Origin of the sequence: Streptomyces sp. WY228, assembly GCF_019287315.1 — a bacterium.
Taxonomy (GTDB): domain Bacteria; phylum Actinomycetota; class Actinomycetes; order Streptomycetales; family Streptomycetaceae; genus Streptomyces; species Streptomyces caviscabies.
In genome coordinates this window covers 343463-572188 of the sequence record NZ_CP079114.1, presented here as the reverse complement: position 1 = coordinate 572188, position 228726 = coordinate 343463, and the positions used below count along the sequence as shown (strand labels likewise).

Here is a 228726-nt window from a genome sequence, read left to right as displayed (position 1 = left end):
GGCGGACCAGTCGACCGTCTCACCTTGCTGCACGTAGGTGTCGAAGGTGTTCGCGAGTGCGGAGGTGGAGGGGTCCACCGTGACCGGGTACTGCGTCGCCGGGTCGGTGAGGAAGCCCGGGTCGGGGGTGACGACAAGGTCAATGTGCCCCTCTCCCTTGTCCCGAACCTGCATGTCGACGCGGGCGCGGTTGGTGTGCTCTCCCGAGCGGGCGTCAGTGAGCGTTTTCAGCGTTGCCTCTCCAGGGTGAGGACGGCTTTGGTGATGACGGTCATGCGGTTGGGGCTGATGCGGGATCTGCGGAAGATCTGCCAGGACTTCAGCCGTGCCATGCCGCGTTCAACTGGTGCCCGGGCTGCGGCCAGAGCCCGGTTAACGGTGCGCTGGGTGAGGGTCAGTTCGCCGTGGGGTGGTCGTTTGAGTCCGGTGGTGACCCAGGGGCCGGCGCCCTGGTATGCGCGGTCGGCGAGGACCGGGACGCCCTGACGCTCGCAGGTCTGGATGATGCGATGGGTGCGGGCCGCGGTCAGATCGTGGGTGCGGCCGGGCAGCGCGGGCGAGATCCACAGGATCTCGCCGGCGGGGTCGGTGACGACCTGGACGTTCACGCCGTGCCGGCGGTGCTTGGCCGAGTAGTCGGCCCGGCTGTCGCCGACGCGGTCGCACTCGGCGAGGGTCCCGTCCAGGAGGACGAAGTCCGGGTCGTGCTCGCGCAGAGTCTTGAGCAGGCCCGGCGCCCGGTCGGCGAGCAGGCCGGTGACGGCGGTGACGTATGCGTGGGCGGTGCCGACGGATATCCCGAAGCCGGCCGCGATCCGGGTGAGTGTGTCGTGGCGGCGCAGGTACACCAGAGCGACGAGCGCACGCTGGTGGGGCGGGAGCTTGCACCTGCGGTCACCCTCGCGGGTGACGATGAGCATGGTGACCCACTCGACCAGGGTATGCGGGAGGTCGAGTGCGGCAGGATGGGGAACCAACGAGGCTCCTGTGCCGGTGGGTTGAGACTTCGAACACCTCCCCCAACGGCACGGGAGCCTTGTGCGTTGCGGCCCTCACCTCGGGCTCGCCGCCGTCACCCGATCGGTGGCCACGCTGAAAGAGCTCAGTGGCGGCATCCCACATCACCGGAGCGGGCATGGTGGCGCGGACGTCACCGGTCTCGGAGTCGGTGAAGGTGACTGAGCCGTCCTTGTTCGCCTTCGCCTTCATCCCTTCCGCGAGTAAGGGCAGGGTGTAGGTGAAGTCGGTGGCGGTGGGCTTTTCTGCCAGTTCTACGAATTGTTCGAAGCCCGTGCGGGTCGCTTCGACGATGACGTCGGCGCCGGGGATGGCGTCGTGGTAGCGGGCGCGTGTTCCGTTGAGTTCAGGCTCGGGCAGGGCGCCCTTCCATTGGAGGGTGACGCTGCTGTCACCGCTTCCCAGCGTGACGAGGTCCCGTGCCGGCGATTGCTGTGCTGCCTTGAGGGACTTTGCTTTGGTGCCGCCCTTGCCGGCCAGGTGCAGGCCGTGGGGGTGCTCCTTTGAGCGGACGGTGCCATCGGGATCTTTGGTGAGGGTGACGTCGACCTTCCGCCACTTGCCGTTTCGCCATACTCGTTCGGGGCCGGAGGTGAGCTCGGTGGTCAGTGTCCCGTTGGTGTTGGCGACGGTGTGGGACGTTGCGGTGGTCTCATCTGAGGCGACGACCTTCTTCCCGGTTCTCTTTGCCTGGGCAATGGCCCAGCCTTTGGAACCGGTGGGGTACTTCGCCGTCTGGGCGGCTGCGGAGGACTGGCCCTCGGTCCCCGCGGTGTCCTTCGCTGTCGTGGCTGTGGCGGTGCTTGCCGTCCCCGCTGCGAGCGCGACTTCGGCGATCAGCAGCAAGGCGGCCCCGGCAGCGAGGCGACCTCTCGTTCTCCCGCGTGAACGGCCTATTCGTGAATGCACGAACTACACACCCCTTCTTGATCGGCTAGGTGCACGGGCACTGTAGGCAAGGGGAACGCACGTTCGGCATCGAATGCTGGGGATGACCGAAAGCAGCTTCGGTCGAATGTCGAGTGAGGCGGTGTGGCACGGAGGGTCATCCGGAGTAAACGTTGCGTCAATCACGTTGCGCTCTGGCAACTTGGCTCGATGCTGACGTCGGACATAGATGCATTTCCTGACCGACTGCCACGTGACCCATGTCGTGAGTCGGCTTGGGAAGCGCGAACTGCTCGCACGGAACCGGGTCCCTGGTTCCGGAAGGCGCACCACTGCGACGCTGGCCGAGGCCGGTTACGAGGTAGTCGTGGCAGCGGCGCCGGGGCACGTCGCCGCAGTGGACGCGGCCATCAAGCGCGAGCAACCCGACACGGGCTCTGCGGCTTCCCCTTCGCCAGAAGCGCCGACGATCCACGGCGGACCGAGGCGTACCGCGGACTGATGGAGGAGCAGCGCAACGCGCTCCGCCAGCACGTCCGCGGCCCGGTCCTCGGCGTTCTATGGCCTGTGGGGGTCGTGATCATTCGGTTGGTAGGACACTCGTGTGGCGAGACGTGAACTGAGCTATGAAGAATGGGTGTTGGTGGGTCCACAGCTCCCGATAGCCGCCTACGGCCCGTATCCGCGCCGGCTGCGGGATGGCTTTCGAGGGCGTGATCTGGAGGTTTCGCTCCGGGGCCCAGTAGCGGGAGGTCTTGGAGGAGTTCGGGAACGGACCCACGGTCTACGACCGGTTCCGCCAGTGGCGCGACGCGGGCGCCTTCCAAGCTCTGATGGAGGCGGTGATCGCTGAGGCCGCACGGCGTGACCAGGTGAGGCTTTCCCCGGTTGGCGTCGACTCCACCACAGCGAGAGCGCATCACGACGCGGCAGGCATGAGGGTGGATGCCAGGACGCTGGCAGCGCTGGAGAAAGCACTGACGGAGGGAGGGGGGCCAGGCAACGAACAAAAGGATCAAGGTGCCGCAGAACCTGGCGATGTGGCCGAAGCCGCCCGCCGGGACGAGCGCCGACGCCTACATCACCGATTCCGGGCACGGCTGAAGGCAGCAAGCTCAGTCGAGATCTACCCGTGCTGGGTCCCGTCGATGCTGAGAGGCTCAGCATCGACGGGACTCGACGAGGATCAGGGGCGGCCCCTCTTTACGTGGACGGCACTTCCATAGGTGTGTGCGTCCGCCTTCTCCACATCGAACCCGGCTGACGCGAGGATCTGCAGGACTGCGTTCCGCATGCAATTCTGCACGGTTTCGTAGTGGCGAATCGCGTGGGGCAGATTCGTGGGATCAACCCCGTTTTCCAAAAGATTTGCTGCTGCGGTCGCGAGATCTTCCTGAGTTCTCCATTCTACGAGAACACCGCCGTCGGCGAGAGATTCCACCAGAACATTCGCACCGGGCGCATCTTGCGAGTTTCCCTGAAAGGCGGGAAGACCTGCCTGGATCAAGGCATCACAGGCTCTGTCGGCTAGTTCCTTACGCCGGTCCATGACATCACGCGTGGCTGTCGGCGGTAGATCGAATCCGTGCTGGCTCATGTGTCTCCATCTCATGCTGCTGCTCCTGCAAGTCTGCCGACGACCGCGTCACGCGACCACCGCCAGCCTGCATGACGTACTTCGCCAGAAGTTGCTTGGCCGCACTTTCGATGCCATCGAAATACGGAACCGACCATGTGATGGGAGTGCCTGCCTTAAGGGCCCCGGACAACTCAGAAGCACAGGACGCACACGGCTGCCGCTCTGTATACAAACTGGTGATCCTGCTGGGGTCGACCTTCTTAGCCTTTAGCATGTCCAGGATCGCCGTTTCCGAGTGCCCAGAGAAGCCGCTGCTCGCCACCACGAGGTCTCCGGTTTTCGGGTCATTCCAGCCCGGAACTCTGGCTACAGCAATATTATGCCTTGCTCCGTAGAATCCGGATTCGACCCTGAACTGGTAAGCCATTCGGCTGAGGTCATCGCTGTTGTAGCGGATCAGACCGCCACACTCACCGGCGGCGGTTACCGCCAAGGGAGCGACGCGCCTGCTTTTGCGTGTGCAGGCCTCGACGAACTCATCCATTACCCGGTATCCGAGGCGGGCGACGACATCATCAGCCAATGGCAGGGCTCGGAGCGCCTTGAGTGCGTCGACGAAGCCGATCCCGGTCCTGGCTGCGGCGTCCGCCGCTCTGAAAGCGTCCGCGATTGGACGGAGGAACTTACCGGCGAACATGGCTGCCACGTCGACGAAAGCCCAGGCGCATCCGCCCCAGCTTCCGTTCTCGCCGCCGGGGGTGAGTTTCTGTGCGCAGCGGATCCAGCTGCCGAAGAGGATGTCGATGGGGTCGACGCCCTGCTGGTACTCCGCGATCGTGATGGTGTGGGTGACCTCGGTTTTCAGGGTGTCGGTCTTGGTCTCGCCCAGGTACAGCGTGTCGTTCGAGAAGCACGTGTTGTCGAACACTTCGACGGCACACAGGTACAGGTCGAGTTCGGCTTTGAAGCTGATCTCCTGGGTCATCGTGCAGTCGCCCTTGTAGGCGATCTGGTCCCAGAAGCCGTCGCAGCCGTCGGTCTTTTTCAGGACCTTCGGTTTGCCGACCTGGTCGATCTTGTTGATGACGTAGAAGAGGCCGCCGATGGATGCGCCGGCTGTGTCCGGGACAGTGCCGGTCTCGATCTGGCTAGCGTTCCCCGCATTCTCGGTCTGCTTGGCCGCCTCTTGGGCGGACTCGGCGTGTTTCTGGGCGTCCTTGGCGGCTTCCTCTGCGGCTGTGGCGGCGGCGTCGGCCCGCTCGGCGGCTGTTCTTGCCTGGTCGGCTGACTCGTTTGCCCGGGTGGCGGCTGTGCGGGCGGCGTCGGCGTCCAGGGCGGCGGCGTCCGCGGAGGTGCGGGCTGATTCCGCGTGGCCCTCTGCGCGGCCGGCGGCCTTGTCTGCGGCTGCCGCGTCGGCGGTGGCCTGGGACTGGTATCCGATGGTGCGTGCCAGGGACTGCTGGGCTTTCGCCGCTGCCATGGCCGCGCCGGCCGCGTAGTCCAGTGCCTCCTTGGAGTAGCCGCGGGCGTCTGCGGAGTGCTTGGCGGCGTTCGCGGCGTGCTGGTAGGCGGCCTTGGCGTCCCCCTGTGCCTGATTGGCGATGCTCTGGGCGGCTGCGGCTTCCTGCGCCGCGTTGAGGGCGTGCGCGTTCGCGACGGCCTTCTGCTGCTCGGCAATGGTTTTCGCCGCCTGGCCGGACAGGACCACGAGGGACGCGGCGGAGTCCTTGGTGACGTAGGGCGAGCCGAGCTGAATGGCATCGTTGGCGGGAGCTGCTACCTGCGCCGCCGCCTTCCCGGCGTCCACCGCGGCCTGAGCGGTGACGTAGGCGAATCCGGCTGCCTTGGCCGCTGCGGCGGTGGCTTTGTTGGCCTCGGTCTTGGCCGCGTCGGCCTGAGTCTTGGCCGTCTTTGCCTTCGTCTCGGCCTCGTCGGCCATCTTCACTGACAGGGTGGCATCGGCTGAGGCTCGCTCGGAGGCGTCGATGGCGTCCGCGGCGGCGCTGGTCGCGGTACTGACCGCGGCGTCCGCCCGCAGCTTTGCCGCCTGCGCCCCGTCTGCGGCGGCCCGGGAGCTCTTCGCCGCCGCCTCCGAGCGGGTCGCCGCGGCGTCCGCGTCGGCCGCGGCCTTGGTGGCTGCGTCGGCGGCGGTTTCAGCCCGGCCTGCTGCTGCCTCGGCGTTGTCCGCGTGCCGGTCGGCCTCATTGGCCGCCGCCCGCGCGGCGTCCGCCGCATCGCCCGCGTCCAGGGATTCGGCGTAGGCGTCCTTGGCGGCCGCCTTGGCCCGGGCCGCTTGTGCCTTCTGCTGCGCGTCCCAGGCGTCGTCGCGCAGTTCCTTGGCCCGGTCGCGGGCGGTTTCGGCGTCCTTCTTCCTGGCCACGGCTGTGGCCTCCGCCGCCTCGGCCTTACCCTTGGCGGTCTCGGCTTTGGTCGCTTCGGCATCCGCCGTCTTGCGGTGCTGTGCTGCCTCCGCCTTCTTGAGGTCGGCGGCTTCCTTCTCCTTCTTCGCCGTGGCCTCGTCGGCCTCGGCTTTCAGCCGTTTGGCATGCGCATCGGCCGCCGCGGCCTTGGCGTCCGCCTCCGCCGCCAGGGAGGCGGTGAGCTTGGCCTCGGCCAGCTCCTTTTCCTTCTTGGCATTGTCACGGTGCGCCTTGGCCGCGTCCGCCGCCGCCTTGGCCTGCAGTTCGGCCCGGTAAGCCGCCTGCTTGCGGAACTCCGCCTTGGACTGCGCGGCCTGCGCCAGCGCCCGCTGAGCGATCGTCTCACTGTCCGCAGCAGCCGCACGGGTGGCCGCCTCAGCAGTCTCGCCCGCCTTCGACAGTGCTGTGACAGCCGCAGCCGCTCCCTGGGTGACCTGAGCCTTCTGCTGGCCCACCAGCAAACCACGGCCCCTCGGCGCCCCGTTGGCGTCCGCGATCGCATACGCCGCCTGCTCGGCGGTCACGCTCGCGGTCTGAGCGGCCGTCGCCGCCGTCACCTGACGCTTCAGCTCCGCCAGCTCAGCCTTCGCCCCCGCCCGCGCCGCACTCAACCGCTGCGACGCCTTCGTGAACTCCGCCGCCGGCGGAACACTGCCGTTATTCGCGGTGACCTGCAAGAAGACCTGCTGCTGGATACTCGTGTTGCAAGGGCCTGCGTTCACCAAGGTTTCACGATAAAGGTCCAGGCATTCCCCGGTTCCCAGGTTCTGCAGAGTGCCACTCGCTCGGACACTGAACTGCCATGTCTGCTTGGGCGTTCCGTTACAGGTCCAGATTTGCAGTCGGCGATCGTCGGGGGCGACTTCGAGGCACTTCTTCGACTTCACGTGGCGCAAGCTGTAGCCCTCGCCGTACTGCCCGTTGACACTCCACATCTGGCCCGTCGTCGACGGCCCACAGTTGACAGGCGTCAGATAGGCACCGTTCGCCGTGCTGTCAGCCAGTGTCCCCAGGCACTTACCTCTGATCTGCCGGTGCTGCACGTACATCGGGGAAGAGCCGACCCAGCCAATACCGCCAGAGGACCAGTAGTCCTGCCAACGGGTGATGTGGTCAGCGACCCACGCATGACCGAGCAACCTGCCCATCGAATCAGAAGCCTTGGTGAGTGCCTGGACGGCGTTCATATTCGCGCTCAGAATGTCGTTGCGCTTGACAGCCTGCGAACCGATCTCCTGCTGCCACTCCGCCGCGGCGGTCGCGGCAACTCCGCCCAGAACCTTCTGCGGATCCATCGGATCACGCCACGCACAGGCAGCGAAACGGGACTTGAGATCCTCGACCGCAACCCGGTGCTCTGCAGTACCCGGCACTGGCGCCTTGGTCGCGAAGCCACCAGAGCTCAGGAACTGGCGTGCGTTGTCCGCACCCATCGGCTCCCTTGAATCACCCAGGAGGTGCTCGTACGCTTCGTTCAGCGCGACTTGCTGGCCCCAGTCCGGCGAAGACGGGTCAGGCTCGCTGCCATAAAGCGGCTGCCCCAGAGCCTTGACCGCCGCTGCGGCCTTGGCGTCAGCCTGCGGGGTGCCGTCCTCGTAGAAGTCGCTCTCGCTCTTCCAAAACCGGTCGGCGATCCACCCCATGAGACCGGTCTGGGAGTGGAAGTCCTCACCATCGTTGCCGCTAGTCCCGGGCGGCGACTCGAAGTCGGCGACTGAACCGAATCCTCCCGGCGACTCCAGCCCAGTTATCTTCCAGCTGTCGTGGAGTGCGTTGAGCCGGTTCAGCTCAGCAATAGCGACGTCTTTGTCCGACTGGTACGCAGCGCCGAGCGGCGTGTCCTTCCAGTAGTTCCGGTCAGCCAGCTCGCGCAGCCGCTCGGGACTCTGATTGAGACCGTCCTTCGCCGTGGCAGCCATGGCCGTTCCGCCCAGCCGCAGCACGTCGCTCATCAGACACTGGTCCTGCCGCAACTGCTCGGCGGGGGTGTCCTCGTTCCAGTCATAGTCGGCGGCCAACTCGACAGGGGGCGACTTAGGGCTGCTGCCTATGCCCGCCCCAGCCAGCAAAGCCATGGCAAGCAGGGGCGGGAGCAAACGGCCGGTCAAACGTGAGACTCGAAGCAGGGGTCTGTACGACCCCGCAGGTCTGTAGCGCAAAGGAGAACCATCTCTGGTAAGGAGTCGACCGGCAGGATTCGAACGGCCGATCCGGCCACACGGCCTCGGTCCCCCGAACCCAACGGTCCCTCAAACTGCGAGCTAAATAGAACAAACACGCGATCTGGACTCCGACGTTACACAGGGAACCGGATCTTGGACAGAGGGTTATAAGACGAACGCGGAAGTCCGATAGGGCCCTACGAGCCCGTAACACGATCATGTGCGGGTCTTCTTAAGACGTCTCCAGCAGATCAGGCTGCAGGCCAGGGAGACGAAGGCGTCGAGGATTTCGGTGCGGCGTTCCCAGCGGACGGCGAGACGCTAGAAATGGTGGAGGAGCGCGAAGGTCTGCTCGACAACGTAGCGGAGCTTGCCCGTCCCTTTGATGTTCGGGCAGCCCTTGCGCGAGATGACAGGCAGGATCCGGCGCTTGCGTAGCGCGTTCCGATTCGGGTTGGAGTCGTAGCCCTTGTCGCCGAGCAGGGCGTCCGGTCGGCGGCGAGGCCAGCCGGGGCGGCCCGCGGCAGGCAGGATGCCGTCGACCAGGGCGAGGGTCTGGGTGACGTCGTTGACTTTCGCCGCGGTCGTGATGCCCTTGAGCGAGATGCAGGACACCTTCGGAGGCATCGCCGCGCCGCAGGAAGTCGTCGCCGCGTACGAGGGTGGGGACCAGGCCAAGCAGGACCTGGCCGAGTCCGTGATCCGGCAGATGTACGCGCCGGTCATCGACGTCACTGGGGCACCGTTGGAAGAAGGATTTCGACGACGAAGAGGTGGACCGGGTCATCGTGCGCATGCTGAAGATCGAGTAGATCCCTCGCTGAGCTGGGCGCCCGTCGCCTTCGCAGGTGCCCTCCCGATCCGTTTCGGCCAGGCTCCAGGCATCACGGATCGGTAGGGCACGAGCTCACGGTCCTCCTCTCCGCTGGGTCAGAGGTCGCAGATGAGTACGAGGCGAGCGCTAGGTGAGTGCTGCGTTGCCGTATCCATCACCCGGCTCGCCGGACGGGCGGACTCGCGGTCGAGATGGGGGCCAACGGAATGATCAGTGGGTAGCGGCGCGCGGGCGGGTTGCGGCGAGGTCGTTGAGGGCACCGTTCACTACGTGCCATGAGACGTTGAATGTGTCGCGGTCGGGCCTGTAGGACTCGCGGTACTCACGGTGGGGGTGGACGAAGTTGCGGTAGTCGCGCAGGGCATGGCTGAACGACGTGACGTCCGCGTCGATCCACGCTGCTTCGCGGCAGATGTTGATCAGGTCATGAAGCGTGATGTTCTGCGGGTTCTTCTTGCCCAGCAGTGTGGCGTCCCGCTCCTGCACCGCGGACAGCAGGACGCCTTCGAGGAGGCTGCCGAGCATGATGGTGGCTGCGACGTGGGCACCGTTGGCGAAGCAGGTGCGAGCCTCGTCCAGCCGGTGCTCTAGCAGGGCGGCCATGCGCTCGTCCCTGACGATGTCGGACATGGTGGCCTTGAGCTCGACGGGTGCGTGCTGGCCGGGGTGGCCGAGCGCGGGGTCACAGGCCACGAGCCGCGGGCGGCCTCCTGGGTTCTCCAAGCGCAGGCCCTCGTGGACGAGGAAGCCGTTGACAGCCGAGAGGACCTTGGGGAGTTGCTCGGGTTCTTCGTAGTACTCGCGGGCGTCAGCAAGCCGTAGCAGGACGGACTCCAGCGCGCTGGGGTCCGTACGGCGTTTCATGAGGCGGTCGAGGGCCCACTCGGCGCGGGACTCTCCGTCGATTTCGGGCAGGTTTCGCCACCCGGCGTTCTCCAAGAACTCGGCGATCTTGTAGGCCGGGCGGTAGAGAAGGTGGTCGTCGCCGCAGAGGATGCGGACCAGTTCCTTGAGGGTGTTGGTGTCGAGCGGAGCCGACACGGCTCCCTGCGTCGTCTGGGTCATGCGAGGACCTCCGTGTTGTCAACGGTGCTGAGGCCAGCGTCCGGGGTGTTGTGGTTTTCGGTCTCTTCGCTTTTGCCGTCTACGGTGTCCGGCCCGGGCGGTGCCGCAGACTCGGCTTCGCCATCGATGGTGTTTCCGTCGTCCGGTTCGTCCGGAAGGTCGAATGGGGTCCACAGCGCGGAGCCGGAGGGTGCGGTGGCGGGCCGGGAGTAGTCAGCCGGGCGGATGTCCAGGCGGTCGAGTTCGTCCCACAGTCCGCAGAGCGCCTCGTCCGGATCGAACCGGAACTCGCTCTCCCGTAGGCGCCAGAACCGCCAGCCGACCCGGCGCAGTTCGCGGTCGCGCCGGTGATCGCGGTCGATCTGGTCGCGTGTGGTGTGGTGGAAGTAGTCCCCGTCGCATTCCACCGCGAGTCGCCCGCGGGCGCCGACAACGACCAGGTCGATGCTCTTCGTGCCTGCGGGGTACTGGGGAAGCACGTGGTAGCCGCGGTCCTTGATCCTCAGATAGACCTGCTGCTCAAACAGGGATTGGAACGGCTGGGCGTGCACGTCGGGGCGGACCGGGCCGATGTCATGGTTGGCGGCAAGGATTGCGGGCGGGTTGTCCATGTAGGTGAGGAGATTGAGCCGCAGGTCATTCGACTTGAGGCGATCGGGCGGCACGGAGTGGAAGAGCCACATCTGGTCCTGGGCGCGGCTGGCGGCGACGTTGTACGCCTGCTGTTCGCTGCGGGCGCCGCCGATGGCGCGGGGCGGGTCGGTGACAACCATCGACAGGAGGAAATCCAGAAGGCGCTGCGCTGTGTGCACGCCTGCACGGCCGAGGCGGCCGACCGGCTCGCCGGCTCGACGCTCGCCGACCCCGGCCCCCGCGTCGCCGAACTGGAGGTGCTGCTCGGCCGGGTCCGGCTCTCCCTCGCCCCGCTGGTGCACCCGCTGAGCCCGCTGCCGGCCCGCAAGGCGCGCGCCCGGGAGGTGCTCGCGCTGCTGGACGACTGTGTACGCGAGGTGCGGGGGCTGGCCTCCATCGCCGCGGACCCGGACGCCTCGCACGACGCGCGGCTGTCGGCCGCGTGCTCCCGTGTCGAGGCGGCCGTCGAGGCGCTCACCGCACCCGACGGCTCCCGCGGCTTTCAGCTGCCCGAGCTGCCCGCGACCGCCGCCGACCCCGCCCTGGCCCATCTGCACGGCCTGGAGCGCGCCCTCGCCGCACTGGCGGCACCGCTCCAGGGCCGGGGCGGCCGGACAGCCGCGGTGGGCCCCGAACCGGCCTGACCTCGCCCCCCGGCCGTTACGTCGAGCACGGCCGGGGACGTTGATGCCCGCCCGACGTATCGGCACTTCCCACCCGCCGTATTGGTCTGGACCGCAGGGGGCTGCCTGCTACCGTCGGCCGTGAAGATCGCGGCGACGGCGGAAGAGGGGTAGCGCGATGATCGGCAACAGCGCCGGGCGGGCATTCATAGGGTCGTTCACCTCGGCGGGCGGGCACGGAATCACCGCCGCCGCCGTGGACCGGGACACCGGCGCGCTGACCGTGCTCGGATCCACCGACGCCGTGCCCGACCCCTCGTTCCTCGCGGTCGGCCCCCGAGTGGGCGGCGCGGCCCTGTACGCGGTCGGCGAGAGTGACCGGGGCGTCGCCGCCGCCTTCGCCCTCGACGGCGACGTACCGGCCCTCCTGGGCCCCGTACAGGCCGTCGACGGCGCGTCGCCAACCCACCTCGCGCTCGCCGCGAACCACCTGGTCACAGCCAACTACGGGTCCGGCAGCGTCACCGCCCTGCCGGTCCTCGCCGACGGATCGCTCGGGGCGGTGTCCTCGGTGCTCCGGCACGAGGGCAGCGGCCCGGACACCGGCCGCCAGGAGGCGCCGCACGCCCACCAGGTGCTCGCCGATCCCTCCGGGAACTGGGTGGTCAGCGTGGACCTGGGCACCGACTCCGTACGCGTCTGCGCCCTGGACCGTGATTCCGGCGCCCTGCGACCGCACGACGAGACCGCCCTGCGGCCGGGCACCGGCCCGCGCCATCTGGCCTTCCACCCCTCGGGCGCCCTCGCCTACGTCCTGGGCGAGCTGGAGCCGACCCTCACCGTGTGCCGCTGGGACGCGGCGACCGGCCGCTTCGACGTGCTCGGCGCTACGTCGGTGCTGCCCGAGCACGAGGCGGCCGAGGGTGCGCCGCGCACCTACCCGTCCGAAGTGGTCGTCGCGCACGACGGCCGTTTCCTGTGGACCGCCAACCGGGGCCACGACAGCATCTCCGTGCTCACCCTCGACGAGAGCGGCGAGAAGCCGGCCCTGGTGGCCACCGTCGGCTGCGGCGGCCGCTGGCCGCGCGATCTCGCCCTCGACCCGAGCGGGCAGTGGCTGTACGCGGCCAACGAGCACTCGGGGAACGTCAGCTGGTTCGCCGTGGACGCCGAGACGGGCGTCCCGCAGCACGCGGGCTCCATCGAGGTCCCCGCGGCCTCCTGCGTCGTCTTCGCCTGACAGCGGAGCGGGCCCGGACCGAGGATGTCCTCCGGTCCGGGCCCGCTGTGCTGTCCGGCTTCCCGAGCCGCCGCCCCGGGGCGGCGGCCTCCGGTCAGTGAGCCTGAGCGCCCTGGGCGCCTTGGGTGCCCTGCGGCGTCGCCGGCGTGATGCCCAGCGCCGTGGCGTACAGGGACAGCACGAGCTTGCCGATCGCCGGGTAGGCGCCCAGCGGCTCGGCCGTCGCGCAGCCCGCCTCCTTCGCGGCGGCGTCCAACAGGCCGGGGTCGACCTCCGGGCCCACCAGGTACGGCGCCAGCGCCAGCTGCGCGGAGCCGGAGCCCTGCAGCTGCTCGGCGATCGAGGCGACTGAGCCCTCCACGTCCAGCGCGGCGGCCATCACCGGCACGGCGAGGCGGGCGGCCAGCAGCATGCCGGTGATCCCGGCGGCCTGCACGGCCTCCTCGCCGCCCACGGTGGCCAGCACGATGCCGTCGGCGGCGGTGGCGACGGTGAACAGCCTGGCGCGGTCGGCGCGCGCGAGACCGGCCTCCGACAGCCGTACGTGCAGGGCCTCGGCGAGCAGCGGGTGCGGGCCGAGCACATCGGTCAGCTCGGCCTGCGTACCGCTGTCCATCACGGCCTGCCGTATCCGCCGGATCAGCGCGCTGTCGGGACCCGCGAGCAGCGGGACCACGACGGCGGGCGGACCCGAGGGCTCGGCGACCTCACGCCCGGCGGCGACGGCCTGCTCGAAGCGCGCGACGCGCTCGGCGGCGGTGTGGGCGAGAACGGTGGCGAGGGTCGGGTACTCGGCGTCGTCACCGTCCAGGTAGCCGATCCGGGCGTTGAGGCCGGGCAGCTCGGAACGGGCGATGCTGATCACCTCTTCGGCCAGGCTGCGCGTGGCCGAAGAGGGGGTACCGGGAACGACGAGAACGAGCGCGGCAGCGCCCTCGGGTGCGACCACGGGCTCCGGGCGGCGGTGCCGTCCGGACTGGCGAGGTCGCGGCATTCGTACAGGCAGGCCGGAAGCGGGCCCAGTGGGGGTGCTCATGGCGCCGCATGCTACTGGTTTTGCCTGCCCCTCTGTTCGGGGAGGGTCCGGTCGAGCGTTAACTATCCGCTTATGTCCGATGAGTGATGTACCACCGGAGTGCCCCCGTCTGTCGGCTCGCCGATCCTCTCCATCGGCCTTCCGCCCTCGCTCCGTGTCCCGGCCCGTCACCCCGACCGCGGCTCGTCGCGCGCGGCCGTTCCGACCCGCTGCCCGGTCGCGTGCTCCAGGGGCACGAACAGCATCGTCGGGTGGCGCGGCAGGCGCAGATCCCCGGCCGCCAGGGCCCGCGCGATCCGGAGTGCGCCGGTCAGCGGATCGCCCTCCGCCGAGGTCACCCGAGCCCCCGGCAGCAGGTGTGCCAGCTCCTCGCGCAACGGCGCCAGGAGAGGCTCGCCCATCCGGAACAGGCCGCCCGTCAGGGCCACTTCGCCACCCTCGCCGAGCTCGTCGCCGCCGTCGTCCGGCTCGGCGGCCGCTGGGCGCGCGGCCGTCGGGCAGACGGCCGCCGCCGCCTCGGCGATATGCCCCGCGGCCGCCCGCAGAATGCCGGCGGCAACCGGGTCCGCTCCGGCGCACGCCGCCACCTCCGGCGCGAACGAGGCCAGCACGGCCGGCCGGTCGGAGCGCGGGTAGAGCAACCCCGGCAGCTCATCGGCCGGTCCGAACACGGCCCGCAGTCGGTCCAGCAGCGCGGGCGAACCGCCCCGCCGCCCGTCATGGGCCCGCATCGCGGCATCCAGCCCGGCCCGGCCGATCCACGCACCGCCGCCACTGTCACCCAGAAGATGACCCCACCCGTCGGCCCGGTGCCACTCCATCAGGTCCGTACCGAGGGCGATCATGCCCGTACCGCCCGCCACGACCGCCCCGGGGCGCTGCCCCACCGCGCCCGCGTAGGCCGTCACCGCGTCGGCGGCCAGCGCCAGTCGGCGTACCCCCAGCGCGTCCGCGAGCGCACCGGGCAGCTCCGCCCGCAACCGCTCGCCCAGGGTGGCCATTCCGGCGGCCCCGATCGCCAGCGCCGCGACCTCACCCACCGGGGCGCCGTCGGCGGAGGACTCGGCCGCCCGCTCCAGCAACTCCCTGGCGGCGGGCAGCAGCTGGTCCAGCAGATGCCCGGCGTCGATGCCGCCGGGCCCCGTCCGTACCGGCTCGGCGCAGACCGTCGTCGCGAGCGGCCCGGGCAGCCCCACCCGGCCGAGCGCCACCCGCAGCCCGGAGCCCCCGGAGTCCACCCCGATGACGTACGCGCCGGGACCGGCGGCGGCGGGTCCGGCAGCGGTGGGCGACGCCGGGGGGTGCGTCACGGAAGCCGCCAGTCCACCGGCTCGGCCCCCTGGCGCGCCAGCAGTTCGTTGACCCGGCTGAACGGCCGCGAGCCGAAGAAGCCCCGGTCCGCGGACATGGGGGAGGGGTGCGAGGACTCGATCGCGGGGAAGTCGCCCAGCTGCGGGCGGAGATTGCGGGCGTCGCGCCCCCACAGGACCGACACCAGCGGAGTGCCCCGGGCCACCAGCGCCTTGATGGCCTGCTCGGTCACCTCTTCCCAGCCCTTGCCCCGGTGGGCGGCGGGCCGCCGGGGCGCGGTGGTCAGCGCCCTGTTGAGCAGCAGCACCCCCTGCCGCGTCCACGGGGTGAGATCGCCGTTGGACGGCCTGGGCAGCCCCAGATCCGCGTGCAGCTCCCGGAAGATGTTCTCCAGACTGCCCGGCAGCGGCCGGACGTCCGGGGCCACCGCGAAGCTCAGCCCGATCGCGTGTCCCGGGGTGGGATACGGATCCTGGCCGACGACGAGCACTCTCACCTCCTCGAACGGCTGCTGGAACGCCCGCAGTACATGAGCCCCGGAGGGCAGGTACGTGCGGCCCGCGGCGATCTCCGCGCGGAGGAAGTCGCCCATAGCGGCGATGCGTTCGGCGACGGGTTCGAGGGCGTCGGCCCACCCCGGCTCGATGATCTCTTTCAACGGTCGTGCTGCCACGGCCCGCACTCTACTGCTGATACGACCACTCCGATCAACTGCCGTCAGCCCTCCGGACCCTCGGCCGTCAGCCGAGCGCCACCGCCCGCACGCACAGGACGTCCGGCAGATGCGAGGCGAGCTGCTGCCAGCTGTCCCCGTCGTCCGCGCTGGCGTACAACTCGCCGTTGCGGTTGCCGAAGTAGACCCCGGCGGGATCCGCGTCGTCGGTGCACAGCGCGTCGCGCAGCACCGTCCCGTAGTGCGCCCCGTCCGGCAGGCCCTCCGAGAGCGGTTCCCAGGTGCGCCCCGCGTCGGTCGTACGGAACACCCGGCAGCGGTGCTCCGCCGGGACCCGGTCGGCGTCGGCGTTGATCGGGAAGACGTACGCCGTGCCGCCGCGGTGCGGGTGCGCGGCGGCGGCGAACCCGAAGTCGGAGGGCAGCCCCGCACCGATGTCGCTCCAGTGGTCGCCGGAGTCGTCGCTGCGGAACACGCCCCAGTGGTTCTGCAGATAGAGCCGGTCCGGGTCGGCCGCGTCCCGGGTGACCTTGTGGACGCACTGCCCGAACTCCGGGTCCGGATCGGGGAGGAAGACCGCGGAGACGCCCTTAGTTGGACGGGGCCCAGCTCGCACCGCCGTCCTTCGTCCGGAACACGCCCGCCGTCGACACGGCGACGGTCACGGCTCCGGCGTCCCGGGGGTCGGTCAGAACGGTGTGCAGACCCTCGCCACCGCCGCCCGGCTCCCACCGCGAGCGGGTCGGGTGCTCCCAGAGCGGCCGGACCAGCTCGAACGACTCGCCCCGGTCCTCGGAGCGGAACAGCGCGGCAGGCTCCGTGCCCGCGTAGACCACGTCCGGCGCCTCGGGGCCCGCCGGGTGCAGCTGCCAGACGCGCTCCAGGGAGGCTCCGGTGGACTTCGGGAACTTCACGGCGGGCTGTCGCGGCTCGACCCAGGTCTCGCCCAGATCGTCGGAGTGGAAGACGGACGGCCCCCAGTGGGCGCTGTCCCCGCCGACCAGGATTCTCGGGGTGTCCGTGCGGGTGTCCACGGCTACCGAGTAGATCGCCTGTGCGTTGAAGTGCGGGCCGGTGATCTCCCAGCTCCCGCCGCGTCTGCGGCCGATGAAGAGACCCTTGCGGGTGCCTGCTGTGAGCAGTACGTCGGTCATGGTTCTGGACCTCCCGATACGCCGTTGTGCCGGAACAGTGCCAGTCTGCACCCGGCCACTGACAGTGGCCCGCGCACACGCCCGCGGCACCGGCGACGCCGGCGCACGCAGCCCGGCGCACGCAGCCCGGCGCGTACGGCCCGGTGCGTGCGGCGCCCTTGACCGGCGTCCGGTGGCGGCCTAGCTTTCAGTGGCCGTAGAAAGCGCTTGCGGAGGGTCGCTGCGGGCCGTGCCGCCGAATCTCAGGAGCCCCCGTGGTGACCTTCGAAGGACTGCCCGGCGCCGTCGCCGTCTCGCACCTGAGCGTCTACGACTGGCCCTCCGCCGACGGGCTGCGCGGGGGCACCCCGCATCTGCATCTGACCTGCTCGGAGGGGTACGTCGTGGTCGCCGGCCGTGGTTCGGTGCAGACCCTCACGGCCGCCGGATTCCGGGAGACCCCGCTGACGCCCGGCGCGCTCGTATGGTTCACCCCGGGCGCCATCCACCGTCTGGTCAACGAGGACGGGCTGCGCGTCATCGTGCTCATGCAGAACAGCGGGCTGCCCGAGGCCGGTGACGCCGTGCTCACCCTGCCGCCGCGCTGCCTCGCGGACCCGGACGTCTACCGTGCGGCGGCGGCGCTGCCCGTGGACGCCGAGGAGGCCGTGCAGGAACGGGCGGCGCGGGCCCGGCGCGACCTCGCCGTGGAGGGGTTCCTCGCCCTGCGCGAGGCCGTGGAGGACGGTGATCCGGAGCCGCTGGCCGCGTTCCACCGCGCAGCCGCCGCGCTCGTCCGCCCCCGTACGCCCGAGTGGCGCACCCGCTGGGAGAAGGGGGCCGCCACGGCTGCCGCCGCCACCGCCGGCCAGCTCGACGCGCTGGACCGGGGCGAGGCCGGGCATCTCGCCGACGCCCGTGTCCACGCCGAACGGCCCGCGCACCACGGCAGATTCGGCATGTGCGGCCGCCTGGACGTCTACCGGACCTGAGACCGGACCCGACGACGGACCCGACGACGGACCTGCCGGACCTGTGGCCGCCCTGCCCGGTGGACCCGGCCGACGGCGTGGCCCGCGCCCGCGTGCGCACGGAGCCACGGAGCCACGGAGCCCGGGGCCGCCGCAGACGGCGACCGGCGTTCGTCCCGCCCCCGGGAGCTGACATGCTGGCCGAGGCCGGGCAGCGGCCGTACGGCACCCCGGGGACGGCCCCGGGCACGGCAGGACACCGAGGAGACGACGATGGGCAGCGGGATCACGGACGCCGACGGCCGCCCGGTGCCGGTCACGGTCACCGCGGGCGAGCCCGCGCCGTCCACGGTCGCCGAGGGGGCGGACGACCCGGCCACGGCCACCGCGAAGGACACCGGCCCGGCCCCCCGCGTCGGCATCCGGCTCTCGCCCCCGGCCGGCGAGCTCGTCTGGACCTGCACCCCGGAGTCGGCCCGCGAGCTGGCCGCCGTACTCCTCCGGGCGGCAGAGGAGACCGAGAACGCGCCGGGCGAGCGGCCCGTCACGGTCGAGGCGGCCGAACTGCGCCGCGGCGACGTACGCGACGGCGACCGGACCATGACCGTGGAGAGCACCCGCACCGACGGCTCCGCGGTCCACGTCACCTGGAAGTCCGGGGCCGGCCGCAGCTGGACCCAGGCGTACGCGGCCGACACCCCCATCACCCTCAAGCGGCGTCTTCCCGGCGGCCGTTGACGTACGGGTGCGGCGCTGCCGGGGACGGTGGCAGCGCGGCGGCACCGGGCCGGGTCACACGTCGGTAGGGTGGTCCGTGATGTTCACCGAACAGGGCCCCGAAGAGGGCCCCACCGTGCGCGAACTGGCCGTCCAGGCGCTCTCCTCGATCGAGCGCGGATACGACCTCCTCGCCCCGAAGTTCGACCTCACGCCCTACCGCACACCTGACCGCGTGCTCGACGCCGTCACCCGGGCCGTGCGCGAACTCGGCCCCTTCGACACCGGACTCGACGTCTGCTGCGGCACCGGGGCGGGAGTGGGCGTCCTCCGGCAGCTGTGCCGGGAACGTGTGGTCGGGGTCGACTTCAGCGCGGGCATGCTCGCCGAGGCCCGGGCCGCCTTCCCGCCCGGGAGCGGGACATCGCCGGCCGGCGAAGGACCGGTGATCGACTGGGTGCGGGCCGATGCCCGCTCCCTGCCCTTCGGGCCCGCCTTCGACCTCGCCCTCAGCTTCGGCGCGTTCGGCCACTTCCTGCCCGCCGAACGCTTCGGCCTCTTCGCCGAGGTGTACGGATCCCTCCGGCCCGGCGGGCAGTTCGTCTTCCCGATCGGCGCACCGCCCCCGGTGGGATCACGCGCCTACTGGTCGCTGCTGGGCTTCGACGCGGCGATGCGGGTGCGCAACGCCCTGTGGCGGCCGACGTTCGTCATGTACTACCGCACGTTCCGGCTCGGCGATGTGCTGGAGGACCTGACCCGGGCCGGATTCGGCGTACGGCTGCAGCCGCTGACCGAACTGGGCCCGCGCCCGGACGGCAGCCCCCGCGCCCGGCTGGTCGTGGCGACCCGGAAGTGATGGCGCCGGGCACTTCGCGGCGGGCGGACACGACCGTGCGGCGCGTCTCCCAGCGGTAGAGGCCGTCTCCCGGCGGTAGCGGGCGCCCCTCAGCGGTTCTCGTCCCGGGCCGCCGCCAGCAGCCCCGGCCAGTCGGGGATCTTCACCGGGCCACGCCCCAGCGAACGGCCCAGCTCCGCCTCCGCGCGCTCGATCGACAGCCAGCCGGCCCACTCCACCGGCCGCAGCCCCCACCCCCGCAGCGCGGCCAGCGGATCGGCCGGCACCGGGCGCAGGGTCAGTCCGGCCGCGTCCTCCAGGAGCGAGGCCACCGTCTCCTTGGCGCAGGAGCGGTTCGAGCCGATCACCCCGGTCGGGCCGCGCTTGATCCACCCCGCCACGTACTCACCCGGCGACGGCACCCCGTCCCGCAGCACCCGGCCCGCCGTGTGCGGCACCGTGCCGCGCACCGGATCGAAGGGCAGCCCCGGCAGCTCGACCCCGCGATAGCCGACGGCCCGCAGGACCAGCCCCGCCTCGATGTCCTCGTGACGGCCGGTGTCCCGGACCCCGCCCGCGCCGTCCGGAGCCGTCCGGGCGAACCGCACCCCGGCGACCCGCCCGCCCCGCTCCAGCACCTCCACCGGCCGCAGGAAGAACCGCAGCCGGATGCGGCGCGCGGCCCCCGCCGCATCCACGGCCCCGCCCGCCGACCAGCCGCGCAGGACCTCCAGGTTCCGCCGCACCACGGCGGGCAGGCCGTCCGGAGCGGCGTACGCCGGGTCCAGCGCCAGCTCCGCCGGGTCGACGACGACCCGGGCCCCGGGCAGCGCCCCCAGCTCCCGCAGTTCCTTGGTGGTGAACCGGGCCTGGGAGGGGCCGCGTCGGCCCACGATGTGCACCTCGCGCACCCGGCTGGCCGCCAGTGCGCTGAGCGCGGCGCGGGGTACGTCGGTGGTCCGCAGTTCGTCGGCGCCGCGGGCCAGGATCCGGGCCACGTCGACCGCCACGTTGCCCACGCCGATCACGACGGCCGAGCGGCCGCTCAGCGCGTCCCGGGCGAACGGGTCGGCGCCGATGTCCGGGTGGGCGCTGTACCAGGAGACGAAGCGGGTGGCGGAGTAGCTGCCCGGCAGACTCTCGCCCGGCACCGCCAGTGCCCGGTCCGCCGAGGCCCCGACGCAGTAGACGACCGCGTGGTACAGCTCCGCGAGCCGGGCGGGGGAGACGCCGTCCGGCCCGCCGACGCCGACGTTGCCGACGAAGGTGACCCGCTCGTCCTCCAGCACGGCCCGCAGGCTGTTCTGCAGCGACTTGATCTTCTCGTGGTCGGGGGCCACCCCGTACCGCACGAGTCCGTACGGAGTGGGCAGCCGGTCCAGGACGTGCACGCGCACATCGGGCACGAGCGACTGCCGGAGCAGGGCCTGGGCGGTGTAGACCCCGCTGGGACCGGAACCGACGACGGCGACTGAGAGCACGGCGCACCTCTTCCCGGAGGTTGCTTCCAGGATCGCACCGCCGGGCCGATCCGCACCGCCGGTGCATGGGATGGCGGCACGGGGGAAGTGGTACGGGGCAGTGGTACGGGCACGGCCCCGGGGCGGGTCTCAGTCCATCAGACCGCGCATCCGGTTGATCTCCACGGTCTGCTGGGCGACCACATCGCTGGCCATCTCCTCGACGATCACGTCGTTCCCCTCGGTGAGCGCCTCCGTGGCCATGGTGATCGCCCCCTGGTGGTGGGTGATCATCAGTTCCAGGAAGAGCTTGTCGAAGGCCTTGCCCTCGGCGGCGCGCAACTTCTTGAGCTGGGCGTCGGTCGCCATGCCGGGCATCCCCGCGTGGTCGTGGTGCTGCTTGCGCCGGTCGCCGCCGTTTCTTTTCAGCCATCCTTGCATCGCGCCGATCTCCGGCTTCTGGCCTGCCGATATGCGTTCGGCGAGCCGCTTGACGGCGGTGGCGGAGGCCCGTTCGGGGACGAGTTCGGTCATCACGAGCGCCTGCCCGTGGTGCTCGATCATCATCTCGGCATAGCGGAAGTCCGCGGAGTTGGCGGTGTCCTGCCCGGCCTCCTTGACGGCGTCCTCGGCGGAGAGCGTCCGCGCGGGTTCGCCCGGTCTGCCGGGCGCGACCACGCCCGGACCTGTGTCCTTGGCCTTGTCCGACGTTCCGTCACCGCTGTCCGCGTCACAGGCTCCGAGGACGAGCGCGGCGGCAACCGCCACCGCCGCGAGAGCGGTTGAGCGAAGAGTCGCGGACCGGCGATGGATCAACACGGTGACCTCCTGTGCCACATGGTTTGTTGCAGACCGTCCTAACACGCTTCCACCGGCCGAAGATCAAAAACTTTTATTACGTCTGTGTTGCCATCTGTTGATGTGTACATGGGAGGGACGATACTGCCGGGGGTTCATGAACCGTTCGACCCCGAACGGATACAAGGGAGGACGCAGTGACCTCGTTGCACACCACCCGCGTGCGGCGCAGACGTCTGGGCGCGGTGGCAGCCGCGGCCGGACTCCTCGCCACGCTGCTGACGGCCACCACAGCGGCCGCGACCCCCGACCCGGGTGACGCCCCGGTCGAGCGCGGGTCCGTCACCCAGAGCGAACAGGCCGAGGCCAGGGCCGCGATAGCCGGCGGCGACATACCCGGCGTGGACGAGATCGTCCACAGCTCCAACATCAAGCACCTGACGAACGTGCCGAAGGGCGCCCTCCAGGGCACCAACACGGACCTCGCGTTCCAGGGGAAGTACGCCTACGTCGGCAACTACGACGGCTTCGTCATCTACGACATCAGCAAGCCGAAGAAGCCCAGGACGGTCGCCCAGGTCCTCTGCCCCGGATCGCAGAACGACATCTCGGTCTCGGGGAACCTGCTGTTCCTCTCGACGGACTCCTCGCGCAGCGACGACTCCTGCTCCAGCACCTCCCAGCCCGCCACGGAGAAGTCGTCCTGGGAGGGCATGAAGATCTTTGACATCAGCAACAAGCGGGCGCCGAAGTACATCGCCGCCGTGGAGACCGCCTGCGGTTCCCACACGCACACGCTGGTGCCGGACGGCAAGAACGTCTACGTGTACGTCTCCTCGTACTCGCCCAACGCGACGTTCCCGGACTGCCAGCCGCCGCACGACGGGATCTCCATCATCAAGGTGCCGGTGAAGGCGCCTCAGAAGGCCCGGATCGTCAACTTCCCGGTGCTCTTCCCGGACGGCGGCAACCCGGGAGCGCCCACGAACCCGGGTGTCTCCCAGACGACCGGCTGCCACGACATCACGGTGCTGCCGTCCAAGGACCTGGCCGCCGGAGCCTGCATGGGTGACGGTCTGCTGTTCTCCATCAAGGACCCGGAGCGCCCGAAGATCATCGACAGGGTCCAGGACAACGTGAACTTCGCGTTCTGGCACTCGGCCACCTTCAACCAGGGTGCGGACAAGGTCGTCTTCACCGACGAGCTCGGCGGCGGCGGCGCGGCCACCTGCAACGAGGAGATCGGCCCCAAGCGCGGCGCCGACGGCATCTACGACATCGTCGGCAAGGGCGACAAGCGCAAGCTGGTCTTCCGCAGCTACTTCAAGATCGACCGTCACCAGGCCGACGTCGAGGTCTGCGTCGCCCACAACGGCTCGATCATCCCGGTGAAGGGCCGCGACCTGATGGTGCAGGCCTGGTACCAGGGCGGCATCTCCGTCTGGGACTTCACCAACTCGTCCAAGCCCAAGGAGATCGCCTTCTTCGAGCGCGGCCCGGTCACGCTCGACCAGGTGACCACGGCCGGCCCCTGGTCGGCGTACTACTACAACGGTCACATCTACTCCAGCGACATCGCCAAGGGCTTCGACGTGCTGAAGCTCGACGACAAGCGCACCGACCCGGCCGAGCGGGTCAAGCTGGACGAGCTCAACGTGCAGACGCAGCCGGACTACTTCGACCGCTGATCCGTCAGCGGTTCCGGCAGCCGACTCGACCCGCGGTCAGGGGCCGGTGTCGCCCGGGCGGACGACCGCCGGGCGACACCGGCCCCGTGCGTGCGGAGCCGGAAATTCATTGACCGATGAGCCGGGTGGGGACATGCTGGATCCCTGCGACGGCGGACTCCGCAACTCCGGTCCCCGGCGCGGTCCGCGGCCCTGTCCCACCGGACGGGCCGAGGGTGCGCCCGGATCCGGCGACGCGGGGGATCGCCGGATCGGGCGCGTTTGCCCACCCGCTCAGGACGCGGCGAACGGCGGCTCGGGCGATCAGGCGGCGGTGCGGACGCTCCCGCCGGTGGCGGCGGCCCACTCCACCAGCAGCCGCTGGTAGTCCGCCTCGTCCTGCGGCGTCAGGCAGCCGCCCGAGCGCTGCCACAGGTCGCGGATCTCCGCGTTGACCTCGGCTGCGGAACGGGTGGACATGGACGACGACATCGGGGACATGCCCTCCAGGCTACGTCCACGAACCCATCCCTTTACCCCTTCCGCGGCGGGATATGCCTCACACCGCGCTCCGATTTCCCCGGTTCACCGCGGGCCTCACCGCGGGACCAGCCCCAGCGAGCGCAGGCCGTCGGGCCGCTCCGACACCGGCAGATGGTCCACGAACCGGACCTCGCAGCCCAGGGCCGACGCGCCACCGTCCGCGGTCCGGTCGTCACCGACCATGACGACCTCTGCCGGATCGCGTCCGATCAGCGAGCAGGCGGTAGCGAACAGTCCCGCGGCGGGCTTCTGGAGCCCGTGCTCGAAGGACAGGGCATAGGCGTCGACCAGGGCGTCGAGCCCGTGCGCGCGGAAGACCGGCCGCAGGTCCCAGCCGATGTTGCTGACCACGCCGACCGCGATACCCGCCCTCCGCAGCCCCGCCAGCACCTCCGCGGCGTCCGGGTAGGGCTGCCAGGCCTCCGGCCGCAGATGGCGGTCGTACAGCGCGTCGTACAGCCCCGGATCGGGCAGGGCGACGGTCCGGGCCAGACCGGTGTACGCCGCACGGTGCAGGGCGGCGGTCAGATCCCGGCGCGCCATCGCGTCCGCCAGCTCCTCCGGCACCCGGACCGGAGGCGGACCGCCCGGGAGGGCGCCGGCGGCCGTGAGCCCGCTCACGTACCGCTCGAAATCCTCCGGGGCCACGTCGGCGCCCTCCTCGCGCAGCACGGCGGCGAGCCAGTCCCGCACCGGCTCCACACGGAAGAGGGTCCCGGAGAAGTCGAACAGCACACCTGTGATCGCCATGGGCGCGATCCTTCCCGGTCCGTCCCCGCGCCGACAAGGGCGCCCGGTTCAGGCCCGCAGCGGCCGGTCCTCCTCCGCCGGGGCGCGCGGCGCCGCGTACCGGGCGTACCCGGCCGTGCTCAACGCCACCACCGCCACCCCCAGCAGCACACCGCCCACGACATCGGTCAGCCAGTGCACCCCCAGGTACAGCCGGGTCGCCGCCACTCCGGCCGCCGAGACCACCGCGACCGCCAGCGCCGCACCCCGGGCGCCGGGGCCCGCGCCGTACAGCCGCAGCAGCCAGACGAGCAGCCCGCAGCTCACCACGGCCGACATGGCGTGCCCGGACGGGAAGGCCGCGTACTGGGCCGTGTCCACCGGATCGGGCCACTGCGGGCGCTCCCGGCCCACCACTGCCTTGAGCCCCTGCTGGAGGAGCGAGCCGAGCAGACTCGTCGCGGCCACCCAGAGCGCGAGCAGCCGCGCGCCCCGCCACCACAGGGCGACGACCGCCACCGCGATCAGGGCGCGCATGGTCCAGGGATCCCACACCCAGTCGGTCAATACCCGGTTGACCCGGACCAGACCGGGATCGGCTACCGCGTGCCGGTGCAGCGCGTCGGCGACCGCCCGGTCCAGGGACATCAGCGGCGGCCAGCGCACCGCCACCAGGACGAGCAGGACCACGGACGCCACCACGACGGCTCCGGTCCACAGGGCGGCCGCGGTGCGGGGGGAGCGGGCCGGTGAGCGGGGGAGGGGGGAAGACATGAGGGGATCCTCGCGGAGGACACCGCCCGATGGCCAACCCGCGGCACGGAGAACCGACTCCAGGAGGCGGAACGGATCCTGGGACCGGTCGTCGAACTGCCCGCGTGCCGGGCGACGACGGCAGTTCGGCGACGCCCCCTATCCCAGCGCGCGCAGCCCCGGTACGAAGGTCACGACCAGCGGGACGACCGGCACCAGCGCGGCGGCGGCCGTCAGCCGGAGCCTGCGGCCCGCCGTCAGCCGGTCGACCGGGGCCAGCAACCGGTTGACCCGGAGGGGCACTTGGGCGTCCGGGGTGGGGCAGGGGCCGAACACCCCGCGGTCCTCGTTGAGTCCGACCAGGGCGAGCGCGGTCGTCAGCCGGCCGAAGCGACGTGACGCCACGTCGTCGGCGGCCAGCTCGACCAGCCGGTGCATCTCGTCGCGGAACGCGGCGAACACCGGGATCTGCGGGAAACCGATCGCCAACGCCGACGAGCAGTGCAGCAACCAGTCGTGCCGGGCCTGGGCATGGCCCTGTTCATGGGCGAGCACGGCATCGAGCTGACGGCCCTTCAGCCGGCCCAGCGCGGCGGTGGTGATGACGAGTTGCGGAGCCGCGCCCGGCAGCCACCAGGCGTCGGGCCGCTCGCCCTCCAGCACCACGAGACGGTCGGCGCCCGGCTTCTCGCCGGGGAGCAGCGGGGAACGCACCAGCAGTTCCGCCCGGCGCCGCTTGCGGCGACGCCGCGCCCGCCGGATCTCCCGCAGCAGCATCGCTCCGGTCCACAGCCCGCCCAGCGCCAGCAGCACCGCGATGACCGCCGACCACGGCCCGTACGCCGCCAGGGCGTACGCCTCGACCACGGCGTGCGGGGCGGGTGCGAAGACATGGCCGCGGACCGCCTGCCAGGCGGCGGCCGCGCTCAGCGTCATGGACAGGGTGAACGACAGGAGCACCCCGGCCACCACGCACTGCCAGACCCACAGGGCCACGACCGGCTCGCGCTCCGGCCACCGGGCGCGCGCCATCAGGCGCGGAGCCACCAGGGCGGTCAGTGCACCGAGCAGCAGCAGCGCGAGGGAGACCAGCATGGCCTCAGCTTAGGAGGGGCGGGTCCGGCGGGGTACGGCCTCGACCGGCAAGTGACGTAGACCACCGTTTGCCGGGGGTTCTGTCCCACTTCCCGTCTCACAGAGTGAGCAGCATGGCGAACATGCCGATGCCCATCGTCAGTCGGCACGCCGTCGTGAGCTCGGGCCGGCCGTCCGACCCGCCCCCGAAGCCTCCCGCGCCACGCCCGTCGACGCCCGCACCACCGACCGGTATCGCGGCCGTCCCGGTCACGGGCAGCAGCCGGCCGGCCGAGCCCAGGACGTAGAACGCGTAGTAGACGAGCAGCGCCCCGGTCAGCAGGGGTATGCCACCGGCTCCGCCGCCCGCCCCGTGCCCGGCGTGCCCGCCCCCGCCGCTGCCCGTGACCGCCGGGGCCATCGCCACGGCCATGTAGACCATGGCCAGCGAGCCGACGAGATGATGCCGGTGGTGGCCGCCGCGCAGAGCGGGCCGCAGCGACCGCAGCGCCGCGACGCCGAACAGCACCGCGTAGACCGCCCACGCCCAGTCCGGGGGCGACAGCACCGCCGCCGGAACGGCCATCGCCGCCATGCCGAAGCCCATGAGCGCCTCCGAGCGCGCGGTGCGCCGCTCCTGCGGCGTCCCCGTGCGGGTGCGCAGCAGACAGGAGGCGCCGCTCACCGCGCACAACGCCATCAGCAGCCAGCCGGTCGGAGCCCCTCCGTGCACGGCACGCCTCCCCCCGGTCGGACGTACACCACTGTTACGGGTCGATCCATCGATGCCCGGGCGGCCGCGGCCGAACCCGGCGCACGGGGGTGTGAAGGGGGTACGCCGGGGCCCGCCGGGGGCGCTCCGGGTCGCGTTACGCTCGACCGGACGTACGGCGACAGAGAAACCACGTACGGCAGCAGAGAGACGGAGAGCCCCACCATGGACACCGCCACGCCCGACGCGGCCCGGCTGACCTTCCGCGACGCGACCGAGGACGACGTCCCGGCGCTGGTGGCCCTGATCGAGTCGGCCTACCGCGGTGACTCCAGCCGCGCCGGCTGGACCACGGAGGCCGACATCCTCCAGGGGCAGCGGACCGACGAACAGGGCGTGCGCGATGTCATCGCCGCCCCGGCGAGCCGACTGCTCGCGGTCGAGCGCGGCGGCGAACTCGTCGCCTGCTGCCAGCTCGAACACCGGGGCGACGCCGCCTACTTCGGCATGTTCGCGGTCCGGCCCGGACTCCAGGGCGGCGGCCTCGGCAAGCTGATCATCGCCGAGGCGGAGCGCACCGTCCGGGAGAGCTGGGGCGTCGGCGAGATGCACATGACGGTGATCTCGGTGCGCGAGGACCTGATCGCCTGGTACGAACGCCGCGGCTACCGCCGTACGGGACAGCTCACCCCGTTCCCGTACGGCGACGAGCGCTTCGGTGTCCCGCAACGCGACGACCTGGCCTTCGAACTGCTCGTCAAGAACCTCGGGGGCGGCGCCTGACGGCGCTCGCCCTCAGGCGGTGAAGCGCCCGGCGCGGCGGATCTCGGGAAAGTCGGTCGTCGCGCCGTCCAGGCCCAGTGCCCGGGCGAGGCGCAGATGGTCCTGGGTGTTCACCACCCAGCCGATCACCTTCACGCCCTCGCCGTGCGCCTGCTCCACCACCTCCAGGGTGAGGCGGCGGATGTTCAGCGCGAGTGTCGCCGCGCCCGCCGCCTTCGCCCGGTCCACCACGTCCGCACCCCAGCGGCTGGCGATCAGGGCCGTGCGGACGCCGGGCACCAGCCGGGCGATCTCGGTGACGGCCTCGTCGTGGAACGAGGACACCTCCACCCGGCCCACGAGCTCGCGCTCCAGGATCACGTCCGCCAGCGCGCGGGCCGCCGCCACATCCTTGATCTCCGCCTGGAGCGGGGAGGAGACGGCGTCGAGGACCTCCTCGAAGACCGGGATCCGCTCGCCCTGACCGGCGTCGAGCTCGCGCAGCTCCGCCAGGGTCTTGGCCGCGATCGGCCCGGTCCCGTCCGTGGTGCGGTCCACGTCCGTGTCGTGCATCACGGCGAGCGCGCCGTCCTTGCTGAGGTGCAGGTCCAGCTCGATGGCGTCCATCCCGGATGCCTCGGCGCGGACGAAGGAGCGCAGGGTGTTCTCGGGCTCGACGCCCATCACTCCGCGATGACCCAGGGTGAGAAAAGACAAGGCGACCTCGTTTCCGTCGGCGGGGATCCGTCGACTGCTCCTGCCCGTGCGGAGGTTGCGGCAATACGGCACTGGGGAGGGTAGCGGCCGCGGCCCGCGATGTCCCCAGCCGTGCGGGCCCGGTCGCCGGGATCCGAGCGGTGCTGTGGGAACTGCGCTCCTACCCGGTATCCCGCAGGAAAAACTGCGGTGACCATGGGGGGTACGCAGGATAATTTTCAGGTCTCCCCTTGTCGGGGTGAGCTCTGCCCGGCTACGGTGATGTCACGCGAGGTTCTCCCGTGGAGGAAGTGTCATGACGGAAATTCTTGTGCAGAGCGCCACCGATGGCGCGATAGCTACGGCCCAGCGGGTGGTCGAGCACCCGGCCTGGCCCGTGCTCAAGGATGCCGTCGAGGAGATCCGCCCCTGGCAGTCCAAGGACGGATCCATCGACTTCGAGGCCGAGGGCGCCCCGTCCCCGGCCACGGTCGAGCAGGTCCTCGACCGGGTGATCGGAGCGGTCGAGGAGCTCTCCCCGCTCCTCCCGCACGATGTCGCCTACCACCGCGCGCTCGTCACCGACCTGCGCCGCTGGGCCGCCGACGGCTTCCGCGTCCCCGACTTCCTGGACTCGCTGCTCGCCTTCCAGCCCGCGAAGGACCGGGCCGACGGCCTCCAGCACCTCGTCGTCTTCGCGATGTACACGCAGAACGGCAACCCCGACCGCAACCTCGAAGCGGTCGTGCTCAAGATGGTCTGGCCCGAGTGGCTCGCCGACTTGGAGGCGAACCGCTACGACAACCCGCTCTTCTGCGGCATCACCTTCGAGGACTTCACGTCCGGTTACGACACCAACTCCGCGGTGCTCTTCCCGGAGACCATCGCCGTGCGCGAGGCCCCCGAGCGCTTCAGCTGGGGCGGCATCTTCTGCGACCGCGAGGCCGCCCGCTTCCGCCGGGTCACCGAGGCCTCCGTCGACCTGCTCGGCCTGGAGCTGCCCGACGACATCCGCGAGATGATCGGCGACCAGCAGCGCTGCGAGCAGGCGTTCGTCCTGTGGGACATGGTCCACGACCGCACCCACAGCCACGGTGACCTGCCGTTCGACCCGTTCATGATCAAGCAGCGCCAGCCGTTCTGGATGTACGGCCTGGAGGAGCTGCGCTGCGACCTCACCGCCTTCAAGGAGGCCGTGAAGCTGGAGTCCGAGGGCAACGCCCACGGCCGTGACGTGCAGTACGCGGTGCTCTTCGACCGGATGTTCCGCTTCCCGGTCTCCGGCGAGCGCGTCCGCAACTACGACGGCCTCGGCGGCCAGCTGCTCTTCGCGTACCTCCACAAGCACGACGTCGTCCGCTGGACCGACAACACCCTGAAGATCGACTGGGACCGGGCCCCGCAGGTCACCAACCAGCTCTGCGCCGAGATCGAGAAGCTCTACCGCGACGGCATCGACCGCCCCAAGCTGGTCCACTGGTTCGCCGCGTACGACCTGGTCTCCACCTACCTCGCCCCGCACCCGGGATCCCGCTGGGCCAAGGGCCCCGACGCCCTGGACCTCACACTTCCTCCTCGCAAGCTCGTCGACGACGTGCTTCCGGACGAGTTTCCCCTGAGCATGTTCTATGAGGCGCTCGCCAAGAAGCTGAAGCACGTGATTGCCTCCACCAAGGGAATCACCGCGGCGAACGACGAGCGGGCAGCCGCGTGAACCATTCTCCCGAGGAGGCGGTGGCCATGAACGGAAACGGCACGGGCGAGGGGACCGGTGTGCTCGAAGGAGCCGTGGTCGCGGTCGCCGGAGCGGCCGGCCCCGCGGGCCGCGCGACGCTGCTGCGGCTCGCCGAGGCGGGCGCCACCGTCGTCGGATGCGACGCCAACCCCGAACGGCTCGCCGAGGCGGTGGACGCCGCCCGGTACGCCCACGGGGGCGCGACCGTCACCGGTGAGACCGTCGACCTGCTCGACCTCGACGCCACCCGGGACTGGGCCAAGCGCACCGAGGCGGAGTTCGGCCGCATCGACGGCCTGGTCCACCTCGTCGGCGGCTGGCGCGGCAGCAAGTTGTTCCAGGAGACCGTCCTGTCCGACTGGGACGCCCTGGAGAAGCTGCTCATCCGCACCGTCCAGTCGACCACGCTGGCCTTCCAGGAGGCCCTCCAGCGCAGCGACCGGGGCCGCTACCTCCTGATCAGCGCCGCCGGGGCCAGCAATCCCACCGCGGGCAACGCCGCCTACTCCTCCGCCAAGGCCGCCGCCGAGGCGTGGACGCTCGCGCTCGGCGACGCCTTCCGCAAGGCGGGGGGCGAGGACGGGCCCGCGGCGGCTGCTGCGATCCTGGTGGTCAAGGCACTGGTGAACGACGCCATGCGCGCCGAGCGCCCGAATGCGAAATTCGCGGGCTTCACCGACGTCACGGAGCTGGCCCGGGCCATCGCCGGCGTCTGGGACGAGCCCGCCACCGAAGTGAACGGAAAGCGCCTGTGGCTGACCCCGCAACCGTGAGGACCGACGCACGACGGCACCACGATCCGCAGGTACGCGGCTTCGCCAGTGACAACTACGCCGGGGCGCACCCGGAGGTCCTCGCCGCCCTCGCCCTCGCCAACGGCGGCCACCAGGTCGCCTACGGCGAGGACGACTACACCGGCCACCTCCAGCGGATCATGCACAGCCACTTCGGTTCCACCGCCGAGGCCTTCCCGGTCTTCAACGGCACCGGGGCCAACGTGGTCGCCCTCCAGGCGCTCACCGACCGCTGGGGCGCCGTCATCTGCGCCGAGTCCGCGCACATCAACGTGGACGAGGGAGGCGCGCCCGAGCGGATGGGCGGGCTGAAGCTCCTCACCGTGCCCACCCCGGACGGCAAGCTCACCCCCGAGCTCATCGACCGACAGGCGTACGGCTGGGACGACGAGCACCGGGCCATGCCGCAGGTCGTCTCGATCACCCAGAACACCGAGCTGGGCACCGTCTACACCCCCGACGAGATCCGCGCCATCTGCGACCACGCCCATGAGCGCGGCATGAAGGTGCACCTCGACGGGGCGCGGATAGCCAACGCCGCCGCCTCGCTGGACGTGCCGATGCGCACCTTCACCAACACGGTCGGCGTCGACGTGCTGTCCTTCGGCGGCACGAAGAACGGCGCGCTCTTCGGCGAGGCCGTCGTCGTGCTGAACCCGGACGCGGTCCGGGCGATGAAGCACCTGCGCAAGCTCTCCATGCAGCTCGCCTCCAAGATGCGCTTCGTCTCCGTCCAGCTGGAGGCGCTGCTCGCCAAGGACCTGTGGCTGCGCAACGCCCGCCACGCCAACGCCATGGCCCAGCGGCTCGCCGAGGGCGTCCGGGCGATCGACGGGGTGGAGATCCTCTACCCGGTCCAGGCCAACGCGGTGTTCGCCCGGCTGCCGCACGCGGTCAGCGAGCGGCTCCAGCAGCGTTTCCGCTTCTACTTCTGGGACGAGGCGGCCGGCGATGTCCGCTGGATGTGCGCGTTCGACACCGGCGAGGACGACGTCGACGCCTTCCTCCAGGCGCTGAAGGAAGAAATGGCGCGGTAACGCGATCGATGCATGAGTATGCGGCCGACCGGAAACCGATGGACTTCCGGTCGGTCGCTTCGTACGCTCTTCGATCATGGAGCTGACGCAGCACTCCCCGGACATCGACGCGTACCTCGCCGCCGACGAGTCCATCGACCATGGACACCCTCGGGTCAGGGAGGTGGCGACGCGCCTCGCACGCGACACCGACACCGCATACACATACGCGCGGGCCGCCTTCGAATTCGTCCGCGACACCGTTCCCCACTCCGCCGACTCGGGGAACCAGCACGTCACCTGGCGCGCCTCCGACGTGCTGACCACCCTCAACGGCATCTGCCACGCGAAGGCGATCGCACTGACGGCCCTGCTGCGGGCCCGCTCCGTCCCGGCCGGCCTCTGCTACCAGCGTCTCGCCGACGAGGACGGGACCGCCCCGATGCTCCACGGCCTGGTCGCGCTGCGGCTCCCCGGGGCGGACCGCTGGGCGCGGGTGGATCCCCGGGGCAACAGGCCGGGCGTCGACGCACAGTTCTCGACGGAGAAGGAGCAGCTCGCGTGGGTGGTACGCGAACAGTTCAATGAAATTGACTATCCGGTAGTCTATGCTGCACCACCCGAGGTGATTCTCCATGCGCTGAGGGGTGCTCGGGACCGCTCGGAGCTCTGGCGGACACTCCCCACGGACCTCTGAGTCCGCCCGGCGCCCGCACCACCGCACCGAGCCACCGCACCCAGCAAGGCAGTAAGGCAGACGATGACCCTCACTCTCACCGTGTCCGACGAGGTGCGCACGATCGCACCGGGCTTCACCCACCTCGCCGTCGAGGCGCACGGCCTGGTCAACGGCCCCAGCGACGCTCGCAGCGCCGCCCTGCTGGACGACGCCGCCCGCCGGCTCGCCGAGCGCCTGGACGGCCGCGCCCCGCACGAGGACCCGCGCATCGCGGCCTGGCGCGAGGTCTACACGGCGTTCGGGGCCAAGCCCTCCCGCACCCGTAACTCCGCCGAGGCGCTCGCCCGGCGCGCCCTCGCCGACGGCGGCCTGCCCCGCATCAACCTGCTGGTCGACGCCTACAACGCGATCAGCGTCGCCCACCTCGTCCCGGTCGGCGGCGAGGACACCGACCACATCAAGGGCGGCATGCGGCTGATCCGCGCGACGGGCGACGAACCGTTCCCCACCGTCGCCGGCGGCGAGGAGATCATCGAGCATCCCGAGCCCGGCGAGGTCGTCTGGTGCGACGACGAGGGCGTCACCTGCCGCCGCTGGAACTGGCGTCAGGGCGTACGCACCCGGCTCACCGAGGAGTCGGTCAGCGCCCTCTTCCTGCTGGAGGGCCTCGCGCCCATGACGAACGGCGAGCTCGACGCCGCGGGCGCCGAACTCGCCGCGTCGCTCGAGCAGCTGAGTCCCGGCGCGCGGATCACCGTCCACGCGCCGCGGTGAGGTGACGCCGCCCCGACGAGGGGCGGCCGTCAGCCGAGTTCGCGCACCTCGGCGGCGGTCGGGGCCGTACCGCCGAGATGGGCCGGCACCCACCAGGTGTCACTCGCGTCCTTCGGGCGCACCGGGTAGGCCCGCTGCGCCGCCTCCAGCAGCTCCTGCACCCGCTCCCGCAGCCGCCGGGTGATCGCACCGGCGTACTGGTCGGCGGGCGCTTCCAGGGGCTCGCCGACGCGGATGGTGATCGGGATGTGGCTGCGCTTGAAGTTGCGCGGCCGTCCCTTGGTCCAGATCCGCTGCGTGCCCCAGAGCGCCATCGGGATCAGCGGAACCCCGGCCTCCTGGGCGAGGCGCGCGGCGCCCGACTTGAAGCTCTTCAGCGTGAAGGACTGCGAGATGGTGGCCTCGGGGAAGACGCCGACGATCTCACCGGAGCGCAGCGACCGCAGTGCGTGGGCGTACGCGTCCTCGCCCTGGTTGCGATCGACCGGGATGTGCTTCATTCCCCGCATCAGGGGCCCGGAGATCTTGTGCCGGAAGACCGATTCCTTCGCCATGAACCGGACGAGCCGCTTCTGCGGCAGGGCGCCCAGGCCGGTGAAGATGAAGTCGAGATAGCTGATGTGATTGCTGACCAGCACCGCACCACCGGTCTTCGGGATGTGCTCCGAACCCTGAGTGTCGATCTTCAGGTCGAGCGCCTTGAACATGGTGCGAGCGGCGCCGATGACCGGTCGATAGACGAGTTCTGCCATCTGGGGAAGACCCTTCTTCAGTGCCTGGGGAGGGTTCTCCCGGCGGAAGTTACGCAGCCGTAGGTTTTCGGCATTGTGGCGATGGTGCCCCATGAGGGAGCCGCTGGCCAGTCCCGGCGGACTCGGGGCGCGAGATTCTCGTCACGTGCGCGTCCGCCGGGAGCTGCGGGAATGTCCGGGCGGCGGCCGGTGCTGACCCCTTACGAAGAGCTCTGATCAGGAGGCACCAGGTGGACCGCGGCACACACGGAGAGCGGCTCGACGCAGCCCAACTCGGCGCGGAACTGGGGGAACGCGCGACGCTCGTCCAGTTCTCCAGCGCCTTCTGCCAGCCGTGCCGGGCCACCCGCCGCACGCTCCACGAGGTGGCCGGGATGGTCGACGGCGTCGCCCATATCGAGGTCGACGCCGAGGCCCACCTCGATCTGGTGCGGCAGCTGGACATCACGAAGACACCGACCGTCCTGGTGCTCGACGCCGGGGGCGAGGTGGTCCGCCGGGCATCCGGTCAGCCCCGCACGGTCGACGTCGTCGCGGCGCTGGGGCACGCCATATGACGGACCGTGACGCATCTCCCACATTCCGGAACACACTTGACTGTGCCCACCACGCATCGTCAGTCTGACGTTATGCCGCCAGAACTCCTTCTTTACGGCCGGGTCCATGTGGATCTCGCACGCCACGCGAGTGCGCGCTGTCCGGGTGTCTGAGCACCCACGGACCTGTACGCCACTCCCGCAGAAGGACACGTCCATGACGGCAACGCCCGATCTCGCCCCCGCCCCGACGGCCGCCACGCCCGAACTCTTCCGCTCGGTCTTCCGCCGCCATGCCGCCGGAGTGGCCGTGATCACGGCCCAGGGGGAGCGTCCGGTCGGCTTCACCGCCACCTCGCTGACCTCCGTGGCCGCCGAACCCCCGCTGATCTCCTTCGGCATCGGTACGTCGTCATCCAGCTGGCCCGTGCTCTCCGGGGCCGAGTACGTCGGCGTCCACATACTCGGCGAGCACCAGCGGGAACTGGCCACGACCTTCGCCCGCAGCGGGGCCGACCGCTTCGGCCCGTCGACCGACTGGAGCAGTGGCCCCGAAGGCGTTCCGCTGCTGGCCGGCGTGTCCGCCTGGCTGGTCTGCCGCGTCGTGTCCCGGGTCCCGGCCGGGGATCACCGCATCGTCATCGCCGAGGTCGTGGCCGGAGCGTCCGCCGGGGCCGATCGCCCGCTGGTCTACCACCAGGGACGGTTCACGGCTCTGCGAGACTGACGTCACGCACGCACGGGCCCGCCGGGTCGGCAAGGTCACAGTGCACAGCGCTTGCTCACGGGTACGAGACTGGGTGTACTGGCGAGTAATATCGGGCGCGGAGCCTCGGTCGTCCTGACCGGATTCGGCCCGACAAGGCGCCTATGCTGCGTGCAACAAGGCAGCCCGGAAATGACGATGCAGTAGGAGAGCCGGCGTGAGCTTGAGGATCGTTGTCTGTGTGAAGTACGTGCCCGACGCGACCGGTGACCGGCATTTCGCCGATGACCTGACGCTGGACCGTGAGGATGTCGACGGTCTGTTGTCGGAGCTGGACGAGTACGCGGTCGAGCAGGCGTTGCAGATCGCTGACGAGGCTGATGATGCGGAGATCACCGTGGTGACGGTGGGTCCGGAGGATGCCAAGGACGCGTTGCGCAAGGCGTTGTCGATGGGTGCGGACAAGGCGGTTCACGTCGAGGACGACGATCTGCACGGCACGGACGTGATGGGGACGTCGCTGGTGCTGGCGAAGGCGGTGGAGAAGACCGGCTATGACCTGGTGATCTGCGGGATGGCTTCCACGGATGGTGTGATGGGTGTGCTGCCGGCTCTGCTGGCGGAGCGTCTGGGTGTCCCGCAGGTCACGCTTCTCTCCGAGGTCGCGGTCGCGGGGGGTGTGGTGACGGGGCGTCGTGACGGTGACACCGCCTCGGAGCGGTTGGAGGCGTCGTTGCCGGCGGTGGTGTCGGTGACCGACCAGTCGGGTGAGGCGCGTTACCCGTCGTTCAAGGGGATCATGGCGGCGAAGAAGAAGCCGGTGGAGTCGCTGGATCTGGAGGATCTGGGGCTGGAGGCGGACGAGGTGGGTCTGGCGGGTGCGTGGACCGCGGTCGACTCGGCGACGGAGCGTCCGGCGCGTACGGCGGGCACGATCGTGAAGGACGAGGGTGAGGGCGGCAAGCAGCTCGCCGAGTTCCTCGCGGGCCAGAAGTTCATCTAGGCCCCTCCCCCTCCCTCTCTGCCTCTCTCCTTCTCTGTCTCGTTTCTTCTCGTCTGGAGTGCGTTGTCATGGCTGAAGTTCTTGTTCTGGTCGATCATGTGGACGGTGCGGTGCGTAAGCCCACGCTGGAGCTGCTGACGCTGGCGCGTCGTGTCGGTGACCCGGTCGCGGTGGCGCTGGGTGCGGGTGCGGAGGCGACCGCGGGTGTGCTGGGTGAGCACGGTGCGGTGAGGGTGCTGACCGCTGATGCCCCGGAGTTCGCGGACTATCTGGTGGTTCCGAAGGTCGATGCGCTGCAGGCCGCCTACGAGGCGGTGTCGCCGGTGGCGGTTTTGGTGGTGTCCTCCGCGGAGGGCAAGGAGATCGCTGCGCGGCTGGCGCTGCGGGTCGGCTCGGGCATCATCACCGACGCCACCGATCTGGAGGCCGGTGAGCAGGGTGTCGTGGCGACGCAGGCGGCGTTCGCCGCTTCGTACACGACGAAGTCGCGGGTCTCCAGGGGTGTTCCGGTGATCACGGTGAAGCCGAACTCCGCCCCGGTCGAGCCGGCTGCGGCCGCGGGTGCCGTGGAGGCTCTGTCGGTGTCGTTCGGTGCGAGTGCGACGGGTACGAAGGTGACCGCGCGTACGGCGCGTGAGTCGACGGGTCGTCCGGAGCTGACGGAGGCGGCGATCGTGGTCTCGGGTGGCCGTGGGGTCAACGGGGCGGAGAACTTCCCCGTGATCGAGGCGCTCGCGGACTCCCTGGGTGCTGCGGTGGGTGCGTCGCGTGCGGCGGTGGACGCGGGCTGGTATCCGCACACCTCGCAGGTCGGGCAGACGGGCAAGTCGGTCTCGCCGCAGCTGTACATCGCTTCGGGTATCTCGGGCGCGATCCAGCACCGGGCGGGTATGCAGACCTCGAAGACGATCGTCGCGATCAACAAGGACGCCGAGGCCCCGATCTTCGAACTCGTCGACTACGGCGTCGTCGGCGACCTCTTCGCCGTCGTTCCCCAGCTCACCGAAGAGATCAACACCCGCAAGGGCTGATCACTCGTACCACCCCGTCCTGGGCCGCACGGTGAACCCACCGTGCGGCCCAGGGCCGTTCCGGGCGACCATTGACGCAGGTCGAGCGGCCTTATAACTTCACTATACGGATTGTTGATTCCGGGAAGCGGAAACAGCGAGAGCGTGGAGGGTACGGTCATGGGTCAGCAGGAGAAGGTGGCAACGAGCCTCGCCGGTGCGGTCAGCGAGGAGATCAGCGCCTCCCTCACGGCGGTCGACGCGGAGCTCGCCCGTCGCTACCCGGGCGATCCCGGCACCCGCCAGCCCGTGCACACCGTCTATGTGCCCGGTGACGTCTTCGAGCCCGGCACCCTGCGCTCCTGGGGCGACCAGGCGCTGGCCGCCCTCGACGAACACGCCCCCGACGCCGCCGCGTTCGCCGCCGTCCTCGGCATCCCCGAGGAACTGGCCGGGCCGGTCCACGACCGCGTGCGCGCCAAGCTGGAGCGCGAGCCCGTGGAGGACCTGCGCATCGACTTCGAGGACGGCTACGGCCCCCGCCCGGACGCCGAGGAGGACGAGGCCGCCGCCCGCGCCGCCCGGCTGGTCTCGGAGGCGTACGCGAACGGCACCGCCGCCCCGTACATGGGCATCCGCATGAAGTGCATGGAGGCCGGTGTCCGCGACCGGGGTATTCGCACCACGGACGTCTTCCTCAGCGGGCTGATGGCGGCGGGCGGGCTCCCCGAAGGGCTCGTGCTGACCCTGCCGAAGGTCACGTACCCCGAGCAGGTCACCGCCTTCGTCCAGCTCCTCGAAGCCTTCGAGAAGGCCCACGGCCTGGACGCCGGACGGATCGGCTTCGAGATCCAGATCGAGACCAGCCAGTCGATCCTCGCCGCCGACGGGACCGCCGCCGTCGCCCGCATGATCGACGCCGCGCGGGGCCGGGCCACCGGACTGCACTACGGCACCTTCGACTACAGCGCCTGCGTCGGCGTCAGCGCCGCATACCAGGCCAGCGACCACCCGGCCGCCGACCACGCCAAGGCCGTCATGCAGGTCGCCGCCGCGGGCACCGGCGTACGCGTCTCCGACGGCTCGACCAACGTCCTGCCCGTCGGCCCGACCGAGCAGGTCCACGAGGCCTGGCGGCTCCACTACGGCCTCACCCGCCGCGCTCTGGCCCGCGCCTACTACCAGGGCTGGGACATGCACCCCGGCCACCTGCCGACCCGCTACGCGGCCGTCTACGCCTTCTACCGCGAGGGCCTGGAGCCCGCCGCCGCGCGCCTCGCCGCCTACGTGGCCAAGGCGGGCGGCGACGTCATGGACGAGCCCGCCACCGCCAAGGCGCTCAGCGGCTACCTGCTGCGCGGCATCGACTGCGGCGCGCTGGACACCGCCGAGGTCGCCCGGCTGACCGGCCTGACCCGCGCCGACCTGGACGCCTTCGCCTCGCCGCGCCGGGGAGACCTGACGGTCACCGCCCCGTAGGGCGGCGTCAGTAGGCGTCGCGCCCCGGCGGAACGGCCAGTCCCGCCGGGGTGTGCAGGCCGGCGACGGGCAGTGTGCGCTGCCCGCCGCGTTCCGGCAGCTTCACCACGCGGTCGTTGTTGAAGTCCGCGATGTACAGCGCGCCCGCCGGGTCGAAGGCCAGGCCGTACGGGGAGTTGAGCCCGGTCGCCGGAACGGTCCGCTGCGGCCCGCCGTCCGCCGGCAGCTCCACCACCCGGTCGTTGCCGCTGTCGGAGACGAAGAGGTTTCCTCGTCCGTCGAAGGTGAGTCCGGTCGGCTGGGAGAGCCCAGTGGCGGGCACGGTCGTCTGCGGGCCGCCGTCGGCCGGGACCTTCACCACCCGGTCGTTGACGAAGTCCGCCACGAAGAGGTTCCCCGCGCCGTCCAGGGCCAGCCCGTTGGGATGGAGCAGCCCGCTGGTGGGGACGGTGACCTGGCCGCTGCCGTCGGCGGGCACCATCACCACCCGGTCGTTGAAACTGTCGGCGATGTAGAGGTCGCCGTTCGCCTTCAGGGCCAGCCCGATGGGGCGGGAGAGGCCGGTGGTGTCCACGGTGACCTGCGGACCTCCGTCCCCCGGCACGCGTACGACCCGGTTGTTGCCCGTGTCGGCGATGTAGAGGTCCCCGGAGGCGTCGAGCGCCATCCCGGTCGGGCGGGTCAGGCCGTCGGCCGGGACCGTGACCGGATCGCCGCCGCCGGGCGGTAGCCGCAGCACGGTGTTGTCGGTGTAGTCGGAGATGTACAGGGGCGCCGCACCGTGCGCCGGAGGGTGCCCGTCCGCCGTCCCGGGCGCGGCGGAGGCGATCGGCGCCGCGCACAGCAGCAGCGCCGCCGCCAGCACCGGGAGTCGCCAGCGCGGCCGCCCGTGGACCGGCTTCGGGGCGTCCGCCCCCGGCCCGCCGGTAGCCCTGGACGCCGATGGGGCTGTTACGAGAAGTCTCATGAGGTACGCACCTGTTCTGGACGTGCTGCCGATGCCGTACGGGCCCGGGGCGTGTCCGGCGGGCCGTGGCCGGTGGCGCGGCGTATCCGGCCCTGATCCGGCGGACACGCCCTCTCGAGTGCCGCCCGCCGACGTCAGGAATCGCCCGCACCGATCCGGCGGCACCACGCCACGGCGGGCCGGGCGGCCACCCCAACGGCCCCGGACGCCCTCGTCGTACCCCGCGAAGGTCCTCAGGCGTCCCGGCGGGCGGCCGCGCCGCCACGGGCGCGGTAGGCGCGCATCTTGTGCCGCGCGCCGCACACGTCCATGTCGCACCACAGGCCGTTCGACGACGGCGCCCGGTCGTAGAAGACCCAGCGGCACTCCGGAGCCGCGCAGGCCTTGAGGCGGCTGGCGTGACGCCCGGTCAGGCCGTGGAACAGAAGGGCTTCGAGCACCGGGCGCATCACCTCCGCCACCGCCCCGCCGGAGGCCGGCCGCAGGGCGAGGGCGCCGTCGGGGCGTACGGCCGGAGCACCCGCGACCGTGGCGACGAGCCGGTTGAGGGCGTCGACCGCCTCCGGTGAGGTCCGCTCGACCAGGAAGGCCCGCACGGTCTCCCGGGCCTCCGCGAGCGACGTCAGGTCTCCGGGGTCGCTCAGGGCCGGGAAGCCGTGTGCACCGAGCCACCGGGTCGCCGACTCCGGCCGGGCGAGGTCGTCCTCGCCATGGAGATGGGTGGCGGTGTTGCAGAACTCCTCGACGAGTCCGAGCTCCGCGGGTGCAGGGTTCCTTCGCATGATCACCACTTTACCAACGTTACCGACAACCGGCTTGTGCTGGTAACGTCGAAAGTCCGGCGGGGGTTCCGCCCCTCCCACCCGCAGCTCAGGAGGCACACCATGAACGGGCAGCTGACCAGGACGTTCGAGACTCCGGACGGGGCGGTGCGCTGGGACGTGACGGGGGAGGGGGAGCCGCTCGTCCTGCTGCACGGCACCCCGTTCTCCTCGATCATCTGGCGCGACATCGCACCGGCACTCGCCCGCGACCACCGCGTCCACCTCTTCGACCTGCTCGGGTTCGGGCAGTCGGAACAGCGCGACGGGCAGGACGTCGGCCCGGCGGCGCAGGCCAAGGTGTTCACCCGGCTCCTGGACCACTGGGGCCTGGAGCGACCGCGCGTCATCGCCCACGACATCGGCGGGACCGTGGCGCTGCGGGCGCTGCTCCTGGAGGGGGCGCGGTACGCGGACCTCACCCTGGTGGACGCGGTGGCCTGCGGTGAGTGGGGCACCGGACTCTTCCGGCTCATCCGGGAGAACGCGCGGCTCTTCGAACAACTCCCCGGCTACGCCCACGAGGCCCTGGTCGAGAGCCATCTGCGCCACGCCACCCACACCGGCTACCGGCCCGACGTGCTGGCCGCCCATCTCGAACCCTGGCGCGGCGAGCGCGGCCGGGCCGCGTACTACCGCCAGTACCGGCAGGCCGAACAGGCCGACACCGACGCGTTCCAGCATCTGCTGGGGACCGTGCCGGTGCCGACCCGGATCATCTGGGGCCGCGAGGACCGGTTCCTGCCGGCGCCCTTCGCCGAGCAGCTGCACGCCCTGATCCCGCACTCCGAACTGCACTGGATCGAGGGCGCGGGCCACACCGTGCAGGAGGACGCCCCCGCGCAGCTGCTGGCCCTGCTGACCCGGGAGTTCCGGCCGGTCGGCGCAGAGGTCTGACGGGTCCGACGGAGGCCGGCGGGGGGCCGGCGGGGCTGAAAGGGGCCGTAGCGGCCCCGACGGGGCTCAGGCGGGGGGCAGTTCGCCCGAGCCGCGCGGGATCAGCGTCGTCGGCAGCTCCACCCGTGCCGTGGCGTGGTCCGCCCCGTCGAGGCGGCGGAACAGATGCTCGGCCGCGGTCCTGCCGACCGCCGCCGCGTCCTGCGAGATCACGGTGATGCCGAGCAGATCGGCCAGCTCGATGTCGTCGAACCCGACCAGCGCCACCGGCCGTTCCCGCTCCGCGATCACCCGGACCGCCGTCACCGTCACCCGGTTGTTGCCCGCGAACAGGGCGGTGACCGGCTCGGGCCCGGCGAGCATCTCCTCCACGGCGGCCCGCACGCGCTCCGGCTCGGTGGAGCCGAGGGAGACCCAGTCGTCCTCGACGGTGATGCCCGCCTCCCGCATGGCGGTGTGATAGCCGCGCAGTCGCTCGGTGGCCGTATGGATCCGCGGCTGGTCGCCGATGAAGCCGATCCTGCGGTGACCGTGCGCGATGAGGTGCGCCACGCCCTCCCGGGACCCGCCGAAGCTGTCGGAGAGCACCATGTCGACGTCCACATGGCCCGCCGGGCGGTCCACGAAGACCGTGGCGATGCCCGCCTTGATCTCCGGCTCCAGATAGCGGTGGTCGTCGCCCGCCGGGATCACGATCAGACCGTCCACGCGGCGGGCGCACAGCGCCAGCACCAACTCCTGCTCCCGCTCCGGATCCTCGGCGCTGGAACCGTTGATCAGCAGTGCGCCGTGCGCGCGGGCGACCTCTTCCACCGCGCGGCTCAGCGGACCGTAGAACGGGTCCGCCAGATCCTCCAGGACCAGTCCGATGGATGCCGTACGGCCCTTGCGCAGCACGCGGGCGCTGTCGTTGCGGCGGAAGCCGAGCGCGTCGATCGCCTCCTGCACGCGCCGCTCGGTGTCGGGCGTGACGCCGGGCTCGCTGTTCACCACCCGGGAGACCGTCTTCAGGCCGACTCCGGCGCGGGCCGCCACGTCCTTCATGGTCGGCCGGTTGCCGTAACGGGTCTCGGAATGACGGGCGGTCCGGTCCACGTGCGCTGTCCTGTCGTCGGATACGGGCGGGGCTGCGGGTGCTCCGGCCGGGCCGGGCGGGGCCCGACTGGGGGCGCCGCGGGGGCGATCGGAGGCTGTGGCGTCGAGCATAGGCCCTGGACAACGTTGTCAACAGAATGGAGACTGTGCAGACTGTGGACGGAACCCGCAGGTCCCGCCCCTTCACCGATCCGGAGAGCCCACACCGATGCATACCGACCTCGTCGCCGCGCTCGACATCGGCGGCACCAAGATCGCCGGAGCGCTGGTGGACGGCGACGGATCCCTCCTCGTACGGGCGCAGCGGCCGACGCCCGCCCGGGAGGGCGCCGAGGCGGTCATGGGGGCGGTGGACGAGGTGCTGGGCGAGCTGATGGCCTCGCCGCTGTGGGGCAGAGCCGGTTCCGTGGGCATCGGCAGTGCCGGTCCGGTGGACGCCGCCGCCGGCACTGTCAGCCCGGTCAACGTCCCCGGCTGGCGGGACTTCCCGCTGGTGGAGCGGGTGCGCAAGACGGCGGGCGGGCTGTCGGTCGCGCTGGTGGGCGACGGGGTCGCGATGACGGCCGCCGAGCACTGGCTCGGCGCCGCCCGTGGCTACGACAACGCGCTCTGTCTCGTCGTGTCGACGGGTGTCGGCGGCGGCCTCGTCCTCGGCGGCACCCTGCGGCCGGGCCCCTCGGGCAACGCCGGGCACATCGGCCACATCAGCGTCGACCTGGACGGCGACCCGTGCCCCTGCGGCGCGCGCGGCTGCGTCGAGGGCATCGCCAGCGGCCCCAACATCGCCCGCCGCGCCCTGGAGAACGGCTGGCGGCCCGGACCGGACGGCGACGCGACGGCCGCCGCCGTGGCCGTCGCCGCCCGCGCCGGGGATCCGGTCGCCGTCGCCTCCTACGAGCGCGCGGCCCAGGCGCTGGCCGCCGGTATCGCCGCCACCGCCACCCTGGCGGACCTCGACATCGCGGTGGTCGGCGGCGGTGTGGCCGGAGCCGGCGACGTGCTCTTCGTGCCGCTGCGCCGCAGTCTGCGCGAGTACGCCACGCTCTCCTACCTCCGGCGGCTGACCGTGGCGCCCGCCGTGATGGGCACCGACGCGGGTCTGGTCGGGGCCGCCGCGGCGGCCATCGCGCTGCGCTAGCCGCCGGGGCCGCAACGGTTTCCAGGGGGCGCCCGGTTCGTCAGGCCGGGCGCCCCCTGGGGCATCTCCCGGGCACGCTCCCGTCCACCGCGCGCCTCGCCGCAGGATCCCGCGCGGCCTCCGTCGCACGGCGCGCCCCGGGTCTTTTCGGCCTTCGATCGCCCCGGGCGACCGCATCCGGTCAACGCCGTCGCCGTCGCGGGGTTTCCGCGGCAGGGTGTTGCGGGCAAGCCACAGGGGGCTACGGAAGAGGGGGAACCGTGATCGTCTGGATCAACGGTGCGTTCAGTGCGGGCAAGACCAGCGCCGCGGGCGAACTGATCGATCTGATCCCGAACAGCACGCTGTACGACCCGGAGATCACCGGAGCGGGGCTGCGCAGTCTGCTGCCGCAGAAGCGACTCGCCGAGGTCACCGACTTCCAGGACCTGCCGATCTGGCGGCGGCTCGTGGTGGACACGGCGGCGGCGCTGCTCGCCGAGGTGCCCGGGGTACTGGTGGTGCCGATGACCCTGCTGCGACAGGAGTACCGCGACGAGATCTTCGGCGGGCTCGCCTCCCGGCGCATCCCGGTCCGGCATGTGGCGCTCTCACCTGAGGAAACGATCCTGCGTAGCCGGATCGCGGGCCGCGAGGAGTTTCCCGGCGACGAGGAACAGAGCGAACGGGTGCGCCGGTGGGCGTACGAGCACATCGGCCCGTACCGCGACGCCCTCGGCTGGATCACCGAGGACGCGCATGTGGTCGACAACAGCGCTCTCACGCCCCGCGAGACCGCCGAGCGGATCGCGGACGCCGTGCGCACCGGGAGCGCCGCGCCCTGCCCGATCGTCCAGAGCCCCGAGCCGACCGGCGAGACGGTGGCCGCCGGGGTGCTGCTCTTCGACGAGCAGGACCGGGTGCTGCTCGTCGACCCCACGTACAAACCGGGGTGGGAGTTCCCCGGCGGGGTCGTGGAGGCGGGCGAGGCCCCGGCGCAGGCCGGGATCCGTGAGGTGGCCGAGGAGATAGGCCTCCGCCTCGACCGGGTGCCCGAACTGCTGCTCGTCGACTGGGAGTCGCCCCGGCCGCCCGGCTACGGCGGACTGCGGTTCCTCTTCGACGGCGGCCTGTTGCGCTCCGAGGACGCGGGCCGGCTGCTGCTGCCCGGCTCCGAGCTGCGCGGCTGGCGCTTCGTCACCGAGGAGGAGGCCGCGGGGATGCTGCCGCCCACCCGGTACGAACGGCTGCGCTGGGCCCTGCGGGCGCGCGAGCGGTCGACGGTGCTCAACCTCGAGGCGGGGGTGCCGGTGGGCTGAGCGGCGACACACGCCGCTCACGTGCCGTTGGCCGCGGCCTCCATCAGCGCGGCCGCGTTCTCGGTGAGCGGGTCGCCGTGTCCGCAGCAGACCGTACGGGGCGCGAGCGCGGCCAGCCGCCGGAACGTGGCCGCCGCCCCGGCCCGGTCGACGTTGAAGACGCCGAGCATCACCCGCTCCACGGAGGCGACCGTGTCCCCGGTGAACAGCACGCCGTGGCGCGGCAGATGGAGGGCGATGGAGCCCGGTGTGTGACCGGGGGCGTGGACCACCCGCGCGCCGTCCCCGAACGGCAGCTCCTCGCCGCCCTTCACCTCGCGGTCGACCCGGGTCGGCGGGGCCTCGGGGCAGGTCAGCCCGTGTGCGTACAGGGGCCGTTCCCAGTCCAGCAGGTCCGGCTCCGGTACGGGGCGCTCGCCCCGGATCACCGGTGCGTCCAGCGTGTGGGCGATGATCTCGGCGCCGTACCGGTCCGCCAGCTCCTGCGCGGCACCGAAGTGGTCGCGGTGCCCGTGGGTGAGGACGATCCGGCGGATCCGGGCCGGGGCGTGGCCGAGCGAGCGGATCGCGTCCTCGATCGCGGCGGCCGACTCGACGTCGCCCGCGTCGATCAGCGTCAGCTCCGGTCCGTCGCGCCAGAGGTAGGCCTGACCGATCCGGAAGCGGAGCATGTGCAGCTGGGGAAGTACCTCGACGAGATCCATGCGGCGAACGTACGCAGCGGCGGACGTCCGCCGCACGGATCTACGCCCAGGGCGACTTCGCCGAGGGCGCAGGGCCCTGGGGCCTCTCGGCAGGAGGGCGGCCTCGGGCTGCCGGCACCGTGGCGATCAGGCCTTCTTCGACTCCGCGTAGTTCCGCAGGAACAGCGCCTCGGCCACCGACATCCGCTCCAGCTCCTCCGGCGACACGCTCTCGTTCACCGCGTGGATCTGCGCCTCGGGCTCGCTCAGCCCGATCAGCAGGATCTCCGCCTCCGGGTAGAGGCCCGCCAGCGTGTTGCACAGCGGGATGGAGCCGCCCATCCCGGAGGACTGCATCTCCTGGCCCGGGTAGGCGTCCCGCATCGCGTCCGCCATCGCCGTGTACGCCGGGCTGGTCATGTCCGCGCGGAACGGCTGGCCCTGGCCCACCTGTTCCACCTTCACCCGCGCACCCCACGGGGCACGCGACTCCAGGTGCGCGGTGAGCAGCTTCGTCGCCTCGGCGGCGTCCTGGCCCGGCGGCACCCGCAGGCTGACCTGCGCCCGCGCGCTCGCCTGCACCGACGGCGTCGCGCCGATCACCGGCGGGCAGTCGATGCCGATGACGGTGACGGCGGGCCGGGCCCAGATCCGGTCCGCGACCGTGCCGGCGCCGATCAGCTCCACCCCGTCCAGCACCTTGGCGTCCTGCCGGAACTCCGCCTCCGGATACTGCAGGCCGTCCCAGTCGGCGTCACCGGTCAGACCGTCGACCGTGGTCGTGCCGTCCTCGGCGCGCAGCGAGGCCAGCAGCTGGATCATCGCGGCCAGCGCGTCCGGGGCCGCGCCGCCGAACTGCCCCGAGTGCAGGTTCCCCTCCAGGGTGTCCAACTGCACCCGCAGCATCGTCATCCCGCGCAGCGTCGCCGTGACCGTCGGCAGCCCGACCCGGAAGTTCCCCGTGTCGCCGATGACGATCGTGTCGGCCGCCAGCAGCTCCGGGTGCGCCTCCGCGTACCGTTCCAGACCGCCGGTGCCCTGCTCCTCCGAGCCCTCGGCGATCACCTTCACCGAGACCGGAACACCGCCGTTCGCCTTGAGGGCGCGCAGCGCGAGCAGGTGCATGATGAACCCGCCCTTGCAGTCGGCCGCACCCCGGCCGAACCAGCGGCCGTCCCGCTCGGTCAGCTCGAACGGCGGGGAGATCCAGGCCGACTCGTCCAGCGGCGGCTGCACATCGTAGTGGGCGTAGAGCAGCACGGTCGGCGCACCGGCCGGCCCCGGCAGGAAACCGTAGACGGACTGCGTACCGTCGGGGGTGTCCAGGAGCGCGACGTCGGTGAACCCCTCGGTGCGCAGCGCGTCGGCCACCCACCTCGCCGCGCCCTCGCACTCGCTCCTCGGGAACACCGCCGGGTCCGCCACCGACTGGAACGCCACCAGTTCGGCCAGCTCCTCCCGGGCGCGGGGCATCAACGAGGCGACGGTCTCAGAGATCGGACGGGCGGTCATGGGCACGCTCCTCGTGGGTGCGACGTTATGGGTAGGGCGCGGTAGGTACGCGACCGTGTACGACGCCGTTCGTGCGGCGACGCATGTACGACGAAATCATGGCCGATCCTCCCACAGGAGGGCTTGGCCGGAACGCGCCGTAGGATGCCGTGAGCAGCTTGGGGCCACTGGTCGGATCGGGAGCAGAAGCACATCGTGAGCAGCGAGAACGCAGACGCCGGACATGAGCCGGAAGAGTCGTCCGTGTGGGACGTCGTCGTGGTCGGCGCCGGACCGGCCGGCGCATCGGCGGCGTACGCGGCAGCCGTGGCGGGCCGAAGAGTCCTGCTGCTGGAGAAAGCGGAACTGCCGCGCTACAAGACCTGCGGCGGGGGAATCATCGGCTTCTCGCGGGACGCCCTGCCGCCGGGGTTCGAACTGCCCCTGAAGGACCGTATCCACGCGGTCACCTTCTCGCTGAACGGCAAGCTGTCGCGCACCCGCCGCTCCCGGCGCATGCTCTTCGGGCTCATCAACCGCCCGGAGTTCGACGCCGGGCTGGTCGAGGAGGCGCAGAAGGCCGGGGCCGAGCTGCGAACCGGGGCATCGGTGGTGCGGGTCGAACAGCACGGTCCCGCCGTGCCCGACCGGCGAACGGTCGCCGTGGTGCTGGCCGGCGGCGAGACGGTGCTGGCGCGCGCGGTCGTCGGCGCGGACGGCAGCGCGGGCCGGATAGGAGCCCATGTCGGGGTGAAGCTCGACCAGGTCGACCTCGGACTGGAGGCGGAGATCCCGGTTCCGGCCACCGTGGCCGAGGACTGGGCGGGCCGGGTGCTCATCGACTGGGGCCCGATGCCGGGCAGTTACGGCTGGGTCTTCCCCAAGGGCGACACCCTCACCGTGGGCGTCATCTCGGCGCGCGGCGACGGCGCGGGCACCAAGCGGTATCTGGAGGACTTCATCGCCCGCCTCGGCCTCGCCGGGTTCGAGCCGGCCGTCTCCTCGGGCCATCTGACCCGCTGCCGCAGCGACGACTCACCGCTCTCCCGCGGCCGGGTCGTGGTCTGCGGCGACGCGGCCGGACTGCTGGAGCCGTGGACCCGCGAGGGCATCTCCTTCGCGCTGCGCTCGGGCCGCCTCGCGGGGGAGTGGGCGGTCAGGATCGCCGAGTCGCACGATGCGGTGGACGCCCGTCGGCAGGCTCTCAACTACGCCTTCGCCATCAAGGCCGGCCTCGGCGTGGAGATGGGCGTCGGCCGCCGCATGCTCAAGCTGTTCGAGCGCAGGCCGGGCCTGCTGCACGCGGTGCTGACCGGTTTCCGCCCGGCGTGGAAGTCGTTCGCGGGCATCACCCGGGGCACGACGTCGCTGGCCGAACTGGTCCGTACGCACCCGCTGGCGCAGCGGGCGCTGTCCGCGATGGACCGCTAGACACGGGCGTCCGGTCCGCTCGGTGGGCCCGCGCGGCGTCACCACGGCCTGACGACGCGGAGCCGCCCCTCCCGGTGGCGTACTCCCCGCGGAGTACGGGTGATCACCACGCACGGCGGACGCCTCCGCGCCCGTCCGCCGTCTAGCGTGGCCGCCATGGACGAACAGCGACCGCCGCACCGGGGCGGTGGCCCCCCGTGCGGCCTCCCCGGACGGTCCGGACGGCCGGGCGGGCGGGGCGGACCGCCGCCGTGGCTGTCCGGCGCGCGCTCGCGGACCGCCGCCGGGCTGCCCTGGCTGTCGACGGCCGTGCTCCTGGTGTTCGTCATGGTCGGTACGGGCTTCGCCGAGCACGGGCAGGACCGCCGGCCGCTGGACCTGGTGGCCCGGCTGCTGCTGTTCGTCGCGGTGGGCGTGCTGCTCCTGCGCCACCGCCGCCCCGTGCTCGCCGTGGTCACCACCTGTGCGGTGACCCTCGGCTACCTCGCGGCGGGCTACCCGTACGGACCGGTGTTCGTCGCCGTCGCCGTGGGCTGCTTCAGCGCGATCGTGGCCGGGCACCGGGAGGCCGCCTGGTGGTCGCTGGGCGGTCTGTGGGCCGGGCACGTCCTGGTCGCCCACTGGCTGTACCGCTGGCTGCCGCCGGACGGCGACCCGGCCGCGCCCTGGGCGCAGGAGGGCTTCATCACCGCGTGGGTGGTGGCCGTGGTGGCCGCCGCCGAACTGCTGCGGGTGCGCCGCGAGCAGTGGGCGGCCGCCCGGGCGGAGCGCGCGGCGGCGGAGCGGCGCCGGGCCGACGAGGAACGGCTGCGCATGGCCCGCGAACTCCACGACGTGCTGGCCCACTCCATCTCCGTCATCAACGTGCAGGCCGGCGTTGGCCTCGCGCTGCTCGACTCCGACCCGGAACAGGCCAGGACCGCCCTCACCACGATCAAGGGGGCCAGCAAGGAAGCGCTCGACGAGGTACGTCAGGTGCTCGCCAACCTCCGTACGCCCGGCGACGCCCCCACCGCCCCGGCCCCCGGCCTCGACCGGCTCCCCGAACTCGTCGACCAGGCGGCGGCCGCCGGGCTCGCCGTCAACGTGGAGAGCGAGGGCGACCCGGCCGCCGTCCCGCCCGGCGCCGGTCTCGCCGCCTTCCGCATCGTCCAGGAGGCCCTGACCAACGTCGTCCGCCACTCCGGCTCCCGTACCGCCCTGGTGCACATCGTCCACGGCTCCGGGCGCGTCCGCCTCCGCATCGACGACGCGGGACCGGCGACCGGCGACGACGCGGGCGGCAGCGGCAACGGACTCGTCGGGATGCGGGAGCGGGCCGCCGCTCTCGGTGGCACGATCGAGGCGGGGCCCCGCCCGGACGGCGGCTTCCGGGTCCGCGCGGAACTCCCGTTCACCGCCCCGGACCACGACCGCCGCCAGGACCCGCCGGAGCCCGCCGAGGAGACACCGTGATCCGTGTACTGCTTGCCGACGACCAGCTGCTGGTACGGGCCGGCTTCCGGGCCCTGCTGGACGCGCAGCCCGACATCGAGGTCGCCGGGGAGGCCGCCGACGGGGACGAGGCGGTCCGCCTGGTGCGCGAACTGCGCCCCGACATCGTGCTGATGGACATCCGGATGCCCCGCCTGGACGGACTGGCCGCCACCCGGCGGATCACCGGCGACCCGGAACTGGACGAGGTGAAGGTGGTCATGCTCACCACCTTCGAGCTCGACGAGTACGTCTTCGAGGCCATCCGCAACGGAGCCTCGGGCTTCCTGGTCAAGGACACCGAGCCGGAGGAACTGCTGCGCGCGGTACGGGCGGTGGTCGGCGGCGACGCGCTGCTCTCACCGGGGGTGACGCGCCGGCTGATCGCGGAGTTCGCGGCCCGCTCCAAGGAACCGACGGCCGCCGCCTCGCTCGCCCGGCTCACCGAACGGGAGCGGGAGGTGATGGCGCTGGTCGGCATCGGCCTGTCGAACGAGGAGATCGCCCGCAGACTGGTCGTCAGCCCGCTCACCGCGAAGACCCATGTCAGCCGCACGATGGTCAAACTCGGAGCCCGCGACCGGGCCCAACTCGTCGTCCTCGCCTATGAATCGGGGTTGGTGCGCCCCGGCTGGCTGGGCTGAGCGGGGACGGGCGGCCCGGCGCCTCTCACCAGGTGACCGCGGCGTTGTCCGTCCAGAGGCGGGCCACCGAGCGGTCGCCGCGCAGGGAGAGGGCGGCCAGTGGCAGCCGGTTCCAGAGGGTGAGGTAGAGCCCCTCGGCCGTGCCGCTCAGCTCGCAGTCGACGCCGTCCTCGGGGGCGTCGGGGGCCGCCGTGCGTACGGCCTCCGGCGGGTCCTCGGAGATCCGTACCGTCCAGGTCGCCTCCGTGTCCACGGCGCGCACCCGCAGGGTGCGGGGCTTCCTGGAGCGGACCTTGCTCTTGGGCCGGGCGTGGAAGCCGGTGAGGAGTTCGTCGATGCCGTCGACCGCCCGCTCCGCGGGCACCGGGGTCAGGGGGCCGCCGAGCGCCGATTCCGCGTCGACGCGGTGCACGGTCGTCTCGTGCAGCTGGCGGCGGGACCAGAACGCCAGGGGCGAGGGGGCCGGGAGGAAGGTCCAGCAGTCCAGGTCGGCGGGCGCCTCCTCCAGGGACCGGACCAGATGGTCGTGGCCCTCGCGGAACCAGGTCAGGAGTTCGGCGCCGTCCAGAGCGGGTTCACCGCCGTCGGGCTGGTAGGCGGTGTGGCCCTCGGTGACGAACGCCGCCGCCCATCGGTGCACCATGCCGGTGTGCCGCAGGAGATGGCGTATCTGCCAGCCGGGGCAGGTCGGGACCGATGCCCCCGGTCCGGCCCGCTCGGCGGCGGCCGCGAGCAGCCGTCCTTCCCCGGACAACGACGCGATGTGCTCGGCGATCTGCATGGCGGTGATTGTGCCAGGGGCCGTCGGCCGCCCCGCAGGTGTTGGATGCCCCGCGGGTGTCAGATGCCCTGCGGGTGCGCGGATCCGGCCGAACCGACCCGGCGCACCAGGCGGACGAACCAGCCCAGGGCCAGCGACTGGACGAGGACCGAGACCACCAGGGCCAGCACCAGGAACCACGTGGGCCCGCCCGCCCCCGCGCCCGCCAGGGAGCTGCCGACGAAGAACAGGAAGACGGTCGGGGCCGCGAGGAGGAACAGCCAGACACCGGCGAACGAGGCGTCCTCGTGGGTGACGAACAGGGTGTCCACGGCGACGAAGAGCGTCGCCGCGAGCACCAGCCCGAGATAGATCAGGGAAGCGGGGTTGCGGAAGGTCAGCCGGACCAGGGTGGTGAGGTGCGGGTGGTCGGTGAGCCGCTTCATGGTCTGGTCCCTTGCTCGGCGGAAGGTCTTCAGGCTTCCATCGTGCGCCGGGGGAGCGGAAGCCGCCTGAGTACCGCTACTCAATCGACCAGGTGTGCGGGTGATCAGGTGTGCGCACCCGAGGCCGCGTTGCGGGCCCCGTACCCCAGGGCGGCCGCCGCGGCGGCCAGCAGGGCGACCGTCGTCAGCGCCAGCGGCAGCGAGAACCAGTCGGCCAGGAAGCCGATCGCGGGCGGGCCGAGCAGCATCCCGCCGTAACCGAGCGTCGAGGCCGCGGCGACGCCGCTCGGCCCCGCCAGTTCGCCGGCCCGGCCCACGGCCACGGGGAAGATGTTGGCGAGGCCGAGCCCGGTGACCGCGAAGCCGGCCAGCGCCAGCCAGGCGGTCGGCGCCAGCGAGCCCAGCAGCATCCCGGCCGCCGCCGTCGCCCCGCCGAGGACGAGGGTGCGGGTCTGGCCGAGCCGTTCCAGGAGCATCGTCCCGCTCAGCCGGCCCACCGTCATGGTCAGGGCGAACAACGCGTAGCCGGCGGCGGCGAGCCCGGGGTGCGCGCCCAGGTCCTGTTCCAGGTGCAGCGCGCCCCAGTCGGCCAGGGCCCCTTCTCCGTACGCCGTGCACAGGGCGATCAAGCCGAAGAGCGCGACGATCCGGCGGGCCCGGGGCGACAGCCGCTGCTTCGGCTCGCGCGGGCCGACGGCGTCGACAGGGGTCGGGGCCGGACGGTGACGCAGCAGGGCGGGTCCGGCGAAGGCGGTGACGAGCAGGCCGATCCCGGCCAGCAGGAAGAGATGGGTGGAGGCGGAGAGGCCTCCCGCGACCAGTCCGCCGAGCCCGGCGCCGACCATGCCGCCCAGGCTGAACGCCGCGTGGAAGCTCGGCATCACGGGCCTGCGCAGGGCGGCGACCAGATCGACGGCGGCGCTGTTCATCGCCACGTTCATGCCGCCGTACGCCGCACCGAACACCAGCAGCACCAGGCCGAGCGAGAGCGCCGAGTGGGTCTGGGCGGGCAGGGCGATGCTCAGGGGGAGCAGGACGCCGCAGGCCACGGTCACGGCATGGCTGCCGTAACGACGGCAGAGCCGGCCGGTGAGCATCATGGTGACCACCGCACCGGCGGAGACGCCGAGCAGGGCGAGGCCGAGGGTGGAGGCAGAGGCTCCGGTCTGCTGCTTGATGGCCGGGATACGGACCACCCAGCCGGCGAAGAGGAACCCGTCGAGGGCGAAGAACACGGTCAGCGCGGTACGGAGGCGGGCCGACGAGGGTGGGGCGGTGTCTCCGCCAGGTCCCCCCGGTAGGGCCGTCCGCAGTTTGTTTAGTTGCGGCACAAACTCAGCATAAGGGCGCTCCGACGGCGGGCGCAACACCGCCGCGTACGGGGTGTTCCCGGGGCGCCGCGGTGGCCGGGGCGGGATGCCGGGACCGGGCCCGGGCGTCCGGGACGCCTCCGGATCATGGGAGACTCGCCCCCATGAACGGCAAGGCGACCACCACCCGGACGAAGTTGGAGAGGGGCCGCAGCGCGCTCGGGCCCGCGCTGGAACTGGTCCACACCGGGCGGGCCCCCACCCGGGCCGTGCTCACCTCCGAACTCGGCGTCACCCGCGCCACCGCCGGGGCGGTCGCCGCGGAACTGGAGGCGCTCGGGCTGATCCGGGTCGACTCCAGCCCAGGGTCGGCGGCCGGATCCCAGGGTCGCCCCTCGCACCGGCTGTCCGTCCTGGAGACCGGCCCGGTCGTCCTCGCCGCCCAGGTGCACGCCGACGGCTTCCGGGCCGCGCTGGTCGGGCTCGGCGGCCGGATCGTCGCCACATCGCCCGGCTGCGTCGCGGTGATGGCCGACCCGGCACAGGTGCTCGGCGAGGTCGTGGCGGCGGGGGCGGAGCTGCTCCGGGCGAGCGGGCTGCGCTGTGTCGGGGCCGGGCTCGCGGTGCCGTCGGCGGTCGCCGAACCGGAGGGGACCGCCCTCAACCCGCTGCACATCGCCTGGCCCGCGGGCTCCCCGGTCCGCGACATCTTCGCCGCCTGCGTCCGCGAAGCGGGCATCACCGGGCCCGCGTTCACCGGCAACGACGTCAACCTCACCGCGCTGGCCGAGCACCGGCACGGCGCGGGGCGCGGCGCCCAGCACCTGCTCTGCGTCGCCACCGGCCACCGCGGCGTCGGCGGCGCCCTGGTGCTCGACGGCCGTCTGCACAGCGGGAGTTCGGGCCTCGCGCTGGAGGTGGGGCATCTCACGGTGAACCCCGAGGGGCGGCCCTGCCACTGCGGCGGACGCGGCTGCCTCGACGTGGAGACCGACCCGCTGGCCTTCCTCACCACCGCCCGCCGCGAACCCGGCCCCGAGGAGTCCCTCCTCAAGCAGGCCGGAAACCTGCTCCGCACGGAGTACGACGACCCCGCCGTACGTCACGCCGCCGAGGCGCTGATCGACCGCCTGGGCCTGGGGCTGGCCGGGCTGGTCAACATCCTCAACCCCGACCGGATCATCCTCGGCGGGCTCCACCGCGACCTGCTGGAGGCGGACCCGGAGCGGCTGCGCGCCGTCGTCGCCGACCGCAGCCTGTGGGGGCGCAGCGGCAGTGTGCCGATCCTGCCGTGCACCCTGGCGCACAACAGCCTGGTGGGCGCCGCCGAACTGGCCTGGCAGCCGGTCCTCGACGACCCGCTCGCCGCGCTGGCCTGAAGCGCGCGGGCCTACGCACTGTTCACCACTGCCGTCCTCGCCGCAGCCGGCCGGCCTCCGGCGACGACAGGTGCAGCACTTCGTAGGCCTCGCCCGCCGCCCCGGGCTCCGGCCGCTCCCACAGGGTGAAGTGCACCAGCTCCCAGTGGCGCGGATCCATCGCCAGCGTGGTGGCGACCACTCCGGGCAGTGCGGCGAGCCGGTGGGTCTCCGCCAGGGCCGCTCCGACCACGTCGGCGGGCCGTACGCCGTCGGGCACCGGCCGCCGCAGCCGGACGGCGGCGCGGGGGAGCGCGCCGGACGACGGGCCCTCCTCGTAGGCCAGGCCCGTCCAGTGCTGCACCTCGGGGCGGCCGAAGTCGTCGACCAGGCCCTGGAATCCCGCGCCCCACAGGAAGGCGTTCATCCCCTCGGGGGCGTTCCACAGGTAGAACGGGGCGTACTGGTTCACCGGCGAACCCGCCTCGCGCTCCCGGATCAGATAGGCCTTGAGGCCGAGCCCGGGGAAGTCGTCGAGGAGATGGCCCTTGGCCGCGACCCGGGTACGGATGATCCCCATGTCGTAATCGGCGGGCAGCGTGATCTCGTACTGCAGGGCGTGCACGCGGAACTCCTCAGTCCTGGTGGGTGCGGGCGGCGAGCAGCGACAGCAGACCCTCCACCGCGCCGTCGAAGGCGGCGGACGAGCCCGAGGCGCGGGCCAGCACATAGCCGCCCTGCACCGTCGCGACCACGGCCGCCGCTACCGGTCCGGCCTCGGTCCCCGGGGTGAACTCGCCCGCGTCCACGCCCTCCTGGACGATGGCGGTGATCCGGCCGCGCAGCCAGTCGAACGTGGCGTCCACCGGTGCGCGCAGCTCGTCGTCGGTGATGACGTCCGGGTCCATCGTCAGCCGCCCCACCGGGCAGCCGCGCAGCACATCGCGCTCGCGCAGCAGATACGCCGCGATCCGGTCGTACGCGCTGCCGGGGCCGTCCAGCAGCCGCCCCGCGGTCCCGCGCATCTCCTCGGCGGTGCGGGTGATGGCGGCGAGCGCCAGCTCGGGCTTGCCGGCGAAGTGGTGGTACATGCTGCCCTGGCCGGCGCCGGCCCGCTGCTGGATGGCCTTGGGGCTGGTGCCCACATAGCCGCGCTCCCACAGGAGCTCCTGGGTGGCCTCGATCAGTCGGTCCGGGGTGCTCATACGAGAAGTGTACATACTAGTAGGTACAGAAGGGGAGGGGAGGAGCCTGCTCCGGCTGCTCCCGCCGGAGTACGGACACGGCCGCCGGGTGGACGACGCCCCGGGGCGCCTCCTGCGGGCAGGCTCGAAAGCGACCGGAAGGCACCACGCCATCCGCGAACGAGGGAGCTGACCGAGATGAACACCCTGGCGCACACCGGCGGGCCCGGCCCCTGGGTCCTGCTCTTCCCGCTCGTCTGGGCGGCGGTCGTCATCGGGATCGTCACCCTGCTGCGCCGCACGGTGTGGCGCGGGCGCCGAGGCCCGTGGGCGGCCGCCCGTGGACCGCAGGGCGGTCCCGGCCCGTCCTCGCCGATCGCCCTGCTCGGCCGCCGCTTCGCCGCGGGCGAGATCGACGAGGACGAGTACTGGCGTCGACTCTCCGTGCTGGACGAGCAGTTCGGCCGGACCGCGGGCGGCGGACCGGCGTGAGCACGGCCGGACCGCGGGGCGGCGGAGCGGTGCGAAACCGCTCCGCCGCCCTCACGTTCCGGCCCGGCCGCGCACCGGTCCGCCGGGCCCGGTCCTGCCCGTACCGTGTCGCGGCCCCGCCCGTCAGCCGACGACGGCCGACCGGGCGGGCGCGGACACGATGTCGTCGGGCGTGATGGTCACGGCCCCGAACGGCCCGTCGGTCATCGACCCGTACACCGCGAGCGGTGGCAGGGTCGAGGCGCCGGAGGCCGCGGGCAGCGTGAACCAGACGGCCTTCCCGGCCGAGCCGATCGGCCGCACGCCCCAGCTCTCGCTGACGGCGGCGATCAGGGCCAGGCCGCGGCCCGACGTGGCGAACGAGTCCGCCTCGTTCACCGTGGGCAGCCGCGGATCGTGGTCGTGGACGGAGACCGTCAGACGGTCGAGCAGCAGCTCGATGTCGACGGTGCATGACTTGTCCGGCTGTGCGTGCCGGTGAACGTTGGTGAGAAGCTCGGTGACGCCCAGGGCCGCCTGGTCGATCAGAGGATCGAGATGCCAGTAGCGCAGTTGCGCCGAGATGATTCTGCGGACCTGACCGATCCGCGACGGCAGGGCCTGGAGCTCCACCGTGCAGTGCCTGCTTGGCTCGCTGATCACGGCTGCGACTCCCCGAAATAGGTCCGGAAGAAGAGAAGAGACGCGAACGGGCCCGGCGGACGACTGACTGCCGAATCCGCTCTGCTCTTGTCGTGTCTGCTCGTGTCGCGCGACCCGGCTCCATGGAGCGGATCGCTCTGTCACCGAGGGTGCACCTTCAGTGACATGGATCCAGCGTGGCTCAGGGGGTACGGCTCCGCAACTCGCGGCGGAGCCCGGCCGGCCCGAAACCGGTCGGCCGTGTCCGTCACGGCAGGTCAGTCCCGGCGGCCGCCCGCACTGCGCAGCGTCTCCAGGAAACGCCGCAGCGGGGCGGCCCCGTCGCGTCTGCGGCTGCGCTGCCCCATCGTCAACCGGTAGCGCACGCCGTTCACCCGGGCGATGACGGAATCCGCCGCGATGAACCACCACTTGCGGGCGCTGACCGTGCCCACCGGGGCGCTGTCGATCTCCCGGCCGTTGCTCGTGAGCAGGGACAGCCGGCCGTCCTTGACGACCACCTGACCAGCCCTGGTCAGCGATCTGGTGAAGCGCTCGATCCTGACCCCCGACGCACTGAACTCGACGTCCGCCATCGCGGATTCGCCCCCCTTCGTCACCACTCTTGCTGTGCAGTGTGCCCCGGTACGGGCCGGATCGCCAGAGGGCCCGGAGCCCGGCCGCACGGCCGCCCGCACCGCCTGCCACAACCGCCCCGCGGGCGCCGGTGAAAGGCAGCGCTATGGACCATCAAAGTGACCGTTTGTGCAGGTGGGGTGCATATCGTGGAGGCAGGAACACCGGATCGACGGCATCGATCGACGGCATCGATCCACGGCATCGATCGACGACAACAGGAGCAGGCCCATGGACACCAGTGAGCACACCCGCGGGCACCGGGCCACGGCGACCGTGGACGTCGACCGCAGCGACCCGGAGTACCGGGCCTGGCTGAAGGAGGCCGTCCGCAAGGTCCAGGCTGACGCGAACCGCTCCGCCGACACCCATCTGCTGCGCTTCCCGCTGCCCGAGGCATGGGGCATCGACCTCTATCTCAAGGACGAGTCGACGCACCCCACCGGCAGCCTCAAACACCGCCTCGCCCGCTCGCTCTTCCTCTACGGGCTCTGCAACGGCTGGATCCGGCCCGGCAAGCCGGTCATCGAGGCCTCCAGCGGTTCGACCGCCGTGTCGGAGGCGTACTTCGCCAAGCTGATCGGCGTCCCGTTCATCGCCGTGATGCCGCGCACCACCAGCCCGGAGAAGTGCCGCCTCATCGAATTCCACGGCGGCCGATGTCACTTCGTCGACGACTCGCGCACCATGTACGAGCAGTCCGCCGCCCTCGCCGCCGAGACCGGCGGGCACTACATGGACCAGTTCACCTACGCGGAGCGCGCCACCGACTGGCGCGGCAACAACAACATCGCGGAGTCGATCTACCAGCAGCTGCGCCTGGAGCGCTACCCGGAACCCGCCTGGATCGTCGCCACCGCCGGGACCGGCGGCACCTCGGCGACCATCGCCCGCTACGTCCACTACCTCCAGCACGACACCCGCATCTGTGTGCCCGACCCGGAGAACTCCTGCTTCTTCGACGGGTGGACCCACCACGACCCGCACGCCACCAGCGACCGCGGCTCACGCATCGAGGGCATCGGCCGCCCGCGCATGGAACCCAGCTTCGTGCCCGGCGCCATCGACCGCATGATGAAGGTGCCCGACGCCGCCAGCGTCGCCGCCGTCCGGGCCCTGGAGCGCGCCATCGGCCGCAAGGCGGGCGGGTCCACCGGCACCGGACTGTGGAGCGCGTTCAAGCTGATCGCCGAGATGGTGGAGCGGGGCGAGCAGGGCAGCGTCGTCACGCTGCTGTGCGACCCGGGCGACCGCTACCTGGACAAGTACTACTCCGACGCCTGGCTGGAGGAGCAGAACCTGGACATCTCCCCGTACGCCGCCGCCATCGACGAATTCCTCGCCACCGGCACCTGGCCCTGCTGAGCACCGCGCTCCGGAGCCATCAGGGCGTCCGCGCCGCCAGCCGCGCGTCCAGCCGGCGTACGGCGTCCCGGAAGGACCGGCCCACCCCGGCCCGGCCCAGGCTCAGCACCAGCCGGAACAGCCCCGTCCCGTCGGCGGCGAAGGTCCACTGCACCCGGGTCCCGGACTCCTCCGGAGTGAGCCGCCACTCCTCCAACAGAGCCCGCAGACCAGGTGCGTTGGACTCGTCGACCCGGTAGGCGTAACAGGTGTCCGGTTCGGCGGCCACGATCGTCTCGCGGAACCGGACGCCGCCCCGCAGCCGCACCTCACGGCCCGCGCCCGCGTCGGTGGGCGCGGCCCGGGTGACGGCGGTGAACCAGGACGGCCAGGACGCGACATCCTCGGCGAGCGCGCGGTACACCACGTCGGCCGGCGCGGACACCTCGGCGGCGAACACCAGACGGAGCGGCGCCGAGTCGGCGAACTCCCGTCCCACGGTACGGAGTCGGCGTGCCATCCCGTGCACCTCCCGGCGCTCTGCGACGTGTGGTGCCGGGCACGCCCCACGGCGTGTCCGGCGGACCCGGGCGGGGCACACCCCAGGGCGTACCCGGCGGATCGGGCACACCCTAGCGGCCGGACCGTCAGTTGTCTGTACCACTGTCGGCCACCGGTCCGCGCCGTTTCTCCTCGGCCGCGGCCGCCTCGGTGATGTTGCGCGCCATCCCGCCGAACACCACCGAGTGGAAGGGCCACACGCTCCACCAGTACGCGTGGCCGGGCAGCCCGCGCGGATGGAACAGGGCGCGCTGCCCGTACACCGTGCGGCCCCGCTCGTCACGGCGCACCGACAGCTCCAGCCAGGCCAGGCCCGGCAGCCGCATCTCGGCCCGCAGCCGCAGCAGTTCGCCCGGCACGATCTCCTCCACCCGCCAGAAGTCCAGCGAGTCGCCCACCCGCAGCCGCTGGGCGTCCCGCCGGCCGCGCCGCAGCCCCACCCCGCCGACGAGCCGGTCGAGCCAGCCGCGTACCGCCCAGGCCAGCGGGAAGGAGTACCAGCCGTTCTCCCCGCCGATGCCCTCGATCACCCGCCACAGCGCCTGCGGCCCGACCGGCACCGCCAGCTCGCGCTCGTCGCGGTAGAGGCTGCCGCCCGCCCAGTCCGGGTCGGTGGGCAGCGGGTCGCTCGGCGCGCCGGGCACCGAGGCGTTGGACCAGCGGGTGTCGACCCGCGCCTCCTGGATCCGCTTCAGGGCCAGCCGCAGCGCCCGGTCGAAGCCGATGGTCCCGTCCGGCGGATCGGGGACGTACTCCTTGATGTCGTGCTCGCGGCAGACCACCTCGTGGCGCAGCGACTCCGTGAGCGGCCGGGCGATGGAGCTGGGCACCGGGGTGACCAGACCGACCCAGCGGCTGGAGAGCGTCGGGGTGAGCACCGGCACGGGCAGGATCAGCCGCCGCCGCAGCCCGGCCACCCGGGCGTAGCGCTGCATCATGTCCCGGTACGTCATCACGTCCGGGCCGCCGATGTCGAAGGCCCGGTTCACCTCGTCGGGCAGCGCCGCGCATCCCACCAGATAGCGGACCACGTCCCGTACGGCCACCGGTTGGATCCGGGTCCGTACCCAGCTCGGGGTGATCATCAGCGGCAGCCGCTCGGTGAGATACCGCAGCATCTCGAACGAGGCGGACCCCGAACCGATGACGATCGCCGCACGCAGCACCGCCGTCGGCACCCCGGAGTCCAGCAGGATGTGCCCCACCTCGGCCCGCGACCGCAGATGCGGCGACAGACTCCTCTCCGGCACCCCGGCCGGGGTCAGCCCGCCCAGATAGACGATCCGGCGCACCCCGGCCGCCCGCGCCTGCTCGCCGAAGGTCCGGGCCGCCCTGCGGTCGGTCTCCTCGAAGTCCGCACCGGAACCGAGCGCGTGCACCAGGTAGTACGCCACGTCGACGTCCCGCATCGCCTCCGCCAGCGAAGCGGCGTCGGTGACATCGCCGCGCACCACCTCCACCCGGTCCGCCCAGGGGTAGTCGCGCAGCTTCCGCGGCGTTCTGGCCAGGGCGCGCACCCGGTGCCCGGAGTCGAGCAGGGCGGGCACCAGCCGGCCGCCGATGTAGCCGGTGGCCCCGGTCACCAGACAGCGCGGAGGCGAGCCGTCCGGGCGCTGGTCCGGAGCGTCGGGAAGCCTCAGCTCGCCGGAGCCGTCGTCAGAACCGTCGTCAAGATCCGTCACCTGTCCGAGTCTGGCACCGGACGGCCCGTACGACCGGTCGGGGCCTCCGTACGGCGGCATCGACGCCATCGGTACGGTGACGCCCCCGGCCCCCGACCCCCGGCCCCCGGCCCCCGACCCTCGGCCCCCGCGTCGGCTCAGCGCACCGCCGTGAGCGTCCCGCCCTCGCGCAGCGACGCCGTCAGCTCCACGTCGGCGTCACGCGGCGCCCGCACCGCGAACGTCGGCCCGCCCGCCGCGCCCCGCACCGCCCCGCTCGCCTCGATCCGGGTCACCGCCCGGCTCCCGGCCGCCAGGACATACCACCGCCCGGAGGCCGCCTTCCAGTGGGTGCCCGCCAGGACATGCTGACCGAACCTGCTGCACAGGGCCGTGTCGTCGCGGTCGGCGACCACCGCGGCCGGATCCGTCGGCGAGGCGGCCGGCCCGAGGAACTGGACCAGGACCCGGCCGGGGCCCCGCCAGGTGTCGGCCCGGGTGCACAGCCAATCGGCCGACGCCCCGCCCTCGGGCAGCTTCTGCTCGGCGAAGGCCCAGTTGTTGACCGCCCGTACGCCCGAGCCGGAGAGCGCCCGCAGCGAACACGCCGTACGCGCCCAGGCGAGCAGCGCGTCCGTGCCCGTCGCCTCGCGGGGCTGCCGGGCCGGCGCGCCCCGGCCCGGCTTCGGGGTGTACGTCAGATGCGCGGGGGCCAGATCGCCCAGATCCGTCAGCAGGAACGCGTGGTTCTCCACGATCCGCTCGGAGGACCGCAGCTGAAGCACCGGCCAGGAGTCGCACCCGCCGCCCGCCGCGGGCCGGTCCACCGCGGCGGTGATCCCGTCCGGGCCCACCTCCAACGGCTTGCCCGGCGTGTCCGGCGCGAGCAGGTCCCGGGTGGTGGTCCCGTCGATCCAGGGCGCGAGCAGGAACCGGGCGCTGTCGCCCGTACGGCTGACGACGACGGCCGCACCCGTCGTCACGTCCGCGTCGTCCGTCCGCGCGAAGTCGAGGGCCGCCCCGCCGGACCCGGACAACGGCTCCGCGTACCGCACCACCCGGACCCCGCCGTCGTGGAACAGCACCACCGCCGCCCCGTCCACCTCACCGGCGAACAGCAGCCGGGGCGGCTGCGCGGGCGGCACCGCGACCGTGCCCGGTGTGGTGGACACCCGGACCGAATCCGGCGGCCCCGCCCAGGCCCGCAGCGCCCGGCCCAGCAGCCCGTCGTCGTCCGTGCGCCCGCCCCGGGCCGGCCAGGCGGTGAAGTCGACACGCGAGGTGTCCGCCCATCGCTCCGCCGCCGTCCGCATCAGCTCCGCCGGATCGAGCACCGGCGCGAACACACCCGCCGGGCTCCGGTCCTCGCCCCCGCCCCGCGCCCCCTCCTCGACGGCCACCGCCAGACCGCCCGCCACCACGCACAGCGCCGCGGCGACCGCCACCGCCCGCACCCGGTGCCTGCGCCGCAGCAGATCGCTCGGCCGGGTCTGCACCGTGCACGGGTCGAACTCTCCTGACCTGAGCATCGCCTGCGCCCCGGCCCGGTCCGGCCGCCCCAGCCGGGCCGCCCGGCGCAGCGCACCCGCCGGATCCACCACCTCCGCCTCGGCCAGCAGCGCCCGCGCCGCGCGCTCGTCGAGACCCTCCAGCAACTCCAGCGCGAACGCCGCCCGGACCGGCCCGGGCACCGTCGACAGCGCCCGGTCCAGGGTCAGTTCGTCGACGCCGCCCGCCCGGGGGAAGAGCCGCAGCCCCCACACCACCGGCACCGTCGGACGCAGCGCGGCCGGAGCCGGAAGCCGCCCGGGCCACCAGCGGGGCCGCCGCTCATGGGCCAGCGCCGCCCGCAGCACCCGCAGCCGCATCCACGCGTACGCCGCGCCCGACGGGCCCCGGTCCCGCCCCGTGCCGGGCGCGGGCTCCGCACCCGCCGGAGCGTCGGACCGGCGGGACTGGGCCGGAACGCGCGGGCCGCGCACCCTGCTCCCGGCCGGGGGCAGGGCCCGCTGGACGAGGGCGTGGGCGGCCAGGACCCGGCGGTGCCGGCCGAGCGCCGGCGGCAGGACGACGTAGGCGAGCCGCACCAGGCGGGGGTAGTGCTCCACGAGGGCGGCCTCGGCCTGCTGCACGCCCGTGCGGTCGGGGCGTACGCCGGTCAGCTGCTGCGGTTGATGGATCGGCATGAAATGGGTGCCTTCCGAGGCCGTGGCGGGATGTCATACCGACAAACGAGTCAATCGTGTGACGGTCACATCACCCGTGGCCCGGGCACTCCCGCGGGCCGCCGATGGCTCCCGCGGTCCTACCGGTCGTCGGGAGAGGCGAGCAGGGCGTCCAGGACCCTGCCGAACATCCGCCGCCCGGTGGAGGCGAGCAGCGGATCGCCCCACCGGGGCACCAGCCGCACCCGCAGTTCCTCGACCCAGACCACATGAGAACCGGAACCCGTGGGCAGCACGTCGATCGAGGCCCGGCCCAGCACCACCGACCCCCGCTTCTCCAGCCGGCAGACCCCGGCCCGGCCGCCGGCCGGCGGGGTCCACCGCACCACTTCCATCGGATCGTCGAACGCCAGCGGGCCCAGCCCCGTACGCGCCACGAAGACCGTTCCGAGCTGCGAGGGAAGCCCCGTCGGCACCGAGATCACGGTCAACGGCACCTGCGCGGCGTGCCGTTCCCAGTCGGTCACCCGGCGCCAGGCCTCGGCTGCGGGGAGAGGGGAGAAACGCTCGATCCGGAAGACGGCCACAGCCCGATCCTAGAGCCTGCCCGCGAACTGCCGCCTGCCGAACGGAACCGGCGGGACCCGCGTCAGCCCTCGGTGACGGGCGCGGCCTCCGCGGGATCGTCGCCCGCCACCAGCAGCCCCGGCAGATGCTCGCCGATCTCCGCGCGCGTCTCCGGCGCCAGGCCCGCGTCCGTGACGAACGTGTCGACCTCGTCCAGCGCGGCGAAGGAACTCAGACCCACCGTGCCCCACTTGGTGTGATCGGCCACGACCACGATCCGGCGCGCCGCCCGGACGAAACGGCGGTTGGTCTCCGCCTCCGCCAGATTGGGCGTGGAGAGCCCGGCCTCGGCCGAGATCCCGTGCACGCCGAGGAAGAGCACATCGAAGTGGAGGGAGTCGATGGCCCGGTCCGCGACCGGCCCCACCAGCGAGTCCGAGGGCGTGCGCACCCCGCCCGTCAGCACCACCGTCGCCGCCCCGGGCCGCGCGCCCCGCCCTCCGGCCGGACGCTGCGCGTCGTGGAACACGTCCGCCACCCGCACCGAGTTGGTCACCACCGTCAGATCCGGCACGTCCAGCAGATGCCGGGCCAGCGCGAAGGTCGTCGTCCCGCCCGAGAGCGCGATGGCGCTGCCCGGCACCGCCAACGCCGCCGCCGTCCGTGCGATGTCCTCCTTGGCGCTCAGCTCCAGCGCCGACTTCGCCTCGAACCCGGGCTCGTGCGTACTCGCCTCGACGACCGGGACCGCACCGCCGTGGACCTTCTCGATGACGCCCTGGCGGGCCAGCGCGTCCAGATCCCGGCGGATCGTCATGTCGGAGACGTTCAGCTTGCGGGTCAGCTCGTTGACCCGGACCCCGCCACGCCTGCGTACCTCGTCGAGGATCAGCGCACGGCGCTGCTCCGCGAGCAGGTTCTGATTCTCGCTCAACGCCGGGTCCGGTCCTTCCCTCTGCCGTACGGTCCGCAGCGGCCCGCGGGACACGCTCATCCTGCCACGCAGGCATGTCCGGCGTATCACCTGGGGAGATTCCGTGAGACCGCTCACGCACCCGCCCCCTGCCCGGAATCCTGGGGACCGTCCGGCGGGTCACCACGCCCGGAGCGCACGGCGTCCCGGCCCCGCCCCACCCGTTCCCGCGCACGTCGTCGCCGGCCACGAGGCCGGCACGCCCGAGAGAGAGTCCCGCCTTGGCTCCTGCCGCCCCGCCCCCGCCGCCACCCGCCGCCCCGTCACCGCAGCACACCGGGACCGCGCTGGAACTGCTCGTCCACGGCGTCGGCGGCGCCACCCCGCAGGAGATGCTGGGCGACCCCCGTACCGTCCGGGTCACCGGCGACGCGACCGCCGCCGTCTACCGGCGCACCGAGGACGCCCACGGCGAGAAGCACCCCGAGCGCTACCGGGACGAGCCCGTCGCCGAGGCGTACTGCTGGTCCGGCCTCACCTCCGGCAACGGCTCCCGCGCCCTGTGGCTGCTGCTCCTGCCGTTCATGGTGGTCAACCTCGCCCACTGGATGCGCCCCACCGCCACCGGCCGCACCCGCGCGGTCCGGCTGTACGGCGTCCTGGTGCGGCTCGTCGCGCTCAGCCTCACGGTGCTGCTCACGGCGGCCGCCTGCGAAGTCGCCCTCGACCTGCTGGCCTGGCAGTGCGCGGGCGCCGAGGCCTGCGCCGAACGCCGTTCCTGGCTCGGCTTCCTGTCGGCCCATCAGGGCGGCTGGTGGTCCCAGCCCGGCCGCCGCCTCGCTCTGGCGGCCCTGGTGCCCGCGGCCCTGGTGGGGCTCCTGTGGTATCTCTCCAACCGGACCTGGAGCGCGTACGAGGCCCAACGCCCCCTGGACGGCGGGGAAATCGACGCGTACGACCCCGACGGATCGCAGGAGGCCCACGGCCCCGGCGCCCCCGACCCGGACGCGGACGGAGCTCCGCGGCCGCCCGCCCCGGTCCGCCCCGCGCTCGGCAGGCCCGGCTTCTGGTACGGCCGCCGGCTCGTCGCGCGGCTCCGCGCCGCCCACACCGCGGCCGGGTTCCTGACCGTCGCCGCGGCCGTCGCCGGAGCCGCCGCACGCCACGACCGGAGCGCCGGAGGACCGGTGCCGCAGTTCCTCGGCGCGGCCGTCGAGGGCGGCATCGCCCTGTGCGCGCTCGTCGTCGTCTGGGTCGTCTGCCGACGGGGCCGCAGCGAACGCACCCGCGACACCCGGCTGGACGCCGCCCTCATCACCTGTCTGCCCGGCTCCGCGCTCGCCCTGCTCGTGCTCTCCGTCCTGTTCGCGTCCTGGTCGCGCCCGGACTGGCAGTCCTCCGGCAGCCTGCCCGGCGAGGCCACCTTCCGGCTCCTCGCCCTCGGCCAGGGCGTCCTCGTCGTGGTCCTCGCCGTGGTCGCCCGGGGCCTCTACCGGCGCACCCCCGAACCCCGCACCATCCTGTACGGGCTCGGCGGCCCCGCGGTCGCGATGCTCGCCTGCGCCCTCGGCGGCGTGATGACCGGCGGCGTCGCCCAGCGCGTCGCCGACTGGCTCGACGGGTCCGGGACCCCGGGCATGGGCCACGGCACCGACATCGCCGGACCACCGGTCCTGCTCAGCTGGCAGGCCTCCGTCATCCCGGTGCTCCTGCTGCTCCTGCTCGTCCCCGTCCTGGTGCTGGTCGTCCGCACCGCGCGCACCGCCCGCCGGCTGGGCCCGGTCATCGAGGCGGAGTACGCCCCCGAAGCTCCCGACGAGGGCCGTACCCGCCGCATCGCCCGGATCCGCGCGACCGCCGCCCTCACCGACTCCGCGCCCTGGATCGTCGGCGTGGTCTCCGCCGCCACCCTGCTGCTCGGGGCGGGCGCGATCGCCGGCTCCTGGCGCAGCGACCAGGTGCCGGGCCGGGCCGCCGACGGGAGCGGGCCGCTCCTCGAATCGTTGGCCGAGGCCGCGCAGTCGACCGGCTCCTGGCTGATCGGCTTCGGCTTCATACTGTTCGTCGCCGGTGGCCGCCGCGCCTACAAGGACGCGTCGGCCCGCCGCACCATCGGCATCCTCTGGGACGTGGGCACCTTCTGGCCGCGCGCCGCCCACCCCTTCGCGCCGCCGTGCTACGCCGAGCGCGCCGTCCCCGACCTCGCCTCCCGGATGTCCGCCTGGACGACCACCACGCCCCGCGGCCGGCTGGTCATCTCGGGCCACTCGCAGGGCAGTGTGCTCGCCGCGTCCGCCGTCTGGCAGCTGCCCGACGCGACCCGCCGCCGGGTCGCGCTGCTCACCTACGGCTCGCCCCTGGAGCGGCTGTACGGGCGGTGGTTCCCGGCCTACTTCGGCCCCGAGCCGCTGCTCGGGCTGCACCGCTCGGTGCACTGCTGGCGCAATCTGTGGCGGGCCACCGACCCGATCGGCGGCCCCGTCCGGATCTGCGCCGACCCCGACCCGGGCGTCGACCGGGGCCCGCTCAAGGACCCGCTGGCCTACGGGCGGACCACGAAGCTCCCGCTGCCCGAGCCGATCCTCGGCCACTCCGACTACCAGGCCGACCCGGTCTTCGCCGAGGAGCGGGCCGCCCTCCTCGACGAACTGGGCCCGCTGGTGCCCCGGCAGACCGGGAGCGAGCCGTTCCGGCCGGGGGAGGGGCTTCAGAAGGGCAGCTCGGGGAGGTCCTCCGGATAGAGCAGCGTCAGGTCGTCCGTGCTCGTCTCGGCGAGCTGGGCGACCCGGCCCGCGTGCCGCTCCACCATCGACTCGAAGGTCTGCCGGGCGGTGCGGCCGTTACCGAAGGCGGGGCCCTTGGGGAGCTCGGTGAAGTACTTCAGCAGCGCCTCCCCGGTGCCCTCCGCCAGGCTGTACTCGTGCTCGTCGGCCTGCTGCTCGACGATCCGCAGCAGCTCCTCGGGAAGGTAGTCGCTGAAGGTGATGGTCCGGGAGAACCGCGAGGCCACCCCGGGGTTGACGGTGAGGAACCGCTCCATCTCATGGGTGTAGCCCGCGACGATCACCACCACCGCGTCCCGGTGGTCCTCCATCAGCTTCACCAGGGTGTCGATGGCCTCCCGCCCGAAGTCCCGGCCGGAATCCTCGGGGGAGAGGGCGTACGCCTCGTCGACGAACAGCACCCCGCCGCGCGCCCGGTCGAACGCCTCCTGGGTCCGGATCGCCGTCGAGCCGATGTGCTCGCCGACCAGGTCGACCCGGGACACCTCGACCAGATGACCGCGCTCCAGCACCCCGAGCGAGGCCAGGATCTCCCCGTAGAGCCGGGCGACCGTGGTCTTGCCCGTACCGGGGGAGCCGGTGAAGACGAGATGGCGGCGGACGGACGCGGCCTTGAGCCCGGCCTGCTGCCGGCGGCGGCCCACCTCGATCATGTCGGTGAGCGCCCGCACCTCGCGCTTGACGCTCTCCAGGCCCACCAGCGCGTCCAGTTCGCCGAGGACCGCCGAGGAGTCCCGGGCGGGCTCCGCCGGGGCGACCGGTTCCGCGGCGGGCTCGACGGCGCGCTGTCCGGGCAGTGTCCCCAGCAGACCGGGCGTCGACTGGGTCGCCGTCAGCACGGGCGGCGGGGCCGGAGCCGTCCGCAGACCGCTCTCGTCGCTCGTGCAGTCCTCGGCCACCGGCCCGGTCCCGCCACCGCTGTCGCCCTCGGGGAACTCGTAACCGCCCCGCGCGCACCGCTCCGTACGGCAGCGGGTGAGCGTGGTGCGGCAGCCGTCCATGACATGGAAGCCGTAGCCCTCGCTGCCCGTCACCCGGCAGCTGTCGAAGGTGCCGCGGCCCTCGGCCGAGACGTAGAACCCGGCCTCGGCGGGCGAGGTGACCGTGCAGCGCTCGATCGTGGGATCCGCACCCTTGGTGACGATGACACCGGTCTGCGCCGTGTCGATGGTGCAGTTGTTCAGCGTGCCGCCGCTGCCGTGGTCGCGGAACCAGGCGCCCGTGGACGCCTCCCGGATCCGGCAGTCGTCCAGCTGGGCGGTGGCCCCGTCGCTCACGGAGACGGCGGTGTTACGGATCTGGGAGAGGTCGCTGTCCACCACATCGGCGCGCGAACCCCGGTCGAGGACGAACAGCGCGTCGGGCACGTCGTGCACCCGGCAGGCGTCCAGTATCACCGTCGCGCCGTCGCTGACCCAGACCGCCGGATAGTCGCCGGTGCTGTCGTGGATCTCGCACTGGTTGGCGTCGACCCGGGTCCCCGGATCCCAGACCGAGAGCCCGTTGCGGCCGAAGCGGCGGACCGTGGAGCGGGTCAGCGTGAGCACCGAACGCGACCGCAGATCAACGGCGTTCTCCGGAATGTCGTGGATGTCGCAGTCGGCGAGCGTCAGCACCGCGTCGGTGTCCAGCGTGACCCCGTCCGCCGAGGTGCGGTGCACGGTGCAGTCGGTGAGATGGGCCGAGGCGCGGGCGGTGACCTGGATGCCGCTGCCCTTGATCTCGTACACCTCGCAGCCGAACGCCTCCAGGCCGCTGCCCTCGCCGGTGACGCCGATGCCCGCGCCGGACGCGTGGTGGATCCGGCAGCGGTCCAGGCGCGGACGGCCCCCGTCGCGGACCGAGATCCCGGACTGGCCGGCCGAGACGATCTCGCACTCCTCGAACACACCGCCCGCACCGTCCAGCACGGCGATGCCGACGCCGGCCGGATTGTCGACCGTGCAGCGGCGCACGGTGGGCCGGGCCGCGCCGCGCGCCTCGATGCCCGCGGCGGACCGCGTCACGATCCGCAGGTCCGTCAGCTCCGCCGTGCCGTCCTCGACCAGCAGCGCCGGGGCCGTCGAGTCCTGGCCCTCGATGTGCAGCCCCTGGACCACCGCGGAGGCGCGCACGGTCAGCGGTACGCCGTCGACCGGCGCGATCCGCACGGAACCGACCGAGCCCTCGGGGCCGCGCAGCGTCACCGCGCGGTGGACGACGAGGTTCTCCCGGTAGGTCCCGGGCGCGACGGTGAGGACGTCACCGTCGGCTGCCGCCTCCAGGGCCGCGGAGAGTGAGGCGTACTCGCCCGTGCGGCGGCGCCATCGCGATGTTCCGGTGTGCGTCACCTGGACCGTGCCCTGTGCCATGGAGTTGCTCTGCCCCCACCTCGTGCTGTGCGCTGCCTCGGGTCCGTCCGTCGCCGGGGAGGCGGACGGGGTCGGACCACCGTAGCGCGCGTGAGGGGCGGGAGTTGACGAGTCGGCCCCGCGGAGCGATGTCGCCGGAGGCCGGCTCCGGTCATCTCCGGTCGGGTCCCGTCGTCTCCGCTCGTCCCCGGTCGGGGGAGGGGCCGCGTTCAGCCGCTCGTTCCCGCCCTGCCCCAGTCCGGACCGGCCGCGGCCCACTCCCGGTCCAGCCGCGCGTACCGCCGCCGCACCATGCGTCCTACGGTCAGCCGGCGGCCCGCCTCGACGCATCCGGCGGCGAGCAGGAACGTACCGACGCCGGCCAGCACCGCGTGGGTCCGGGCGGTGCGCCCGTCCATCGGCGGCGGAACCGGGAAACCGGTCGCGTCCGTCCAGATCCGCACCGAGGACCCCGGAGGCCCGGGCCGTGCCGAGGCGGCCACCTCGCCGGTGCGCGGACTGCCGTCCGGGGCCTGCCACGAGGCCACCACCCAGGTGTGCGCGGCCCGTTCGGAGCCGCCCTCCGGATCACCGGCGTACCGCTCCGGCTCCGGGAGCCGGCCCACCACGACCGCGTCGACGGGGTGGCGCTCCGCGTGCTGGGCGCGCACCGAACGCTGGAGTGAGGCGTCGGCGAACGCTCCGCCCGCCCAGCCCGCGGCCGGGGCGGCGACCAGGAGGAGCAGCAGCGCGCCGAGCGCCACCCGGGCCTCGCGGCGGTCGGTGGCACGGCGCAGCGGACTGGCCCGCCCGCGCAGCAGTGCCCACAGCACCCACACGCCCGCGCCCCCTCCCCCTTCGCGCGCCTCGGACGGCGATGTTATCGATCGAGGATCCGGACGGGATCCCCGACCCTGATCACTCCCGTCCCCTCGGGGATCAGGTTCTGGCCGAAGACCAGCTGCTTGCCGAACCGGCGGTGGCGGGCCAGCGTGAGCAGCGGCTCCCTGCCCCGCTCGGCGGTGCGCTGGTCGGTCGTCGTGATCACACAGCGGCCGCAGGGCTTGGCCACCGTGAAGACGACCTCGCCGATCGCGATCCGCCGCCAGCCGTCCTCCGCCCAGGCCTCGGTCCCGTCGATCACCACATTGGGCCGGAAGCGGTCCATCGGCAGCGGACCCTCCTCGGGCCGGTTGCCCTCGGCGACCAGGGCGTTGAGGGCGTCGAGCGAGGCCGTGGCGGTCAGCAGCAGCGGGTAGCCGTCGGCGAAGGAGACCATGTCGCCGGGCCGGCCGAAGAGCGGATCGACGGGCCTGCGGTGCGCGGGATCGTCGAGATGCACGAGCCGGACCTCCGTGCCGAGGACCGTGCTCAGCCAGTCGTGCGCGTCACCCGGCGCCTCCGCCACCTCCAGCGTGTCCCGGTGCAACTCCACGGTGAGCGTCCGGCCCGGCTCCGGCACCGCCACCCGCAAGGGCGGGTGGCCCGGTGCGGACAGGGCCACGCCGCCGCCCGGCAGCACCTCGGCCGAGATCCGCGCCATGGACGGCTGCTGACGCTGCGTGACGGCCCTGGACGCCTTGTCGACCAGCATCCAGCGGCGGTCGCCGTCGAGTCCCCATGGCTCGACGGCGACCGTGTCGCGGGCGCGCGAGGCGAGCGACTTGACCGGATAGAGGTGGGCGGACCGGAGCACGGGAAAGCTCATGCGCCCATCCTGCCAGCACCTTCCGGACTCCGTAGGCGTGGTTTTCCGGGGCGCCGACCGCACACCCGAGTCCCCTGGATGTGGGCGGATCGCCCCGGTGCGTCCCCCGGCGCACCTCGCCCTGCCGGAGTCGCGGGTCAGTACCCCCGGCTCTGGTACGGCCGGTTGTACGGGTCCTCGTACGGCGACTGCGCCGGCGCGGGCCGCGGCGAGGCCGGGCGCATCGCCTCGTACCCGGTGGCGGGCGCGGGCCGCTGCGGCTGGGGCTGCTGCGGGTAGCCGCGGACCGCCGAGGGCTGCTGCGGGATGTACGGCGCGGGCGCGTGCTGCAGTTGGGCCGACTGCATCGGCGCCTGCTGCATCGGAGCCTGCTGGTACTGCGGCATCGGCTGCTGCTGCGGGTAGCCGTAGGAGCCGGACTGCTGCGACGGGGCCGCGGGCAGTGCCGGCAGCGCGGACGGCAGCGCGGGCAGGTAGCTGTTGCCGGTGTCATAGGCGGCCGGCACACGGATGGGAGCGATCTGCGGGGTTCCCCGCTCCGCGACCAAGGAGTCGTAGATCGGAGTGTCGGGGAACGACGCGGCGTAGTAGCCGCCGCCGAAGGTGGAGCGGGGGGACGTCATGCCACCTAAGTTAAGCCCACGATGAGCTGGATGGGGAGCCCCAATCTTTGGGTTATCCGTTTTACGTTGGTTCTGTGCGCCCGGCTCGCCAAAACAACGTTAAAGCCTTCGTTAACGGCAGAGGTCTTTCCGCCGGTCGCCCCGGCCCCCACCGCCCGGGCGGGGCCCGAGCGGACGGGCGTCCGTGACCTCGCCGAAGGGGAGTTCTTTCGATCATCGTCCGGCGGCCCGAATTCCCGGCAGCCCTCGTCTCTCCGTGAAATGCCGTATCGCCTCGGTGTGCAACGCGGTCCCGTGCGGTCTGTCCTCCGGCCATCGCACTCCGTTTCCTGGAAAGGGAAGTGACGGATCATCACGCGATGTCGCCGCGGAAGCCGAGTCGGCGCGGCAAGATCCGCGGCGGATCCCGGGGTGGGCGCGGCGCTTCGCGCGGGAGGCGGGGGATTAAGTTGTGGGGAAGGCCTGCGGGCAGCCGGACTCGTGATGGGGGCGACCATGACCATGCAAAAAGGAACCAACGTTCCGGTGCCGGCCGGCACCGTGCGCGTCGCGGTGGGGTGGCACACCGCACCCGGCACGCCGGACGTCGACGCCTCCGGGCTCCTGCTGGTGGCGGGCAAGGTCCGCAGCGACGCGGACTTCGTCTTCTACAACCAGCCGGCCCACGCGTCCGGCGCGGTCCGGCACGAGGGCAAGCAGACCGCGGCCGACCGCGTCACCGACACCCTCCTCGTCGACTTCGGCAAGGTCGAGCCCGGGATCGAGCGCATCGTCGTCGCGGCCTCGGCGGACGGCGGGACCTTCGGCCGGGTGAGCGGACTCTCCGTACGGGTCACGGACGCGGCGAACGGCGCCGAGCTGGCCCGCTTCGACAGCACGGACGCCACGGTCGAGACCGCCTTCATCCTCGGTGAGCTGTATCTGCGCCAGGGTGCCTGGAAGTTCCGCGCGGTCGGGCAGGGCTACAGCACCGGCCTCGAAGGCCTGGCGACGGACTTCGGCATCTCCGTGGACGAACCGCAGCAGGCCGCCCCCGCCCCGACCGCCGCACCCACCCCGCCCGCACCGCAGCCCCCGGCGCCCCCGGCGGCCCCTGCGCACTCATGGCCCCCCGCTCCGGCCCCCGCTCCGACGGCCCCCGCCCCGGTCGCCCCCGCGCCGCCGGCGCCTCCCGCGCCCATGCCGCCGGCCCCGCCCGCCCCGGCCCCCGTACGCCTGACCAAGGTGACGCTGACCAAGAGCGCGCCCTCCGTCTCGCTCGCCAAGCAGGGCGGCACCTCCGGCGCGCTGCGCGTCAACCTCAACTGGGAGGTCCGCAAGCAGTTCAAGGGCTGGGGAGCGAAGCTCGGCCGGGCCGTCGCCATGCACGCCGATCTCGACCTCGACCTCTGCGCCCTGTACGAGCTCGCCGACGGCCGCAAGGGAGTGGTGCAGGCCCTCGGCAACGCCTTCGGCTCACTGCGCCAGCCGCCCTTCATCCACCTCGACGGCGACGACCGCACCGGCGCGGTCTCCACCGGCGAGAACATGACCATCAACCTCGACCACAAGGACCTGCTGCGGCGCGTCCTGATCTTCGTCACCATCTACGAAGGCGCCCGGAGCTTCGCCGACCTCCACGCCACCGTCACCCTCCAGCCGCAGAACGGCGCACCCATCGACTTCTCCCTCGACGAGTGCACCGTGCCCTCCACCGTCTGCGCCCTGGCCCTGATCACCAACAACGGCGGCGACCTCACCGTCCAGCGCGAGGCCCGCTACCTCGTCCCGGACCGGGGCGTCAGCCCCCAGCGCACCATCGACGCCGCCTACGGCTGGGGCATGAACTGGACGCCCGGCCGCAAGTGACCCGCCCTCGCCGCGCCCCTGCCGGCCGCCCGCCGGCCCGGGCGCGGCGTCACCGGTCGGGCGCGGCCTCCGGGCGTGCGTACGTACGGCCCTTCCAGGCCGCGCCCCGCCCCCGGTAGTGCTGCACCGCCGAGTCCACCGTCATCAGCAGATACAGCACCGCCGTCAGCGGCAGCAGCGGGCCCAGCCACGGCGACTGGCGGTAGTAGGCCAGCATCGGCAGATACGTCGCCGTCATCACCGCCCACGCCGCACCGCCCGCCCAGGCCGCCACCCCGTCGCCCGTCAGCACCCCCGCCACCAGCGTCGCGGGCGGCGCCACGTACACGAGCAGCAGCCCCGGCACCGTCCCCGCCAGCAGCAGCGGGCTGTGCCGCAGCTGGGCGTACGCACTCCGCGCGACCATCCGCCACAGATCCGCCAGCCGGGGATACGGCCGCACACTGTCCACCCGCTCCGCGAGCCCCAGCCAGATCCGGCCGCCGCCGCGCCGCACCTCCCGCGCCAGCGACACGTCGTCGATCACCGCCTGCCGGATCGACTCCGGGATCCGCGCCCGCTCGGCGGCCTCGGTGCGCAGCAGCACACAGCCCCCGGCCGCGGCCGCCGTCCGCGACCCGGGCCGGTTCACCCGGCGGAACGGGTAGAGCTGCCCGAAGAAGTAGACGAACGCGGGCACCACCAGACGCTCCCAGACGCTCTCCACCCGCAGCCGCGCCATCTGCGACACCAGATCGAAGCCGTCGGAACCGCCGGGACCGGCCGCGGCGACCAGTTCGCGCAGGCTGTCCGGCTCGTGCGCGATGTCCGCGTCGGTCAGCAGCAGGAAGTCCGGCTTCTCCCGCCGGGCCACCGCGATCCCGTGCCGCAGGGCCCACAGCTTGCCCGTCCAGCCCTGCTCCGGCTCCCCGGGCGACACCACGGTCAGCGACAGCCCGCCGTACCGCGCGGCCAGATCCCGGGCCAGCTGCCCGGTGCCGTCACTGCTGCAGTCGTCGACGAGGATGATCCGCGCGTCCCCCGGATAGTCCTGGACCAGCAGCGACGGCAGGCTCACCGGCAGCATCTCCGCCTCGTCGCGGGCCGGCACCACCACCGCCACCGACGGCCAGCGGGCCGGGTCGGTGCGCCGGGGGAGCCGCTGGTCCGTCCGCCAGAAGAAGCCCTGGCCCAGCAGCAGCCACACCCACGCGATCAGCGAACCCACGGCGATCCAGGCAACGGCGCTCATCCGCCGAAGTCTGCCCCACTGAGCCCGGTCCGCAAGGGCTGTCGGCTAGGGTGACCGGGTGAAGATCGCGCTCATGGACTCCGGAATCGGCCTGCTGGCGGCAGCGGCCGCCGTGCGCCGCCTGCGGCCCGACGCCGAACTCGTCCTCTCCAGCGACCCCGGTTCGATGCCCTGGGGGCCCCGCACGCCCGAGGACGTGACCGCCCGCGCACTGGCCGTGGCCCGCGCCGCGGCGGCCCACCGGCCCGACGCGCTGATCATCGCCTGCAACACCGCCTCGGTCCATGCCCTGCCCACGATCCGCGCCGAGCTGGAGCCCGCCCTGCCGGTCATCGGCACGGTCCCCGCGATCAAGCCCGCCGCCGCCGGTGGCGGATCCGTCGCCATCTGGGCCACCCCGGCCACCACCGGCAGCCCCTACCAGCGCGGACTGATCGGCGACTTCGGCGGCTCCGCCGAGGTCACCGAGGTCCCGTGCCCCGGGCTCGCCGACGCCGTGGAGCACGGCGACGAGGCCGCGATCGACCGGGCCGTCGCGGCGGCCGCCGCCCTCACCCCGCCCGACGTCCGGGCCGTCGTCCTCGGCTGCACCCACTACGAGCTGGTCGCCACCCGGATCCGCGACGCCGTGCAGCGGCCCGGCCGCCCGCCGCTCGCCCTGCACGGTTCGGCCGGGGCGGTCGCCGCCCAGGCGCTGCGCCGGATCGGCGCGGATCCCGCCCCGACGGCCGAACCCTCCGGCACACTCACCGTGCTCCGGGGCGGCCGCCCCGCCGCCCTCCCGGAAACCGCCCTGACCTACGCCGAGGGCCGGATCCTGGCGGCCGCGGCCCCCGTCCGCTGAGCGTACTTCTCGCCCGATCGGCCCTCCGAGTCCCCGGCCCGAAACCCGGAACGCGGCTACGCTGCTGCATATGACGGACCACCCCGAGAGTGCGAGGCACGGGTCGAGCCAGGCGCCGCCCACGGAGTGGAACGGCCGCGCCACCAATCGCATGCAGTGGCTGCTGGCCCTGGCGGGCGCGGGCTGTGTGGCGCTCGGCATCGAGCTCGCCGTCGACGGAGCCTGGACCTCGGGCATCGCCCCGCTGCTCATGTCGGTGATCGGCTGCCTCGCCGCCGGACTCCTGATCCTGTTCGGAACGCTCGCCTTCGTCCATGTGTCCGTCAAGGTCGACGGGGACAGCCTGGAGGTGCGCTGCGGCCACGCCGGTCTGCCGCGCCGCCGGATCCTGCTCAGCCATGTGACGGGCGCGGACTTCGTCCCCCGGATCAACCCGCGCCAGTGGGGCGGCTGGGGCTACCGCTGGCGCCCCGAGCAGGGCACCGCCGTCGTGGTCCGCAAGGGCGAGGGCATGGCGCTGCGCCTCGGCGACGGCCGGGTCTTCACCGTCACGGTCGACGACGCGGAGACGGCCGTACGGTTCATCCGGCAACGCCTCCACCTGCCGGCCACCGGCAACCGGCCCGGCGGCCGGTCCGGCGACTGACCGCGTCACCCCACTCCGCCCGCCGACCGCCTCGCCCCGCGCCGCCCGGAAGCCCGGCACCGCCCCGCCCCGCGCCGCCACCGAGCCGTGCGGAGCCGCCCAGGAGCCGCCACCCGTGTCCCGGTCCCGCGCAGGTCAACGCCGCCGCTCACAGCCGCCCACCGTAGACTCCGCCGGGTGAGCGCCACCATGACCCCCGTCGACGACCCGCCGCCCGCCGCAGCACCCCGGGCCGCCCGACTGCTGCCGCGGCTCCTCCGCCCGGCCGCCGCCGTGCTGTCCGGACTCCTGCTCTACGCGAGCTTCCCGCCCCGGACCGTGTGGTGGCTCGTGCTGCCCGGGTTCGCGCTGCTCGGCTGGGTGCTGCACGGCCGCCGGCTCCGGGCCGCCTTCGGGCTGGGCCTCCTGTCGGGCCTCGGCTTCATGCTGCCGCTGCTGCACTGGACCGGCGAGGACGTCGGCCCGGTGCCGTGGCTGGCCCTGGCCGCCGCGGAGGGGCTCTTCATCGCCGTGGGGTGCCTGGGCATCGCCGCGGTGACCCGCCTCGCGTACTGGCCCGTGTGGGCGGCCGCGGTCTGGGTCCTGGACGAGGCGGTCCGCGCCCGGATCCCGTTCGGCGGCTTCCCCTGGGGCAAGATCGCCTTCGGCCAGTCCGAGAGCGCCTTCCTGCCGCTCGCCGCGTTCGGCGGGACCCCGCTGCTCTCCTTCGCCGTCGTGCTGTGCGGCTTCGGGCTCTACGAGGCGGTGCGCCAGGCCCTGGCGTACCGGTCCACCGGCACGCTCCCCCGCGCGGCCGTCGCCGGGGCCGCCGCGAGCGTCCTCGTACCGATCGCCGGCGCCCTCGCGGCCCTGCCCCTGGTCGACGACTCGGCCGAGAACGGCACGGCCACCGTCGCCGCGATCCAGGGCAACGTGCCGCGCCTCGGCCTCGACTTCAACGCCCAGCGCCGCGCCGTCCTCGACAACCACGCCAAGCGCACCACCCAGCTCGCCGACGAGGTGAAGGCGGGCAAGGCGAAGCAGCCCGACTTCGTGCTGTGGCCGGAGAACTCCTCCGACCTCGACCCCTACCTCAACGCGGACGCCCGCCAGGTCATCGACGACGCCGTCAAGGCGATCGGCGCCCCCACGGTCGTCGGCTCGGTCGTCGAGAAGGGCTCCGACAGCCTGCGCAACACCCTGATCGAGTGGGACCCGGACCGGGGCCCCGTCGACACCTACGACAAGCGGCACATCCAGCCGTTCGGCGAGTACATGCCGATGCGCACGGTCGCCCGCTTCTTCAGCGAGGACGTCGACCGGGTGCAGCGCGAGTTCGTCCCCGGCAGCGAGGTCGGCGTCTTCGACCTCGCGGGCACGAAGGTGGGGCTCGTGACCTGTTACGAGGCCGCCTTCGACGACGCCGTACGCGACACCGTGACCCACGGCGGCCGGATGATCGCCGTGCCCAGCAACAACGCGACCTTCGGCCGCAGCGAGATGACCTACCAGCAGCTGGCCATGTCCCAGGTGCGGGCCGTCGAGCACGGCCGGGCCGTCGTCGTCCCCGTCACCAGCGGGGTCAGCGCGGTGATCCGCCCGGACGGCACGATCGTCGAGAAGACCGGGATGTTCACCCCCGACGCCCTCGTCGCCGAGGTGCCGCTGCGCTCCTCGCTCACCCCCGCCACCCGGATGGGCCCGCTGCCCGAGGGCGTCATCGCGCTGCTGGCCCTGGCGGGCCTCGGCTGGGTGGGCGTCTCGGCGCTCCGGGCACGCAGGAGCGGGGGCACCGCGTAGGAGTACCCGGTCCGGCCACGTAGGCTCGGATCCATGGCTACTCCCGACTTCATCCGTGAGATCCGCGCCACCGCCGGGCATCAGCTGCTCCTGCTGCCCGGGGTGACGGCCATCGTCCTCGACGACGAGGGCCGGGTGCTGCTCGGGCGGCGCGCGGACACCGGGAAGTGGTCGGTCATCGGCGGGATCTCCGAGCCGGGCGAGGAGCCCGCGGCGACGGCGGAGCGCGAGGTGCTGGAGGAGACCGGCGTGCACTGCGTCGCCGAGCGGGTGGTGCTCACGCAGGCGCTGGAGCCCGTGCAGTACGCCAACGGCGACCGCTGCCAGTATCTCGACATCACCTTCCGCTGCCGGGCGACCGGCGGCGAGGCGCGCGTCAATGACGACGAGTCGCTGGAGGTGGGCTGGTTCCCGCTGGACGGGCTCCCGCCGCTCGGCGAGTTCGCCCTGTTCCGCATCAAGCAGGCCCTCACCGAGGGCCCCGCCTGGTTCCAGCCCACCCCGCGCACGACCTGAACCGCTACCGCACGGTGAAGGTCCCGGTCGTCCCGGTGAACGGCGTGATCCTGCCCAGCAGGTTCTTCGCGTCCCCGTGGTGCACGATCCGGTAGCTGCCGGGCGCGGTGTCCGCCGCGATGTCCCAGGTGATCGTGGCCTTCGAGGTGCCGGTCAGCCCGTTGAGGCGGGTCCAGCGGTAGGTGGTCTCCCAGTCACCGTCGTCCAGCACCCGCTGCCAGGAGCCGTTCTCCAGCCGCTGCACCTCCAGGAAGGTGGAGCCCCGGCGGACGTTGTTCTTCGGGTGGCCGGTCGCGAACTCGACGGTCGCGGTGGAGCCGCGCGCGTACGAGGCCTCCGGGGCCTTCAGGACCCCGCCGAACGCCTGGCCCGAGGGCGGGTTGTCGTACACGACCCCCGTCTGGAAGGTGAACTGCCGCGCCGACTCGTCCGGCGGCGCCGTGCCCCGCTCCGGGTCGGTGCCCTCGCGCAGGGACGTGGCGATCCGGTCGTACTCCTGTTGGTAGGCGGGCAGGGTGTAGCGGCCGTACAGCGTGGAGCCGCCCTCGTAGTTCTGGGTGTCGTACTCCTCCGGCGTCGTGACGTACTGGCTGTAGGCGTTGGCGTACCCCTGGAGCAGGACGCGGTCCAGCGGGACACCCAGCCGCTCGGCCACCGTGCGGCGCACGCGCAGACCGGAGGTGATCGTGAACTCGCCCGGGGCGGCCACCAGATGCAGCTCGCCGATCTTCATGATCTGCAGCGGGAGGATCTTCGGGGTGACCGGGTGGACGTTGCTCAGCAGACCGGTCGGGATCAGGCTCGCCTTCGGGTACTGGCAGGTCTGCAGCCAGGACGGGGTGTCGATGCGCAGCGCGTCGATGATGCCCGCGACCGGGGTGCGGGTGCCCTCCTCGAAGCCCGGGATCGCCGGGCCGTCCTCGACGCTGCCGGCCAGCGTGGACGCGCCCACGACGGCCGGGCAGGTGCGTTGCTCCTTGCCGTCCGGGGTGTACTCCGGGCGTACGGTCACGTTCTCCATGTCGACGTAGGCGAGCTTGGAGTCCACGCCTCCGGCCACCGGCCGGGCCCTGTCGTAGATCTCGCGGGCCTTGTCGAGCTGCCGCTCACCGATGATGCGCGTGTTCTCGAACTCGTCCTCGGTGGGCCCGGATCCGGGCTTCAGGTTGAGGTTCGGCGACATGTCGCCGGCGTTGGTGTTCGGGAAGGCCGCGACGAACCCCGGGGTGTCGTCGAGATAGCGCACGCCCTCGTGGTCGTGCTCCCAGGCGTAGGCGGCGTACCCCTTGTTGTCCGGGCTGATGAGCGTGTTCTTGTTGGTGATCGAGGTGTTGTGGGTGGCGAACCAGCTGATCGCGCCCGCGTCCTTGTCACCCTGCTTGAAGCGCAGCACGGTCATCGCCGGGTCGATCGCGTCGGGGAAGGCCGCCCGGTCGGCCGCCGGGTTGCGGTCGAACGCCTCCCGGGAGCGGTTGACGCTGGCGTTGGTGAGCGTCCCCGTGCCCAGACTCATCGTGCCGGGCTTCAGGTCCTCGTGGGCCTTCGCGACGGAGTCCGTGATGCCGTCGACGATCGCCCGGTAGGTCTCCTTCTGGAAGCCGAGGACGGAGAGGTTGTAGGCGACGTGGTGGGAGTGCCCGCCGGGCCCCGAGTGGGTGTGCGTGGCCGACAGCAGCACGTTCTCCTCGTCGTACAGGCTTCCGTAACGCTCCTTCAGCCGGGCGATGACCCCCTGCTGGACGGACTGGAAGATCATCGCGAGGTCGGCGTTGACGTACACCACACGCTTGCCGCTCGACCGGTCGACGACGACGAAGGCGCGCGACCTCTGCCGCTGATGGATGCCCGAGGTCTTCTGGTCGAAGCTGGAGTAGCCCATCATCCCGGTCTCGGCGGCCTCGCCCGTGACATCGGCGATGCCGCGCCCGACGAGATAGCCCCCGTGGTCGGCGGCGCCCGAAGCGGTGGCGGGGGAGGGGGCGCCGAGGGTGACCGCCCCGAGGGCGGCGGCGAGCACCGCGACGGGGAGCCTGCGCCGGGAGCGGCGGGTGGTGGGGGGTGGCATGGAACCTCCTGGGGCGGGAGACGGGTTGCCCGGGCCCGGTCGGCGGCTCACCGATGTGGAGGGGCCGGGGCAGTGCCCCGACGGTAGAGGAGTGTGACCTGCGTCGCATAGATGTCTACCGGCCAGTAAAGAGGAAGGCGGTCCGTGCGCGAACGGCCGTGCGACGGTGCGATAGTTGGGGCGCGTCGGCACAGTGCCGACCGAAGGGGGTGCCGTGCACTACGAACTGGCCGACCGGCTGGTCATCGGGATCGCGTCCAGCGCTCTCTTCGACCTGACCGAGTCGGACGCCGTCTTCCAGGAACAGGGCGAGGAGGGCTACCGCGCCTACCAGGAGCAGCACGTCGGCGACCGGCTCCGCCCGGGGACCGCGTTCCCCTTCATCCGGCGTCTGCTGTCGCTGAACGACCTGGGCGAGGTGAACGACCCGTTGGTCGAGGTCATCGTCCTGTCCCGCAACGATCCCGACACCGGACTGCGGGTCATGCGCTCCATAGAGGGCCACGGTCTGCCCATCAGCCGGGCCATCTTCACGCAGGGCCGCTCGCCCCACCGGTTCATGCCCGCCCTCAACATGTCCCTGTTCCTGTCGGCGAACGAACAGGACGTCCGGGACGCGGTCGCCGCCGGGCTGCCCGCCGGACATGTCCTGGGCGCTCCGTACGAGGACGACGTGGACGACCACGACCTGCGGATCTCCTTCGACTTCGACGGGGTCCTGGCCACGGACGCGTCGGAGCAGGTGTTCCAGGAGGGCGGCATCGAGAAGTTCCGCGCCCACGAGGTCACCCACGCCGGGGTTCCGCACGACGCCGGGCCGCTGCGGGACTTCCTGGCGAACGTGAACCGGATCCAGCAGTGCGAGGAGCTGGAACGCCGGAAGAACCCCGACTACCGGACCCGTCTGCACGTCTCCATCGTCACGGCACGCAACGCGCCCGCGCACGAGCGCGCGGTGCAGAGCCTCAAGGGCTGGGGCGTGACCGTGAACGACGCGTTCTTCCTCGGCGGCATCGACAAGGGGCGGATCATGAAGATCCTGAAGCCGCACATCTTCTTCGACGACCAGCAGGGCCACCTGGAGAGCACCTCGCGGACCACCCCGAGCGTGCATGTGCCGTTCGGGAAGCTCAACGAACCGGTGGCGCCCGCGGCCCCGGACGCCTGAACACGTACCCGCGCGGCCGACCGGTTCAGCCGGCGCCCTCCGGCCGGTGCACCGTCACCTCCCCGTACGCGGAGAGCGCGGCCGGCAGATCGACGGCGGTGCCGCGCAGGGTGGCGTCCAGGAAGGACCGGGTCGCCCCGGCCGTGATGCGGGGGCCTTCCGTACGGCCAGGGGAACCGATGACGCCGGGCACCGGCGGCAGGTAGAGCGGGGCGTCGGTGAAGGTGAGGTGCGCGGCGCCGGGCACGGTCAGCCGGTAACCCGCTGTGTCGCTGAGCTCCAGCACCCGGGTCAGCCGGGGCAGATAGTCCGGGTCGGTCCGCGGTCCGATCTCCTGGGTCAGGGCCAGCACGGGCTGCTCGAAACGATCGCCGACGGGCCCGTGCGGAAAGCCGTCCAGATCGACGACCGCGTCGAACCGGCGGTCCTGACGGGCCGCCCGCAACGCGGCCGCGCCGCCGAGCGAGTGCCCGGCCGCCGCGACCCGCCCGGTGTCGATCCGCCCGGCCAACGGCCCTTCGTCCTCGCCCCGGTCCAGCCGCTCCAGCCGGCTGAGCACCGCCCGCAGATCACCGGCGCGCGTCCGGGTCCACCCCTCCGCCGCCGCCCGGTCCTTCGCCCGGTCGCCGGTGGCCGAGACCCGGGTACGGAGGGTCCGCCCGTCCGACAGGACCACGGCGGCGGAGTCGTACGGATGGTCGACGGCCGCCACGACATAGCCGTGGGAGGCCAGTTCCTCCGCCCAGGCGGTGTTCTGGGTGCGCACACCGCCGAGCCCGGGCGAGAACACCACCACCGGGAAGCGCCCGCCGCCGTCCGCGACCGGCGCACCCGGCACCGCGTGGCTTTGGGCGCGCGGCAGGGAGTCGAGCAGAAATCCGGGTACCCCGGCGTAGTCCGCCAACGCCGAGGAGACCGTGCGCGCCTCCGCCTCCGTACGTCCGAGGTACCGCGCCCGCCGGGCGTCCGGACCGCTCCGGCCCGCCGGGTACCAGAGCTGCACCACGAGCGTGCGCGGCTCCGCGTCCGGACCGGCTCCGGCGGGGCGCGCGGACCACTCCAGCGCCTCGGTGCCCACCGGGAAGTCCCCCGAGGGCGCGGGGAAGTTCGGCACCGGAAACGCCCATACGGACACGCAGCCGCCGACCCGGGCCAGCCACCCGGGCCCGCCACGCGCCGGGCCACCACCGGTGACGAGGACGGTCACCGATCCCGCCAGCAACGCTCCGGCGGCGAGCGCGGCCGGTCCGCGCAGCCGCTCGGGGAGCCAGCGGGCCGCCACGAGGACGAGGGCGCCGAGCACGGCGAGGGCTTCCGGGGCGGACAACGGCAGCCCCGCGGTCGGATCGTTCATCCGGACATCGTCCGGCCGGCCGGCGGCCCGCCGCATCGCGCTCACGTCGCAACCGTGTGCGACCTGAGACGCATACGGAGAGGGCGCGTGTCATCCCGTACGCGTACCCCGTCGTACGGGCGGATCCGGTCCGAACCCCGGCCGGGTCCGGACCGCTCCCGTGGTCAGCAGCCGAGTGAGATCTCCTGGCTCCACGCGTCGTAGTTGATGTGGTCGCTGTCCCAGCCGTGCGTTCGCACCTGGTACGTGTGCGTGCCACCGACACAGGGGACGCCGGTCGAGTAGACGAAGTTGAACGCACCGTCCCGCCAGAACTCGGCGGACTTCACCAGAGCGCCGTCACGGAAGAGCTTCACATAGATCTTCGCACCGCCGTCCGGAGGCAGCGTGGAACAGTTCCACGGAGCCTCGGCCCAGACGTAGTCGCCGGTGTGCATCGGGTTGCTCGCGCTCACCGAGCACTGTCCGAGGGCCTCGGCCTGCCGGGCGGTCGCCGGAGCCGTGGCGAGGCCCGATACGGCCCCGGCCAGGGCCAGACCGGCGAGAAGACGCTTCATGGCGGGAATCGGGAACATGGTGGACTCCGGATCTCTGTCGGGACGGCCACCCGGAGCGGACGCCCCTCACTCTGCGTACCTGAGGTCACGATCATGATACGCAGAGTGACGACGCGGGGGGTGGTGTGGGCTGTGCCGCGCCACGCCCGCTGAGCCGGACGGACGAGCGCCGCGGCCCCGTCTCCACCGCGTGCCGTCGAACGGCGGGGTACGGTCACCACCAGGCCCCGACCAGCGTGAATCCGGTCAACGGCCGTGCACGGACAGCGAGTAGAGGAGAGAGATGAGCGTCGACGACGAAGAATTCCGCCGCAGCATCCGGTCCGACGTTCCCCACTCGGCGCGCGTCTGGAACGCGTGGCTGGGCGGCAAGGACCACTACCCGGTGGACCGGGAGCTGGCCGAGGTGGTGAGCGCGGCCTACCCGCAGATGGTCGACATCGCCCGAGCCTCGCGCGCGTTCCAGATCCGCGCGATCCGCTACCTCGCCTCGGCGGGAGTGCGCCAGTTCCTGGACGTCGGGACCGGGCTGCCGGTGGCGAACAGCACCCATGAGGTGGCGCAGAGCATCGCGCCCGACTCGCGGATCGTCTATGTGGACAACGACCCGATCGTCCTCGCCCACGCCGAGGCGCTCCTGACCAGCGCCCCGGAAGGCCGCACGGCCTATGTGGACGCCGATCTGTCCGCGACGGACACGGTGGTGGACGAGGCGGCGAAGACGCTCGACCTGTCCCGGCCCGTCGCCGTGCTCCTGCTCTCGACCCTCGGACACCTCGTCCCGGCCGAGGGCATCGAGGTCGTCCAGCGGTATCTGTCCCGGATGCCCTCGGGCAGCTATCTGGTGCTGTGCGACACGGTGAAGACCCCCCAGACGCTGGCGGCCCAGGAGGCGTACGCGTCGGGCGACAACCCGCCCTACCTCGTCCGGGAACCGGAGGAGATCACCGGCTGTGCCGAGGGCCTGGAGCTGGTCGAACCCGGTTTCGGCCCGATTGACCGCTGGCGGCCCGAGGAGGAGGACGCGGTGCCCGTCGACCAGTGGGGCCTGGTCGCCCGCAAGCCGTGATCGCGGGCGCGGGCGTCGCCGTGGCCACCGCCGTACGGCGGTGCGGTTCATCCGCTCCGCCTCCGGTTGGCCGTGTCCTCGCGCAGTCGACCGGCGTGGCGGGTGAGTGAATCGACGCGGTCCGCCAATTGCCGGTGACCCGGCGCGAGATGAGGATGGAGTGCGCCGAGCGGGGTGACCAGGGCGGCGGCGTCGTCGGTCCCGAGCGCCTGGCGGAGCCGGTCCAGCGAGCCGTCCGCCGAGCTGGGGAGGTCGGCCAGTGCGGTGATCTGTCCGGCAAGGGACCGCAGGTCCGCTGCGTTCTCCCGGGCCCAGGTGGTGATCGACCGGTCCCCCGCCCGGCGGTCCCGGGTCGCCTGGACCCGCTGCTCGCCGGTGCTGCCCGCGGAGCCGGGGCGCAGCCGCAGATAGCGTCGCTCGGCGGCCTGCCGGCTGGCGACGCCCAGCGGGTCGGCGAGGTCGGCCCAGCTCGCTCCCGCCGCTCGGGCCGTCTCGATCAGTCCGGTCTCCCAGCCCGCGAGTTGCTCCCGCACCTCGCGCAACAGCTGGAGCGAGGCCAGGGCCTGGGCTCTCTCGGTGTCCGGTGCGGAGCCGGTCGCGTCACCGGTGCCGGCATGCGCGTCACGGACCGCCTCGTCGATGGCCTTGAGGGCCGCCGACGCCGCGAGGAAGGTGATGGCGTCCGGCGCGGGGCGGTCGGGCCGTTCGGGGTGGGCTGATGCGGGCACGGGGTCTCCTTGGCACTCTCGAGGATTCTGTCGTCCTTTCGGTGACATGGTCAGTTGTCATCGAATGGATGACATGCTACAACGGTGTCAGGTGAAAAGCACGGGCTGTCCGCCCGATCGACTGGAGGTGTTTCCGTCATGCTGATGCGTACCGACCCCTTCCGTGAACTCGACCGGATCTCCGAGCAACTCCTGCGCCCCGGCACCTGGTCGCGGCCTTCGGCGATGCCGATGGACGCGTACCGCGAGGGCGACGAGTACGTGGTCGCATTCGATCTCCCCGGGGTCTCGCCGGACGCGATCGACATCGACGTCGAGCGGAACATGCTGACCGTCAAGGCCGAGCGCCGGCCCGTGGCGAACGCCGATCGCGTGCAGATGGAGCTCTCCGAGCGTCCGCTCGGCGCTTTCTCCCGGCAGATCGTCCTCGCGGACACGCTCGACACCGAACACATCGACGCCGACTACGAGGCGGGTGTGCTGACCCTGCGCATCCCGATCGCCGAGCGCGCCAAGCCGCGGAAGATCGCCATCGGCGGGGAGTCCCGGCGCAAGCAGATCAAGGGCTGACCGAGGTCGGTCCGCGACAGCGGCGAGGGCCGGGACGGATCTCCCCCTCTTCCTCCGGTCCCGGCTCCCGCCCACCCCGTTCGAGGGGGCAGCCGAGATGACGCTGCGACGGGAGTCGTTCCTGGACCGGGTCCGGGAACGTGGCGAGTACGGGACGCGGACGGAGGCCGAACGCGCCGCGCGCGTCGTCGCGGACGCGGCCGGCGGGGATCCCACCCGGCGCATCCCGCTTCAACTGCCTCCCGACTACGACGTGTTCTTCGGCGGGCGGGCGAGGGACACCTGACGTGATCCACCTCGCCCGCCCGTCCCCACCGACGAGAAGGACTGCCGCCACGATGATCCACGAACCTCGGAAGACCGGCGCACCGGAGGGTACGACGACCGGCCGTCTGCTGGAGAAGATCCGCTACGAGGGCGCCTATCCGACGCGCGAACGCGCCGAGGAGAGCCTCCGCGCGGTACTGGGCGCGCTCGGCCGTCAGGTCACCGGCGACGAACGCGTCGCGCTCGCCGCCGCACTGCCCAGAGAGGCCGCGCTGGTCTTCACCGCCGAAGTCCCTGCGGTGCGGCAGTGCTCCGGAGCCGCCTTCGTCCGCGATCTCGCCGAGCGGACCGGAGGCACTCCGGCGACCGCGCGGTGGGACGCCGGCGTCGTCCTCAGTCAGATCGCCTCAGTGGTCGGCGACGACCTCGTCGCCCGGATCGTCGCCCAGCTGCCGCCCGGCTACGCGCTCCTCTTCGGCCGCGCCGAACTACTGGCGCAGGCCGCCTGATCCGGTGGCTTCGTGGCGGCACCGGAATCGGTGCCGCCACTCGCTGCGTCTGCTCGCCGCCTGGGCGGGCCCTACCGGCGGATCGTCACCGGCTCGATCTCCGCGTTGTTGTGCCGGCGAGCCCAGTTCTCCAGGGCGACCCGGCAGGCGTGGTCGAGATGGCGCAGCCCGGTCAGGTCCAGCTCTATGGGCTGATCCTGCGGGAGCTGTTCCAACTGCTCCAGGATGCGGGGCAGTCGTAGGAAGGTGGCGTTGCCGGTGAGCGTCACCACGACCCGGCCGCCGGTGAGCTGGTGGGTGGTGAGCTGTACGTGCGAGGTCTCCCAGGCCGACTTGACCACGGCCAGCAGCAGACCGAGCACCACCCCCTCGAAGAGGTTGGTCACCACGATGGCGATCGCGGTGATAGCCAACAGCACGGCCTCGCCCCGGTGTTCGCGCCACAGCGGGCCGAACTCCTTGGCGGGCACCAGCTTGCATCCGGCGTGCACGAGGATCCCGGCGAGGGAGGCCAGCGGGATGATCCCGACGGCGGCGGGCAGCAGCGCGGCGAAGAGCAGCAGCCACAGACCGTGGGCGATCCGGGAGAGCGCGGTGGTCGCCCCGGCCTGGACGTTGGCGGCGCTGCGGACGATGACCGCGGTCATCGGCAGTGCCCCGAGCGCCCCGCAGATGGTGTTGCCGACGCCCTGGGCCACCAGCTCCTTGTCGTAGTCGGTACGGGGTCCGTCGTGCATCCGGTCGATGGCCGCCGCGCTGAACAGGCTCTCGGCCGAGGCGATGAGGGCGAAGGCCAGCACGGTGCCGATGACCGCCACATCGGCGAGCCGGCCGAACTCCGCCCCGCCGGGCAGATCGATGGCGTGCAGCAGCCCGTTCACATCGGCCACCGCGGGCCGCAGCCCCGCCAGGGAGGCGACGGCGGTGGCGAGTGCGACCGCGGCCAGTGGCGCCGGGACGATGCGTACGGTGGCCGGGAGTCTCGGCCACAGCAGGAGCACGGCGACCGTTCCGGCGCCCAGGCCGAAGGCGGTCAGGGCCTCCTGGTCGGTGACGATCTCGGCGGCGAGACCGGGGAGTCCGGCCAGCTTGGCGAGCCCGCTGCCCGGCTGTTCGGTGTCGGCCATGGCGTACACCTGGCCGAGCACGATGATCAGGCCGATGCCGGCGAGCATGCCCTGCACCACGGAGACGGAGATGGCGCGGAACCAGCGGCCGAAGCGCGCCAGGCCCAGCACCACCTGGAGCAGCCCGGCGGCCAGCACGATCGGACCGAGCGTGCTGAGCCCGAATTCCTTGACCGCCTCGAAGACGAGCACGGTGAGTCCGGCGGCGGGGCCGCTGACCTGGAGCTTGCTGCCCGGCAGAAAGCCGACGACGAGCCCGCCGACGATGCCGGTGACCAGGCCCAGTTCGGCCGGTACTCCGGAGGCGACGGCGACGCCGACGCACAGCGGCAGCGCGACCAGGAAGACGACGAGTGACGCCAGCAGATCGCGTCGTACGACGTGGGGGTTCTTGAGTTCCTTCGCGGAAATCACGGTGGCTTCCCTTGTGGGTACGGTCGCGCCCGGCCGGGGCCGGGCACGTGATGGTGGGGGGAGGGAAGCCGTCAGAGGCGGGCGAACTCGGTCCCGCGCTCGGGTCGGTGAACACTGATGGAACCGGTGTCCACCTCGTAGTACCAGGCGTGCAGGCCGAGAGAGCCCTCGGCGAGGCGCTCGCGCACCGCGGGGTAGCCGCGCAGGGTGTCGAGCTGGGCGAGGGCGTGGGCCTGGATCGCCCCGGGGAGATCGGCGGGGTCCGCCGCCGGATCTCTGCCGTCCGTGGAGTGCTCCAGCCAGTGGCGGACGGCGGGCATGGCGGAGAGGTCGTCGCCGCGGAACACGGCGCCCACCGCGCCGCAGTGGGAGTGCCCGCACACGATGATGTCGCGCACCTGGAGCATGCGCAGCGCGTACTCGATGGTCGCGGCCTCACCGGTGGGCCGGTCCTGCGCCGGGTAGCGCGGCACGATGTTTCCGGCGGTGCGGAGTTCGAAGAGCTGTCCCGGGCGGGCGCCGGTGAACAGCGAAGGGACGACACGTGAATCGGAACACGTGACGAAGAGTGCTTCGGGGGTCTGGCCGTCCGCGAGGCGTTCGAAATCCTTTGCGTTCGCGGCGACGTGCTCGGTGAATGTCCGGGCGTGGTCTACGAGGGATTGCATGGTGGCCTGCCTCCTGCATCCGGCGGTGCCGGGGAGCGGTGTGGTCGGGTCATATCGACGAATGCGTTAGTTGTATCCGTATACGTGTTCGGAAGAGATGAAGGGTTCCTCACCTTGAGGTTTGCCGGACGGCAGCCGTCATGAGGCTCGCTCCGGTCACTCCGCACGGATACGACTACAGCTGAGCATATAGACCGGAACTTTGCTATCGCATTACCTTCTCGTGAAGGAACGTAAATGCGCCACCCAAGTCATTCATTCGGCTTGTTCTTTGTGATAGCCAATGGGTGGAGAGTTCCGAGAGGTAGGCCTGCGACGTCAGATACGCCGGCCGTGCACGAAGAAGTGCGGCTCGGGTGCGCCCGCCGGATGGTCCGGGGTGAACAGCGCGCTGTGCGTCCACTCCACGATGACGCCCGCCCGCTCGGTCAGCGCGGTGAACTCCTCGGCCCCGAAACTGGAGACCCGCACCGGCTGCCCCATGAACACCGCGTCGACGTCCGCGACGTCCACCGGCACCGTCGCGACGGCCAGCAGCCCGCCGGGCCGCAGCGACCGGGCGAGCCGCTCCAGCAGCTCGCCCTGCTCGCCGCGCGACAACTGGAGCAGCGAGAAGTACACACAGACCGCGTCGAACTCGCCCTCGGCCAGCGGGAGGTCACGGATGTCCGCACAGCGGAACTCGGCCCCCGGCACCTGCCGGGCCGCCAGCGCGGTCATCACCGGCGACACATCGACGCCCAGCACCCGGTGACCCGCGTCCGCCAGGGTCCGCGCGGTGGGCCGGCCCGTCCCGCTGCCCACGTCCAGCACCCGGCTCCCCGGTGCGAGGTCCGTCAGCAGTCTCTCCAGCGACTCGCGGTGGGCGGCCGATGAGGCGAAGGCCTGTTCGTACTCCGCGCCCAGCGCGTCGAACACCGCCGCGGCGGGACTTCCGTGCCCCTCGCCCACGCGTCCCTGGCTGTCACCCATCGAGGCGGTCCTTCCGTGCTCCGGCGGCCGGCCGGGAGCCATCTGCCCGGCCGCTGTCAGCGTCCCCCGGGGAGCGCCTGAGTATGCCGGGCCCGCACTCCTGAGTACGTTCCCCGATGTTCCGGACCGCGGGCCGCTGTTCGATGGCCGTATGACCTCCGAAGCGCCGCGCCACCCCCGTATCCAGCACGTCACGACCGCCGGTTCCGCCCTGGCCGTCACGCTGCTCCCGCTGGTGGTCGGCGTGCTGCTGGCCAAGACCATGGCGGCGGACCCGATGACCTCGGTGAACGCGCTCGTCACCAACGGCGGGCACCGGCCGCGGGTGTCGCCGAAGGAGTGGCGCCGGTGCGGCGGCCACGCGCTGCGCCGGCTTCGTACCGCCGAGCGGCCGTCCCTCACCCGCATCGGCACGCGCTGACGCCGTCCGGCCGGTGGGATCCGGCCGGACGGCGTCAGCGCGTGCCGTGTGTACGGGGGTGGCTGCGGGGCGCCGGGTCAGCAGACCGGCTGGGCCTGTCGGCGCTCCTCCGACGACGGCCGCTCGAACTGGGTGCGGTACAGCTGCTCGTACCGTCCGCCGGCCGCCAGCAGCTCGGTGTGGGTGCCGTTCTCGACGACCCGGCCCGCCTCCACGACCAGGATCCGGTCGGCCGCCCGTACGGTCGAGAGCCGGTGGGCGATCACCAGGGCGGTCCGGCCCGCCAGCGCTTCGGTCAGCGCCTCCTGGACGGCGGCCTCCGAGGTGGAGTCGAGGTGCGCGGTCGCCTCGTCGAGGATCACGACCCGCTGACGGGCCAGCAGCAGCCGGGCGATGGTGAGCCGCTGGCGCTCCCCGCCGGAGAGCCGGTAGCCGCGCTCGCCCACCACCGTGTCGAGGCCGTCCGGCAGTGAGGCGATCAGCCCGTCGAGCCGCGAGCGGCGCAGCGCGTCCCAGATGTCGTCCTCGGTGGCGTCGGGCCGGGCGAGCAGCAGGTTGGCCCGCACGGACTCGTGGAAGAGGTGTCCGTCCTGGGTGACCATGCCGAGCGTGTCCCGGATCGAGTCGGCGCTCAGATCGCGTACGTCGACACCGTTCAGCCGTACGGAACCGGCGTCCGCGTCGTACAGCCGGGGCAGCAGCTGCGCGATCGTCGACTTGCCCGCACCGGACGAGCCCACCAGCGCGATCATCTGGCCCGGTTCGGCGCGGAAGGAGACATCGTGCAGGACCGGTGTGCCGCCGCGGTCGTCGAGCGTGGCGACCTCCTCCAGCGAGGCGAGCGAGACCTTGTCGGCGGTGGGGTAACCGAAGGAGACCCGGTCGAACTCCACGGAGACCGGACCCTCCGGCACCGTCCGGGCGTCCGGCTTCTGTTCGATCAGCGGCTTGAGGTCCAGGATCTCGAAGACCCGCTCGAAGCTGACGAGCGCGCTCATCACCTCGACCCGCGCCCCGGCCAGCGCGGTGAGCGGTGCGTACAGCCGGGTCAGCAGCAGCGCCAGCGCCACCACGGCCCCCGGCTCCAGGGTGCCGCGCAGGGCGTAGAAGCCGCCGAGTCCGTAGACCAGGGCCAGCGCCAGGGCGGAGACCAGGGTGAGGGCGGTGATGAACGCCGACTGGGCCATCGCCGTGCGGATGCCGATGTCACGCACCCGGTCGGCGCGGGCGGCGAACTCGGCGGACTCGTCGGAGGGCCGCCCGAAGAGCTTGACGAGTGTCGCGCCGGGGGCGGAGAACCGCTCGGTCATCTGAGTGCCCATCGCGGCGTTGTGGTCGGCCGCCTCCCGCTGGAGTCCGGCCATCCTGACACCCATCCGGCGGGCCGGCACGACGAACACCGGGAGCAGCACCAGCGAGAGCAGGGTGATCTGCCAGGAGATCGTGAGCATCACCGCGAGCGTCAGCAACAGCGTGACGAGGTTGGAGACGACGCCGGAGAGCGTGTTGCTGAAGGCCCGTTGTGCGCCGATCACATCGTTGTTGAGCCGGCTGACCAGGGCGCCGGTCCGGGTCCGGGTGAAGAAGGCCACCGGCATCTTCTGCACATGGTCGAAGACGGCGGTGCGCAGATCCAGGATCAGGCCCTCGCCCAGCGTCGACGACAGCCAGCGGGTGAGCAGACCGAGACCGGCCTCGACGACGGCGATGAGCGCGATGAGCAGGGCCAGCCGGGTGACCGTGCCGGTGTCCTCGCCGTTGACGATCGCGTCGACGACCTTTCCGGCCAGCACCGGGGTGGCCACCGCGAGCAGCGCGGTGAGGACGCTCAGCAGCAGGAAGCGGTAGATCCGCCGCCGGTGCGGCCGGGCGAAGAGCATGATGCGGCGCAACGCCTTCCGGGAGAACGGCCGGCGGTCCTGCTGGGCGTTCATCGCGCTGTGCAGCGAATGCCACGCGGTGACTTCCATGTCCATGGGGCGCTCCGAATTCTGATGGCCTGCGGATGGCCGACGGCCTGCGGACCCTGTCGGCCGTGCGGCCCGGGTTCCTTCGGAACGCTAAGACCTCAACGTTGGTTGAGGTCAAGCGGATGCGGCGCGGCGGTGCGAGCCTGGGAGGCGAGAGGCCCCACGGACCCGCGGGGCGGTACGGGCGATGGACGAACAGACCAGGGGAGAAGCGGCGTGCGCATCGATCTGACGGGCAAGAACGCGGTGGTGACCGGTTCCTCGCAGGGCATCGGCCTCGCCATCGCGACCGGGCTGGCCGAGGCCGGCGCCGAGGTCGTCCTCACCGGACGGAACGCGGACCGGCTGGACGAGGCGGCGGCGACCCTGCGCGCGGCGGTGGCGGACGCGTCCGTGGTGACGGTGGCCTGCGACCTGACCGCCGAGGAGGGCGCCGAACTGCTGTACGCGGCCGTGCCCACGGCCGACGTCCTGGTCAACAATCTCGGCATCTTCGGCGCCAGGCCGCCGCTGGAGATCACCGACGCGGAGTGGCGGACGTACTTCGACACGAACGTCCTCAGCGCCGTCCGGCTGATCCGGCGCTATCTGCCGGGCATGACCGGGCAGGGCTGGGGCCGGGTGCTGAACATCGCCAGCGACTCCGCGATCGTGATCCCCGCCGAGATGATCCACTACGGCATGTCGAAGACCGCGCTGCTCGCCGTCTCGCGGGGCTTCGCGAAGGAGGCCGCCGGTACGGGCGTGACGGTGAACTCCGTGATCGCCGGCCCCACGCACACCGGCGGCGTGGAGGACTTCGTGTACGAGCTCGTCGACAGGGAGCTGCCCTGGGACGAGGCGCAGCGGGAGTTCATGCGGCTGCACCGGCCGCAGTCCCTGCTCCAGCGGCTCATCGAGCCCGAGGAGATCGCGAACCTGGTCGTCTACCTCAGCTCCGCGCAGGCCTCGGCGACGACCGGAGCGGCCGTGCGCGTCGACGGCGGTTACGTGGACTCGATCGTGCCCTGAGCGGACGGGTCGGTGACCTTGCCGCCGGTCCGGTGCGGTCATGCCGGGCTGGCATGATCGGGGGATGAACGAGAGCATCATCGCCGCGTGTGACGGGGCGTCGAAGGGGAATCCGGGACCGGCCGCCTGGGCGTGGGTCGCCGCCGACGCGCAGGGCGACCCGGTGCGCTGGGAGGCCGGCCCGCTCGGCACCGCGACGAACAACGTCGCCGAGCTCACCGCCCTGGCGGAGCTGCTGGAGTCCACCGACCCGGCGGTGCGCATCGAGGTGCGGATGGACTCGCAGTACGCCATGAACGCCGTGACCAAGTGGCTGCCGGGCTGGAAGCGCAACGGCTGGAAGACCTCCGGCGGCAAGCCCGTCGCCAACCGTGAGCTGGTCACCCGCATCGACGCCCTGCTCGCCGACCGCTCGGTGACGTTCCGCTACGTTCCCGCGCACCAGGTCAACGGCGATCCGCTCAACGCGCTCGCCGACCAGGCCGCCAGCGAGGCCGCCGTGACCCAGCGGCCGGCCGGTACGGCGCACGGCGCCACGGCTCTGCCGGTGCCCGCGCCCGCGCGGTCCACGAAGGGGCGCGCGGAGGCGTCCGGTGCTTCGGGCGGCGCCAAGGAGCGCGGCTCCACGGGTGCGTCCCGGAGCGCGCGGTCCACCGGCACGATCAAGGCGCGCTTCGCGGGCCGGTGCCACTGCGGAAAGCCGTACGCGGCGAAGGAGCCGATCGCGAAGAACCCCAACGGCTGGGGTCACCCGGAGTGCCGTACCGCTCCCGCCTGATCACGCGAGGACGCGCTCGGGCGTCGGCCCGGACCGCGCTCGGGCGGGAAGGCCGTGGGGCAGGCTCAGATGTCGGCCCAGACGAGCCGGCCCGCCAGCGCGGCGCGGGTGCCCCAGCGGGCGGCCAGCGCGTCGACCAGAAGGAGCCCTCTGCCGTCCTCGGACAGGCGGTCGAGGGCATCGTCCCCTTCGAGGTCGGCCGCCGCCGGGACCCCGGAGACGGGAAGACCCGTCGCGTCGCCCGGGGACGCCGGGGCCGGGATCCGGGCCCGGCCGCGGTTCCACACGCAGATGCGCACGCCCTCCGCGGAGCGCAGGAGCCGACAGCGGATCCGCCGGGTGCTGGTGTGCTGCACGGCATTGGTGACCAGCTCGGTCACGATCAGCGCCGCCGCCTCGATCCGTTCGGCCGGTTCGCCCCAGGCCCGCATGGCCTCCTGGACCCGGTGACGGGCCTCCGGCACGCCGCCCGGCAATCGGGGAACCCACCAGCTGTGTGCACTCCGGGTGCCTTCGGCACCTTGGACACCTCCGTCATCGGGGGCACGCTCCGCGCAACTGACTATTTCCGACATGTATGCACTCTCGACGCAAAACGCATACTTTGCAAGCGACAGAGTGTGTAATGCTCCGCCTCGGGGCTCGACGGAGAAGGTATACGCATGCGAGCCCGTTCAGGTCCCACCGTGGAGCACCGCGTCCTCGCGGTCCGCCTGCGCATGCTGCGGGAACGCGCGGGCATCAGCCTGCGGGCCGCGGCCGAGGCGCTGGATGCCCACCCCGCCACCGTCCGGCGCATCGAACGCGCCGAGACCGGACTCGACGCCCGGCAGGTCGGCGTACTGCTGCGCTGCTACGGCGTACCGCCCGCCGTCGCCGAGCCCATCATGGCCGGGCTCTCGGCCGCGAACCTGCCCGGCTGGTGGCACCGCTGGCGGGACGCCATGGAGGGTTGGCAGCAGGAGGTCATCGGCGTGGAATCCTCGGCGAGCCTCGTCCGGACCTGGCACCCGGCGCTCGTGCCCGAGCTGCTGCGCACCCCCGCGTACGCCACCGCGCTCCACCGTACGCAGTACCCCGACGACAGCCCCGCCCGCCGCGAGCGCCGCGTCGAGCTGCTGCGGGAGCGCCGCCGCCGCATGCGCGAGCGCGGGGCCGCCCTGTGGGCCCTGTTCCCGGCAGCGGCCCTCCACACGCGGGTCGGCGGCCGGGAGACCATGGCGGAGCAGCGGGCCGCGCTGGCCGAGGCGATGACGGAGCAGCACGTCACCGTCCAGGTGGTGCCGCTGGACCACCCGCCGCACCCCCTGACCGGCCTGCCGCCCCTGCACATCCTCCGGGTGCCCGCACCCGAGATCGGGGACCAGGCGGTGCTGGAGACCCCGGGCGTGCGGGTCGACCTCATCGAGGACCCCGACGCCGTGATGGCCCACCGCATCCGGCTGGACGCCGCGTGCGCCGCCGCGCCCGGTCCCGGGACCCCGCTGCCGGAGTGAGCCGGCCCGGCGCGGCGCACCGGGCCGCCGCCGGGATGCGGCGGGCCCCGGCGGCGTACAGCGTGGGGGAGTGGTGCAGCCGCGCAGGGCCCAGTGGATCCCGGTCGGGGTCATCGTCCTGGCTGTCGTGCTGGACCTGGCGACGCCGCCCGACGTCACCTCCGCGCCGCTGCTGATGGCCGCGCCCGTCGCCGCCGCACCGCTGCTGCGGCTGCGCGGCATCATCGCGATCGGCGTTCTCGCCATGGCCGTCCACGCGGTCCTCGCCTGGGTCGACGGCACCTTCGGCTGGAAGCGTGGCGTCGCCAACCAGTTCACCCTTATGGCCGTAACCGTGCTGGCCGTTCTCATCAACCGCGCGCTGGAGGGCCAGCACGCGCGGACCCGGCGCGCCCGCCATATCGCCGCGGTGGCCCAGAGCGCCGTCCTGCCGCGGCCTCCGTCGCGCCTCGGCGAGCTCAGGATCGCCGCCCGCTACGTGCCCGCCGAGAACGAGGCCACCATCGGCGGCGACCTCTACGTCGTCCAGGACACCCCGCACGGCGTACGCGTGATGGTCGGGGACGTCCGCGGCAAGGGCCTCGGCGCGGTCAGTGCGGTCTGCGCCGACCTGGGAGCGTTCCGGTACGCCGCCGACGAGGCGGAGGACCTGCCGGGCCTGGTGTCCTCGCTGGAGCGGGCCCTGCTGCGCGAGGGCCGCCGGCGCGGCGGCCAGGAGGAGGACGAGGGGTTCACCACCGCGCTGATCGCCGAGTTCGCCGCAGGCCTCGACACCGTACGGGTCGTCAACCGGGGGCATCCGCCGCCGGTGCTGCTGGACGCCGAGGGCCGGGCCACCGTGCTCGAACCGTCCGAGGAGGCGCCCCCGCTCGGCATGAGCGCCCTGGGCAGCTGGTCGTCCCCGGTCGACACGTTCCCGTTCCCGCCCGGCGCGACCCTCGTCTGCTACACGGACGGGGTCACCGAGGCCCGCGACGAGTCCGGCGTCTTCTACGACGCGGCCGTCCGGCTGCCCCTCCTGATCCGCCACCGGGCGCTGACCGGCGATCCGGCCACCCCGGCGCAGATCCTCCACCTGCTGATCGAGGACGTCGGGCACCACACCGGCGGCCGGATCCAGGACGACCAGGCGCTCCTCGCCCTGCACCGGCCCCGGACCCGGTCGCGCGCGTAGCGGCGTGGCCACCGGCGGCGGTCACGTCGGCGTCCACCCGGCCGCTCCGGTCAGGGCGTACGGCACAGAGCGCGGTCGACGAGGGTGCGCAGGGCGTCCTCCTGGCGCGCCGCGCTCCGTGCGTCCCCGGCGCGGCTGTGCGCGGAGACGGTGACCGTGCGCCTGCCGTCGGTGGTCGTCGCTGCCCGGACGACGTATCCGAAGCCGCTTCCGCCGTGCCCGAGGTAGCCACCGCCGCAGGACAGCGGCGTGAAGAAGAGGCCCAGGCCGTCCCGGGTGCCCGCCGGGTGGCCGCCGTCCTGCGGCACCGGGACCATGGTCCGCATGGCGGCGAGCTCGGCGGGCCGCAGCAGCCGTCCGCCGGCCAGGGAGGAGTAGAAGCGGTTGAGGTCGCGGGCCGTGCCGGTCATCGACCCGTCCGCCCCGCTGTCGAAGGGCCGGTAGGGAATCGTGGTGTCGACCATCGGGCCGTCCTCGGCGAACTGCTGGTAGTCGGCCGCGTGCGGGTACGGGAGGAAGGGGTCGGTGCCCGGGGTGTCGGTGTGCCGGAGGCCCAGGGGGCGCAGGATGCGTTCGTGGACCTGCTGTTCCCAGGTGCGGCCGGTGACCTTCTGGATGATCATTCCGGCGAGTACGTAGTTCGTGTTGGAGTACTCCCAGCCGGTGCCCGCCGGGAACGCGGGCTCATGGCGCATGGCCAGGGCGACCAGCTCTTCGGGCTCGTACGCGGTCCACCTCTGGGCGAAGTACGTCCGGGCGCCGGGGTCGGGGAAGACGTCGTGGATGTAGTCGGACAGGCCGCTGGTGTGCCGCAGCAGATCGCGAACGGTGATGGTCCGGCCGTCGTTGCCGGCTCCGGACACGACCCCGGGCAGCAGTTCCTCCACGCTGCGGTCGAGGGAGATCCGCTTCTCGCCCACCAGTTGCAGGACGACGGTGGCGACGAACGTCTTGGTGGTGCTGCCCAGACGCAGATAGCCGTCCCTGGGAACCGGCCGACGCGTGACCAGGTCCCCCACCCCGGACCGGGCCTCGGTCGTGCCCCGCGGGGTCTCCACCCGGACCGCCACGCCGGTGACCCCGGTGTCCCGCAGCGCGTCGGCGTCACGCTGCACCGACCAGCCCGTGCCGGACGGGTGGGGCGCGGCCGAGGCCGCGGCGGACGGGAGGGAGGAGACGGCCAGGGCGAGCACCGCGACGGTCAACCACGAACGACGAAAGATCATGATCCGAGGTTAGGAACGGGCGAGGGCCACCGGCCATCCGGCACACACCCCGCCCGGTACGGGGGCCGGCCGGATGGACAACCCGCTGGGCACCTTTCCGTACGACGCATCCGCCGCTACGTGTTTGAGGCGCCGTTCGTCGGTCACCCGCACGGAAGACACCTACGGCACGTGACCGACGACGTATCGACATCGGGAGTGAGCAGAGTTGAGCACCATGGAGAACTGGCGCCTGCACGCCGCCTGCCGGGAGGAGGACCCCGACCTGTTCTTCCCCATCGGCAGCACCGGCCCCGCCGTCGTCCAGACCGCGGAGGCCAAGACCGTCTGCCGGAGTTGCCCCGTGCAGGCCGCCTGCCTGGAGTGGGCCCTGGAGAACGGCCAGGACTCCGGCATCTGGGGCGGGCTGTCCGAGAACGAGCGGCGCGCCCTGAAGCGCCGCAGCCGTCGGCGGGCGGAGTCCCGGGGGCGCGGCGCGGCCTGACCCGCGCCGCCGGATTTCTCGGGCCCGGAGCGCGGGTATCGCCGCAACGGGTTCGTCATCCGGGGACGAGTGGGTACACGATGAGCCATGGACACCACCGTTTGGCTCGTTCTCGGCGCCGTGGCCGCGCTGCTCATGCTGGCCCTGGCCGTCGTGCTGCTGGTGCGCGTCTTCAAGGCCAGGAAACTGCTGGTCGACGCCGGGATCCCGCTGCGGAACAAGGCGCTCGTCTGGGCGGCCGTCATCTACACCGTGTCACCGGTCGACCTGCTGCCCGACCCCGTCTACCTCGACGACATCGGGTTTCTGCTGGTCGCCCTGCGCTCCCTCCACTCGGCCGCGTCGGCCGCCGGGGTGCGCACGGGTACGACGCCGAAGACCCCGGTGGAGAGCCGCCCGGACGCCGTGAGCTGAGGCGACCGACCGGCAGGTCTCTCCCGGGGCCTTCCGTGCCGCGATCCTCCAGGGGCCCGCGGCCCGCGATCCTCCCGGGGCATGCCGCCCCGCGATCCTTCCGAGTCCGCCGCTCCGCGCGATTTCCTAACCGATCGCGGGCGCTCCCTGCGGCGACGCTCCCGGTCCCGGATCCTGCGGCCCCGGTGAGTCCGGTCCGGGCGGCTGCGGGGCCGACTGCGAGTCCGGCGACCCCGGCGGGTCCTCCGGCGCGGGCTCGGTCCCCGGGTCGTCGGGCGGCGGCTCCGAGGTCGCCGGGCCGTCCGGCGGGGGCTCGGAGGTCGCCGGATCGTCACCGGGCCGCGTCGCCGGGTCGTCCGGCGAGGACTCCGACGGAGTGGCCCCGGACGAGGAGGGGCAGGGGTCCGATCCGGGCGGGCAGGGGGACTCGGAGGCGTCCTTCGGCGGATCCGTCTTCTTGTCGCCGTCGCCCGTGTCACCGGCCGGCCGCTCGAACCAGTCGCCGTTCTCCGGATCGACCATCACGAACTCCTTCACCGGCTTCTCCGACGGCTCCACCACGACCACGCCGGAGGCCCGGTAGCCCGGCCACGCCTTGCCCACCTGCCGCGGATCGTCCTGGGCCACGGGCGGCAGCAGCGGGTTCCCGCAGGCGCACCGGACCCTGGGCACGCCCCGGTCGTCGACCAGGACCGCCGTACCCGCCTGGAGCACCGCCTGGTAGGCGTTGGCCTCGCCGTCGCGGTAACCGTGGTTGGTGACACGGGTGTCCATGCGCAGGGTCACGGGGGTGAGATCCCGCAGATAGCCGGGGACGGCGGACGGCTCGATGTCCTGGACCGAGGCGAAGGCCCGGTTCTTGTCCGGAGCCGCCCGCAACACCTTGATCTGCTGCTCCACATCGCAACTGGCGATCTTGCGGGTGCCTCCGTACAGACCCGGGGCCGCGCCGTCCACACCACGCGTCACCTGAGCGCCGGTTCTGGACGCGCTCGGCGCGACGGAGGGGCTGGCCGTGCCGGGCTCGGGGTCGCTCTCCTTCGCCGTGGACTCCGTGAACGGATCCTGCCCGGACTCGCCCGCCGCCTGGAGGAACACCTCACCGCCCGCCTTCGACCCGCCGTCGGGCCGGGTCAGGACGACGACCAGTACCACCGCCGCGACCAGAGCCGTCGCGATCGCCGCGATCCGGGGCACCGAACGCCACCAGGGGCGGCCCGGTCCGGAACCCGGGGCGGCGCCCGAGCCGCCTCCCGGGCCGCCGGTACCGCCACCGGAAGGACCGGAGTCACCCGAATCGCCCCCGCCGCCCCCACCGCCCGAACCGCCGGAGCCGTGCGGTCCGCCGTGGTCGCCGCCGCTGGGCGGGCCGGGCGGCGGACCGGTCACGGTCGGCGGAGGCGGTGTGGGGCCGTCCTGCGAGGGGCCCGAGAGCGGGCCGGACGGCGGCCCGGTGGGGCGGCCGGATGGCGGCGGTTGGACACTCACGGGCTCTGCTCCCCGACGTCGGTACCCGCCCCGGACGTCCCTGCCCGGCCCCGTATCTGTAACAGGGCCATAAGCCGACAATCCGGAGTATTTCGCACCATTGTCTGCCCCGCCCCGGCGGTCCCCGCAAGCGGAGGGAGGGCCCGGTTGCCCGGGAAGCGGAGCGTACGGTCCCTGTTTAGCGTGGCAGGCGTGAACGTCCGCGCGAGCAACGACGAGAACAGCGCTCCCGCCCCGCACGGCTGGCGCCACGCCCTCCTCGCGGTCCTCACCGGCGTGCTGGCCATGGTGGTGACCGCGGCCCTCGGCCTGTGGGCCGCCGGTGCGGCCGGGCTGCCCGGCGCCGCTTTCCCGGCCGTCGTCGCCGCGGTGGTGGTGATGGCGGCGGGCGGCTCCGTCGGGCTCTCCGGGGACGCCGGTTCCCTTGTGGGGACGCAGGCCGACCTCTCGGTCCTGCCGCTCTCGGTGACCCTGGTGGGCGCACTCCTGGTCGCCCGCGGCTTCCTGCGCCCGCTCCACCACCGCGCCGTCGCCGGAGGCCGCGAACTGGCCGGCTGGGCGGGCCGGGTCGCCGCCCTGTGGATCGTCGCGCTGATCGTGCTCTCCCTGATCGCCCGGCACACCTTCACCCTCTCGGCCGATGACCTCACCGGCAGTGAGGCCGGAGACCTCCTCGGCAGCGACCCGAAGGTCGGATTCCGGGCGGAGTTCCCCCTCACCCTGGTCTTCGGGCTGCTGTGGCTGGCCGGCGTCCTCGTGCTGGCCCTGCTCGTCTCGCGGCGGGCCCCGCTCCCGGCCCGGCTGCTGCGCTTCCAGGAAGCGGTGCGCCCGGCGGCGTTCGCCATGGTGGCGCTGCTCCTCGCCTGCGTCGCGCTCGGCGTCGTGGCCGGTCTCGTCGTGATGATCACGCGCGGGCACCCCGCCGAGACCGTCGCGGTGCTCCTCCTCGGGCTGCCCAACCTGGTCTGGCTCGCGCTCACCCTCGGCCTCGGCGCGTCCTGGGAGGGCAGGGTCGATGGCCCCTTCGGGCTGCCCATGCCCCAGGTGCTCGACACCGTCCTGCGCACCCCCGACCTCTCCACCCTGAACCTGAGCACCCTCGCCGAACAGGACGGGCGCGTCCGCTGGCTCGTGGTCGTCGTCGCCGTGCTGGTGCTCGCCGCCGGGTTCCTCATGGCGGCCCGGTCGCCCGCCGGGACGCGGCTGTGGCAGCACGCCGTGCACATGGCGGTGGCGCTGACCCTCACCGTGCTGTTCATCTGCCTCACCGCCCGGATCTCCGCCCACTACGGACTGTCCCTGCTGGGCCTCGGTGACCTCGGCGGCGGACTCGGCGGTGAGGTGTCGTTGCGCCCGAAGCTGTGGACGGCGCTCGGGTTCGCGGTGCTGTGGGGCCTGGTCACCGGCTTCCTCGGCGGTCTCGCTGCCTCCCGGGTGCACCGTCGCGGCGAGGTCCGGGACGCGGGGCCCGAGGACTGAACCGGCCGGCCGGCTTTGAGGGAACACCGTCCCGCCTACGGGAACACCGGGTCGGCCCAGCGCGGCGGCGCGGGCGGAGCCTCGGGGGCCGACGACCAGGAACCGGCCGGTGCGTCCACCCGGGTCGGCGCGTGCTCGCCGGGACCGATGCCCGCCGCCGCGGCCCGCAGCGCGGCGACGAACCGCAGGCAGGTCTCGTAACGGTCCTCCGGGGACTTGGCGAGCGCCTTCGCCAGTACGCCGTCGACCGCGGCCGGGAGCACCGGCCGCAGGGAGCTCGGCGGGGTGGGCGGGTCGTACTGGTGGGCCCACAGGAGCGCCATGTCGTCGTCGCGCTGGAAGGGCGGCGCACCGGTCAGGGTCTCCTGGACGACGCAGGCGAGGCTGTACACGTCGCACCGCCCGTCCACGGGCCGCCCGGAGATCTGTTCCGGCGCCACGTAGTCGAGGGTGCCGACGAACTGGCCGACCGTGGTGAACCCGGTCAGCGACAGCGACTTCTTCGTCAGCCCGAAGTCCGTCAGATACACATGCTCCGGATGGTCGCTGTCGGTGCCCGCCGCCACCAGGATGTTGCCGGGCTTCACGTCCCGGTGCACCAGGTCGTGGTCATGGGCCGCGTCGAGCGCGGAGGCGACCTGCGCGGCGATCCGGACGGCGGCGGTGAGGTCCAGCGGCCCGCGCCGGTCGATCAGGACCCGCAGATCGGCGCCCGCGACGAAGCGCATGGCGATGTAGAGCAGCCCCTCGGTCTCGCCCGCCTCGAACACCGGCACGATGTGGGGGTGGTCGATCGCGGCCGCCACCCGCGACTCATGCGTGAACCGCTGCCGGAAGGTGTCGTTGCGGGCGAGTTCGGGCGCGAGCAGCTTCAGCGCGACGATCCGGTCGAGCCGCAGATCCTTGGCGCGGTAGACGACCGCCATGCCACCGCGCCCGATCTCGGCCTCCACCAGATAGCTCGCGATCCGCTTGCCGACGAGATCGTCCTCGCGCCCGGTGGGCAGCCCGGCGTCGTGCGACGGCGGGGGCGGCGGCACCATCGGCCGTCACCGCCCCGCATCCCCGGACGCCCCGCCGCGGGGCGGTTCGTCGGGCCCGGCGACGGTGATCGCCCGGGTGGGTTCGGGTGCGTCCGGCGGGACCACGCGGGTCGGCTCGGGTGCGTCGGGTGGTACTACGCGGGTGGGTTCAGGTCCGTCCTGTGGCACCACGCGGGTGGGTTCAGGCCCGTTCGGGGCGACCACGCGGGTGAGGTCGGGGCCCTCCGGTGGTGCCGTGCGGGTCGGCTCCGGGTCCGGCTCGTCGCCGGTCACGACCCGGGTCGGCTCCGGAGCCGGGGTCCTCGGCGCCTCCGCCTCCCCGGACCCCGCTCCGGCCGCTCTCGCTTCCCGGCCCGCCGGTTCCTCGCTCGTCGCCCCTCCCGGTCCCGCCTGCGCCGCGTACGTACTGAGCCGGGTGCCGTCGCAGTAGACCCACCGCTCGTGCTCGGCGTCGTACAGCCACACCGACTCCCCGTCCACCACCATGCCCACCCGCAGCCCCCGCGTCCGCTGCCGGAAGCCCTCCCCGTCGCTGCGGCCCTCGGCCAGGTCCTGCGCCGCGCGGCGGTACCGGCTCAGCGATTCCTCCGCCCTGGCCAGCAGCGGCCGTGGGTCGGCGGTGCGGGCCATCGGCGCCCCGGCGGCCGGCGGCGTCCGCGGTACGGAGACGAGGAGCCGCCCGTCGACCCAGGCCGACCAACCGTTGGAGCAGGCGACGTACGCCCAGTCCCCGCGCCGGTCCTGCACCTGCACCGGGAGCAGCGGGTCCAGCGGGTCGGTGGGCCGGGCGACGTCGGGGGACTCCCAGGCCGGGAGGCCGTCCGGCGGGACGACGTGCGTGGGGCGGAATTCCGGGGTCGGGGTCGCCATGGAACCGCCTCACTTCCGCATGACCGCGGGCTCGTGCCGCCTCAGCAGTTTCGCGACCACGTATCCGAAGACGACCGAGAGGACGACCAGCATGCCCATGTTGAGCAGCCAGACCCCGGCCGAGTGCCCGAACAGCGGATCGGAGGTCAGGTCGCCCGGCACGATCCGCGCCAGATCGATCGTGCCGGCCATCGCGCCGAGCGCCCACCGCGAAGGCACCAGCCAGGACAGCTGCTCCACGCCGGGGACGCCGTGCAGTTTGAGCAGCGCACCGCAGAAGACGACCTGGACGATGGCGAGGAGGACGAGCAACGGCATCGTCACCTCCTCCTTGCGCACCAGCGCGGAGACCAGCAGGCCGAGCATCATCGCGGTGAAGGACAACAGGGCCACGGCCAGGGTGATCTCCACGAGCGGTGGCAGGAACACCCCTTCGCCGCCCGGAGCACCGAGATCGACGCCCACCAGACCCACCAGCGTCAGCACCACGGCCTGGAGGACGGTGATGGTGCCGAGCACCACGATCTTCGACATCAGATACGCGGATCTGGAGAGCCCGACGGCCCGTTCCCGCTGGTAGATCACCCGTTCCTTGACCAACTCCCGTACGGCGTTGGCCGCTCCGGTCAGCACACCGCCCACGCACAGGATCAGCAGCGCGTTCATCGCCGTCTCCTGGGTGAGCCGGCTGCCCGCCAGCGCGCGGGCCATGGCGCCCATGACGAAGGGCAGCGCGATCATGATGATCAGGAACGTCCGGTCCGCGCTCAGCGCGGAGGCGTACCGGCGTACGAGCGTATGCAGTTGGGCACCCCAGTTACGGGTCTTCGGCGGCGGCGCGACCAGTGCTCCGGGCGCGGCCGGCGGAAGGTGGGGCTGGGCCGTGGCGTTGACGATGTACTGCCGGTGGAAGGGCGAGTCCGCGTAGGTGGCCGCCCAGTCGCGGTCGCGGTCGTTCTCGAAGGCCTCGAACGCCTCCGGCCACTCTTCGAATCCGAAGAAGGCGAGGGCGTCCTCCGGCGGGCCGTAGTAGGCGATGCGGCCGCCGGGCGCGAGCACGAGCAGCCGGTCGCAGACCTCCAGGCTCAGCACGCTGTGCGTGACGACGATGACGGTGCGTCCGTCGTCGGCCAGCCCGCGCAGCATGTGCATCACCGAGCGGTCCATACCGGGGTCGAGCCCCGACGTCGGCTCGTCCAGGAAGAGCAGCGAGGGCTTCGTCAGCAGCTCCAGGGCCACGCTCACGCGCTTGCGCTGGCCGCCGGAGAGCGAGTGGATCGGCTGGTCGGCGCGCTGTTCCAGGCCGAGTTCCTGGATCACCTCGGCGACCCGCGCCTGCCGCTCTGCCTTCGCGGTGTCCTGCGGGAAGCGGAGCTCGGCGGCGTAACCGAGGGCCTTACGCACGGTCAGCTGGGAGTGCAGGATGTCGTCCTGCGGGACGAGGCCGATGCGCTGGCGCAGCTCGGCGAAGTCGCGGTAGAGGTCACGGCCGTCGTAGAGCACCGTGCCGCTGTCGGCCGGGCGCAGCCCGGTGAGCGCGTTGAGCAGCGTGGACTTGCCCGCACCGCTGGGCCCCACCACGCCGAGCAGGCACTTCTCGCCGACGGGGAAGGAGACCCGGTCCAGCAGCGTCTTGCCGTCCTTGCCGGACCGGCCGACCGTCACCTCCAGGTCCTGGACGTCCAGTGACACCTCACCGGTGTCCACGAACTCCTGGAGGGAGTCGCCGACCAGGCAGAAGGCCGAGTGGCCGATACCGACGATGTCACCGGGGCCGACGGGGCCCCGGGCGACCGGCTGACCGTTGAGGAAGGTGCCGTTGTGGCTGCCGAGGTCGACGATCTCGTAGCCGCCGTCGGCCAGTGTGCGCAGTTCGGCGTGGTGGCGCGAGACCACCAGATCGTCGATGACGAGATCGTTGGAGGCGTCGCGGCCGATCCGCACGGTCTTCGCGGGCAGCGGCCGCACCGTCGTCGGCTGCCGGAACGTGCCGGTCGCCGCGGGCATCGACACGGCCGACGGCCGGTCCGCGGAGGGGGCGGCGACGGAGGGCGCCGGGGGTTCGCGGCCCAGCAGCACGGCGCGCGGTCCGTCGCTCGGATTGCCGAAGCGGATCTCGCTGCCCGCGCCGACGTCCGAGGCGTGGATGCGCCGCCCGCCGGTGTACGTGCCGTTGGTGCTGTCCTCGTCCTCGATGGTCCAGTGACCGGCCTCGGGATGGAGGATCGCGTGGTGCCAGGAGACCCGGTTGTCGTCGATGACGATGTCACTCTCGGGGTCGCGCCCGACATGGTAGTCCCGGCTCGGACTCATCACCGTGGAGCCCAGATCGGTCTCCACCACGAGTTCGGGCGCAGTCGGCGTCGCGGGCCGCTCTCCCATGTCCTGAATTCTACCGAGACGTCACGATCGGCGCCCGCCGCCGGCGGCGGACTCGTGGGTCAGCGCTCCACGGTCGCCAGGATGACCTTCCCGCCGCCCACCGCCTCACGGACCCGTACCTCCCGGGCCAGCCGCTGGATCATCGGCCAGCCGAATCCGCCGGTCTGTCCGGTCAGGTCGGGTGTCCGGTCCTGCGGGTGCGCCGGGCTGGGGTCGGTGACCCGGACGTGGACGCCCCTGCGGTCGGCGGTCAGCCACAGCGCGGTGACGGCCCCCGCGTGCCGGACCGCGTTGGTGACCAGCTCCGACACGAGAAGCAGGAGGTTCTGGATCGTGTGCGAGGTGGGCGCGGGGTGCAGCCGGGCGACGAAGGCGCTGACCGCGTCCCGTGCGTCGGCGGCCTTCTCCGGCCGGCAGACGAAATCGGTACGGGTCTCGCCGTCCGGTGAAAACGTCATCAGAATACGGTCGTTCATGGCGTCCACCCCGTCGCGTGAGATTTCTGGCTGAAGTTCGGGTACCCCCGCGACGGCATTTCATGGAAATCGGCCGAAGAAAACGCGCGGGGTCCGGCGAAACGGCTCAGCGTCCTTCCGCGAGCCGGTCCCGCTGCACGCGGCGCGCCAGCGTGCGGCGCATCTGCGCCGACCCGGCGACGGGCGTGCGCACGGGCACGTCGAGTCCCCGGCTGATCACGTCGTACGCGCTCCGATGGCTGCCGGGCAGCTCCGTCCGGCGCTCCGTCAGGTCCTGCTCGACGAGCCGCCGCAGCGCGTCGACGTTGCGTGGCGTGAAGGGCTTGCGGCCCCGGCCGAGGGCGTCGGTCAGGCGGGTGCAGCGGGCGTCGTCGAGGAGGGTCTCGGAGATCTCCTCCGCCAGGCCCCACAGTCGTCCTTCGAGCCAGGGCGGGTCGTGCTGGTCGAGGGCGACGCCCGGCGGCACGGACTTCCCCGGCCGCTCCTTCGCCACCTGCTTGGACACGGCGGGCTGACTCATCCCGCTGAGCCGGGCGATGGTCTCCTGGGTCCAGCCGAGGCCGGCGAACAGCGTGATCATCTCGCTGCGCAGCCGCCGCATCTCCTCGCCGGCGCGGATGACCTCGTTCATATCGGCGAACAGGGCGCCGGCCTGTTCCTCGGTCAGGAACGCGGAGCGATGGCGCGACTCTTCCTCGTCTGTCATGGCTCGGTTATACCTCGAACGGAACGAGAGTCATAACCTGGTTGTACAACCAGGTTATGTCGTGCAGTGTGTTCGTCATGACCGCCTTTCACGCACCGGCCGTATTTCACGCACCCGATGGAACCCGACTCGCCCATCGCACGGCCGGGGACGGCGAACCGCTGATCTGTCTGCCGGGCGGTCCGACCGACGCCGGGTACCTCGGCGACCTCGGAGGGCTGGCCGGGCACCGCCGGCTGATCCTCCTCGACCCGCGCGGCACCGGCCGTTCCGCACGTCCGGAGGAGATCGCCTCCTACCGCTGCGACCGCCAGGTGGGCGACGTCGAGGCGCTGCGCGTCCATCTCGGCCTCGACCGGACGGACATCCTGGCGCACTCCGGCGGCGCGAACCTCGCGGTACGGTACGCCGCCCGCCATCCGCGACGCGTCGGCAGGCTCGTCCTGGTCGGCCCCGGCCTGCGGGCGCTGGGGGTGCCGGTCGACGGCGGGATGCGGCGTGCGCTCGCGCTGCGCCGGGCCGGTGAGCCGTGGTTCCCGGCCGCCTTCGCCGCGCTGGAGGCGATCATGGCGGGGGTCGGCGGTGACTGGGAGGCGGTCGCTCCCTTCTTCTGCGGCCGCTGGGACGCCGAGGCCCGGCGGCACCATGCGGCGGGGCGGCCGGACAATGCCGAGGCCGTCGCCGGGTTCGCGGCCGACGGCGCCTTCGATCCGGCGGCCACGCGGGCGGCGCTCGCCGGATTCGGGAGTCCGGTGCTCCTGCTCGCCGGGGAGTTCGACCTCAACAGCCCGCCTGCGGCGGTGGCGTCGGGCGCGGAGCTGTTCCCGCGGGGGGCGTGCGTCGTGCAGCCCGGCGCGGGGCATTACCCGTGGATCGACGACGCCGACCGGTTCGTGGCGACCGTCGCGTCGTTCCTCGGCTGACCTTCGGCGCCGTTGCCCCGGTCGGGGGCCCGATGTTTTCTATCGTTGAAAATTCTCCGTGCACGACCGTTGTGCAGTGTTTGGTGTTGTGGCTCAATGTTCGACTATGTGCAGTGCCTCACAGGTTCGAGGCACCCCCGGCTCTTCGACGAGGACGACGCCTTGAGACGACAACACCCGCGCCCCCGTGCCCTGTTCAGGGCCCTGACCTGCGCTGCGGCGCTGCTCATACCGGTCGGTGCCACCCTGGTCCCGACGGCGGCCGCCGCACCCGCCGTACCGGCCGGAGCCACCGCGAACACCTTCACGGCCGACGACCCGGTCACCGATGTCCACGGGCTGAAGGGCGAGTACTTCAGCATGTCCGCCCCGGGCGCCCGTGACTTCGCGGAGCTCGGCGCGACGACCCTGGACCCCGACATCAACTTCCCCGGCCTCACCGGGACGTTCGAGTCGGCGACCGGCAGGACCGAGCACACGACGGCCCGGTGGACCGGGCAGCTCGAAGCCCCCGAGACCGGCGACTACACCTTCTCCGCCATCGGTGACAACGGCTTCCGCCTCTACCTCGACGGCAACGTTGTCATCGACCACTGGGAGCCGGACTGGGACAAGGAGCAGCACAGCGCTCCGATCGCCCTGAAGGCGGGCGAGAAGCACGACTTCAAGCTGGAGATGTTCCAGGACACCGGCGGCGCGAGCATGTTCCTGCGCTGGCAGAGCGACACGCTCGAGAAGCAGCTCGTGCCCGAGTCCGCGTTCACCCCGCCCGCCGACTTCGAGGTCTACCCGGTCGGCCTGAGCGTCGCGAAGAACGGCACCCGCCTCCAGGCCACCTTCCGCGACCGGGTCGCGGACTGGCGGAAGGTGAAGGAGCACCTCACGATCGAGGTCGACACCTCGCCGATGCCGGTGAAGTCGGTGAACCGGGCCTCGGACAACCCGAAGGCGCTGATCATCGATCTCGCCGCGCCGGTCCAGAAGGACCAGCGGGTCAAGGTCGGCTACGACGGTCAGGGCGGCCTGAAGTCGGGGTCCGAGACCGTTCCGGAGATCGGCCGCACCGCCAAGAACCTCTCCACGCACCGCCTCACCACCACCTGGGGCGACAAGCTGGACAAGAACCACCCGCTGCCCGAGTACCCCCGGCCGCAGCAGGTCCGCGACCAGTGGAAGAACCTCAACGGCCCCTGGGAGTTCGCCGGGGCCACCGAGGGCGAGCAGCCGGTCTTCGGCAAGAAGCTCGACGAGAAGATCATCGTGCCGTTCCCCGTCGAGTCCCAGCTCTCCGGCCTGGAGCGCGACGAGGACCACATGTTCTACCGCAAGCTCGTCACCGTGCCGAAGAACTGGTCGGTCGGCAAGATCGGCAAGGGCGCGTCCGGCAAGAACAAGCGGCTGAAGCTCAACTTCGACGCGGTCGACTATCAGTCCACCGTCTGGGTCAACGGCACCAAGGTCGCCGAACACACCGGCGGCTACACCGGGTTCAGCGCCGACATCACCGACGCGCTCAAGGGCAGCGGCCCGCAGGAGATCGTCGTCGCCGTCACCGACAAGACCGGTCCGAACCAGCCCAAGGGCAAGCAGTCCACCAACCCCGGCGGCATCGTCTACACCCCGACCTCCGGTATCTGGCAGACCGTGTGGATGGAGCCGGTCGCCCCCGCCGCCATCGACTCCCTGACCACCACCCCGGACATCGACACCGGCCGCCTCGCGGTCACCGTCAACTCCGCGACGGCCTCCGCCGACGCCCGGATCACCGCCGTCGCCCGCGACCGCAAGGGCAAGGTCGTCGGCACGGTCACCGGCCCGGCCAACCGCAAGCTCAGCCTGTCGGTCAAGAACCAGCACCTCTGGTCGCCCGACGACCCCTACCTGTACGACCTCGACGTCTCGCTCGCCGACGGCCGCTCCAAGGACAGCGTCGAGAGCTACTTCGGGATGCGCCAGCTGAAGATCGACAAGGTCGGCGGCTACCAGAAGCTCGTCCTCAACGGGAAGCCGTTCTTCTCCCTCGCCATGCTCGACCAGGGCTTCTGGCCCGACGGGCTGTACACCCAGCCCAGCGACGCGGCCCTCACCTTCGACCTGAAGGCCCAGAAGGACCTCGGCTTCAACGCCGTACGCAAGCACATCAAGGTGGAGTCGCCGCGCTGGTACTACCACGCCGACCGGCTCGGGCTGCTGGTGTGGCAGGACTTCGTCAACGCCGACATCGACAGCGACGCCGGCAAGAACGCCTTCCTCACCCAGGGCAAGGAGTTGATGAAGCAGTTCCACAACTACCCCTCGATCAGCGGCTGGATCGTCTTCAACGAGGGCTGGGGCGAGTGGGACCGCACCGAGACCGGCAAGATCGCCGAGGACGTCAAGGCGCTGGACCCGTCCCGTGTGGTCAACGCGCACAGCGGGGTCAACTGCTGTGCGTCCAAGGGTGATTCCGGCAAGGGCGAGATCATCGACCACCACGACTACGTGAACAACGACCCGGCCTTCCCGGACGACCGGCGCGCCGCGATGGACGGCGAGCACGGCGGCTTCACGCTCCGCACCCCCGGGCACATGTGGCCGGGCGCCCCCGCCAACATCTACTCCGGCGTCGCGGACAAGGCCGCTCTCACCGCCAAGTACGTCGACAACACCCGTACGTACTATCTCGCCGCGGCCGGCGCCGAACTGTCCGGCTCTGTCTACACCCAGGTCAGCGACCTGGAGAACGAGCTCAACGGGCTCTGGACGTACGACCGTCGAGACATCAAGGTCGACCCGAAGAAGGTCCGGGAGATCAACCGTCAGGTGATCGCCGCCGGGGCCGACGCCGGTGAGCGCGACGAGCTGAAGGGCGGCGGCTCCTGGTCGCTCGACGAGAACAAGGGCGCCACCGCCCGCGACAGCGGCCCGAACAAGGCGCACCTCGCCCTGGAGGGCGGCACGACCTGGGCTCCGGGCGTCACGGGCTCGGCGCTGAAGTTCGACGGCGACGGGCAGTACGCGCAGAGCACCGGCCCGGTCCTGGACACCACGAAGGACTACACGGTCTCCGCGTGGGCCTCGCTGGACGCCGTACCGGGCAACTACGCCACCGTCGTCAGCCAGGACGGCCGGCGCACCGAGAACCCCTTCTATCTCCAGTACGGACAGGGCGCGTTCGCCTTCTCTACCCCGGGCGGCAAGCGCGCCCGCCTGGAGATCGTCCCGGAGACCGGCAGGTGGTACCACCTGGTCGGCGTCCGCAAGGGTGACGCGATCACGCTGTACGTCGACGGGAAGGCCGCCGCCACCACCGAGGCCGGACCGGCCGATGTGAGCACCGGCCCGCTCTCCGTCGGCCGGGCCCAGTACGACGGCGCCAAGGTCGACTTCTGGAAGGGCTCCGTCGATCAGGTCGCGGTGTACGACAAGGCCCTGACCGCCGAGGAGGTGTCCGCGCTGAACGGCCGTCAGCAGCCGTAACCCGCACGGACACAGGACGCGGGGTCCCCTCCCGGCTCGCCCCGGAATCGCGGGCGTGCCGGGAGGGCGGCGGACCCGCCACAGGCGTGAATGGTTCTCCAACCGGCGGACCATTCACGCCTGTTGCCGTCATTCCCGAGGTGTACAGGAGGTGGGGCCCCGGGAGGGATCCGCAGACGTGCACAGATCCGACAAGATCCTCCTGTCCGAACATGCGACCGGAAGGATCGATATCGTGCGCAGACGACGTCTCGCGCCCCTGGTGGCCGTGAGTCTGACGGCGGCGCTGGCCCCGGCGCTCGCCGCCTCGCCGGCCACCGCGGCCCCGGCTGCCGCCCCCTCGGCCGGGACCCCCTCGGCCGTCTCCCCGCCCGCCGCCAAGAGCGCGCTCGACCGCTACGCGAAGCAGAAGCCCGACTGGAAGCGGTGCGAGGCCGACTCCCCGGCCGCGTACCAGTGCGCCACCGTCAAGGTTCCGCTGGACTACCGGAAGCCCGGAGGCAAGCGGATCGACCTGGCGATATCCCGGATCAGGACCGCCGAGCCCGGCAAGCGGCGTGGCATCCTGCTCTCCAACCCCGGCGGCCCCGGCGGCGAGGGGCTGTGGATGCCGATGATGATGAAGGAGGAGCTGCCCGCGTCCGTGCTCAAGAGCTACGACCTGGTCGGCTTCGACCCGCGCGGTGTCGGCCGCTCCAGCCCGGTCTCCTGCAACCTCACGCCGGAGCAGGAGAACTGGCTGCGGCCCTACAAGGCGGAGACGTACGCCAAGGACGTCGCCTGGGCGCGCACGGTGGCGGACAAGTGCCGCAAGAAGATGGGCGACCGGCTCCCGCACATCACGACCCGCAACACCGCGCGCGACCTGGACCTGGTGCGGGCGATCCTCGGCGAGAAGAAGATTTCCTACTTCGGCTACTCCTACGGCACCTATCTGGGGGCCGTCTACGCCCAGCTCTTCCCGTCCCGGGCCGACCGGTTCGTGCTGGACAGCGCGGTCGACCCGCAGCGCGCCTGGCGCGGGATGATCCAGTGGTGGGCCGAGGGCGCGGAACCCGCGTTCGACCGGTGGACCGAGTGGGCCGCCGCCCGCTCGAAGACGTACGGCCTCGGCGACACCCCGAAGAAGGTCGACCGGACCTTCTGGAATCTCGTCGCGCAGGCCGACGAGGATCCGATCGAGGTGGACGGACAGCCCACCACCGGCGACGAGATCCGCGACGGGATGCGCGCGCTGGCCTTCACCCCGAAGTACGCCTCCGAGGCGGTCGTGGAGCTGAAGAAGGCCGCGGCGGGCAAGCCGGCCTCCGCGAAGAGGCCGGCCCCGATCACCGAGGGCGGCGGGGCCGGGGCGCCCGAGTGGGCCGGGAAGGCCGCGCTCGCCGCCGAGACCCCGGCCGACAACGGGACGGCCGGCTTCTGGGCCGTGGTGTGCGGTGACAACTCGGCCGCGTGGTCGCGCGATCCGGAGACCTACCGGCGTGACGCCATCGAGGACAAGGGCCGCTACCCGCTCTACGGGGACTTCGCGTCCAGCATCAAGCCCTGCGCCTTCTGGGGGAAGTCCGCCGAGCCGGTGACCGTGGTCAAGAACAAGGTCGGCTCCCTCGTCGTCCAGAACGAGTGGGACTCGCAGACCCCGCTGCCCAGCGGCCAGGCCCTGCACGCCCAGCTGAAGGGCTCGAAGATGGTCACGGTCCTCGGCGGCGAGGGCCACGGCGTCTACCCGAGCGGCAACGCCTGCACGGACGGTGCGGTCAACCGGTACCTGGCCACCGGCAAGCTGCCCGCGAAGGATGTGACCTGCAGAGCGACCACCGAGTCGAACGCGCGGGCACGCCAGAACCAGAAGCCGGACGTGCTCCCCGGGTCCCCGGTCCCGGAGCGCGCCCCGAACCGCTTCTGATCCGCTGAGCCCGGCCGTGCGGCTCCGGTAAAAGGGGCCCGGCGGCGACGGAGGGAAGGTCCTCCGCCGCTGCCGGGCCCCTGCCCGTGTCCGCGGTCAGATCACGGCGCCCATGGGGCGTCCACCGCCCAGGTGGTGTCCTCGGTGAACAGCGCCGGACTGTCGAAGGGCTGCCCGCCGCCCGGAGTGGCGAGCCACACCTCGGAGTCGATGTGGCGCAGATAGCTGCCGGGCAGATTGGCGCTGGTGAACCTCACCCCGCCGTTCCCCGCGACCGCGCACCACGTCGCATCCGCCTTGAACAGCGCGGAGTTGTCGTTGGCGTCGCGGCGCACCCGGAACTCCCGGTGGCGCAGGAACTCACCGGGGTAGTTCCGTGACTCGAAGGAGTAGCAGTTGCCGTTGGCGAGCCCGGGGACGATCTTCCAGGTGGCGTCCGCCTTGAGCACGGCCGAACTCCCGCTGTCCACCACCTCGGTGAAGGCCAGCCCGTCGTAGTGGCGCAGGTGCTTGGTGGTGTGCCCGGGGGTGGTGACCCGCAGCGACTTGTTCTGGCCGGTGGGCAGGTCGACCGGGGGAGCGGGGTTCCGGGACGCGTGGATGAGGGCCTCGTTGGCGGCCTTCACCCGGGCGGTGTCGACCTTCACGACCTGGCGGTCGTACGTCAGCAGCCCGTTCGCCTCGTTCTCGACGTCGGTGATCTCCGTGTAGACCGACGCGGAGAGCCCGGCGGGCAGTTGGCCGATCCGGATGGCGTCGAGGAGGCCGACGAACCGGTTGTTGAGCGCGGCGATGCTCGGCTGGTCCTCGTAGCTGAAGCCGCCGCCCGGATACCACTCGTGGCCGGGGACCTTGTAGCCCAGCCCGCCGAACTCGCCCAGCACGGCCGCCCGGGTGGCGCTGGGCGCGGTGTTGCCGGGGCCGACGTAGATGTGGTTGTCCACCACGTCGCCGTTGCCGCCGTCGACCGAGCCGCAGCAGTTGACCCCGCTCATGTTGTTCACGAGACGCGAGGGGTCCTGGGCCTTGACCTCGTCGGCGATCCTGGCCTGGTCGTACTGCCCCCAGCCCTCGTTCTGGTTCACCCACATCACCACCGAGGGCGAACTGCGGTGCTGGTCGATGATGCTGCGGTACTCCGCCTCCCACTGGGTGCGCGCCGGCCCGTCCGGCACCTTGCCGGTGTCCATCGACGGCATGTCCTGCCACACCAGCAGACCCAGCTTGTCCGCCCAGTAGAACCACCGCTGCGGCTCCACCTTGATGTGCTTGCGGACCATGTTGAACCCGAGGTCCTTGTGCGCCTGGAGGTCGTACTTCAGCGCCTCGTCGCTCGGCGCGGTGTAGATGCCGTCCGGCCAGTAGCCCTGGTCCAGGGTGCCCGTCTGGAACACGAACTCCCCGTTGAGGACCGGCCGCAGGATGTTGTCCACCTTGGCGATCCCGATCGACCGCATGCCCGTGTAGCTGCCCACGGTGTCCGTGACGGCCGAGCCGTCGAGGAGGTCCGCCTTCACGTCGTACAGGAACGGGTCCTCGGGGCTCCACAGCCGGGGGTTCGGTACGGGCACGGAGATCTCGCCGCTCACCGCGCCGGTCGCCGTGCCCACGACCGTACCGCCGGCGGAGACGGTGATCCGGGCGCTCCGGCCCGCCGCGCCCGCCGTCTGCACCTTCACCCGCAGGGTGTTGTTCCCCAGGTCCGGCGTCATGTCGAGGCGGGTGATGTGCGCGGACGCCACCGGCTCCAGCCAGACCGTCTGCCAGATGCCGGAGGCCGCGGTGTAGAAGATCCCGCCGCCCGGATGCGGCTTCACATCGTTGATGCGCTGTTTGCCGACGGCCTGGCCGCCGGTCTGGCTCGGGTCGTAGACGGAGACCACGACCGTGTTCGTCCCGCCGTTGAGCTGCGGCGTGATGTCGTACGCGAACGAGTCGAAGCCGCCCTTGTGCGCCCCGACCTCGGTGCCGTTGACCCAGACCGTGGTCTGCCAGTCGGAGGCCCCGAAGTGCAGTTTCACCCGGCGGCCGTCCCAGTTCGCGGGGACGGTGAAGGTCCGCTTGTACCAGAGCTTGTCGTTCTCGGTGATCCGGCGCTGGATGCCGGAGAGCGCGGACTCGGCGACGAACGGGACCCGGATCTGCTCCGGGAACGTCGCGGGCTGTCCGGCGTCACGGCCGGTGACCGCGAAGTCCCAGATGCCGTTGAGGTTCGTCCAGTCCGGGCGGGTCAGCTGCGGGCGCGGGTACTCCGGCAGCGGCTTGTCCACCGGGACGTCATTCGTCCACGGCGTCGTCATGGGCGCGGGCTTCGGCTCCCAGGCGGCGGGCGCGGCGGCCGCCGGAGACATTCCGGTTCCCACGAGGGCGGTGGCCACCAGGGCGAGCAGGCCGGTGGCGGCCGTTAATCTCCGCCACCGGGTGCGGCGGCGGGGTGCGGGTGCTGGTCGCATGGACATCCCTTTCTACGGTCGTACGGGGCTGGAAGGGGGTACATCTCGGAGGGGAGGGCTCAGAGCAGCCGCCACAGATGGTCGGCCGTCCCGTTGTCGTCGTACTGCACGACATGCGCGCTGTCGGCCGTGGACATCCCGTCCACGCCGAGCACCTTGTCCGAGTTCCGGTTGCGGATCCGGTACCAGCCGTCCCCGTCCGGGACGAGCTGCCACAGGTGGTCGGCGGTGTCGTTGTCGTCGAACTGCACGACATGCGCGCTGTTCTCGGTCGACATCAGGTCGACCCCCAGCACCTTGCCGGAGTGCTGGTTGCGGATCCGGTACCAGCCGTCGCCGTTGGCCACCAGCCGCCAGAGGTGGTCCGCCGTGCCCGTGTCGCCGAACTGCACCACGTGCGCGCTGTTCGCGGTCGACATGCCGTCCACGCCGAGCACCTTGCCGGAGTTCCGGTTCGCGATCCGGTACCAGCGGTCCGCCAGCCAGGGTTCGCCGTCGGGGGCGGCCGTCGGGAACGACGTGATGCGCAGCCGGGCCGCGCCCATCGGCACGAGCGTGACCTCCTCGACCGGCTCCGTCGAACGCGCCGGGCTCGGCCGGAGCGGCGCCACCACGTGCTCGTCGTCCGCCGACCACTCGGGGATGCGGCGAGCCCGGGCGGTCAGGGTGAGCGGGGTGCCGTCCAGCGTGAACGGATTGTCGCCGGGGGCCCGGCTCGTGGAGCGGTGGCGCAGGGACGCGGCGGGGCGGGCGGGGTCCAGGACGAGCCCGTAGTTCCAGGGGCTCGTGGCGTGGACCGCGTATTCCGGGAACGTGTCGCTGCCGCCGATCCGCTCGTACTCCTCCCCGATCCGCAGCGAGTACGTGTGCGGCCCGTGGTCCACGCTGACGGAGTCGTGGTTCTCCGCCCAGGTGCGTACGGTGGTGCGCTGCGGCAGCCGCAGGGTGACCCGGTCGCCGCTGGACCAGGTCCGCTCGATCCGGGTGAAGGCCGGCCCGGCGGGCGCGGCGACCCGCTGCCCGTTGACCCGGATCTCCGGGTCGGCGCACCAGGCCGGGACGCGCAGGACGAGCGGGAAGGCCAGCGGCTTCGGCGCGGTCAGGGTGAGCTCGACCGTGTCCGTGAAGGGGTAGCCGGTCTCCTCGGTGAACGTCACCTCCGTGCCGTCCGCGACCTTCGCGCTCACCTCGCTCGGCGCGTACATCGCCGCTGCCAGCCCGCCGTCCGGAGTGGCGAGCCACAGCTCCTCGGTGAAGTACGGCCAGCCCATGCCGTAGTTGTGCGGGCAGCAGCGGTACTGGTCCACGCCCGGCAGATACGCCAGCATCGCGAACGGGTTCTGGAACTGGCGGTCCCGCTTGGGCGCGTCGTCCAGGTCCACGCTGTTGGCGCAGGTGATGTAGTGCACCGCCTTGCCCGACGGATCGAGCGAGGCCGGCAGCGAGTTGAACGCCAGCTCCTCGCAGCGGTCCGCCCACAGCGGGTCCCCGGTGATCCGGGTGAGCAGCTGGTGGCTCGCCATGAACTCGACGATGCCGCAGGTCTCGAAGCCCTGGCGGGGGTCGCCGTGCCCGGGCCGGGCGTTCTCGTCCCCGGCGAAGCCGCCGCCGGGGAACTGGCCGTAGGCGTCCATCGCCTTGGCGTACGTGCCGTAGGTGTTACGGGTGTCGGTGGCCGAGCCGCTGCGCAGCGCGAACTGGGCCGGCTCGCGGAAGCCCTGGGCGATGTTGACGTTGTGCGGGTTGACCAGGTTGTCGCCCCAGTCGGCCCCGTACCGGTGGATCTTGTCGACGAGGTCCAGGAGAAAGGCGTCGCCGGTCCGGTTGTAGAGCCACATGACACTGTCCAGGCCGTCGCCCCAGCGCAGCGCGATCCAGCTGGTGTCGAAGGCCCCCGGGCCCTGGGCGTTCATGTAGCGGAAGAAGCGGCTCAGGAACGGGATGATCCGGGTGTCGCCGCTGTACTCCTGCCAGGAGCGCAGGGCCTGGATCAGCGGGAGGAACGGCCAGAAGTCGGGCCCACCGTTCAGCGAGGTGCGCAGCGCCTTCGGGCCGAAGAAGCCGTCGCTCTGCCCGGTGGCGAGGATCGCGTCCATCCAGCGGCGGGTGGTGGCCAGCGCGCTCGCGTCACTGGTGACGATCGCGAGATCGGCGTATCCGCGCAGCCAGTACGGGACTTCCTCCCAGCCGCCCTTGTCCGGGCGTACCCAGCCGGTCGCCGTGAAGTCCAGGAAGTGCGAGAACTCCTCGTACCGGCCGCACAGCCCTTCCAGCTGGAGCTTGAGCTGCCCGGCCAGCCAGCCGCGCGCCGTCACCCTGCCCGGGGGCAGCTTCAGGAACGCGGTGGGGTGGAGCGGCGCGGCGTTGGGGGAGTAGTGGCCGCCCCGGGCGGCCGGGATCCGGTGGCGGTCGGGCGTCGCGGCGGTCGCCCACCGGCTCGTCGCGCCGGTCGCGACGGCCGTGGCCACCGCGGTGGTGATGAGCTGCCTGCGGTTCAGGGGCATCGGTGCGGCTCCTGCTCTCGGCCGCGGCCGCCTGTGCCGCGGCCGGGCTCGGTGGGGGTGGTGGCGCGCGGGCGAGGATGTGACGGGACCTGCCCGGCCGGGGGAGCGATGGGGCCGGCGGTCGGGCGGTCGGGCGCATGCCGAAGGTCGCCGTCGCGCGGTCGGTCCGGCGTGCGGCAGCCCTTCTTGCAACGTTGGAAATGTGGCGTCCGGCGGTATGACAGCACGGTGCCGGGCGGCTGTCCAGAGGTCGCGCAGGACCCGTTGCCGTAGGGCAGGCCGATTGCCGCACACCGGCCCCGGTGCTCGGCCGACACATTTTGGAAACGCATCGACAACGCTCTTGCCGCCCGTGCCGCACCGCCTATATAACGTTGTAAACCGAGCCGCCGACAGGCCGAGCAGGCTCTCACGACCGCTGTTCCCGCAGTACGGAGCAGGGGTGTGAGGAATGCAGCGGCATCGGCCGCAGAGCAGCCGATGCCTCGTCCCGCACGCCCGACCGCACGCCGATCAGCGTGCCGTCAACCCGCCAAGGAGCGTTCCGCGCATGATGATCCAGCGTCGATCCCGTACCCTCGCCGTGGCCTGTGTCCTCGCCGTCACCACGCTGGCCGCCGCCGGCTGCGCCAAGTCGGAGACCTCCAACAACGCGGGCGGCGACAGCAGTCAGGGCGCGCAGGAGGCCAAGACCCCCGATTCCTCGTCCGGTGCGGGCTGCAAGCTGGAGACCTACGGCGCGCCCAAGCTGGACCTGAAGGACGCCGTGGTCGGCTTCTCCCAGTCGGAGAAGGAGGCCAACCCCTTCCGGATCGCCGAGACCCAGTCCATCAAGGACGAGGCGAAGAAGATCGGCGTCAAGAAGCTCCTCACCACCAACGCCCAGTCCCAGCTGTCCAAGCAGATCAGCGACATCCAGGACATGCTGTCCCAGGGCGCCCAGTTCCTCATCGTCGCCCCGCTCAACTCCGACGGCCTGGAGCCCGCGTTGAAGGCGGCCGCCGCCAAGAAGGTGCCCGTCCTCACCATCGACCGCAAGGTCAACTCCACCGCCTGCAAGGACTACGTGGCCTTCCTCGGCTCCGACTTCGTCGAGCAGGGCAAGCGCGCCGCCGACGCGATGATCAAGGTCACCGGCGGCAAGGGCAAGGTCGCCATCCTGCTCGGCGCGTCCGGCAACAACGTCACCACCGACCGCACCAAGGGCTTCGTTGACCAGGTCAAGGCCGAGGCCCCCGGCCTGGAGATCGTCGCCCAGCAGACCGGCGAGTTCGCCCGCGACAAGGGCCAGCAGGTCATGGAGCAGCTCATCCAGTCCAAGCCCGACATCACCGCCGTCTACGCCGAGAACGACGAGATGGGCCTCGGCGCGGTCACCGCGCTGAAGGCGGCCGGCAAGAAGCCCGGCAAGGACGTCAAGATCGTCTCGGTCGACGGCACCCGCAACGCCGTCCAGGCCCTGGTCAACGGCGAGTACAACGCCGTCATCGAGTCCAACCCGCGCTTCGGCCCGCTCGCCTTCGCCACCGCGCAGAAGTTCTACGCCGGTGAGGAGATCCCGGAGAACGTGATCATCACCGACCGCGAGTACGACGAGGCCAACGCCAAGGATTCGCTCGGCGGAGCGTACTGACCCCACCGGCCGGCCGGCCGCCGCGACCCCCGGACATCCCGGAGGCGTCACGGCGGCCCGGCGCCCGTTCCCGTAACACCGGAAGGCCAGGATTCATGGCACCAACCCAAGCGACACCCCAGCACCCGGAGACCGCCGGCGCCGGTGCCGCCGCCGTGGCGGAACCCGTGCTCGAGGCGCGCTCGGTGAGCAAGCGGTTCCCGGGCGTCGTCGCCCTGGACGGCGTCTCCTTCGCGCTGCGCGCGGGCGAGGTCCACGCGCTCGTCGGCGAGAACGGGGCCGGCAAGTCCACCCTGATCAAGGTGCTCACCGGCGTCTACCGCAGCGACGAGGGCGAGGTGCGGGTGGCCGGTGAACCGGTCCGCTTCGCCCGCCCGTTCGAGGCGCAGCAGGCCGGGATCTCCACCATCTACCAGGAGGTGAACCTCGTCCCGCTGATGAGCGTGGCGCGCAACATCTTCCTGGGCCGGGAGCCGAAGAACCGTTTCGGGCTCATCGACTTCGCCCGGATGAACCGCGAGACCACCGAACTCCTCGACGGCTTCGGCGTCCGCGTCGACCCCAAGCGCCCGTTGCACACCCTCGGCATCGGCACCCAGCAGATGGTCGCGCTCGCTCGCGCCGTCTCCGTGAAGGCGCAGGTCGTCATCATGGACGAGCCGACCTCGTCGCTGGAGCCCCGCGAGGTCGAGACCCTCTTCCGGGTCATCGAGAACCTGCGCGGCCAGGGCATCGCCGTCCTCTACGTCAGCCACCGCATGGACGAGCTCTACCGCATCTGCGACCGGGTCACCGTCCTGCGCGACGGCCGCCACATCCACACCGGCGAACTCGCCCCGCTGGAGCGGATGCAGCTGGTGTCGATGATGCTCGGCCGCGACATGGCCGAGGTACGCCGCGAGGGCCTCACCAACTTCGACGCCGCCGGACACGAGGTGGCCCGCACCCCCGTCCTCACCGCGACCGGCCTCGACCGCCGCCACCAACTGCACGACATATCCGTGGAGTTGTACGCCGGTGAGGTGCTGGGACTCGGCGGGCTGCTGGGCTCCGGCCGCAGCGAGACCGCCAAGGCGCTGACCGGCGCGCTGCCGCTGGACGGCGGCGAGATCAGCGTCGACGGCAAGCGCATCGGCCGCCCCACCCCCGCCGCCGCCATCCGCGCGGGCATCAGCATGCTCCCCGAGGACCGCAAGGCCGAGGGCATCGTCCCCGGACTCTCCGTCCGCGAGAACATCGTGCTCGCCGCGATGCCCCGGCTCTCCCGGGGCGGCATCGTCTCCCGCGCCAAGCAGGACCGCATCGTCGACATCTTCATGAAGCGGCTGCGGATCAAGGCCTCCAGCCCCGAGCAGAAGGTCGGCGAACTCTCCGGCGGCAACCAGCAGAAGGTGCTGCTGGCCCGCTGGCTCTGCCTGGAGCCCAAGGTGCTGCTCCTCGACGAGCCCACCCGGGGCATCGACGTCGGCGCCAAGGCCGAGGTGCAGTCCCTCATCGACGAACTCGCCCGCGAGGGCCTCGCCGTCCTGCTGATCTCCTCCGACATCGAGGAGCTGATCGAGGGCGCCGACCGCATCGTCGTGCTGCGCGGCGGGGCGGTCGCCGGTGAACTCGCCGGCGACGAGGTGGACGAGAGCCGACTGCTCGAAGTGCTCGCCGACCACACGCCCGACACCGTGAACCGCACGCCCGAATCCGGTGGGAAGGTCCCGGCCGGCCAGGAGGACCCCCGATGACCATCCAGGCCACCCTGCCACGCCCCGCGAAGCCGCTGGCCCGGCTCCGCGACCCCGCCTGGTACCAGGAGTACGGCGTGTACGCGGCCGTCGCCGTCGTCCTGCTGTTCAACGCCCTGTTCACCGAGCACTTCATGACGGCCGACAACCTGCGCACCCAGCTCGTCCAGGTCGCCCCCATCGTGATCGTCGCGCTCGGCATGGCCCTGGTCATCGGCACCGAGGGCATCGACCTCTCCGTCGGCTCCACCATGGCGCTCGCCGCCGCCCTGCTGCCGCTCTACCTCGGCTACGGACTCGTTCCCGCGCTCCTGATCGCCCTGCTCGCCGGTGCGGTGGTCGGCGCGATCAACGGAACGCTCGTCTCGCTCGTCGGGCTGCAACCCATCGTCGCCACGCTCGCCCTGTTCGTCGGCGGCCGGGGCCTCGCCCTCGTCATGGCGGACGGCCAGCTCAAGCAGATCGTCAACCCGGACATCCTCGCGCTCGGCACCGGCTCCTTCCTCGGCATCCCGACGGTCGTCCTCATCGCGGGCATCCTCGCGCTGGCCGTCGCCTTCCTGGTGCAGCGCACCACCTTCGGCCGCCAGATCGTCGCCATCGGCGGCAACCGCTCGGCCGCCGCCCTGTCCGGACTGCCCGTCAAGCGCGTCCTGATCGGCGTCTACATCCTGTGCGGGGTGATGGCCGCCCTCGCCGGCATCCTCGCCACCGCCCGGCTCACCGCCAGCGACCCGTCCTCGCTCGGCACCCTCATGGAGCTCTCCGCCATCACGGCCGTCGTCGTCGGCGGCACCCCGCTGAACGGCGGCTCCATCCGGGTGCTCGGCACCGTCGCCGGAGCCCTGCTGATGCAGCTGCTGCGCGCCACCCTCGTCAAGCACGACCTGCCCGACTCCACCGCACAGATCGCCCAGGCGGCCATCATCATCGCCGCCGTCTACGTCGCCCGGGAGCGTCGGTCCCGATGAAGAACACCACACCCGCCGCCCCGGCCCCCCAGGCGCCGGCGCCGCTCAAGAAGGCCCCCTCGCGCACCGAACCCCGGCCCGAGCGCTCCACCGGCTCCCGCATCGGCGAACTCGTCCAGCGCCAGGGCGTCCTCGCGGTCCTGCTGACCGTGATCCTCATCGCCTCGTTCGTCTACCCGACCTTCGCCAGCCTCGACAACGCCCGGGGCGTCACCGTCCAGGCCTCGTTCCTCGCGATCGTCGCCCTCGGCATGACCCTGGTCATCATCACCGGCGGCATCGACCTCTCCGTCGGTTCCGTCTTCGCCCTCGGCGGTGTCCTGGCGGCCTGGGCATCGCAATGGGGCTTCCTCGCCGCCCTGTTCGTCCCCCTGGTGGTCTGCGGCGCGATCGGGCTGGTCAACGGCCTGCTCATCGCCCGCGCGAACATGGCGCCCTTCATCGTCACGCTCGCCACCCTCCTCGCGGCGCGCGGCATGCTGCTCGCCTTCACCGACGAGGGCGCCACCACCTACCTGGTCCCCAAGGACTCCGCGTTCGCCGAGCTCGGCCAGGGCAGCGTCTGGGGCTTCGGCTATCCGATCCTCATCGCGCTCGCCCTCTTCGGGGCCGGCGGGCTCCTCCTCCAGCGCACTTCGTTCGGGCAGACCCTGTTCGCGGTGGGCGGCAGCAGCGACGCGGCCACCCTGATGGGCCTGCCCGTCGCCCGCACGAAGATCCTCGTCTACACCCTCAGCGGACTGCTCGCCGGACTCGCCGGAGCGCTGAACGCCGCCCGCCTCTCCTCCGGTGTCACCATCGTCGGCGTCGGCATGGAGCTGGACGCGATCTCCGCCGTCGTCATCGGCGGCACCCTCCTCATCGGCGGCGCGGGGTCGATCAGCGGCACCCTCTGGGGCGTCCTGCTGCTCGCCGTGATCCAGAACCTGATCAACCAGATCGGCTCGCTCAACTCCTCGTACCAGTCGGTGGTCAGCGGTGGCTTCCTTATCGTTGTCGTGGTGGCGCAGCGTTACCTCGCGCGCAGCCGGAGAACCACCTGAACCGTGTGGTCCGGGCCGAGTCGAACCAAGCAACAAGGAGTGCCGTGGGCGTCAGCCTCAAGGACGTAGCTCAACGGGCGGGCGTGTCCATCAAGACCGTGTCGAACGTGGTCAACAACTATCAGCACGTCACCCCGAAGATGCGGGCCAAGGTCCAGCAGGCGATCGACGAGCTCGGCTACCGGCCGAACCTCACCGCCCGCCATCTGCGCAAGGGCCGCACCGGCATCATCGCGCTGGCCGTCCCCGAATTCGGCAACCCGTACTTCGCGGAGCTGGCCGGCGAGGTCGTCGACGCGGCCGCCCGGCACGACTACACCGTCCTGGTCGACCACACCGCGGGCCAGCGGGAGAAAGAGTTGCTGGTCTGCCAGGGCTTCCGCTCCCATGTCATCGACGGGCTCATCCTCAGCCCCATCCACCTGGAGACCGAGGACCTGATGGCCCGCACCGAGACCGCGCCGCTGGTGCTGCTCGGCGAGCGCGAGTACGAGGCCCCCTACGACCACATCGCCATCGACAACGTGGCCGCCGCCCGCGAGGCCGTCGCCCACCTCGTCGCGCTCGGCCACCGGCGCATCGCCTTCCTCGGCTCCCGCACCGGCCGGGAACGCCAGCCCGCCCACCTCAGGCTGCGCGGCTGGCGCGAGGAACTGGCCGCCTCCGGCATCGAACCGGACGAGTCCCTGGTCGTCGTCACCGACGGCTACGGACGCGAGGACGGGGCCGCCGCCATGGCCTCCCTCCTCGACCGGGGCGAGCGGCCCGACGCCGTGTTCGCGTACAACGACATGATCGCGACCGGGGCCATGCGCACCATCACCGAACGCGGCCTCACCATCCCGGACGACATCGCCGTCGTCGGCTTCGACGACATCGAGGAGAGCCGGTTCGGGGCGACCACCCTCACCACCATCGCGCCGGACAAGGCGGCCATCGCCCGGCTCGCCGTCGACAGCCTCGTCGAGCGCCTCGCCGGCACCCCGGTCGCCGAACCCCGCCGGCCCCGCCCCGGCTACCGCCTCGTCGTCCGCGAATCCACCACGCCCCGCGAGCCCTCCGGACCGGTCCGCTAGCGCCCCCAGGGCCTGTCGTCGCGGGGCCCCTTCCGCACCCCCCAAGGAACTCCTCATGCCCACCGTGCACCGCAAACCGTTCGGCCGCGCCCACGGGCAGAGCGAGACCGAGCTCTGGACCCTCGACTCCGGCACCGGCGTCCGGGCCGAGATCCTCACCTACGGCGGTGTCCTGCACAGCCTCACCGTGCCGGACACCGCGGGCGAGCCGGGCCCCGTCGTCCGCTCGCTGCCCGCACTCGACGACTACACCGACAAGAACCCGTACTTCGGCGCCGTCGTCGGCCGGTACGCCAACCGCATCGCCCACGGCCGCTTCACCCTCGACGGGACCACCCACCACATCCCCGCCAACGACCGGGGCCACGCCCTGCACGGCGGCCCCGACGGCTTCCACACCAAGATCTGGCAGGCCGCCGGGCACCGTACCGACTCCGCCGCCGTCCTCCGGCTCACCCTGCACAGCCCGGACGGCGACATGGGCTTCCCCGGCGCGCTCGACGTCAGCGCCACCTACACCCTGGACACCACCGGGACGCTCGCCGTCGACTACACGGCCGTCACCGACCGGCCCACCGTCGTCAACCTCACCAACCACGCCTACCTCAACCTCGGCGACGACGACATCCTCGGCCACACCCTCCAGGTCGACGCCGACGCCTACCTCCCCATCGACGCCGACTCCATCCCCGAGGGCCCGCCCGCCCCGGTGACCGCCACTCCGTTCGACCTCACCGCTCCGCACCGCATCGGCGAACGCCTCGACCACAGCGACGCCCAACTGGAGCGCGCCGGCGGCTTCGACCACTGCTGGGTGCTGCGCCCCGCCGCCCCCGGAGCCCTGCGCCGCGCCGCCCGCCTCACCGCCCCCGGCGACCGGCGGACCCTGGAGCTCTGGACCACCGAACCGGGCCTCCAGGTCTACACCGCCAACCAGCTCGACGGCGCGTTCACCGACGGTACGGGCCGCCGCCACCAACGCCACGGATCGCTCTGCCTGGAAACCCAGCACCTGCCGGACTCGCCCAACCGCCCCGGCCACCCCAGCACCGTCCTGCGCCCCGGCGAAACCCTCCGCAGCCGCACCGAATGGCGCTTCCCGCACCTGCGGGCGCGGAACGGTGCCCCAGGGCGGTGACGACCCGCCGCACCGCGACAGGTACCTGCCGTGCGCGGTGCGGCGGATCGTGCTGTGGGGCCGGGCCGTTCGGGCCCGCTACTTCAGGTACGGCCCCGCCGCGCCGATCTTCCCGGGCGCGGCGTTCTTGCCGCCGAGGTCCAGGACGTACACGCGCAGGTTCCCCTTCCCGGGGGCCGGGACCGCGAGCGTGCCGTCGCTCACGACCTTGGTGTCCCCCGTGACGGCGTCCTTGTACGTGCCGTTCGGGATGCCGGTGTACGTGGCGCTCCCGGAGACCGTCACCAGGGCGAAGCTGTCCGTGCCGCTCGCGGCGTCGGTGTAGCGCCGCTTGTACGCCATGGAGCCGCTGATGCCCTCCGTGGAGTACTGGCCCATCTGCAGCGCGGGCACCGCCCGGCGGATCTCGTTCAGCCGCTGGAGGTGCCGGGCCAGGGGTGCGGCCAGGGTGTCCGCGACCTTCCCGGTGGCCGAGGAGACCTTGCCGAAGTCGGAGGCCGTCACCTCACCGGCCAGGTGGTCGCCGAAGTAGGCCCTCCCGGTCGAGGCGAGCGGACAGGTGGGCCCGCAGTCGATCTTCTTCCCTTTCTGGAACTCGATCTCGGAGCCGTAGTAGAGCGTCGGGATGCCCCGGAAGGTCCACATCAGCGACATGTTCTCGGCCCAGGCGTCCGTACCGCCGGTGTAGCGCTCGCTGCTCTTGTTGGGCCCGTAGTCGTGGCTGTCGACGTAGACGACGTTGTACGTGGCGTCGTTGGTCGCGTCGTCGGAGTCCTTGCCGTTGTGGAACGCGTTGTCCGCGTCGCCGAAGTTCATGTGCATCCGCATGTCGATGATGTTCATCCCGGAGAACCGGCTGCGGTCGGGCGCGTGGTAGGCGTTGCCCTTGAGGAAGGCGTTGTCGGAGACCGGCTGTGATCCGGTGCCCTGCTGCTGTTCGTAGTCGTACATCTCCAGGGCGGCCTTCTCGTCGTCCGCGCTGTACTCCTTGCGTTCCTTCCAGGTGAAGAACTGCGCCGAGTGGTTGACCGAACCGCGGTTCCACTTGTCGTTGACGAAGGCGGCGACCTCACCGAAGACGAAGAAGTTCTCCGCCGCCTCGGCCCCGAACTGCTGGGTGACCCGCTCCTGGATGGCGGGCAGGAAGCGGCGGTTCCAGGTGGTACGGGGGATGTGCACCGCCGTGTCGAGCCGGAAGCCGTCCACGCCCATGTCGATGTACTTGTTGTACGCGCCGATCAGATAGTTCTGGACCTGGGCGTTCTCGGTGTTGAAGTCGGCGAGGTCGTCGTGCAGCCAGCAGGAACGCGAGTCCTCGCCCTCCCAGTTGCCGATCCAGCAGTTGTGATAGAGCGCCTTCGGGAACATGCCCGACGTGGGGTTCGGCCACTGGCAGTTGTAGATCCGGTAGCCCTCCGGCGAGGTGTGCCCGGTGGGCGTGCCCCAGTTGAGGCAGGTGTTGCCGGACGGTTCGGCCGTCGACCACAGGTCGCCGTTGTAGTACGACTTCCCCGACTTGGGCTCGACGGTGAGGCCGTCGTACTCGAAGCCGTCGTTCTTCTCGTCGTAGTACCAGCTCCACTGGGTGTCGCGAACGCCGTACGTCTTCGGGGTGAACAGCCCCTTGGCGCCCCAGCGCGAGGAGTGGTTGTGGACGACGTCCTGGTAGATCTTCATGCCCTTGGCGTGGGCCGCGTCGATGAGGTCCTGGTACGAGGCCCCGGCGGACTCCAGCCGGGGGTCGACCCGGTAGAAGTCGTAGCCGTGGTAGCCGTGGTAGTCGTAGTCCGAGCGGTTGAGGACGACCGGGGTGATCCAGACCGCGGAGAAGCCGAGGCCCTTGATGTAGTCGAGCTTCTCGACCAGACCCTTGAAGTCGCCCCGGAACATGGGGTCGTCGTTGGCGGCGTTGCCGGACTTCTCGTGCTGGCTGCCGCCCCGGTTGTTGGTGGCGTCGCCGTCGTTGAAGCGGGCGGTCAGCACGAAGTAGATCGGGTCCTTGCGGGGGTCTGTGCCCAGCGGCGTGCCCGTCGCCGGGGCGGTGGGCTTCTCCCCGGTGGTGGCGGTGGCCGGCGCGGAGTCGGCCGAGACGTTGCCGGCGGCATCGACGGCCCGGACCGTGTAGCGGTAGGCGGTCTTCGCCTCAAGTCCTGTGTCGGAGAAGACGGTCGAGGTGGTGTCGGCGATCACCGTGCCCCTGGTCCCGCCGGTCCGCGTCACCTGGTACGTGGTCACCCCGCGGTCGTCCGTGGCGGGTTCCCAGGTGACCACGACCGCCACCCCGTCGGCTGCGGCGCGCACGGCCGTGGGCGCGGAGGGCGCCTCGGTGTCCGGTTCCTCGGCGGCGCACGGGTCCTTCGCCGACGCGGTCACCGTACGGTCCTTGACCGTGGTGAGCCCGGTCGTGAGTGTGTAGTCGTTGCCGTTGTTGTTGTCCCAGACACCGTTGCCGTTGTTGAACGTCGCCTGGAGGCCGGCGGCGCTGCCGAGGTCCACGGTCCGCTTCACCCAGCCGGTGCAGGCCGGTTCCATGCCGATCCCGGGGAGCGTCGTCCAGGCTCCGCCGTGCGGCCGGTAGTGGAGATTGACGGTGGACCAGCCGACGGTCGCGGTGGCGTAGTAGACCGAGGCGCTGTTCGGCCCTTCGGGGTCCGGCTCCTCGGGCTCCGGGTCCGCGCACGGGTCGCTGTGCGCCACGACTCCGTCCTGGACGGTGATGTTCCCGGTGCCCAGGTCGTAGTTCCGGCCCGCGTTGTTGTCCCAGGTGCCCGAGCCGTCGGTGAAGGTCGCCTTCAGGCCGCTCGCACCGCCCAGGGGGACGGTCACCTTGACCCAGTCGGTGCAGGCGGCCTGCATCCGGGTGCCGGGGACGGCGGTCCAGGAGCCGCCGTCGGGGGAGTAGTGCAGGTAGTACGCCGGCCAGTTCCGGGTCTTCGTGGAGTAGAAGAGGGTCGTCGTGGTCTCGGCGGCCGCGGAGGAGGCGACCGGCTCGGTCGTCGACGGGGGAGCGGCTTGCGGTGCGGCGGTGAGGAGTCCCAGCAGCCCGGCCGCTGCCACGGCCGCCGCGAGCGGGCGTCGCAGCAGCCGGTGAGGAGTGCGTCTCATGCGTGTCTCCAGGGGAGGGGCCGCGGGTGAGTGGTCCCGCGGCTGCCGATGGCTGTCCCGCCGGAGAACCCTGACGCGCCTCGGGGTTCGGCGAGTGAACACGATCCGACAGAAAGTTCTGCCGGAATGTTGCTGCAATCTCTTGCGGTGAGGAAGTTACCGGTGCATGACAGGTGCGTAAAGGGATCCGGCAGGACCGGTCCACCGGAATGGACGGCCGGGCGCAGGCGTTCGCACGGTCATGACCTTCTCCGTTGATGTGACCGTGCGCGGCTACGAGCTCGACACCCAGGGCCATCTGAACCAGGCCGTCTACCTCCAGTACGCGGAGCACGCACGCTGGGAGTTGCTGCGGGCCGCCGGACTGCCCCAGGAGAAGCTGCTGGCCGACGGGATCGGCCCGGTCCAGCTGGAGGTCACCGTCAAGTACCGGCGCGAACTGCGCGGCGGCGAGCGGGTCCGGGTCACCTGCCGGTTCGACTACGGCACCGGCAAGACGTTCACGCTGGAGCAGCAGGTCATCAAGGAGGACGGCACGGTCGCCGCGGAGATCACCGGAGTGGCCGGCGTCCTCGACCTGACCGAACGCCGCCTCGTCCCGGACCCGCAGGGCCGGCTGGCCGCACTGGCGGGCAACCCGGACCTGCTGACCGGCTGACGGTCTCCGTGCCGGGCGGTGCCGGCGTCGTGGGTGAACGCCTCGGTGGACCGCCACGCCCAGGGCGGCGACGTACACGGGGTAGGCCAGGGCCGAGGCGTGACGTGCTCGGTGAGAGCGCGGCCGCGGTGGTGGCTCCGCTGCGGGAGGCCGGACGCGCCGGTCTGTCGCTGGAGCAGGCGACCGCCCTGCTGATCGGTCCGGTGTTCTTCCCTGTCCTGTCCGGCAGAGCGCCCGAAGAGATCGGCACGAAGCAGCAGGTGGACCAGTTCCTGCGGGTCCTGGCCGTGGACTGAACCGCTCTGTCCCGACCGCCACCGCGCCCTCGCTCCCGCATCCGAACAGGACAGGCCGACCCTCATGTCCGTACCCGCGAAGGAATCCGTCGTCCGGGCCCCCGGCATCCCGCACCTGCTGGTGACGATGCTGTTCTGCTTCTCCGGATTCGCCCTCCTGCTCCCGGTCTCCCCGGCCTGGGCCGTCCGCGGAGGAGCCGACGCGTTCGGCGCCGGACTCGTCACCGCCGTCCTGATGGCCGCCACCGTCCTGGCCCAGCTGTGCGTCAGGGCCACGCTCCGCAGGCTCGGCTGGACCCGCACCCTCGTCCTCGGCGCGCTGCTGCTCGGCCTGCCCGCCCTCCTGCAGGCCCTCAGCGACCACCTGCTGCCGGTCCTGCTGACGACCGCACTGCGCGGAGCGGGCTTCGGCATCGTCACCGTCTGCGGTGCCACGGCGGCGGCCGTACTGGCTCCGCGCGGACGCCAGGGCGCGGTCATCGGCCTCTACGGTCTCGCCGTGGCCCTGCCCCAGGTCGTCCTCACCCCGGCCGCTCCCTGGCTGACCGACACCTTCGCCCTGCCCGCCGTCATCGTCTGCGGCGTGCTCCCCGTCCTCGCCCTGCCCTGGGCGCGATCACTCGGCCACGCCGTCGAGGCCCGTGCCGACGCCCCGGCGACCCAGGACAGCACCGCCCGGCAGCCGGCCCGCGCGACCACGGTGCTCCGGCGCATCCGACGCCCGCTGGCCGTGCTGCTCCTGGTCACGGCGGCGGGCGGAGCCGTCCTCACCTTCGCCCCGCAGTTCACCGCCACCCCCGCGCTCGCCGCCACGGGGCTGCTCGCCCTCACCGGCACCGCCGCGCTCGCCCGCTGGGGCTGCGGAGAACTCGCCGACCGGATCGCGCTGCGGCCCATCACCGGCGTCCTCGCCCTCACCGCGGGCGCGGGGCTGGCGCTGATCGCGTACGCCATCGGCTCGGACGCCGCCCCCGTCGCCGCCCTGCTGTCCGGGCTGCTTCTCCTGGGAGCGGCGTACGGAGGACTCCAGAGCCTCACCCTGGTCCAGGCGTTCGCCTACGCGGGCGCCGAGAACCGGCACACCACCTCGGTCGCCTGGAACATCGGCTACGACGCGGGCACCGGCGTCGGATCCCTCCTGCTGGGCGTGGCGGCACAGGTGGCCACGTTCTCCGCGGGCTTCGCCACCCTGTCCTGCCTGATGGCCGCCGCGGGCCTGGCCGTCCTCCTCATCGGCCACCGTCCGCCCGCCGACCCTCCGAAGGACCGCGGTCGGCGCACGCCCGGGACGCGGCGTCCGTCTCTCGGCGAGCGCTGAGACCGACGCGGTGAACGCCCGGGTGCGGCGTTCACCGCGCCGGTCATGTGCGGGGCCGGGGCCGGGAGATCCGCTCCGGCCGTCCTTCCCCGGCGTCGCCGGTCAGACCGCGGTGCCGACCACCAGATGGTCGCCGGGGATACCCGCCTTGCCCGGGGCGTAGTAGTCCTTGATCCCGGCGACCCACGTCTCCACCCGGATCCGGTCCCCGTCGGCCGGCCCGAACGCGTCGAAGAGCGCGTCGACGTTCTCGGGCTCGAACCCGATCGCCCGCATCAGCGCCATGAACAGCGGGCGCTCGATCAGTCCGTCGCCGTCCGGGTCGCCCAGCGCCGCCAGCGCCTCGGCGAACACGGCGATCGTGGCGTCGAACCGCTCCGGGGAGAGCACGCACGCCGTGAACTCCTCGAAGCTGATCTCGCCGTCCCCGTTGGCGTCCAGCTCGGTGAGCAGGGTCGTCCAGTACCGCCGGAACGCCGCGCGCATCGCGTCCTTCGCGGCCCGGTCCGACGCGTGCGCCTCGCGGACGACGCGGTCGGCCATGAGATCGAAATCGTCCTGCTCCAGGACGCCGTTGGCATTGGCGTCGAACAGGGAGAAGACGAGCGCGACCCGCCTGGTGGCCTCAGTGCCCATGAATCCGTCACCTTTCTCCGCACGTCACGTTGGTCCGACCGCGGCTCGGTGCCCGGTCGGCCCCCTCACTGTCGGTCCGGGCGGCGGCGTGCACGAAGAATGCGGTGCCCCTTTCACCTGAAGGACGTAACTGGGCAGGCGTAAACGTCGAGTTGAGGCAGACGGCAGGGGCCGGTCACTCCGCGCGCCCCCGGTTCGTACCGTGGACGCGCCGGCCGGGTGTCGGGATCCCGGCCGGCGCTCAGGCCCTCACCAGGTCACGGGCAGCGCGTGGAGACCGTAGACGACGGCGTCGTACTTGAAGGGCAGCCGGTCGACCGCCTCGGCGGCGCGCAGGGTGGGGATCCGCCGGAACAGCGTGGGATAGATGACCTGGAGCTCCATCCTGGCCAGCGGCTGGCCGACGCAGTGGTGGGTGCCCGCGCCGAACGCCTGGTGCAGACGGGCGTTGCGGGTGATGTCGAGACGGTCGGGGTCGGGGAAGACGGCCGGGTCGCGGTTGGCCAGCTCGCCGAGCAGGATCACCCCGTCGCCGGCCCTGATGGTGCGGCCGCCGATCTCGATGTCCTCCAGCGCGGTCCTGCGGCGTCCCAGATGAACGATGGACAGATAGCGCAGCAGCTCCTCCACGGCCGCGGTGACGACAGCCGGGTCGTCGGTGTCCCGGACGCGGGCCAGCTGATCGGGGTGGTCGAGCAGGATCAGGGTGCCGAGGCTGATCATGTTGGCGGTGGTCTCGTGGCCGCCGAGCAGCAGGAGGACGCCCATGGCGGCGGCTCCGGCCCGGGTCAGCTCCCCTGCCCGGATCCGTTCGGCGAGGGCGGACAGCAGATCGTCGCCGGGGCTGTCGAGCTTCTCGCCGACGAGCCGGTGGAGGTAGTCGACGAGGGTCCGGTGGGCCAGGCCGCGTTCCTCGGCCGTCGCGACGGCCGAGACCAGGGTCTTGCTGTTGGCCTGGAAGAACGCGTGGTCGGCGTAGGGGACCCCGAGCATCTCGGAGATGACGAGGGACGGGATCGGCAGGGCCAGCGCCGTCACCAGATCGGCGGGGCGGGGGCCGGACAGCATCCGGTCGATGTGCTCGTCGGCCATCCGCTGCACCACCGGGCGCAGGGCCTCCACCCGTTTGACCGTGAACGCACCGCTGACCATGCGGCGCAGACGGGCGTGCTCGGGGTCGTCCATGCCCACGAAGCTGAGATCGGTCCCACCGGCGTGCGCGTGTCGCGGGTCCACCGGACTGGGAAAGCCCGGGCGGGAGAACTCCGCGCTGAGCCGGGGGTCCGACAGCAGAGCCTTCTGCTCCGCGTGACCGGTCACCGCCCAGGGCGTCGTACCGCCCCAGGACCGGACCCGGGTCAGCGGGCCGTGATCCGCCAGCGCGCGCAGTTCGGGGGAGGGGTCGAAGGGGCAACGCGCCGAGCGGGGCTCCGGGAAGTCGGGGACGCCGCTCGGGACGGCGGCGGGGGAGTCGATGGTCACGGAGCTGCCTCCGGTGGGAGTGGGGGGAACGGGGGAGCGAGCGGGGCACGGCGGTGGTCCGGCCGCGCGCTCACGAGGGCGTGGGGGCCGTCGGGGCCGCTGTGCGGGTGTAGCGCTCCAGCAGCGTCTGCCGGTGCAGCCGGGTCTGCTTCGGCATGTTCCAGCCGAGCACGCCGACCGGCGCGTCGCCCCGCGTGTAGCGGACGACGAACCGCCCCTCGTCCGGGGAGCCTTCGACGACCTCGGCATCGGCGTCGGGTGTCGGCAGACCGTAGACCTGGATCTTCACGTCGTACTGGTCGCTCCAGTAGTACGGGACCGGGGTGAAGGGCCGGTCCGCGCCGAGGATGTCCGCCGCGACGGCCAGGGCCTGTTCACCGGCGTTGGTACGGTTCTCCAGCCGGAGCGACACCCCCAGCGCGGCGTGGTGCCAGCGGGCCACGTCGCCCACGGCGTAGACACCCTCGGCCGCCCGGCAGCGGGAGTCGCAGACCACCCCGTCAGCGATCCGCAGTCCGCTGCCCGCCAGCCAGTCGGTGGCCGGCAGCGACCCGACCGCCGCCACCACGAGGTCGGCCTCGACGATCTCTCCGGACGCCAGACGCACTCCTCGCGACGGGCCGGTCTCCGCGACCGTTCCGTCCACCAGGGTGCTGTCGCGCAGTTCGACGCCGTGCCGCCGGTGCAGGGCGGCCAGGTGGAGCGCCACCCCGGAGCCGATCTGGTCGGCCATCGGGGCAGGCTGCGGGCCCACCAGGGTCACGGCGGGCCCCATGCGCCGTACGGTGGCGGCGATCTCGCTTCCCAGGACCCCGTTGCCGACGACCACGACCCGGGACGCCCCGAGCAGGTCACCGCGCAACGCCGTCGCCTCCGCCAGGGTCCGCAGCACCCGTACGCCGGGCGCGCAGGCAAGAGCGCGCGGGCGCAGCCCGGTCGCCAGCACGACGGCGTCCGCGGTGAGTTCCCGCCCGGCCGAGGTGCGGACGGTCCGGGCGGCGGCGTCGAGGGAGCGGGCCGCTTCGCCGAGGAGGAAGTCGGCTTCGAGGGCGTCGAGCGCCTCCTGGGCGCGCAGCCGCGCCCGCTCGGCCGTCCAGTCCCCGGCCAGCACCTGCTTGGACAGCGGCGGCCGGTCGTAGGGTGCGGTGTCCTCGTCGCCGAGGACGGTGATCCGCCCCGTGAACCCCTTGCGCCGCAGCGCCTCCACCGTGCTGAGGCCGGCCGCGCCCGCGCCGACGACCAGGACGCTGCCGGGCGGGTTCACCGGGCCTCGTCGAGGTGGATGGCGAGCGCGGGGCACACCTCCGCCGACTCGCGCACGGCGGCATGCCGTTCCTGCGGCGGTTCGGCGTCGAGGAGGATGACGATGCCGTCGTCCTCGCGCTGGTCGAACACCTCCGGGGCGATCAGCACGCACTGGCCCGCTCCGCAGCACTTCTCTTCGTCGACCGTGATCCTCATGCGGGGTCCTGCTTCCTGGAGTGGGGGGAATTGCCGGGGTGGGGGGAGGTGACCGGCGCGGTGAGCAGGCCGGTGATCGCGTCGCACAACGCGTCGGCCGTGTCCTGCCACGAGGTGGCGGGGGAGGAGACGATCCCGTCGGCCCGCGCCCGCTCCCGTTCCGCGCACGTGTGGGTGATCAGATGACGGGCCATCGTGCCGCGCTGGGCGCGGACCTCGGCCGACAGCGTGCCCAGGCAGCGGCCGAGGCCGTCGAGGGTCTGCCGCAGACAGGGCCGGGTGAGGGCCTCGTCGGTGACGAGTGCGCGCATCATCGGGTCCGTCATGACCTGGACGGCGAACCGCGCCTGCCAGGAGGGGGAGCCGAGCGACGCCAGGTACTCGGTGACCGGGCGGACCAGACAGCCCACCCACGTCGTCACGTCCTGAGCGTCCCCGGCGGCCGCGACGTGCCGGGCGCGGATGAGCTCGACGCGTTCGCCGTGCCGGGTCATCAGGGCGCGGACCAGATCGTTCCTGGTGCCGAAGTGATAGCCGACGGCCGTCACATTGCCCTGCCCGGCCGCCTCGGCGATCTGCCGGTTCGACACCGCGGACAGGCCCTGTTCCGCGAAGAGCCGTTCGGCCGCCGCCATGATCGCCTCGCGGGTTCCGGCGGCCCGGTCGGTGCGGGCCGCCGCCCGGCTCACCGGCGCACCTGCCGGGCGGCCGCGCCAGGGGCCTCGCGGGTCTCCCGTGTGTCTCTCATGGCTGTCTCCTCGGTCTTCGGTACGGCGCCGAAGCCTTCTCGGTACGGCGTCGAGGCCGGTGTCGGCTTCGGTGAGCCCAGCCAAGTGCATGCCCTCATTTAAATCAATCGACTGACTTAAAAGCGACGGGTGATCGGCCGTAACCGACCCGGTTCATCGGGCGGGGGCCGGTCTCCCGGGCGGGTCTTCTAGGCTGGTCCCGTGACCCAGGAGACCCGGACGCTCCCCGCACTCGCACCCGGTTCGGTGGAGACGCCGTTCGTCATCAAGGACTACGGCGAGATCGTCTCCCACGACACGCTCTGGGACGCGCACTCCCACCCCTTCCACGAACTGCTCTGGAACGAGCGCGGCGCCTCCACCGCGGTGGTCGGCGCACGTGTCTGGACGATCACTCCGACGCTCGGCCTCTGGATGCCCGCGGGCACGTTGCACACCGGTTCGGCGAGCGCCGGCACCTGGCTGCGCGCCAGCTTCTTCGGCTTCCGTACCACCGCGTCGATCTCCGACACCCCCGTCGCCGTCGAGATCACCCCGCTGCTGCGCCTGCTGCTGGAACGGCTCGGCGAACCCGGCCTCGCTCCCTCCTCCCGGGCCGCGACCGAGGCGCTCGTGCTCGACGTCCTCGCGCCCTCGCCCCGCGAGCTGCTCGTCCAGGTGCCCACCTCCGGCCTCCTGCGCCCCATCGCGGACGCGGTCCGCGAGGATCCGGGCGACCAGCGGACCCTGGTGGAATGGGCGTCCGAGCTGGGGGTCAGCACCCGTACGGTCACGCGCGCCTTCAGCGCCGAGACGGGCACGAGCTTCGTACGGTGGGTGGCGGCGGTCCGCGCGCAGCACGCGATCGGCCTGCTCACCCGGGGCTGGGACGTCGAGTCGGTCGCCGAACAGGTCGGCTACCGCTCCGCGAGCGCCTTCGGCGCGGCCTTCCGGCGGACCACCGGGCTGACCCCGGGGATGTTCCGGCCCGAGCTCACGCCCTGAGCAGGCGGAGGCCGAGATCCGCCGCGTCGAGGCCGAGGAGGTCGCCGTTGCGTTCGGCCCACCGGCCGGAGGCGAGGTCGTCGCCGAGGCCGCGTACCGCACGCTCCTCCGCCTCCGGCCCGACCCTCGTCCACACCGACATCGCCCGGCGCACACGCTCCTCCAGATATGCTCCCGGCCGGCGCCAGTACGCCTCGAACAGGCCGTCGGCGCAGTCCCACGGGACGGGCACCGGCTCGGCGCGGGCGCCGATCGCGTCGGCCATCCCGGCGAGCGAGGGGAAGTCCGCGAGGACGCCGGTGAACTCGGGCAGATAGTCGCGGGTGAGCCAGAACCGGTCCTGCCATCCCGGCTCGTCGGTGTCGAAGGTGAGCACCACCACGCGGCGGGCCACCCGCCGCATCTCGCGCAGCCCCGCGATCGGGTCGCTCCAGTGGTGAACGGTGGAGACGGCCATCGCGACGTCGAAGGAACGGTCCGCGAACGGCAGGCACTCCGCGGCGGCGTCGACGCACGGCGCCGAGCCGGGAGGCCGCTGCCCCCGCATGACCGCCGACGGCTCGACCGCGGTCACCTCGCGGTCGGCGGGCTCGTAGGAGCCGGTGCCGGCCCCGACGTTCAGCACCGTCCGCGCGTCTCCGAGCGCGTCCCGGATCTGCGCGGCGATCCGGGGATCGGTGCGCCGGGTCGCGGTGTAGGCGTCTCCGATCGCGTCGTACAACCGCGCACCGAGCATGGTCAGTTGCTCCTCCGGCGTCACGTCGAGCCCCTTCGCCCGTGTCCTGAGTTCCCGGTCGATGGCCGTCACCATCGCGTCGGCGCGATCACGCCGCTCCAGCAGCAGGCCGCGCAGCCGGTGCAGGTGCGCGACCGCGTCGGCCGACGGATCGTCGACCAGTTCCGCGATCTCCCGCAGTCCGAAGCCCAGCCGCCGGTAGGCCAGCACCTCACGCAGCCGTTCCATGTCGCCCGCCGCGTAGGCCCGGTACCCGGCCGCGGTCCGCGCGGACGGCCGGACCAGCCCGATCCCGTCGTAGTGATGCAGCGTGCGGACGCTCACGCCGGCCAGCTCGGCCACGCGTCCCACGGTCCAGTGCTCTTCCACGGTCCAGTGTTCTTCCACGGCGCCGACTGTGCCGCCTGACGCCACGTGAGGGTCAAGAGCCTCATGTGCCGCCGTCCCGCCGACGACGGATGTCCGTATCGCTACAACACCTGTCTCAAACAGTTGATTGCGACACCTGCGCTTCCTCTCATAAAGTGCCAAGGCAAGCCTTACCTAAGCCCCTGACGCACACATCGCGCAGCGCTCCACGACGGCAGCCCACGCCCGGACGCGCGAGAAGCGGCACCCCCGACATCCGGAAAGCCGGGTACACACCCATGTCTTCACACCGCCTCCGCCTGCTCATCGTGGCGGCCGCCCTCGTCGGCGTCTCCGCCTGCGGCGGGACCACCGACACCGGGAACAAGGACGACGAGAACCGTTCCGGCGGCGCGTTCCCCCTGACCGTCGAGCACGCCCTGGGCAAGACCACCATCCCGGCCAAGCCCAAGCGCGTCGCGACCGTCAACTGGGCCAACCACGAAGTGCCGCTCGCGCTCGGCGTCGTGCCCGTCGGCATGTCCGCGGCCAACTTCGGCGACGACAACGACGACGGCGTGCTGCCCTGGGTCGAGGAGAAGCTGGAGGAGCTGAAGGCCGATACGCCGGTCCTCTTCGACGAGACCGACGGCATCGACTTCGAGGCCGTGGCGGACACCAAGCCGGACGTCATCCTGGCCGCGTACTCGGGGCTGACCAAGAAGGACTACGAGACCCTCAGCGAGATCGCCCCCGTCGTCGCCTACCCGGACGCCCCCTGGGCGACGCCGTGGCGCGAGATCATCCGGACGAACAGCAAGGCGATCGGGCTGGCCGACGAGGGCGAGAAGCTGATCAAGAAGCTCGACGGGGACATAGCCAAGACCGCCGCCAAGTACCCGCAGCTCAAGGGCAAGTCGGCGATGTTCATGACGCACGTCGACCCCAACGACGTCAGCCAGGTCGGCTTCTACACCACCCACGACACCCGCACCCAGTTCTTCCAGGACCTCGGCATGAAGATCCCCGGGTCCATCGCGAAGGCGTCCGAGGGCACCAAGAAGTTCGCCCTGACCAAGAGCGCCGAACAGATCGACGCGTTCGACGACGTCGACATCATCACCGGCTACGGCGACGACACCGGCGAGCTGCTGAAGACCATCACCGAGGACCCGCTGCTCTCGAAGATCCCGGCCGTCGAGCGCGGCTCCGTCTACCTCCTGCCCGGCACCAGCCCGCTGGCCACCGCCGCCAACCCGACGCCCCTGTCGATCGGTTACGTGCTGGACGACTACGCCGCCGCCCTCGCCAAGGCCGCGGACAAGGTCAAGTGACCACGCTCGACACCCGCACCCCGCCGGACGCCGTCACCAGGCGTCCGGCGGGCGTGCGCCTGCTGTGGGTTCTCCTCTCCGTGCTCGCCCTGGCCGCGGTGATGGTGGCGTCCGTCGCCTTCGGCTCCCGTGACGTGCCCTGGTCCGACGTCGTCGCGGCGCTCGGCGGCGCGGACGACACCCTGGGCCGGGCGGCGGCGACCAAGCGCGTACCCCGTACCGTTCTCGCCGTCGTCATCGGCGCGGCCCTCGGCCTCGCCGGCGGTGTGATGCAGGGCGTGACCCGTAATCCGCTGGCCGACCCGGGCATCCTCGGCGTCAACATGGGGGCCTCCCTCGCCGTCGTCACGGCGGTCGCGTTCTTCGGGCTCACCTCGCCGACCGGATACATCTGGGTCGCCATCGTGGGCGCGGCCCTGTCGGCCCTCTTCGTCTACACCGTCGGAACCCTCGGCAGGGGAGGGGCGACCCCGCTCAAGCTGGCCCTCGCCGGAGCCGCCACCTCCGCCGCCTTCGCCTCGCTCGTCAGCGCGGTCATCCTGCCGCGCAACGACATCGCCGGAAGTTTCAAGCTCTGGCAGATCGGCGGCGTCGGCGGTGCCTCCTTCGAACGCATCGGCCAGGTCGCGCCGTTCCTCGCGGTCGGCTTCGTCGTCTGCCTGCTCTCGGCCCGCGCCCTCAACTCCCTCGCGCTGGGCGACGAGCTGGCCGCCGGACTCGGTGAACGCGTCGCCGTGGCACGGGCCGTGGCCGCCCTCGGCGCCGTACTGCTCTGCGGAGCGGCCACCGCCGTCGCCGGGCCGATCGGCTTCGTCGGCCTCGTCGTCCCGCACACCTGCCGGCTGCTCGTCGGCGTCGACCACCGCTGGCTCCTGCCGCTCTCCGCGGTGCTTGGCGCGGTCCTGCTCACCGCCGCCGACGTCGTCGGCCGGATCGTGGCGCGCCCCTCGGAGATCGACGTCGGCATCGTGACCGCCCTGGTCGGAGCCCCGTTCTTCATCTACATCGTCCGCCGACAGAAGGTACGTGCCCTGTGAGCGCCCCTGTCCTCACCCGGCCGGCATCCGTCGGGGCCGCCACCCGCCGACGCGTCCGGGCCGCCTCGCGCCGCCGCCTCGTCGCCCTGGTGCTGGTGGTCCTCGTCGTCGCCGCGTTCGCCGTGACCCTGATGGCGGGCCGCACGTTCTACCCGCCCGGCGACGTGTTCCGGGTGATCCTCGGCGAGCAGGTGCCGGGCGCCTCGTTCACGGTGGGCCGGCTGCGGCTGCCCCGTGCCGTCCTCGCCCTGGTCACCGGATTCAGCTTCGGGCTGGCCGGTGTCACCTTCCAGACGATGCTCCGCAACCCCCTCGCCAGCCCCGACATCATCGGCATCAGCTCCGGGGCGAGCGCCGCCGCGGCCATCGCCATCGTCACCCTGTCCCTCGGCGAGGTCCAGGTCTCCGTCCTCGCCATCGCCGCCGGCCTCGGCGTCGCCCTGCTGGTGTACTCACTGGCCTTCAAGGGCGGCGTCGTCGGCACCCGGCTCATCCTGATCGGCATCGGGATCTCCGCGATGCTCGACAGCATCACCTCCTACGTCCTGTCGCAGGCTGCCGAATGGGACCTCCAGGAGGCGATGCGCTGGCTGACCGGCAGCCTCAACGGAGCCACCTGGGACCAGGTGCTCCCCGCGCTCACCGCGGCGGCCGTCCTCACCCCGCTGCTGCTGGGCCAGGCCCGTAACCTCTCCGCGCTGCAACTCGGCGACGACACCGCCTCCGCCCTCGGCGTACGCGTCGAACGCACCCGGATCACCGTGATCGTCGCCGCCGTCGGCCTGATCGCCTTCGCCACCGCGGCGGCCGGACCCATCGCGTTCGTGGCGTTCCTCTCCGGCCCCATCGCGGCCCGGATCGTCGGAGCGGGCGGCTCCCTGCTGGTGCCCGCCGGACTCGTCGGCTCGCTGCTCGTCCTCGTCGCCGACTTCACCGGCCAGTTCGCCTTCGGCGAGCGCTATCCGGTCGGCGTCGTCACCGGCGTCCTCGGAGCCCCCTACCTCGTCTACCTGATCATCCGCACCAACCGGGCGGGAGGCTCGCTATGACCACGCACCACCGACTGACCGCCGAAGGACTCACCCTCGGCTACGGCGAACGCACCGTCGTCGACTCCCTCGACCTGGCCGTACCGCCCGGCCGGATCACCGTGATCGTCGGCGCCAACGCCTGCGGCAAGTCGACCCTGCTGCGTTCCATGTCCCGGCTGCTCGCGCCCCGGGCGGGCCGCGTCGTCCTCGACGGCAAGGAGGTGCACCGGCTGCCCGCCAAGGAGCTGGCCCGCACCCTCGGCCTGCTGCCGCAGTCGCCCGTCGCGCCCGAGGGCATCACCGTCTCCGACCTCGTCGGCCGCGGCCGCCACCCGCACCAGGGGATCTTCTCCCGCTGGAACGAGAAGGACGACGCCGCAGTGGCCGCCGCCCTGGAGGCCACCCACACCGAACCGCTCGCCGAACGCGCGGTGGACGAGCTCTCCGGCGGTCAGCGCCAGCGCGTGTGGATCGCCATGGCCCTCGCCCAGCAGACCGATCTGCTGCTGCTCGACGAGCCGACCACCTTCCTCGACGCCAGCCACCAGATCGAGGTCCTCGACCTGCTGACCGACCTCAACCGGTCGCGCGGCACCACCATCGTCATGGTCCTGCACGACCTGAACCTCGCCGCCCGGTACGCCGACCACCTCATCGCCCTGGCCGGCGGCGGACTGCACGCGTCCGGCACCCCTGCCGAGGTGCTGACGGAGGAGACCGTACGGGCTGTCTTCGACCTCGACAGCCGCATCATCGAGGACCCCGTGTCGGGCCGGCCCCTGATGCTCCCGATCGGCCGCCATCACGTCCTGGACCGGGCCGAGGCGCTGCCCGTCGGCGAGTCGACCACCTGAGCGCCGGGGCGTGCGCCCCTCTGATCGGCTGACTGCCGTGTGCCACTGACATGTTTCGGAGAGTGACGGGGCACAGAGGGTGAGGTCTGGTGCCGGGTCCCGGTCCGGCGCGCCCATTCCTCGAAGCGGTCATTGGGAGAAACCTCGGTGGAGAACACCTCGGTGCAGAACAAGGAAACCGTCCGGAGCTGTCCGTTCGACTACGCGCAGCAGTTGGAGTTCGACCCCCAGCTCAGGCAATTGCTGACCGAGGAGCCGGTGTCCCGCATCCGGATGGCGTACGGAGAGGGCGAGGCCTGGCTGGTCACCCGCTACGAGGACGTCCGCACGGTCACCACCGACCGGCGGTTCAGCCGCAGCGCCGTCCTCGGCCGTGACTTCCCCCGGATGACCCCGGAGCCGATCGTCCAGGCGGAGTCCATCAACCTCATGGACCCGCCCGCCAGCAGCCGGCTGCGCAGCCTGGTCGCCAAGAGCTTCACCCCCCGCCGCGTCGAGCAGATGCGCGGCGGCACGCAGCGCGTCGTCGACCGGCTGCTGGACGAGATGGCGGACGAGGGCTCACCGGCCGACTTCGTCGCCCGGGTCTCCTCGCCGCTGCCGCTGATCACCATCTGCGAGGCGCTCGACATCCCCGAGGCCGACCGCCCGTGGCTCCGGGCCCACGCCATGACCATGATGAACGTGGGCGCCGCCGGCAAGCAGGACGCCGTACGCGCCAAGGCGGAGCTGCGCGGCTACTTCCAGGAGCTGACCGCCGACCGGCGCCGCTCCCCGGGCGAGGACCTCATCAGCACCCTGGCCACCGCCCGGGACGGCGCCGAACTGCTCGACGACGACGAACTGGCCGTCATGGCGATGGTCCTGCTCATCACCGGCCAGGACACCACCACCTACCAGCTCGGCAACATCGCCTACACCCTGCTCACCCGCCCGGAACTCCTCCACTCCCTCCAGGCCGAACCGCAGCGGCTGCCCCGCACGCTGGAGGAGCTGCTGCGCCACATCCCCTTCCGCAAGGGCGTCGGCATCCCGCGCATCGCCCTGGAGGACGTGGAGCTCGGCGGCGTCCTCATCAGGGCCGGCGAGGTGGTGCACGTGTCCTATCTGACGGCCAACCGGGACGCCGCCAAGTTCGACCGCCCCGACGAGCTGGATCCCGACCGCCCGTCCATCCCCCACATGACGTTCGGCTGGGGCGCCCACCACTGCCTGGGCGCGCCGCTGGCCACCATGGAACTGGAAGTGGCCTTCTCCACGCTGCTGACCCGCTTCCCGGCCCTGCGTCTGGACGTGCCGCCCGAGGACATCCGGTGGAACACGACGTCCATCTGGCGTTACCCGCTCGCCCTGCCCGTCACATGGTGACGAGAGCCTCCGCTCCGAGACACGAGGAGAACCCATGGCGACCCTGTGCAGACCCGCCATCGCTGTGCCCGAGCACATCATCACGATGCAGCAGACCCTGGACCTGGCCCGCGAGACCCACGACGGGCACCCGCAGCGCGACCTCGTCCTGCGGCTCATCCAGAACACCGGCGTCCAGACCCGGCACCTCGTGCAGCCCATCGAGGAGACCCTGAAGCACCCCGGATTCGAACGCCGCAACCGGGTGTACGAGGCCGAGGCCAAGAGGCGGGTCCCCGAAGTCGTCCGGGCGGCCCTCGCCAACGCCGAGACCGACCCGTCCGAGATCGACCTGATCGTCTACGTCTCCTGCACGGGCTTCATGATGCCCTCGCTGACCGCATGGCTCATCAACACCATGGGCTTCAGGGCCGAGACCCGCCAACTGCCCATCGCCCAGCTCGGCTGCGCCGCGGGCGGCGCGGCCATCAACCGCGCGCACGACTTCTGCGTGGCCTATCCCGAGGCCAACGTCCTCATCGTCTCCTGCGAGTTCTGCTCGCTCTGCTACCAGCCCACCGACATCGCCGTGGGCTCGCTGCTCTCCAACGGGCTCTTCGGGGACGCCCTCTCCGCCGCCGTCGTACGGGGGCAGGGCGGCACCGGCATGCGGCTGGAGCGCAACGGCTCCCACCTGGTGCCCGACACCGAGGACTGGATCTCCTACGCGGTCCGCGACACCGGGTTCCACTTCCTGCTGGACAAGCGGGTCCCGGGCACCATGGAGATGCTCGCCCCGGTGCTCCAGGACCTGGTCGACCTGCACGGCTGGTCCGTCCCGGACATGGACTTCTTCATCGTCCACGCGGGCGGGCCGCGCATCCTGGACGACCTCTGCCACTTCCTGAAGCTGCCGCCGGAGATGTTCCGCTACAGCCGGGCCACGCTCACCGAACGCGGCAACATCGCCAGCTCCGTCGTCTTCGACGCGCTGGCGCGGCTCTTCGACGACGGCGGCGCCGCCGAGTCCGCGCAGGGGCTCATCGCCGGTTTCGGACCCGGCATCACCGCCGAGGTGGCCGTCGGCAGTTGGGCGAACGACGACCTCCGGGCCGGTGTCGACCACGACCTCGACGAGCTGGAACTGACCGCGGGCGTTGCGCTGTCCGGCTGAACCCGCTAAGGCGACCGGCGGGCGGGGACGAAGGAACGGGTGTTCGCACTTCGCGGATGCACTCGCTCCGTGAACAGATCCCCACCCCGAGGAGAATGCATGCGCCTGCCCGCCCGCTGGGCCACGGCCGCTCTGCTGCTGGTCGCTCCGCTGATCGCCGTACCGACTACGGCCTCGGCCGACACCGGACCGGAAGGGGTCCTGGTGGAGCAGTCCACCCGGGCCGTACCCGGGCAGTACATCGTCACCCTGGAGCCCGAACTCTCGCCGGAGACCGTCCTGCGGGAGTTCGGGCTCAGCCCGTTGTTCACGTATGGAAGCGTCCTGCACGGCTTCGCCGCCACGCTCACCGCCACCGAGCTCGAAGCCGTACGGACCGTCCCCGGCGTCCTCGCCGTCGAGGAGAACGCCGAGGTGGCGGTGGAGGCGCCCAGGGCGGGAGGCCTCTTCCGGGCCCCCGCGGCCGGCTGGGGCACCGACCGCATCGACCAGCGTGCCCTGCCGCTGGACGACACCTTCACCACCACGGCCACCGGCAAGGGCGTCAAGGCGTACGTCGTCGACACCGGAATCGACGCCGCGCACAGCGAATTCGGCGGCCGGGTCGTGAACGGGTTCGACGCCATCGGGGACGGCCGCGGCGGCATGGACTGCAACGGCCACGGCACGCATGTCGCGGGCACGGTCGGCGGCGCGACCTCCGGCGTGGCCCAGGACGTCTCGCTGGTCAACGTACGCGTCCTGAACTGCGAGGGCCGCGGCACCTGGGCCGGCATCCTCGCCGGGTTCGACTGGGTCGCCAAGGACGCCGCGCGTGGCACGGCCCCGGCCGTGCTGAACGCCTCGCTCGGCGGCGCCCGCTCCTCTGCCGTCGACGCGGCGGTCGAGTCCGTCGCCGACGCGGGCGTGCTGCCCGTCGTGGCCGCCGGCAACGACGACCGGGACGCCTGCGACGTGTCCCCGGCGGCCGCGGACGGCGTGGTCACGGTCGGCGCGAGCGACCGGCAGGACCGGGAGACCTCGTTCAGCAACTGGGGCTCCTGCCTGGAGCTGTACGCCCCCGGAGCCGACATCGTCTCCGCCCGCCTCGGCGGCGGCACCGTCGCGCTGAACGGCACCTCGATGGCCAGCCCGCACGTCGCGGGCGTCGCCGCGCTCTACAAGCAGGAGAACCCCTCGGCCTCGCCCGCCGCCGTCGCCCGGTGGCTCACCGACACGGCCACCCCCGACGTGCTCTCCGGCCTCGGCCAGGGCTCGCCCGACCGGCTGCTGTACACCGGTGGCCTCTGACGATCCGTCGGAAGGCCTGCCCGGATCCCCGCCACGGGGCCGGGGAGCGGTGACCGCGCGGCGGAATCCGCTCCCCGGCCCGGCCGTTCGGCTGTTGCCGAAACGGTGGACGGTCTCTCATTTCTCTGCAACTCTCTGACGGCACAACGCAAAACAGGCCGCAGCATACGCAGAAATTCATGTTCCCTGGCTGCGGTCACAGAGCCGCGCCCTCGACGCGCCCTGCGCCGAGGCCGAAGATCGGGGAGCCATGAGAGCCCAACGCTGGAGATGGCGGGCGATATCCGCCTTGGTCACGACCAGTCTTCTGATGATCGGCTGGCCGTCGCTCACCGCCTCGGCGGCCGACGGTCCCAACCTCGCCGCGGGCCGGGCCGCGGCCGCGAGCAGCGCGCACGCGGAGTACGGCGCGTCCAACATCACCGACGGAAACCGGTCCACGTACTGGGAGAGCGCCGGGGGCGGACTGCCCCAGTGGGTCCAGGCCGACCTGGGCGCCGGCACCCGCGTCGACGAGGTGAAGCTGACCCTTCCGGCGGGCTGGGAGACCCGCATCCAGACGCTGTCCCTCCAGGGCAGCGCCGACGGCACCAGCTTCGCGACCCTGAAGAACTCCGCGACGTACACCTTCGCCCCGGGCGCCGCGAACGAGGTCACCATCGCGTTCCCGGCCACCCTGACCCGGTTCGTCCGCGTCAACATCACCGCCAACACCGGCTGGCAGGCCGCCCAGCTCTCCGAACTGGAGGTCCGGGGCGCCGGCGAGTCCTCGGCCGACCTCGCCGCCGGCAAGACCCTCACCGCCAGCAGCAGCAACGGCGCGCGGACCCCGGCCAACGCCAACGACGGCAACCGCGACAGCTACTGGGCGAGCCGCGACGACCAGCTGCCGCAGTGGATCCAGGCGGACCTGGGCGCATCGCTCCGCGTGGACCGGGTGGTCCTGCGGCTGCCCGACGGCTGGGCGGCCCGCAGCCAGACCCTGAAGCTCCAGGGCAGCGCCAACGGCACGGACTTCACCGACCTCACCGCTGCCAAGGCCTACCGCTTCGACGCGGCGGGCGGACAGTCGGCGACGATCAGCTTCGACGCCACGACGACGCGCTATGTCCGCGTCCTGGTCAGCGCCAACACCGGGGCGCAAGCGGCCCAGTTGGCCGAACTGGAGATCTACGGGCCCACCACCGGCGACACCGAGGCCCCGACCGCGCCGACGAACCTCGCGTTCACCGAGCCCGCCACCGGGCAGATCCGGCTGACCTGGAAGGCGTCGACGGACGACAAGGCCGTCACCGGCTACGACATCTACGCCGACGGCACCCTCCTCACCAGCGTCGCGGGCGACGTCACCACGTACACCGACACCCGCCCGGCCGGGCAGGACGTCAGCTACTTCGTCCGCGCCAAGGACGCGGCGGGCAACGTCTCGGGCAACAGCAACACCGTCACCCGCGGCGGCGGCACCGGCGACACCCAGGCGCCCACCGCCCCCTCCGCACTGGCGTACACCGAACCGTCCAGCGGCTCGGTCAGGCTGACCTGGCAGGCGTCCACCGACAACAAGGGCGTGACCGGCTACGACGTCTACGCCAACAACCTGCTGCGCGGCAGCGTCGCGGGCGATGTGCTGACGTACACCGACACCCAGTCGGCGTCCACCACGGTCAGCTACGTCGTACGGGCCAAGGACGCGGCGGGCAACGTCTCCGGCGACAGCAACACCGTCACCCGCAACGGGCAGAGCGGCTCCGCGTCCAACCTCGCCGTGAACAAGCCGATCACCGCCTCCTCCGTGGTCCACACCTTCGTCGCGGAGAACGCCAACGACAACAGCACCTCCACCTACTGGGAGGGCGCGGGCGGCAGCTACCCGAACACCCTCACCGTGAAGCTCGGCTCCAACGCCGACACCGAGAACATCGTCGTCAAGCTCAACCCCGACAGCAGCTGGGGTCCGCGCACCCAGCGGATCGAGGTCCTCGGCCGCGAACAGAACGCCTCGTCCTTCACCTCCCTGTCCGCCGCCAAGGACTACGACTTCAGCCCCGCCTCCGGCAACACGGTGACCATCCCGGTCTCCGCACGCGTCGCCGACGTCCAGCTGAAGTTCACCGCCAACAGCGGCTCCGGAGCCGGCCAGGTGGCGGAGTTCCAGGTGCTGGGCGCTCCGGCGGCCAACCCGGACCTCCAGGTCACCGGCATCACCGCCGAACCCGCCGCACCGGTGGAGACGGACGAGATCACCCTGACCGCGACCGTCCGCAACGCCGGAGCGCTCGCCGCCCCGGCGAGCGAGGTCGAGCTCCGCCTCGGCTCCACCAAGGTCGCCACGGCCGCCGTAGGAGCACTCGCGTCGGGCGCCTCCACCGAGGTCAGCGCCTCCATCGGAGCCCGGAACGCGGGCAGTTACGAACTGAGCGCGGTCGCCGACCCGGCGGACGAGGTCATCGAGCAGAACGAGACCAACAACAGCTACACCAGCGCCTCACCGCTGGTCGTGAAGCCGGTCTCCAGCTCCGACCTGGTCGCCGCCGCGGTCACCACCTCGCCCTCGGCCGCCTCCGAGGGCGACACGGTCACCTTCTCCGTCGCGCTCAAGAACCAGGGCACGGTGGCCTCGGCGGGCGGCAGCCACGGCATCACGCTGACCCTCGTCGACAGCAAGGGCGCCACGGTGAAGACCCTCACCGGCGCCCACGACGGGGCCATCGCGGCGGGCGCCACCACCGCGCCGGTCCCGCTGGGCACCTGGACCGCGGCCAACGGCTCGTACACCGTACGGACCGTGATCGCGGACGACGCCAACGAACTGCCGGTCAAGCGCGAGAACAACACCTCCACCCAGGCGCTCTTCGTCGGACGCGGCGCCAACATGCCGTACGACATGTACGAGGCGGAGGACGGCACGACCGGCGGCGGCGCCCAGGTCGTCGGCCCGAACCGGACCGTCGGCGACATCGCGGGCGAGGCCTCGGGCCGCAAGGCCGTCACGCTCAACAACACCGGAAACTACGTGGAGTTCACCACCAGGGCCTCGACCAACACCCTGGTGACCCGGTTCTCCATCCCGGACGCCCCGGGCGGCGACGGCATCGACTCCACGCTGAACGTCTACGTGGACGGCGTCTTCCTCAAGGCGATCGACCTCACCTCCAAGTACGCCTGGCTGTACGGGAACGAGACCGCTCCCGGCAACTCCCCGGGCTCCGGGGCGCCCCGTCACATCTACGACGAGGCGAACGTGATGCTGGGCAAGACCGTCCCGGCGGGATCGAAGATCCGGCTCCAGAAGGACAGCGCCAACACCTCCACGTACGCGATCGACTTCATCAACCTGGAGCAGGTCGCCCCGGTCGCCAACCCGGACCCGGCGACGTACACCGTGCCGGCCGGCTTCACCCACCAGGACGTCCAGAACGCCCTGGACAAGGTCCGCATGGACACCACCGGCACACTGGTGGGCGTCTACCTCCCGGCGGGGGAGTACAGCACGGCGAGCAAGTTCCAGGTGTACGGCAAGGCCGTCCAGGTGGTCGGCGCCGGGCCCTGGTACACCCGCTTCAACGCCCCGGCCACCCAGGACAACACCGACATCGGCTTCCGGGCCGAGGCCAGTGCCAAGGGGTCGTCGTTCGCGAACTTCGCGTACTTCGGCAACTACACGTCCCGGATCGACGGGCCGGGCAAGGTGTTCGACTTCTCCAACGTCTCGGACATCGTGATCGACAACATCTGGAACGAGCACATGGTGTGCCTCTACTGGGGCGCCAACACCGACGACATCACCATCAAGAACTCCCGGATCCGCAACATGTTCGCCGACGGCGTCAACATGACCAACGGGTCCACCGACAACCTCGTGACCAACAACGAGGCGCGGGCCACCGGTGACGACAGCTTCGCGCTCTTCTCGGCGATCGACGCCGGGGGAGCGGACATGAAGAACAACGTCTACGAGAACCTCACCTCGATCCTCACCTGGCGCGCGGCCGGTGTCGCCGTCTACGGCGGCTACGACAACACCTTCCGCAACATCCATATCGCCGACACCCTGGTGTACTCCGGGATCACCGTCAGCTCGCTGGACTTCGGCTACCCGATGAACGGCTTCGGGACCGAACCGACGACGATCGAGAACGTCTCGATCGTGCGCGCGGGCGGTCACTTCTGGGGCACGCAGACCTTCCCCGGCATCTGGCTGTTCTCGGCGTCCAAGGTGTTCCAGGGCATTCGCATCAACAACGTCGACATCGTCGATCCCACCTACAGCGGGATCATGTTCCAGACGAACTACGTCGGAGGACAGCCGCAGTTCCCGATCAAGGACACCGTGCTCACCGACGTCTCCATCTCCGGAGCACGCAAGAGCGGTGACGCCTTCGACGCCAAGTCCGGCTTCGGGCTGTGGGCCAACGAGATGCCGGAGGCCGGACAGGGTCCCGCCGTCGGCGAGGTCACCTTCAACGGTCTGAAGCTCAGCGGCAACGCGCAGGACATCAAGAACACCACACCCGGCTTCACGATCGACATCAACCCGTAGCCCGGAGGGTGCCCACGTGACCGCGCACGAGTGATCGCAAGGGGGTGCTTCCCGATGGCCGGGAAGTGCCCCCTATGCGTGCAATCCTTGCATCGATAAGTCAAGTGTTTGCGCAGCTTGCGCTAACCTTGCGGCATGACGCGACGACTTGCTCAGGTTGCCAAGAAGGTTGGGGTCAGCGAGGCCACGGTGAGCCGGGTGCTCAACGGCAAGCCCGGGGTGTCCCGGACCACCCGGCAGTCCGTGCTGACGGCCCTGGACGTCCTCGGCTACGAGCGGCCCACCCAGCTGCGGGGCGAGCGTGCCCGGCTCGTCGGTCTCGTCCTGCCCGAACTGCAGAACCCGATCTTTCCCGCCTTCGCCGAGGTGATCGGCGGCGCCCTCGCCCAGCAGGGCCTCACCCCCGTGCTGTGCACCCAGACCAAGGGGGGCGTCTCGGAAGCGGACTATGTGGACCTCCTGCTCCAGCAGCAGGTCTCCGGGGTGGTCTTCGCCGGCGGTCTGTTCGCCCAGGCCGACGAGGCCCACGAGCACTACCACCGGCTCGCCGAGCGCCGTATCCCGGTCGTCCTGATCAACGCCCCCATAGAAGGACTGGACTTCCCCTGCGTCTCCTGCGACGACGCGGTCGCGATCGAGCGCGCCTGGCGCCACCTCGCCTCCCTCGGCCACGAGCGCATCGGCGTGGTCATGGGCCCCTCCGACCATGTCCCCTCCCGCCGCAAGCTCGCCGCGGCCCGGTCCGTCGCCGAGGCCACCGGCGGGGAGCTGGCCGAGGCGCATGTCGAGCGCTCGATGTTCTCCCTGGAGGGCGGCCAGGCGGCGGCCTCCCGGCTGCTGGAGCGGGGCGTCACCGGCATCATCTGCGCCAGCGACCCCCTGGCGCTCGGCGCCGTACGGGCGGCCCGCAGGCGCGGTCTCGGAGTGCCGTCCGACATCTCGGTCGTCGGCTACGACGACTCGGCGTTCATGAACTGCACCGAACCCCCGCTCACCACGATCCGCCAGCCCATCGAAGCCATGGGCCGGGCCGCCGTCGAACTGCTCTGCGCGGGCATCCAGGGCGGTTCGGTCCCGCCCGACGAGCTGCTGTTCGAGCCGGAGCTGGTGGTCCGGGGCTCCACCGCGAAGGCGCCCCGCTGAAACGGCGCGGATCGCGGCGCCGCCACGGCTGCGGCACAGTGGGCACATGGACGACCTCAACGCACTCGCCGAGGAACACCTGACCGCGGCCCGCGCCTCCGCGCACGGCCGCAGTGCCCACCTGCTGCTCCAGCAGCCGCCTCTGCGGCAGACGGTGATCGCTCTCACCGAGGGCACGGCGCTCGACGAGCACAACGCGCCGCCCGCCGCCTCGCTCCTCGTGCTGCGCGGCAGCGTCCGCCTCACCGCCGCGTCCGGCGACGCCGAACTGCCCGCCGGAACCCTGCACCCGATCCCGCAGGAACGGCACGGGCTGCTGGCGCTCCAGGACGCCGTGGTCCTCCTCACGGCCGTCAACGACTGACCCTCCGGAGCGCGGGAGGCCCCCGGGCCGGGGAGGGGGTGTGCTTCGGCCGAGACGTGGCAGGAGAGGATCGAGCGGGGTCGGCGGGTCCGGGAACGGACCGGTCACGCCGCCCACCGCGTCCGCCCACGTCCCCGGAGTACCAGCTTGCCCACCCAGACCGCGTCCGCCGCGGAAAGCGCCGCCCCCACCGCCGGACGCGCCGCACCGTCCGGCCGCTGGCCCACCGCCCTGCGCCGCACCCCGGTTTCGCTGTGGAACGACGACGTCACCGACTGGGCCGCCGCCCTGACGTACTACGCCATCCTCGCCCTGCTGCCGGCGCTGCTGGTCACCGTGTCCGTGATCGGGCTGGCCAACCCGGACGCGACCAGCGCCCTGATCGCCGACATCACCGCCTTCGCCCCGGCCGAGTCCGGCGAGGCGCTGCGCCGTCCGCTGGAGGCGGCGACCGAGCAGCGCACCGCCGTCTGGGTGCTCGTGGCGACCGGCAGCGTGAGCGCGGTGTGGTCCGCGTGCAGCTACCTGGCGGTGTTCCGGCGGGCGATGCACGCCATGCACCAGGTGCGGGACACCCGCCCGGCGCTGCGCAAGGCCCACATCATCGTCGTCTCGGCGATCGGTCTGCTCGTCCTGCTGATGACCAGCGCCCTCGCACTGGTCCTGACCGGCCCGCTGGCCCGCTGGCTCGGCCGCCGCATCGGCCTGCCGCACGGGGGCGAGACCCTGTGGGCGGTCCTGAAGTGGCCGGTGCTGCTCTGCCTCGTCGCCTGTCTGATCCTGGTGCTCTTCCGCACCGGCCCGCGCCCCGCGCGCGGCATCCGCAGGGGCCTGCCCGGCGGGGTCCTGGCCGCCTTCCTGTGGCTGGCCTCCTCGGCGGGATTCGCGCTGTACGCGACCCGGATCGGCAGCTACAGCAGGCTGTACGGGTCGCTCGCCGGGCTCGTCGTCTTCCTCATCTGGGTCTGGTTCGCCAACCTTTCGCTGCTGGCCGGCGCCCAGTTCAACGTCGAGCTGGAGCGGCGCGAGGCGGAGCCGGACGAGGAACCCGGCACCGCCGCGGACAAGCCCGTCAAGGCCGCAGAACGATCCTGACCGGGTCGCCCTCCTTGGTCTCCGTCCGCCGTACCGCCGCCGCCACGTCCTCCAGCGGCAGCACATCGGTGATCGACCGGGAGAAGTCCAGCCGGCCGCCCTCGGCGAGCCGGACGAGCTGTGGCACATGGTGGCTCTCCGAGCCGTAGTGGCCCAGAATCCGGTGCTGGAGGTAGCTGAACAGCGTGCCGTTGTCCACGGTCAGCGGCTGGTCGGTCAGCCCCACCAGCACCAGCCGTCCCTTCGGCGCCAGCGCGGTCAGTGCCTGCTCGCGGACCGGAGGCACTCCGGCGAAGTCGAACGCCGCCGCCAGGCCCGCGCCGCCCGTCGCCCCGAGCACCTTCTCGCGGAACCGGGGATCGGCCGGGTCCAGGGCCAGATCGGCCCCGAACTCCAGGGCCCGCTTCCGGGCCGCCGGGGCGGGGTCCACCGCGACGACCGGGTGGGCGCCCACCGCCCGCAGCAGCTGCACGGCGTGCGCGCCGAGACCGCCCACGCCCCAGACGCCCACGGCCTCCGCCGCCCGTACGTCACCGGTGGCGGTCACCGCCGCCCACGGAGTCGAGACCGCGTCCGGGATGATCGCCGCCTGCTCGAAGGGCAGCGAGTCGGGCAGGGCGACGAGCGTGGTCGCGGTGGCGAGGGCGTACTCGGCCCAGCCGCCGTCGTAGTCGACGCCCCGGGTGTACGTCCGGCCCCGGCGCTCCTCACCGGCCTGGAGGACCACGCGGTCGCCGACCGTCCAGCCCTCGACGCCGGGCCCGGTCTCCGCCACGGTCCCGGCCACCTCATGGCCCAGGGTGACCGTGTCCCCTTCCGGATACATCGGGCTCAGGGTGCCGTCGATGAGATGCACATCGGAGAGGCACACCCCCGCCGCCCCGACCTTCACCAGCACCTCGCCGGGGCCGGGCACCGGCCTGTCCACCTCCTCCACGGTGAGGGTGCGGCTGGGGAGGTGGAGACGCGCGGCGCGCATGCGTTCCATGACGGGTCCTTACGGTTCGGATCGGCGGCCTATCGCAAGTCGCCTTGCTTTGAAACGTAAGCCCGGCCTGCCCGTAAAGCAAGTAGACCTGCGATACGGTTCGCGGGTGACCACCGAGAAGAGCCCCGCGCCGCTGCGCCGCCGGGGCGAACGCATGCGGCAGGCCGTACTGGCGGCGACCGTCGACCTGCTCACGTCGGAAGGGCTCACCGGCACCACGGTCGCGGCGGTCGCCCGGGCGGCGGGGGTGCACGAGACCTCCGTGTACCGGCGGTGGAAGACCCGCGAGAACCTGCTGCTCGACGCCCTCGGCTCGCACGCCGACGACGCGCTGCCCGCGCCCGACACGGGTGACGTGCGCCAGGACCTGATCCAGCTGATGTCGGCGGTCTCGGACTACCTCGCCTCGCCGCAGGGCGCGGCCCTGCTCCACCTCGGCGCCTCGCCCGACGCGGAGCCCGTCGAGTCGGAACGGCTGCCGTACTGGGACGCCCGGCTGGAGCGCGGCGAGGACATCGTGCGGCGCGGGGTCGAGCGCGGCGAGCTGGCCCCGGACACCGACCCCCGGCTGGTGGCGGAGACCCTGGCCGGGCCGCTGTTCGCGCGGGTCCTGCTGACCGGGGCGCCGCTGGACCGGGGGCTCGCGCGCCGGATCGTGGACCTGACGCTGGACGGCGCGCGCCCCCGTACCGGGTGACGGGCCGACGAGTGACGCGCCGGGTGAAGCGCCGCGGCCGGATCAGGCCTTGCCGCGGTATCCGGCGACGATCGGCATCGTCTCGCGCAGCACCCGTACCCCGTCGTTGTCCGCGTCGCCCAGCCGGTGGCCCTTCCAGGTCTGCGTCGCACTGGAGAACCGGCTGATCCGCCGGCAGCGGTCCCCGCACGCGGAGCGGTACGCCATGATCGTGTAGCGCTTGCCGTCCTCGGTGATCCAGCCGGTGTTGTACGGGCGGTTCCGGCTCACGCTCATCGAGCCGTCCGCGTTGCCCGCCAGCGTCGTACGGTCGTGGGCGAGGCCCAGATTGTGGCCGATCTCGTGGCTCGCCGAATCCAGATCGATCCCGTCCACGTCGACGACCGCGTAGGCGAACTCGTCCGTCGAGGCGTCGAGCGCCGGTGGGTAGTCCGCCGTGCCGCCGCCCCGCTGCGGCCGGTCCACGACGAGCGTGACCAGGTCGGCGCCGTACCGCGCGCGCTGCTCGTGCACCTGTCGTCCGAACCCCGCCGTGTGGTCCTTGAGGGTGGCGTGCGCGGTACGGAACTCCTCCGAGCCCTCGTAGCCGGTCGCCGTGTACGGGTGGACGACGCGGATGATGCCGCAGAGCCCGCCCGCCGCCAGGGACCGGTTCATCCGCGTCGCGATCCGCTGGGCCGAGGCGGGCACCCGGTGCTCGCCGCCCACCCGCTTCGCGGCCTTCGGTGTGTAGAGGGCCAGCACATCGACCACCGGACACTGCGCCGCCCTCGCCGCTCCTGCCGCCGCGCGTGCCGTGACCCCGGCCGTGGCCGGCGTGTCCGCCGAGGCCGCGCAGAGCGACGCGCCGACGCCGACGGCCAGTGCTGCCTTCAAGAAGGTCGCGCGCATGGGGAGTTGACTCCGTCCGGAGGGGGCCGGCCCAGGGCGCTGCCCGATGACTGAGGGTGCCTCATTTCTAACATTCGGTGACGTGGGTCGCCCGTCGTGGCCGAAACCGGTCGACGGCTGTTTGTTCCCTGGCCAGAGGGGTGTGGGGGCGAAGAGGTGGGCAGGTACACGTGTACGAACTCGCACGAACGGAACGGCAGTCGGCGGCAGAGGGGCGTGTGTGACGTGACGGAACAGAGCGAATGGCGGTTCTCCGACGACCGGGGGCAGCAGTCGACGGCGCCCCGGCCGCCGGTGCGGGTGCTGGCCTATGTGCAGGCCGGGGCCACCTTGTGGGACCTCGGAATCCGGCCGGTGGGCATATTCGGCTCCGACCACGACGGACCGGACCCCGACACGGCGAAGACCGGGACCCTGTCGCTGGACGAGGTCGAGTACGTCGGTGCGGGATCCGCTCTCGACGTCGAGCGGCTGCTGAGCACCGGACCGGAGCTCGTGGTGGCCGTCAGCTACGGCGGCGGCCATGTCTACGGGCTGGCCCCCGAGACGGCCAAGCCGCTGGAGGAGCGGGTGCCGGTGGTCGTCCTCGACGTCAGCCAGGCCCGTACGTTCGGTGAGATCGGCGACCGGTTCGCCGCGCTGGCCCGCTCGCTGGGCGCCACGCAACGGCCGGGCGCGGACCGGGAGCCGGCCGCCGCCCGGGAGCGGCTGCGCTCCGTCGTCGCCGCCACGTCCGGCGACGCGCCCCGGGTCCTCGCGCTCTCCCCGGCCGGCCCGGACCAGGCGCATGTCGCCCGCCCCAAAATGTGGCCCGAGCTGCGCGTGCTCACCGAACTGGGCGTCCAGGTCGTGGAGCCGGCCGAGGGCCCGGGCGCCAACTGGTCCACGCAGAACCGCTCCGACACCTTCGCGCTGCGCCCCGAGGTGATCCTGACCGACATCCGCGCCCACGCCGCCCCGCTGGAGGAGCTGCGGGGGAGTGAAGGCGTGCTCACGCCCGTCGTTCCGTGGAACCCCGAGCCCCTCTACGGGCCCCGCGACCACGCCCGGTTCCTGGGCCTGGTCGCGGACGCCCTGGAGGCGGCGCGGGTGAGCTGATTCCCCGGTCCTACGGGGCGGGGACCAGGCCGTCGGCGACCAGTCCGGCGAGCACCGCCTCGCCCAGCGCCTGGACGGCGGAGGCCGGACGGACCATCACGGTGAACTCCTTGATGCGTCCGTCCTCGGCCAGGTGCAGCAGGTCGATGCCGTGGATCTCCTTGCCGCCGACCGTCGCCCGGAAGAGCAGGACCGCCGACGGGGCCTCGGACCCGTCGGCGCTCGTCTGCGAGGCGCCCGCGAACTCGCCGACGTAACGGAAGTCCTCGAAGGTGCGCAGCAGGACGCCGAACAGCCCCAGCACCGCCGGCCGGCCCTCGAACGGGGTGAACTTCACCGGGCTGTAGAGCCGGATGTCCTCGGTGAACAGATCGTCCAGAGCGCCGAGGTCGCGGTTGTCCACGGCGGCACGGAAGCGGTCCACTGCGGTGGTCATAGATCCTCCTCGATGAGGTGCGCCCTTGCCGGGGCGCGTTCCATAGTCATGAAAGTGACTAGTCACTTTCATGACTATCATGAGGTTCGGTGTTCCGGACAGGGGTGGACGTGGGCGGGGGTCACCCGGACACGGCGCAGAGGAAAGGCGGTCCGATGGCGTTGCGCCACGCGGTGCTGGCGGCGCTGCTCGACGAGGAGCTGAGCGGCTATCAGGTCACGAAGGCGTTCGCGGCGGGCGTCGCGAACTTCTGGCACGCGCTGCCGCAGCAGGTCTACGCGGAGCTGGCCAGGCTGGAGAAGGAAGGCCTGGTCGCGGGGCGCGAGGTCGTCCAGGAGGCGCGTCCCAACAAGCGGCTGTTCCGCGTCACCGATGAGGGGCTGGCCGAGCTGGAGAGCTTCGCGTCCACCGCCGCCAAGCCCGCGTTCCTGCGGGAGGACCTGCTGGTCCAGGTCCAGGCGGCCGACCATCTCGACGCCGACGTGCTGATCGAGCGGCTCACCGAGCGCTATGCGTTCGCCGAGGCCAAGGCGGCGCTGTTCGAGGAGCAGTTGCGCAGGATGCGCGGCGGCCTGGACGAGGCGGAGTTCCTGCTCCGCGGCGCACGCGTCGGCCCGTATCTCACCTGCCGCCGGGGGCGAGACTTCGAACGTGCCAACCGTGACTGGTGCCGGGACGTGATGCGGGTCCTGCGGGCGCGGAGGGAGGGCCGGGCCGACGTCTGACGGCCGCCGCCCGGGCGCCCGATCGAGTTTCCCAAAAATATTCTGCAAAAATACTTTGGGAAAGTGCTCCTCCCGTTCTACGCTGCGGTCATGGACAGCGAAGACGGTCGTCGCGTACTCGATCCGGCACAGGACGGGGCCGCCCTCAAGGCCCTGACCCACCCCCTGCGCCTCACCCTGCTCGGGCTGCTGCGGCAGCACGGCCCGGCCACCGCCAGCGAGCTCGCGGTGAGGACGGGGGAGTCCTCGGCCTCCACCAGCTACCACCTGCGGGTGCTCGCCAAATACGCGTTCGTCGTCGAGGCCGACCACCGCGACAGCCGGGAGCGGCGCTGGAAGTCCGTGCACGACATGACCTCGTGGAGCAACGAGGCGATGCGCCGCAGCCCCGGCGGCAGCGCGGTCCTCAGCGTCCTGCACCGCCGTCAGATCGAGCACCTCCAGCGGTCGCTGGACCGCCATGAGGCGGACATCGAGAGCGGCCGGCTGAGCCAGGAGTGGCAGGAGCCGTCGGGCGCCAACGACTTCATGCTCAGGCTGACCCCCGAATCGCTCGCCGAGCTGTGGGAGGTGCTCCAGGCGAAGATGGACGAGCTGACCGCCCGCGACGCCGAAGACCCCCGCGCCGAGCAGGTCGTGCTGTTCACCGCCGGACTCCCGCTGGCCCCGGACCCGGTGACCGGTCGGGACGGCACGGACATCTCCGCCGAAACCGGGCCGACGGACGCCGCAGGCCCGGACGCCACCGCTGCCGGAGACGCCTCATGACCGGGAGGCCCGCCTCCGCCGCCACCCGTCACGGCCTGGACGGCGCGACCGCGCGCCGCCGGTTCGTCACGGTCTCCTTCCTCTTCTGGCTCCCGATCAGCATGTCCATCGCGACGGGAGTCCTCCTCTTCACCGAACGGGGCATGGGCCTCGCCGCCGTCGCCGCCTTCTACGCCGTCCACTCCCTCACGGCCGCCGCGATGGAACTGCCCACCGGCGGACTGTCCGACGTCATCGGCCGACGCCCCGTCCTGGCCGTCGCCGGGCTGCTCAACCTCACCGCCTTCACCCTCATCGGCCTCGGCGCGGCGGCCTGGGCCATCGTTCTCGGCATGGGGCTGATGGGCCTCGCCCGCGCCCTGTCCAGCGGGCCCGCCGAGGCCTGGTACGTCGACACCGTCCACGCCCACGCCGGCCCCGACGCCGATATCCGTACGGGCCTGGCGCGCGGCAGCTCCGCCACCTCGGCCGCCCTCGCGCTCGGCACCCTGCTCGGCGGCGGGCTGCCCTGGCTGCTCGGCCTCGCCCCCGGCGCGGGGCGGTGGCTGGCCGACACGACCGGTGGCCTGGTCATCCCGCTCTCCGTGCCCGCCCTGCTCGGCGCGCTGATCGAGGTCGTCTTCGTGCTCTACGTGCTCGGCGCCCTGCCCGAACCGCCCCGGCCCCGGACCACCCTGCGCCGGGTCGTGGGCGGCGTGCCCGCGGCCATCGCCGCCGGGCTCCGGCTCGGCGCCCGGGACGCCCTGATCCGGCGGATCCTGCTGACCGCGAGCGCCGCCGGGGCCGCGCTCGCCGCCGTGGAACTGCTCACCCCGGGCCGGGCCGCCGCCCTCATGGGCACCGCCGAATCAGGGGCCCTGGTCTTCGCCGGGCTGGCCTGCGCCGGATTCCTGTGCTCCGCCCTCGGCAGCCAACTCGCCCCGCTCGTCGCCCGGTTGACCGGCAGCAGTGAGCGCGCTGTGCTCGCGAGCCTCGGGCTGGTGACCCTGGGGCTGGCCCTGCTCGGCCTCACCGCGCACGCGATGAGCCCGTTCGCCACCGCGGTCGCCGTCACCGGCTACGGGCTGGTGTACCTGGGCCTCGGAGCCGCGGGCCCCAACGAGAACGACCTGCTGCACCGCCGGGTCGACGCCTCCGGCCGCGCCACCGCCCTCTCCGTCCAGTCGCTCTCCCTGCAACTGGTCGCCGCCGGCGCGGGCCTGGTCGCCGGCACCCTGCCCACGGGCCCGCTGCCCTGGCTGCTGGCCGCCGCCGTCGTCCTGGCCGGAGCCCTGCTCTGGGTCCGCCGCGCCGCGCCCGCGAAGGCCACGCCGCTCCCGGCCGCCGCGGCCGCGCGGGCGGATGCCGGAGCCGTCCTGGCGGACGACGCGCCCTGAGGACCGCGGAGGCGGCCGGGCGAGCGGATCGGCGCGGGAGCACGGCACACGGTCCACGCCGTCGAGCGGGCAACGATCTTTGCGGAAACCGCACAACGCGGGCAGAGTGCGGACAGGAGCGATGGCTACGGCCGCACGGGCATGACGGTTCTTCGGGGAGCGACCGCCCCCGAACCTCGGAGCGCGATCGCTCCGGACACCACCCCGCACGACCCCACGCAACGGCACCCCAGGAGATCCACCCCCATGCTCGACCGACTTGATGCGCTGGTCATCGGCGAATGCGTCGCCGACATCGTCCGGCTGCCGGGCGAGGCCGACCGGGTCCACCCAGGCGGCAGCCCCGCGAACGTCGCGTACGGACTGGCCCGCCTGGGCCACGACACCACCCTGCTCACCCAGTTGGGGCAGGACGGCTACGGGCGGCTCGTCCGGGACCATCTCACCGCCGCCGGGGTCGAGGTCCGCACCGACGACGCCACCGGCCCCACCCCGTCGGCGGCCGTCGCCCTGGACGGCCAGGGGCACGCCACGTACACCTTCGACGTCGACTGGACCCTGGGCCCGGTGGCGCTCGACCGGGCGCCGCTCCATGTGCACACCGGCTCGATCGCGGCCGTCGTCGAGCCCGGGGCCGCGACGGTCCTGGCCGCTGTGGAGTCGCTGCGGGCCGGTGCCACCGTCAGCTACGACCCCAATGTGCGGCTCGAGTTGATGGGCGAGCGGGCCCCGGCCGTGGCCCGCGTCGAGCGTTGCGTCGCGCTCAGCGACGTGGTGAAGGCCAGCGACGAGGATCTGCGGTGGCTGTACCCGGGCGAGGAGGTGGAGCGGGTCGCCGAGCGGTGGCTCGCCGCCGGGCCCGCGCTCGTCCTCGTCACCCGGGGTGGGGCGGGTGCGTTCGCCCTGTTCGACGGCGGCCGGGCAGCCGTCGAAGCGCTGCCCGTCACCGTCGCCGACACCGTGGGCGCGGGCGACGCGTTCATGTCCGGGACGCTCCACGCGCTGGCCGCACACGGTCTTCTCGGCCCGGACGCGCGCGAGCGGCTGCGCGCCGTGGACCGGGACACCGTGGCCGACGTCCTGCGTCACGCGGTGGCCTCCGCCGCCGTGACCGTCTCGCGGGCCGGGGCCAACCCGCCCGGGCCGGACGAGCTCCGGGAAGCCCTGGCGTACAACTGACGCCTCGTCATGACCCGTTCGGCGCAGTCGAACGCACCCTCGTGAGACGTTCCGCCGTTCGTCAACCCGATGCAGTACGACAACGGGATCGGGGCAACGGGTGGCGAGGAGACGGACGGCCGACAGCGGTACGGAGCCGGGGACGCGGGCGGGCGTCTTAGCGGCCGGGACGCGCACGGCGGTGCTGGAGGGCGTGGCGGGCTGGGTGCCGGGGGAACCGGTCGGCAACGACCGGCTGCCCGCCGACTGGGATGTGGACGACGCCTGGGTCCGCCGCCGTACCGGCATCGGCAGCCGGCACCGCGCCGGCGAGGGCGTCGCCACCGGGGACCTCGCCTACGAGGCGGCCGCCCGGCTGCTGGCGCGTGCTCCGGCGGCGGGCGGGGTGGACGCGGTGGTCCTCGCCACCGCCACCCCCGACCACCTCTGTCCGGGCACCGCCCCCGCGCTCGCGGCCCGGCTCGGGCTCGGCACCGTACCGGCCCTCGACCTCGCCGCCGTGTGCAGCGGCTTCGTCTACGGACTGGCCGTCTGCCACGGGCTGGTCACCTCGGGCCTCTACGGGCGGGTCCTGCTGGTCGGCGCCGACGTCTACTCGACCTGGCTCGACCCGGCCGACCGCTCGGCGGGCGTCGTCTTCGGTGACGGGGCGGGCGCCGCCCTGGTGGCGGCCGGGCGTTCCGGCGACCCCGGGGAACTGCTCGCGTTCGACCTGGGCAGCGACGGCACGGGCTACGAGCTGATCACCGTCCCGGGCGGCGGGGCCCGCGCACGGGCGAGCGGAAAGCCGCCGGGCCCGGGCGACGCGTTCTTCCGGATGCAGGGCGGCACCGTCTACCAGCACGCCGTCGAGCGGATGACCGGCTCCTGCCGGACGCTTCTGGACCGGGTCGGCTGGGACCCGGCCGAGGTCGACCGCTTCGTGCCGCACCAGGCCAACGCCCGGATCCTGCACGCCGTCGCCGAGCGGGTCGGTATCGCGCCGCAGCGCTGCGTCACCCATCTGGAGCGGGTCGGCAACACCGGTGCCGCCTCCATCCCGCTGGCCCTGGCCGACGCGGTGGACGGGGGCCTCCTCCGCGCCGGCGACCGGGTGCTGCTCACCGCCTTCGGGGGCGGACTGACCTGGGGTTCGGCGGCACTTCGCTGGCCGGGGACCCCGCAGACCATTTCCACGGAAACTACGGAAGGAACACAGCATGTCGCTCCCCGCTGATCAGGGCACCGAGGCCGCTACCGGCACCGCCATCGCGGTGACGGGGGTCGGCCTGGTGACACCCGCAGGGGCGGACGAGCACAGCTTCTGGGAGGGGCTGTGCTCCGGGCAGTCCACCGCCCGGCGGTGCGAGGAACTGGCCGGTCTGCCGGTCGACTTCGCCTGTCCGGTGGACGGCATCGACCTGGACGCGGCGGTGGGCGGCCGCTCGGTGTGGCGGATGGCCCGGTTCGTGAAGCTGGCCCTGGTGGCCGCCCGGCAGGCCGTCGCCGACGCCGGCCTCGACCCGGCACGGTGGGACGGCGGCCGGGTCGGCGTGGTGCTCGGCGTGGGCGTCGGTGGTGTCTCCGTACTCGTCGACAACGCGGCCAAGCTGGCGGCCTCGGGCCCCGACGCGGTCTCCCCGCTGCTGGTCCCGATGATGATCCCCAACGCGGCGGCGGGCGAGGTCGCCATCGCGCTCAAGGCGGGCGGCCCGAGCCTCGCCCCCGCCACCGCCTGCGCCTCCGGGGCCACCGCCGTCGCCGTCGCCCGCGATCTGCTGCTCGGCGGCAGCTGCGACGTGGTGGTGGCGGGCGGCGCGGAATCGGTGCTGACCCCGCTGGTGGTCACCGCCTTCGCCCGGATGGGCGCGCTGTCCACCCGCACCGGCGACCCGGCGGCCGCGTCCCGCCCGTTCGCCGCCGACCGGGACGGCTTCGTCATCGGCGAGGGCGCGGCCATGCTCGTCCTGGAGCGCGAGGCCGGGGCCCGGGCCCGGGGCGGCCGCCCGCGCGCCCTGCTCACCGGGGCCGGTTCCAGCACGGACGCCCACCACCCCACCGCCCCAGCCCCCGACGGGCACGGCGCCCAGCGGGCGGTCGAGGCGGCGCTCGGCCAGGCGGGCTGGGCGCCGCGCGATGTCGACCACATCAACGCCCACGGCACCTCCACGCCCCTCAACGACGCCATGGAGACCACCCTCATCTCCCGGCTCTTCCCGCACCGTCCGCCGGTGACCGCGCCCAAGGGCGTCGTCGGGCACACCCTGGCGGCGGCGGGCGCGATCGAGGCGGTGGCCACCGTCCTGACGCTGGAACGTTCCGCCATTCCGCCGATCGCCAACCTGGACGCGCTCCCCGACGCCTTCCCGCTCGACTGCGTGACCAAGGAGCCCCGCCACCAGCGGGTCGAGCGGGCGCTGAGCCACTCCTTCGGCTTCGGCGGCCACAACGTCGCCCTCGCCTTCCAACGCGCCTGATAAACGGGGGCATTTCGGGACGGCGGGGGGTGTCCTCGCCGTTCCTTGATCGTTACTGTGTTGTGACCGTCATGATGAACGACGCGGCCCCGCCGTCCACGAACGAACTGCTCACCGCAGTGCTCTTCGGACCGAACTTCCGCCAGGAACACGGCTTCTGGCGGCGGCTGCTCACAACAGAACCGTTTCGCCGCCCCGGTGGCGGCACCCCCGACGAACGACTCGCCCTCTCCTATCACCGGATGCGCATCCTCAACAACGCGCTCGACAGCGGCGCGCGACTGGCCGCCGACCCCCGCGCGCTGGCCGCCCTGCACGAATGGCTCGGCCCCGCCGACCCGGCACTGACCACCGTGGCGGGCATCCACTACAACCTCTTCCTCGGCAGCCTCCTCGACCACGACGCGGACACGCTGCGCGACATGTCGGACTTCCTCGCCCTGCGGCGCGTCGGCACCTTCCTCTGTACGGAGGTGGCGCACGGCAACGACGCGGCGGCTGTCGAGACCACCGCGACGTACGACCCGGGACGCGACGGCTTCGTCCTGCATACTCCGCACGCCGGGGCGCAGAAGTTCATGCCCAACACCAGCCCCGCCGGAGGCCCCAAGTCCGGTGTGGTGGCGGCCCGGTTGCTCGTCGACGGCGCCGACCGCGGGGTCTTCCTCTTCCTCACCCCGCTCACCGACGCCCACCGCGCCCTGCCCGGCGTCCGGGTGCGGCGGCTGCCCGCCCGGATGGGCTCCCCGGTCGACCACTGCCTGACCTCCTTCGACCACTGCTTCGTCCCGCGCGACGCGCTGCTCGCCGGACCGCAGGGGCGGATCGGTGACGACGGCCGTTTCCACAGCGAAATCCCCAACCGCAGAAGGCGGTTCCTCACCTCCATCGGCCGGGTCACCCCCGGCAAGCTCTCCATGAGCGCCTGCGCGGTCGGCTCCGCCCGGGTCACCCTGGCCATCGCCGTGCGCTACGCCGGTCACCGGATGATCTCCGGATCGCGCGCCGCGCAACAGGTTCCGGTGTACGCGCACCGCACCCATCACGGGCCGCTGGCCGGGGCGATGGCCACCGTCTACGCGATGAGCCTGCTGCACCGCAGGGCCCTGGACCGCTGGGAGTCGGCCCCGGAGGCCGACCGGGACGAGGCGGAGCGCCTGGTGGCCGTCGCCAAGGGGTGGATCACCTGGCAGGCGCGCGGCGTCATCGTCGAATGCCGTGAACGGTGCGGCGCCCAGGGGCTCCTGGAGAACAACGGCATGACCGAACTGTTCACCGGCATCGAGGGCGCGATCACCGCCGAGGGCGACAACCTCGCCGTGCACGCCAAGGCCGCCGCCGAGATGCTGTTCAGCGCCACCGCCGGGGAGGCGGACGCCGACGACGGACCCGGCGAGCTCGACGACCCCGCCTTCCTCGGCCGGCTCGTCGCGGCCCTGGAGAACCTCTGGTTCGCCCGGGCCCGGGAACGGATGAGCGCCGCCCCGCCCGGCGACCCGCTCGGCCGCTGGAACGCCGCCTCCCCGGCCGCGCTGCGCGGCGTCGAGGCCTACGCCTGCCGGCAGGCGGACGAGGCGTACGCCGAGGCCGTCGCCGCCCTGCCCGAGGGCGAGGCGCGCGAGCGGCTGACCGAGCTGCGCAGGCTCTTCGCACTCCAGTGGATCGCCCGCAACAGCGGCGACCTGCTCGCCACCGGACGGCTGACCGCCGATCAGGTCACCTTTCTGCCCGACACGGTGGAGCGGGCGATCGCCGCCGTGGCCGCGCACACCCCCGCCCTGGTCGGGTCCTTCGCCCTTCCCGAGCGCCTGATGTCGGACTGGCCGATCGCCGGACCCGGGTACGCGGACGTCTACGACGACCCCGAGGGGCCCTGGCACCGGGGCCGCAGGGCGGGCATCCGGGGCCGCGCGGCCGAATTCAAGCGGCCCAACTGCGGCAGCAGGAGGCGTCCGCTGCGCGAGAAGGTGGCCGCGCTCGGCGCCCGCGGGGTCCTGCTGGCGTACTGGGGAACCACCTCGATGCTCTCCCGATGGTTCGAGAAGCCGCAGGTGAGCGTAGACGAATCGGTTCGCCCCAAGGCGTAACCGGAAGATCGTCATCCAGTTATTCGGAGCGGTGGGTCGCTGCGTTCGCCTACCCGCCGTACGGGAGAACCCGAGCCGGCCAGACGCCGATGAAACACCGATGAGAGGAATCGCCATGAAGACCATCCACCCCAAGATCACCGAGGTACTCACCGGGACCTTCAAGGTGCCCGCTGCCGAGATCCTGCCGGAGTCCACGATGGACAGCCTGGAGATGGACTCGCTCGCGGTCGCCGAGTTCGCCGTCATCATCAAGGAGACGCTGGGCGTCGACGCCGACTCGGAGAAGCTGTACAAGGACGCCACGCTGGCCGACATCTCCGCGTACATCGACGCGGCCGTCGGCAGCGCGGCGGCCGATGCCACGGTGCCGGTGAGCAACACCCGATGAAGCGACCCGCCATCGCCGTCACGGGGCTCGGCATGATCACCCCGGTCGGCCACACCACCGACACCACCTGGGACGGAGTCTGCGCCGGGGAGTCACCCGCCCGCACCGTCCCCGAACTGCACGGCTGCGCTGTCGACTTCGCCTGCACGGTCTCCGGCATCGACCTCGACGACGCGGTCGGCGGCCGGACCGCGTTCCGGATGGGCCGCTACGTCAAGTTCGCCGTCCTGGCCGCCCGGGAGGCGGTCGCCGACGCCGGGCTCGACCCCGAGCACTGGGACGGCACCCGGGTCGCCGTCGTGGTCGGCACCAGCAGCGGAGGATCCGCCGGACTCACCGAACAGGCCGTCGCCCTGGAGCGGCGCGGCCCCGAGGCCACCTCGCCCTCGGGCATCCTGCTGACCATCCCGAACATGCCCGCGGCCGAGATCGCCATCCGGATGAAGGCCACCGGACCCAGCCTCGCCCCCTGCACGGCCTGCTCGTCCGGGGTGACCGCCCTGTCCGTGGCCCGCGACATGCTGACGCTGGGCCACTGCGACATCGCCATCGCCGGGGCCACCGAGTCCATCGTGTTCCCGGTCGCGATGACCGGCTTCGCCCGCTCCGGCGCGGCGGCACAGCGGGACGGCGACCCCGCCCGCCTCTGCCGGCCCTTCGCCGCCGACCGGGCCGGGATCGTCATGGGCGAGGGCGCGGCCGTCATGGTCCTGGAGCGGGCCGAGGACGCCCGGGCCAGAGGCGCCTCCCCCCGGGCGCTGATCGCGGGTACCGGCGCCACCACCGACGCCCACCACCCCACCAGCCCCCACCCCTCCGGGGACGTGGCGCGGGCGGCCGTCGACGGCGCGCTCCGCGACGCGGGCTGGCGGCCCGAGGACGTCGACCACGTCAACGCCCACGGGACGTCGACCCCCCTCAACGACGCCACCGAGGCCGCCCTCATCGGCCGGGCCTATCCGCACCGGCCGCCCGTCACCGCCCCCAAGGGCGTACTGGGCCACTGCATGGGCGCGGCCGGCGCCATCGAGGCGGGCCTGACGATCCTCACGCTCCAGCACGGGATGATCCCGCCGATCGCGAACCTGGACGCCCCCGAGCCCGGGTTCGACATCGACTGCGTCACCAAGGCCCCGCGCGAGGTGCCCGTACGGCGGGCCGTCAGCCACTCCTTCGGCTTCGGCGGCCAGAACGCGGTGATCGCCCTCCAGGCTCCGTAACCGCCGGACACGCCCTAAGTCTGTCCGGGCCGGTGCGGCGGGCCGATCCCGCGCCGCACCGGCCCCGCGCCCGGCGGCCCGCCGCACCGCGTCTGATCTGTGGTAAGCCGCGTGATAGCTTGCCGGGGCCAGTCGAACCCCAGCGACGGGGTCAGGGAATCCGGTGCGAGACCGGAACTGACGCGCAGCGGTGAGGGGGACGGGCGGGGCCACGGCCACTGGAGCACCCACCTGCTCCGGGAAGGCGTCCCGCCCGGACGAACCCGAGTCCGAAGACCTGCTGGCGCCCGCGCCCGCACCGGGGCACGGGAACCGTACGACGGGCTCCGCGGCTGGGCCCAGAGACACAGAGGTCCTTCGTGCTGTCCACGGCCACCCCCGCCCCGATACGTACCGCCGCCCTGCTCGCGGCGGGACTCCTCCTGCTGACCGCCTGCGGCGGGGGCGAAAGCACCGGGGCCGCCGACGGGAAGAAGACCAAGGGCTTTCCGCTCACCATCGAGAACTGCGGGCGCACCGTCACGGTGAAGGCCCCGCCCCAGCGGGCCGTCTCCGTCGACCAGGGGTCGACCGAGATCCTGCTCTCGCTCGGGCTCGCCGACCGGCTCGCCGGGACCGCCACCTGGAGCGACCCGGTCATGAAGGGCCTGGAGAAGGCCAACGCCGGCGTCGAGCGGATATCGGAGAACCGGCCCTCCTCGGAGAAGGTCCTCGACAAGGAACCCGACTTCCTCTCCGCCTCCTTCACCTCCACCCTCGCCAAGGGCGGCGTCGCACCCCGCGAACAGTTCGAGAAGCTCGGCGTCCCGACCTACATCTCGCCCGCCGACTGCGTCGGCAAGGACAACAGCGGCAGCGGCGACGGAGCCCGCACCGCGCCCCTGACCATGGACAGCGTCTACACCGAAGTCCGGGAACTCTCCCAGGTGTTCGGCGTCCCCGAGCGCGGTGACGCCCTGGTGAAGAAACTCCAGGAACGGGTGGCGAAGGCCGCCGAAGGCGTCGACGGATCCAAGGCCTCCCTCCTCTACTGGTTCTCCGACTCCAAGGCCCCCTACCTCGCGGGCTGTTGCGGCGCCCCCGGCGTCATCACCAAGGAACTCGGCGCGAAGAACGTCTTCGACGACACCCACGACGAATGGCCCCAGATCAGCTGGGAGACCGTCGCCGACCGCAACCCCGACGTCCTGGTCATCGGCGACCTGAGCCGTACGACGCAGACCGCCGAGAGCGCCGAGAAGAAGATCGAGTTCCTGGAGTCCAACCCGGTCACCAAGACGATGGACGCCGTCAGGAACCGCCGTTACGTACTGCTCAGCGGCCAGGCCATGAACCCCACCATCCGGACCGTCGAGGGCCTGGAGCGCGTCGCGGCCGGGCTGCGCGACTTCGGGCTCGCGGGGTGAGCGCCGATAGCCGTACTGCCGTGAAGGCGGCCGACCCGCCGCCTGCCGCCACCCGCCCCGCCCGGCGCGGCGCGCCGCTCACCGTGCTGCTCCGGAGCGGCGGCCTGCTCCTCCTGCTGGCCTCCGTCGCGGTCGCCGTGACCATCGGGCCCGCCCGGATCTCCGTGCCCGACGTCTGGTCCGCCGTCGCCGCGCACCTCGGGTTCGGCGCCGGTGACCTCAGCCCGATCCGGGACGGCATCATCTGGAACCTCCGGATGCCCCGCACCCTCCTCGCCGCCGTGTGCGGCGCGGGGCTCGCGGTGTGCGGCACGGTGATGCAGTCCCTGCTGCGCAACCCGCTCGCCGACCCCTTCGTCCTCGGCGTCTCCTCCGGAGCCTCGACCGGGGCGGTCGTGGTGGTCGTCCTCGGGGTCGGCGGGGGAGCGGTGTCGCTGTCGGCCGGGGCGTTCGCCGGGGCCATCTGCTCGTTCGCCCTGGTGCTGTTGCTCAGCCACACCCTCGGCGGCTCCACCGACCGGGTCGTCCTCTCCGGCGTCGCCGCGATGCAGCTCTTCTCCGCCCTCACCTCCTTCGTCGTGATGACCTCCGCCGACGCCGAACAGACCCGCGGGGTGCTGTTCTGGCTCCTCGGCTCGCTCAGCGGCGTCGGCTGGAGCGAGGTCGCCCTCTGCTCCGCGGTGCTCGCCGTCTGCCTGGTGGTCTGCCTGGCCCACGCCCGTACGCTCGACGCCTTCGCCTTCGGGCAGGACGCCGCCGCCGCGCTCGGCGTGAACGTCGCCCGCACCCGGATCGTGCTGCTCTGCACCACCGCCCTGCTGACCGCCGCCCTGGTCAGCGCGGCCGGGGCGATCGGCTTCGTCGGCCTGGTGCTGCCGCACGCGGCCCGCGCCCTCACCGGCTCCGGGCACCGGCGTCTCCTCCCGGTCACCGCGCTCGCCGGGGCGGTCTTCCTGGTGTGGGTCGACACCCTCGCCCGGACCGTCCTGGACCCGCAGGAGGTACCGGTCGGCGTCGTCACCGCGCTGATCGGCGTCCCCGCCTTCGTCCTCGTCCTGTACCGCACCCGGAGCACGTCATGAGCCTCCTCGGCAACGGCGGCCTGCGGGCCGAACGGGTCGGCCGGGAGGCGGGCGGCCGGCTCATCCTCGACGGCGTGGACATCGCCCCGCCGCCCGGCTCCACCGTCGGACTCATCGGCCCCAACGGCTCCGGCAAGTCCACCCTGCTGCGGATCCTCGCGGGCCTCCTCGCCCCGGCCACCGGTGTCGTCACCCTGGACGGGAACCCCCTCGCCGGCCTCGGCCGCCGCACCGTCGCCCGCCGGATCGCGGTCGTCGACCAGCACGCGGTCACCCAGGTCGACCTCAGCGTCCTCGACGTCGTACGCCTCGGCCGCATCCCGCACCGCCGCGCCTGGTCCGCCCCCGACCGCACCGACGAGGACGCCGTCGCCGAGGCGCTGCGGCGCACCGGGCTCACGGACCGGGCCGGCCAGTCCTGGCACACCCTGTCCGGCGGCGAACGCCAACGCGTCCAGATCGCCCGGGCCCTGGCCCAGCAGCCCCGCGAACTCCTCCTGGACGAACCGACGAACCACCTCGACATCCAGCACCAGCTGGACCTGCTCGCCCTGGTCGCCGAACTCCCCGTCACCAGCGTCGTCGCGCTGCACGACCTCAACCTCGCCGCGATGTTCTGCGACCGGATCACCGTGATGAAGGCCGGCCGGGTCGTCGCGGGCGGCACCCCGGCCGAGGTCATCACCGGCGAACTCATCGAGGACGTCTACGGGGTCCGGGCGGTCGTCACCCCGGAAGGCCCCGACGGACGCCCCTCGGTACGGTTCCTGCCGCGCCGCTGAGCGCCGTACGGTCCTCGCGGTCGCGTCGCACCGGCCGGACCGGTGTACCGGCCGGGCCCGGACAGCCCGCCGGGCGGACCCGTGTACGAGTCCGCCCGGCGGCCGAGGACGTGGGAGCGGCCGTATGGCCACCTGAGGAGGTGCTGGTCAGCGGCGTCGCCCCTGGCCGAACTCGCCACCGGTGTCCTTGCCGGTGCCCATGTCCTTGCCGTCCGCGTAGTCGATCTTCTCCTTGCGGATCTCGGCGGAGACTTCCTTCTGCTCGGTGACCCGGTTGGTCTCCAGCCGGACCCGCTCCACCGGCACGGCCTCCTTGCGCACGGTGGCGCGCTCCGCGTGCAGCGTGATCTCGACGTCCTGCTCACCGAGGTCCGTCGTCCCGGCGGTCTTCTCGCCGGGCTGGAGCGGTTCGCGGACCACGCGTACCTCTTCGTGGGAGACGGGCACGGTCCGGGTGACCTCCTCGGTCACCACGTACTTGTGCAGCCGCGCCCTGCCGCTCTCGTACTCCTCCTTGCCGACGTGCAGCTGCTCCTCGGAGCGGATCATCTCCTCCTTGCCGCTCATGTCGGCCGCCCGGGACGTGCCCGCTCCGGCGCCCGCCAGCGGGCGTCCCGTGGTGGCGGCGTCCGTGTCGCGGTGCCTGCCCGTACCGCTGCCTGCTCCTGCCATGCCCGCAGCTCCTGTCGTTCCCGCGCCGGCCATCCCGGCGCTCGTCCCGGTGGTGGTCGCCTTCCCGGTGGCCTTGGCTCCGGGGGCCGTTCCGGCCGCGCCTGCCGCACCCGCGGCACCGGCCGCGCCCATCGCCCCGGTCCCGGCGGTGGTCGGCGCGTCCATGCCGGCCGACCGGTTGTCACCGAGGTTGCCGGACTTCCTGGTCAGGCCGTAGTGCCGGTACAGCTCCTCCTCCTCCGCGACGGAGAGGTGTGCGTCCGCGTCCACCCGCGGTGCGTCCTTGACGCTGTCCTTCGGATGGGCGACGTGCAGGTCGGAGCCCACTCGACGGGCTCCGGCGAGCGGGACGAAGCTCTCCTTCATACCGAACAGGCCGGTCTTGACCGTGACCCAGTCGGGCTTGCCGGTGTCGTCGTCGACGTACACCCGGCCCACACTGCCGACCTTCTCGCCGTCGTTGTCGTACACGGTCAGACCGTCGAGTTCTCCGGAATCCGTGAAACCGTCAGCGGCTCCCATAACCGATTCCTCCTCTTGGGCACGCCCTGTGGTTGGCTCCACCGGAGGTGGCGCGTCCGGATTCCATCGCGCCTCACCCGCATGCACGTTGCAACCGCCCGCTTGCCCGGATCAAGGTCCCCGAAGGCCCGGTGCGGGGCCTTGGCCCCGTGCGGCGGTGCCGGGCCGCTCCGAAACCGGTTAGGCCAAACGGGTGATGCCGCAGGTCCCGCATATGATCGGCGGACCGCGGCGGCCGTACGACGGACCACCGCCGACCTGCCGAATCAGCCGACCCGCCGAGCCACCAGGGGTGCGCCATCTCTTCCGTACGCGTCCGGCTGCCCGCGCAACGCGGCGAACTGCGCGACCGGCACGAGGACGGGCACCGCATCCACCACCTCCTCTGGCGGCTGGGGCCCGGTGTCCGGGTCTGCAGCAGCGCGGTGCTCGGCGGCGGCATCGGCCCCCGCGCCTGGATCCTCAACGCCCAGGTCCCCGGCGGTTACCCGCGCCTCGACCCGGACCGCCACCTCGCCGAGATCGCCGCCGCGGAAGGGCTCACCGGACCGGGCGCCGGGCTGATGACCGCCGCCGACGTCGCCGCGTACACGACCGGCCACGACGGCGGTGTCACGGCGACCGTCACGGCGGGCCTCGGTGTACGGGGCTGGGCGGCGGCCCCCGACGACGGCCGGGCGCCCTCGTTCCGGCCCGGCACGGTCAACATCGTCGTCACCCTTCCCGTCGCGCTCTCCGACGCCGCCCTCGTCAACGCCGTCGCCACCGCCACCGAGGCCAAGGTCCAGGCCCTTCTGGACGCCGGACTCGACTGCTCGGGCACCCCCACCGACGCCGTGTGCGTCGCCGCCCCCGAACCGGGGCCCGACGGCGGCGAACCCTTCGCCGGACCCCGCTCCACCTGGGGCGCGCGGATCGCCCGCGCCGTCCACACGGCCGTACTGGCGGGAGCCCGCCCGGCCGCGTGACCGGGTCAGACCACCGTCACCGGGTGCCGCACCACCGCGTCGAACAGATAGCCCTGGGTGTTGTGCGCGGTGGTCACCGGCTGCCTGCGTCCCGAACGGTCGCTCGCCCGCGCCAGCAGCACGGCGGGACCCCGCTCCCTCGGCACCCAGTCGGCCGTCCAGCGCACCCAGCTCCCGGCCCTCGGCTCGTCCCGCAGCCGGGCCGTCCGCCAGTGCGTACCGCCGTCGGTGCTGACCTCCACGGCCCGCACGGGCGCACCGCCCGACCAGGAACGCCCCGTCAGCAGCGCACGCCGGTGGGCGCGGAACGAGGCGCCGGGGGCGAGCTCGAAGGCGCTCTTCAGCGTCTGCCGGGTCAGCGGCGCGCTTCCCTCGGGCGGATACCCGGGACCGAACAGCCGGTAGAGGCCGGTGTTCCACGGCGTGAGCAGCGGCTCGGCGCTCACCTCGATGTCGCCGACCCACTTGATGTTGGCGATGCCCACCCACGACGGCACGATCAGCCGGACCGGGTGGCCGTGGTCGGGCGGCAGCGGCTCGCCGTTCATCTCGTACGCGAGCAGCACGTCGTCCAGCGCCTTCGCCACGGGCAGCGGGCGGCGCACCCGCCCCAGGTTCACCCCGTCGGTGACGACCTCCGCGTCCAGGCCGCGCGGCAACACGTCCACCGCGTGCCGCCCGATCCCCGCCCGGCGCAGGACGTCCGCGAGCCGCACCCCGCGCCAGCGCGCCGTTCCGATCGCCCCGAGGGTCCACGCCGTGCCGCTGACCGGCTGGCCCTGCTGCGAGGTGAAGTAGCTGCGCCCGTTGCCCGCGCACTCCACGAACGCGGTCCGGGTCACCGGGGGCAGGGCCAGCAGATCGGCGAACGTGAAGTCCACCGGGCCGCCCCGCAGCCCGTCGCCCCACACCGTCAGCTTCCAGCCGGCCCGGTCGATGCGCGGGGTGGCGGTGTGGTTGCGGACGAAGAAACGGTCGGCGGGGGTGAGCAGACCGGTGTCCCGCAGGGCGCCGAAGTTCGTCTCCGCGTTGGTGCCGCGCAGCGTGAACAGCTCCGGCGGCAACGGCTTGACCACCCCGGGCAGCCCGTCGGCCGCCCGCGCCGGTGCGGCGACCGAGGCGAGCGGTACGGCGGCGGAGGCGGCCGCGACCAGCTTCAGCAGATCGCGGCGCTCGATCCCGGCGGAGCGTGCCCGGCCCCGGGACCACTGCCGCATCCGTATCCGGTCGTAGGCGTCCTCGGTCGGCACCGGGCTCATGGAAACTCCTCGTGGGTCAGGTCAGGGGTGACGTGGGGGTGGGGACGGGGTCGGGTGCGGTACGGGGCTGCGGGAGCGGGGCGAGCAACTCCCGTACGAGGCTGCCCACCTGCTCCGTCTCGATGAGGAAACCGTCGTGCCCGCAGGGCGAGACGATGGTGCGCGACGCGTCCGCCCCCGGGAGCAGCGCCGCCAGCCGTTCCTGCTGCACCAGGAGATACAGCCGGTCCGAGTCCACCCCCGCGACCAGGGCGGGCATGTCCGCCCGGCGCAGCGCACGGGCGATCCCGCCCCGGCCCCGGCCGACGTCGTGCCCGTTCATCGCCTCGGTGAGCGTCACATAGCTCCCCGCGTCGAACCGGCGGACCAGCTTGTCCGCGTGGTGGTCGAGGTAGGACTCCACCCGGTAGCGGCCGCCGTGCGCGGGCTCCTCCCCGGGCTGCGGGCGGCCGCCGAAGCGGGCGTCGAGCTCGGGTTCGCCGCGGTAGGTGATGTGGGCGATGCGGCGCGCCTGCCCGAGGCCCCGGTGCGGGCCCTCGCCCGGGGACGCCCGGTGGTAGTCGCCGCCCCGCCACCCCGGGTCGGAGCGGATCGCGGCGATCTGCACCGAACCCCAGGCGATCTGATCGGCGGACGCGGCGGCCGGGGCGGCGAGCACGAGCAGCGATCCGGTCCGCCCGGGCCTGCTGACCGCCCACTCCAGGGCCCGCATGCCGCCCATCGACCCGCCGACGACGGCCGCCCACCGGTCGATGCCCAGCGCGTCGGCGAGCGCCGCCTCGGCCGTCACCTGGTCCCGCACGCTCAGATACGGGAAGAGGGACCCCCACGGTGTGCCGTCGGGCCCGACGGAGGACGGACCGGTGCTGCCCTGGCAGCCGCCCAGGACATTGGGCGCGACGACGAACCAGCGGTCGGTGTCGAGCGCCCGGCCCGGACCGACCAGCGCGTCCCACCAGCCGGGCGTCGGATGGCCCGGCCCCGCCGGCCCGGCGAGATGGCTGTCGCCCGTCAGCGCGTGCAGCACCAGCACGGCGTTGGAGCCGTCCGCCGCCCGCTGCCCCCAGGTCTCGTAGGCCAGGCGCACCCCCGGCAGCCGGACCCCGGACTCCAGGGGCAGCGGATCCTCGATCGCCGCCCAGCGGCGACGACCGGGCGGGTCCCCCTCGCGCCGGCCGCCGGAGGCCGGCGCGAGGGGGAGTGCGCGGTGCGCGGCCGTACGGTTCAGGACGCCGCCTTCGCGGCCCGGAACCCCGCCTCCAGATCCGCCTTGAGGTCGTCCACGTTCTCCAGCCCCACCGACAGCCGCACCAGCCCGGGCGTCGCGCCGGTGGCGACGAGCTGCTCCTCGGTGAGCTGACTGTGGGTGGTGGAGGCCGGGTGGATGATCAGGCTCCGTACGTCACCGATGTTGGCGAGGTGGCTGAACAGCCCGACGGCGTCCACGAACTGCCGCCCCGCCTCGGCTCCGCCCGTCAGCTCGAAGGCCAGCACGGCCCCGGCCCCGCGCGGCAGATAGCGCTGCCCGGCCTCGTACCAGCGGTTCGACTCCAGACCCGCGTAGTGGACGGTCGCCACCTCGTCGCGCCGCTCCAGCCAGCGGGCGAGCTCCAGCGCGTTGGAGGTGTGCCGCTCCAGCCGGAGGCTGAGCGTCTCGATGCCCTGGAGCAGCAGGAACGCCGAGTGCGGCGCGAGGGCGGGGCCCAGGTCGCGCAGCAGCTGCACCCGGAGCTTCACCGCGAACGCGCTCGGGCCCAGGTCGGGCCAGTAGCGCAGTCCGTGGTAGCTCGGGTCGGGCTCCTGGAAGTCGGGGAAGCGGTCGGCGTGCGCCCCGAAGTCGAACGTACCGGCGTCCACGACCACGCCGCCGATCGTCGTTCCGTGTCCGCCGAGGAACTTGGTCGCCGAGTGGACCACGATGTCCGCGCCGTGCTCGATCGGCCGCAGCAGGAAGGGCGTCGGCACGGTGTTGTCGACGATCAGCGGCACCCCGGCCTCGTGCGCGGTGTCCGCGACGGCCCTGACGTCCAGCACGTCGCCGCGCGGATTGCCGAGCGTCTCGGCGAAGAAGGCCTTGGTGTTGGGCCGGACGGCGGCCCGCCACGACTCCAGGTCCTCCGGGTTCTCGACGAACGTCACCTCGACGCCGAAGCGGGGAAGCGTGTGGCGGAAGAGGTTGTAGGTGCCGCCGTACAGCGAGGGGGAGGAGACGATGTGGTCCCCGGCCCCGGCCAGCGTCAGGATCGCCAGCGTCTCGGCGGCCTGCCCCGAGGCCAGGGCCACAGCCGCGACCCCGCCCTCCAGAGCGGCGATGCGCTGCTCCAGGACGTCCTGGGTGGGGTTGTGGATGCGGGTGTAGATGTTGCCGGGCTCGGCCAGCGAGAACACGTCGGCCGCGTGCTTCGTGTCGCGGAAGACGAAGGACGTCGACTGGTAGATCGGCACCGCGCGGGCGCCGGTCGTCGGGTCCGGGGCCGCGCCGGAGTGGATCTGCTTGGTCTCGAACGACCAGGCGGCGCCGGGGTCCTGCCGGTTCTGGTCCTCGGGGGTGTGGCCTGCGGTGACGGAGTCGAGGGGCTGGCTCATGTGGTACCTCGCACGGGGGCGGTGACGGGCTGAATTCGGACCGTAGGACGCGCTCCGTCCCCTCGGAAGCGTGTCGCCCGCTTGGCCACGAACCCGCAACGGCCCGTCATCCCCCGCAACACGGCGGCAACGGGGCCGCCATGCGGCGGCCCCGGAACCACCGTCCGCTCAGCGGGCCGCCGGCACCTCGGTGATCGAGCGGCCCGCCCACTCGGGCGCCGGCTCGACGAGTGCGGTCAGCCGTTCCCGTACGGAATCCGGGAACGGGGCGGTGCGGCCTGCGCGTTGGTCCACATGGAGCGCCAGCAGCTCGCTCGTGGCCACCGGGGCGGCCTCCGGCTCCGGTACGTCGTCCGGCGCGTCGACCACGTACAGCTCGTGGCAGAAGCGCGCCTTCTTCGCGTCCGCCCCCAACAGGCGGGTGCGGGCGACGAGATGGGCGCCCTCGGGCACGTCGCGGAGATAGCGCAGATGCGACTCGACGGTGTAGAGCGAGCAGCCGGTGCGCTCCCGGTAGCCGGCGTGCAGACCGGTCTCGATCATCATCGCGTCGGTGGCGTACCCGAAGACGAGGACGTAGAACGCCTCGCTCATATGGCCGTTGTAGTCGATCCACTCGGGCCGCACGGTGCTGCGGGAGAGGGGAAGGCCGGTGGCGGTGTCCTGCACGGTGTCGTCCTCGGGATGGGTGTCCACGTGGTCGGTGCCCTCGGAACGCGTGTGCTCGCTCATCGGGTCGCCGCCTCCTCGGCGGACCGGGGCAGCCGGCCCGTGGCCCGCAGCACGTCGATCACGCCGCGGTCCCGCTCGGCCACCAGATCGGCGATGCTCCGGCCGTCCGCCGCCTCCTCGCAGCCGGCCACCACCGCCTCGTACAGGGCACGGTCCAGTTCGGGTGCTTCGAGCCGGGTCCAGGGCGACTTCAGCGACGGGCCGAAGTGGTCGAGCATATGGGCCATCCCGCCCTCGCCGCCCGCGAGCGCGAACGTGAGCATCGGACCCATCACGGCCCAGCGGAGCCCCGGCCCCTCCGTGATCGACGCGTCTATCTCCTGTACGGTCGCCTCTCCGTTGGCGACCATGTGCAGGGCCTCGCGCCACAGGGCCTCCTGGAGCCGGTTGGCTATGAAGCCGGGCACCTCGCGGTCCATGGTGATCACGGACTTGCCCGCGACGGCGTAGAAGCGCGATGCCCACTCGACCGCGGCGGGCGCGGTCCGGTCACCGCCGACGACCTCGACCAGCGGGATGAGGTAGGGCGGGTTGAAGGGGTGTCCGACGACGAGCCGTCCGGGGTCGGCGGCCTCGGTCTGCATGTCGGTCATCGGATAGCCGGAGGTCGACGAGGCGATCACCGTACCGGCGGGCGTGGCGGCGTCCAGCCGGGCCAGCAGATCACGCTTCAGCTCCAGCTTCTCCGGGGCGCTCTCCTGGACGAACTGGGCCTCGGCCACGGCCTCTTCGAGGGTCGCGGTGACGGTGAGCCGGTCCTGCGACGCTCCATCGGCCAGGCCGAGCTGTTCCAGCGCGGGCCAGGCGGCGGCGACCAGTCGACGGAGCCGGTCGGCGGCGTCGGGGGCCGGGTCCCAGGCGGTGACGTCGTAACCACGGGCGAGGAAATGGGCGGCCCAGCCACCGCCGATCACCCCGGCACCGACGCACGCCACACGGCGTACGTCCTCCGGGGCGCAGGGGGCGGCGGGGCCGTCGGTGGGGGCAGGGGAGGGGGTGACAGTCATGGGCAGCACTCCGGGAAGGTGGGGGAAAGGGAGGGGGAGTGGAACGGGGGCGATCAGGCGCGCGGGCGCAGGCCGAGCTTCTCGCGCGCCTCGTCCGGCGTGGCGACCCGGGAACCCAGCGATTCGGTGATCCGCACGGCGCGCTCCACCAACTGGCCGTTGGTGGCCTTGACGCCCTTGCCCAGATAGAGGTTGTCCTCCAGACCGACCCGGACGTGTCCGCCGAGCAGGATCGACTGGGCGACCCAGGGCATCTGCATCCGGCCGAGCGCGAAGCTCGCCCACTGGGCGCCCTGCGGAAGCATGGTGACCATCGCCTGGAGGACGCCCGGGTCGGCGGGCGCGCCCCACGGAATGCCCATGCAGAGCTGGAAGACCGTGGGGTCGTCGAGCAGCCCCTCGGCGAGGAGCTGCTTGGCGAACCACAGCTGCCCGGTGTCGAAGATCTCCAGCTCGGGGCGGACCCCGAGTTCCTGGATGCGCTTCGCGCCGGTGCGCAGCATGTCGGGGGTGGAGACGTAGAGGTTGCTGCCGTCGCCGAAGTTGAGCGAACCGCAGTCCAGGGTGCAGATGTCCGGCAACAGATCCTCGACGTGGGGCAGCCGGTCGAGACCGCCGACCAGGTCGGTGCCCGGCAGCTGACGGAGCGGGGCCTCCGGGTCGATGACGAGGTCACCGCCCATTCCGGCGGTCAGGTTGATGACCACATCGGTGCCGGTCTCCCGGATCCGTTCCACGACCTCCCGGTAGAGGCGGGGATCGCGGGAGGGCGCGCCGGTCTCCGGCTCACGGACGTGGATGTGGACCACGGCCGCCCCGGCGCCGGCGGCCTCGACGGCGGAGGCGGCGATCTGCGCGGGCGTCACCGGGACATGGGGGCTGCGGCCGACGGTGTCGCCGGCTCCGGTGAGGGCGCAGGTGATGATGACGTCCTGGTTCACGGGCATACGAAAACGTCTCCTCTCGGGGGAGTTCGGGGGAGTTCGGGGGTTCGGGGGCTCGGGGGGACCAGGGGATACGAGGGGGACGAGGCGGAGTCAGCGGCTGGGGTCGGGCGCGGTCAGGCAGGCGTCCACGTGGGCGATCAGCGCGTCGTGCATGGACTGTGCGCCGGTGCCCGGGGAGCCGGGCTCGGTGGCCAGGACCTGGGAGGCCAGGCCGTCGATCAGCGCGGTGAGGGCGAGGGCCGCGCCGTCCACGTCGACCGGACGGAACACACCCTGCTCGACGCCGCGACGGATGACCTCCGCGACCGTCCCGCGCCACTGGCGGTAGTACTCCACGTGGAGCCGTCCGACCGTGGTGGACCGGGCGGCCTCGGCCCAGAGGTCGAGCCAGACGCACCACTGCCGCCGCTGCTGCTCGGTGCGGGGCGTCTGGAGCTCGATCAGCAGGCGCAGTTCGTCCCCGGCGTGACGGGTACCGGCCGTGGCGTCGGCACGGCGACGGGTGTCCTCGTCCATGCACCAGCGGACCGCCGCTTCGAGCAGCTCGTCACGGCCGGGGAAGTGGTAGTGGATCGCGGCCGTGCTGGTGCGGCAGGCCGCGGCGATGTCCGCGACCCGCACGGCATGGAACCCGCGCTCGGCGATCAGCCGGACGGTCTCGCGCACGATCTGCAGCGGCCTGCCGCCCTCGGGCGAGGGCGGCGCCGGGCGAGGGGCCGACGGGGAACGCGCGGGCGACACCGCTGATGCCGCGCCGCCCGCCGTGCCGCCTGCCGGGTCGGCCGTGCCCGCCGCACCGATCAGCAGACCGACGTCGACGCCGCCGATGTCCGCGATCCGGGCCAGTTCGGCGGCGGTGAAGCGACGTGTGCCGTTCAGGGAGCGGGACAGCTTCGACGGGTCGATGACGATCCGCCGCGCGAACTCGCGGGCGCTCACGCCCGCCGCGTCGATCACCTGTCGGACCCGTGCGGCCACCTCGTCCTGCTGCATGGTCGACCACCGTAGCCATGTGTTGAGAAAACCTCAACACCAGCAGAAGCCGTCACGCTATGAAGAAGGGGCGTTGCGGTTCTGACTGATGCATCAGTCAGAACCGCAACGCCCCATTCCCGGCTCGCGCCGGCCGGGTCACTCCTGGGTGAGCATCCCGTTCCGCAGCTTGCCCAGCATCCGGCTCAGCAGCCGGGACACATGCATCTGCGAGATCCCGAGCTCCGCGCCTATCTGCGCCTGGGTCATCTCCTGCCCGAAGCGCATGTCGATGATCCGGCGCTCCCGCTCGTCGAGTTCGTCCAGCAGGGGCGCGAGGGCGTGGAGGTTCTCCACGGTCTCCATGGCCGGGTCCGGTTCGCCCAGCACATCGGCGAAGGTGCGCCCGGAGTGCTGGCCGGGCCCGGCCTCCGCGGTGTCGGTCGGCATGTCCAGGGAGCCCGCCGTATAGCCGTTGGAGGCGACGATTCCCTCCGTGACCTCGGACTCCTCGATCCCCAGGTCCTGTGCCAGCTCCCGCACCGTGGGATCCCGGTCGAGGTCGCCCGCCAGGGACTCCTTCGCCTTCGCGAGATCGACCCGCAGTTCCTGGAGCCGACGCGGCACATGGACCGCCCAGCTCGTGTCACGGAAGAACCGCTTGATCTCCCCGACGATGTACGGCACGGCGAACGACGTGAACTCGACCTCCCGCGAGAGGTCGAAGCGGTCGATCGCCTTGATCAGCCCGATGGTGCCGACCTGGACGATGTCCTCCATGTCGCCGCTGCCCCGGTTGCGGAAGCGGTTGGCGGCGAAGCGGACGAGGGACAGGTTCATCTCGATGAGGGTGTTGCGCGCGTACTGGTACTCGTGCGTGCCCTCCTCCAGGACCTGGAGGCGGTCGAAGAAGAGACGAGAGAGCCGGCGCGCGTCCATCGGGGCGATCTTCCCGGCGTCCTCGATCCACGGAAGCTCCTCGGCGGCGCCCGCCCGCTCCGTACCGGCCGTCCGCGCGGTCTGCGCGCTGTGCACGGTCATGTCGCTTCACGCTCCCTGGTTCCTGGTTTCGTAGGCCCTGAGGCCTGTTCGCCTTCCCAGGGGTACGGCGCTCATGCGCGGCGGAGGGAGTTGATCTGGCCACACGGCGCGAGTTGGCCGAAAACAGGCGGGGTTCGGCTCTGAGGCGCCGTCATGGAAGGGCGCGGGCCGCGGGCGTGCACGGAAACCGCCCCACCGGTACGGGGGAGCCCGGTGGGGCGGTCGCCACCAGAGTGCCACAGGCAGGCGGTCGTTGGGACCGGACAGGCGCGTATTGGCCTACGGATGAGTTGATTTCGCCGCTCGTCCACGCGGGCGCGCACCCTCGCCCGAGCGGGCGCGCACCGGGCGTATCCGCGCGCCCCGTTGATTGCGGTGTCATGAACAGGCGCCCCGCGCGGAATACGTGTCGGATCCACCGGCTTTCCGCTGTCGGCGGACGCCTCGCGCCCGGCGTCGAGCACCCGCCGCCGAGGAACCGTGCGACGCGAAGGACGGAACGAGGAAGACCATGCCCCAGAATCCCGCCATGCCCCGGGCCCACACCCCACCCCGGCTCCACCCGCTGGACAATCCCGCCCGCTCCTCGCTCACCGGTCCGCACGCCCGCTTCGCCGAGAGCCGCGGGCGGATCCTGCGCTACCCCGTCGACGTCACCCCCTGGATCGGGCTCCCGGACGACCCCGACGCCCAGGACTGGGCCGATCTCGCGGCGCTCGCCGGGCCGGGCGGTTCCGTCGCGCTGGCCGCGTTCCAGGCTCAGCCGCCGGAGGAGTGGGAGATCACCTTCCGGGCCGAGGGCGTTCAGCTGGTCGACGCTTCGGTGGAGGCCGCACCCGATCCGGAGGCGGTCCCGCTGGGCCCGCGGGACGTGCCGGAGATGCTGGAGCTGGTGGCCCGCACCCGCCCCGGCCCGTTCCTGCCGCGCACGGTGGAGCTGGGCACCTATCTGGGCATCCGCCGGGGCGGCGCTCTGGTGGCGATGGCGGGGGAGCGGCTGCACCCGCCGGGCTGGACCGAGATCAGCGGTGTCTGCACGGACGAGTCCGTACGGGGGCAGGGGCTGGCGAGCCGGCTGGTCCTGGCGGTCGCACACGGCATCCGAGAGCGCGGCGAGACGCCGTTCCTGCATGCGTCCGCCTCGAACACCGGGGCCGTACGGCTCTACGAGTCCCTCGGGTTCCGGCTCCGCCGGCGTACGGAATTCATCGCGGCCCTCGTCCCCGCCACGCTTCCGTCGGCCGAGGGGGACCGCAGGCCCTCGTTGCGCTGACCGGGCTGACGGAACGGGCCGCCGGTCCCCGTACGACGGGACCTGCGGCACCCCGGCGGGAGGCCGGAGGTCCCGGGCCGGAAGTCCCGAACGGGACCTTCGGCACCCGCTCAGGGCCCTAAGCCCTCCTGTGCGAACACCCGCGCCCCGGTCAACTGGAAGGGACCGGCCGAAACTGCGGGCGGCACCGAGACACCAGCGGGAGGACAGGCCGTGCCCATGAGGTTGCTGGACATGGCACAGAAGCGGGCGTCGAAGCAGACACGGAAGCAGCGAGGGGTGCGGCACCGGAGCGGTGCCGCACCCGGCCCGGACGCGGGCACCGCGTCGGTGTCCCGGAGCCGGATCGGCAACTGGACGCTGTTCGGCGGTCTCGTGCTGCTGACGGTGCTGGTCGTGTTCCTCGACATCAGAACGGGCAACGACCTGCGGGTCGTTCCGCTGCTCGTGGTCGTCCCCGCGCTGGCCTCCGTCTACTGCAGCCTCCGCCAGACCATCTGGGTCGCGGTGTGGATCACCACGGTCGTCGTCGGCTTCCGGGCCGGCGCGGACGGAACCTTCTGGGACTTCCTCTTCGGCATCGGCTTCGCCGTACTGGCCTGCGCCCTCGGGGTCGCCGCCTGCGCGGCGCGCATCCGGCACGCCACGGAGATGGCACGGCTGCGTTCCGCCGCCGTCACCCTGCAACGCCAGATCCTGCGGCCGCTGCCCGTGGTGACCGGCCACGTCCTCGCACACGGGCTCTACGAGCCGATCGAGGAGGACCGTTTCGTCGGCGGCGACATCTACGAGGTCGTCGAGTCGCCCTACGGGACCCGCGTGATCATCGGTGACGTCCAGGGCAAGGGCCTCGCCGCCATCGGCGCCGGATTCGCGGCCATCGCCGCGTTCCGCGAGGCGGCCATCCGCGAACCCACGCTCACCGGGGTGGTGGAGGCGCTGGAGGACGCCGTGGTCCGGCACAACGTGTTCTCCGCCCAGACCGGTGAGGCCGAACGCTTCGTGACCGCGCTGGTGCTCGGGTTCGACGGGAGCGGCCGGGTGGAGGCCGTGAACTGCGGTCATCTGCCGCCCCGCCTGCTGCACGACGGCCGGGCCTCGGCGGTCACGCTCCACCGGACCTACGTTCCGCTCGGCCTCGCCGGACTCAGCCGGGAGTCCCGGGGGACCGAGTCCTTCGCCTTCCCGCCGGGCGCGACACTCCTCGTCGTCACCGACGGGGTGACCGAGGCCCGCGACACCGCCGGCGCCTTCTACCCGCTGGACGAGCGGGTCGGCGCCTGGGCCGGGCGCGGTCCGAGCGAACTGCTCGACGCCCTCCGCGTCGACCTGGAGGACTTCTCCGGAGGCGTACGGCGCGACGACATCGCCGCGCTCGCCCTGAGCCACGCCCCCGTCGGCGGCGGGCGGTCCGAGACCACCGGCGAGGACGCCCTGCGCGTAGTGGCCGTCTGACACGCCGGGCCCCTGATGTCCCCACGAGACTTTTGTCGCGTGGGGACATTTTCAGGTGTACGGTGCATGCATGACCCCGGAACGGAAGTCCCCGGAACGGAAGATCCCGGAACGGCGCAGCCGCAAGGCGCGCCGCACCCGCGACACCCTGGCGCAGGCCGCGTTCGAGCTGGTGCTCGACCGGGGGCTGCGGAACGTGACGGTCGAGGAGATCGCGGAGGCCGCGGACGTCGACCGCCGTACGTTCAGCCGGTACTTCACGAGCAAGGAGGCCGCCGCCCTCGACTCCCTGCGGGGCGACGGCGACCGCATCAACGCGGCCCTTCGCGCCCGTCCGGCCCCGGAACCTCCGCTCCTCGCCTACCGGCGGGCCGTCCTCGACTGGCTCGCCGACCCCGGCGCGGAGCCCTGGCACCGCCGCCCCCGGATCTTCGACCTGCTGGTCGTCGCCGAGGAGGAGCCGACGCTCTACGCCGTCTTCCACCACATCCGGGTGGACGCCCAGGAGGACTCGGTGGCCATCGTCGCGGACCGGCTCGGCGTCGATCCGCGGCAGGACATCCGGCCCGCCGTGACCGTCGCCGCGGGCGCGGGCGCCCTGCTCGCCGCCCAGGCCGCCTGGGTGCGCGGAGGCCGTCCGGACGCCCTGCCCGACCTGGTCACCGAGGCGTTCGACGCGCTCTCCGCCGACCTGCTCGGCGCACCGCGCACCGCTCCGGAACAACACAGCACCACAGCAGCAGAAGCAGCAGCAGAAACAGAGGCACCCTCATGAGCACCTCCACCGACCACAGCTCCGCCCCGGCCCCGGCCTCGGACGAGTTCGCCGGCCGCACCGCCCTCGTCACCGGCGGCGCCTCCGGCATCGGCCTCGCCCTGGCCCGGCGGCTCGCCGCGGGCGGCGCGGCGGTCGTCGTCGCCGACTACGACGAGGAGAACGCGCGCAAGGCCGCGGCCGAGCTGGAGAGCACCGGAGCCAGGGCCGCCGCCGTCGCGATGGACGTCACCGACCCGGCCTCCGTCGAAGCGGGCGTGCGGTTCGCGGTGGACACCTTCGGCGCCCTCCACCTGGCCGTGAACAACGCCGGCATCGCCGGCCCCAGCAGCCCCACCGGCGCGTACCCGGTCGAGGACTGGAACCGCGTCGTCGCCACCAACCTCAGCGGCGTCTTCCACTCGATGCGTTACGAACTGCCCGCCATCGTCGCGGCGGGCGGCGGCGCGATCGTCAACATGTCCTCCATCCTCGGCACCAACGGCTTCGCGGGGTCGCCCGCCTACGTCGCGGCCAAGCACGGCGTCGTCGGCCTCACCAAGACCGCCGCGCTCGAATACGCCGGGCAGAACGTCCGGGTCAACGCGGTCGGCCCCGGCTTCATCGACACCCCGCTCCTGCGGAACACCGACCCGGCAGCCCGCGAGCACCTGATCTCCCTCCACCCGGCCGGACGCCTTGGCACCGCCGAGGAGGTCGCCGAGCTCGCCGCCTTCCTGCTCTCCGACAAGGCCTCCTTCATCCACGGCAGCTACCACCTGGTGGACGGCGGCTACTCCGCCCCGTGACCGCGGGCCCCGAGTGGCGGGCGGGGGACACCGGGGCGAGAAAGGGAGCGAAGAGAACGCAGGAGAACACGAGAGAACAAGGAAAGAGAAGAGGCGAGGAGACTCCATGAAAGCCGTTCAGTACCGAGCCGTCGGCGCCGCCCCCGAGGTGGTCACCGTCCCGGACCCCGAGCCCGGCCCCGGCCAGGTCCTGCTGAAGGTCACCGCCGCCGGCGTCTGCCACTCCGACATCGCCGTGATGAGCTGGCCCGCCGACCAGATCCCCTTCCCGCTGCCCCTCACCCTGGGCCACGAGGGCGTCGGCACGGTCGCCGCCCTCGGTGACGGCGTCGACGGCTTCGCGGTGGGCGACTCCGTCGCCGTGTACGGGCCGTGGGGCTGCGGCACCTGTGTGAACTGCGCCGAGGGCAAGGAGAACTACTGCCTGCGCGCCAAGGAGCTCGGCATCATGCCGCCCGGACTCGGCGCACCCGGCGCGATGGCCGAGTACATGATCGTCGACAACCCCCGTCATCTGATCCCGATCGGCGCCCTCGACCCGGTGAAGACCGTGCCCCTCACCGACGCCGGACTCACCCCGTACCACGCGATCGTCCGCTCGCGGGCGAAGCTGGTGCCCGGTTCCACCGCGGTCGTCATCGGCACCGGCGGCCTCGGTCACGTCGCGATCCAGCTGCTGCGCGCCATGACGGCCGCCCGGGTGATCGCCCTGGACGTCACCGAGGACAAGCTCGCCCTGGCCAGGACCGTCGGCGCGCACGAAACCGTTCTCTCCGACGAGAAGGCGGCCGCCCGCGTCATGGAACTGACCGGCGGACTCGGCGCGCACGTGGTGCTCGACTTCGTCGGAGCACCGCCCACCGTGCGGACCGCCGGGGCCGTCGCCCGCGTGGACGGCGACGTCACCATCGTCGGCATCGGCGGCGGCGCGCTCCCGGTCGGCTTCGGGACGCTTCCGTACGGAGCCAACGTCAGCGCCCCCTACTGGGGCTCGCGCAAGGAACTCGCCGAGGTCCTCGACCTGGCCCACGCCGGGGCGGTGGACGTCCATGTGGAGACGTACTCCCTCGACGAGGCCCCGCTCGCCTACGAACGCCTCCACGACGGCAGGATCAACGGCCGCGCCGTCATCCTCCCCGGCGGCTGACCTTCTCCGGCCCGGTCCTCTCCGGCCCGGTCCTCTCCGGTCCCGCCCTTCCCGCCCCTCCGTCCGGCCCGCCCGGAGCCTGCCCCACCCAGGCTCCGGGCGGGCCGAAATTCTCGGCGGGGCCGGCCGCCCGTCGCTAGACTGGCCCACATGGGTTCGTACCGCTTCTACTTCTTCCGCTGATTCCCGGCCCGGACGGCCGCCGCGCGCCGCACCACGCGTCCCGCTGAGACGCCCCGGTGACGTCGACGTCACCCCGCGCGCCCGCCGCCGTCCCCTTCGCCGTCCGGCATCCACGCCCCGCCGTGCCGCGCCTCCGTGCGCCCGGCCGCGGGCCGTCACCCAGGGAAAAGGCACCCATGCACCCCCAGCGCGACCGCGCTCAACTGGCCATGAAGGACGTCTCCAAGGCGTACGGGGACCGCTCCGTACTCGACCAGGTGACCCTCACCGTCCGGCCCGGTGAGAAGACCGCCGTCATCGGCGAGAACGGCTCCGGGAAGTCCACCCTGCTCCGGCTGCTGGCCGGAGCGGAGCAGCCGGACACCGGAGAGATCACCGTCCGCTTCCCCGGCTCCACCGGCTACCTCGCCCAGACCCTCGACCTCGACCCGTCCGACACCGTGCAGGACGCCGTCGACGCGGCCCTCGCCGAACTGCGCGACCTCGAACACCGCATCCGCGAGGCGGAGGCCGGTCTCTCCGGGCGGAAGCCCGGCGACCCGGAGCCCACCGACGCGGAACTCACCGCGTACGGAGACCTCCTCACCGCCTATGAGGACCGCGACGGCTACCGGGCGGAGGCCCGTACCGAAGCGGCTCTCCACGGGCTCGGCCTCGCCCACCTCACCCGCGACCGGACCCTCGCCACCCTCTCCGGCGGCGAGCAGTCCCGGCTCGCCCTCGCCTGCGTTCTGGCCGCCGCCCCCGAACTGCTGCTGCTCGACGAGCCGACCAACCACCTGGACGCCCGCGCCGTCGGCTGGCTGGAGGACCACCTGCGCGCCCACCGGGGCACCGTCGTGGCGATCACCCACGACCGGGCGTTCCTGGAGCGGGTCACCTCGGTGATCCTGGAGGTCGACCGCGATCTGCGCACGGTCACGCGGTACGGGGACGGCTGGGACGGCTACCGCACCGCCAAGGCCGCCGCCCGCCGCCGCTGGGCCCAGGAACACGAGGAGTACGTGGCGGACCTGGCCCGCACCGAGGAACTGGTCGAGGCGGCCGGAGCGCGGTTTGCGGCCACCGGACGCGACCCGAAACAGGGCTTCGGCAAGCACCGCCGCTCGCACGAGGCGAAACTGTCCGGCCAGGTCAGGTCCGCCCGGACCCGGCTGGACGCCCTGCGCAGGTCACCCGTGCCGCCCCCGCCCCGCCCCCTCACCTTCACCGGCCGCCCGACCGTCACCACGGCAACCGCCGGGGCGGAGCATGCCGGGAGCACCGGGAGCACCGGGAGCACCGGGAGCACCGGGAGCACCGGGAGCACCGGGGCCGCCGGGACCACCGAGGCCGCCGGGACCGCCGGGGCCGCCGGGACCGCTGAGGCAGCCGACGCCGACGGCAAGCCGGACCGCACGAGGCCCCTCGTGGAGCTGGACGACGTCTCCGTGGGCGACCGCCTCCGCCTCCCCTCCCTCCGCGTGGCGCCGGGAGCCCGTCTCCTGGTGACCGGCGAGAACGGGGCCGGGAAGACCACCCTGCTGCGGGTCCTCGCGGGCGACCTGGCCCCCGACACGGGCACGGTCACCCGTCACGCCCGCATCGGTTACCTCCCGCAGGAACTGCCCGCCCGGCCGACCCGGCGCACCCTGCTCGCCACCTTCGCGGCGGGCCGCCCCGGCTTCCCCGACGAGTACGCCGACGAGCTCCTGGCCCTCGGGCTGTTCCGCCCCGAGGACCTCGGCGTGCCCGTCGCGTCCCTCTCCGTCGGCCAGCAGCGCAGGCTCGCCCTGGCCCGACTGGTGACCCGGCCGGCCGATCTGCTGGTGCTGGACGAGCCGACGAACCACATCGCGCTGAGCCTGGTGGAGGAGCTGGAGCAGGCCCTCGACCAGTACCGGGGCGCGGTCGTCGTCGTCTCGCACGACCGCAGCTTCCGGTCCCGCTTCACCGGCGACGTACTGGAACTGCGGGCCGGCCGCCAGGTGGGCACGGTTCCGGCCCCGGCCTGATCGCCGGGCGAGGCGGCCGTCCCGCGCACCTGAGCGCTATGCGTCGGGCGGGGCGGCCGTCCACGCGGACTTGAGCGCTATGCGTCGGGCGGGGCGGCCGTCCACGCGGACCTGAGCGCTACGGGTCGGGCGGGGCGGCCGTCCCGCGCACCCGAGCGCGCAGCCGGTCGACGAACACCCGCTGTCCGGCGACCAGCCGTTCGACGGCCTGCTCCGGCGTGCACCAGGCGAACCGGTCCATCTCCGGGAACTCCTGCTGCACGCCGGACCCGCGCGGCCACTCCATCGTGAACGTCCCCGGCACGACGGACGCCACGTCCAGCTCCGCCTCCAGGGCCCACACGGTCACCGTCTTGCCGCTGCGCTGCCGGGAATCGCCGAGCGCGATCCAATCGCCCGGCGGGACGGGCACCCCGAGCTCCTCCGTGAACTCGCGGCGGGCGGCCGCCTCCGCGCCTTCCTCCGACCCGTACTCGCCCTTCGGCACCGACCAGGCGGCCGCCTCCCGGCCCGCCCAGAACGGCCCGCCCATGTGCCCGATCAGCACCTCGACATCCCGCTCGCCGCCGGTGTCCGTGACCCGGAAGAGAAGAAGCCCCGCACTGCGCCTGGCGGTCGACATGGCGTCAAGTCTGCTGCGGCGGAGTGCGGGGCGCCACGCGAGGCGTCACGTCTTGCGGTAGCCGTACGCCTCCGAGGCCGCGGCCTCCACCGCCGCGAGGTCGCCGCCCGCCGACGCGGTCACCACGGCGGCCACCGCGCCCTCCACGAACGGCGCGTCCACCAGCCGCGTGTTCTCGGGCAGCTCGTCGCCCTCGGCGAGCATGGCCTTCACCGTGAGGACCGCGCTCCCCAGATCCACCAGAACCGCCACGCCAGCACCCCGGTCCACCGAGGCGGCGGCCCGGCCGATCAGCTCCGCGCTCGTCCCCAGCCCACCGTTGGGCAGCCCGCCTGCCGGGGCGACCGGAGCGGTCACCCCTCCGGCGGCGAGGCCCCGGGCCAGCTCGGCGACCGACTCGGCGACCGGACCGCTGTGGGAGACCAGCACGATGCCCACCTGCGCCTCGCCGCTCATGCGCCCGCTCCGTCCGCCGCCGTCGCCGCGAGGGCCTCGACCAGCAGCGCCGACGAGGTCGCTCCCGGGTCCTGATGCCCGATGCTGCGCTCGCCGAGATAGCTGGCCCGGCCCTTGCGCGCCTGCAACGGCACCGTCGCCTCCGCACCCGCCCGGGCCGCGTTCGCCGCCCCCTCGAACGAGGTGGCGAGGGCCTCCGCCGCGGGCAGCAGCGCGTCGAGCATCGTCTTGTCCCCGGCCTGGGCGCCGCCCAGCTGCCCCACCGCGGCGACCCCCGCCGCGAACGCCTGCGCCAACTGCTCCTGCGTCACCTCGTCGGCGTCGCCCAGAGCCTTGCCCGTACGGCGCAGCAACGTCCCGTACAGCGGTCCGGACGCCCCGCCGACGGTGGAGATGAGCTGCCGTCCGGCCAGGGTGAGCACCGCGCCGGGGGTGGCGGGCGCGTCCTTCTCCAGCACCGCCGTCACCGCCGTGAAGCCGCGCTGAAGATTGCTGCCGTGATCGGCGTCCCCGATCGCCGAGTCCAGCTCCGTCAGATGGTTCGCCTCACGCTCCACGGACGCCGCGGCAGCGGCCATCCAGCGGCGGAAGAAGTCGGTGTCGAGCACATGATCTCCTGTTCCTCGGTCTCGCCGGAACGGATCGTCCCGGCGGCACGGACAGTGCGGGCAGTACGGCCGGCCGACCCCGCACCGGGGTCGCGCACACGGTCCCGGGATCCGGCCGACGGCTCAGCTGCCCCAGCGGAGCGCGGCCGTCCGCACCGGGGCGTCCCACAGCCGCAGCAGCTCCTCGTCGACCTGGCACAGCGTCACCGAGCAGCCTGCCATGTCGAGCGACGTCACATAGTTCCCCACGAGCGTACGGGCCACCGGAACGCCCCGCTCGGACAGGACCCGGTGGACCTCGGCATTGAACCCGTACAGCTCCAGCAGCGGTGTCGCTCCCATGCCGTTCACCAGCGCCAGCACCGGACCGGTGGGCCGCAGATCCTCCAGGATCGCGTTCACGGCGAAGTCGGCGATCTCCCCGGACGTCATCATCGGCCGCCGCTCACGCCCCGGCTCCCCGTGGATCCCGATGCCCAACTCCAGCTCCCCGGAGGGCAGATCGAAGGTGGGGCTGCCCTTGGCCGGCGTGGTGACCGCGCCGAGCGCCACCCCGAAGCTGCGCGAGGCCCCGTTCACCTGCCGCGCGACGGCGGCCACCCGCTCCAGCGGAGCGCCCTCGTCCGCCAGCGCTCCGGCGATCTTCTCGACGAACAGCGTCGCTCCGGTACCGCGCCGCCCGGCGGTGAACGTGCTGTCGCTCACGGCCACGTCGTCGTCCACCACCACCTGGGCGACCTGGACCCCCTCGTCCTCGGCCAGTTCGGCGGCCATCTCGAAGTTGAGCACGTCACCGGTGTAGTTCTTGACGACGAACAGCACCCCCGCCCCACTGTCGACGGCCGCCGCTGCCCGCACCATCTGGTCCGGCACGGGGGAGGTGAACACCTCACCGGGACAGGCGGCCGACAACATCCCGGGCCCGACGAACCCGGCGTGCAGCGGCTCATGCCCGGAACCGCCCCCGGAGACGAGCCCCACCTTCCCCGCCACGGGCGCGTCCCTCCGGGCGACGACCCGGTTCTCCACATCGACGGTCAGCTCGGGGTGTGCGGCCGCGATACCCCTCAGGGCGTCGGCGACGACGGTCTCGGGAACGTTGATGAGCATCTTCATGTCTGTCTCCTGACGAACGAAGCAGAGGCCTTGTCGAACTGCGGTGCGGAAGGTCGGTCGGTCTGCGTTGACGTGGTGCGCGTGAGCGATCGGGGCCGGGGTCGGTGCGTCTCTCCACGATCCTGCCGACAACCCGTGTCCGACGCCATCCGCGGAACGAGTCGCGGAGTCGGTGTGACCGGCCCCCGGCGCGCTTCCGCCGATCGTGGGAGCTCACCCATGAGAATGCCAGATACCCCCCAGAGGTATATGGTTGGATGCGGTCAAGGAGTACGGCGACACCGGACGGTTCGGGGATGAGAGTCATGGACCACAACGCACACCACGCCGGTACCTCCGGCGACCGGGCCGCGCACCAGGCCCACGCGGGGCGCACGGGGCACCGGCCGGGAGCGGTGACGTGGGGGGCCGCGGTGAAGGCGACCCTTCACTGTCTGACGGGCTGTGCGATCGGCGAGATCCTCGGCATGGTCATCGGCACCGCCCTGATGTGGGGCAATGTCGGGACGATGATCCTGGCGATCGGGCTGGCGTTCGTCTTCGGCTACTCGTTCACGCTGTTCGCGGTCCGCCGGGCCGGGCTGACCCTCAGGGCCGCCCTCAAGGTGGCGCTCGCCGCGGACACCGTCTCGATCGCGGTGATGGAACTCGTCGACAACGCGATCATCGCCCTGACCCCCGGGGCGATGGACGCCCAGCTGTCGGACGCGCTGTTCTGGACGGCGCTGCTGGGCGGCTTCGCCGTGGCCTTCGTGATCACGGCGCCGGTCAACAAGTGGATGATCGGCCGGGGCAAGGGCCATGCCGTCGTCCACGCCTACCACTGACCACGCCGCAGGGGTTGTGGCGTTTTCCGTGCCGGGCCGGACCCTGGCCCAGGTCGCCGAAATACCCGACGGCAAACGCTGCTTCCGGGCCCTTCTAACTGGCTATGGCCATTTGACAGGTTAGGTCGTTCCGTGCTTACCTGACGAGCGCCTAACCGGATCGAATGCGTAAAGGGGTTAGAAATGAACTCGGTGCACCACCGGACCGCGACCGTCGACGGTCATGGGATCCACTACCGCGAGGCCGGCCCCGCCGACGCCCCCGTGATCGTCCTGCTGCACGGCTACCCGACCAGTTCGTTCATGTTCCGCGAACTCATCCCGCTGCTCGCCGACCGCTACCACGTCATCGCGCCGGACCACCTCGGCTTCGGCCACTCCGACGCCCCCTCGGTGGAGGAGTTCGACTACACCTTCGACGCCCTCGCCGAACTCACCTCCGCCCTCCTCGACCAGCTGGGCCTGGACCGCTACGCCCTCTACGTCCAGGACTACGGCGCCCCCATCGGATGGCGCCTCGCGCTCAAGCACCCCGAACGGATCTCCGCCCTCGTCACCCAGAACGGCAACGGTTACGAGGAAGGCTTCGTCGACTCCTTCTGGGCCGGCCTCTGGGCCTACGGGGCGAACCCCGGCCCCGACACCGAACCCGCCGTCCGCGCCGCGCTGAGCCCCGACGCCATCCGCTGGCAGTACGTTCACGGCGTGCCCGACCCCAGCCTGATCAGTCCGGACACCTGGGCGCACGACGTCGCCCTCGTCTCACGCGAGGGCAACGACGAGATTCAGCTCGCGCTCTTCCGTGACTACCGGCACAACCGCCCGCTCTACCCGCTCCTGCACGAGTTCCTGCGTACCAGCGAGGTCCCGGTGCTCGCCGTGTGGGGCCGCAACGACGAGATCTTCGCGCCGGAGGGTGCGCAGGCCTTCGCCCGCGACGCCGAGGACGTGGAGGTGCACCTGATCGACGGCGGGCACTTCCTGCTCGAGAGTCACCTGGACGTCGTCGCGGGCTACCTGCGCGGCTTCCTCGGACGCGTGCTGCGGTAGCCGGGGGCCGAGGGGCCGTATCGGGCTATCCGCCCTCGGTGAATCGCCAGTCCCACAAGGGATCGCTCCGGAACCGTTCCAGAACCTCCCCGTAGGCGATGAGCTCACCGTAGTTGGTGTCCAGCAGGCCTGACAGTCCCTGGACTGCTTCGCCCAGGAGATCGCGAATGCAGGAAACTCCCGAGTATTCAAGCGTGATCGCCCGGAACTCGCCGATCCTCCGACGAATCTCATCCAATTCTTCCTCGTCGAATTCATCGAGGACATCCCCGGACGTGTCCACGCCGTAGCTGCACTCTCCTCGATCCAGTCGATCGAAGGGTTCGTCCTCGGTGTAGGCGCCGGCCTGCCGTAGACGGGCAACGATGTGCTGATGGCTCCCTGGAGGGCTGAGGAGAACGATGGTGGGGCGCATGCGTCTTCCTGTCGTGGCGGGTGCTGATGCCGCAGTTCGGGCTACGGGGCCAAGGCGTCCAGCAGGACGTTCTTGTCGCGAGTGACCATGATGCCGGCCTGCTCAAGGCTCTTGATCACGCTTCCTCGCCCTTGCGGGAGATAGACGATGACCGGATAGTCCGTCAGGCTCTGCGTCCTCAGAGCCTGCTTCAGCGCTCCCTTGCCGGAACCCGTCTTTACCTGAACCACGGCGTTCCTGGTCACGATGTCGAAATCCGTGAGCGCTTTGCCATTGGCGCCGACGATGTCGACTCCCTGTGCCCGAACGTGTCCCGGATAGCGTGCGTTGATGTCTTTGACCAGTTCGGGAACGAGGGGGTCGTCTCCCTTGCCGGTCACATGCGGCGGGCATCCGTTGGTGTTGTGTACGAGGACCGGCGTCCGGCCCGCCAGCACATAGTAGGTGTGCAGCTCGTCGACCGTGAGGTCGTGTGTGCGGTGCCGGCCCTGTTGGTCGCGGACCTCTGTCACGGCCACGCCGGTCCCGTCGGTGGTGCGCAGTTCGTCGCCGACCCGGAGGTCGCCGGCGTTCTTCCACCGCTGGTCGTCCGTCAGCCAGAACGGGTGGTTGTCGGTCGCGGTGACGGTGGTGGGGCCCCGGCCGGTGGTGACGGTGATGCGGGTGAAGTCCTTGTCGCCGTCGGTGGCGAAGGTGTTGGTCACCGGCCGTGTGGCGGCCGACGCCGACCGCGGGTCGCTGGTGGCGACCCGGTCTCCCACGCGGATGTCTTCGATGGCCCGGGTGGTGCCGTCGGCGAGCAGCACCTGAGTGCCGGACGGGAAGCTGTGGGGCTTGACGCAGTCCGCGCGGTCGCGTTCCGACTTCGCCTGGGCGGCGAGCTTCTGCGCCTCTACCTTGGCCAGCGCGCGGGCGTCGATCAGAGTGCTGGCGCGGAGCGGGTAGGTGAGGCGGACCTTGCAGCCGCAGCGGTCGGCGTCGGCCTGTGCCTGGGCCTGGACGCGGGCGGCGACCGAGGCGTAAAGGGGTCCGGCTGCCGGGTTCGAGCACTTCAGGGTGCCCGAGACGTTGTTGCCGCGGACGGGGAAGGTGCGTTGCGGGCTGGTGCACTCGCCGGCGGGTTTGCCGTCGATGGTGAACGTGGCGCCCATCACCGCGGTGACCTTGCCCTTGGTGACGCGTTCCTTCCGGGCGATGGAGGTGACCTCGCCGGTGAAGTTCTGGGTGGCGGTGCAGCCGTCCGCGCTGCAGTCCATCTCGCCCGCGCCGTCGAGGGTGAAGGTGATCCCCCGGTCGGTCGCGTCCTCGAGCTGGTCGGCGTACTCGACCAGGGTGTCGAACATCTTGTCGGCGGCGTCGGCGAGGACCGGGGTCAGGTCCATGCCCTCGGCGCCGCCTGCTGCCAGGGGGCCGGTCGTCACCGTGCGGGGAGCCGACGGAGTTTCGCCGTTCTCCAGCTGGTCCTTCATGTCGGCGAGGCCGTCGCGAAGGTCGTACGCCTCCAGCCGCAGCACCCGGTGCGGCTTCTCCTCCGTCACCAGCAGGCGGCCCGCCGAGGTGTCGATGCCGAGCGCGGGCGTGCCGTTCACGGTCAGCGGCCGTTGACCGGGCGTGCCCGGCGTCTTCGAGCCGTTCGCCGGTGGTGGTGACTTCTCCAGGTCGGCGAGGGCCTTGTCCAGCACTGCCGCCAGCTGCGGTGGGGCGACGGTGCGGGCCAGCGCCTCGTCCATCAGCTCGGATCCGTCGTCCAGCCCCACGATCCACTCGCTGGGCGGAGCCTTCTCGTCGGCCGCCACGGTCTTCCTGGGAGCGGGGTCGACCTGCCACCGCGTGAACTTCTTGCCGCCGATGCGCAGCACGTCCCGGCCACGGTCGCTCCGGCCGGAGGACGTGGTGCCGAACTGGCTGCCGTCGGCGGTGACGGTGATGTCGTTCTCAGTGATGCCGAGGGTCGAGGTGTCCTTGTAGCGCAGGCCCGGAGCCTCGGCGAGGCCGTCAACCGCTTCGCGGAACGGCTGCAGGTCACGCGCCGTCGCCCGGGAACCCTCGGACGCACCACCGGAGTTCAGCGCGGCGGCCGCGATGACGGCGATCACCAGGGTCAGGATTCCGGCGGGCAGCGCGATCCGCTGCCACGAGCTCAGTCCCTGCCACCACGCGTGCACCGGGCCGGTCGTGCTGACGGGCCCGGTGCGGGGCTCGTCGTCACCGGAGGCGGAGTTCTGCTGGGACACGCTGTCCCCTTTCCTGCTTCGTGCGTTCACGTACCGCCTCGGGCCGACTGGGACGTGGGCCGGCCGGACGGACGGTGGGGACGGCCCCGAGGTGGCTGTGAGGGCCGGACGGCCCGGCGCGCGTCGAGACGCGGCCGCATGGCCGGGAACCGCCGTGAACCCGCCCGGGTTAAGGCTTGCGGCAGCCTCTCGCGCTGCGCTGCAATTCCGTTGAAGCAACGATGAAGTGAGTTGAAGTCGGCTGAAGCCGGCAGGGCAGGGGGGGCGTGTGGCGGACGGTGACGACGGGCGGCTGCGGCTCGGCCTGCTCGGGTCGCTGTCGGCGTACCGCGGCGGACGGCGGCTGGATCTGGGGCCTGTACGCAGGCAGGCGGTTCTCGCCGCGCTGGTGCTGCGCGCGGGCAGCCGGGTGAGCCACCAGGAGTTGCTCGACGACGTGTGGGGCGAGAGCCCGCCGGCGACCGGCGTACGGGTGCTGCCCAGCCACGTCTACTCCCTGCGCCGATCACTGGACGCGCCGGACACCTCGGCGCGGTCGTCCCTCATCCGCGGCGGCAAGGGCTGGTACCGCTTCGAGGCCGAGGGCGTCCGGCTCGACACCGTCGAACTGGCCGCCCTCGGCCGCCGCGCCCGGAGCGTCAAGGCATCCGCCGGACCGGCCGCCGCGCAGCCCCTCTTCGACGAGGCACTCGGACTGTACGGAGGAGAGCCCCTGGCCGGCCTTCCCGGCCGCTACGCCGGGTCGGTGCGCCGGCATCTGGAGGAACAGCGGCGCACCCTGCGCAAGGGGCGGCTGGAGTGTCTGTTCCTGCTCGGCCGTTCGTCCGAAGCCATCGAGGAACTGGCCGAGTTGACCGCGTCCTGTCCCTTGGACGAAGGGCTGCTGGCCATCTACGTCAGGGCGTTGTACTGCAGCGGGCGTCAGGCGGAGGCGCTCGACGCCTTCCACGCGCTGCGCGGCCGTCTGCGCGAGGCACACGGAGCCGAGCCGGGCGAGGAGTTGCGCAGCCTGTACGAAGCCGTGCTGCGGCAGGACGACACCGTCCTTCTGCCGCCCGCCGTCACCGTCACCCCGCCCCCGGGCCCCTCGCGGCCGCCGGTGAACGAACTCCCGGGTGACGTGGGACCGTTGGTGGGAAGGCAGGAGGAGCTGGGGCTGCTCGCCGAGCCGGGACCCGCCGGGAACGTCACGGTCGTGGCGGTGGACGGCACACCGGGCATGGGCAAGACCCGGCTGATCGTCCAGACCGCCCGGCACCTCGTTTCCCGGCACCCGGACGGCTGTCTCTTCCTGGATCTGCGCGCCCACGCGACGGGGCAGCCGCTCTCCCCACGACGGGCCCTGGCCCGCATGCTGCGCACCCTGGGCACGGTCGACGACCGGATCGCCGACGACGAGGAGGAGCTGGTCGCCGCCTGGCGCACGGCGACCAGCGGCCTGCGTCTGCTGCTGGTGCTGGACGACGCGCTGGACGCCCGCCAGGTCCGGCCCCTGCTGCCGTCCGGTCCGGGCAGCACGGTCATCGTGAGCAGCCGACGACGGCTGGCCGGCCTGGACGCGACCCGCCGGATCTCCCTGGAGCCCCTGCCCGACGACGACGGCGTACGGATGCTCAGCGGCTTCGTCGGGACGGACCGGGTGGAACGCGAACCGGCCGCCGCGCGTGAACTCGTCCGGCTCTGCGACGGGTTGCCGCTCGCCCTGCGGATCGCGGGCACCCGGCTCCAGACACGGCCCGAGTGGACCCTGGCGCACATGGTGGCCCGGATGGCCGATGACGGGGACCGGCTGGAGGAGCTGAACGCCGACGACCGGAGCGTGGCGGCCGCCTTCCAGCTCTCCTACGAACACCTTCCGCCACAGCAGCGGCAGATGTTCCGTGTCCTCGGCCTCACGCCCACCGTCGAGTTCGATCCGCTGACTCCGGCGGCGATGCTGGACCTGCCGGCCACCGAGGCGGGCCGGGCCCTGGAGCAACTGGTCGACGCGGGCCTCCTGCGGCAGCCGCGGCCCGGCCGCTACCGGCTGCACGACCTGGTCCGGGCCCACGCACGCCGGCTGGCCGCAGCCGCCCCCGGCCTCTCCCGGCCGGTCGGCGTGGCCGCCCTGCGACTCCACCTGGACGCGGCCCGGATGGCCAGTGACTGGGGACCCCAGGCGTTCCCGGCCACCTCTTCCGCGGGCAGCTCGGCCTTCACCGACTGGCGGGCCGCGGCGGACTGGCTCGACGAGATCGGGGGAGAGGTCGTCGACCTGGTCGGCCATGCCTTCGTGCTCGGCGAGAGCGACCTGCTGTGCTGGATCGCCGAGGCCCTGACCGACTACCTCACCAGCCGCGGCCGCTACCACGACGCCCGCGCCGTCCTCGAAGTCGCCCTCGAAAGCTCACGGGACTGCGACGACCGGCGGATGGCGCCCACGCTGCGCAACTGCATGGGCCTCACCGAACTCTTCGCCTACCGCACCGACCGGGCGCGCACCTGGTTCGAGGAGGCCGCCGCCCTCAGCCGCCGGCTCGGCGACGACCGCGAGCTGGCCCGGGCGACCACCGGGCTCGGCACCGCCGCACTGCAGTCGGGAGACATCGGCGCGGCCGACGCCCACACCACGGCGGCACTGAAGGTCATTCCGCCGTCCGACGACTGGGGCGCGTCCACCGTGCACGCCTCCCTGGGCTTCGTACGGATCGCACAGGAGCGGAAGAGGGACGCGCTGGACTGCTTCCGCGCCGCGCACGCACGAGCCCGCATGGTCGGCCGGCCCCGGGTGCTCAGCCGCACCCTGACCTGCATGGCCGACGCCCACCTCGCCCTGGGGCGACCGCACGAGGCGACCCCTCTGCTCCGTGAGGCCGCCGTCCTCGCCGTGGACGCCAGGGACCTCCTGCTCCAGGCTCTGACCCTGGCCCGCCTGGGCACCGCGATCCATGAGGAGGGCGACCCGAACACCGCCCTGGCCCACCTGGACCGGGCGCTCGCCGTACAACAGCGTCTGCGGCCGGAGGACGAGCTCCACCGCGACAGACTGGAGATGGACATCCGCTGCCGGCTCGGCCGGGCCCACCTCACGGCAGGACGCCCGGACCGGGCCCGCCGGGAGTTCCGAGCCGCTCTCGCGCTGCCCCGCGCCTCCCTGTACGAGCTCGAACGTGCCCAGGCCGCACAGGGTCTCCGGACCTGCTCATGACCGCCCCGGCCGGTGCCGGCTGCCCCGCCCCGGGGGCCCGGGGCCATGCGTGACCGGGCTCCCCGATCCGCCGTAGGAGCGCTCGGTTAGGCTGACCTTGCCTGGGCACAGGACCCGGGCAGCACAGGACCCGGGCATACGGGTTCGGGTTCCGGCGTCTCGCGCGGGAACCCGGCGGACGGAACAGGCAGGGGCGGGGCTCAGGTGAGAGACGGTGACCGGGCTCGTGCGCGTCGTGCACCCGATGGGGCGGAAGCGCTCGTACGGGTGACGGGGAACGCGGGTTTCGTGTCCGCGCCCGGGGCGAGGCGTCGTGGATAGGATCGCGCTCGCGGCCGGAGCCCTGTACGTCATCGTCCTGCTCCGCGCCGGAGGGACGTTCGCCGTCGGATGGCTCGCCGGCGCCGGCGCCCGGCGCAGCAGGTTCGCCGAGCGGATCTCTTCGGCGAAGTTCCGGCGTGCCGAGCGGGCGATCCAGCGGTGGGGCGCGCCGATGGTGGCCGTCTCCTTCCTGACGGTCGGTTTCCAGACCGCCGCCAACTTCCTCGCGGGCAGCATGCGCATGCCGTTGTCCCGCTATCTCCCCGCCCTGCTCGTGGGCGGAGCGGCCTGGGCGCTGATCTACGCGACCGCTGGACTCGGCGTGCTCGAAGTGCTCGGAAGGCTTTTCGCCGAACGGACGGCCTTCGGGGTGTCCGCCCTGGCCGTGCTCCTGCTCGCGGTGTGCGGGGCGGTGGTGTACCGCAGAAGAAAGGCGGCGCTGTCCTCCGGCGACACCGCCGCTGACGAAGTGTGAACCCGCGGGGAGTGCGTACGTTGTCGTCACCGTCCGGCCTGGTCGCAGGCATGGAGCGCCATCAGGTCGCCGTCTATGTGGGGGCCCTGGCCGCCGGGGGCCTGGTGGGCTGGGCCGTGCCCGGTGCGGGGCCGGGGCTGGAGCGTGCGATCAACCCGGTGCTGGCCGCGCTGCTGTACGTGACGTTCCTCCAGGTGCCCGCCGCTGAACTGGTGCGCTCGGTGCGGGCGGGGCGGTTCCTGGCCGCGACGCTGGTGGTGAACTTCGTCGTGGTGCCGCTGGTGGTCGCCGCGATGTTCGCCTTCCTCCCGGACGACCGGGCGGTCCGCCTCGGCGTGCTGCTGGTCCTGCTGGCCCCGTGCATCGACTACGTGATCGTCTTCAGCGGGCTCGCCGGTGGCAGCAGTGAACGCCTGCTCGCCGCCACCCCGTTGCTGCTCCTCGCCCAGATGGTGCTGCTGCCGGTCTATCTGTTCCTGTTCATGGGCCCGGACCTGGCCGAGGTCGTGGAGGCGGGACCGTTCGTCGAGGCGTTCGTCGTGCTGATCGTCGTCCCGCTCACGCTGGCCTGGCTCACTCAGGCGTGGGCCGCACGGCGCCCGGCCGGACAGCGGGTCGCCGACGCGATGGGCACGACGATGGTGCCGCTGATGGCCGCCGTCCTGCTCACCGTGGTCGCCTCCCAGGTACCGAAGCTCGGCGACGTGCCGGGCGCCGTGATGGCGTTCGCCGGGCTCGGCGTCGCCCGCCTGTTCCGCCTGGACGCGCCGGCCGGCAGGGCCATCGTGTTCACCGGCGCGACCCGTAACTCCCTGGTCGTCCTGCCCCTCGCCCTGGCACTGCCGGACGCGCTGGCCGTCGCCGCGGTGGTCGTGGTCACCCAGACCCTGGTCGAGGTGATCGGCATGGTGGTCTACGTCCGGGCCGTCCCTCGGCTGCTGCCGCTCCGGGGCTGATCCGTACCGCCGTGCCCGCCGCGCAGCCCCTGGCTCACCGCCGTACCGCCGCGCCCGCCCGCGCGGCGAGGGCCTCCAGAACCGACGCGTGGCCCTCGTCCACCGAGACGTCCAGATGAACCCGGTCCTCGCCGCTGGAGGCGGCGGAGACGGCGAAGGTGAAGAAGGAGCAGCAGGCGCTCTCGCGCGAGGCCAGTTCACGGACCCGCTCCGCCACCCCGGGGCCGCCCGCCAGGTCGAGACGTAGCCGCAGCGCGGACGGGCGGGACAGCGCGGTCAGCCGTTCGGCGAACAGCGCGTCCCACTCGGCGACCCGCAGGGGCTGTTCCTCGGTGGGCAGGGTGCAGGACGGGGGCACCCAGGCAGGCTCGGTCATCGTGTTCACTCCCGTCGTCACGTTCCCAGGAGGGGAACACCTTCGACGGTAGACCGTACTGTCCTGTCGCATCGAAGGTTGAGCGTTCTCAGCGCACATTGAGTGGAGCCGCGATCAGGAGGACACGGTCAAGGCCAGCGAGGCGACGGCGGTGGCGAAGTAGAAGCCGGGAAACGCGAGATTGTGAAGCACGCGGGTGCGTAGATGGAAGGTGATCGCCCCCAGGTAGAGCAGGCTGAGACCGCAGGCCGCGGCGACGCCGAGGGGGCGCAGTGCGGCGTCGAAGAGGCCAAGGAGGAGGCCCGCCGCACCTGCCAGCTTCAGGGCGGCCAGCCGGGGCAGCCAGAATCGGGGGACACCCACCTCCGCCGAGTTGGCCAGCACGAAGCGCGCCCCGGCGAGGTCAGCGGTGGCGATGCCGACGTTGATGGCAGCGGTGAACAGGGTGACGACGAGGAACGCGAGCTGGATACCGTTCATGCTTTCAGGGTCTTCGGGCACTTGGGAACCGTCCAATACCTGCTTCTATAACCTGGTGGCATGGATGTGGACACGCGCCTGCTTCGGTACTTCGCCGCAGTAGCGCAGGAGGGCAGCCTGACCGGGGCGGCGGAGCGGCTGTTCGTCTCGCAGCCTGCGCTGACCAAGCAGATCCGACGTCTGGAGGACGATCTCGGGGTGCGGCTCTTCACGCGTTCGCGGTCGGGGATGGAGTTGACCGAGGCCGGTTGTGAGCTCGCCTCGCGGGTGCCCGTACTGCTGGACGGCTGGGATGAGGCGGTGCAGGCGACCGGCCGGGCGGCGCGGGTGCTGCGCCTGGGCTTCCTGGACGCGGGCGCAATGGGTGCCGTCCCTGAGGTCATCGCCGGGTTCCGCCGGGCGCGGCCTGAGTGGCGGGTGGAGCTGCGGCAGTTCGACTGGTCGGACCCGAGCGCCGGGCTGGCCCGGGGTGAGGTGGATGCGGCGGTGGTGCGTCTGCCGTTCCCGGGGCAGGAGAGGTTGGCGGTACGGGAGTTGTTCGTCGAGGAGCGTGGGGTGCTGCTGCCGGCTCGACATCCGCTGGCGAACAGCGGGACGGTGGAGTTCCGGGACCTGTGGGACGAGTCGTTTGTCGCGGCCGGAGACACGACCGGAGCTTGGAGGGAGCACTGGCTGGCGGCGGAAGATCGGGACGGGCGCCCCGTCCGGGTCGGAGCTGTCACCAGCCGTCCCGACGAGTGGCTCGGCGCGGTGGCTGCCGGCTGTGTGGCGTTGGCCCCTGTGTCGGCGGCCCGTTTCTACTCCCACCCGGACGTGGTGTTCCGCCCGGTCCGCGGGGTTTCGCCGAGCCGGGTGGGACTGGCCCGGCAGCGAAGGCGGACGCACGAGGCGGTGCTGGACGAGCTGCTGAAGGCCATCGCGCGTCGACTGACCAGGAGCTGACGCCGGGGCCGATAGGCCTCCGATGCCCTGACAGGCCGAATCGGCACTGCCCCTGGTGGTGACAGCGTGGAACGGCTCGCCCGTGAAGACGCCCGCGGCGACTGCCTAGGCTGGGTGCGCATAGGCCATGACCGCCGACCGCGGCGTCCGATGGCACTCAATGTTCGATGGGAACACTCAACCTTCATCGCGACAGGCCAAAGGTGTGACTGAGCGCGGGTGTTGGCACCGCCGGACAAGTAGGTGCTCAAGCCCGTGGGCGGATCAGCCTCCGTGGAGACCCCACTCGTCGAGCCCTCCGTAGATGTGCGCTTCAAGGCACTGCGGGGCGTCAAGTCCCACGGCCTCGCCTCGGTACAGGGCGACGAGCGAGTCCCTGCCCCGGCACCAGGTATCAGTCACGCCTTGTACTTCGGGCACCGGCTCGTAGCCGCCGAGGTCCAGTGCCGCCGCGGCCTTGCCCGTGAGCCGTGTGACGGTCTTGGCCCAGCGGCGGGCATGCGCGGCAAGCGCCAGTGACTCCACCCATCCGTCCGTGCTCGCGTGCAGGGGTGTCCAGTGGCGGGCGTGGATCCCGAATGCCCCATCAGGGCCGATCATGAATCCGTAGGCCATGGACACCCGGCAGTCCCCCGCAGGGAAGGACCAGCCGGCCGCGGTTGACCCTTCGGGGAGGTCGGCGCCCAGGATGCGCGGGCCGCCCTCATAGAACGGAGCCGGCGGGAGGGCGAGGCCGCCCCAGCGGTCCTGGAAGGCTGCGGCCCGTTCCACCTCGGCAGCTGGGATGCCGTGCCCGGTCCACGCGTCACGGTGTCGCCGGAGGTCCGGTCGACGGAGACGGATACCTTCCACCTCGACGAACCTCTGGGCTCGGCGGCTGAGGCCGGCGGGTCCGACCGGAATGGGGGACACGGGCTCGTCAGCCGTCACTGCTGCTCGCCGTCACCGGGGTGGAAGAGAGCCTCCGCGATCTCCTGCACACGGTCCAGGGTGATCCCGGTGCGCTGCTCGACGGCCAGGGGATGGCCGGTGGGCTCGAGTTCGACGAAGGGGCGTTCACCCACCGGGCGGGTGTGCACGTGCGTCTTCAGGTTGAGGGTCGCGGTCGGGTAGACCGGCAGGTCGGTGGTGAGCCAGCCGAAGTACGGTGCCTCGGCCTCGCGGCCGGGGGTGTCCCACAGATCCGCAGCGCGGGAGAAGCTCTCGCGGCTGAGCGAGACCCAGACGCCCCAGGAGAACACCTCGTCGCTGCCGATGACCGGTATCTCGATCATGCCCTTGACGAAGTAGTGCTGCGCTCGGACCACGCATTGGTCCGAGGAGAGCAGGCAGTCATCGGCGTCGGCGAAGGACCGCTCCCACACCGCCGGCGCCTCGGCCGTGTAGTTCATCGGCAGCTCGGAGTGGTGGGCGCCGCAGCATGTACAGGTGAAACCGATATCGCTGGTCATGGCGCTGAAGCCTAGTGACGGGCTCCAGCGCCATCGCGGGTGGTCCAGGACTGCGACTGGTCGCGATAGATAACACCGCTGGACTCCACCGAGCAGGTCTGATGGTCCGCCCTGGTCGCGATAGTTGGCCCCGTTTGGTCATCGTTGTTGGCACACGCTCCCGGCAGTCGGCCTATTTGACACCGGCAGCAGAGCGTTTCCGCTGGTCAACGACCTCGTGCATCTCGAAGGTCGTGCAGACGGAGCCTCGGTGTCAGTCGCCACGACCAGGTGTCATCTATCGCGACCAGTCACACAAGTGTCCCGTCTCACTGAATCCTGAGTAGTCTCATTGAAGTTTGAGTGGGGACGGCATGATCGAGCGAACTGGTCCGCGGTCCCGAGTGAATGTTCTCGACCTGGCGTAGTAAGCGGGCGCGGTTCAGGAGAGAAGGCCGCGTTCGCCGCGACAGATCACGCAAGGTGGCTCGGCCTCAACGGAGGCGGACACCCCGCTTCAGTCCAGGGTGAATCGATAGACGGTGGAGTCTCTCCGCTGAAAACCTGCCCGCTCGTACAGGCGGTTCGCAGCCTCTCGCGACGGGCGCGATGTGAGGTCGACGGTTCGAGCACCTGCGTCCGCGGCCAGACCGAGGGCCTTGTCGATCAGAACCTTGCCGACCCCACGGCCACGGGCCGCGGCATCGACCACTACGTCCTCGATGTGAGCCCGCAGGCCGGACGGCAAGGGTGACATCGCCAGCGTCAATGTCCCGACGATCACGCCCTCGACACGGGCCACCAGCAAGGTGTTGGTACTGGCACCCGTCAGTCTTCCCACTGCTCCATGGTCCAGGGGCTTGGCCTTGGACGACAGCTGCGGAAGAAGACGAGCGAACGCCTCCACCACTTCATCGGTCGCCTCGTGAATGACCTCAGTCTCAACACTCATGCTTTGGAACTTATCGCCTCCTTGGAGTTGCCGATCAGCAAGCGGCGACCGTCTCGGACCGGATGGCCTGAGACGGCGGGCGAAGCGGGCCAGATCGCACTGAAAGTTGAGCAGCCTCACTGAAGTTTGAGTGGAGGCATAACCGAGCGAGCTGGTCCGCGGCCCTGCGTAACTTCTCTCGACCTGGCGTAGTAGGCGAGGGCGGTCCAGGATCTGACCGTGAGGCTGCGGCCGCGTGCGTCACGCTGTATGTCGAAGAACAGCACGGCCTCAGCGTTCTCAGCGTCGGTTCGCTCCGGAGACGGTTTTACGGTGATCGGCGCCGAACTACTGGTGCTGAGCGTCCGGCGAAGGTTCTCATTCGAGGTGGATGCCAGCACTGCGAGGGCGGCCAGATCACGATCTCCGCTCGACAAGGGGGGGCTTCGACAACATGCGGTGGATGTAGTGGGGTTTGATGTGGTTTGCCCGTGCGAGCCGTGCGATGAACGACTCGACGAACTCCCCCGGCCGGGGACGAACCCGAAGGGGCAGCGGGTGGAGAGGCTCGGAAGGGTAGGAGTTCCGCATGCTCAGCCGACCGTCTGCGGGGCGGCCCCGTGGGTCTCTGAGGCATAGTCCAGGGGGACCACCGTGAGGCTCTCCTTAGCGATCTTCTCGGTGCCGGTGAGGACGGCATCAATGGCAGCGCCGCGGATGGTGTGGGACAGCGCGCCGATCATGCCTCCGGTCCGCTCGTGGAGGTAGCGGTCGAGCGCCGTGAGAGTGCCAGGGGTGTGATCACGCAGGAGCAGGGTGCTCTCCATGGTCGCGACAAGGCTCTTCCGCTCGGGTCCGTAGGGGAACGGGTGAGTGGGGATGAGGGTGAAGCGGCCTGAGATCTGAGCCCCTCGGGTGCCGGAGAGCAAGGTGGTCTGCTCGACGTTGATGTCGGCGTAGACGAACGTGGCCGGGATGCGCTCGGTGAAGTACTTCAGGGTGTAGGCGACTTCGATGCCGTGCCGGGCGGTCAGGGAGTTCGTCGACATTACCGACCGCAGGAGCCTCGATACCGGCTCTGAACTGCGACGATTCATAGACTACATGTGCGCGACGCTGAGATGCGGCACTTCGGCATCGCTCGTTGGAGTGGTCCTCATAGACGCCAAAATACCTCATATCTTCCTCAAATGGTCCATCGTCGTCCACGGCCAACGCGATGATGCCCACCATGACGATCCTCGCCGAGCTAACGCCACTGGCCGCCGTGACCGCAGCCGGAATCTCCTCCGTCTATGTCTTCAGGAACGGCCGCCGCACGGACACCGCCAACTGGCACAGTAAGACCTCGGACCGGAAGTTCGAGGCCATGGAAGCCTTCCTCGCCGTAGTCGAGGAGATGGAGAAGAAGGCCCGGACGTTCAAGCACCCGGCGGCGGCTTACGAGGAGTTCGAGACTGCGCACCGACGGCTTCGACTCACTGGTGCTCCCGACGGCGTGGCGAAGGCTAGCGATTTGGTAGTGGAGGCCGTAAGTGACGTCCAAGAGACTTGGGCGAAGGTGTGGCTGGGTGCCGACGCGTTCGCAGAGCTGCACCGCATGGGCGTCGCCCACGAGGACGAAGACGAGTGGACGTCGGAGTCGTGGGCACTGGACAAGGTCACCCGGCTGCACCAAGAGCAGAAGAAGGCTTTTGAGAACGGAGGGCCGGAACCAGATACCGTGGCGGCACGCAAGGCGCTGGAACACCGGGACGAAGACTTCGTGCCGATGTCACACGAGCGGATCGACGCCCTGCTGGTTAGCGAGGCAGAGCGGCGGCGGCTGAGGAAGGAACACCGGAATGCGGTGGACGCCTTGCAGGAGACTGCCGACGAGTTCGTTAACTCGGTGAATACATGGATGAACTCGTCGCCGGATCGCCGTGGCCGATGAGTTCTCCCGTGGCAGCGTGGTTCCCGGGTGAAGCGGTCCGCACCCTGACAGAGTGGAGCTAATGGTCCATGCGTCGGCGCCAGGAAGTGTTCCGGCCGAAGCACCCGAACCAATCCCCTTTTTCCGCTCCGCGCGCTATCAGCGGACACCGACATCGGGTCCTTCGGTGAGGTGGGCTTCGAGGTCGGCGACGCACCTGTCCTGAAAGCGGAGGTTGGAGCGGGCGGCCTTGAGCCGTTCGTCCAGGTTGCGGTTGTCGGTGGTGAGCCGGCGGACGCGCTGTTTGAGAGTGGTGTTCTCGGTGGTGATCCGCTGGACGGCTTCTTGTGTCCACTCGGCTTCCAAGTCGCGTACCTGTCCCAGGAGTTCGCCGAGCCGGTCCCGCTGGGCGAGGATCTCGGTGTGGGCGGCTTTGAGGGCCTCCCTCGGCGTTCAGCGCGCGTTCGCGCCAGGTCGCCTCGCGCTCGTCGTCCTGCTCTGCAAGCGTGCGGGACCGGCGTTCGTCGGCTTGATCCATGGCGGCGGCGACCGTGGCTCTGGCCTCGGCATTGTCATAGAGGAAAGTGCGCGAGACGTCCGCTCGGCGGGCGACGGCGGCAACACTGACCTGGGCTTTCTCGCGCCGGAGCCGGGCGATGGCCTGGTGGACGCGTTCCAGGGCGGTCTCGGTGTTGCGGCGGCGGGCGGCCAGGGCCGCCGCGGTGCGAGGGCTGGGGAAGGCGGTGGTATCGCCGCCGCGCAGCTGGACCAGGAGCATGCCGTGCCCGGCCCCGCGCGGGTACTCGGTGGTGACGTACTCGAAGTAGGTGTGCGCCATTGCCGGGCTGACCCGTTTGATCAGCCCGCTGGCTTTGTTCACGAGTTTCGGTTCTGGCTCAACTTCCGTGACTGAGCCACGCTCAGTGGTCGGCCGGGGCTGAACCTGTCGCCCCCTTGAGTCAGAACAGCGGTTCTTCGGCGAATCCACCTGCCCAGGAAGCGCGTTCGGCCATGCGACCGGCACGCAGTTCGCGGGCGCTCAGGTCGTCCGCGTTCTCCAGGCCGCTCGTGTCATGTCCCCACGTCTTCAGGGCGTCGAAGACACGGTCGCGCTTGTAGCGGTCCGTGCTGGCGGACAGCAGATCGCGGGCTTGGTCGGCCAACTCTTCTCGGTGCGGGACGAGATCCGGGTGCTCCACCAAGGGGATGGCGGCAACGACGGCTGCGGCACGTACCTCCGCGTCGTCGTTGCCGAGGAGAGGTTGGACGGCGGAGTAGAACACTGGACGCAGGTCGCGAAACGCGCGCATCTCCCGATAGTCGTCGAGGAAATCCTTCCCGCAGTGGCGTTCGCCGGCGGCCACGTTTTCGTCGTCGGCGTCGTAGGCGGTGCTGCTGAGCCAGTCCAGGAGTGCTGCGCGGGTGGGACGATGCGGCGCCCGATCCGCATCCGGGCTGCGGTTGCCCATGGCGGTGGCCGGATGGTTGAGAATGGCTGCCACATACAGTGCTACGGGCACGGTGGCTTCGTAAATGCTGTTCTGGTGGGTCACTGCCTCGAGGGCGTCGACGACGGCCACAGCTCTGGTGCCCGGATCGGGATCGAGGAGGCGCGCCAGCGCCGCCGGAAGGGCTTCACCTGTCCCGCACGGGGTGGTCAGTGACGCCCAGTCCGTCTCGTTCAGGAGCGTCTCGTGATGCGGGAGCTCGTCCGGCAAGGCGGCGCCGGTTTGGCTGGGTGTGTCGGTCACAGGCCGAAGCTATAGCGCTTTTCGAGCGAACGGTGTACTTCTGCTGTCGCGGCCCGCGCCGGATGCCGGGCCCCACTTGGGTCCGCGTGCAACTGTGGTCACGCCAACAGCACATGCTTGCGTAGGAGTTGGAACCCTGCGCGGCCGAACATCTGGCGCTTGAGCATCTTGATCCGGTTCACATGACCTTCGACGACGCCGGAATTCCAGGGCAGGGTGAGTCCTGCAATGACGGCATCCCGGTCGCGGTCGATGCCAGCGGCGAGGGCGTGGAGGCTGGGCAGGTCGGCAGTGGGCCAGGACGGTCTTGAGCTGGAGCTGTTCGGTCTCAGACAGTGCCGTGGGTCGCCGGAGGATCCAGCCGGCGACGGTGCGGGGCGACGGCGGCTGCGCGGTCACGGGCCGGGGAGAGGTCCGCTTCTGCCGCAGGTAGGCGCTGACGCGCTGGTAACTGCCCTTGTAGCCGAGCGGAACGATCTCTTCACAGAGCTTCCAGGCGTTGGTGCAGCCCTCGCTCCAGCGGTCGTCCAGGTAGGACTTGTACTCGTCCAGGACGGACGGGCGGCCCTGCCGCTGACCCCGGAGGAGCTCCTCCGGACTCGCGGCGTCGGCCAGGGCCTTGACCGTGCCCCAAGTCATGCCGAGTTGCCGCTGGACGGCGCGTCGGCTGCGCACCGCGGCCAGCAGCGCATGTACCTCGGCGTGCCGGGCCGGGTGCGGTCGGCGAACCGGTGGCCTGTCGGCCAGGGCTGGTCCACGTTCTCCTCCCGGTCTGCGGACTCAACGGCAACGGTCTGACCGGCCAATGGAGTCGTGGCGCGTAGGCGCTGCCGGTGGCGGGCGACGGCTCGCTCGGCCGCTTCGCTGAGGTCGTGCCGCAGGTGTCAGCGGTCCGTGACCTGGACCGCCTGCGGCGCTCCGGCAGTGGCGCCCTTCGGCGAAGAACGGCGCGCGGTCCCGGCAGACGACCTCGACGCCCGGCCGCTCGGCCAGCCAAGCCGCCAGGCTCGACGCCTCCCGGTCGCGGCAACAGGCCCACCGGCCGGCGGGTCTCGGCATCGACCAGCACCGTTCCGCGCTGTGTTCGATGGTCAAGAGGGATGACAGCGCCCGGTCCGTGACGCTTCACTCCTTCCGGCGGGTGGCGATGGCGTCATCCCCGAAGGACGCGGTGAGTGCACGTGCGATCAGGTCCGGCAGTTTGGTGTGTCCGTCATCTTCGACCCAGCGCGTCAGCGCCGTGTGCATCGCGGCCAGGCAGGCGCTGGTAGCGGCTTGGGCGCGGAACGCGGCGTCGGGATCGGTCGCGTCCTCCCCGAGAGCATCGACGATGGCCTGTTGCAGCGCGTACTGGCTGTCCAGATGCCGGGCCCGCAGCGCAGGCGTTGAGACCATGAGCCGGAGGCAGTCCAGCAGAAACCGTTCGTTCGCTGCCTGCTCGCCCCCGGGGCCGCCGGTCGAGATCGTGGCCGCGTCGATGAGCGCGTTGCCGACGCGGCGGACCAGGGGCTGTGTTGCGGACGACGCGGCGACGTGTTCGGTGATGAGCTGGGCGGGCTGGTCGATGAGGACGAGGTCCTCCTTGGTGGGGAAGTGCCGATACACGGTCATGGCGGAGACGCCGGCGGCCTCGGCGACGTCGGCAACCGTCACCGCGTCGTAGCCGCCGTCGGTGAACAGCCGCACCGCGTGCGCCTGGACCAGACGCCGTGTCTCGGAGCGCCGTCGTTCCCGCAGGGTTGGTTGCCTCTCACTCATGTGCTAGACACTACCATCACGTTAGTAACTAACATTAAGCTGCGGATGGGGTGAAGGCATGGGCGATCTATCGGGCAGAACAGCTCTGGTGACGGGCGCGTCGCGCGGCATCGGGCAGGCAATCGCGGTTCGGCTGGCGGCCGAAGGAGCCACGGTGTTCGTGCACTTCGGCACGGACGAGCGCGGGGCCGCGGCAACGCTCGACGCGATGGAACACGCCGGCGGGACCGGTTTCGCCGTCCGAGCGGAACTGGGCGTGGATGGCGACGTCGAAACACTCTTCGCTGGCGTCGAGGCCGGCTTGGGCGGACGGCCGCTCGACATCGTCGTCAACAACGCGGCGGCCGCACCGGCCGGCCCGCTCGGCATCACGACGCGGGCGGAGTTCGACCACTTGTTCGCGGTGAACGTCAGGGCACCGTACTTCATCATCGAGCGCGCGCTGCCTCTGTTGCGCGAGGGCGCCCGGATCGTCTCGATCTCGTCGGTGGCAACCCGGATGGCCAACTCGTCCCAGACATCCTTCGCCATGACGAAGGGTGCGATCGAGACGATGACCAAGACCCTCGCCGTCCAACTCGGCCCTCGGGGGATCTCGGTGAACGCGGTCGCTCCTGGGGCCACCAGGACGACGACCAACGGAGCTGTCTTCGACGTGCCGGGCCTCACCGAACAGATCTCCGTCATGACGGCACTCGGCAGGCTGGGAACGCCCGACGACGTAGCCGATGTGGTTGCCTTCCTCGCCTCCGATGCCGCCCGCTGGGTCACCGGGCAGATCCTCGACGCGAGCGGTGGCCTGTTCCTCGGCCCACGCATCTGATCGACGAAGGCTTGGCGAGGGCAGCGCACCCAGCTCGGAGAGCGTGACGGCGCGGCCGGTGACCGCCAGCACCAGGCGGACCTGCCCGTCGAACCGGACCCGTCCACCGATCACAAGCCCGTCCGGACGAGCCAGTCTCCCCATCATCGCCTCCCCGCGGCGTGCGCCAGGCTGTCCGAGCCCAGCAGCCTCCCGGCCGCGTCCGCCACCAGCACTCCGGACCACGGGAGATGGAACAGCACTGGCAGCACCACCAGCGGATCGCCCACCTGAGCGGCGCCTGCCCGGAGCGCGACCGGCTCGTCGAACACCTTCACCAGCAGGTCGGCAATATCCGGCCCCGGCCGTCCGCGAGCCGTACGAAATAGTCCGGCGCGTGGCGCCGCTTGCGCGTCCCGTCGTACCAATGAAGCCAGAACGGCTGCGACGCGATCCCTGCCACCTCGGGGTCCGCATCGAGCAGGACCAACCGGTCCCGCTCCAGTCACGACTCGTAGCCGACATGAGCCCCCGTGGTCGCCGCGTAGTACCAGCCCGCAAAGCTCCCACCGCCTTTGGGTCATCGGAACTGCCGCACAGGGGCACCTGCTCGAACCGCACGTTCCAACCGGCACCCAGTGGTCTCCGGCTCAGGGCTTCATCCTCGTAAAATTCCAGGTCAAAGGCGGCCGGCACCGGATCCGCGAAGACGCCTGCGAGCTCCCCCACCACACCCCGCCACCTCGGTAGCATCCGCCACTCAAACTTCAGTGAGACGAACCTGCCGGTCACCAAGGTTCAGTGAGAACACTCAGCCTTCAGTGCGACGGGACGCGTACCCAGCCACCGAATGACCGAGGGTGACCTGGCTTGAATTATTCGAACGTTCGAGCGAATATCGAAGAGTGTGGACAGGTCAGCAGGTAGTCGAGGCGCGTGGCGCGGAAGCCGGTGCGGTGGCGTCGCCGCTCTCCGGCCTGCTGCCGGGAGGAGGCATTCGCCCTGGTACCGCCGTGGGCGCGGGCGGAGATCTGCCGCTGCTGCTGGCGCTGGCCGCTCTGGCGGCGGCGGAGTCGGTGGCATGGGCGGCGGTGGGCGTGCCGGAGCTGGGCGGGCTGGCGGCGGCACAGGCCGGTCTGGATCTGGCCACCGGTCTGGTGGTGAGCGACCCGGGGCCACGCGCGGCCCAGGTACTCGCCGTCCTGCTGGAGTCGGTGCCGGTGGTGCTCGTCGGCGCCTCGGTACGGGTGCCGGAGCGGGCGGTGCGCCGGCTCCGGGCGGTGATGCGGCGCAGCGGAGCGGTGCTGCTGGCGGCGGGCCGCTGGCCCGGGGCGGATGTGCAGCTCCGGGTGGCGCCGGTGGGCTGGACCGGGGTGGGCCGGGGGCACGGGCTGTTGCGCGGCCGCCGGGTGACGGTGACGGCGGGCGGGCGCGGGGCCGCCGCCGCGCCGCGCAGCGCGGAGCTGTGGCTGCCCGGTCCGGACGGTCTGGTGGGCGTGACGGACGTGACGGACACGGCGGGCGTGACGGAGCAGGGGGCGGCGGAGGCCGTGCGGGGCGGGGCGCGGGCGGATCTCCGCGTCGTCGGATGACCGGGGCGTCCGATTCCGTACGGGTGGTCGTGGTCTGGGTGCCCGACTTCCCGGTGCTGGCCTGCGGTACGCGGGACGGTGCGCCGGTGGCCGTGGCACACCGGGGCGCGGTGGTGGCGTGCTCCGCGTCCGCGCGGGCGGCCGGGGTCCGGCGGCGCATGCGGCTGCGGGCCGCGCAGGCCCGGTGCCCCGGGCTGCGGGTCGTCGAACGGGACCTCGCCGCCGAGGTGAGGATGTTCGAACAGGTGGTGCACCGCGTGGAGGCGGAGGTGGTGCCCCGGCTGGAGGTGATCCGGCCCGGGCTGATCGCGGCCCCGGCGCGCGGAGCCGCACGCTACTGGGGCGGTGAAGCGCAGTTGTCCGTACGGCTGGCGGACACCGTCACCGCACTCGGGCTGCCCGCCCGGGTCGGGATCGCCGACAGCACCTTCGCGGCGGCGCTCGCGGCCCGCCGGGGCGACGGCGTGATCGTCCCGGCGGACGGGAACGCCGCGTTCCTGGCCCCGTACCCGGTGGGCGTGCTGGGCGTGCCCGGCCTGGCCGACCTGTTGAAGCAGCTCGGCATCCGTACCCTCGGGGACTTCGCACGGCTGCCGGCGGGCAGGGTCGCGGAGCGGCTCGGCACGGAGGGCGTCGGTGCCCACCGCGTCGCCCGTGGCGGGCAGGCCCGGCCGGTGTCCGTACGGACCGCCGCCCAGGACCACACCGTGCGGCGGCTGTTCGAGGTACCCGAGCAGCAGACGGACGCGGTCGTGTTCGTGGCGGTCGCGCTCGCGGACGAGCTGCACGAACGCCTGGCGGCGGCCGGGGTGGTGTGCGCACGGGTGGAGGCCGTGGTCGGGACGGCCGACGGCCGGACCCTGACGCGGATCTTCCGGCACGAGGGGCGGCTGTCCTCCCGGGCGGTGGCCGAGCGGGTGCGCGGCGTACTGGCCGCCTGGTCCGAGAAGGGCCTGCTGGACGCCGGCGGCACGGAACCGGGCATCCGCCGCCTGGCCCTGCGCCCCGACGGGATCTCCCCGGACACCGGCTCGCAGGGCGCGTTCGACGGCGAGCGGGACACCCCGGTGGAGGTGGAACGGGCCGCCGCTCGGGTGCAGGCGGTGCTCGGGCACCGGGCGGTCACCCGGATCATCGAGGTCGGCGGCCGGGGGCCGGGCGACCGGATCCGGCTCGTCCCGGTCGGCGACGTCCCCGACGACGGCGCGCGCGCCATGGGCGCCGAGGGCGCCGCGGGCGCTCCCTGGCCGGGACGGCTGCCCGCCCCGCACCCGGCCGCGGTCTACCCGGTGCGGCGTCCGGCCCGGCTCACCGGGACCGACGGCGCGCCGGTCGGCGTGGCCGGCCGGCTGGAGCTGTCGGCCGAGCCGGCGTTCCTCGCGGTCGACGGGCGACGCCGGGCCGGGGTGAACGGGTGGGCCGGGCCCTGGCCGGTGCTGGAGCAGTGGTGGACGCGGGACAGCGGCCGGCGGATCGCCCGGATGCAGGTGACCACCGACGACGGGCACGCGTGGCTGCTCCTCGTCGACCGGGGCCGATGGTGGGTGGAGGCCCACTATGGGTGACCTCCTCCGCCTCCCCACCGCCGACCGCCCGGAGGACGGCTGGGCCGAACTGCACGTGCACAGCGCGTTCTCCTTCCTCCGGGGCGCGAGCGGGCCGGAGGACCTGGTCGCCGAGGCCGCCCGGCTCGGCATCGGCGTACTGGCGGTGACGGACATGGACGGGCTCCACGCCGCGCGCCGCCTGCACACCGCAGCCCGCGAGCACGGGATCGAGACGGTTCACGGCGCCGAACTCACCCTCGGCGACCCGGTCCTGGGAACACCGGTGGTGCTCGCCCGCACGGCGGAGGGGTTCAGGCTGCTGTCGGCGGTGATCTCCGCCGCGCAGCTCGCCGGGTCGAAGAACGCCCCGGTCTACGACCTGGACGCGGTGGCCCGGGCGGCCGCCGCGGGGCACTGGGCCGTCCTGCCCGGCTGCCCGCCGCCGGGCGTCGACCGGTGCGACGTCACCGCCGTCGCCCACCGGCTCGCCCGGCTGACCGACGTCTTCGGCACGAGCGGTACGCACGCCGAACTGGTCGACCACCGCCTCCCGGAGGACTCGGTCGCCGCCGACGCGATGTGGGTGGCCGCCCGCCGGGTCGGGATCCCGGTGGTGGCCACCGGCGCCGTGCACTACGCGGCCCCCCGCCAGGCCCGCGTCGCCCAGGCGCTCACCGCGCTGCGCCGCCGCGAGACCCTGGACCGGGCCGCCGGACATCTGATGGCCGCCCCGACCGCCCATCTGCGCCCCCGGGCCGAACGCGCGGCTTTCCTGTCGCGGTACCCCGGCGTCGCGGACACCACCCTCGCCCTGGGCCGCGCCTGCGTGATCGACCTCGGTGAACTGCGCCCCGAACTGCCGGAGTTCGCGGTGCCCGCAGGACATACGCAGGACTCGTGGCTGCGGGACCGCGCCGAGGCCGCCTGCGCCGACCGCTACGGCCCCCGCACCGACCCGGAGGCCGGGGCCGCCTGGCTGCAGCTCGACCACGAACTCGGACTCGTCGCCGGGCTCGGGCTCGCGGGCTACTTCCTGATCGTCCACGACATCGTCCGGCACGCCGCCGACCAGGGGATCTGGTGCCAGGGCCGGGGCTCCGCCGCCAGCAGCGTGATCTGTTACGTCCTCGGCATCACCGCCGTCGACCCGCTCCGGCACGGTCTGCTCTTCGAACGGTTCCTGTCCCTGGAGAAGGCGGGCCCGCCGGACATCGACCTCGACCTGGAGTCCGGGCGCCGCGAGGAGGTCATCCAGTACGTCTACACCCGCTACGGCCGCCGGCACGCAGCCCAGGTCGCCAACATGATCACCTATCAGCCGAGGCTCGCGGTCCGCGACGCCGCCCGCGTCCTCGGCTACCCGGAGGCGCAGACCCGGGAGATGACCCGGCACATCCACCACACCCCGCCCGGCCCCGACGCCGCCCTCCCCGACGACGTACGCGACCTCGCCGCCCAGCTCCACACCCTTCCGAGACACCTCGGGGTGCACTCGGGCGGCATGGTCCTCACCCGGCAGCCCATCGGCGAGATCATGCCCGTGGAGTGGGCGACCGCCGAGGGTCGCAGCGTCCTCCAGGGCGACAAGGACGACGTCGCCGCCGCCCGGCTCGTCAAGATCGACCTGCTGGGTCTCGGCATGCTGTCCGCCCTCCACACCGCCTGCGACCTCATCCACGAGCACCACGGCGTCCGTTACGACCTCACGTCCATTCCCCAGGACGATCCGGACGTCTACGAGATGATCGCGAGAGGGGACACCATCGGCGTCTTCCAGGTCGAGTCCCGTGCCCAGATCTCCACCCTGCCCCAGCTGCGGCCGACGGGGTTCGAGGACCTGGCCGTCGCCGCGTCCATCATCCGCCCCGGTCCGATCCAGGCCGGCAGCAAGCACCCGCTGCTCCGCCGACGGCGCGGCGAGGAGGCGGTGACGTACCCCCACCCGCTCGCGAAAGCCGCGCTGGAGCCGACCCTCGGCGTCGCCCTCTGGCAGGAGCAGGCCATGCAACTCGCCATCGACTGCGCGGGGTTCAGCCCCGGCGAGGCCGACCGGCTCAGGAAGGCGATGGCCGCCAAGCACGCCCCGGATAAGGTCGCCGCGATGCGCGGCCGCCTGCTCACCGGCATGGCAGGACGCGGCATCCCGCCGGCCGCTGCCGAGAAGATCGTCTCGATGATCGAAGCCTTCTCCGACTACGGGTTCCCGCAGTCCCACGCCCAGTCGATGGCCGGGCTCATCTACGCCAGCGCCTGGATCAAGTACCACCACCCGGCCGCGCTCATCGCGGCGATCATGGCGAACCAGCCGATGGGCTTCTACGACACCCAGACCCTCATCGGCGACGCGGAACGCCACGGCGTCACCGTCCACGGACCCACCGTCCAGGCCTCCCGCGTCCACGCCACCCTCGAACCCGGCCCGGCCCCCGCTTCGACTCCCGGCCCGGCGTCCGGGCCGATGCCCGCTTCGATGTCCGGCCCGGCCCCCGCTTCGACGCCCGGCACGGCGTCCGGGGCACGGCCCCCGGCGATCCGCCGCGGTCTGACCAGCGTCACCGGCCTCGGCGAACAGGCCGCCGAGGAGATCATCGCCCTCCGCACGGAGCGGCCGTTCACCGACCTGGACGACTTCGCCGCCCGTACCCGGCTGCCGGCCCGGGTCCTGGAGCAGTTGGCCACCGCGGGCGCGTTCGACGGACTGGGCGGGCACCGTCGCACCGCCCTGTGGAGCGCCGGCACCGCACCCGGCCGCACGCGCCAGCCCCCGCTCCCCGGACTCGCCACCCCCGTGACCGCGCCCGAACTCACCTCCATGACCACCGCCGAGGAGACCACCGCCGACATCGTCGCCACCGGCGCCAGCGCCACCGCCCACCTCGTCCAGCACATCCGCCCCCACCTGGACCGCCTCGGCGCACTCCCCGCGGCCACCGCCCGTACGCTCCCCGACCGGGCGAGGGTCGTGATCGGCGGGCTGCCGAAGTACCTCCAACGCCCTCCGACCGCGCACGGCGTGGCCTTCGGCGCGATCGAGGACGAGACCGGCATGATCAACCTCGTCTTCGCCCCGCACATCTGGGACCGCTGCTACCGGACCCTCATCGACGCCCCCGCCGTCCTCCTCACCGGCCGGATCGAGCGCAGCGACGGCACGGTCAACGTCGCCGTCGACCGGGTGGAGACGATCCCCGTGGCCGCGCCCGTACCCCGGCGCCACGTCGGGCACCGCTAGAGCACGGGCCGGACACACCGAATGTTTTCCGTCCATGATCATCAGATGTGGTGAACTCCACTGATCCCAGGGGTGATACGCCCACATCACCCACCATGATGAGATCGTCCAGCCCACCTCCCACAGGAGTACGACGATGTCAGAGACGACCGAGCCCAACGTCGGTGCCTTCACCCTCGGCGGCCCGCTCGCCGTTGAACCGGCCGCGCCCGTCGAGGTGCCGGAGCACGAGGAGTGGCCCCTGCCGAACGGCTTCGCGTGGGTATTCCCCGGCGAGGGCAACCGGGGCGACACTTCGCCCCGTCCGACGTGGAGCACCGGCTCGACCTCGCCGAACAGCGCCTGGACTGACGGCGACCGGCACCCGCCACGCCGTACCAGAGGGCCGCCGCTCACCAGCCCGTCCACAGCAGGTGGTTGATCAGCAGCGCAGGAACGGCCGACGCGACCAGCCACCACCGCACCCTCCGGCGGGGAAGCAGCGCCGCCGCGGGCAGCAGCCACAGCAGGAACGGCTGCCAGATGCGCTCGGTCTCCGCCTTGCTCATCCCGGAGAGGTCCGCGGCGAGCAGCGCCGCCAGCGCCGCGAGCACGAGCAACGCCAGTCCGCCTTGCGGGGAGACCGTCGCCGGGCCGCCCCGCAGCGCCCGTACGGCACCGGGCGCGGCCACCGCGCTCCGGCGCAGCCCGGCGACGGCGGCGAGCCCGGCCGCGAGGGTCGCGCAGGCCAGGTTGGCCCAGACCCAGTAGCCGTACGGGCGGACACCGCCCGCACCCTGGTAGTAGCGCTCGACCAACAGGTGGTACGCGGTCCACCAGTTGAACCCGGCGAGGGTGAAGGCCACCGGGACCACCAGCGTGCCGAGCAGGAACAGCGGCACCGGGCGGGCGGTCCGGGCGAGCACCAGCACCGCGAGCAGGACCGCCGCCATCAGCCCCAGCCCGTAACTGAGGTAGCAGGTCCACCCGAACAGCAGACCCCCGCCGAGCGCCGCCACGGCCGGGAAGCGGACCCGACGGGTGGCGGCCAGGGCGAGCAGCGCCACCGACCAGGCGGCGACCGCGGTGAAGTAGCCGTCGGCCGAGACGCCCGCCCAGACGGCGGCCGGCGCGAGGACGAGGAAGGGCGCGGCACGCCGGGCCAGCCGCTCGTCGGCCAGCACCCGCACGGTGATCAGGGCGGCCAGCACCGCCGAACTGCCCACCACGACACACCAGACCGCCGCCCAGGCGCCGCCGCCGAGCCCGATGCGGTCCAGCCACACGAAGGTCAGCGTCGCGCCCGGCGGGTGCCCGGCGACATGGGCGGGCCAGTTGCCGGGCTCGCCGATGACGATGTGGTTCGTGAAGTCGCGCAGGGTGGCGGGGATGTCCTCGAAGCGGTCGATGACCCGCAGATACTCGTGCTTCGTGGTGAGCCGCTTCGCGACGCCCCGGTGCCAGCCGTCGATCAGCGCCATCGAGAAGACCCAGGCCATGGACCCGGCCCAGGCCACCGCCAGCAGCCCGCGCCAGGGCAGCCGGGCGGCGAGCGGCGGGCCGTAGGCGACCACCAGGACCGCCATGACCAGGGCGGCCGGGGTGCCGGGGCCCAGATGCGGGTCCCAGGAGGCCAGCAGGGGCGGCCACTGGGCGCGCAGACTGCCGTCCCGGTTCTGGATGACATGGCCGACGACCACAGCGGCCGTGATCAGCAGCACGCCCGCGGCGGCGGCGATCAGGTCCGCCCGCCCCGCGCGCCGGGTGCGGTCGTCGGTGCGGTCCGGCGGTGCGGGCGGGCCGTGCCCGGTGCCGCCCGCGGTGTCCGTGGGGGTGACGTCCTCGGTCTTCACGCTGGCACGCTATGCACACCGGGCGGCGATCGGACGGCAATCGGGCGGTACGGCGGGCCCGCGTCACCGAACCGTCAGATTTCCCGCCCCACCGGCATTCCGGTTCTCGTCCACCGGCACGCGTTTCCCGTCCACCGTCATGCCGGTGGGCGCCCCTCCCGGCCGCGACGTCAGAATTTCGTCAGGGGTCGCGTCCGCCCGCCGGCGGTGTTCCCGGCTTAGCGTCGGCCCCATGCCCGAACGCCGCAGGATCCGCACCCTCACCGATTCCCCACGCGCCCCGCGCACGCCCGCCGACCCGGGATTCTGGCGCAGCCCCGTGCGCGGGGCGCGCTTCACCGCCGTACTCGGCGTCGTCCTGCTCGCCGGGCTCACCCTGCTGTTCGTCACCGGTCTGCTCTCGTACGCCGCCTACAACCCGGACCTGAACCGGGTCAACGACAAGACCCCGGGCAAGGGATGGCTCGGCTTCTATCTCTTCTCCTGGCCGACCGGCCCGCACTGGCTCTACCGGCTGACCCAGGGCCTGCACGTCACCGTCGGCATCGTGCTCGTGCCCGTCCTGCTCGCCAAGCTCTGGTCGGTGATCCCCCGGCTCTTCGCGCTGCCGCCCGCCCGTTCCGTGGGCCACGCCCTGGAGCGGATCTCGCTGCTGCTGCTCGTGGGCGGGGCGCTGTTCGAATTCCTCACCGGGCTGCTCAACATCCAGCTGGACTACCTCTTCCCCGGGTCGTTCTACACCCTGCACTTCTACGGGGCCTGGGTCTTCCTCGCCGGGTTCGTCACCCATACGGTCCTCAAGCTGCCCCAGGCCGTACGGGTGTTGCGGAACGGCATCCCGCGCGGCGAACCGGACACCCTCGCCGCCCCCGACCCGCTGCCCGCCACCCTGTCCCGGCGCGGCGCGCTGGCCATGGTGGGGGCCGGTTCGCTCCTTCTCCTGGTGACCTCGGCCGGGCGCAGCTTCGACGGACCGCTGCGCCGCATCGCGCTCCTCACCCCGCGCGGCGGCACCGACCCGGGACCGAGCCCGAACGCCTTCCAGATCAACAAGACCGCCGCCGCCGTACGGATCACGCCCGCCGACACCGGTCCGCGCTGGCGGCTGACGGTACGGGGGCCCGCCGGGGAGTTCCAGCTCTCCCGGGCCGAGTTGCTGGCCATGGAACAGCACAGCGCGGCGCTTCCGATCGCCTGTGTGGAGGGCTGGTCGACCTCGGACCAGCTCTGGCGCGGGGTGCGGCTCTCCGATCTGGCGGCGCTCGCCGGATATCCGGACCGGCCGCCGGGCGTGTTCGTCGAGTCGCTCCAGCGCAGCGGCTCCTTCCGCAAGGCCGCGCTGCGCGACAACCAGGTCCGCGACGGCCGTTCGCTGCTCGCGCTGGAGGTGAACGGGGCGCCGCTGTCACCGGACCACGGCTACCCCGCCCGGATCATCGTCCCCGCCGCGCCCGGCGTGCTGAACACCAAGTGGGTCGAGACCCTGACGTTCGGAGAGCTGTGATGTCCACCCGAGCCGTACCGCCCCCGCCGCAGACCCCGCCGCCGTCCCCGTCCACCACCGCACCCCGTCGCCCGCGCATCTCACCGCGCCGCCTGTACGGCGAGGGCCCGCTCCATCTGCTCCTGCTCGCCGCCACGTTCTGTCTGGCGGGCTACGCGGGCGTACGGCTGCTGGACGGGGACACCGTCGGGGTGCTGCTCTGGTTCGCCGGGTCGGCCGTGCTGCACGACCTGGTGCTGCTGCCGGTGTACGCCGGGGCGGACCGGGCGCTGCGCGCCGCGCTCGGCCCCCGGACGGCCCTGGTGAACTTCGTCCGGGTGCCGGCGTTCCTCTCCGGGCTGCTCCTGCTGATCTGGTTCCCGCTGATCGCCCGGCGGACCGAACGGCGGTACGAGGCCGCCGCCGGCACCACCCCGGACGTCTACCTCGGCAACTGGCTGCTGATCACCGGAGCGCTGTTCGCGCTCTCCGCGCTCTGGCTGCTGGTCCGGGCGCTCCGCTCCTGTTCCGGCCGGCGCAACGAGACGAAGGTCCGTCCCTCCGCGCCCCACTGATCGGCCGTACGCCAGCCGCCCGTACGGGCGTGCCGCAGCAGGGCCGGCGTGCCGATCCGCGCCCAGAGGAACGGCTCGGCCGCCTCGTCGCCCGCGGCCACGGGCGCGGTCCTCCCGTCCGGTCCGCCACGGCCGTCGTCGAGCCGGACCCGGACCCGTTCGTCCAGGTCGACGGGGGCGGTCTCCGCGATCAGCAGTCCGCCGGCGCCGAGCAGATCGGCCGCGCGGTCCAGCAGCGCGGCCGGGTCGCCGCCGATGCCGATGTTGCCGTCGAGGAGCAGGAGGGTGCCCCAACGGCCCTCACCGGGCAGCGGGTCGAACACGCTGCGCAGCAGCGCCGCGCCGCCGAGACCGCGGGTACGGGCCACCGCCGCCTCGCTGACGTCGATGCCCAGCGCCCGGTGTCCGAGCGAGGCCAGCTCGGCGACCAGCCGGCCCGGCCCGCAGCCGATGTCCAGCACCGGGCCCTCGCACCGGTGCAGCGCGGACAGATCGGCGGAGCCCGCGTCGGAGCACCAGCGCTCCACGTCCAGGGGCAGCAGCCAGCCGTCGCTGCGGCGGAGGAAGAGCGGACCCCGGCCGGTGCGCAGGGCGTTCGCATACGGGTCGGCGCCCCAGGACGCGGTGCGGAGCGGGCCGCGCCGGGCCGGCGTGTCGGAGGCGTACACGCTGTCGGCGACCGCCTCGTGCGTGTCGGGCGCCCCGGCGGAGGCGGTGGAGCCGGCCGGGCCGGCGGCGGCCGGTGCGGCGGGTCCGGACGAGGGCACGGTCGTACTCATCGCACCCCCGCCCCGGTCAGCCGGCCGAGCGCCGCGGCGAACCGGCTGTCCGGCGCGGCCGAAGCGACCCGGTGGGCGTCGGCCGCGGTGTCCACATCGACCAGCACCGGCAGATCGCGTACGGCGAGCCCCGCCTCCACCAGCCTGCGCCGCTGCACCGCACCGGTCTCCGGGACGGACATCGGCACCCCGCGCACCAGGGCGGGATCGGGATCCGCCAGGCCCAGGGCCCAGAAGCCGCCGTCCTCGGCCGGACCGAACCAGGCTCCGCAGCCGTCCCAGGCGTCCGGGGCGAGAGCGGGGGCGAGCAGCGCGGCCGTGAGCTGCGGGGTGTCCATGCCGACCAGGAGGGCGGGCCCAATACATCCGCCGAAGGCCGCCGCGAGACGCTCGTCGAGACCGCCCGCGCTCTGCGGCACCACCTCGAACTCCGGAGGCACCCAGGGGCCCGGCCGCCCGTCGAGGACCAGGACGCGCCGCCGCGCGGGGAGCGCGGACACGGTCTCCAGGGTGTCGGCGAGAGCGGCGGCGGCCAGTTCGGCGGCCTCGGCGGGGGAGAAGGGCGGGCAGAGCCGGGTCTTGACCCGGCCGGCCACCGGTTCCTTCGCGATGACCAGCAACTCCGTCGGCCCCATGGGCCCGTACGCGCTCATCGGAGGGCCCCCGTTCCCGCGGGTGCGGCGCTGTCCGGCGTGCGGTCCGCCGGTGGTTCCCGCAGGACGCCCCGCATGTCGCGCACCGCGTGCCAGGTCCCGCGCCAGGTGCCGGTCACCTTCGACTTCCCGGTGCGCGGCCGGTAGGGGACGTCGCTCTCGGCGACCCGCAGCCCGGCGTCGGAGGCCCGGACCACCATCTGGAGCGGATAGCCGCTGCGCCGGTCGGTGAGGTCCAGGGCGAGCAGGTCGGCGCGGCGGGCCGCCCGCAGCGGGCCGAGGTCGTGCAGGCGCAGTCCGGTGCGGCGGCGCAGCATCCGGGCGAGCGCCAGATTTCCGGCGCGTGCGTGCGGCGGCCAGGCGCCCCGGCCCTCCGGGCGGCGGCGGCCGAGCAGCAGATCGCACTCGCCGTCCGCGATCCGCCGCACGAAGCCGGCCAGCAGCAGGGGGTCCAGCGAGCCGTCGCAGTCGCAGAAGCAGACGAACTCGGCCTCGGCGGCGAGCAGCCCGGCGTGGCAGGCCGCGCCGAACCCCCGTCGCTCCTCCGTGACGACGCTCGCTCCGAGGGACCGGGCGAGCTCGGCCGAACCGTCGGTCGAGCCGTTGTCGACCACGATCGCGCGCCAGCCGTCGGGGATGCGATCGAGCACCCAGGGCAGTGCGGCCGCCTCGTCGAGGCAGGGGAGAACGATGTCGGCCTTCGGCAGACCGGTGTGCGGGGCGGGCGGGAACGGAAGAGCGGCAGAAGAATCGGTCACCCGCCTCACCCTACGGAGACAAGTCCGGCATTCAGGGCATGAGGTTCTTACGAAACATGGACATCGGCCGGATGGGGGCGGTCGGCCACCGACGCGCCGGAACGGGGGTGCCAGAGTGAGGGCCATGGAGAACACCCCGCCCGCCCGGCAACCCGACCCCGTCCCCGAGGGGGAGCGCGGCCGGATCCTCGTCGTGGACGACGACCCGACCGTCGCCGAGGTCGTCGTCGGCTATCTGCACCGCGCCGGTTACGCCGTCGAGCAGGCCGGCGACGGGCCCGCCGCGCTGGGACGGTTCGAGGCGCGCCGGCCCGACCTCGTCGTCCTGGACCTGATGCTCCCCGCCATGGACGGGTTCGAGGTCTGCCGCCGGATGCGCGAGCACGGGCCGGTCCCGGTCATCATGCTCACCGCCCGCGGCGACGAGGAGGACCGCATCCTCGGCCTGGAGACCGGCGCCGACGACTATGTCACCAAGCCGTTCAGCCCGCGCGAACTGGTCCTGCGGGTCGACTCCGTGCTGCGCCGCGCCCGGAGCACCGTACCGGCGGACGGGTCCGGGCCGCTGTCCGGCGGCGGGCTGACCCTCGACCCGGCGGCCCGGCAGGCCCACCGTGACGGACAGGGACTCGCGCTGACCGTCCGGGAGTTCGACCTGCTCGCCTTTCTCCTCCGGCACCCCGGAAAGGTGTTCGGGCGGGAGGAGCTGATGCGGGAGGTCTGGGGGTGGGACTTCGGCGATCTGTCGACGGTCACCGTCCATGTCCGCAGGCTGCGCGGCAAGGTCGAGAAGGACCCGGCCCGCCCCCGGCTGATCCGCACGGTGTGGGGAGTGGGGTACCGGCTGGACCTGGACGCGGACGCGGCCGCCCCGCTCGGCGGGGGCGGGCCGCGGTGACCGACGTCCTGCTCATCGCGCTCTTCGCCTTCCTGGGAGCGGCGGCGGCCGGGCTGCTGGGCGCCGGCGTCCTGCGTCTTCTGAGGCACCGCTCGCTGGTGGTCTCGGTGAGTGTCGTCGCCGGGGTGGCCGTCGCGGCGATGCTCGCCGGGACGCTGACCGTCGCCTGGGCGATGTTCCTGTCGTCCCACGACCTCTACGTCGTCACGACCGTCGTCGCCATGGCCGCCCTGGTCTCGTTGGCCACCGCCGTCCTGCTGGGCCGCTGGGTGGCCGACCGGAGCCGTGAACTGACCCTTGCCACACGGTCGTTCGGCGACGGCGGCACCTTCGCCGCGCCCGCCGGGCAGCCGACCGCCGAACTGGCCGCGCTCACCCGCGAACTGGCCGCCACCAGCGCCAAACTGGACGCCTCACGGGAGCGGGAACGGTCGCTGGAGGCCTCGCGGCGGGAACTCGTCGCGTGGATCTCGCACGATCTGCGCACCCCGCTCGCCGGGCTGCGGGCGATGGCCGAGGCGCTGGAGGACGGCATGGCCGCCGACTCCGGACGCTATCTGCGGCAGATGAGGACCGAGGTCGAGCGGATGAACACCATGGTCGGCGACCTCTTCGAACTCTCCCGGATCCAGGCCGGTTCGCTCACCCTGACGCCGGCCCGGATCTCCCTCCACGACCTGGTCGGCGACGCGCTGGCCGGGGCCGACCCGCTGGCCCGTGAACACGGGGTGCGGCTGGTCGGCGACCGGGTCGACGAGGTGCCGGTCGAGGTCGACGGCAAGGAGATGAGCCGGGTGCTGGGCAATCTCCTGATCAACGCCATCCGCCGCACCCCGCCCGACGGCACGGTGGCCGTCGCCGCGCACCGGTCGGGCGGCGGCGTCGTCATGTCGGTGACCGACGGCTGCGGCGGCATCCCGGAGGAGGACCTGCCCCGGGTCTTCGACACCGGCTGGCGAGGGAGCCACGCCCGTACCCCGCCGGCCGGAGCGGGCCTCGGTCTCGCCATCGTGCGCGGCATCGTCGAGGCGCACGCCGGACGGGCCGAGGTCCGCAACGTACAGGGCGGCTGCTGCTTCTCGGTCACGCTCCCGACAGCGTGACGGCGCCCTCGTCCCGGCGCCCCGCCGCGCCGCGCAACGGGGCCGCCGCGAAGTCCGCCATTCCCTCGGCGAAGGAGACCCGGGGCCGCCAGCCCAGCTCCTCGCGCAGCGCCCGTGAGTCCGCCGTGACATGGCGTACGTCGCCGAGGCGGTACTCCCCGGTCACCACCGGGCCCGGCCCGCCGTGCGCGGCGGCCAGCGCGGCGGCCATCTCGCCGATGGTGTGCGGCTCGCCGCTGCCGGTGTTGTACGCGGCGAAGGACGCGGGCCGCCGCTCCCGCACCGCCGCCAGCGCCACCGCGTTCGCCGCCGCCACGTCGTGGACGTGGACGAAGTCGCGCCGCTGGCGTCCGTCCTCGTAGACCCGGGGGGCCTCGCCGCGGGCCAGGGCCGAGCGGAAGAACGAGGCGACACCGGCGTACGGGGTGTCGCGCGGCATCCCCGGCCCGTACACGTTGTGGTAGCGCAGCGACACCGCCCGGCCGCCCGTCGCCCGCGCCCACGCGGCGGCCAGGTGCTCCTGCGCCAGTTTGGTCGAGGCGTACACATTGCGCGGGTCCGCGGGTGCGTCCTCGGCCACCAGGCCGGGTGTCAGTTCCGCTCCGCAGTCCGGGCAGTGCGGCTCGAAGTCGCCGGACCGCAGGTCCGCCTCGGCGCGCGGCCCGGGGCGGACCGTGCCGTGGCGCGGGCAGTCGTAGCGGCCCTCGCCGTAGACCACCATCGAACCGGCCAGCACCAGATCCCGGACCCCGGCCGCCGCCATCTCCGCCAGCAGCACCGCCGTACCGAGATCGTTGCACCCGACGTACAGCGGAGCGTCCGCGAAGTCCTTGCCGAGGCCGACCATGGCCGCCTGGTGGCAGACGGCGTCCACCCCGGCCAGCGCGTCCGCCACCGCCTCCCGGTCCCGGACGTCCCCGACGACCACCCGGTCGCCCGGCAGCCCCGGGGGCGTGGCGCCGGGGTGGGCCGAGGGCAGCAGGGCGTCCAGCACCACGCTCTCGTGCCCGGCCGCGGTGAGGGCGGCGACGACATGTGATCCGATGAACCCGGCTCCGCCGGTGACCAGTACGCGCATGACCGCCACGCTAGGGCCCGACGATCCCCCGGGCCGGGCGCGGCGCGCGCACGTCACGGGACCGTAAGGACGTGTCCGGGCCGCGTCGAAGCGTACGCAGGGGGACCGGCGGTGCGAAATTCGGCCGAACTCCGACGGCGGCCGATTCCGGGTGTTCGTCGTGCCGTGGTGCGGGGGGCCGCCAAGGCTTCGAGTGAGGCGTCGACACCGCTTGTTTCGAGCCAGAATTGACAGCCAATCAGCGCGTTGTCTCCACATGTGCCCTATCGACAACGTGAGTTCATGAGCTTAGGCTCACCTAAGTTCGGGTGCGTGACCCCCTCGGCGTGCCCACTTCTCGAACCCTTCCCCTCACGCCTGACAGGCGGCTTTCCCGGATGATGGGAGTGACATGTCACAGGTTCTTCCTGGCGACACACCACTGATCCACGACCTCATCGGCATCGGCTTCGGCCCGTCCAATGTGGCCATGGCGATCGCGCTCAGCGAGCACAACAGCAAAGTCGGCAGGCAGGATTCGGTCACCGCCCACTTCTTCGAGCAGCAGGCGAGCTTCGGCTGGCACCGCGGCATGCTCATCGACGACGCCACCATGCAGGTGTCCTTCCTCAAGGACCTGGTGACCCTCCGGAACCCGGCCAGCGAATTCAGCTTCCTCTGCTATCTGCAGAGCCAGGGCCGGCTGATCGACTTCATCAACCACAAGAACCTCTTCCCGCTGCGGGTGGAGTTCCACGACTACTTCGAATGGGCCGCGGCCAAGGTCGACGACCTGGTCTCCTACGGCCACGAAGTCGTCGCCGTCACGCCGTACGTGCACGACGGCACCGTGGAGTACCTGGACGTCA

At 72.2% G+C, this 228726-nt stretch carries 203 protein-coding genes, 6 pseudogenes and 1 riboswitch (2 of these 210 only partly in view); of the genes and pseudogenes, 108 read left to right on the top strand and 101 right to left on the bottom strand.

Features of this window, described 5'->3' with window-relative positions; translation table 11 throughout:
- The 6 genes and pseudogenes from KV381_RS36310 to KV381_RS02440 form a co-directional block, all read right to left on the bottom strand.
- Nucleotides 1-246, bottom strand: a pseudogene (locus KV381_RS36310) (DNRLRE domain-containing protein); its annotated part reaches 864 nt to the left of the window's first position; the annotation flags it as partial.
- A complete protein-coding gene (locus KV381_RS02460) occupies nucleotides 228-977 on the bottom strand; it encodes an IS5/IS1182 family transposase (RefSeq protein WP_030084845.1) in 750 nt (249 codons plus the stop codon). The pseudogene KV381_RS36310 and the gene KV381_RS02460, both read right to left, overlap by 19 nt.
- Nucleotides 895-1863 carry a hypothetical protein gene (locus KV381_RS02455; RefSeq protein WP_218784365.1) on the bottom strand — a complete coding sequence of 323 codons (969 nt, stop codon included), beginning with the start codon at nucleotides 1861-1863 and terminating at the stop codon, nucleotides 895-897. Before KV381_RS02455 ends, KV381_RS02460 begins: the two co-directional genes overlap by 83 nt.
- Before the next feature lie 1228 nt (nucleotides 1864-3091).
- On the bottom strand, nucleotides 3092-3502 hold the full coding sequence (locus tag KV381_RS02450; protein ID WP_078611333.1) for a hypothetical protein: 411 nt from the start codon (nucleotides 3500-3502) through the stop codon (nucleotides 3092-3094).
- Nucleotides 3459-7979 carry a nucleic acid/nucleotide deaminase domain-containing protein gene (locus KV381_RS02445; RefSeq protein WP_218784364.1) on the bottom strand — a complete coding sequence of 1507 codons (4521 nt, stop codon included), beginning with the start codon at nucleotides 7977-7979 and terminating at the stop codon, nucleotides 3459-3461. The genes KV381_RS02450 and KV381_RS02445 overlap by 44 nt, the downstream gene beginning before the upstream one ends.
- Before the next feature lie 408 nt (nucleotides 7980-8387).
- Nucleotides 8388-8693, bottom strand: coding sequence for a transposase (locus tag KV381_RS02440; protein ID WP_078611314.1), 306 nt, complete (start codon nucleotides 8691-8693; stop codon nucleotides 8388-8390).
- Here KV381_RS02440 and KV381_RS37000 point away from each other — a divergent pair.
- Nucleotides 8668-8799 (top strand): annotated as a pseudogene (locus KV381_RS37000) (phosphogluconate dehydrogenase C-terminal domain-containing protein); the annotation flags it as partial. The gene KV381_RS02440 and the pseudogene KV381_RS37000 sit on opposite strands and share 26 nt — an antisense overlap.
- Before the next feature lie 312 nt (nucleotides 8800-9111).
- On the opposite strand, the gene KV381_RS02430 reads toward KV381_RS37000, so the two are convergent.
- Both KV381_RS02430 and KV381_RS02425 read right to left on the bottom strand, forming a co-directional pair.
- Nucleotides 9112-9966 (bottom strand): hypothetical protein, encoded by an 855-nt coding sequence (locus tag KV381_RS02430; RefSeq protein WP_103538565.1) that lies wholly within the window; start codon nucleotides 9964-9966, stop codon nucleotides 9112-9114.
- Nucleotides 9963-10739, bottom strand: a complete 777-nt coding sequence (locus KV381_RS02425) for a DUF559 domain-containing protein (protein ID WP_256995005.1) — start codon at nucleotides 10737-10739, stop codon at nucleotides 9963-9965. Before KV381_RS02425 ends, KV381_RS02430 begins: the two co-directional genes overlap by 4 nt.
- 12 nt (nucleotides 10740-10751) lie before the next feature.
- Between KV381_RS02425 and KV381_RS36305 the strand changes: the two are divergent.
- Both KV381_RS36305 and KV381_RS02420 read left to right on the top strand, forming a co-directional pair.
- A pseudogene (locus tag KV381_RS36305) lies at nucleotides 10752-11243 on the top strand (FUSC family protein); the annotation flags it as partial.
- Nucleotides 11244-11400: 157 nt separating this feature from the next.
- Complete coding sequence (locus tag KV381_RS02420) at nucleotides 11401-12462, top strand: lactonase family protein (RefSeq protein WP_218784363.1); 1062 nt, start codon at nucleotides 11401-11403, stop codon at nucleotides 12460-12462.
- 94 nt (nucleotides 12463-12556) lie between these two features.
- Here KV381_RS02420 and KV381_RS02415 read toward each other — a convergent pair whose 3' ends face one another.
- The 4 genes and pseudogenes from KV381_RS02415 to KV381_RS02400 form a co-directional block, all read right to left on the bottom strand.
- Complete coding sequence (locus KV381_RS02415; RefSeq protein ID WP_218784362.1) at nucleotides 12557-13498, bottom strand: sirohydrochlorin chelatase; 942 nt, start codon at nucleotides 13496-13498, stop codon at nucleotides 12557-12559.
- Between the two features lie 167 nt (nucleotides 13499-13665).
- Complete coding sequence (locus tag KV381_RS02410) at nucleotides 13666-14808, bottom strand: N-acetylglucosamine kinase (protein ID WP_218784361.1); 1143 nt, start codon at nucleotides 14806-14808, stop codon at nucleotides 13666-13668.
- Nucleotides 14805-15482 (bottom strand): uracil-DNA glycosylase, encoded by a 678-nt coding sequence (locus KV381_RS02405; RefSeq protein ID WP_030088924.1) that lies wholly within the window; start codon nucleotides 15480-15482, stop codon nucleotides 14805-14807. The genes KV381_RS02410 and KV381_RS02405 overlap by 4 nt, the downstream gene beginning before the upstream one ends.
- Before the next feature lie 67 nt (nucleotides 15483-15549).
- A pseudogene (locus KV381_RS02400) lies at nucleotides 15550-16636 on the bottom strand (WD40/YVTN/BNR-like repeat-containing protein).
- Nucleotides 16637-16890: 254 nt separating this feature from the next.
- Here KV381_RS02400 and KV381_RS02395 point away from each other — a divergent pair.
- From KV381_RS02395 to KV381_RS02385, 3 genes are all read left to right on the top strand, one after another.
- A complete protein-coding gene (locus tag KV381_RS02395; RefSeq protein WP_218784360.1) occupies nucleotides 16891-17607 on the top strand; it encodes a cupin in 717 nt (238 codons plus the stop codon).
- A gap of 252 nt (nucleotides 17608-17859) precedes the next feature.
- Nucleotides 17860-18324 (top strand): hypothetical protein, encoded by a 465-nt coding sequence (locus tag KV381_RS02390; protein ID WP_218784359.1) that lies wholly within the window; start codon nucleotides 17860-17862, stop codon nucleotides 18322-18324.
- Between the two features lie 79 nt (nucleotides 18325-18403).
- Nucleotides 18404-19162: a class I SAM-dependent methyltransferase gene (locus KV381_RS02385; protein ID WP_218784358.1), complete on the top strand. Its 759-nt coding sequence runs from the start codon at nucleotides 18404-18406 to the stop codon at nucleotides 19160-19162.
- Nucleotides 19163-19251: 89 nt separating this feature from the next.
- On the opposite strand, the gene KV381_RS02380 is transcribed toward KV381_RS02385, so the two are convergent.
- Nucleotides 19252-20622, bottom strand: a complete 1371-nt coding sequence (locus KV381_RS02380) for an FAD-dependent oxidoreductase (RefSeq protein ID WP_218784357.1) — start codon at nucleotides 20620-20622, stop codon at nucleotides 19252-19254.
- Nucleotides 20623-20751: 129 nt separating this feature from the next.
- Nucleotides 20752-21438, bottom strand: coding sequence for a DUF305 domain-containing protein (locus KV381_RS02375; protein WP_218784356.1), 687 nt, complete (start codon nucleotides 21436-21438; stop codon nucleotides 20752-20754).
- 158 nt (nucleotides 21439-21596) lie between these two features.
- Between KV381_RS02375 and KV381_RS02370 the strand changes: the two genes are divergently transcribed.
- Nucleotides 21597-23087: an LVIVD repeat-containing protein gene (locus KV381_RS02370; protein WP_030088936.1), complete on the top strand. Its 1491-nt coding sequence runs from the start codon at nucleotides 21597-21599 to the stop codon at nucleotides 23085-23087.
- 303 nt (nucleotides 23088-23390) lie between these two features.
- Here KV381_RS02370 and KV381_RS02365 read toward each other — a convergent pair whose 3' ends face one another.
- The 5 genes from KV381_RS02365 to KV381_RS02345 form a co-directional block, all read right to left on the bottom strand.
- Nucleotides 23391-23567: a hypothetical protein gene (locus KV381_RS02365; protein WP_167396386.1), complete on the bottom strand. Its 177-nt coding sequence runs from the start codon at nucleotides 23565-23567 to the stop codon at nucleotides 23391-23393.
- Nucleotides 23568-23663: 96 nt separating this feature from the next.
- Nucleotides 23664-24359, bottom strand: a complete 696-nt coding sequence (locus KV381_RS02360; protein ID WP_218784355.1) for an HAD family hydrolase — start codon at nucleotides 24357-24359, stop codon at nucleotides 23664-23666.
- 48 nt (nucleotides 24360-24407) lie between these two features.
- The gene (locus KV381_RS02355; protein ID WP_050495810.1) at nucleotides 24408-25112 is read right to left on the bottom strand and encodes a phosphatase PAP2 family protein; all 705 of its coding nucleotides are present in this window, start codon (nucleotides 25110-25112) and stop codon (nucleotides 24408-24410) included.
- A 138-nt stretch (nucleotides 25113-25250) separates the two neighbouring features.
- Nucleotides 25251-26186, bottom strand: a complete 936-nt coding sequence (locus tag KV381_RS02350) for a M56 family metallopeptidase (RefSeq protein ID WP_030088943.1) — start codon at nucleotides 26184-26186, stop codon at nucleotides 25251-25253.
- Nucleotides 26187-26283: 97 nt separating this feature from the next.
- On the bottom strand, nucleotides 26284-26898 hold the full coding sequence (locus KV381_RS02345; protein WP_218784354.1) for a DUF5134 domain-containing protein: 615 nt from the start codon (nucleotides 26896-26898) through the stop codon (nucleotides 26284-26286).
- Between the two features lie 204 nt (nucleotides 26899-27102).
- Between KV381_RS02345 and KV381_RS02340 the strand changes: the two genes are divergently transcribed.
- Nucleotides 27103-27660 (top strand): GNAT family N-acetyltransferase, encoded by a 558-nt coding sequence (locus KV381_RS02340; protein WP_030634210.1) that lies wholly within the window; start codon nucleotides 27103-27105, stop codon nucleotides 27658-27660.
- 12 nt (nucleotides 27661-27672) lie between these two features.
- On the opposite strand, the gene KV381_RS02335 is transcribed toward KV381_RS02340, so the two are convergent.
- The gene (locus KV381_RS02335; protein ID WP_218784353.1) at nucleotides 27673-28356 is read right to left on the bottom strand and encodes a glycerophosphodiester phosphodiesterase family protein; all 684 of its coding nucleotides are present in this window, start codon (nucleotides 28354-28356) and stop codon (nucleotides 27673-27675) included.
- A 295-nt stretch (nucleotides 28357-28651) separates the two neighbouring features.
- Between KV381_RS02335 and KV381_RS02330 the strand changes: the two genes are divergently transcribed.
- From KV381_RS02330 to KV381_RS02310, 5 genes are all read left to right on the top strand, one after another.
- Entirely contained in the window at nucleotides 28652-30049 is a 1398-nt protein-coding gene (locus KV381_RS02330; protein WP_030088950.1) for a DUF6421 family protein, read from the top strand.
- Between the two features lie 26 nt (nucleotides 30050-30075).
- Nucleotides 30076-30843 carry an SDR family NAD(P)-dependent oxidoreductase gene (locus KV381_RS02325; RefSeq protein WP_218784352.1) on the top strand — a complete coding sequence of 256 codons (768 nt, stop codon included), beginning with the start codon at nucleotides 30076-30078 and terminating at the stop codon, nucleotides 30841-30843.
- Entirely contained in the window at nucleotides 30840-31901 is a 1062-nt protein-coding gene (locus tag KV381_RS02320; RefSeq protein WP_179889516.1) for a low specificity L-threonine aldolase, read from the top strand. The genes KV381_RS02325 and KV381_RS02320 overlap by 4 nt, the downstream gene beginning before the upstream one ends.
- 76 nt (nucleotides 31902-31977) lie before the next feature.
- A complete protein-coding gene (locus KV381_RS02315) occupies nucleotides 31978-32577 on the top strand; it encodes a transglutaminase family protein (RefSeq protein WP_030088954.1) in 600 nt (199 codons plus the stop codon).
- A 63-nt stretch (nucleotides 32578-32640) separates the two neighbouring features.
- A complete protein-coding gene (locus KV381_RS02310) occupies nucleotides 32641-33333 on the top strand; it encodes a B3/4 domain-containing protein (RefSeq protein ID WP_030088956.1) in 693 nt (230 codons plus the stop codon).
- Between the two features lie 29 nt (nucleotides 33334-33362).
- Here the strand turns inward: KV381_RS02310 and KV381_RS02305 are convergent, their stop codons facing one another.
- Nucleotides 33363-34085, bottom strand: coding sequence for a 1-acyl-sn-glycerol-3-phosphate acyltransferase (locus KV381_RS02305; RefSeq protein ID WP_030088958.1), 723 nt, complete (start codon nucleotides 34083-34085; stop codon nucleotides 33363-33365).
- 230 nt (nucleotides 34086-34315) lie between these two features.
- Here KV381_RS02305 and KV381_RS02300 point away from each other — a divergent pair, with 230 nt between their 5' ends.
- The 5 genes from KV381_RS02300 (at nucleotide 34316) to KV381_RS02280 (ending at nucleotide 38819) form a co-directional block, all read left to right on the top strand.
- On the top strand, nucleotides 34316-34642 hold the full coding sequence (locus tag KV381_RS02300; protein ID WP_030088960.1) for a thioredoxin family protein: 327 nt from the start codon (nucleotides 34316-34318) through the stop codon (nucleotides 34640-34642).
- Nucleotides 34643-34838: 196 nt separating this feature from the next.
- Nucleotides 34839-35348, top strand: a complete 510-nt coding sequence (locus tag KV381_RS02295; protein ID WP_218784351.1) for a flavin reductase family protein — start codon at nucleotides 34839-34841, stop codon at nucleotides 35346-35348.
- A gap of 196 nt (nucleotides 35349-35544) precedes the next feature.
- A complete protein-coding gene (locus tag KV381_RS02290; RefSeq protein ID WP_218784350.1) occupies nucleotides 35545-36330 on the top strand; it encodes an electron transfer flavoprotein subunit beta/FixA family protein in 786 nt (261 codons plus the stop codon).
- A gap of 68 nt (nucleotides 36331-36398) precedes the next feature.
- The gene (locus KV381_RS02285) at nucleotides 36399-37361 is read left to right on the top strand and encodes an electron transfer flavoprotein subunit alpha/FixB family protein (protein WP_218784349.1); all 963 of its coding nucleotides are present in this window, start codon (nucleotides 36399-36401) and stop codon (nucleotides 37359-37361) included.
- A 159-nt stretch (nucleotides 37362-37520) separates the two neighbouring features.
- Nucleotides 37521-38819, top strand: coding sequence for an aldolase/citrate lyase family protein (locus tag KV381_RS02280; RefSeq protein WP_030083577.1), 1299 nt, complete (start codon nucleotides 37521-37523; stop codon nucleotides 38817-38819).
- 7 nt (nucleotides 38820-38826) lie between these two features.
- Here KV381_RS02280 and KV381_RS02275 read toward each other — a convergent pair whose 3' ends face one another.
- Nucleotides 38827-39786 carry a hypothetical protein gene (locus KV381_RS02275; protein ID WP_373460976.1) on the bottom strand — a complete coding sequence of 320 codons (960 nt, stop codon included), beginning with the start codon at nucleotides 39784-39786 and terminating at the stop codon, nucleotides 38827-38829.
- Nucleotides 39787-40019: 233 nt separating this feature from the next.
- Entirely contained in the window at nucleotides 40020-40568 is a 549-nt protein-coding gene (locus KV381_RS02270; RefSeq protein ID WP_218784348.1) for a CGNR zinc finger domain-containing protein, read from the bottom strand.
- A gap of 102 nt (nucleotides 40569-40670) precedes the next feature.
- On the opposite strand from KV381_RS02270, the gene KV381_RS02265 reads away from it, so the two are divergent.
- On the top strand, nucleotides 40671-41504 hold the full coding sequence (locus KV381_RS02265) for an alpha/beta fold hydrolase (RefSeq protein ID WP_218784347.1): 834 nt from the start codon (nucleotides 40671-40673) through the stop codon (nucleotides 41502-41504).
- A 66-nt stretch (nucleotides 41505-41570) separates the two neighbouring features.
- On the opposite strand, the gene KV381_RS02260 is transcribed toward KV381_RS02265, so the two are convergent.
- Nucleotides 41571-42599, bottom strand: a complete 1029-nt coding sequence (locus KV381_RS02260; protein WP_030083572.1) for a LacI family DNA-binding transcriptional regulator — start codon at nucleotides 42597-42599, stop codon at nucleotides 41571-41573.
- Nucleotides 42600-42807: 208 nt separating this feature from the next.
- Here KV381_RS02260 and KV381_RS02255 point away from each other — a divergent pair, with 208 nt between their 5' ends.
- Together KV381_RS02255 and KV381_RS02250 are read left to right on the top strand one after the other, a co-directional pair.
- The gene (locus KV381_RS02255; RefSeq protein WP_030083571.1) at nucleotides 42808-43737 is read left to right on the top strand and encodes an ROK family protein; all 930 of its coding nucleotides are present in this window, start codon (nucleotides 42808-42810) and stop codon (nucleotides 43735-43737) included.
- 260 nt (nucleotides 43738-43997) lie between these two features.
- Entirely contained in the window at nucleotides 43998-45035 is a 1038-nt protein-coding gene (locus KV381_RS02250; protein ID WP_030083569.1) for an NUDIX hydrolase, read from the top strand.
- A 17-nt stretch (nucleotides 45036-45052) separates the two neighbouring features.
- On the opposite strand, the gene KV381_RS02245 is transcribed toward KV381_RS02250, so the two are convergent.
- Both KV381_RS02245 and KV381_RS02240 read right to left on the bottom strand, forming a co-directional pair.
- The gene (locus KV381_RS02245) at nucleotides 45053-45739 is read right to left on the bottom strand and encodes an MBL fold metallo-hydrolase (protein WP_218784346.1); all 687 of its coding nucleotides are present in this window, start codon (nucleotides 45737-45739) and stop codon (nucleotides 45053-45055) included.
- A gap of 126 nt (nucleotides 45740-45865) precedes the next feature.
- Nucleotides 45866-47230, bottom strand: a complete 1365-nt coding sequence (locus tag KV381_RS02240; RefSeq protein ID WP_218784345.1) for a dipeptidase — start codon at nucleotides 47228-47230, stop codon at nucleotides 45866-45868.
- Between the two features lie 195 nt (nucleotides 47231-47425).
- On the opposite strand from KV381_RS02240, the gene KV381_RS02235 reads away from it, so the two are divergent.
- The 3 genes from KV381_RS02235 (at nucleotide 47426) to KV381_RS02225 (ending at nucleotide 50757) form a co-directional block, all read left to right on the top strand.
- The gene (locus KV381_RS02235) at nucleotides 47426-48640 is read left to right on the top strand and encodes a geranylgeranyl reductase family protein (RefSeq protein WP_086778572.1); all 1215 of its coding nucleotides are present in this window, start codon (nucleotides 47426-47428) and stop codon (nucleotides 48638-48640) included.
- Nucleotides 48641-48796: 156 nt separating this feature from the next.
- The gene (locus tag KV381_RS02230) at nucleotides 48797-50095 is read left to right on the top strand and encodes a sensor histidine kinase (RefSeq protein ID WP_218784344.1); all 1299 of its coding nucleotides are present in this window, start codon (nucleotides 48797-48799) and stop codon (nucleotides 50093-50095) included.
- A complete protein-coding gene (locus tag KV381_RS02225) occupies nucleotides 50092-50757 on the top strand; it encodes a response regulator transcription factor (RefSeq protein ID WP_030083562.1) in 666 nt (221 codons plus the stop codon). The genes KV381_RS02230 and KV381_RS02225 overlap by 4 nt, the downstream gene beginning before the upstream one ends.
- Nucleotides 50758-50782: 25 nt before the next feature.
- Here the strand turns inward: KV381_RS02225 and KV381_RS02220 are convergent, their stop codons facing one another.
- From KV381_RS02220 to KV381_RS02210, 3 genes are all read right to left on the bottom strand, one after another.
- Nucleotides 50783-51538: a maleylpyruvate isomerase family mycothiol-dependent enzyme gene (locus KV381_RS02220; protein WP_098026768.1), complete on the bottom strand. Its 756-nt coding sequence runs from the start codon at nucleotides 51536-51538 to the stop codon at nucleotides 50783-50785.
- Nucleotides 51539-51597: 59 nt separating this feature from the next.
- On the bottom strand, nucleotides 51598-51963 hold the full coding sequence (locus KV381_RS02215) for an SCO4225 family membrane protein (protein ID WP_030083558.1): 366 nt from the start codon (nucleotides 51961-51963) through the stop codon (nucleotides 51598-51600).
- Between the two features lie 104 nt (nucleotides 51964-52067).
- Complete coding sequence (locus tag KV381_RS02210) at nucleotides 52068-53198, bottom strand: MFS transporter (protein WP_218784343.1); 1131 nt, start codon at nucleotides 53196-53198, stop codon at nucleotides 52068-52070.
- Nucleotides 53199-53437: 239 nt separating this feature from the next.
- Here KV381_RS02210 and KV381_RS02205 point away from each other — a divergent pair, with 239 nt between their 5' ends.
- Nucleotides 53438-54652 (top strand): ROK family protein, encoded by a 1215-nt coding sequence (locus KV381_RS02205; protein ID WP_193464168.1) that lies wholly within the window; start codon nucleotides 53438-53440, stop codon nucleotides 54650-54652.
- 22 nt (nucleotides 54653-54674) lie between these two features.
- On the opposite strand, the gene KV381_RS02200 is transcribed toward KV381_RS02205, so the two are convergent.
- Together KV381_RS02200 and KV381_RS02195 are read right to left on the bottom strand one after the other, a co-directional pair.
- Nucleotides 54675-55256: a DUF4865 family protein gene (locus KV381_RS02200; protein WP_193464169.1), complete on the bottom strand. Its 582-nt coding sequence runs from the start codon at nucleotides 55254-55256 to the stop codon at nucleotides 54675-54677.
- A gap of 10 nt (nucleotides 55257-55266) precedes the next feature.
- The gene (locus tag KV381_RS02195) at nucleotides 55267-55836 is read right to left on the bottom strand and encodes a TetR/AcrR family transcriptional regulator (protein ID WP_098026772.1); all 570 of its coding nucleotides are present in this window, start codon (nucleotides 55834-55836) and stop codon (nucleotides 55267-55269) included.
- 177 nt (nucleotides 55837-56013) lie between these two features.
- On the opposite strand from KV381_RS02195, the gene KV381_RS02190 reads away from it, so the two are divergent.
- Nucleotides 56014-56307 (top strand): SHOCT domain-containing protein, encoded by a 294-nt coding sequence (locus KV381_RS02190; RefSeq protein WP_030083551.1) that lies wholly within the window; start codon nucleotides 56014-56016, stop codon nucleotides 56305-56307.
- A gap of 123 nt (nucleotides 56308-56430) precedes the next feature.
- On the opposite strand, the gene KV381_RS02185 is transcribed toward KV381_RS02190, so the two are convergent.
- Nucleotides 56431-56949, bottom strand: coding sequence for an ATP-binding protein (locus KV381_RS02185; RefSeq protein ID WP_030634339.1), 519 nt, complete (start codon nucleotides 56947-56949; stop codon nucleotides 56431-56433).
- Between the two features lie 257 nt (nucleotides 56950-57206).
- Nucleotides 57207-57524, bottom strand: a complete 318-nt coding sequence (locus tag KV381_RS02180; RefSeq protein ID WP_030083549.1) for a hypothetical protein — start codon at nucleotides 57522-57524, stop codon at nucleotides 57207-57209.
- Nucleotides 57525-57795: 271 nt separating this feature from the next.
- On the opposite strand from KV381_RS02180, the gene KV381_RS02175 reads away from it, so the two are divergent.
- The gene (locus tag KV381_RS02175; protein WP_030634342.1) at nucleotides 57796-58929 is read left to right on the top strand and encodes a PLP-dependent cysteine synthase family protein; all 1134 of its coding nucleotides are present in this window, start codon (nucleotides 57796-57798) and stop codon (nucleotides 58927-58929) included.
- Between the two features lie 19 nt (nucleotides 58930-58948).
- On the opposite strand, the gene KV381_RS02170 is transcribed toward KV381_RS02175, so the two are convergent.
- From KV381_RS02170 to KV381_RS02150, 5 genes are all read right to left on the bottom strand, one after another.
- On the bottom strand, nucleotides 58949-59428 hold the full coding sequence (locus tag KV381_RS02170) for an SRPBCC family protein (RefSeq protein WP_030634344.1): 480 nt from the start codon (nucleotides 59426-59428) through the stop codon (nucleotides 58949-58951).
- A 127-nt stretch (nucleotides 59429-59555) separates the two neighbouring features.
- A complete protein-coding gene (locus KV381_RS02165; protein WP_234024625.1) occupies nucleotides 59556-61151 on the bottom strand; it encodes an SDR family oxidoreductase in 1596 nt (531 codons plus the stop codon).
- 137 nt (nucleotides 61152-61288) lie between these two features.
- The gene (locus KV381_RS02160) at nucleotides 61289-63316 is read right to left on the bottom strand and encodes a hypothetical protein (RefSeq protein ID WP_193464171.1); all 2028 of its coding nucleotides are present in this window, start codon (nucleotides 63314-63316) and stop codon (nucleotides 61289-61291) included.
- 119 nt (nucleotides 63317-63435) lie between these two features.
- Nucleotides 63436-63882: an SRPBCC family protein gene (locus KV381_RS02155; RefSeq protein ID WP_030083542.1), complete on the bottom strand. Its 447-nt coding sequence runs from the start codon at nucleotides 63880-63882 to the stop codon at nucleotides 63436-63438.
- A gap of 62 nt (nucleotides 63883-63944) precedes the next feature.
- Nucleotides 63945-64796 (bottom strand): DeoR/GlpR family DNA-binding transcription regulator, encoded by an 852-nt coding sequence (locus tag KV381_RS02150; protein ID WP_030083541.1) that lies wholly within the window; start codon nucleotides 64794-64796, stop codon nucleotides 63945-63947.
- A gap of 260 nt (nucleotides 64797-65056) precedes the next feature.
- Between KV381_RS02150 and KV381_RS02145 the strand changes: the two genes are divergently transcribed.
- Nucleotides 65057-67516 carry a hypothetical protein gene (locus KV381_RS02145; RefSeq protein ID WP_193464172.1) on the top strand — a complete coding sequence of 820 codons (2460 nt, stop codon included), beginning with the start codon at nucleotides 65057-65059 and terminating at the stop codon, nucleotides 67514-67516.
- Here the strand turns inward: KV381_RS02145 and KV381_RS02140 are convergent.
- From KV381_RS02140 to KV381_RS02125, 4 genes are all read right to left on the bottom strand, one after another.
- Nucleotides 67483-69909 (bottom strand): right-handed parallel beta-helix repeat-containing protein, encoded by a 2427-nt coding sequence (locus KV381_RS02140; protein WP_030083538.1) that lies wholly within the window; start codon nucleotides 69907-69909, stop codon nucleotides 67483-67485. The genes KV381_RS02145 and KV381_RS02140 overlap by 34 nt on opposite strands.
- A gap of 209 nt (nucleotides 69910-70118) precedes the next feature.
- Nucleotides 70119-70727: a hypothetical protein gene (locus KV381_RS02135; RefSeq protein WP_030083536.1), complete on the bottom strand. Its 609-nt coding sequence runs from the start codon at nucleotides 70725-70727 to the stop codon at nucleotides 70119-70121.
- Nucleotides 70728-70768: 41 nt separating this feature from the next.
- A complete protein-coding gene (locus KV381_RS02130) occupies nucleotides 70769-71596 on the bottom strand; it encodes an MOSC domain-containing protein (protein WP_193464173.1) in 828 nt (275 codons plus the stop codon).
- Nucleotides 71597-71733: 137 nt separating this feature from the next.
- Nucleotides 71734-72219: a DUF6643 family protein gene (locus KV381_RS02125; protein ID WP_030083532.1), complete on the bottom strand. Its 486-nt coding sequence runs from the start codon at nucleotides 72217-72219 to the stop codon at nucleotides 71734-71736.
- 483 nt (nucleotides 72220-72702) lie between these two features.
- Between KV381_RS02125 and KV381_RS02120 the strand changes: the two genes are divergently transcribed.
- Complete coding sequence (locus KV381_RS02120) at nucleotides 72703-74067, top strand: TerD family protein (protein WP_193464174.1); 1365 nt, start codon at nucleotides 72703-72705, stop codon at nucleotides 74065-74067.
- Nucleotides 74068-74116: 49 nt separating this feature from the next.
- On the opposite strand, the gene KV381_RS02115 is transcribed toward KV381_RS02120, so the two are convergent.
- Nucleotides 74117-75298 (bottom strand): glycosyltransferase, encoded by a 1182-nt coding sequence (locus KV381_RS02115; RefSeq protein ID WP_030082300.1) that lies wholly within the window; start codon nucleotides 75296-75298, stop codon nucleotides 74117-74119.
- 58 nt (nucleotides 75299-75356) lie between these two features.
- Between KV381_RS02115 and KV381_RS02110 the strand changes: the two genes are divergently transcribed.
- From KV381_RS02110 to KV381_RS02095, 4 genes are all read left to right on the top strand, one after another.
- Nucleotides 75357-76142 carry a glutamate racemase gene (locus tag KV381_RS02110; protein ID WP_103547013.1) on the top strand — a complete coding sequence of 262 codons (786 nt, stop codon included), beginning with the start codon at nucleotides 75357-75359 and terminating at the stop codon, nucleotides 76140-76142.
- Nucleotides 76143-76212: 70 nt separating this feature from the next.
- Complete coding sequence (locus KV381_RS02105) at nucleotides 76213-76788, top strand: hypothetical protein (protein WP_193464175.1); 576 nt, start codon at nucleotides 76213-76215, stop codon at nucleotides 76786-76788.
- A gap of 189 nt (nucleotides 76789-76977) precedes the next feature.
- Nucleotides 76978-78567 carry an apolipoprotein N-acyltransferase gene (gene lnt / locus KV381_RS02100; RefSeq protein WP_218787164.1) on the top strand — a complete coding sequence of 530 codons (1590 nt, stop codon included), beginning with the start codon at nucleotides 76978-76980 and terminating at the stop codon, nucleotides 78565-78567.
- 33 nt (nucleotides 78568-78600) lie between these two features.
- Complete coding sequence (locus KV381_RS02095; protein WP_086778631.1) at nucleotides 78601-79083, top strand: NUDIX domain-containing protein; 483 nt, start codon at nucleotides 78601-78603, stop codon at nucleotides 79081-79083.
- Between the two features lie 4 nt (nucleotides 79084-79087).
- Here KV381_RS02095 and KV381_RS02090 read toward each other — a convergent pair whose 3' ends face one another.
- Complete coding sequence (locus KV381_RS02090; RefSeq protein WP_218784342.1) at nucleotides 79088-81148, bottom strand: neutral/alkaline ceramidase; 2061 nt, start codon at nucleotides 81146-81148, stop codon at nucleotides 79088-79090.
- 214 nt (nucleotides 81149-81362) lie between these two features.
- Here KV381_RS02090 and KV381_RS02085 point away from each other — a divergent pair, with 214 nt between their 5' ends.
- A complete protein-coding gene (locus KV381_RS02085) occupies nucleotides 81363-82316 on the top strand; it encodes a 5'-nucleotidase (protein ID WP_218784341.1) in 954 nt (317 codons plus the stop codon).
- Between the two features lie 25 nt (nucleotides 82317-82341).
- Here the strand turns inward: KV381_RS02085 and KV381_RS02080 are convergent, their stop codons facing one another.
- Both KV381_RS02080 and KV381_RS02075 read right to left on the bottom strand, forming a co-directional pair.
- Nucleotides 82342-83670: a dienelactone hydrolase family protein gene (locus tag KV381_RS02080; protein WP_218784340.1), complete on the bottom strand. Its 1329-nt coding sequence runs from the start codon at nucleotides 83668-83670 to the stop codon at nucleotides 82342-82344.
- A gap of 164 nt (nucleotides 83671-83834) precedes the next feature.
- Nucleotides 83835-84227 (bottom strand): hypothetical protein, encoded by a 393-nt coding sequence (locus KV381_RS02075; protein ID WP_158688306.1) that lies wholly within the window; start codon nucleotides 84225-84227, stop codon nucleotides 83835-83837.
- Between the two features lie 283 nt (nucleotides 84228-84510).
- Here KV381_RS02075 and KV381_RS02070 point away from each other — a divergent pair, with 283 nt between their 5' ends.
- Nucleotides 84511-85296: an SAM-dependent methyltransferase gene (locus KV381_RS02070; protein ID WP_030630153.1), complete on the top strand. Its 786-nt coding sequence runs from the start codon at nucleotides 84511-84513 to the stop codon at nucleotides 85294-85296.
- A gap of 47 nt (nucleotides 85297-85343) precedes the next feature.
- Here KV381_RS02070 and KV381_RS02065 read toward each other — a convergent pair whose 3' ends face one another.
- On the bottom strand, nucleotides 85344-86024 hold the full coding sequence (locus tag KV381_RS02065) for a hypothetical protein (RefSeq protein WP_030630155.1): 681 nt from the start codon (nucleotides 86022-86024) through the stop codon (nucleotides 85344-85346).
- A 138-nt stretch (nucleotides 86025-86162) separates the two neighbouring features.
- On the opposite strand from KV381_RS02065, the gene KV381_RS02060 reads away from it, so the two are divergent.
- From KV381_RS02060 to KV381_RS02050, 3 genes are all read left to right on the top strand, one after another.
- The gene (locus KV381_RS02060; protein ID WP_193464179.1) at nucleotides 86163-86594 is read left to right on the top strand and encodes an Hsp20/alpha crystallin family protein; all 432 of its coding nucleotides are present in this window, start codon (nucleotides 86163-86165) and stop codon (nucleotides 86592-86594) included.
- Between the two features lie 97 nt (nucleotides 86595-86691).
- Entirely contained in the window at nucleotides 86692-86880 is a 189-nt protein-coding gene (locus KV381_RS02055; protein ID WP_193464180.1) for a hypothetical protein, read from the top strand.
- A 52-nt stretch (nucleotides 86881-86932) separates the two neighbouring features.
- Complete coding sequence (locus tag KV381_RS02050) at nucleotides 86933-87370, top strand: DUF2267 domain-containing protein (protein ID WP_030082326.1); 438 nt, start codon at nucleotides 86933-86935, stop codon at nucleotides 87368-87370.
- A gap of 71 nt (nucleotides 87371-87441) precedes the next feature.
- Here KV381_RS02050 and KV381_RS02045 read toward each other — a convergent pair whose 3' ends face one another.
- The 3 genes from KV381_RS02045 to KV381_RS02035 form a co-directional block, all read right to left on the bottom strand.
- Nucleotides 87442-88911 (bottom strand): SulP family inorganic anion transporter, encoded by a 1470-nt coding sequence (locus KV381_RS02045; protein ID WP_218784339.1) that lies wholly within the window; start codon nucleotides 88909-88911, stop codon nucleotides 87442-87444.
- 71 nt (nucleotides 88912-88982) lie between these two features.
- Nucleotides 88983-89579 carry a carbonic anhydrase gene (locus KV381_RS02040; protein ID WP_030082330.1) on the bottom strand — a complete coding sequence of 199 codons (597 nt, stop codon included), beginning with the start codon at nucleotides 89577-89579 and terminating at the stop codon, nucleotides 88983-88985.
- A gap of 318 nt (nucleotides 89580-89897) precedes the next feature.
- Nucleotides 89898-90551, bottom strand: a complete 654-nt coding sequence (locus tag KV381_RS02035; protein ID WP_218784338.1) for a bifunctional 2-polyprenyl-6-hydroxyphenol methylase/3-demethylubiquinol 3-O-methyltransferase UbiG — start codon at nucleotides 90549-90551, stop codon at nucleotides 89898-89900.
- 151 nt (nucleotides 90552-90702) lie between these two features.
- Here KV381_RS02035 and KV381_RS02030 point away from each other — a divergent pair, with 151 nt between their 5' ends.
- Entirely contained in the window at nucleotides 90703-90972 is a 270-nt protein-coding gene (locus tag KV381_RS02030; protein ID WP_030082335.1) for a hypothetical protein, read from the top strand.
- A 77-nt stretch (nucleotides 90973-91049) separates the two neighbouring features.
- Here the strand turns inward: KV381_RS02030 and KV381_RS02025 are convergent, their stop codons facing one another.
- Nucleotides 91050-92948: an ABC transporter ATP-binding protein gene (locus tag KV381_RS02025; RefSeq protein WP_030082337.1), complete on the bottom strand. Its 1899-nt coding sequence runs from the start codon at nucleotides 92946-92948 to the stop codon at nucleotides 91050-91052.
- 210 nt (nucleotides 92949-93158) lie between these two features.
- Here KV381_RS02025 and KV381_RS02020 point away from each other — a divergent pair, with 210 nt between their 5' ends.
- Nucleotides 93159-93953 (top strand): SDR family NAD(P)-dependent oxidoreductase, encoded by a 795-nt coding sequence (locus KV381_RS02020; RefSeq protein ID WP_030082339.1) that lies wholly within the window; start codon nucleotides 93159-93161, stop codon nucleotides 93951-93953.
- Nucleotides 93954-94017: 64 nt separating this feature from the next.
- A complete protein-coding gene (locus tag KV381_RS02015; RefSeq protein WP_218784337.1) occupies nucleotides 94018-94731 on the top strand; it encodes a ribonuclease H in 714 nt (237 codons plus the stop codon).
- Nucleotides 94732-94796: 65 nt separating this feature from the next.
- Here the strand turns inward: KV381_RS02015 and KV381_RS02010 are convergent, their stop codons facing one another.
- The gene (locus KV381_RS02010) at nucleotides 94797-95207 is read right to left on the bottom strand and encodes an ATP-binding protein (RefSeq protein ID WP_098026667.1); all 411 of its coding nucleotides are present in this window, start codon (nucleotides 95205-95207) and stop codon (nucleotides 94797-94799) included.
- 186 nt (nucleotides 95208-95393) lie between these two features.
- Between KV381_RS02010 and KV381_RS02005 the strand changes: the two genes are divergently transcribed.
- Both KV381_RS02005 and KV381_RS02000 read left to right on the top strand, forming a co-directional pair.
- Nucleotides 95394-96227 (top strand): Scr1 family TA system antitoxin-like transcriptional regulator, encoded by an 834-nt coding sequence (locus KV381_RS02005; RefSeq protein WP_193464184.1) that lies wholly within the window; start codon nucleotides 95394-95396, stop codon nucleotides 96225-96227.
- Nucleotides 96228-96297: 70 nt separating this feature from the next.
- Nucleotides 96298-97401, top strand: coding sequence for a PP2C family protein-serine/threonine phosphatase (locus KV381_RS02000; protein ID WP_218784336.1), 1104 nt, complete (start codon nucleotides 96298-96300; stop codon nucleotides 97399-97401).
- A gap of 50 nt (nucleotides 97402-97451) precedes the next feature.
- Here KV381_RS02000 and KV381_RS01995 read toward each other — a convergent pair whose 3' ends face one another.
- Nucleotides 97452-98627, bottom strand: a complete 1176-nt coding sequence (locus KV381_RS01995) for a serine hydrolase (protein WP_199786669.1) — start codon at nucleotides 98625-98627, stop codon at nucleotides 97452-97454.
- 217 nt (nucleotides 98628-98844) lie between these two features.
- Between KV381_RS01995 and KV381_RS01990 the strand changes: the two genes are divergently transcribed.
- Nucleotides 98845-99111, top strand: a complete 267-nt coding sequence (locus KV381_RS01990; protein WP_030082348.1) for a WhiB family transcriptional regulator — start codon at nucleotides 98845-98847, stop codon at nucleotides 99109-99111.
- An 87-nt stretch (nucleotides 99112-99198) separates the two neighbouring features.
- The gene (locus tag KV381_RS01985) at nucleotides 99199-99525 is read left to right on the top strand and encodes a YkvA family protein (protein WP_030082349.1); all 327 of its coding nucleotides are present in this window, start codon (nucleotides 99199-99201) and stop codon (nucleotides 99523-99525) included.
- A 126-nt stretch (nucleotides 99526-99651) separates the two neighbouring features.
- Here the strand turns inward: KV381_RS01985 and KV381_RS01980 are convergent, their stop codons facing one another.
- Nucleotides 99652-101013 carry a DUF6777 domain-containing protein gene (locus tag KV381_RS01980; RefSeq protein WP_050495662.1) on the bottom strand — a complete coding sequence of 454 codons (1362 nt, stop codon included), beginning with the start codon at nucleotides 101011-101013 and terminating at the stop codon, nucleotides 99652-99654.
- Nucleotides 101014-101205: 192 nt separating this feature from the next.
- Between KV381_RS01980 and KV381_RS01975 the strand changes: the two genes are divergently transcribed.
- Complete coding sequence (locus tag KV381_RS01975; RefSeq protein WP_218784335.1) at nucleotides 101206-102492, top strand: streptophobe family protein; 1287 nt, start codon at nucleotides 101206-101208, stop codon at nucleotides 102490-102492.
- A gap of 35 nt (nucleotides 102493-102527) precedes the next feature.
- Here KV381_RS01975 and KV381_RS01970 read toward each other — a convergent pair whose 3' ends face one another.
- The 5 genes from KV381_RS01970 to KV381_RS01950 form a co-directional block, all read right to left on the bottom strand.
- Entirely contained in the window at nucleotides 102528-103535 is a 1008-nt protein-coding gene (locus tag KV381_RS01970) for a serine/threonine-protein kinase (protein WP_086777938.1), read from the bottom strand.
- Between the two features lie 6 nt (nucleotides 103536-103541).
- Nucleotides 103542-104405: a hypothetical protein gene (locus KV381_RS01965; RefSeq protein WP_218784334.1), complete on the bottom strand. Its 864-nt coding sequence runs from the start codon at nucleotides 104403-104405 to the stop codon at nucleotides 103542-103544.
- A gap of 9 nt (nucleotides 104406-104414) precedes the next feature.
- Nucleotides 104415-106787 (bottom strand): FHA domain-containing protein, encoded by a 2373-nt coding sequence (locus KV381_RS01960; protein WP_218784333.1) that lies wholly within the window; start codon nucleotides 106785-106787, stop codon nucleotides 104415-104417.
- A 59-nt stretch (nucleotides 106788-106846) separates the two neighbouring features.
- Nucleotides 106847-107263, bottom strand: coding sequence for an ATP-binding protein (locus tag KV381_RS01955; RefSeq protein ID WP_030082358.1), 417 nt, complete (start codon nucleotides 107261-107263; stop codon nucleotides 106847-106849).
- Between the two features lie 106 nt (nucleotides 107264-107369).
- The gene (locus tag KV381_RS01950; protein WP_030082360.1) at nucleotides 107370-107969 is read right to left on the bottom strand and encodes a hypothetical protein; all 600 of its coding nucleotides are present in this window, start codon (nucleotides 107967-107969) and stop codon (nucleotides 107370-107372) included.
- Between the two features lie 77 nt (nucleotides 107970-108046).
- Here KV381_RS01950 and KV381_RS01945 point away from each other — a divergent pair, with 77 nt between their 5' ends.
- From KV381_RS01945 to KV381_RS01935, 3 genes are all read left to right on the top strand, one after another.
- Nucleotides 108047-108892: an alpha/beta fold hydrolase gene (locus KV381_RS01945; RefSeq protein ID WP_086779235.1), complete on the top strand. Its 846-nt coding sequence runs from the start codon at nucleotides 108047-108049 to the stop codon at nucleotides 108890-108892.
- Between the two features lie 96 nt (nucleotides 108893-108988).
- The gene (locus KV381_RS01940) at nucleotides 108989-112351 is read left to right on the top strand and encodes a LamG-like jellyroll fold domain-containing protein (protein WP_218784332.1); all 3363 of its coding nucleotides are present in this window, start codon (nucleotides 108989-108991) and stop codon (nucleotides 112349-112351) included.
- Between the two features lie 235 nt (nucleotides 112352-112586).
- Nucleotides 112587-114257 (top strand): alpha/beta hydrolase, encoded by a 1671-nt coding sequence (locus KV381_RS01935; protein WP_030630195.1) that lies wholly within the window; start codon nucleotides 112587-112589, stop codon nucleotides 114255-114257.
- A 101-nt stretch (nucleotides 114258-114358) separates the two neighbouring features.
- Here KV381_RS01935 and KV381_RS01930 read toward each other — a convergent pair whose 3' ends face one another.
- Complete coding sequence (locus KV381_RS01930) at nucleotides 114359-116710, bottom strand: glycoside hydrolase family 2 (protein WP_030630197.1); 2352 nt, start codon at nucleotides 116708-116710, stop codon at nucleotides 114359-114361.
- A 59-nt stretch (nucleotides 116711-116769) separates the two neighbouring features.
- Nucleotides 116770-119214: an RICIN domain-containing protein gene (locus KV381_RS01925; RefSeq protein ID WP_218784331.1), complete on the bottom strand. Its 2445-nt coding sequence runs from the start codon at nucleotides 119212-119214 to the stop codon at nucleotides 116770-116772.
- Between the two features lie 550 nt (nucleotides 119215-119764).
- On the opposite strand from KV381_RS01925, the gene KV381_RS01920 reads away from it, so the two are divergent.
- The 6 genes from KV381_RS01920 (at nucleotide 119765) to KV381_RS01895 (ending at nucleotide 126811) form a co-directional block, all read left to right on the top strand.
- The gene (locus KV381_RS01920) at nucleotides 119765-120847 is read left to right on the top strand and encodes an ABC transporter substrate-binding protein (RefSeq protein ID WP_030082372.1); all 1083 of its coding nucleotides are present in this window, start codon (nucleotides 119765-119767) and stop codon (nucleotides 120845-120847) included.
- Nucleotides 120848-120942: 95 nt separating this feature from the next.
- Nucleotides 120943-122583, top strand: a complete 1641-nt coding sequence (locus KV381_RS01915; RefSeq protein ID WP_218784330.1) for a sugar ABC transporter ATP-binding protein — start codon at nucleotides 120943-120945, stop codon at nucleotides 122581-122583.
- Complete coding sequence (locus KV381_RS01910; protein ID WP_218784329.1) at nucleotides 122580-123554, top strand: ABC transporter permease; 975 nt, start codon at nucleotides 122580-122582, stop codon at nucleotides 123552-123554. Before KV381_RS01915 ends, KV381_RS01910 begins: the two co-directional genes overlap by 4 nt.
- Nucleotides 123551-124597: an ABC transporter permease gene (locus tag KV381_RS01905; protein ID WP_098024413.1), complete on the top strand. Its 1047-nt coding sequence runs from the start codon at nucleotides 123551-123553 to the stop codon at nucleotides 124595-124597. The genes KV381_RS01910 and KV381_RS01905 overlap by 4 nt, the downstream gene beginning before the upstream one ends.
- A 44-nt stretch (nucleotides 124598-124641) precedes the next feature.
- Complete coding sequence (locus KV381_RS01900; RefSeq protein WP_218784328.1) at nucleotides 124642-125673, top strand: LacI family DNA-binding transcriptional regulator; 1032 nt, start codon at nucleotides 124642-124644, stop codon at nucleotides 125671-125673.
- A gap of 55 nt (nucleotides 125674-125728) precedes the next feature.
- Nucleotides 125729-126811: an aldose epimerase family protein gene (locus tag KV381_RS01895; RefSeq protein ID WP_218784327.1), complete on the top strand. Its 1083-nt coding sequence runs from the start codon at nucleotides 125729-125731 to the stop codon at nucleotides 126809-126811.
- A 78-nt stretch (nucleotides 126812-126889) separates the two neighbouring features.
- On the opposite strand, the gene KV381_RS01890 is transcribed toward KV381_RS01895, so the two are convergent.
- A complete protein-coding gene (locus tag KV381_RS01890) occupies nucleotides 126890-129916 on the bottom strand; it encodes a carbohydrate binding domain-containing protein (protein ID WP_218784326.1) in 3027 nt (1008 codons plus the stop codon).
- Between the two features lie 241 nt (nucleotides 129917-130157).
- Here KV381_RS01890 and KV381_RS01885 point away from each other — a divergent pair, with 241 nt between their 5' ends.
- From KV381_RS01885 to KV381_RS01875, 3 genes are all read left to right on the top strand, one after another.
- The gene (locus tag KV381_RS01885; protein WP_030082385.1) at nucleotides 130158-130574 is read left to right on the top strand and encodes a thioesterase family protein; all 417 of its coding nucleotides are present in this window, start codon (nucleotides 130158-130160) and stop codon (nucleotides 130572-130574) included.
- Nucleotides 130575-130678: 104 nt separating this feature from the next.
- Nucleotides 130679-130870 (top strand): hypothetical protein, encoded by a 192-nt coding sequence (locus KV381_RS01880; protein WP_103537471.1) that lies wholly within the window; start codon nucleotides 130679-130681, stop codon nucleotides 130868-130870.
- A gap of 64 nt (nucleotides 130871-130934) precedes the next feature.
- The gene (locus tag KV381_RS01875; RefSeq protein ID WP_103537470.1) at nucleotides 130935-132188 is read left to right on the top strand and encodes an MFS transporter; all 1254 of its coding nucleotides are present in this window, start codon (nucleotides 130935-130937) and stop codon (nucleotides 132186-132188) included.
- Between the two features lie 102 nt (nucleotides 132189-132290).
- Here the strand turns inward: KV381_RS01875 and KV381_RS01870 are convergent, their stop codons facing one another.
- From KV381_RS01870 to KV381_RS01850, 5 genes are all read right to left on the bottom strand, one after another.
- Nucleotides 132291-132824 carry an EF-hand domain-containing protein gene (locus KV381_RS01870; RefSeq protein WP_030082391.1) on the bottom strand — a complete coding sequence of 178 codons (534 nt, stop codon included), beginning with the start codon at nucleotides 132822-132824 and terminating at the stop codon, nucleotides 132291-132293.
- A 249-nt stretch (nucleotides 132825-133073) separates the two neighbouring features.
- On the bottom strand, nucleotides 133074-134300 hold the full coding sequence (locus KV381_RS01865; protein WP_373461194.1) for a cytochrome P450: 1227 nt from the start codon (nucleotides 134298-134300) through the stop codon (nucleotides 133074-133076).
- A gap of 76 nt (nucleotides 134301-134376) precedes the next feature.
- Nucleotides 134377-135570 (bottom strand): NAD(P)/FAD-dependent oxidoreductase, encoded by a 1194-nt coding sequence (locus KV381_RS01860; protein WP_218784324.1) that lies wholly within the window; start codon nucleotides 135568-135570, stop codon nucleotides 134377-134379.
- Nucleotides 135567-135767 carry a ferredoxin gene (locus KV381_RS01855; protein WP_030082396.1) on the bottom strand — a complete coding sequence of 67 codons (201 nt, stop codon included), beginning with the start codon at nucleotides 135765-135767 and terminating at the stop codon, nucleotides 135567-135569. Before KV381_RS01855 ends, KV381_RS01860 begins: the two co-directional genes overlap by 4 nt.
- Nucleotides 135764-136456: a TetR/AcrR family transcriptional regulator gene (locus KV381_RS01850; RefSeq protein ID WP_373460975.1), complete on the bottom strand. Its 693-nt coding sequence runs from the start codon at nucleotides 136454-136456 to the stop codon at nucleotides 135764-135766. The genes KV381_RS01855 and KV381_RS01850 overlap by 4 nt, the downstream gene beginning before the upstream one ends.
- A gap of 261 nt (nucleotides 136457-136717) precedes the next feature.
- On the opposite strand from KV381_RS01850, the gene KV381_RS01845 reads away from it, so the two are divergent.
- Entirely contained in the window at nucleotides 136718-137500 is a 783-nt protein-coding gene (locus KV381_RS01845) for an AraC family transcriptional regulator (RefSeq protein ID WP_218784323.1), read from the top strand.
- Here KV381_RS01845 and KV381_RS01840 read toward each other — a convergent pair.
- On the bottom strand, nucleotides 137490-138587 hold the full coding sequence (locus KV381_RS01840) for a MerR family transcriptional regulator (RefSeq protein WP_030630235.1): 1098 nt from the start codon (nucleotides 138585-138587) through the stop codon (nucleotides 137490-137492). The two genes, KV381_RS01845 and KV381_RS01840, sit on opposite strands and share 11 nt — an antisense overlap.
- 296 nt (nucleotides 138588-138883) lie before the next feature.
- Here KV381_RS01840 and KV381_RS01835 point away from each other — a divergent pair, with 296 nt between their 5' ends.
- From KV381_RS01835 to KV381_RS01785, 11 genes and pseudogenes are all read left to right on the top strand, one after another.
- A complete protein-coding gene (locus KV381_RS01835; RefSeq protein WP_030630236.1) occupies nucleotides 138884-139918 on the top strand; it encodes an iron-siderophore ABC transporter substrate-binding protein in 1035 nt (344 codons plus the stop codon).
- Complete coding sequence (locus KV381_RS01830) at nucleotides 139915-140955, top strand: iron ABC transporter permease (RefSeq protein WP_030082401.1); 1041 nt, start codon at nucleotides 139915-139917, stop codon at nucleotides 140953-140955. Before KV381_RS01835 ends, KV381_RS01830 begins: the two co-directional genes overlap by 4 nt.
- Nucleotides 140952-142004 carry an iron chelate uptake ABC transporter family permease subunit gene (locus KV381_RS01825; protein ID WP_218784322.1) on the top strand — a complete coding sequence of 351 codons (1053 nt, stop codon included), beginning with the start codon at nucleotides 140952-140954 and terminating at the stop codon, nucleotides 142002-142004. Before KV381_RS01830 ends, KV381_RS01825 begins: the two co-directional genes overlap by 4 nt.
- Nucleotides 142001-142840, top strand: coding sequence for an ABC transporter ATP-binding protein (locus tag KV381_RS01820; RefSeq protein ID WP_098024423.1), 840 nt, complete (start codon nucleotides 142001-142003; stop codon nucleotides 142838-142840). The genes KV381_RS01825 and KV381_RS01820 overlap by 4 nt, the downstream gene beginning before the upstream one ends.
- 147 nt (nucleotides 142841-142987) lie before the next feature.
- Nucleotides 142988-144208, top strand: a complete 1221-nt coding sequence (locus KV381_RS01815; protein ID WP_030082409.1) for a cytochrome P450 — start codon at nucleotides 142988-142990, stop codon at nucleotides 144206-144208.
- 25 nt (nucleotides 144209-144233) lie between these two features.
- Nucleotides 144234-145361: pseudogene (locus KV381_RS01810) on the top strand (type III polyketide synthase); the annotation flags it as partial.
- A 99-nt stretch (nucleotides 145362-145460) separates the two neighbouring features.
- A complete protein-coding gene (locus tag KV381_RS01805) occupies nucleotides 145461-146651 on the top strand; it encodes a S8 family peptidase (protein ID WP_218784320.1) in 1191 nt (396 codons plus the stop codon).
- 250 nt (nucleotides 146652-146901) lie between these two features.
- On the top strand, nucleotides 146902-151191 hold the full coding sequence (locus KV381_RS01800; protein ID WP_218784319.1) for a discoidin domain-containing protein: 4290 nt from the start codon (nucleotides 146902-146904) through the stop codon (nucleotides 151189-151191).
- A gap of 135 nt (nucleotides 151192-151326) precedes the next feature.
- On the top strand, nucleotides 151327-152334 hold the full coding sequence (locus KV381_RS01795; RefSeq protein ID WP_030082417.1) for a LacI family DNA-binding transcriptional regulator: 1008 nt from the start codon (nucleotides 151327-151329) through the stop codon (nucleotides 152332-152334).
- A 46-nt stretch (nucleotides 152335-152380) separates the two neighbouring features.
- Nucleotides 152381-152698, top strand: a complete 318-nt coding sequence (locus tag KV381_RS01790) for a hypothetical protein (protein WP_030082419.1) — start codon at nucleotides 152381-152383, stop codon at nucleotides 152696-152698.
- Between the two features lie 147 nt (nucleotides 152699-152845).
- Nucleotides 152846-153793 carry a YihY/virulence factor BrkB family protein gene (locus KV381_RS01785; RefSeq protein ID WP_030082421.1) on the top strand — a complete coding sequence of 316 codons (948 nt, stop codon included), beginning with the start codon at nucleotides 152846-152848 and terminating at the stop codon, nucleotides 153791-153793.
- Here KV381_RS01785 and KV381_RS01780 read toward each other — a convergent pair.
- Complete coding sequence (locus KV381_RS01780) at nucleotides 153771-154781, bottom strand: zinc-binding dehydrogenase (protein ID WP_030630260.1); 1011 nt, start codon at nucleotides 154779-154781, stop codon at nucleotides 153771-153773. The genes KV381_RS01785 and KV381_RS01780 overlap by 23 nt on opposite strands.
- Nucleotides 154782-154887: 106 nt before the next feature.
- Here KV381_RS01780 and KV381_RS01775 point away from each other — a divergent pair, with 106 nt between their 5' ends.
- Nucleotides 154888-155478: a TetR-like C-terminal domain-containing protein gene (locus KV381_RS01775; protein WP_030630263.1), complete on the top strand. Its 591-nt coding sequence runs from the start codon at nucleotides 154888-154890 to the stop codon at nucleotides 155476-155478.
- 42 nt (nucleotides 155479-155520) lie between these two features.
- On the opposite strand, the gene KV381_RS01770 is transcribed toward KV381_RS01775, so the two are convergent.
- Nucleotides 155521-156369: a M12 family metallo-peptidase gene (locus tag KV381_RS01770; protein ID WP_030082427.1), complete on the bottom strand. Its 849-nt coding sequence runs from the start codon at nucleotides 156367-156369 to the stop codon at nucleotides 155521-155523.
- Nucleotides 156370-156594: 225 nt separating this feature from the next.
- Between KV381_RS01770 and KV381_RS01765 the strand changes: the two genes are divergently transcribed.
- Nucleotides 156595-157467 carry an ABC transporter substrate-binding protein gene (locus KV381_RS01765; RefSeq protein ID WP_218784318.1) on the top strand — a complete coding sequence of 291 codons (873 nt, stop codon included), beginning with the start codon at nucleotides 156595-156597 and terminating at the stop codon, nucleotides 157465-157467.
- Nucleotides 157468-157477: 10 nt separating this feature from the next.
- Here the strand turns inward: KV381_RS01765 and KV381_RS01760 are convergent, their stop codons facing one another.
- On the bottom strand, nucleotides 157478-157903 hold the full coding sequence (locus KV381_RS01760) for a nuclear transport factor 2 family protein (protein ID WP_030082431.1): 426 nt from the start codon (nucleotides 157901-157903) through the stop codon (nucleotides 157478-157480).
- 155 nt (nucleotides 157904-158058) lie between these two features.
- Here KV381_RS01760 and KV381_RS01755 point away from each other — a divergent pair, with 155 nt between their 5' ends.
- The 12 genes from KV381_RS01755 to KV381_RS01700 all read left to right on the top strand — a co-directional run bounded on the left by KV381_RS01755 (nucleotide 158059) and on the right by KV381_RS01700 (nucleotide 171375).
- A complete protein-coding gene (locus KV381_RS01755) occupies nucleotides 158059-158628 on the top strand; it encodes a PadR family transcriptional regulator (RefSeq protein WP_030082432.1) in 570 nt (189 codons plus the stop codon).
- Between the two features lie 90 nt (nucleotides 158629-158718).
- Nucleotides 158719-159396 carry a helix-turn-helix domain-containing protein gene (locus KV381_RS01750; protein WP_030082434.1) on the top strand — a complete coding sequence of 226 codons (678 nt, stop codon included), beginning with the start codon at nucleotides 158719-158721 and terminating at the stop codon, nucleotides 159394-159396.
- The gene (locus tag KV381_RS01745) at nucleotides 159393-160772 is read left to right on the top strand and encodes an MFS transporter (RefSeq protein ID WP_218784317.1); all 1380 of its coding nucleotides are present in this window, start codon (nucleotides 159393-159395) and stop codon (nucleotides 160770-160772) included. Before KV381_RS01750 ends, KV381_RS01745 begins: the two co-directional genes overlap by 4 nt.
- A gap of 246 nt (nucleotides 160773-161018) precedes the next feature.
- The gene (locus tag KV381_RS01740) at nucleotides 161019-161951 is read left to right on the top strand and encodes a carbohydrate kinase (protein ID WP_218784316.1); all 933 of its coding nucleotides are present in this window, start codon (nucleotides 161019-161021) and stop codon (nucleotides 161949-161951) included.
- 181 nt (nucleotides 161952-162132) lie between these two features.
- Nucleotides 162133-163167 (top strand): beta-ketoacyl-ACP synthase 3, encoded by a 1035-nt coding sequence (locus tag KV381_RS01735; RefSeq protein ID WP_218784315.1) that lies wholly within the window; start codon nucleotides 162133-162135, stop codon nucleotides 163165-163167.
- On the top strand, nucleotides 163151-164407 hold the full coding sequence (locus KV381_RS01730) for a beta-ketoacyl synthase (RefSeq protein ID WP_218784314.1): 1257 nt from the start codon (nucleotides 163151-163153) through the stop codon (nucleotides 164405-164407). The genes KV381_RS01735 and KV381_RS01730 overlap by 17 nt, the downstream gene beginning before the upstream one ends.
- 74 nt (nucleotides 164408-164481) lie before the next feature.
- Complete coding sequence (locus KV381_RS01725) at nucleotides 164482-166494, top strand: acyl-CoA dehydrogenase (RefSeq protein ID WP_208635414.1); 2013 nt, start codon at nucleotides 164482-164484, stop codon at nucleotides 166492-166494.
- Between the two features lie 115 nt (nucleotides 166495-166609).
- The gene (locus KV381_RS01720; RefSeq protein ID WP_030082444.1) at nucleotides 166610-166885 is read left to right on the top strand and encodes an acyl carrier protein; all 276 of its coding nucleotides are present in this window, start codon (nucleotides 166610-166612) and stop codon (nucleotides 166883-166885) included.
- Entirely contained in the window at nucleotides 166882-168105 is a 1224-nt protein-coding gene (locus tag KV381_RS01715) for a beta-ketoacyl synthase (protein WP_030630285.1), read from the top strand. Before KV381_RS01720 ends, KV381_RS01715 begins: the two co-directional genes overlap by 4 nt.
- A 112-nt stretch (nucleotides 168106-168217) precedes the next feature.
- Nucleotides 168218-168405: riboswitch (cobalamin riboswitch) on the top strand.
- Between the two features lie 59 nt (nucleotides 168406-168464).
- Nucleotides 168465-169511: an ABC transporter substrate-binding protein gene (locus KV381_RS01710; protein WP_218784313.1), complete on the top strand. Its 1047-nt coding sequence runs from the start codon at nucleotides 168465-168467 to the stop codon at nucleotides 169509-169511.
- Nucleotides 169508-170593: an iron ABC transporter permease gene (locus KV381_RS01705; protein WP_086778261.1), complete on the top strand. Its 1086-nt coding sequence runs from the start codon at nucleotides 169508-169510 to the stop codon at nucleotides 170591-170593. The genes KV381_RS01710 and KV381_RS01705 overlap by 4 nt, the downstream gene beginning before the upstream one ends.
- Nucleotides 170590-171375: an ABC transporter ATP-binding protein gene (locus tag KV381_RS01700; RefSeq protein WP_218784309.1), complete on the top strand. Its 786-nt coding sequence runs from the start codon at nucleotides 170590-170592 to the stop codon at nucleotides 171373-171375. Before KV381_RS01705 ends, KV381_RS01700 begins: the two co-directional genes overlap by 4 nt.
- Before the next feature lie 147 nt (nucleotides 171376-171522).
- Here the strand turns inward: KV381_RS01700 and KV381_RS01695 are convergent, their stop codons facing one another.
- Complete coding sequence (locus KV381_RS01695; RefSeq protein ID WP_218784308.1) at nucleotides 171523-172569, bottom strand: PRC and DUF2382 domain-containing protein; 1047 nt, start codon at nucleotides 172567-172569, stop codon at nucleotides 171523-171525.
- Between the two features lie 299 nt (nucleotides 172570-172868).
- On the opposite strand from KV381_RS01695, the gene KV381_RS01690 reads away from it, so the two are divergent.
- Complete coding sequence (locus KV381_RS01690; protein WP_050495664.1) at nucleotides 172869-173537, top strand: adenosylcobinamide amidohydrolase; 669 nt, start codon at nucleotides 172869-172871, stop codon at nucleotides 173535-173537.
- A 5-nt stretch (nucleotides 173538-173542) separates the two neighbouring features.
- Here KV381_RS01690 and KV381_RS01685 read toward each other — a convergent pair whose 3' ends face one another.
- The 8 genes from KV381_RS01685 to KV381_RS01650 all read right to left on the bottom strand — a co-directional run bounded on the left by KV381_RS01685 (nucleotide 173543) and on the right by KV381_RS01650 (nucleotide 182081).
- A complete protein-coding gene (locus KV381_RS01685; protein ID WP_218784307.1) occupies nucleotides 173543-174796 on the bottom strand; it encodes a sulfite oxidase in 1254 nt (417 codons plus the stop codon).
- A gap of 16 nt (nucleotides 174797-174812) precedes the next feature.
- Nucleotides 174813-176024: a homoserine O-acetyltransferase gene (locus KV381_RS01680; protein ID WP_218787163.1), complete on the bottom strand. Its 1212-nt coding sequence runs from the start codon at nucleotides 176022-176024 to the stop codon at nucleotides 174813-174815.
- Nucleotides 176021-177382, bottom strand: coding sequence for a bifunctional o-acetylhomoserine/o-acetylserine sulfhydrylase (locus KV381_RS01675; protein ID WP_218784305.1), 1362 nt, complete (start codon nucleotides 177380-177382; stop codon nucleotides 176021-176023). Before KV381_RS01675 ends, KV381_RS01680 begins: the two co-directional genes overlap by 4 nt.
- A gap of 168 nt (nucleotides 177383-177550) precedes the next feature.
- A complete protein-coding gene (locus tag KV381_RS01670) occupies nucleotides 177551-178114 on the bottom strand; it encodes a thioesterase family protein (RefSeq protein ID WP_256995004.1) in 564 nt (187 codons plus the stop codon).
- Complete coding sequence (locus KV381_RS01665) at nucleotides 178111-179121, bottom strand: 3-hydroxyacyl-CoA dehydrogenase NAD-binding domain-containing protein (RefSeq protein WP_218784304.1); 1011 nt, start codon at nucleotides 179119-179121, stop codon at nucleotides 178111-178113. The genes KV381_RS01670 and KV381_RS01665 overlap by 4 nt, the downstream gene beginning before the upstream one ends.
- Nucleotides 179122-179174: 53 nt before the next feature.
- Complete coding sequence (locus KV381_RS01660) at nucleotides 179175-180068, bottom strand: 3-keto-5-aminohexanoate cleavage protein (RefSeq protein ID WP_030082469.1); 894 nt, start codon at nucleotides 180066-180068, stop codon at nucleotides 179175-179177.
- Between the two features lie 90 nt (nucleotides 180069-180158).
- Complete coding sequence (locus tag KV381_RS01655; RefSeq protein WP_218784303.1) at nucleotides 180159-181061, bottom strand: TetR/AcrR family transcriptional regulator; 903 nt, start codon at nucleotides 181059-181061, stop codon at nucleotides 180159-180161.
- A 138-nt stretch (nucleotides 181062-181199) separates the two neighbouring features.
- Complete coding sequence (locus KV381_RS01650; RefSeq protein WP_030630316.1) at nucleotides 181200-182081, bottom strand: RNA polymerase sigma factor SigF; 882 nt, start codon at nucleotides 182079-182081, stop codon at nucleotides 181200-181202.
- 511 nt (nucleotides 182082-182592) lie between these two features.
- Here KV381_RS01650 and KV381_RS01645 point away from each other — a divergent pair.
- From KV381_RS01645 to KV381_RS01620, 6 genes are all read left to right on the top strand, one after another.
- Nucleotides 182593-183354: a GNAT family N-acetyltransferase gene (locus tag KV381_RS01645; protein WP_218784302.1), complete on the top strand. Its 762-nt coding sequence runs from the start codon at nucleotides 182593-182595 to the stop codon at nucleotides 183352-183354.
- A 234-nt stretch (nucleotides 183355-183588) separates the two neighbouring features.
- On the top strand, nucleotides 183589-184809 hold the full coding sequence (locus tag KV381_RS01640) for a PP2C family protein-serine/threonine phosphatase (protein ID WP_218784301.1): 1221 nt from the start codon (nucleotides 183589-183591) through the stop codon (nucleotides 184807-184809).
- A gap of 70 nt (nucleotides 184810-184879) precedes the next feature.
- A complete protein-coding gene (locus KV381_RS01635; protein WP_218784300.1) occupies nucleotides 184880-185584 on the top strand; it encodes a TetR family transcriptional regulator in 705 nt (234 codons plus the stop codon).
- Nucleotides 185581-186372, top strand: a complete 792-nt coding sequence (locus KV381_RS01630) for an SDR family NAD(P)-dependent oxidoreductase (protein WP_103537682.1) — start codon at nucleotides 185581-185583, stop codon at nucleotides 186370-186372. The genes KV381_RS01635 and KV381_RS01630 overlap by 4 nt, the downstream gene beginning before the upstream one ends.
- Before the next feature lie 106 nt (nucleotides 186373-186478).
- A complete protein-coding gene (locus KV381_RS01625; RefSeq protein ID WP_086779963.1) occupies nucleotides 186479-187519 on the top strand; it encodes an NAD(P)-dependent alcohol dehydrogenase in 1041 nt (346 codons plus the stop codon).
- A gap of 359 nt (nucleotides 187520-187878) precedes the next feature.
- Complete coding sequence (locus KV381_RS01620; protein WP_218784299.1) at nucleotides 187879-189696, top strand: ABC-F family ATP-binding cassette domain-containing protein; 1818 nt, start codon at nucleotides 187879-187881, stop codon at nucleotides 189694-189696.
- 118 nt (nucleotides 189697-189814) lie between these two features.
- Here the strand turns inward: KV381_RS01620 and KV381_RS01615 are convergent, their stop codons facing one another.
- The 4 genes from KV381_RS01615 to dhaK form a co-directional block, all read right to left on the bottom strand.
- The gene (locus KV381_RS01615; protein WP_030630333.1) at nucleotides 189815-190318 is read right to left on the bottom strand and encodes an NUDIX domain-containing protein; all 504 of its coding nucleotides are present in this window, start codon (nucleotides 190316-190318) and stop codon (nucleotides 189815-189817) included.
- A gap of 45 nt (nucleotides 190319-190363) precedes the next feature.
- Nucleotides 190364-190774 carry a PTS-dependent dihydroxyacetone kinase phosphotransferase subunit DhaM gene (locus KV381_RS01610; protein ID WP_030082490.1) on the bottom strand — a complete coding sequence of 137 codons (411 nt, stop codon included), beginning with the start codon at nucleotides 190772-190774 and terminating at the stop codon, nucleotides 190364-190366.
- A complete protein-coding gene (gene dhaL / locus KV381_RS01605; RefSeq protein ID WP_030082491.1) occupies nucleotides 190771-191382 on the bottom strand; it encodes a dihydroxyacetone kinase subunit DhaL in 612 nt (203 codons plus the stop codon). Before dhaL ends, KV381_RS01610 begins: the two co-directional genes overlap by 4 nt.
- A gap of 123 nt (nucleotides 191383-191505) precedes the next feature.
- Nucleotides 191506-192498: a dihydroxyacetone kinase subunit DhaK gene (gene dhaK / locus KV381_RS01600; protein ID WP_030630335.1), complete on the bottom strand. Its 993-nt coding sequence runs from the start codon at nucleotides 192496-192498 to the stop codon at nucleotides 191506-191508.
- A 305-nt stretch (nucleotides 192499-192803) separates the two neighbouring features.
- On the opposite strand from dhaK, the gene KV381_RS01595 reads away from it, so the two are divergent.
- Nucleotides 192804-193325: a DUF4396 domain-containing protein gene (locus KV381_RS01595; protein ID WP_373460973.1), complete on the top strand. Its 522-nt coding sequence runs from the start codon at nucleotides 192804-192806 to the stop codon at nucleotides 193323-193325.
- 183 nt (nucleotides 193326-193508) lie between these two features.
- Complete coding sequence (locus KV381_RS01590) at nucleotides 193509-194375, top strand: alpha/beta fold hydrolase (protein WP_030630341.1); 867 nt, start codon at nucleotides 193509-193511, stop codon at nucleotides 194373-194375.
- Nucleotides 194376-194400: 25 nt separating this feature from the next.
- Here KV381_RS01590 and KV381_RS01585 read toward each other — a convergent pair whose 3' ends face one another.
- Both KV381_RS01585 and KV381_RS01580 read right to left on the bottom strand, forming a co-directional pair.
- Complete coding sequence (locus tag KV381_RS01585) at nucleotides 194401-194790, bottom strand: hypothetical protein (RefSeq protein ID WP_030082497.1); 390 nt, start codon at nucleotides 194788-194790, stop codon at nucleotides 194401-194403.
- Between the two features lie 41 nt (nucleotides 194791-194831).
- The gene (locus KV381_RS01580; RefSeq protein WP_218784297.1) at nucleotides 194832-197024 is read right to left on the bottom strand and encodes a Hint domain-containing protein; all 2193 of its coding nucleotides are present in this window, start codon (nucleotides 197022-197024) and stop codon (nucleotides 194832-194834) included.
- Nucleotides 197025-197292: 268 nt separating this feature from the next.
- On the opposite strand from KV381_RS01580, the gene KV381_RS01575 reads away from it, so the two are divergent.
- The 3 genes from KV381_RS01575 to KV381_RS01565 all read left to right on the top strand — a co-directional run bounded on the left by KV381_RS01575 (nucleotide 197293) and on the right by KV381_RS01565 (nucleotide 201963).
- Nucleotides 197293-200211 (top strand): BTAD domain-containing putative transcriptional regulator, encoded by a 2919-nt coding sequence (locus KV381_RS01575; RefSeq protein ID WP_249626891.1) that lies wholly within the window; start codon nucleotides 197293-197295, stop codon nucleotides 200209-200211.
- A gap of 313 nt (nucleotides 200212-200524) precedes the next feature.
- Entirely contained in the window at nucleotides 200525-201007 is a 483-nt protein-coding gene (locus tag KV381_RS01570; RefSeq protein WP_030082502.1) for a DedA family protein, read from the top strand.
- A 50-nt stretch (nucleotides 201008-201057) separates the two neighbouring features.
- Nucleotides 201058-201963 (top strand): arsenic resistance protein, encoded by a 906-nt coding sequence (locus KV381_RS01565; RefSeq protein ID WP_256995003.1) that lies wholly within the window; start codon nucleotides 201058-201060, stop codon nucleotides 201961-201963.
- Between the two features lie 34 nt (nucleotides 201964-201997).
- Here the strand turns inward: KV381_RS01565 and KV381_RS01560 are convergent, their stop codons facing one another.
- Together KV381_RS01560 and KV381_RS01555 are read right to left on the bottom strand one after the other, a co-directional pair.
- Entirely contained in the window at nucleotides 201998-202339 is a 342-nt protein-coding gene (locus tag KV381_RS01560; protein ID WP_193464219.1) for a hypothetical protein, read from the bottom strand.
- Nucleotides 202340-202453: 114 nt separating this feature from the next.
- Nucleotides 202454-202819, bottom strand: a complete 366-nt coding sequence (locus tag KV381_RS01555; RefSeq protein ID WP_218784295.1) for a DoxX family protein — start codon at nucleotides 202817-202819, stop codon at nucleotides 202454-202456.
- Between the two features lie 60 nt (nucleotides 202820-202879).
- On the opposite strand from KV381_RS01555, the gene KV381_RS01550 reads away from it, so the two are divergent.
- Nucleotides 202880-203761 (top strand): LysR family transcriptional regulator, encoded by an 882-nt coding sequence (locus KV381_RS01550; RefSeq protein WP_218784294.1) that lies wholly within the window; start codon nucleotides 202880-202882, stop codon nucleotides 203759-203761.
- Between the two features lie 264 nt (nucleotides 203762-204025).
- Here the strand turns inward: KV381_RS01550 and KV381_RS01545 are convergent, their stop codons facing one another.
- The 4 genes from KV381_RS01545 to KV381_RS01530 all read right to left on the bottom strand — a co-directional run bounded on the left by KV381_RS01545 (nucleotide 204026) and on the right by KV381_RS01530 (nucleotide 207171).
- The gene (locus KV381_RS01545; RefSeq protein ID WP_218784293.1) at nucleotides 204026-204691 is read right to left on the bottom strand and encodes a hypothetical protein; all 666 of its coding nucleotides are present in this window, start codon (nucleotides 204689-204691) and stop codon (nucleotides 204026-204028) included.
- Nucleotides 204688-205152 (bottom strand): DUF2199 domain-containing protein, encoded by a 465-nt coding sequence (locus tag KV381_RS01540; RefSeq protein ID WP_256995223.1) that lies wholly within the window; start codon nucleotides 205150-205152, stop codon nucleotides 204688-204690. Before KV381_RS01540 ends, KV381_RS01545 begins: the two co-directional genes overlap by 4 nt.
- Nucleotides 205153-205708: 556 nt before the next feature.
- Entirely contained in the window at nucleotides 205709-206143 is a 435-nt protein-coding gene (locus tag KV381_RS01535) for a GNAT family N-acetyltransferase (RefSeq protein ID WP_218784291.1), read from the bottom strand.
- Between the two features lie 572 nt (nucleotides 206144-206715).
- Nucleotides 206716-207171, bottom strand: coding sequence for a hypothetical protein (locus KV381_RS01530; RefSeq protein WP_218784290.1), 456 nt, complete (start codon nucleotides 207169-207171; stop codon nucleotides 206716-206718).
- A 182-nt stretch (nucleotides 207172-207353) separates the two neighbouring features.
- Here KV381_RS01530 and KV381_RS01525 point away from each other — a divergent pair, with 182 nt between their 5' ends.
- Nucleotides 207354-208058, top strand: a complete 705-nt coding sequence (locus tag KV381_RS01525) for a hypothetical protein (protein WP_218784289.1) — start codon at nucleotides 207354-207356, stop codon at nucleotides 208056-208058.
- 138 nt (nucleotides 208059-208196) lie between these two features.
- Here the strand turns inward: KV381_RS01525 and KV381_RS36300 are convergent, their stop codons facing one another.
- The 4 genes and pseudogenes from KV381_RS36300 to KV381_RS01510 form a co-directional block, all read right to left on the bottom strand.
- Nucleotides 208197-208403 (bottom strand): hypothetical protein, encoded by a 207-nt coding sequence (locus KV381_RS36300; protein WP_256995264.1) that lies wholly within the window; start codon nucleotides 208401-208403, stop codon nucleotides 208197-208199.
- A 214-nt stretch (nucleotides 208404-208617) separates the two neighbouring features.
- Nucleotides 208618-208815, bottom strand: a pseudogene (locus KV381_RS36295) (hypothetical protein); the annotation flags it as partial.
- A 181-nt stretch (nucleotides 208816-208996) separates the two neighbouring features.
- Nucleotides 208997-209788 (bottom strand): hypothetical protein, encoded by a 792-nt coding sequence (locus KV381_RS01515; protein WP_256995002.1) that lies wholly within the window; start codon nucleotides 209786-209788, stop codon nucleotides 208997-208999.
- A gap of 1125 nt (nucleotides 209789-210913) precedes the next feature.
- Complete coding sequence (locus KV381_RS01510; RefSeq protein ID WP_218784288.1) at nucleotides 210914-211546, bottom strand: TetR/AcrR family transcriptional regulator; 633 nt, start codon at nucleotides 211544-211546, stop codon at nucleotides 210914-210916.
- 58 nt (nucleotides 211547-211604) lie between these two features.
- Here KV381_RS01510 and KV381_RS01505 point away from each other — a divergent pair, with 58 nt between their 5' ends.
- From KV381_RS01505 to KV381_RS01480, 6 genes are all read left to right on the top strand, one after another.
- Nucleotides 211605-212369, top strand: coding sequence for an SDR family NAD(P)-dependent oxidoreductase (locus KV381_RS01505; protein ID WP_218784287.1), 765 nt, complete (start codon nucleotides 211605-211607; stop codon nucleotides 212367-212369).
- Nucleotides 212370-212599: 230 nt separating this feature from the next.
- A complete protein-coding gene (locus KV381_RS36995) occupies nucleotides 212600-212737 on the top strand; it encodes a hypothetical protein (protein WP_218784286.1) in 138 nt (45 codons plus the stop codon).
- 624 nt (nucleotides 212738-213361) lie between these two features.
- Nucleotides 213362-213940 (top strand): hypothetical protein, encoded by a 579-nt coding sequence (locus KV381_RS01495; RefSeq protein WP_256995000.1) that lies wholly within the window; start codon nucleotides 213362-213364, stop codon nucleotides 213938-213940.
- Nucleotides 213937-215505, top strand: coding sequence for a DNA polymerase Y family protein (locus KV381_RS01490; protein ID WP_218784285.1), 1569 nt, complete (start codon nucleotides 213937-213939; stop codon nucleotides 215503-215505). Before KV381_RS01495 ends, KV381_RS01490 begins: the two co-directional genes overlap by 4 nt.
- A complete protein-coding gene (locus KV381_RS01485; RefSeq protein ID WP_218784284.1) occupies nucleotides 215498-218719 on the top strand; it encodes an error-prone DNA polymerase in 3222 nt (1073 codons plus the stop codon). Before KV381_RS01490 ends, KV381_RS01485 begins: the two co-directional genes overlap by 8 nt.
- Nucleotides 218720-218855: 136 nt before the next feature.
- Nucleotides 218856-219140 carry a hypothetical protein gene (locus KV381_RS01480; RefSeq protein ID WP_078846019.1) on the top strand — a complete coding sequence of 95 codons (285 nt, stop codon included), beginning with the start codon at nucleotides 218856-218858 and terminating at the stop codon, nucleotides 219138-219140.
- Here KV381_RS01480 and KV381_RS01475 read toward each other — a convergent pair.
- Nucleotides 219112-220551, bottom strand: coding sequence for a hypothetical protein (locus tag KV381_RS01475; protein ID WP_030630357.1), 1440 nt, complete (start codon nucleotides 220549-220551; stop codon nucleotides 219112-219114). The two genes, KV381_RS01480 and KV381_RS01475, sit on opposite strands and share 29 nt — an antisense overlap.
- Nucleotides 220552-220783: 232 nt before the next feature.
- On the opposite strand from KV381_RS01475, the gene KV381_RS01470 reads away from it, so the two are divergent.
- Complete coding sequence (locus KV381_RS01470) at nucleotides 220784-222055, top strand: molybdopterin-dependent oxidoreductase (protein ID WP_030630360.1); 1272 nt, start codon at nucleotides 220784-220786, stop codon at nucleotides 222053-222055.
- A gap of 421 nt (nucleotides 222056-222476) precedes the next feature.
- Here KV381_RS01470 and KV381_RS01465 read toward each other — a convergent pair whose 3' ends face one another.
- Genes KV381_RS01465 through KV381_RS01455 form a run of 3 tightly spaced genes read right to left on the bottom strand, consistent with a single transcriptional unit; the run spans nucleotide 222477 to nucleotide 224799 of the window.
- Nucleotides 222477-223388 (bottom strand): bifunctional 2-polyprenyl-6-hydroxyphenol methylase/3-demethylubiquinol 3-O-methyltransferase UbiG, encoded by a 912-nt coding sequence (locus tag KV381_RS01465; RefSeq protein WP_030630363.1) that lies wholly within the window; start codon nucleotides 223386-223388, stop codon nucleotides 222477-222479.
- Entirely contained in the window at nucleotides 223385-224041 is a 657-nt protein-coding gene (locus tag KV381_RS01460) for a DUF2064 domain-containing protein (RefSeq protein WP_030630365.1), read from the bottom strand. The genes KV381_RS01465 and KV381_RS01460 overlap by 4 nt, the downstream gene beginning before the upstream one ends.
- Nucleotides 224038-224799 (bottom strand): glycosyltransferase family 2 protein, encoded by a 762-nt coding sequence (locus tag KV381_RS01455; RefSeq protein ID WP_050504971.1) that lies wholly within the window; start codon nucleotides 224797-224799, stop codon nucleotides 224038-224040. The genes KV381_RS01460 and KV381_RS01455 overlap by 4 nt, the downstream gene beginning before the upstream one ends.
- Nucleotides 224800-224923: 124 nt before the next feature.
- Between KV381_RS01455 and KV381_RS01450 the strand changes: the two genes are divergently transcribed.
- Nucleotides 224924-225697: a response regulator transcription factor gene (locus KV381_RS01450; protein WP_030082521.1), complete on the top strand. Its 774-nt coding sequence runs from the start codon at nucleotides 224924-224926 to the stop codon at nucleotides 225695-225697.
- Nucleotides 225694-226800 carry a sensor histidine kinase KdpD gene (locus KV381_RS01445; protein ID WP_030082522.1) on the top strand — a complete coding sequence of 369 codons (1107 nt, stop codon included), beginning with the start codon at nucleotides 225694-225696 and terminating at the stop codon, nucleotides 226798-226800. The genes KV381_RS01450 and KV381_RS01445 overlap by 4 nt, the downstream gene beginning before the upstream one ends.
- Here the strand turns inward: KV381_RS01445 and KV381_RS01440 are convergent.
- Nucleotides 226781-227878, bottom strand: coding sequence for an NAD(P)-dependent oxidoreductase (locus KV381_RS01440; protein WP_030630371.1), 1098 nt, complete (start codon nucleotides 227876-227878; stop codon nucleotides 226781-226783). The genes KV381_RS01445 and KV381_RS01440 overlap by 20 nt on opposite strands.
- 391 nt (nucleotides 227879-228269) lie before the next feature.
- Here KV381_RS01440 and KV381_RS01435 point away from each other — a divergent pair, with 391 nt between their 5' ends.
- Nucleotides 228270-228726 carry the 5' portion of a lysine N(6)-hydroxylase/L-ornithine N(5)-oxygenase family protein gene (locus KV381_RS01435; RefSeq protein WP_030082526.1) on the top strand. It continues 890 nt past the right edge of the window, so only the first 457 of its 1347 coding nucleotides appear in the window; the start codon lies at nucleotides 228270-228272; the stop codon falls past the right edge of the window.

Bases quoted from the DNA above. Each gene is read 5' to 3' on its own strand.
- KV381_RS02070 (WP_030630153.1), top strand. From the start codon at position 84,511: ATGAGCGTCGACGACGAAGAATTCCGCCGCAGCATCCGGTCCGACGTT.
- KV381_RS01725 (WP_208635414.1), top strand. From the start codon at position 164,482: ATGAACGACGCGGCCCCGCCGTCCACGAACGAACTGCTCACCGCAGTG.
- KV381_RS02190 (WP_030083551.1), top strand. From the start codon at position 56,014: ATGAACACCCTGGCGCACACCGGCGGGCCCGGCCCCTGGGTCCTGCTC.
- KV381_RS01920 (WP_030082372.1), top strand. From the start codon at position 119,765: ATGATGATCCAGCGTCGATCCCGTACCCTCGCCGTGGCCTGTGTCCTC.
- KV381_RS02015 (WP_218784337.1), top strand. From the start codon at position 94,018: ATGAACGAGAGCATCATCGCCGCGTGTGACGGGGCGTCGAAGGGGAAT.
- KV381_RS01665 (WP_218784304.1), bottom strand. From the start codon at position 179,121: ATGACTGTCACCCCCTCCCCTGCCCCCACCGACGGCCCCGCCGCCCCC.
- dhaK (WP_030630335.1), bottom strand. From the start codon at position 192,498: ATGAAGATGCTCATCAACGTTCCCGAGACCGTCGTCGCCGACGCCCTG.
- KV381_RS01945 (WP_086779235.1), top strand. From the start codon at position 108,047: ATGACCGCCTTTCACGCACCGGCCGTATTTCACGCACCCGATGGAACC.
- KV381_RS02095 (WP_086778631.1), top strand. From the start codon at position 78,601: ATGGCTACTCCCGACTTCATCCGTGAGATCCGCGCCACCGCCGGGCAT.
- KV381_RS01755 (WP_030082432.1), top strand. From the start codon at position 158,059: ATGGCGTTGCGCCACGCGGTGCTGGCGGCGCTGCTCGACGAGGAGCTG.
- KV381_RS02075 (WP_158688306.1), bottom strand. From the start codon at position 84,227: ATGAAGCGTCTTCTCGCCGGTCTGGCCCTGGCCGGGGCCGTATCGGGC.
- KV381_RS02115 (WP_030082300.1), bottom strand. From the start codon at position 75,298: ATGAGCGCCGTTGCCTGGATCGCCGTGGGTTCGCTGATCGCGTGGGTG.
- KV381_RS01670 (WP_256995004.1), bottom strand. From the start codon at position 178,114: ATGAGCGAGCACACGCGTTCCGAGGGCACCGACCACGTGGACACCCAT.
- KV381_RS02035 (WP_218784338.1), bottom strand. From the start codon at position 90,551: ATGGGTGACAGCCAGGGACGCGTGGGCGAGGGGCACGGAAGTCCCGCC.
- KV381_RS02030 (WP_030082335.1), top strand. From the start codon at position 90,703: ATGACCTCCGAAGCGCCGCGCCACCCCCGTATCCAGCACGTCACGACC.
- KV381_RS01620 (WP_218784299.1), top strand. From the start codon at position 187,879: ATGCACCCCCAGCGCGACCGCGCTCAACTGGCCATGAAGGACGTCTCC.
- KV381_RS01640 (WP_218784301.1), top strand. From the start codon at position 183,589: ATGGCACAGAAGCGGGCGTCGAAGCAGACACGGAAGCAGCGAGGGGTG.
- KV381_RS01565 (WP_256995003.1), top strand. From the start codon at position 201,058: ATGGAGCGCCATCAGGTCGCCGTCTATGTGGGGGCCCTGGCCGCCGGG.
- KV381_RS01490 (WP_218784285.1), top strand. From the start codon at position 213,937: ATGACCGGGGCGTCCGATTCCGTACGGGTGGTCGTGGTCTGGGTGCCC.
- KV381_RS01650 (WP_030630316.1), bottom strand. From the start codon at position 182,081: ATGACCGTGCACAGCGCGCAGACCGCGCGGACGGCCGGTACGGAGCGG.
- KV381_RS01470 (WP_030630360.1), top strand. From the start codon at position 220,784: ATGCCCGAACGCCGCAGGATCCGCACCCTCACCGATTCCCCACGCGCC.
- KV381_RS02355 (WP_050495810.1), bottom strand. From the start codon at position 25,112: ATGTCTTCCCCCCTCCCCCGCTCACCGGCCCGCTCCCCCCGCACCGCG.
- KV381_RS01960 (WP_218784333.1), bottom strand. From the start codon at position 106,787: ATGGGAGAGCGGCCCGCGACGCCGACTGCGCCCGAACTCGTGGTGGAG.
- KV381_RS02050 (WP_030082326.1), top strand. From the start codon at position 86,933: ATGATCCACGAACCTCGGAAGACCGGCGCACCGGAGGGTACGACGACC.
- KV381_RS02305 (WP_030088958.1), bottom strand. From the start codon at position 34,085: ATGGCAGAACTCGTCTATCGACCGGTCATCGGCGCCGCTCGCACCATG.
- KV381_RS01655 (WP_218784303.1), bottom strand. From the start codon at position 181,061: ATGCAGCAGGACGAGGTGGCCGCACGGGTCCGACAGGTGATCGACGCG.
- KV381_RS01685 (WP_218784307.1), bottom strand. From the start codon at position 174,796: ATGAGCCCGGTGCCGACCGAGGACGCCTACGACCGGATACGGATGCGG.
- KV381_RS01740 (WP_218784316.1), top strand. From the start codon at position 161,019: ATGCTCGACCGACTTGATGCGCTGGTCATCGGCGAATGCGTCGCCGAC.
- KV381_RS01915 (WP_218784330.1), top strand. From the start codon at position 120,943: ATGGCACCAACCCAAGCGACACCCCAGCACCCGGAGACCGCCGGCGCC.
- KV381_RS01560 (WP_193464219.1), bottom strand. From the start codon at position 202,339: ATGACCGAGCCTGCCTGGGTGCCCCCGTCCTGCACCCTGCCCACCGAG.
- KV381_RS02215 (WP_030083558.1), bottom strand. From the start codon at position 51,963: ATGAAGCGGCTCACCGACCACCCGCACCTCACCACCCTGGTCCGGCTG.
- KV381_RS01800 (WP_218784319.1), top strand. From the start codon at position 146,902: ATGAGAGCCCAACGCTGGAGATGGCGGGCGATATCCGCCTTGGTCACG.
- KV381_RS02325 (WP_218784352.1), top strand. From the start codon at position 30,076: ATGAACGGAAACGGCACGGGCGAGGGGACCGGTGTGCTCGAAGGAGCC.
- KV381_RS01930 (WP_030630197.1), bottom strand. From the start codon at position 116,710: ATGCGACCAGCACCCGCACCCCGCCGCCGCACCCGGTGGCGGAGATTA.
- KV381_RS01925 (WP_218784331.1), bottom strand. From the start codon at position 119,214: ATGCCCCTGAACCGCAGGCAGCTCATCACCACCGCGGTGGCCACGGCC.
- KV381_RS01715 (WP_030630285.1), top strand. From the start codon at position 166,882: ATGAAGCGACCCGCCATCGCCGTCACGGGGCTCGGCATGATCACCCCG.
- KV381_RS01760 (WP_030082431.1), bottom strand. From the start codon at position 157,903: ATGACCACCGCAGTGGACCGCTTCCGTGCCGCCGTGGACAACCGCGAC.
- KV381_RS36995 (WP_218784286.1), top strand. From the start codon at position 212,600: ATGGAACAGCACTGGCAGCACCACCAGCGGATCGCCCACCTGAGCGGC.
- KV381_RS02420 (WP_218784363.1), top strand. From the start codon at position 11,401: ATGATCGGCAACAGCGCCGGGCGGGCATTCATAGGGTCGTTCACCTCG.
- KV381_RS01550 (WP_218784294.1), top strand. From the start codon at position 202,880: ATGGATGTGGACACGCGCCTGCTTCGGTACTTCGCCGCAGTAGCGCAG.
- KV381_RS01780 (WP_030630260.1), bottom strand. From the start codon at position 154,781: ATGGAACGCATGCGCGCCGCGCGTCTCCACCTCCCCAGCCGCACCCTC.
- KV381_RS02160 (WP_193464171.1), bottom strand. From the start codon at position 63,316: ATGCCGATCCATCAACCGCAGCAGCTGACCGGCGTACGCCCCGACCGC.
- KV381_RS02120 (WP_193464174.1), top strand. From the start codon at position 72,703: ATGGGGGCGACCATGACCATGCAAAAAGGAACCAACGTTCCGGTGCCG.
- KV381_RS01555 (WP_218784295.1), bottom strand. From the start codon at position 202,819: ATGAACGGTATCCAGCTCGCGTTCCTCGTCGTCACCCTGTTCACCGCT.
- KV381_RS02450 (WP_078611333.1), bottom strand. From the start codon at position 3,502: ATGAGCCAGCACGGATTCGATCTACCGCCGACAGCCACGCGTGATGTC.
- KV381_RS01820 (WP_098024423.1), top strand. From the start codon at position 142,001: ATGACCACGCACCACCGACTGACCGCCGAAGGACTCACCCTCGGCTAC.
- KV381_RS02445 (WP_218784364.1), bottom strand. From the start codon at position 7,979: ATGGCTTTGCTGGCTGGGGCGGGCATAGGCAGCAGCCCTAAGTCGCCC.
- KV381_RS02040 (WP_030082330.1), bottom strand. From the start codon at position 89,579: ATGCAATCCCTCGTAGACCACGCCCGGACATTCACCGAGCACGTCGCC.
- KV381_RS01905 (WP_098024413.1), top strand. From the start codon at position 123,551: ATGAAGAACACCACACCCGCCGCCCCGGCCCCCCAGGCGCCGGCGCCG.
- KV381_RS02025 (WP_030082337.1), bottom strand. From the start codon at position 92,948: ATGGACATGGAAGTCACCGCGTGGCATTCGCTGCACAGCGCGATGAAC.
- KV381_RS02220 (WP_098026768.1), bottom strand. From the start codon at position 51,538: ATGCAGATCGCCGAGCACATCGCGTCGTTGTCCGGGGAAGGACGGCTG.
- KV381_RS02340 (WP_030634210.1), top strand. From the start codon at position 27,103: ATGGACACCGCCACGCCCGACGCGGCCCGGCTGACCTTCCGCGACGCG.
- KV381_RS01965 (WP_218784334.1), bottom strand. From the start codon at position 104,405: ATGGCGACCCCGACCCCGGAATTCCGCCCCACGCACGTCGTCCCGCCG.
- KV381_RS01890 (WP_218784326.1), bottom strand. From the start codon at position 129,916: ATGAGACGCACTCCTCACCGGCTGCTGCGACGCCCGCTCGCGGCGGCC.
- KV381_RS01440 (WP_030630371.1), bottom strand. From the start codon at position 227,878: ATGCGCGTACTGGTCACCGGCGGAGCCGGGTTCATCGGATCACATGTC.
- KV381_RS02265 (WP_218784347.1), top strand. From the start codon at position 40,671: ATGAACGGGCAGCTGACCAGGACGTTCGAGACTCCGGACGGGGCGGTG.
- KV381_RS01480 (WP_078846019.1), top strand. From the start codon at position 218,856: ATGTCAGAGACGACCGAGCCCAACGTCGGTGCCTTCACCCTCGGCGGC.
- KV381_RS01940 (WP_218784332.1), top strand. From the start codon at position 108,989: ATGTTCGACTATGTGCAGTGCCTCACAGGTTCGAGGCACCCCCGGCTC.
- KV381_RS02060 (WP_193464179.1), top strand. From the start codon at position 86,163: ATGCTGATGCGTACCGACCCCTTCCGTGAACTCGACCGGATCTCCGAG.
- KV381_RS01745 (WP_218784317.1), top strand. From the start codon at position 159,393: ATGACCGGGAGGCCCGCCTCCGCCGCCACCCGTCACGGCCTGGACGGC.
- KV381_RS02105 (WP_193464175.1), top strand. From the start codon at position 76,213: ATGACGGACCACCCCGAGAGTGCGAGGCACGGGTCGAGCCAGGCGCCG.
- KV381_RS01595 (WP_373460973.1), top strand. From the start codon at position 192,804: ATGGACCACAACGCACACCACGCCGGTACCTCCGGCGACCGGGCCGCG.
- KV381_RS01720 (WP_030082444.1), top strand. From the start codon at position 166,610: ATGAAGACCATCCACCCCAAGATCACCGAGGTACTCACCGGGACCTTC.
- KV381_RS01995 (WP_199786669.1), bottom strand. From the start codon at position 98,627: ATGATCTTTCGTCGTTCGTGGTTGACCGTCGCGGTGCTCGCCCTGGCC.
- KV381_RS01750 (WP_030082434.1), top strand. From the start codon at position 158,719: ATGGACAGCGAAGACGGTCGTCGCGTACTCGATCCGGCACAGGACGGG.
- KV381_RS02170 (WP_030634344.1), bottom strand. From the start codon at position 59,428: ATGGCACGCCGACTCCGTACCGTGGGACGGGAGTTCGCCGACTCGGCG.
- KV381_RS01875 (WP_103537470.1), top strand. From the start codon at position 130,935: ATGTCCGTACCCGCGAAGGAATCCGTCGTCCGGGCCCCCGGCATCCCG.
- KV381_RS02390 (WP_218784359.1), top strand. From the start codon at position 17,860: ATGGGCAGCGGGATCACGGACGCCGACGGCCGCCCGGTGCCGGTCACG.
- KV381_RS01540 (WP_256995223.1), bottom strand. From the start codon at position 205,152: ATGAACTACACGGCCGAGGCGCCGGCGGTGTGGGAGCGGTCCTTCGCC.
- KV381_RS01535 (WP_218784291.1), bottom strand. From the start codon at position 206,143: ATGAGTGTTGAGACTGAGGTCATTCACGAGGCGACCGATGAAGTGGTG.
- KV381_RS02180 (WP_030083549.1), bottom strand. From the start codon at position 57,524: ATGGCGGACGTCGAGTTCAGTGCGTCGGGGGTCAGGATCGAGCGCTTC.
- KV381_RS01910 (WP_218784329.1), top strand. From the start codon at position 122,580: ATGACCATCCAGGCCACCCTGCCACGCCCCGCGAAGCCGCTGGCCCGG.
- KV381_RS02285 (WP_218784349.1), top strand. From the start codon at position 36,399: ATGGCTGAAGTTCTTGTTCTGGTCGATCATGTGGACGGTGCGGTGCGT.
- KV381_RS01855 (WP_030082396.1), bottom strand. From the start codon at position 135,767: ATGAGGATCACGGTCGACGAAGAGAAGTGCTGCGGAGCGGGCCAGTGC.
- KV381_RS02360 (WP_218784355.1), bottom strand. From the start codon at position 24,359: ATGGCGATCACAGGTGTGCTGTTCGACTTCTCCGGGACCCTCTTCCGT.
- KV381_RS02330 (WP_030088950.1), top strand. From the start codon at position 28,652: ATGACGGAAATTCTTGTGCAGAGCGCCACCGATGGCGCGATAGCTACG.
- KV381_RS01465 (WP_030630363.1), bottom strand. From the start codon at position 223,388: ATGAGTACGACCGTGCCCTCGTCCGGACCCGCCGCACCGGCCGCCGCC.
- KV381_RS02175 (WP_030634342.1), top strand. From the start codon at position 57,796: ATGGACACCAGTGAGCACACCCGCGGGCACCGGGCCACGGCGACCGTG.
- KV381_RS01835 (WP_030630236.1), top strand. From the start codon at position 138,884: ATGTCTTCACACCGCCTCCGCCTGCTCATCGTGGCGGCCGCCCTCGTC.
- KV381_RS02080 (WP_218784340.1), bottom strand. From the start codon at position 83,670: ATGAACGATCCGACCGCGGGGCTGCCGTTGTCCGCCCCGGAAGCCCTC.
- KV381_RS01615 (WP_030630333.1), bottom strand. From the start codon at position 190,318: ATGTCGACCGCCAGGCGCAGTGCGGGGCTTCTTCTCTTCCGGGTCACG.
- KV381_RS01450 (WP_030082521.1), top strand. From the start codon at position 224,924: ATGGAGAACACCCCGCCCGCCCGGCAACCCGACCCCGTCCCCGAGGGG.
- KV381_RS01950 (WP_030082360.1), bottom strand. From the start codon at position 107,969: ATGACAGACGAGGAAGAGTCGCGCCATCGCTCCGCGTTCCTGACCGAG.
- KV381_RS02055 (WP_193464180.1), top strand. From the start codon at position 86,692: ATGACGCTGCGACGGGAGTCGTTCCTGGACCGGGTCCGGGAACGTGGC.
- KV381_RS01870 (WP_030082391.1), bottom strand. From the start codon at position 132,824: ATGGGCACTGAGGCCACCAGGCGGGTCGCGCTCGTCTTCTCCCTGTTC.
- KV381_RS01505 (WP_218784287.1), top strand. From the start codon at position 211,605: ATGGGCGATCTATCGGGCAGAACAGCTCTGGTGACGGGCGCGTCGCGC.
- KV381_RS02385 (WP_218784358.1), top strand. From the start codon at position 18,404: ATGTTCACCGAACAGGGCCCCGAAGAGGGCCCCACCGTGCGCGAACTG.
- KV381_RS02365 (WP_167396386.1), bottom strand. From the start codon at position 23,567: ATGTCCCCGATGTCGTCGTCCATGTCCACCCGTTCCGCAGCCGAGGTC.
- KV381_RS01970 (WP_086777938.1), bottom strand. From the start codon at position 103,535: ATGGTGCCGCCGCCCCCGCCGTCGCACGACGCCGGGCTGCCCACCGGG.
- KV381_RS01660 (WP_030082469.1), bottom strand. From the start codon at position 180,068: ATGCCCGTGAACCAGGACGTCATCATCACCTGCGCCCTCACCGGAGCC.
- KV381_RS02130 (WP_193464173.1), bottom strand. From the start codon at position 71,596: ATGAGCTTTCCCGTGCTCCGGTCCGCCCACCTCTATCCGGTCAAGTCG.
- KV381_RS02195 (WP_098026772.1), bottom strand. From the start codon at position 55,836: ATGAGCACCCCGGACCGACTGATCGAGGCCACCCAGGAGCTCCTGTGG.
- KV381_RS01510 (WP_218784288.1), bottom strand. From the start codon at position 211,546: ATGAGTGAGAGGCAACCAACCCTGCGGGAACGACGGCGCTCCGAGACA.
- KV381_RS01525 (WP_218784289.1), top strand. From the start codon at position 207,354: ATGACGATCCTCGCCGAGCTAACGCCACTGGCCGCCGTGACCGCAGCC.
- KV381_RS02125 (WP_030083532.1), bottom strand. From the start codon at position 72,219: ATGACGTCCCCCCGCTCCACCTTCGGCGGCGGCTACTACGCCGCGTCG.
- KV381_RS02430 (WP_103538565.1), bottom strand. From the start codon at position 9,966: ATGACCCAGACGACGCAGGGAGCCGTGTCGGCTCCGCTCGACACCAAC.
- KV381_RS01485 (WP_218784284.1), top strand. From the start codon at position 215,498: ATGGGTGACCTCCTCCGCCTCCCCACCGCCGACCGCCCGGAGGACGGC.
- KV381_RS01530 (WP_218784290.1), bottom strand. From the start codon at position 207,171: ATGTCGACGAACTCCCTGACCGCCCGGCACGGCATCGAAGTCGCCTAC.
- KV381_RS01625 (WP_086779963.1), top strand. From the start codon at position 186,479: ATGAAAGCCGTTCAGTACCGAGCCGTCGGCGCCGCCCCCGAGGTGGTC.
- KV381_RS02310 (WP_030088956.1), top strand. From the start codon at position 32,641: ATGACCCTCACTCTCACCGTGTCCGACGAGGTGCGCACGATCGCACCG.
- KV381_RS01770 (WP_030082427.1), bottom strand. From the start codon at position 156,369: ATGCGCGCGACCTTCTTGAAGGCAGCACTGGCCGTCGGCGTCGGCGCG.
- KV381_RS01955 (WP_030082358.1), bottom strand. From the start codon at position 107,263: ATGAACGACCGTATTCTGATGACGTTTTCACCGGACGGCGAGACCCGT.
- KV381_RS01675 (WP_218784305.1), bottom strand. From the start codon at position 177,382: ATGAGCCAGCCCCTCGACTCCGTCACCGCAGGCCACACCCCCGAGGAC.
- KV381_RS01885 (WP_030082385.1), top strand. From the start codon at position 130,158: ATGACCTTCTCCGTTGATGTGACCGTGCGCGGCTACGAGCTCGACACC.
- KV381_RS02275 (WP_373460976.1), bottom strand. From the start codon at position 39,786: ATGAGACTTCTCGTAACAGCCCCATCGGCGTCCAGGGCTACCGGCGGG.
- KV381_RS02090 (WP_218784342.1), bottom strand. From the start codon at position 81,148: ATGCCACCCCCCACCACCCGCCGCTCCCGGCGCAGGCTCCCCGTCGCG.
- KV381_RS02240 (WP_218784345.1), bottom strand. From the start codon at position 47,230: ATGACCGCCCGTCCGATCTCTGAGACCGTCGCCTCGTTGATGCCCCGC.
- KV381_RS01460 (WP_030630365.1), bottom strand. From the start codon at position 224,041: ATGAGCGCGTACGGGCCCATGGGGCCGACGGAGTTGCTGGTCATCGCG.
- KV381_RS01795 (WP_030082417.1), top strand. From the start codon at position 151,327: ATGACGCGACGACTTGCTCAGGTTGCCAAGAAGGTTGGGGTCAGCGAG.
- KV381_RS02230 (WP_218784344.1), top strand. From the start codon at position 48,797: ATGGACGAACAGCGACCGCCGCACCGGGGCGGTGGCCCCCCGTGCGGC.
- KV381_RS01790 (WP_030082419.1), top strand. From the start codon at position 152,381: ATGGACGACCTCAACGCACTCGCCGAGGAACACCTGACCGCGGCCCGC.
- KV381_RS02315 (WP_030088954.1), top strand. From the start codon at position 31,978: ATGGAGCTGACGCAGCACTCCCCGGACATCGACGCGTACCTCGCCGCC.
- KV381_RS01585 (WP_030082497.1), bottom strand. From the start codon at position 194,790: ATGCGCCCCACCATCGTTCTCCTCAGCCCTCCAGGGAGCCATCAGCAC.
- KV381_RS01590 (WP_030630341.1), top strand. From the start codon at position 193,509: ATGAACTCGGTGCACCACCGGACCGCGACCGTCGACGGTCATGGGATC.
- KV381_RS02415 (WP_218784362.1), bottom strand. From the start codon at position 13,498: ATGAGCACCCCCACTGGGCCCGCTTCCGGCCTGCCTGTACGAATGCCG.
- KV381_RS01695 (WP_218784308.1), bottom strand. From the start codon at position 172,569: ATGGGAGCCGCTGACGGTTTCACGGATTCCGGAGAACTCGACGGTCTG.
- KV381_RS01645 (WP_218784302.1), top strand. From the start codon at position 182,593: ATGCCCCAGAATCCCGCCATGCCCCGGGCCCACACCCCACCCCGGCTC.
- KV381_RS02005 (WP_193464184.1), top strand. From the start codon at position 95,394: ATGCGAGCCCGTTCAGGTCCCACCGTGGAGCACCGCGTCCTCGCGGTC.
- KV381_RS02205 (WP_193464168.1), top strand. From the start codon at position 53,438: ATGAACGGCAAGGCGACCACCACCCGGACGAAGTTGGAGAGGGGCCGC.
- KV381_RS01635 (WP_218784300.1), top strand. From the start codon at position 184,880: ATGACCCCGGAACGGAAGTCCCCGGAACGGAAGATCCCGGAACGGCGC.
- KV381_RS01730 (WP_218784314.1), top strand. From the start codon at position 163,151: ATGTCGCTCCCCGCTGATCAGGGCACCGAGGCCGCTACCGGCACCGCC.
- KV381_RS02140 (WP_030083538.1), bottom strand. From the start codon at position 69,909: ATGGCACAGGGCACGGTCCAGGTGACGCACACCGGAACATCGCGATGG.
- KV381_RS01610 (WP_030082490.1), bottom strand. From the start codon at position 190,774: ATGAGCGGCGAGGCGCAGGTGGGCATCGTGCTGGTCTCCCACAGCGGT.
- KV381_RS01990 (WP_030082348.1), top strand. From the start codon at position 98,845: ATGGAGAACTGGCGCCTGCACGCCGCCTGCCGGGAGGAGGACCCCGAC.
- KV381_RS01805 (WP_218784320.1), top strand. From the start codon at position 145,461: ATGCGCCTGCCCGCCCGCTGGGCCACGGCCGCTCTGCTGCTGGTCGCT.
- KV381_RS01630 (WP_103537682.1), top strand. From the start codon at position 185,581: ATGAGCACCTCCACCGACCACAGCTCCGCCCCGGCCCCGGCCTCGGAC.
- KV381_RS01895 (WP_218784327.1), top strand. From the start codon at position 125,729: ATGCCCACCGTGCACCGCAAACCGTTCGGCCGCGCCCACGGGCAGAGC.
- KV381_RS02425 (WP_256995005.1), bottom strand. From the start codon at position 10,739: ATGGTTGTCACCGACCCGCCCCGCGCCATCGGCGGCGCCCGCAGCGAA.
- KV381_RS02280 (WP_030083577.1), top strand. From the start codon at position 37,521: ATGGGTCAGCAGGAGAAGGTGGCAACGAGCCTCGCCGGTGCGGTCAGC.
- KV381_RS02270 (WP_218784348.1), bottom strand. From the start codon at position 40,568: ATGCGAAGGAACCCTGCACCCGCGGAGCTCGGACTCGTCGAGGAGTTC.
- lnt (WP_218787164.1), top strand. From the start codon at position 76,978: ATGACCCCCGTCGACGACCCGCCGCCCGCCGCAGCACCCCGGGCCGCC.
- KV381_RS02245 (WP_218784346.1), bottom strand. From the start codon at position 45,739: ATGGATCTCGTCGAGGTACTTCCCCAGCTGCACATGCTCCGCTTCCGG.
- KV381_RS01985 (WP_030082349.1), top strand. From the start codon at position 99,199: ATGGACACCACCGTTTGGCTCGTTCTCGGCGCCGTGGCCGCGCTGCTC.
- KV381_RS02255 (WP_030083571.1), top strand. From the start codon at position 42,808: ATGCATACCGACCTCGTCGCCGCGCTCGACATCGGCGGCACCAAGATC.
- KV381_RS01700 (WP_218784309.1), top strand. From the start codon at position 170,590: ATGAGCCTCCTCGGCAACGGCGGCCTGCGGGCCGAACGGGTCGGCCGG.
- KV381_RS02295 (WP_218784351.1), top strand. From the start codon at position 34,839: ATGACGGCAACGCCCGATCTCGCCCCCGCCCCGACGGCCGCCACGCCC.
- KV381_RS02350 (WP_030088943.1), bottom strand. From the start codon at position 26,186: ATGCTGGTCTCCCTCGCGCTGCTGCTGCTCGGTGCACTGACCGCCCTG.
- KV381_RS02440 (WP_078611314.1), bottom strand. From the start codon at position 8,693: ATGCCTCCGAAGGTGTCCTGCATCTCGCTCAAGGGCATCACGACCGCG.